This is a genomic window from Nitrosomonas sp. Is24, assembly GCF_033063335.1.
Lineage (GTDB): Bacteria > Pseudomonadota > Gammaproteobacteria > Burkholderiales > Nitrosomonadaceae > Nitrosomonas.
Map to the genome: position 1 here is coordinate 1,383,357 of NZ_JAWJZG010000001.1, position 230,686 is coordinate 1,614,042.

At 48.1% G+C, this 230,686-nt stretch carries 204 protein-coding genes, 2 tRNA genes, 4 pseudogenes and 3 riboswitches (2 of these 213 only partly in view); of the genes and pseudogenes, 113 read left to right on the forward strand and 97 right to left on the reverse strand.

Annotation, left to right across the window (positions count from 1 at the left end):
* Nucleotides 1–408 carry the start of a tRNA (adenosine(37)-N6)-dimethylallyltransferase MiaA gene (gene miaA, locus R2103_RS06215; protein ID WP_317530626.1) on the reverse strand. Its footprint begins 552 nt before the window's first position, so the window shows 408 of its 960 coding nt (coding positions 1–408); it begins with the start codon at nt 406–408; the stop codon falls past the left edge of the window.
* Between the two features lie 16 nt (nt 409–424).
* Here miaA and R2103_RS14370 point away from each other — a divergent pair, with 16 nt between their 5' ends.
* From R2103_RS14370 to R2103_RS06265, 10 genes are all read left to right on the forward strand, one after another.
* The gene (locus tag R2103_RS14370) at nt 425–802 is read left to right on the forward strand and encodes a twin transmembrane helix small protein (RefSeq protein WP_411172605.1); all 378 of its coding nucleotides are present in this window, start codon (nt 425–427) and stop codon (nt 800–802) included.
* A 59-nt stretch (nt 803–861) separates the two neighbouring features.
* The gene (locus tag R2103_RS06225; protein ID WP_317532065.1) at nt 862–2,073 is read left to right on the forward strand and encodes an NAD(P)/FAD-dependent oxidoreductase; all 1,212 of its coding nucleotides are present in this window, start codon (nt 862–864) and stop codon (nt 2,071–2,073) included.
* 153 nt (nt 2,074–2,226) lie between these two features.
* Nucleotides 2,227–2,469 (forward strand): hypothetical protein, encoded by a 243-nt coding sequence (locus R2103_RS06230; protein ID WP_317530627.1) that lies wholly within the window; start codon nt 2,227–2,229, stop codon nt 2,467–2,469.
* 389 nt (nt 2,470–2,858) lie between these two features.
* Nucleotides 2,859–3,665 carry a methane monooxygenase/ammonia monooxygenase subunit C gene (locus tag R2103_RS06235; protein WP_090322878.1) on the forward strand — a complete coding sequence of 269 codons (807 nt, stop codon included), beginning with the start codon at nt 2,859–2,861 and terminating at the stop codon, nt 3,663–3,665.
* Nucleotides 3,666–3,833: 168 nt separating this feature from the next.
* Nucleotides 3,834–4,658: a methane monooxygenase/ammonia monooxygenase subunit A gene (locus R2103_RS06240; protein ID WP_090322876.1), complete on the forward strand. Its 825-nt coding sequence runs from the start codon at nt 3,834–3,836 to the stop codon at nt 4,656–4,658.
* On the forward strand, nt 4,658–5,920 hold the full coding sequence (locus tag R2103_RS06245) for a methane monooxygenase/ammonia monooxygenase subunit B (RefSeq protein ID WP_317529822.1): 1,263 nt from the start codon (nt 4,658–4,660) through the stop codon (nt 5,918–5,920). Before R2103_RS06240 ends, R2103_RS06245 begins: the two co-directional genes overlap by 1 nt.
* A 160-nt stretch (nt 5,921–6,080) precedes the next feature.
* Nucleotides 6,081–6,665 (forward strand): hypothetical protein, encoded by a 585-nt coding sequence (locus tag R2103_RS06250; RefSeq protein WP_317529823.1) that lies wholly within the window; start codon nt 6,081–6,083, stop codon nt 6,663–6,665.
* A gap of 64 nt (nt 6,666–6,729) precedes the next feature.
* Nucleotides 6,730–7,302, forward strand: a complete 573-nt coding sequence (locus R2103_RS06255; protein WP_317530628.1) for a hypothetical protein — start codon at nt 6,730–6,732, stop codon at nt 7,300–7,302.
* A gap of 118 nt (nt 7,303–7,420) precedes the next feature.
* Nucleotides 7,421–7,822 (forward strand): copper resistance protein CopC, encoded by a 402-nt coding sequence (locus tag R2103_RS06260; protein ID WP_317530629.1) that lies wholly within the window; start codon nt 7,421–7,423, stop codon nt 7,820–7,822.
* Between the two features lie 63 nt (nt 7,823–7,885).
* Complete coding sequence (locus R2103_RS06265) at nt 7,886–9,865, forward strand: CopD family protein (RefSeq protein WP_317530630.1); 1,980 nt, start codon at nt 7,886–7,888, stop codon at nt 9,863–9,865.
* 91 nt (nt 9,866–9,956) lie between these two features.
* Here R2103_RS06265 and R2103_RS06270 read toward each other — a convergent pair whose 3' ends face one another.
* The 8 genes from R2103_RS06270 to btuB form a co-directional block, all read right to left on the reverse strand.
* Nucleotides 9,957–10,613 (reverse strand): alpha-ribazole phosphatase family protein, encoded by a 657-nt coding sequence (locus tag R2103_RS06270; RefSeq protein WP_317530631.1) that lies wholly within the window; start codon nt 10,611–10,613, stop codon nt 9,957–9,959.
* A complete protein-coding gene (gene cobT, locus R2103_RS06275) occupies nt 10,558–11,631 on the reverse strand; it encodes a nicotinate-nucleotide--dimethylbenzimidazole phosphoribosyltransferase (protein WP_317530632.1) in 1,074 nt (357 codons plus the stop codon). Before cobT ends, R2103_RS06270 begins: the two co-directional genes overlap by 56 nt.
* Nucleotides 11,628–12,158: a bifunctional adenosylcobinamide kinase/adenosylcobinamide-phosphate guanylyltransferase gene (cobU, locus tag R2103_RS06280; RefSeq protein ID WP_317530633.1), complete on the reverse strand. Its 531-nt coding sequence runs from the start codon at nt 12,156–12,158 to the stop codon at nt 11,628–11,630. The genes cobT and cobU overlap by 4 nt, the downstream gene beginning before the upstream one ends.
* On the reverse strand, nt 12,155–13,636 hold the full coding sequence (locus R2103_RS06285) for a cobyric acid synthase (RefSeq protein ID WP_317530634.1): 1,482 nt from the start codon (nt 13,634–13,636) through the stop codon (nt 12,155–12,157). Before R2103_RS06285 ends, cobU begins: the two co-directional genes overlap by 4 nt.
* Nucleotides 13,637–13,730: 94 nt before the next feature.
* Nucleotides 13,731–14,396, reverse strand: coding sequence for a 5,6-dimethylbenzimidazole synthase (gene bluB, locus R2103_RS06290; RefSeq protein WP_317530635.1), 666 nt, complete (start codon nt 14,394–14,396; stop codon nt 13,731–13,733).
* A 4-nt stretch (nt 14,397–14,400) separates the two neighbouring features.
* Nucleotides 14,401–15,006: a cob(I)yrinic acid a,c-diamide adenosyltransferase gene (gene cobO / locus R2103_RS06295; RefSeq protein WP_317530636.1), complete on the reverse strand. Its 606-nt coding sequence runs from the start codon at nt 15,004–15,006 to the stop codon at nt 14,401–14,403.
* Nucleotides 15,007–15,010: 4 nt separating this feature from the next.
* Nucleotides 15,011–15,592, reverse strand: a complete 582-nt coding sequence (locus R2103_RS06300; RefSeq protein WP_317530637.1) for a hypothetical protein — start codon at nt 15,590–15,592, stop codon at nt 15,011–15,013.
* A gap of 13 nt (nt 15,593–15,605) precedes the next feature.
* Nucleotides 15,606–17,453, reverse strand: a complete 1,848-nt coding sequence (btuB, locus tag R2103_RS06305; RefSeq protein ID WP_317530638.1) for a TonB-dependent vitamin B12 receptor — start codon at nt 17,451–17,453, stop codon at nt 15,606–15,608.
* Between the two features lie 132 nt (nt 17,454–17,585).
* Nucleotides 17,586–17,805, reverse strand: a riboswitch (cobalamin riboswitch).
* Between the two features lie 418 nt (nt 17,806–18,223).
* Here btuB and R2103_RS06310 point away from each other — a divergent pair.
* Genes R2103_RS06310 through R2103_RS06320 form a run of 3 tightly spaced genes read left to right on the forward strand, consistent with a single transcriptional unit; the run spans nt 18,224 to nt 20,840 of the window.
* Complete coding sequence (locus R2103_RS06310) at nt 18,224–18,982, forward strand: efflux RND transporter periplasmic adaptor subunit (RefSeq protein ID WP_317530639.1); 759 nt, start codon at nt 18,224–18,226, stop codon at nt 18,980–18,982.
* An 11-nt stretch (nt 18,983–18,993) separates the two neighbouring features.
* Nucleotides 18,994–20,163, forward strand: a complete 1,170-nt coding sequence (gene devC, locus R2103_RS06315; RefSeq protein ID WP_317530640.1) for an ABC transporter permease DevC — start codon at nt 18,994–18,996, stop codon at nt 20,161–20,163.
* Nucleotides 20,163–20,840: an ATP-binding cassette domain-containing protein gene (locus tag R2103_RS06320; RefSeq protein WP_317530641.1), complete on the forward strand. Its 678-nt coding sequence runs from the start codon at nt 20,163–20,165 to the stop codon at nt 20,838–20,840. The genes devC and R2103_RS06320 overlap by 1 nt, the downstream gene beginning before the upstream one ends.
* 84 nt (nt 20,841–20,924) lie before the next feature.
* Here the strand turns inward: R2103_RS06320 and R2103_RS06325 are convergent, their stop codons facing one another.
* Complete coding sequence (locus R2103_RS06325; RefSeq protein ID WP_317530642.1) at nt 20,925–21,971, reverse strand: transglutaminase domain-containing protein; 1,047 nt, start codon at nt 21,969–21,971, stop codon at nt 20,925–20,927.
* Between the two features lie 138 nt (nt 21,972–22,109).
* On the opposite strand from R2103_RS06325, the gene R2103_RS06330 reads away from it, so the two are divergent.
* Nucleotides 22,110–22,805 (forward strand): dienelactone hydrolase family protein, encoded by a 696-nt coding sequence (locus R2103_RS06330; RefSeq protein WP_317530643.1) that lies wholly within the window; start codon nt 22,110–22,112, stop codon nt 22,803–22,805.
* A gap of 31 nt (nt 22,806–22,836) precedes the next feature.
* Here R2103_RS06330 and R2103_RS06335 read toward each other — a convergent pair.
* The 3 genes from R2103_RS06335 to epsL form a co-directional block, all read right to left on the reverse strand.
* A protein-coding gene (locus R2103_RS06335) for an IS5 family transposase (RefSeq protein WP_317529838.1) occupies nt 22,837–23,600 on the reverse strand; the annotation gives its coding sequence in 2 pieces (ribosomal slippage) (nt 22,837–23,285 and nt 23,285–23,600; 765 coding nt in all).
* Nucleotides 23,601–23,632: 32 nt separating this feature from the next.
* The gene (locus R2103_RS06340) at nt 23,633–25,081 is read right to left on the reverse strand and encodes an undecaprenyl-phosphate glucose phosphotransferase (RefSeq protein WP_317530444.1); all 1,449 of its coding nucleotides are present in this window, start codon (nt 25,079–25,081) and stop codon (nt 23,633–23,635) included.
* Nucleotides 25,078–26,364, reverse strand: coding sequence for an XrtB/PEP-CTERM-associated polysaccharide biosynthesis outer membrane protein EpsL (gene epsL, locus R2103_RS06345; RefSeq protein ID WP_317530445.1), 1,287 nt, complete (start codon nt 26,362–26,364; stop codon nt 25,078–25,080). The genes R2103_RS06340 and epsL overlap by 4 nt, the downstream gene beginning before the upstream one ends.
* Before the next feature lie 503 nt (nt 26,365–26,867).
* On the opposite strand from epsL, the gene metK reads away from it, so the two are divergent.
* The 15 genes from metK to R2103_RS06420 all read left to right on the forward strand — a co-directional run bounded on the left by metK (nt 26,868) and on the right by R2103_RS06420 (nt 43,489).
* Complete coding sequence (metK, locus tag R2103_RS06350) at nt 26,868–28,031, forward strand: methionine adenosyltransferase (RefSeq protein WP_317530644.1); 1,164 nt, start codon at nt 26,868–26,870, stop codon at nt 28,029–28,031.
* 49 nt (nt 28,032–28,080) lie between these two features.
* Nucleotides 28,081–28,159: riboswitch (S-adenosyl-L-homocysteine riboswitch) on the forward strand.
* A 19-nt stretch (nt 28,160–28,178) separates the two neighbouring features.
* Nucleotides 28,179–29,612, forward strand: coding sequence for an adenosylhomocysteinase (gene ahcY / locus R2103_RS06355; protein WP_317530645.1), 1,434 nt, complete (start codon nt 28,179–28,181; stop codon nt 29,610–29,612).
* A 139-nt stretch (nt 29,613–29,751) separates the two neighbouring features.
* Entirely contained in the window at nt 29,752–30,606 is an 855-nt protein-coding gene (gene metF / locus R2103_RS06360; protein ID WP_317530646.1) for a methylenetetrahydrofolate reductase [NAD(P)H], read from the forward strand.
* 192 nt (nt 30,607–30,798) lie between these two features.
* Nucleotides 30,799–31,488, forward strand: a complete 690-nt coding sequence (locus tag R2103_RS06365) for a hypothetical protein (RefSeq protein WP_317530647.1) — start codon at nt 30,799–30,801, stop codon at nt 31,486–31,488.
* A gap of 82 nt (nt 31,489–31,570) precedes the next feature.
* Complete coding sequence (gene folD, locus R2103_RS06370; protein WP_317530648.1) at nt 31,571–32,437, forward strand: bifunctional methylenetetrahydrofolate dehydrogenase/methenyltetrahydrofolate cyclohydrolase FolD; 867 nt, start codon at nt 31,571–31,573, stop codon at nt 32,435–32,437.
* Nucleotides 32,438–32,471: 34 nt separating this feature from the next.
* A complete protein-coding gene (aceE, locus tag R2103_RS06375) occupies nt 32,472–35,144 on the forward strand; it encodes a pyruvate dehydrogenase (acetyl-transferring), homodimeric type (protein ID WP_317530649.1) in 2,673 nt (890 codons plus the stop codon).
* A gap of 71 nt (nt 35,145–35,215) precedes the next feature.
* On the forward strand, nt 35,216–36,520 hold the full coding sequence (gene aceF, locus R2103_RS06380) for a dihydrolipoyllysine-residue acetyltransferase (protein ID WP_317530650.1): 1,305 nt from the start codon (nt 35,216–35,218) through the stop codon (nt 36,518–36,520).
* Nucleotides 36,521–36,550: 30 nt separating this feature from the next.
* On the forward strand, nt 36,551–37,228 hold the full coding sequence (nadD, locus tag R2103_RS06385; RefSeq protein WP_317530651.1) for a nicotinate-nucleotide adenylyltransferase: 678 nt from the start codon (nt 36,551–36,553) through the stop codon (nt 37,226–37,228).
* The gene (gene rsfS, locus R2103_RS06390) at nt 37,225–37,551 is read left to right on the forward strand and encodes a ribosome silencing factor (protein ID WP_317530652.1); all 327 of its coding nucleotides are present in this window, start codon (nt 37,225–37,227) and stop codon (nt 37,549–37,551) included. The genes nadD and rsfS overlap by 4 nt, the downstream gene beginning before the upstream one ends.
* Nucleotides 37,552–37,586: 35 nt before the next feature.
* Nucleotides 37,587–38,057 (forward strand): 23S rRNA (pseudouridine(1915)-N(3))-methyltransferase RlmH, encoded by a 471-nt coding sequence (gene rlmH / locus R2103_RS06395; protein WP_317530653.1) that lies wholly within the window; start codon nt 37,587–37,589, stop codon nt 38,055–38,057.
* A 100-nt stretch (nt 38,058–38,157) separates the two neighbouring features.
* Entirely contained in the window at nt 38,158–38,778 is a 621-nt protein-coding gene (locus R2103_RS06400) for a Maf family protein (protein WP_317530654.1), read from the forward strand.
* Nucleotides 38,779–38,857: 79 nt separating this feature from the next.
* Nucleotides 38,858–40,312 (forward strand): ribonuclease G, encoded by a 1,455-nt coding sequence (rng, locus tag R2103_RS06405; RefSeq protein ID WP_317530655.1) that lies wholly within the window; start codon nt 38,858–38,860, stop codon nt 40,310–40,312.
* An 813-nt stretch (nt 40,313–41,125) separates the two neighbouring features.
* Nucleotides 41,126–42,463 carry a SulP family inorganic anion transporter gene (locus tag R2103_RS06410; protein WP_317530656.1) on the forward strand — a complete coding sequence of 446 codons (1,338 nt, stop codon included), beginning with the start codon at nt 41,126–41,128 and terminating at the stop codon, nt 42,461–42,463.
* A gap of 287 nt (nt 42,464–42,750) precedes the next feature.
* The gene (locus R2103_RS06415; RefSeq protein WP_317530657.1) at nt 42,751–43,155 is read left to right on the forward strand and encodes a universal stress protein; all 405 of its coding nucleotides are present in this window, start codon (nt 42,751–42,753) and stop codon (nt 43,153–43,155) included.
* A gap of 112 nt (nt 43,156–43,267) precedes the next feature.
* Nucleotides 43,268–43,489: a hypothetical protein gene (locus R2103_RS06420; protein ID WP_317530658.1), complete on the forward strand. Its 222-nt coding sequence runs from the start codon at nt 43,268–43,270 to the stop codon at nt 43,487–43,489.
* Nucleotides 43,490–44,024: 535 nt separating this feature from the next.
* On the opposite strand, the gene R2103_RS06425 is transcribed toward R2103_RS06420, so the two are convergent.
* Together R2103_RS06425 and R2103_RS06430 are read right to left on the reverse strand one after the other, a co-directional pair.
* A complete protein-coding gene (locus R2103_RS06425) occupies nt 44,025–44,672 on the reverse strand; it encodes a response regulator transcription factor (RefSeq protein WP_411172606.1) in 648 nt (215 codons plus the stop codon).
* Nucleotides 44,647–47,121 carry a sensor histidine kinase gene (locus tag R2103_RS06430; protein WP_317530659.1) on the reverse strand — a complete coding sequence of 825 codons (2,475 nt, stop codon included), beginning with the start codon at nt 47,119–47,121 and terminating at the stop codon, nt 44,647–44,649. Before R2103_RS06430 ends, R2103_RS06425 begins: the two co-directional genes overlap by 26 nt.
* Before the next feature lie 207 nt (nt 47,122–47,328).
* Here R2103_RS06430 and ccmA point away from each other — a divergent pair, with 207 nt between their 5' ends.
* The 14 genes from ccmA (at nt 47,329) to R2103_RS06500 (ending at nt 58,492) form a co-directional block, all read left to right on the forward strand.
* Nucleotides 47,329–47,943, forward strand: coding sequence for a cytochrome c biogenesis heme-transporting ATPase CcmA (ccmA, locus tag R2103_RS06435; RefSeq protein ID WP_317530660.1), 615 nt, complete (start codon nt 47,329–47,331; stop codon nt 47,941–47,943).
* A gap of 1 nt (nt 47,944) precedes the next feature.
* Entirely contained in the window at nt 47,945–48,604 is a 660-nt protein-coding gene (gene ccmB / locus R2103_RS06440; RefSeq protein WP_107803679.1) for a heme exporter protein CcmB, read from the forward strand.
* Between the two features lie 231 nt (nt 48,605–48,835).
* Nucleotides 48,836–49,579 carry a heme ABC transporter permease gene (locus tag R2103_RS06445; RefSeq protein WP_132428509.1) on the forward strand — a complete coding sequence of 248 codons (744 nt, stop codon included), beginning with the start codon at nt 48,836–48,838 and terminating at the stop codon, nt 49,577–49,579.
* 32 nt (nt 49,580–49,611) lie between these two features.
* Complete coding sequence (ccmD, locus tag R2103_RS06450; RefSeq protein ID WP_240142509.1) at nt 49,612–49,776, forward strand: heme exporter protein CcmD; 165 nt, start codon at nt 49,612–49,614, stop codon at nt 49,774–49,776.
* Entirely contained in the window at nt 49,760–50,209 is a 450-nt protein-coding gene (gene ccmE / locus R2103_RS06455; protein ID WP_317530661.1) for a cytochrome c maturation protein CcmE, read from the forward strand. The genes ccmD and ccmE overlap by 17 nt, the downstream gene beginning before the upstream one ends.
* A gap of 80 nt (nt 50,210–50,289) precedes the next feature.
* Nucleotides 50,290–52,344, forward strand: a complete 2,055-nt coding sequence (locus tag R2103_RS06460; RefSeq protein WP_317530662.1) for a heme lyase CcmF/NrfE family subunit — start codon at nt 50,290–50,292, stop codon at nt 52,342–52,344.
* Nucleotides 52,341–52,871 carry a DsbE family thiol:disulfide interchange protein gene (locus R2103_RS06465; protein WP_317530663.1) on the forward strand — a complete coding sequence of 177 codons (531 nt, stop codon included), beginning with the start codon at nt 52,341–52,343 and terminating at the stop codon, nt 52,869–52,871. The genes R2103_RS06460 and R2103_RS06465 overlap by 4 nt, the downstream gene beginning before the upstream one ends.
* Before the next feature lie 40 nt (nt 52,872–52,911).
* On the forward strand, nt 52,912–53,412 hold the full coding sequence (locus R2103_RS06470; RefSeq protein WP_317530664.1) for a cytochrome c-type biogenesis protein: 501 nt from the start codon (nt 52,912–52,914) through the stop codon (nt 53,410–53,412).
* Nucleotides 53,409–54,740: a c-type cytochrome biogenesis protein CcmI gene (ccmI, locus tag R2103_RS06475; RefSeq protein WP_317530665.1), complete on the forward strand. Its 1,332-nt coding sequence runs from the start codon at nt 53,409–53,411 to the stop codon at nt 54,738–54,740. Before R2103_RS06470 ends, ccmI begins: the two co-directional genes overlap by 4 nt.
* A 3-nt stretch (nt 54,741–54,743) precedes the next feature.
* Nucleotides 54,744–55,211 (forward strand): peroxiredoxin, encoded by a 468-nt coding sequence (locus R2103_RS06480; protein WP_317530666.1) that lies wholly within the window; start codon nt 54,744–54,746, stop codon nt 55,209–55,211.
* A 134-nt stretch (nt 55,212–55,345) separates the two neighbouring features.
* Nucleotides 55,346–57,088, forward strand: a complete 1,743-nt coding sequence (locus R2103_RS06485; protein ID WP_317530667.1) for a dihydroxyacetone kinase family protein — start codon at nt 55,346–55,348, stop codon at nt 57,086–57,088.
* A complete protein-coding gene (locus R2103_RS14375; RefSeq protein ID WP_411172607.1) occupies nt 57,051–57,284 on the forward strand; it encodes a DUF6516 family protein in 234 nt (77 codons plus the stop codon). Before R2103_RS06485 ends, R2103_RS14375 begins: the two co-directional genes overlap by 38 nt.
* Complete coding sequence (locus R2103_RS06495; RefSeq protein WP_317530669.1) at nt 57,265–57,612, forward strand: DNA-binding protein; 348 nt, start codon at nt 57,265–57,267, stop codon at nt 57,610–57,612. Before R2103_RS14375 ends, R2103_RS06495 begins: the two co-directional genes overlap by 20 nt.
* Before the next feature lie 82 nt (nt 57,613–57,694).
* On the forward strand, nt 57,695–58,492 hold the full coding sequence (locus R2103_RS06500) for a type I restriction enzyme HsdR N-terminal domain-containing protein (RefSeq protein ID WP_317530670.1): 798 nt from the start codon (nt 57,695–57,697) through the stop codon (nt 58,490–58,492).
* 125 nt (nt 58,493–58,617) lie between these two features.
* Here R2103_RS06500 and R2103_RS06505 read toward each other — a convergent pair whose 3' ends face one another.
* From R2103_RS06505 to R2103_RS06525, 5 genes are all read right to left on the reverse strand, one after another.
* Nucleotides 58,618–59,328 carry a hypothetical protein gene (locus R2103_RS06505; protein ID WP_317530671.1) on the reverse strand — a complete coding sequence of 237 codons (711 nt, stop codon included), beginning with the start codon at nt 59,326–59,328 and terminating at the stop codon, nt 58,618–58,620.
* Between the two features lie 129 nt (nt 59,329–59,457).
* The gene (locus R2103_RS06510) at nt 59,458–61,785 is read right to left on the reverse strand and encodes a nitric oxide reductase activation protein NorD (RefSeq protein ID WP_317530672.1); all 2,328 of its coding nucleotides are present in this window, start codon (nt 61,783–61,785) and stop codon (nt 59,458–59,460) included.
* A 53-nt stretch (nt 61,786–61,838) separates the two neighbouring features.
* Nucleotides 61,839–62,645: a CbbQ/NirQ/NorQ/GpvN family protein gene (locus R2103_RS06515; RefSeq protein ID WP_317530673.1), complete on the reverse strand. Its 807-nt coding sequence runs from the start codon at nt 62,643–62,645 to the stop codon at nt 61,839–61,841.
* 118 nt (nt 62,646–62,763) lie between these two features.
* Nucleotides 62,764–63,120 (reverse strand): ribulose bisphosphate carboxylase small subunit, encoded by a 357-nt coding sequence (locus R2103_RS06520; protein WP_090321390.1) that lies wholly within the window; start codon nt 63,118–63,120, stop codon nt 62,764–62,766.
* Between the two features lie 79 nt (nt 63,121–63,199).
* Nucleotides 63,200–64,621 (reverse strand): form I ribulose bisphosphate carboxylase large subunit, encoded by a 1,422-nt coding sequence (locus R2103_RS06525; protein ID WP_317530674.1) that lies wholly within the window; start codon nt 64,619–64,621, stop codon nt 63,200–63,202.
* A gap of 196 nt (nt 64,622–64,817) precedes the next feature.
* Between R2103_RS06525 and R2103_RS06530 the strand changes: the two genes are divergently transcribed.
* From R2103_RS06530 to rimO, 4 genes are all read left to right on the forward strand, one after another.
* Nucleotides 64,818–65,732: a LysR family transcriptional regulator gene (locus R2103_RS06530; protein WP_317530675.1), complete on the forward strand. Its 915-nt coding sequence runs from the start codon at nt 64,818–64,820 to the stop codon at nt 65,730–65,732.
* Nucleotides 65,733–65,854: 122 nt separating this feature from the next.
* Nucleotides 65,855–66,541 (forward strand): hypothetical protein, encoded by a 687-nt coding sequence (locus tag R2103_RS06535; protein WP_317530676.1) that lies wholly within the window; start codon nt 65,855–65,857, stop codon nt 66,539–66,541.
* Nucleotides 66,538–66,765, forward strand: a complete 228-nt coding sequence (locus tag R2103_RS06540; RefSeq protein ID WP_317530677.1) for a hypothetical protein — start codon at nt 66,538–66,540, stop codon at nt 66,763–66,765. The genes R2103_RS06535 and R2103_RS06540 overlap by 4 nt, the downstream gene beginning before the upstream one ends.
* A gap of 93 nt (nt 66,766–66,858) precedes the next feature.
* Nucleotides 66,859–68,193, forward strand: coding sequence for a 30S ribosomal protein S12 methylthiotransferase RimO (gene rimO / locus R2103_RS06545; RefSeq protein ID WP_317530678.1), 1,335 nt, complete (start codon nt 66,859–66,861; stop codon nt 68,191–68,193).
* 12 nt (nt 68,194–68,205) lie between these two features.
* Here rimO and R2103_RS06550 read toward each other — a convergent pair whose 3' ends face one another.
* The 6 genes and pseudogenes from R2103_RS06550 to R2103_RS06575 all read right to left on the reverse strand — a co-directional run.
* Nucleotides 68,206–68,823 (reverse strand): exopolysaccharide biosynthesis protein, encoded by a 618-nt coding sequence (locus R2103_RS06550; protein WP_317530679.1) that lies wholly within the window; start codon nt 68,821–68,823, stop codon nt 68,206–68,208.
* Nucleotides 68,824–68,960: 137 nt separating this feature from the next.
* The gene (locus R2103_RS06555) at nt 68,961–70,184 is read right to left on the reverse strand and encodes an ABC transporter permease (RefSeq protein ID WP_317530680.1); all 1,224 of its coding nucleotides are present in this window, start codon (nt 70,182–70,184) and stop codon (nt 68,961–68,963) included.
* Nucleotides 70,181–70,966: an ABC transporter ATP-binding protein gene (locus R2103_RS06560; RefSeq protein ID WP_317530681.1), complete on the reverse strand. Its 786-nt coding sequence runs from the start codon at nt 70,964–70,966 to the stop codon at nt 70,181–70,183. The genes R2103_RS06555 and R2103_RS06560 overlap by 4 nt, the downstream gene beginning before the upstream one ends.
* Nucleotides 70,966–72,111, reverse strand: a complete 1,146-nt coding sequence (locus R2103_RS06565) for an efflux RND transporter periplasmic adaptor subunit (protein ID WP_317530682.1) — start codon at nt 72,109–72,111, stop codon at nt 70,966–70,968. The genes R2103_RS06560 and R2103_RS06565 overlap by 1 nt, the downstream gene beginning before the upstream one ends.
* Nucleotides 72,112–72,186: 75 nt before the next feature.
* Nucleotides 72,187–73,701 (reverse strand): M48 family metalloprotease, encoded by a 1,515-nt coding sequence (locus R2103_RS06570; RefSeq protein ID WP_317530683.1) that lies wholly within the window; start codon nt 73,699–73,701, stop codon nt 72,187–72,189.
* Between the two features lie 178 nt (nt 73,702–73,879).
* A pseudogene (locus R2103_RS06575) lies at nt 73,880–74,455 on the reverse strand (IS256 family transposase); the annotation flags it as partial.
* 69 nt (nt 74,456–74,524) lie between these two features.
* Here R2103_RS06575 and R2103_RS06580 point away from each other — a divergent pair.
* The gene (locus R2103_RS06580; protein ID WP_317530340.1) at nt 74,525–75,754 is read left to right on the forward strand and encodes an IS256 family transposase; all 1,230 of its coding nucleotides are present in this window, start codon (nt 74,525–74,527) and stop codon (nt 75,752–75,754) included.
* 35 nt (nt 75,755–75,789) lie between these two features.
* Here the strand turns inward: R2103_RS06580 and R2103_RS06585 are convergent.
* Nucleotides 75,790–76,446 (reverse strand): annotated as a pseudogene (locus tag R2103_RS06585) (IS256 family transposase); the annotation flags it as partial.
* Nucleotides 76,447–76,482: 36 nt separating this feature from the next.
* On the opposite strand from R2103_RS06585, the gene R2103_RS06590 reads away from it, so the two are divergent.
* The gene (locus R2103_RS06590; RefSeq protein ID WP_317530684.1) at nt 76,483–76,755 is read left to right on the forward strand and encodes a hypothetical protein; all 273 of its coding nucleotides are present in this window, start codon (nt 76,483–76,485) and stop codon (nt 76,753–76,755) included.
* A 228-nt stretch (nt 76,756–76,983) separates the two neighbouring features.
* Here the strand turns inward: R2103_RS06590 and R2103_RS06595 are convergent, their stop codons facing one another.
* The 4 genes from R2103_RS06595 to R2103_RS06610 form a co-directional block, all read right to left on the reverse strand.
* Nucleotides 76,984–78,609 carry an NAD+ synthase gene (locus R2103_RS06595; RefSeq protein WP_317530685.1) on the reverse strand — a complete coding sequence of 542 codons (1,626 nt, stop codon included), beginning with the start codon at nt 78,607–78,609 and terminating at the stop codon, nt 76,984–76,986.
* A 23-nt stretch (nt 78,610–78,632) separates the two neighbouring features.
* Nucleotides 78,633–80,009: a phosphomannomutase/phosphoglucomutase gene (locus R2103_RS06600; RefSeq protein WP_317530686.1), complete on the reverse strand. Its 1,377-nt coding sequence runs from the start codon at nt 80,007–80,009 to the stop codon at nt 78,633–78,635.
* 110 nt (nt 80,010–80,119) lie between these two features.
* Nucleotides 80,120–80,323, reverse strand: coding sequence for a zinc-finger domain-containing protein (locus R2103_RS06605; RefSeq protein WP_090315750.1), 204 nt, complete (start codon nt 80,321–80,323; stop codon nt 80,120–80,122).
* A 25-nt stretch (nt 80,324–80,348) separates the two neighbouring features.
* Nucleotides 80,349–81,269, reverse strand: a complete 921-nt coding sequence (locus tag R2103_RS06610) for a branched-chain amino acid transaminase (RefSeq protein WP_317530687.1) — start codon at nt 81,267–81,269, stop codon at nt 80,349–80,351.
* A gap of 289 nt (nt 81,270–81,558) precedes the next feature.
* Here R2103_RS06610 and R2103_RS06615 point away from each other — a divergent pair, with 289 nt between their 5' ends.
* From R2103_RS06615 to R2103_RS06630, 4 genes and pseudogenes are all read left to right on the forward strand, one after another.
* The gene (locus R2103_RS06615; protein ID WP_317530688.1) at nt 81,559–82,305 is read left to right on the forward strand and encodes a hypothetical protein; all 747 of its coding nucleotides are present in this window, start codon (nt 81,559–81,561) and stop codon (nt 82,303–82,305) included.
* A gap of 41 nt (nt 82,306–82,346) precedes the next feature.
* Nucleotides 82,347–84,458 (forward strand): hypothetical protein, encoded by a 2,112-nt coding sequence (locus R2103_RS06620; protein WP_317530689.1) that lies wholly within the window; start codon nt 82,347–82,349, stop codon nt 84,456–84,458.
* Nucleotides 84,455–84,640, forward strand: coding sequence for a hypothetical protein (locus R2103_RS06625; RefSeq protein WP_317530690.1), 186 nt, complete (start codon nt 84,455–84,457; stop codon nt 84,638–84,640). The genes R2103_RS06620 and R2103_RS06625 overlap by 4 nt, the downstream gene beginning before the upstream one ends.
* 63 nt (nt 84,641–84,703) lie before the next feature.
* A pseudogene (locus R2103_RS06630) lies at nt 84,704–85,756 on the forward strand (TIGR03032 family protein).
* Here the strand turns inward: R2103_RS06630 and R2103_RS06635 are convergent.
* The gene (locus tag R2103_RS06635; protein WP_317530691.1) at nt 85,753–86,670 is read right to left on the reverse strand and encodes a hypothetical protein; all 918 of its coding nucleotides are present in this window, start codon (nt 86,668–86,670) and stop codon (nt 85,753–85,755) included. The pseudogene R2103_RS06630 and the gene R2103_RS06635 sit on opposite strands and share 4 nt — an antisense overlap.
* A gap of 179 nt (nt 86,671–86,849) precedes the next feature.
* Between R2103_RS06635 and R2103_RS06640 the strand changes: the two genes are divergently transcribed.
* From R2103_RS06640 to R2103_RS06665, 6 genes are all read left to right on the forward strand, one after another.
* A complete protein-coding gene (locus tag R2103_RS06640; RefSeq protein WP_317530692.1) occupies nt 86,850–87,758 on the forward strand; it encodes a hypothetical protein in 909 nt (302 codons plus the stop codon).
* A 179-nt stretch (nt 87,759–87,937) separates the two neighbouring features.
* Nucleotides 87,938–89,170, forward strand: a complete 1,233-nt coding sequence (locus tag R2103_RS06645) for an alpha/beta fold hydrolase (RefSeq protein ID WP_317530693.1) — start codon at nt 87,938–87,940, stop codon at nt 89,168–89,170.
* 7 nt (nt 89,171–89,177) lie between these two features.
* Nucleotides 89,178–89,582 (forward strand): RNA-binding S4 domain-containing protein, encoded by a 405-nt coding sequence (locus tag R2103_RS06650; protein WP_317530694.1) that lies wholly within the window; start codon nt 89,178–89,180, stop codon nt 89,580–89,582.
* A 17-nt stretch (nt 89,583–89,599) separates the two neighbouring features.
* Entirely contained in the window at nt 89,600–90,385 is a 786-nt protein-coding gene (locus R2103_RS06655; RefSeq protein ID WP_317530695.1) for an aldolase, read from the forward strand.
* A gap of 251 nt (nt 90,386–90,636) precedes the next feature.
* Nucleotides 90,637–91,878, forward strand: a complete 1,242-nt coding sequence (locus R2103_RS06660; protein ID WP_317530696.1) for an HD-GYP domain-containing protein — start codon at nt 90,637–90,639, stop codon at nt 91,876–91,878.
* Nucleotides 91,879–92,033: 155 nt separating this feature from the next.
* Nucleotides 92,034–93,203 carry a vanadium-dependent haloperoxidase gene (locus tag R2103_RS06665; protein WP_317530697.1) on the forward strand — a complete coding sequence of 390 codons (1,170 nt, stop codon included), beginning with the start codon at nt 92,034–92,036 and terminating at the stop codon, nt 93,201–93,203.
* A 47-nt stretch (nt 93,204–93,250) separates the two neighbouring features.
* Here the strand turns inward: R2103_RS06665 and trmB are convergent, their stop codons facing one another.
* The 3 genes from trmB to thiS are packed head-to-tail and all read right to left on the reverse strand — an operon-like array spanning nt 93,251 to nt 95,021.
* On the reverse strand, nt 93,251–93,916 hold the full coding sequence (gene trmB / locus R2103_RS06670; RefSeq protein ID WP_317530698.1) for a tRNA (guanosine(46)-N7)-methyltransferase TrmB: 666 nt from the start codon (nt 93,914–93,916) through the stop codon (nt 93,251–93,253).
* Between the two features lie 33 nt (nt 93,917–93,949).
* Nucleotides 93,950–94,774, reverse strand: coding sequence for a thiazole synthase (locus R2103_RS06675; RefSeq protein WP_317530699.1), 825 nt, complete (start codon nt 94,772–94,774; stop codon nt 93,950–93,952).
* A 43-nt stretch (nt 94,775–94,817) separates the two neighbouring features.
* Nucleotides 94,818–95,021: a sulfur carrier protein ThiS gene (gene thiS / locus R2103_RS06680; protein ID WP_317530700.1), complete on the reverse strand. Its 204-nt coding sequence runs from the start codon at nt 95,019–95,021 to the stop codon at nt 94,818–94,820.
* A 361-nt stretch (nt 95,022–95,382) separates the two neighbouring features.
* Here thiS and R2103_RS06685 point away from each other — a divergent pair, with 361 nt between their 5' ends.
* On the forward strand, nt 95,383–97,104 hold the full coding sequence (locus R2103_RS06685; RefSeq protein ID WP_317530701.1) for a methyl-accepting chemotaxis protein: 1,722 nt from the start codon (nt 95,383–95,385) through the stop codon (nt 97,102–97,104).
* A gap of 173 nt (nt 97,105–97,277) precedes the next feature.
* Here the strand turns inward: R2103_RS06685 and R2103_RS06690 are convergent, their stop codons facing one another.
* The 3 genes from R2103_RS06690 to R2103_RS06700 all read right to left on the reverse strand — a co-directional run bounded on the left by R2103_RS06690 (nt 97,278) and on the right by R2103_RS06700 (nt 100,900).
* A complete protein-coding gene (locus R2103_RS06690) occupies nt 97,278–97,613 on the reverse strand; it encodes a lysozyme inhibitor LprI family protein (protein ID WP_317530702.1) in 336 nt (111 codons plus the stop codon).
* Between the two features lie 781 nt (nt 97,614–98,394).
* A protein-coding gene (locus R2103_RS06695) for an IS3 family transposase (RefSeq protein WP_411172575.1) occupies nt 98,395–99,512 on the reverse strand; the annotation gives its coding sequence in 2 pieces (ribosomal slippage) (nt 98,395–99,251 and nt 99,251–99,512; 1,119 coding nt in all).
* A gap of 575 nt (nt 99,513–100,087) precedes the next feature.
* Entirely contained in the window at nt 100,088–100,900 is an 813-nt protein-coding gene (locus tag R2103_RS06700; RefSeq protein WP_317530703.1) for an integrase core domain-containing protein, read from the reverse strand.
* A gap of 709 nt (nt 100,901–101,609) precedes the next feature.
* On the opposite strand from R2103_RS06700, the gene R2103_RS06710 reads away from it, so the two are divergent.
* Nucleotides 101,610–102,365, forward strand: coding sequence for an endonuclease/exonuclease/phosphatase family protein (locus R2103_RS06710; RefSeq protein WP_317530704.1), 756 nt, complete (start codon nt 101,610–101,612; stop codon nt 102,363–102,365).
* A gap of 50 nt (nt 102,366–102,415) precedes the next feature.
* On the opposite strand, the gene lon is transcribed toward R2103_RS06710, so the two are convergent.
* The 11 genes from lon to R2103_RS06765 form a co-directional block, all read right to left on the reverse strand.
* Entirely contained in the window at nt 102,416–104,827 is a 2,412-nt protein-coding gene (lon, locus tag R2103_RS06715; protein WP_317530705.1) for an endopeptidase La, read from the reverse strand.
* Between the two features lie 172 nt (nt 104,828–104,999).
* Entirely contained in the window at nt 105,000–106,277 is a 1,278-nt protein-coding gene (clpX, locus tag R2103_RS06720; RefSeq protein ID WP_317530706.1) for an ATP-dependent protease ATP-binding subunit ClpX, read from the reverse strand.
* A 64-nt stretch (nt 106,278–106,341) separates the two neighbouring features.
* Entirely contained in the window at nt 106,342–106,983 is a 642-nt protein-coding gene (clpP, locus tag R2103_RS06725; RefSeq protein ID WP_317530707.1) for an ATP-dependent Clp endopeptidase proteolytic subunit ClpP, read from the reverse strand.
* A gap of 1 nt (nt 106,984) precedes the next feature.
* A complete protein-coding gene (tig, locus tag R2103_RS06730; RefSeq protein ID WP_317530708.1) occupies nt 106,985–108,289 on the reverse strand; it encodes a trigger factor in 1,305 nt (434 codons plus the stop codon).
* Nucleotides 108,290–108,394: 105 nt separating this feature from the next.
* Nucleotides 108,395–108,479: transfer RNA gene (locus tag R2103_RS06735), tRNA-Leu, on the reverse strand.
* Nucleotides 108,480–108,552: 73 nt separating this feature from the next.
* Nucleotides 108,553–109,299: a YciK family oxidoreductase gene (locus R2103_RS06740; protein WP_317530709.1), complete on the reverse strand. Its 747-nt coding sequence runs from the start codon at nt 109,297–109,299 to the stop codon at nt 108,553–108,555.
* A 164-nt stretch (nt 109,300–109,463) separates the two neighbouring features.
* On the reverse strand, nt 109,464–111,113 hold the full coding sequence (groL, locus tag R2103_RS06745; protein WP_132428222.1) for a chaperonin GroEL: 1,650 nt from the start codon (nt 111,111–111,113) through the stop codon (nt 109,464–109,466).
* Between the two features lie 60 nt (nt 111,114–111,173).
* On the reverse strand, nt 111,174–111,464 hold the full coding sequence (groES, locus tag R2103_RS06750; protein WP_317530710.1) for a co-chaperone GroES: 291 nt from the start codon (nt 111,462–111,464) through the stop codon (nt 111,174–111,176).
* Between the two features lie 291 nt (nt 111,465–111,755).
* A complete protein-coding gene (gene mnmA / locus R2103_RS06755; RefSeq protein ID WP_317530711.1) occupies nt 111,756–112,835 on the reverse strand; it encodes a tRNA 2-thiouridine(34) synthase MnmA in 1,080 nt (359 codons plus the stop codon).
* Nucleotides 112,836–112,839: 4 nt separating this feature from the next.
* On the reverse strand, nt 112,840–113,295 hold the full coding sequence (locus R2103_RS06760) for an NUDIX hydrolase (protein ID WP_317532067.1): 456 nt from the start codon (nt 113,293–113,295) through the stop codon (nt 112,840–112,842).
* 102 nt (nt 113,296–113,397) lie between these two features.
* Nucleotides 113,398–115,245 carry an ATP-binding protein gene (locus tag R2103_RS06765; protein ID WP_317530712.1) on the reverse strand — a complete coding sequence of 616 codons (1,848 nt, stop codon included), beginning with the start codon at nt 115,243–115,245 and terminating at the stop codon, nt 113,398–113,400.
* Nucleotides 115,246–115,489: 244 nt separating this feature from the next.
* Here R2103_RS06765 and R2103_RS06770 point away from each other — a divergent pair.
* A tRNA-Ser gene (locus tag R2103_RS06770) sits at nt 115,490–115,579 on the forward strand.
* Nucleotides 115,580–115,809: 230 nt separating this feature from the next.
* Here R2103_RS06770 and R2103_RS06775 read toward each other — a convergent pair.
* Nucleotides 115,810–116,223: a DUF3617 domain-containing protein gene (locus tag R2103_RS06775; RefSeq protein WP_317530713.1), complete on the reverse strand. Its 414-nt coding sequence runs from the start codon at nt 116,221–116,223 to the stop codon at nt 115,810–115,812.
* A gap of 55 nt (nt 116,224–116,278) precedes the next feature.
* Entirely contained in the window at nt 116,279–116,791 is a 513-nt protein-coding gene (locus tag R2103_RS06780; RefSeq protein ID WP_317530714.1) for a DUF1993 domain-containing protein, read from the reverse strand.
* A gap of 338 nt (nt 116,792–117,129) precedes the next feature.
* Between R2103_RS06780 and R2103_RS06785 the strand changes: the two genes are divergently transcribed.
* Nucleotides 117,130–118,749 (forward strand): MFS transporter, encoded by a 1,620-nt coding sequence (locus R2103_RS06785; RefSeq protein ID WP_317530715.1) that lies wholly within the window; start codon nt 117,130–117,132, stop codon nt 118,747–118,749.
* A 112-nt stretch (nt 118,750–118,861) separates the two neighbouring features.
* On the opposite strand, the gene R2103_RS06790 is transcribed toward R2103_RS06785, so the two are convergent.
* Nucleotides 118,862–120,061, reverse strand: coding sequence for a hypothetical protein (locus R2103_RS06790; RefSeq protein ID WP_317530716.1), 1,200 nt, complete (start codon nt 120,059–120,061; stop codon nt 118,862–118,864).
* 315 nt (nt 120,062–120,376) lie between these two features.
* Nucleotides 120,377–121,270: an SPFH domain-containing protein gene (locus R2103_RS06795; protein WP_317530717.1), complete on the reverse strand. Its 894-nt coding sequence runs from the start codon at nt 121,268–121,270 to the stop codon at nt 120,377–120,379.
* Between the two features lie 369 nt (nt 121,271–121,639).
* Between R2103_RS06795 and R2103_RS06800 the strand changes: the two genes are divergently transcribed.
* The 5 genes from R2103_RS06800 (at nt 121,640) to R2103_RS06820 (ending at nt 126,151) form a co-directional block, all read left to right on the forward strand.
* Nucleotides 121,640–122,338 carry an OmpA family protein gene (locus R2103_RS06800; protein WP_317530718.1) on the forward strand — a complete coding sequence of 233 codons (699 nt, stop codon included), beginning with the start codon at nt 121,640–121,642 and terminating at the stop codon, nt 122,336–122,338.
* On the forward strand, nt 122,338–123,552 hold the full coding sequence (locus tag R2103_RS06805; RefSeq protein ID WP_317530719.1) for an ExeA family protein: 1,215 nt from the start codon (nt 122,338–122,340) through the stop codon (nt 123,550–123,552). The genes R2103_RS06800 and R2103_RS06805 overlap by 1 nt, the downstream gene beginning before the upstream one ends.
* A 580-nt stretch (nt 123,553–124,132) precedes the next feature.
* Complete coding sequence (locus tag R2103_RS06810; protein ID WP_317530720.1) at nt 124,133–124,741, forward strand: LemA family protein; 609 nt, start codon at nt 124,133–124,135, stop codon at nt 124,739–124,741.
* Between the two features lie 6 nt (nt 124,742–124,747).
* Nucleotides 124,748–125,650 carry a YgcG family protein gene (locus tag R2103_RS06815; RefSeq protein ID WP_317530721.1) on the forward strand — a complete coding sequence of 301 codons (903 nt, stop codon included), beginning with the start codon at nt 124,748–124,750 and terminating at the stop codon, nt 125,648–125,650.
* Nucleotides 125,651–126,151 carry a TPM domain-containing protein gene (locus R2103_RS06820; protein ID WP_317530722.1) on the forward strand — a complete coding sequence of 167 codons (501 nt, stop codon included), beginning with the start codon at nt 125,651–125,653 and terminating at the stop codon, nt 126,149–126,151. It begins immediately after the preceding gene.
* Nucleotides 126,152–126,207: 56 nt separating this feature from the next.
* Here R2103_RS06820 and rsmA read toward each other — a convergent pair whose 3' ends face one another.
* The 11 genes from rsmA to R2103_RS06875 form a co-directional block, all read right to left on the reverse strand.
* Entirely contained in the window at nt 126,208–126,972 is a 765-nt protein-coding gene (rsmA, locus tag R2103_RS06825) for a 16S rRNA (adenine(1518)-N(6)/adenine(1519)-N(6))-dimethyltransferase RsmA (protein WP_317530723.1), read from the reverse strand.
* The gene (gene pdxA, locus R2103_RS06830) at nt 126,962–127,972 is read right to left on the reverse strand and encodes a 4-hydroxythreonine-4-phosphate dehydrogenase PdxA (protein ID WP_317530724.1); all 1,011 of its coding nucleotides are present in this window, start codon (nt 127,970–127,972) and stop codon (nt 126,962–126,964) included. Before pdxA ends, rsmA begins: the two co-directional genes overlap by 11 nt.
* The gene (locus R2103_RS06835; protein WP_317530725.1) at nt 127,962–129,290 is read right to left on the reverse strand and encodes a peptidylprolyl isomerase; all 1,329 of its coding nucleotides are present in this window, start codon (nt 129,288–129,290) and stop codon (nt 127,962–127,964) included. The genes pdxA and R2103_RS06835 overlap by 11 nt, the downstream gene beginning before the upstream one ends.
* Before the next feature lie 42 nt (nt 129,291–129,332).
* Entirely contained in the window at nt 129,333–131,543 is a 2,211-nt protein-coding gene (locus R2103_RS06840) for an LPS-assembly protein LptD (protein ID WP_317530726.1), read from the reverse strand.
* A 189-nt stretch (nt 131,544–131,732) separates the two neighbouring features.
* Nucleotides 131,733–132,077: a DMT family protein gene (locus R2103_RS06845; RefSeq protein ID WP_317530727.1), complete on the reverse strand. Its 345-nt coding sequence runs from the start codon at nt 132,075–132,077 to the stop codon at nt 131,733–131,735.
* Between the two features lie 4 nt (nt 132,078–132,081).
* A complete protein-coding gene (gene ubiD, locus R2103_RS06850) occupies nt 132,082–133,545 on the reverse strand; it encodes a 4-hydroxy-3-polyprenylbenzoate decarboxylase (RefSeq protein WP_317530728.1) in 1,464 nt (487 codons plus the stop codon).
* Nucleotides 133,546–133,556: 11 nt separating this feature from the next.
* Complete coding sequence (gene ubiA / locus R2103_RS06855) at nt 133,557–134,426, reverse strand: 4-hydroxybenzoate octaprenyltransferase (protein WP_317530729.1); 870 nt, start codon at nt 134,424–134,426, stop codon at nt 133,557–133,559.
* The gene (locus R2103_RS06860; RefSeq protein ID WP_317530730.1) at nt 134,423–134,965 is read right to left on the reverse strand and encodes a chorismate--pyruvate lyase family protein; all 543 of its coding nucleotides are present in this window, start codon (nt 134,963–134,965) and stop codon (nt 134,423–134,425) included. Before R2103_RS06860 ends, ubiA begins: the two co-directional genes overlap by 4 nt.
* A gap of 167 nt (nt 134,966–135,132) precedes the next feature.
* Nucleotides 135,133–136,065 carry a bestrophin family protein gene (locus R2103_RS06865; RefSeq protein ID WP_317530731.1) on the reverse strand — a complete coding sequence of 311 codons (933 nt, stop codon included), beginning with the start codon at nt 136,063–136,065 and terminating at the stop codon, nt 135,133–135,135.
* A gap of 96 nt (nt 136,066–136,161) precedes the next feature.
* Nucleotides 136,162–138,195: an ATP-dependent DNA helicase RecG gene (gene recG / locus R2103_RS06870; RefSeq protein ID WP_317530732.1), complete on the reverse strand. Its 2,034-nt coding sequence runs from the start codon at nt 138,193–138,195 to the stop codon at nt 136,162–136,164.
* Between the two features lie 12 nt (nt 138,196–138,207).
* Nucleotides 138,208–138,600: a Rid family detoxifying hydrolase gene (locus R2103_RS06875; protein WP_317530733.1), complete on the reverse strand. Its 393-nt coding sequence runs from the start codon at nt 138,598–138,600 to the stop codon at nt 138,208–138,210.
* 153 nt (nt 138,601–138,753) lie between these two features.
* Here R2103_RS06875 and murA point away from each other — a divergent pair, with 153 nt between their 5' ends.
* The gene (murA, locus tag R2103_RS06880; RefSeq protein WP_317530734.1) at nt 138,754–140,007 is read left to right on the forward strand and encodes a UDP-N-acetylglucosamine 1-carboxyvinyltransferase; all 1,254 of its coding nucleotides are present in this window, start codon (nt 138,754–138,756) and stop codon (nt 140,005–140,007) included.
* Between the two features lie 75 nt (nt 140,008–140,082).
* Here the strand turns inward: murA and R2103_RS06885 are convergent, their stop codons facing one another.
* Nucleotides 140,083–140,697 (reverse strand): hypothetical protein, encoded by a 615-nt coding sequence (locus tag R2103_RS06885; protein ID WP_317530735.1) that lies wholly within the window; start codon nt 140,695–140,697, stop codon nt 140,083–140,085.
* A gap of 223 nt (nt 140,698–140,920) precedes the next feature.
* Between R2103_RS06885 and argH the strand changes: the two genes are divergently transcribed.
* From argH to htpX, 6 genes are all read left to right on the forward strand, one after another.
* The gene (argH, locus tag R2103_RS06890; protein WP_317530736.1) at nt 140,921–142,336 is read left to right on the forward strand and encodes an argininosuccinate lyase; all 1,416 of its coding nucleotides are present in this window, start codon (nt 140,921–140,923) and stop codon (nt 142,334–142,336) included.
* Nucleotides 142,337–142,339: 3 nt separating this feature from the next.
* On the forward strand, nt 142,340–143,224 hold the full coding sequence (locus tag R2103_RS06895; protein WP_317530737.1) for a fructosamine kinase family protein: 885 nt from the start codon (nt 142,340–142,342) through the stop codon (nt 143,222–143,224).
* An 84-nt stretch (nt 143,225–143,308) separates the two neighbouring features.
* Entirely contained in the window at nt 143,309–144,985 is a 1,677-nt protein-coding gene (locus R2103_RS06900; RefSeq protein WP_317530738.1) for a CTP synthase, read from the forward strand.
* Between the two features lie 116 nt (nt 144,986–145,101).
* Nucleotides 145,102–146,385: a phosphopyruvate hydratase gene (eno, locus tag R2103_RS06905; protein ID WP_317530739.1), complete on the forward strand. Its 1,284-nt coding sequence runs from the start codon at nt 145,102–145,104 to the stop codon at nt 146,383–146,385.
* Nucleotides 146,385–146,693, forward strand: a complete 309-nt coding sequence (gene ftsB / locus R2103_RS06910; protein WP_317530740.1) for a cell division protein FtsB — start codon at nt 146,385–146,387, stop codon at nt 146,691–146,693. Before eno ends, ftsB begins: the two co-directional genes overlap by 1 nt.
* 182 nt (nt 146,694–146,875) lie before the next feature.
* Nucleotides 146,876–147,757 carry a protease HtpX gene (htpX, locus tag R2103_RS06915; RefSeq protein WP_317530741.1) on the forward strand — a complete coding sequence of 294 codons (882 nt, stop codon included), beginning with the start codon at nt 146,876–146,878 and terminating at the stop codon, nt 147,755–147,757.
* 127 nt (nt 147,758–147,884) lie between these two features.
* On the opposite strand, the gene R2103_RS06920 is transcribed toward htpX, so the two are convergent.
* Nucleotides 147,885–148,229, reverse strand: coding sequence for an exosortase system-associated protein, TIGR04073 family (locus tag R2103_RS06920; RefSeq protein WP_317530742.1), 345 nt, complete (start codon nt 148,227–148,229; stop codon nt 147,885–147,887).
* Nucleotides 148,230–148,509: 280 nt separating this feature from the next.
* On the opposite strand from R2103_RS06920, the gene R2103_RS06925 reads away from it, so the two are divergent.
* Entirely contained in the window at nt 148,510–149,790 is a 1,281-nt protein-coding gene (locus R2103_RS06925) for a diguanylate cyclase (RefSeq protein WP_317530743.1), read from the forward strand.
* A gap of 42 nt (nt 149,791–149,832) precedes the next feature.
* Here the strand turns inward: R2103_RS06925 and R2103_RS06930 are convergent, their stop codons facing one another.
* The 5 genes from R2103_RS06930 to R2103_RS06950 form a co-directional block, all read right to left on the reverse strand.
* Nucleotides 149,833–151,590: a lysophospholipid acyltransferase family protein gene (locus tag R2103_RS06930; protein ID WP_317530744.1), complete on the reverse strand. Its 1,758-nt coding sequence runs from the start codon at nt 151,588–151,590 to the stop codon at nt 149,833–149,835.
* Between the two features lie 152 nt (nt 151,591–151,742).
* The gene (locus tag R2103_RS06935) at nt 151,743–152,141 is read right to left on the reverse strand and encodes a PIN domain nuclease (protein WP_317532068.1); all 399 of its coding nucleotides are present in this window, start codon (nt 152,139–152,141) and stop codon (nt 151,743–151,745) included.
* Nucleotides 152,141–152,332, reverse strand: a complete 192-nt coding sequence (locus R2103_RS06940; protein WP_317530745.1) for a type II toxin-antitoxin system VapB family antitoxin — start codon at nt 152,330–152,332, stop codon at nt 152,141–152,143. The genes R2103_RS06935 and R2103_RS06940 overlap by 1 nt, the downstream gene beginning before the upstream one ends.
* A gap of 72 nt (nt 152,333–152,404) precedes the next feature.
* The gene (locus tag R2103_RS06945) at nt 152,405–153,169 is read right to left on the reverse strand and encodes an alpha/beta hydrolase (RefSeq protein WP_317530746.1); all 765 of its coding nucleotides are present in this window, start codon (nt 153,167–153,169) and stop codon (nt 152,405–152,407) included.
* A complete protein-coding gene (locus R2103_RS06950) occupies nt 153,166–154,194 on the reverse strand; it encodes a M14 family zinc carboxypeptidase (protein WP_317530747.1) in 1,029 nt (342 codons plus the stop codon). The genes R2103_RS06945 and R2103_RS06950 overlap by 4 nt, the downstream gene beginning before the upstream one ends.
* Before the next feature lie 175 nt (nt 154,195–154,369).
* Between R2103_RS06950 and R2103_RS06955 the strand changes: the two genes are divergently transcribed.
* Together R2103_RS06955 and R2103_RS06960 are read left to right on the forward strand one after the other, a co-directional pair.
* Nucleotides 154,370–155,206: a UDP-2,3-diacylglucosamine diphosphatase gene (locus R2103_RS06955; protein ID WP_317530748.1), complete on the forward strand. Its 837-nt coding sequence runs from the start codon at nt 154,370–154,372 to the stop codon at nt 155,204–155,206.
* A gap of 8 nt (nt 155,207–155,214) precedes the next feature.
* Nucleotides 155,215–156,141, forward strand: coding sequence for a patatin-like phospholipase family protein (locus tag R2103_RS06960; protein ID WP_317530749.1), 927 nt, complete (start codon nt 155,215–155,217; stop codon nt 156,139–156,141).
* Between the two features lie 138 nt (nt 156,142–156,279).
* Here R2103_RS06960 and R2103_RS06965 read toward each other — a convergent pair.
* A protein-coding gene (locus R2103_RS06965; RefSeq protein WP_317530750.1) for an IS5 family transposase occupies nt 156,280–157,043 on the reverse strand; the annotation gives its coding sequence in 2 pieces (ribosomal slippage) (nt 156,280–156,728 and nt 156,728–157,043; 765 coding nt in all).
* 177 nt (nt 157,044–157,220) lie between these two features.
* Here R2103_RS06965 and R2103_RS06970 point away from each other — a divergent pair.
* From R2103_RS06970 to R2103_RS07000, 7 genes are all read left to right on the forward strand, one after another.
* Nucleotides 157,221–161,720 (forward strand): Ig-like domain-containing protein, encoded by a 4,500-nt coding sequence (locus tag R2103_RS06970; RefSeq protein ID WP_317530751.1) that lies wholly within the window; start codon nt 157,221–157,223, stop codon nt 161,718–161,720.
* 121 nt (nt 161,721–161,841) lie between these two features.
* Nucleotides 161,842–163,113, forward strand: a complete 1,272-nt coding sequence (locus R2103_RS06975; protein WP_317530752.1) for a GNAT family N-acetyltransferase — start codon at nt 161,842–161,844, stop codon at nt 163,111–163,113.
* A 177-nt stretch (nt 163,114–163,290) separates the two neighbouring features.
* The gene (locus tag R2103_RS06980; protein ID WP_317530753.1) at nt 163,291–164,334 is read left to right on the forward strand and encodes an MJ1255/VC2487 family glycosyltransferase; all 1,044 of its coding nucleotides are present in this window, start codon (nt 163,291–163,293) and stop codon (nt 164,332–164,334) included.
* Complete coding sequence (locus R2103_RS06985) at nt 164,331–165,377, forward strand: diacylglycerol/lipid kinase family protein (protein ID WP_317530754.1); 1,047 nt, start codon at nt 164,331–164,333, stop codon at nt 165,375–165,377. Before R2103_RS06980 ends, R2103_RS06985 begins: the two co-directional genes overlap by 4 nt.
* A gap of 371 nt (nt 165,378–165,748) precedes the next feature.
* Nucleotides 165,749–166,897, forward strand: a complete 1,149-nt coding sequence (locus R2103_RS06990) for an ABC transporter substrate-binding protein (protein WP_317530755.1) — start codon at nt 165,749–165,751, stop codon at nt 166,895–166,897.
* Nucleotides 166,894–169,086, forward strand: a complete 2,193-nt coding sequence (locus tag R2103_RS06995; RefSeq protein ID WP_317530756.1) for a cache domain-containing protein — start codon at nt 166,894–166,896, stop codon at nt 169,084–169,086. Before R2103_RS06990 ends, R2103_RS06995 begins: the two co-directional genes overlap by 4 nt.
* A 36-nt stretch (nt 169,087–169,122) precedes the next feature.
* The gene (locus R2103_RS07000; protein ID WP_317530757.1) at nt 169,123–170,136 is read left to right on the forward strand and encodes a hypothetical protein; all 1,014 of its coding nucleotides are present in this window, start codon (nt 169,123–169,125) and stop codon (nt 170,134–170,136) included.
* Between the two features lie 26 nt (nt 170,137–170,162).
* Here the strand turns inward: R2103_RS07000 and ftsH are convergent, their stop codons facing one another.
* Entirely contained in the window at nt 170,163–171,992 is a 1,830-nt protein-coding gene (gene ftsH / locus R2103_RS07005; RefSeq protein ID WP_317530758.1) for an ATP-dependent zinc metalloprotease FtsH, read from the reverse strand.
* Nucleotides 171,993–172,107: 115 nt separating this feature from the next.
* On the reverse strand, nt 172,108–173,445 hold the full coding sequence (locus R2103_RS07010) for an OmpP1/FadL family transporter (protein ID WP_317530759.1): 1,338 nt from the start codon (nt 173,443–173,445) through the stop codon (nt 172,108–172,110).
* A gap of 357 nt (nt 173,446–173,802) precedes the next feature.
* On the opposite strand from R2103_RS07010, the gene R2103_RS07015 reads away from it, so the two are divergent.
* Nucleotides 173,803–176,400, forward strand: a complete 2,598-nt coding sequence (locus tag R2103_RS07015; RefSeq protein ID WP_317530760.1) for an EAL domain-containing protein — start codon at nt 173,803–173,805, stop codon at nt 176,398–176,400.
* Between the two features lie 78 nt (nt 176,401–176,478).
* Here R2103_RS07015 and R2103_RS07020 read toward each other — a convergent pair whose 3' ends face one another.
* The 7 genes from R2103_RS07020 to R2103_RS07050 all read right to left on the reverse strand — a co-directional run bounded on the left by R2103_RS07020 (nt 176,479) and on the right by R2103_RS07050 (nt 181,951).
* Nucleotides 176,479–177,276, reverse strand: coding sequence for a carbonic anhydrase family protein (locus R2103_RS07020; RefSeq protein WP_317530761.1), 798 nt, complete (start codon nt 177,274–177,276; stop codon nt 176,479–176,481).
* 648 nt (nt 177,277–177,924) lie between these two features.
* Nucleotides 177,925–178,446: a GNAT family N-acetyltransferase gene (locus R2103_RS07025; RefSeq protein ID WP_317530762.1), complete on the reverse strand. Its 522-nt coding sequence runs from the start codon at nt 178,444–178,446 to the stop codon at nt 177,925–177,927.
* Between the two features lie 41 nt (nt 178,447–178,487).
* Complete coding sequence (locus tag R2103_RS07030; protein ID WP_317530763.1) at nt 178,488–178,871, reverse strand: SirB2 family protein; 384 nt, start codon at nt 178,869–178,871, stop codon at nt 178,488–178,490.
* Nucleotides 178,872–178,873: 2 nt separating this feature from the next.
* The gene (locus tag R2103_RS07035; protein ID WP_317530764.1) at nt 178,874–179,359 is read right to left on the reverse strand and encodes a hypothetical protein; all 486 of its coding nucleotides are present in this window, start codon (nt 179,357–179,359) and stop codon (nt 178,874–178,876) included.
* 139 nt (nt 179,360–179,498) lie between these two features.
* The gene (locus R2103_RS07040) at nt 179,499–179,849 is read right to left on the reverse strand and encodes an STAS/SEC14 domain-containing protein (protein ID WP_317530765.1); all 351 of its coding nucleotides are present in this window, start codon (nt 179,847–179,849) and stop codon (nt 179,499–179,501) included.
* A gap of 86 nt (nt 179,850–179,935) precedes the next feature.
* The gene (locus tag R2103_RS07045; protein ID WP_317532069.1) at nt 179,936–180,781 is read right to left on the reverse strand and encodes a DMT family transporter; all 846 of its coding nucleotides are present in this window, start codon (nt 180,779–180,781) and stop codon (nt 179,936–179,938) included.
* A gap of 57 nt (nt 180,782–180,838) precedes the next feature.
* Entirely contained in the window at nt 180,839–181,951 is a 1,113-nt protein-coding gene (locus R2103_RS07050) for an aromatic ring-hydroxylating dioxygenase subunit alpha (protein WP_317530766.1), read from the reverse strand.
* A gap of 220 nt (nt 181,952–182,171) precedes the next feature.
* Here R2103_RS07050 and R2103_RS07055 point away from each other — a divergent pair, with 220 nt between their 5' ends.
* The 4 genes from R2103_RS07055 (at nt 182,172) to R2103_RS07070 (ending at nt 187,258) form a co-directional block, all read left to right on the forward strand.
* Entirely contained in the window at nt 182,172–183,593 is a 1,422-nt protein-coding gene (locus R2103_RS07055) for an adhesin (RefSeq protein ID WP_317530767.1), read from the forward strand.
* Between the two features lie 91 nt (nt 183,594–183,684).
* Nucleotides 183,685–185,871, forward strand: a complete 2,187-nt coding sequence (locus R2103_RS07060) for a primosomal protein N' (protein WP_317530768.1) — start codon at nt 183,685–183,687, stop codon at nt 185,869–185,871.
* A 74-nt stretch (nt 185,872–185,945) separates the two neighbouring features.
* Nucleotides 185,946–186,182, forward strand: coding sequence for a YdcH family protein (locus tag R2103_RS07065; RefSeq protein WP_107803318.1), 237 nt, complete (start codon nt 185,946–185,948; stop codon nt 186,180–186,182).
* Nucleotides 186,183–186,262: 80 nt separating this feature from the next.
* Nucleotides 186,263–187,258, forward strand: a complete 996-nt coding sequence (locus R2103_RS07070) for a zinc-binding dehydrogenase (protein WP_317530769.1) — start codon at nt 186,263–186,265, stop codon at nt 187,256–187,258.
* Between the two features lie 116 nt (nt 187,259–187,374).
* On the opposite strand, the gene R2103_RS07075 is transcribed toward R2103_RS07070, so the two are convergent.
* The 5 genes from R2103_RS07075 to purB form a co-directional block, all read right to left on the reverse strand.
* Complete coding sequence (locus R2103_RS07075) at nt 187,375–187,821, reverse strand: hypothetical protein (RefSeq protein ID WP_317530770.1); 447 nt, start codon at nt 187,819–187,821, stop codon at nt 187,375–187,377.
* Between the two features lie 201 nt (nt 187,822–188,022).
* The gene (gene dnaJ / locus R2103_RS07080; protein WP_317530771.1) at nt 188,023–189,132 is read right to left on the reverse strand and encodes a molecular chaperone DnaJ; all 1,110 of its coding nucleotides are present in this window, start codon (nt 189,130–189,132) and stop codon (nt 188,023–188,025) included.
* 142 nt (nt 189,133–189,274) lie between these two features.
* Nucleotides 189,275–191,218, reverse strand: a complete 1,944-nt coding sequence (dnaK, locus tag R2103_RS07085; RefSeq protein ID WP_317530772.1) for a molecular chaperone DnaK — start codon at nt 191,216–191,218, stop codon at nt 189,275–189,277.
* A 68-nt stretch (nt 191,219–191,286) separates the two neighbouring features.
* A complete protein-coding gene (gene grpE, locus R2103_RS07090) occupies nt 191,287–191,880 on the reverse strand; it encodes a nucleotide exchange factor GrpE (RefSeq protein WP_317530773.1) in 594 nt (197 codons plus the stop codon).
* A gap of 139 nt (nt 191,881–192,019) precedes the next feature.
* On the reverse strand, nt 192,020–193,396 hold the full coding sequence (purB, locus tag R2103_RS07095; RefSeq protein WP_317530774.1) for an adenylosuccinate lyase: 1,377 nt from the start codon (nt 193,394–193,396) through the stop codon (nt 192,020–192,022).
* Between the two features lie 206 nt (nt 193,397–193,602).
* Nucleotides 193,603–193,694: riboswitch (cyclic di-GMP riboswitch) on the forward strand.
* Between the two features lie 162 nt (nt 193,695–193,856).
* On the opposite strand from purB, the gene R2103_RS07100 reads away from it, so the two are divergent.
* Complete coding sequence (locus R2103_RS07100) at nt 193,857–194,693, forward strand: FxDxF family PEP-CTERM protein (RefSeq protein WP_317530775.1); 837 nt, start codon at nt 193,857–193,859, stop codon at nt 194,691–194,693.
* A gap of 218 nt (nt 194,694–194,911) precedes the next feature.
* The gene (locus tag R2103_RS07105) at nt 194,912–197,116 is read left to right on the forward strand and encodes a cytochrome-c peroxidase (RefSeq protein ID WP_317530776.1); all 2,205 of its coding nucleotides are present in this window, start codon (nt 194,912–194,914) and stop codon (nt 197,114–197,116) included.
* Nucleotides 197,117–197,193: 77 nt separating this feature from the next.
* On the opposite strand, the gene R2103_RS07110 is transcribed toward R2103_RS07105, so the two are convergent.
* Complete coding sequence (locus R2103_RS07110) at nt 197,194–198,528, reverse strand: DUF3422 domain-containing protein (protein WP_317530777.1); 1,335 nt, start codon at nt 198,526–198,528, stop codon at nt 197,194–197,196.
* Between the two features lie 161 nt (nt 198,529–198,689).
* On the opposite strand from R2103_RS07110, the gene bioA reads away from it, so the two are divergent.
* The 5 genes from bioA (at nt 198,690) to R2103_RS07135 (ending at nt 205,020) form a co-directional block, all read left to right on the forward strand.
* Nucleotides 198,690–200,009, forward strand: a complete 1,320-nt coding sequence (gene bioA / locus R2103_RS07115; RefSeq protein ID WP_317530778.1) for an adenosylmethionine--8-amino-7-oxononanoate transaminase — start codon at nt 198,690–198,692, stop codon at nt 200,007–200,009.
* A gap of 23 nt (nt 200,010–200,032) precedes the next feature.
* Nucleotides 200,033–201,430: an MBL fold metallo-hydrolase gene (locus R2103_RS07120; RefSeq protein ID WP_317530779.1), complete on the forward strand. Its 1,398-nt coding sequence runs from the start codon at nt 200,033–200,035 to the stop codon at nt 201,428–201,430.
* Nucleotides 201,417–201,554 carry a hypothetical protein gene (locus R2103_RS07125; RefSeq protein WP_317530780.1) on the forward strand — a complete coding sequence of 46 codons (138 nt, stop codon included), beginning with the start codon at nt 201,417–201,419 and terminating at the stop codon, nt 201,552–201,554. The genes R2103_RS07120 and R2103_RS07125 overlap by 14 nt, the downstream gene beginning before the upstream one ends.
* 185 nt (nt 201,555–201,739) lie before the next feature.
* Complete coding sequence (gene ovoA / locus R2103_RS07130) at nt 201,740–203,854, forward strand: 5-histidylcysteine sulfoxide synthase (protein WP_317530781.1); 2,115 nt, start codon at nt 201,740–201,742, stop codon at nt 203,852–203,854.
* Nucleotides 203,851–205,020, forward strand: a complete 1,170-nt coding sequence (locus R2103_RS07135) for a pyridoxal phosphate-dependent aminotransferase (protein WP_317530782.1) — start codon at nt 203,851–203,853, stop codon at nt 205,018–205,020. Before ovoA ends, R2103_RS07135 begins: the two co-directional genes overlap by 4 nt.
* Nucleotides 205,021–205,053: 33 nt before the next feature.
* Here the strand turns inward: R2103_RS07135 and R2103_RS07140 are convergent.
* Nucleotides 205,054–205,263 (reverse strand): annotated as a pseudogene (locus R2103_RS07140) (phage integrase N-terminal SAM-like domain-containing protein); the annotation flags it as partial.
* Between the two features lie 146 nt (nt 205,264–205,409).
* Here R2103_RS07140 and R2103_RS07145 point away from each other — a divergent pair.
* The 5 genes from R2103_RS07145 (at nt 205,410) to R2103_RS07165 (ending at nt 208,193) form a co-directional block, all read left to right on the forward strand.
* Nucleotides 205,410–205,751 carry a hypothetical protein gene (locus tag R2103_RS07145; RefSeq protein ID WP_317530783.1) on the forward strand — a complete coding sequence of 114 codons (342 nt, stop codon included), beginning with the start codon at nt 205,410–205,412 and terminating at the stop codon, nt 205,749–205,751.
* 90 nt (nt 205,752–205,841) lie between these two features.
* Nucleotides 205,842–206,717 (forward strand): TIR domain-containing protein, encoded by an 876-nt coding sequence (locus R2103_RS07150; RefSeq protein ID WP_317530784.1) that lies wholly within the window; start codon nt 205,842–205,844, stop codon nt 206,715–206,717.
* Nucleotide 206,718: 1 nt separating this feature from the next.
* Entirely contained in the window at nt 206,719–206,862 is a 144-nt protein-coding gene (locus R2103_RS07155) for a hypothetical protein (RefSeq protein WP_317530785.1), read from the forward strand.
* A 234-nt stretch (nt 206,863–207,096) separates the two neighbouring features.
* A complete protein-coding gene (locus R2103_RS07160) occupies nt 207,097–207,810 on the forward strand; it encodes an RDD family protein (protein ID WP_317530786.1) in 714 nt (237 codons plus the stop codon).
* 182 nt (nt 207,811–207,992) lie between these two features.
* The gene (locus R2103_RS07165) at nt 207,993–208,193 is read left to right on the forward strand and encodes an NF038104 family lipoprotein (RefSeq protein ID WP_317530787.1); all 201 of its coding nucleotides are present in this window, start codon (nt 207,993–207,995) and stop codon (nt 208,191–208,193) included.
* A gap of 91 nt (nt 208,194–208,284) precedes the next feature.
* Here R2103_RS07165 and phoR read toward each other — a convergent pair whose 3' ends face one another.
* On the reverse strand, nt 208,285–209,592 hold the full coding sequence (gene phoR, locus R2103_RS07170) for a phosphate regulon sensor histidine kinase PhoR (RefSeq protein ID WP_317530788.1): 1,308 nt from the start codon (nt 209,590–209,592) through the stop codon (nt 208,285–208,287).
* A gap of 145 nt (nt 209,593–209,737) precedes the next feature.
* On the reverse strand, nt 209,738–210,460 hold the full coding sequence (gene phoB / locus R2103_RS07175; protein WP_317530789.1) for a phosphate regulon transcriptional regulator PhoB: 723 nt from the start codon (nt 210,458–210,460) through the stop codon (nt 209,738–209,740).
* Nucleotides 210,461–210,546: 86 nt separating this feature from the next.
* Between phoB and R2103_RS07180 the strand changes: the two genes are divergently transcribed.
* Both R2103_RS07180 and ubiE read left to right on the forward strand, forming a co-directional pair.
* Nucleotides 210,547–210,957 carry a DUF971 domain-containing protein gene (locus R2103_RS07180; protein WP_317530790.1) on the forward strand — a complete coding sequence of 137 codons (411 nt, stop codon included), beginning with the start codon at nt 210,547–210,549 and terminating at the stop codon, nt 210,955–210,957.
* Nucleotides 210,958–211,008: 51 nt separating this feature from the next.
* Complete coding sequence (gene ubiE, locus R2103_RS07185) at nt 211,009–211,743, forward strand: bifunctional demethylmenaquinone methyltransferase/2-methoxy-6-polyprenyl-1,4-benzoquinol methylase UbiE (RefSeq protein WP_317530791.1); 735 nt, start codon at nt 211,009–211,011, stop codon at nt 211,741–211,743.
* 14 nt (nt 211,744–211,757) lie between these two features.
* Here ubiE and R2103_RS07190 read toward each other — a convergent pair whose 3' ends face one another.
* Nucleotides 211,758–213,161, reverse strand: a complete 1,404-nt coding sequence (locus tag R2103_RS07190; RefSeq protein WP_317530792.1) for a C13 family peptidase — start codon at nt 213,159–213,161, stop codon at nt 211,758–211,760.
* Nucleotides 213,162–213,560: 399 nt separating this feature from the next.
* On the opposite strand from R2103_RS07190, the gene R2103_RS07195 reads away from it, so the two are divergent.
* Nucleotides 213,561–214,511 carry a chemotaxis protein gene (locus R2103_RS07195; RefSeq protein ID WP_317530793.1) on the forward strand — a complete coding sequence of 317 codons (951 nt, stop codon included), beginning with the start codon at nt 213,561–213,563 and terminating at the stop codon, nt 214,509–214,511.
* 225 nt (nt 214,512–214,736) lie between these two features.
* Here the strand turns inward: R2103_RS07195 and R2103_RS07200 are convergent, their stop codons facing one another.
* Nucleotides 214,737–215,897, reverse strand: a complete 1,161-nt coding sequence (locus tag R2103_RS07200; RefSeq protein WP_317530794.1) for a PEP-CTERM sorting domain-containing protein — start codon at nt 215,895–215,897, stop codon at nt 214,737–214,739.
* A gap of 861 nt (nt 215,898–216,758) precedes the next feature.
* On the opposite strand from R2103_RS07200, the gene R2103_RS07205 reads away from it, so the two are divergent.
* The gene (locus R2103_RS07205) at nt 216,759–217,316 is read left to right on the forward strand and encodes a DUF3617 domain-containing protein (RefSeq protein ID WP_317530795.1); all 558 of its coding nucleotides are present in this window, start codon (nt 216,759–216,761) and stop codon (nt 217,314–217,316) included.
* Between the two features lie 65 nt (nt 217,317–217,381).
* Here the strand turns inward: R2103_RS07205 and R2103_RS07210 are convergent, their stop codons facing one another.
* The 3 genes from R2103_RS07210 to R2103_RS07220 all read right to left on the reverse strand — a co-directional run bounded on the left by R2103_RS07210 (nt 217,382) and on the right by R2103_RS07220 (nt 219,998).
* Entirely contained in the window at nt 217,382–218,014 is a 633-nt protein-coding gene (locus R2103_RS07210) for a PEP-CTERM sorting domain-containing protein (RefSeq protein WP_317530796.1), read from the reverse strand.
* 1,083 nt (nt 218,015–219,097) lie between these two features.
* On the reverse strand, nt 219,098–219,319 hold the full coding sequence (locus R2103_RS07215) for a DUF2798 domain-containing protein (protein WP_132425865.1): 222 nt from the start codon (nt 219,317–219,319) through the stop codon (nt 219,098–219,100).
* 82 nt (nt 219,320–219,401) lie between these two features.
* Nucleotides 219,402–219,998, reverse strand: coding sequence for a nucleoside deaminase (locus R2103_RS07220; RefSeq protein ID WP_317530797.1), 597 nt, complete (start codon nt 219,996–219,998; stop codon nt 219,402–219,404).
* A 250-nt stretch (nt 219,999–220,248) separates the two neighbouring features.
* Here R2103_RS07220 and R2103_RS07225 point away from each other — a divergent pair, with 250 nt between their 5' ends.
* The 3 genes from R2103_RS07225 (at nt 220,249) to R2103_RS07235 (ending at nt 224,243) form a co-directional block, all read left to right on the forward strand.
* A complete protein-coding gene (locus R2103_RS07225) occupies nt 220,249–222,117 on the forward strand; it encodes a hypothetical protein (RefSeq protein ID WP_317530798.1) in 1,869 nt (622 codons plus the stop codon).
* A gap of 35 nt (nt 222,118–222,152) precedes the next feature.
* Entirely contained in the window at nt 222,153–223,874 is a 1,722-nt protein-coding gene (ybaL, locus tag R2103_RS07230; RefSeq protein ID WP_317530799.1) for a YbaL family putative K(+) efflux transporter, read from the forward strand.
* Nucleotides 223,875–223,940: 66 nt separating this feature from the next.
* On the forward strand, nt 223,941–224,243 hold the full coding sequence (locus tag R2103_RS07235) for a hypothetical protein (protein ID WP_317530800.1): 303 nt from the start codon (nt 223,941–223,943) through the stop codon (nt 224,241–224,243).
* On the opposite strand, the gene R2103_RS07240 is transcribed toward R2103_RS07235, so the two are convergent.
* On the reverse strand, nt 224,240–224,644 hold the full coding sequence (locus tag R2103_RS07240) for a hypothetical protein (protein WP_317530801.1): 405 nt from the start codon (nt 224,642–224,644) through the stop codon (nt 224,240–224,242). The two genes, R2103_RS07235 and R2103_RS07240, sit on opposite strands and share 4 nt — an antisense overlap.
* 183 nt (nt 224,645–224,827) lie before the next feature.
* Between R2103_RS07240 and R2103_RS07245 the strand changes: the two genes are divergently transcribed.
* The 4 genes from R2103_RS07245 to R2103_RS07260 all read left to right on the forward strand — a co-directional run bounded on the left by R2103_RS07245 (nt 224,828) and on the right by R2103_RS07260 (nt 229,469).
* Nucleotides 224,828–226,642 carry an ABC transporter ATP-binding protein/permease gene (locus R2103_RS07245; RefSeq protein WP_317530802.1) on the forward strand — a complete coding sequence of 605 codons (1,815 nt, stop codon included), beginning with the start codon at nt 224,828–224,830 and terminating at the stop codon, nt 226,640–226,642.
* A gap of 233 nt (nt 226,643–226,875) precedes the next feature.
* Complete coding sequence (gene motA / locus R2103_RS07250; protein ID WP_317530803.1) at nt 226,876–227,736, forward strand: flagellar motor stator protein MotA; 861 nt, start codon at nt 226,876–226,878, stop codon at nt 227,734–227,736.
* A gap of 41 nt (nt 227,737–227,777) precedes the next feature.
* Nucleotides 227,778–228,689, forward strand: coding sequence for a flagellar motor protein MotB (gene motB / locus R2103_RS07255; protein ID WP_317530804.1), 912 nt, complete (start codon nt 227,778–227,780; stop codon nt 228,687–228,689).
* A gap of 18 nt (nt 228,690–228,707) precedes the next feature.
* On the forward strand, nt 228,708–229,469 hold the full coding sequence (locus R2103_RS07260) for a class I SAM-dependent methyltransferase (RefSeq protein ID WP_317530805.1): 762 nt from the start codon (nt 228,708–228,710) through the stop codon (nt 229,467–229,469).
* A 157-nt stretch (nt 229,470–229,626) separates the two neighbouring features.
* On the opposite strand, the gene cysS is transcribed toward R2103_RS07260, so the two are convergent.
* On the reverse strand, nt 229,627–230,686 hold the 3' portion of the coding sequence (gene cysS, locus R2103_RS07265) for a cysteine--tRNA ligase (RefSeq protein ID WP_317530806.1). The gene runs 323 nt beyond the window's last position; the window shows 1,060 of its 1,383 coding nt (coding positions 324–1,383); its start codon lies off the right edge, out of view; it ends in the stop codon at nt 229,627–229,629.

The window sequence follows — 230,686 nt, forward strand, 5'->3', positions numbered from 1 at the left end:
TTGCGCCATGTTTTCCAGTCTCTGGCGAAGATCCGGGTTAGCGGAAGGCAACGGAGAAAGACCTTCCTGCAGAGCCCGGAAATACAGCATGGTGCCGCCCACCAATAATGGAATCTTATTGCACCGGGTTATGTCATGCATGATGCGAAGCGCATCCTGTTGGAATTGTGCGGCAGAGTAATGCTGATCCGGATCGATCAGATTGATCAGGTGATGCGGTATTTTGTTCAGTGTCGCCTGATCGGGTTTTGCGGTCCCAATGTCCATTTGGCGATACACTTGCGCGGAATCCACGCTGATAATTTCAACTGGGAAATTTTCCGCGATATCCAAAGCAATCCGGCTCTTACCACTGGCGGTCGGACCCATCAAGAAAATAGCAGGTGGCAACCCGAATGAATTTTGCATTGCTGTGATGTGGTAGTTGGATGAAAAAAGTCAGGCATCGGTTAAAGAAACAATAGCTTTGGGGATGCCATGGATTATTGTCGTTTTATCGTTAAATAGCCATTGGACAATCAGTGAAACTCGGCTAAACTTTGGTGAATTTAATTTTTCTAGGAACAAACCATTGAAAATCTTTGCTGCCGTATTATTTATCTTCATATTATATAGTCTAGGATCTGCACTATATTACATGTATAACGATAAAGGTAACTCCACGCGCATGGTCAAATCTTTGAGCATCCGTATTGGTTTGTCGCTTTTTTTATTTATTGTCATGATGATATCGTACCGTTTGAATATGGATACTGACTGTCTGGATATGGCAGCTGATTGCTTGGATATGGTTACTGATTAAAATGATTGCAGTATTCAAGGAATATTGATGCGCTTGTTGTATCAGTGGCCTTGAGAAAAATTTCCAAAGATGTCGCCATCATCGGCGCAGGCGCGGCCGGCATGATGTGTGCGATTGAAGCCGGTAAACGAGGTCGCAGCGTCATACTGGTCGATCATGCGCGAAAGCTGGCTGAAAAAATCCGTATTTCCGGCGGTGGCCGCTGCAACTTCACCAACAGGCATGCCACTGCGGAAAACTATCTTTCCGCTAATCCGCATTTTTGCCGTTCCGCATTAGCTCGTTTTACACCGCAAGATTTTATTGCACTGATTGAAAAACATGGCATTCGCTATCATGAAAAAAAATTAGGGCAATTGTTTTGCGATAACAGCTCGCAACAGATCATCGATATGTTGCAGCATGAATGTGCGAAGGCTGGTGTGGACTGGCAAATGCCTTCCCAAGTACAGCGGATTGAACGCGTTTCTGACAGTATCGATGAACAATACGCCAAGAACAAATTCCTGATCACAACCGAACGCAATATCGTTGCTGTGGATTCACTGGTCATTGCGACGGGTGGCTTATCCATTCCGCAAATTGGTGCCAGCGCATTGGGTTATCGAATAGCCGATCAATTTGGTATTCGTGTGACATCGTTACGTCCTGGTTTAGTAGGCTTGACTTTTAGCGCCGGAGATTTTGCAGGTTTTAAAGATATTTCGGGAATATCAGTCGATGCCGCCGTCAGTTGCGCTGGTGTTTCGTTTCGTGAGAATGTTTTATTTACTCACCGGGGCTTAAGCGGTCCGGCTATCCTGCAAATTTCTTCCTATTGGCAAACGGGTAAACCCTTGCATATTGATTTATTGCCACAGCAGAATGCACAACAGATTTTCTTGGAATATAGGCAAAGTGCATTGATGCTATCAAATTTGCTGGCGCGCTATTTGCCCAAACGGTTTGTACAGATCTGGTGTGTGGCGAACTTTGCTGAGCTGTCGATCATGACAAAACCAATGAATCAATTTCGTGACAATGAATTACGTCAAGTGGCGGATAGAATTCATGACTGGCAAATTGTGCCCAGTGGAACAATCGGCTATAAGAAGGCGGAAGTAACATTGGGTGGTGTCGATACACATGAATTATCTTCTAAAACAATGGAATCCAGGAATGTACCGGGATTATATTTCATCGGAGAAGTGGTTGACGTCACCGGTCAGCTGGGTGGATATAATTTTCAATGGGCTTGGTCATCAGGGTATGCAGCTGGTCAGGCTGTTTGATTGATAAGTGCAGATATCTTTTCTGGTTTGTGTATAACTTACCGATTGAAATATAGAGTAAATTTCGCAGTTGAGGTAATTTAAACAAATATACAGTAATTCATTTATTTACAATAGATTATATTTATAACATAGCTTTTACTATTTGAAAATATGAAAACAATCATTGATGAGAAAAACGAAAATATTGCTGACAATGGAAAGCCTGTCGTTTCAAGTAGGCAAAATATAGCGATTATTATCGGTACTATACTTTTTCCTGTCATTGGGGTTGCCATGGGTTATACCTTTTATAAGAAGGACAATCCGGCTGCAAAGAAAGCAGAAAGAAATTGGCTAATACTCGGAATTTTAATGTTCATAGTTAATATTTCAGTTGTAAGTACAATGAAATGAAAAAAGAAAAATTTTTTTGATATCTTTATGAGAATGTGCGTAATACATTAAAGGATCGTTTTTGTGATAAACGGAAGGTCAAGTTCTGCAACTGATAATTAATTTTTCTAAAATCTTCAGTGTGTGGGGTACTGATAATTAATCCTTGTAGATAAAGGGGAAATGAGAGGGGTAGGGGATTAAATCCCTTGGGGGAGGGAGGAGATTTTATGACAAATGACTTGACTTTGAGGGGTAAGGTCGACTAGCCTGAGAGGTGTGGTTAAATTAAGGGTAGAAAATAGGTTAATTTAACTGCCGAGATAAAAGCAGTACTAATTAATTAGTATTAGAAGTAGAAGAGTAAAAGAACGAGAAGTAGTTTTGATTAACAGTTAGGAGGTAGAAACATGGCAACAACTTACGGCACGTCAAGTGCATCAAGCGCAAGCTATGACATGTCACTGTGGTACGACTCGAAGTACTACAAACTGGGCATGTTAACAATGCTGTTGGTAGCGATATTCTGGATCTGGTACCAAAGAACGTTTGCATACTCACACGGTATGGACTCGATGGAACCGGAATTTGACAAAGTATGGATGGGCCTGTGGCGCGTACACATGACCCTGATGCCTTTGTTTGCGTTAGTAACCTGGGGTTGGATCCTGAAAACCCGTGACACCAAAGAACAACTGGACAACTTAGACACCAAGCTGGAAATCAAACGTTATTTCTACTGGATGATGTGGCTGGGCGTGTATCTGTTTGGTGTTTACTGGGGCGGCAGCTTCTTCACCGAACAAGACGCATCCTGGCACCAAGTGATTATTCGTGACACCAGTTTCACCCCAAGTCACGTAGTCGTGTTCTACGGTTCATTCCCAATGTACATCGTGTGTGGCGTAGCATCATACCTGTACGCGATGACCCGTCTGCCACTGTACAGCCGCGGCACATCGTTCCCATTGGTCATGGCAATTGCTGGCCCATTGATGATTCTGCCAAACGTAGGTTTGAACGAATGGGGTCACGCATTCTGGTTCATGGAAGAACTGTTCAGCGCGCCACTGCACTGGGGCTTTGTGATTCTGGGCTGGGCAGGTTTATTCTCGGGTGGTATTGCAGCACAAATCATCACCCGTTACTCGAACCTGACTGATGTAACCTGGAACGGCTCAAGCAGAGACATTCTGAACAACCGTATCGTTCCTTAATTCTGAATGCAGCACATCCTTCCCGCCTGTGATACGGGCGGAAGGATAAGAAGACTTAAGTTACTATGCAGTAATGAAAACGAGCAATAAGCAGACGACAAAAAGAAGCAAGGGAATCGTCAAGTTTTCATAATTTAATATCACACGAAATGAAGAAGGGAGGGTCTAGTGAGTAGAACAGACGAAATTTTAGCAGCGGCCAAGATGGTGCCGGAAGCGGTCAAGATGTCCAGATACATAGATGCGGTATATTTTCCGATTCTGTGTATATTGCTGGTAGGAACCTATCACATGCACTTCATGCTGTTAGCAGGAGACTGGGATTTCTGGTTGGATTGGAAAGACCGTCAATGGTGGCCTGTAGTAACACCGATTGTAGGTATCATGTACTGTGCAGCACTGATGTATTACCTGTGGGTAAACTATCGCCTGCCATTTGGCGCGACACTCTGTATCGTATGCCTGTTAGTAGGTGAATGGCTGACCCGTTACTGGGGCTTCTACTGGTGGTCACACTATCCGATCAACTTTGTACTGCCATCGACCATGATTCCAGGTGCATTGATGATGGATACAATCATGTTGCTGACCGGTAATTGGCTGATCACAGCACTGTTAGGCGGCGGCTTCTTTGGATTATTCTTCTACCCAGGCAACTGGCCGATATTTGGCCCAACCCACTTACCAGTGGTTGTAGAAGGCGTACTGTTATCAGTAGCTGACTACACAGGTTTCCTGTACGTACGTACCGGTACACCTGAATATGTTCGCCTGATTGAGCAAGGCTCACTGCGCACCTTTGGTGGACACACCACAGTGATTGCAGCGTTCTTCGCAGCGTTCGTATCCATGCTGATGTTCTGCGTATGGTGGTACTTTGGCAAACTGTACTGCACCGCTTTCTACTATGTTAAAGGAGAAAGAGGACGCATCTCAATGAAGAACGACGTAACCGCGTTTGGTGAAAAAGGCTTTGCACAGGGGATTAGATAATGAATATAAGAAGCATATTTAAACTGGGCGTATTAGGCCTGTATGGAGCAGCGATTGGAGCGGCATCGCTGGCGATGACGCTGACGTTAGATGTTAAGACAGCAGCGGCACACGGTGAACGCTCACAAGAACCGTTCCTGCGTATGCGTAGTATTCAATGGTACGACTTGAAATGGCAACCGAAAGTCACCAAAGTCAACGACATTGCGACGATGACTGGTAACTTTCACTTAGCTGAAGACTGGCCACGTGCGGTAGGTAAACCAACCCGCGCCTTCTTTAACGTAGGTAGCCCAAGCCCGGTGTTTGTACGTTTAAGCACCAAACTGAACGGCGAACCAACGTTTATTTCAGGTCCTCTGGAAATTGGCCGTGACTATGCATTTGAAGTCAGACTGAAAGCCCGTATTCCAGGACGTCACCACATGCACGCGATGGTAAACATCAAAGATGCAGGTCCTATTGCAGGTCCAGCCTCATGGATGAACATCTCCGGCAGCTGGGATGACTTTACCAACCCAGTAACCACACTGACTGGTAAAACCATCGACCTGGAAACATTCAACTTCAGCAACGGTATATTCTGGCACATCGTATGGTTAGGCTTAGGCTGCTTCTGGATTGGCTACTTTGTAGCGAAACCGATGTTCCTGCCACGTAGCCGCGTATTGCTGGCGTATGGTGACGAACTGTTAACCTCCCCAACGGACAGAAAAGTAGGTCTGGCAGTTGCAATACTGACCTGCGCGATTGTTTGGGGCGGCTATCGTTACACCGAAAGCGTACACCCATACACAGTACCGATCCAAGCTGGCGAATCGAAAGTAGCACCGTTACCGATTGCACCGAACCCAGTTGCAATCAAAGTAACACATGCTAACTACGACGTACCTGGCCGTGCACTGCGTGTAACGATGGAAATCACCAACAACGGTGACACAGCGGTTAACATTGGTGAATTCACGACAGCGGGCGTACGCTTTGTGAACGAACTGGGCCGCAAACACCTGGATCCTGACTATCCAAGAGAACTGGTAGCAACCGGCTTATCGATGGATGATGACAGAGGCGTTCAACCTGGAGAAACCCGTGAAGTTAAGATGGAAGCCAAAGATGCGTTGTGGGAAGTGCAACGTTTGATGGCTCTGTTGGGTGACCCTGAAAGCCGTTTTGGCGGATTGTTGATGACCTGGGATGAAGCAGGCAATCGTTATATCAACAGTATTGCTGGCGCGGTAATTCCAGTCTTTACCAAACTGTAAGAGAAGTTAAGTATCAACACCGGTACACCACTGTCGAAAGACAGCCGGTGTACCGGTTTTTTTTATCGGTAGAGAAAAGAGTAAAAATTTAGGGTATTAAAAGAATGCGGACAAAAGAATTGGCAAAATTAGAGGCGCTCATCCAAGAGGAGGATTTGTCGTGGTCAGGCAAATAGCACAAACGGGGACAGCAGTCTTTACACTTGTTATGGCACTGTATGCCGGCACAGCTGGTGCACATGGTAAAGTAGCGATGGAAGAAGACAACTGCATGCGCCGGATCGGCGAGAACATGATTCACCTCAGTACTTATCAGCCACAAGTAAACGAAGAAGGACATTACTGCACGGAAATACCCAAAGCGGGCAATGCCATACTCGTGATAGATTTAGTAGACCCTGCACTGCGTGAGATGCCGATAGGCGTAAAGGTTATGAAAGGCAGCAAAGCTGGCGAAGGGGACACGGTCACCAACCTGCACGCGGCGATGTATCAGGACGGCGTGATCAGCACGCAAAGCCCCCTCGAACAAGGGAAATATCTGGTATTGATTACTGCCGAAGGCGTACCGCCACTAAACTATGAATATCATTTACGGGTGGAAATGATCAACTATGCCGAAGTATTCAGAGCCACCATAGGACCGGCAGTCGGCCTATTGCTGACCACAATACTTGGGTATAAACTCATCCGGTCAAGACGTTTCAGAGACTGGCTGGCAACGCGCCGGGCCAACAAGAACTGAACAATCTGATAGCAAACAGAGCATATTAGAGACTAACCATTTATAGACACAGGAAATCCAAACGATGTCAGCAAGACTCATAGAAATGAAACAAGCATTATTCGCGGTTATACTTGCAACAGGTATGATATTTACCTCACAAGCACAAGCGCACGGTGGTTTGGCACTGGCTGAAGACATGTGCGTATTGACGGTAGGACCGTACCGGATGCACTTTACTGGCTACCAACCCTTATCGCAGGAAGAAGAATTCTGTGAAGACATACCGGAAACAGGCAAGACCGTGATCGCACTGGACTATATCCAGGAAGAGTTACGGCCGCTGAAGACAGAAGTGCGGATTATTCGTGACACGGGATCGGAAGCGAATCTGGACGAGATCACAGTATTCCACTTACCACCGAAGGTATACCCATCGGCATCGATTACGGTAGATCACACCTTTCCGGAGAAAGGCAAGTTTGTAGGGCTGGTGACGGTGACGGGTGGAGCGCAGGACTATGTATCACGCTTTCCGTTCTCGGTAGGTGAAGGCCGTCCGACCCCGAAAGCGGCGATTATTGCACCGGTTGTGCTGGTTCTAGCTGTTGCCGCTTTCTTCTTCTTGCGCAAGCGTAAATCTGCTAATCAAAACTAAGCGTAGTTTGTATCGAATGCTGGTGTGAGATCAAGGGTGAGTTGCGTATGGAACTCACCCTTGCTGGAAGAATCAAACAGCGAAAAATATATTTAATCTGAAAAATTGAGAGGAAGCTGTGCAAGAAAAGCCATCAATACAGTTTGTTATTAAAAAGATAGCAGTCCTTGCGTCTCTGGTGTTAATGTTTTCTTTTGCATTTCAAGCAAAATCAGTGATGGCGCATGCAGCGCTAATTAAATCCGATCCACCCAGAAGAGCTACACTTTCCATACCACCCAAACAAGTGCGGCTTTGGTTTAATGAAAAAATAGAAGGGTCTTATGCAGCCGTTACTGTACTCGACTCCAATAAGAATTCAATGACAGAAAATAACCCTGAAAGTGTTGCAGATGATCCAAAATCTGTTGTCTTGAGTTTGCCGCAGCTAGGATCGGGGCGCTACACTGTAAAATATCGTGTGATGTCGGTTGATGGTCATGTCATTGAATCAAGTTTTGATTTCAATGTAAAAGAATAAAATTGTAGCAAAATGATAGAAGTTATCGCAGCAATTGCACGTTGGTTTCAACTTGCAGCAAACATGATTTTATTGGGTAGCTGTATCTTTTTAGCTATCGCAAATACTGGGAAACGAGCTTACCTGGAAGCATGGATTGAGCGATTGGAACGTTTGTTCCCATGGCTGGCTATCAGTATACCCATCGGTCTTGTGGTAATGCTGATGACATCCTTAGTTCAAATTACCGGGGATGTTAGTAATCTGTGGCAGCGGGATGTCTGGTTAGGATTCATCAGTGATACGCGCGTTGGTCAAATATGGAGCTGGCGGACGTTATCTGCGGTATTTCTACTACTCATCATTGTTTTTCTTCGTAAATCTCCCAAAGCACGCTGGCAGTATATTTTAGTTGCTTTTGCTGCCACTCTTCCTTTGATCGCAGGCTCGCTAGCAAGCCATGTCGCGGCTGAAGAATTATCTGTATTGGCGGTTTTCCCTTATGCATTGCACATTATTCTAGCTGGTGTTTGGTTTGGAGCATTGCCGGCTTTTTTGCTATTGATTTATGAGAATAACAAAAATGCCAAGGCTAAGCGTGGCGACGCGCTGGAATATAAAACGTTGATGCGGTTCTCATCAATCGCATTACCAGTGATGCTATTGATTATTTTGACCGGAATCACTGTAGCCGATCGCATCTTCGACGGCTATTATGCCGCACTGGTTGCGACACCCTACGGTTGGTTACTAAGCATCAAGATATTTATCCTCAGTATCATTCTCTTAATCGCAGCTCGAGTCCGTGCACATTGGTTACCTTTATTAGCAAGCGATTCACAACTCGATAATGCGAGCCCTGGCAAAACAGGAATAAGAAAATGGGTGCGCATTGAATTCGTCCTGGCGTTGTTATTGCTATTCCTGGCAACCGTACTTGCCAATACAACGCCGGTAAAACATGCGCTGATTGAAAACTGGCCCTTCCCATTCCGGTTTTCAATCCTGGCAACCTGGGATAAGCCGAATGTGGCCGTTCAAGTATGGATTGGAATTTTCATTCTGATACTTGCGGCAGGAGTAATTCAGCTCGGCCAGCTGCGTAATTGGGGATTCAAACGTTTGGTCGGTGTTCCCGCGCTATTGCTGGCATCCGGTCTTGCCATTGCTTTGCCGCCGTTGACAATCCAAGCATATCCAGAAACTTATCGCAGACCGCTGGTACCTTTTGATGCAATGTCTATAGCGAATGGTGCCGCTTTGTTTAATCAGCACTGCGTTGAATGTCATGGTCATCAAGGAATGGGCAATGGCATCAAGTCACGAACGCTGTCGACAAAACTTCCCGATCTGTTAACCGAACCGCATACCTCAGAGCATACACCGGGAGATTTCTACAATTGGATTAGTTATGGAATGGTTAATACCGATATGCCGGGTTATGCGGAAAAAATATCCGAAGAGGATCGCTGGGATCTGGTGAACTATGTGCATGCATTATCGAGAGGTTATCAGGCGCGGATTTTAACACCGGAAATCATACCCAATAAAGCCTATATAAAACCGCCGCTCTTTTCTTACACGGAAAATAATAACGACAGCGGCACATTGCAGGATTTTCGCGGTAATAAAGCCGTTTTACTGGTCATTTTCTCATGGCCGCAATCCCAGGATCGTATCGAGCAATTAAAGCAAGCGTATGACCGCTTCAGTGAACAAAATATCGCTGTATTGGCAGTGCCGTCAAATGAGCTTGCCGCTGCTGAGTTAACTCAAATCGCGACTGAATTGCCATTCCCGATTGTTACGCAAGGTGCGGCCGAGATAGCTGCCAGCTATGCACTGTCGCGCCGGACGCTGACGCATCCCGATATTATCGGGCGGGGGAAAAATCATCCTGATCATATGGAATTTCTGATCGACCGGAACGGTTATATGCGCGCGCGTTGGATGCCATCAATCGATCAAGCCGGTTGGTCCGATATCGATAAGTTCTATCAGCAAATCAGTTTGCTGAATCGCGAAAATATGAAAATACCGTATCCGGAAGATTTTGTCCGCTAACCGATTGCTATTCACCGATCAGTAGAAATTGAATCATCAGCATAAGTGCTTCGGTAATTTCTGTCATTACACGGATGCAGAGATGCTCTGATCATACGGAAGAATCAGGGGCGAGCGTGACACGATAAGCTTTAGCATGATCTATCCGCACCTGCCGGATGCTGGCATGACGCACATCTATATCAAGCACTCGTTCGAGCGGGTGATGCAGAATATGGCAGACGATCATCCGGATGGCACCGCCATGCGTGATCAATAAAACCTTCTTCCCGCAAAATCGCTGTTGAATATCTTCCCAAGCTGTTAAAACACGTGCCTTGAAATCCAGCAAATGTTCCCCATTAGGCGGCGGGTAATCGAGGGGATTTTGCCAGAAGCGGGATAAAGCATCGGCATCGGTGTGCATCAACTCAGCACTTGATCGATCTTCCCAATCGCCAAAATGTATTTCCCGGATACGATCATCCTGAGTGACGGGAATCGAATAACGTTGTCCCAAAGCATGCGCAAAGTCCGCGCAACGTGCTAAAGGCGAAGTAACGATGTGCTGCCACTGAGTCGATTGACTGTTCACAGCATGCCACATTTGCGTCCAGCCGAGCTGAGTCAGCGGATAATCCGTGCTGCCGCAATAACGCTGGCTGTTTTCAGTTACGCCGTGCCGCAGCAAATCAATCGAAGTCGTCAAAGTACTATGGAAGCTCGTTTTGTTGCGAAACTTGCGCCTCGGAGAATGTCGCCATTTCATTATGCAATCTGCATGCCATGCGCAACAGATTCAGCGTCACGGCTGCGCCACTGCCTTCTCCAAGGCGCATCTGCAAATCGATGAGCGGATCGGCATTGAGTGCTTCAAGCACGAGCGCGTGTCCCAGCTCGGAAGATTGATGGGAAAAAATAAACCAGTCTTTACAGCCCGGAACAATATGTTCAGCGGCCAATGACGCGACCGTACTGATAAATCCGTCAATCAGCAGCGGCAAGCCCAGTTGCGCGCCATGGATATAAGCCCCCGTCAATGCGGCAATCTCAAATCCGCCAACGCGGCGCAATGCGTCCAATGGCGAATCTACTTGCGGCCGATGCAACGATAATGCGCGCGCGATGACTGTTATTTTATGCGCGATGCCTTGCTCATCCAATCCGGTGCCGCGCCCGGCCAGTAGTGCCGGTTGTTCATTCAGTAGAAGGCACGCCAACGCGGTAGCGCTAGTGGTGTTGCCGATTCCCATTTCACCGCCGATAAAGAGCTGCTGGCCAGTTTGCTGTGCGCGTTCAATGGTTTCAAAACCCGCTTGGAATGCTTGGCTTAGTTGTTTCCATGTCATCGCGGGTTGATGAGCAAAATTGGCTGTACCCGGCCCCAAGTAACAATGCCGCACATGGGTCAGCGCTTGCGTATCGTGTACGGTTCCCAAGTTGATAATTTCCAGCGAAGCATTCAATGTGCGCGCCAAAACATTGATGGCTGCGCCGCCGCGCGTGAAGTTTTTGATCATCTCACCGGTAACCGATTGTGGAAACGCTGATACGCCCTCGGCGGCAACACCATGATCGGCGGCAAATATGGCGATGTGCACGCGATCGGCACCGGGTTGCAGGGTGTTTTGCAATGCCGCCAACCGGATCGCGAGTTCTTCCAAGCGGCCAAGAGAGCCGGGTGGCTTGGTGAGTTGTGCCTGGCGTTGTTCCGCCAATTGGCGCATTCCCTGATTGGCAACGGCCAGAGGAGCGCTCAGCCAATGAAGGGTAGCCGGTTGTGTCATAGCGGTTCTCCTTTGAGCACCAGAGGCAGACCGGCAACGGTTAAAATGACTTGATCGCAATGTTGTGCCACTGTTTGATGTAATTTACCGGCTTCGTCACAATAGCGGCGGCTCAATTCGCCCATCGGGATGATGCCCATGTTCGTTTCATTGCTGACCAAAATCAGTTTGCTGGTTACCAAGGAGAGGGCAGTGAGGAATGCCGCGCGTTCGGCATCGAATCGTTCGACTTCTGGGTGGATCAACCAATTCGTCAACCAGAGTGTCAAGCAATCAACCAATAGACAGCATTCATTGTTGGCATGCTGCGTCAATGCGGAAGCCAGTTGTAGCGGTTCTTCGATGACTTGCCAATGATTAGGGCGCCGTATCCGGTGCGCAGCGATTCTTGCGCGCATTTCATCGTCCTCGCCAGTTGCGGTGGCAATGTATGTGACCGGCAATTGACTCTCCAGCGCCAAACGCTCCGCCAGACGGCTTTTGCCGGAACGCACGCCGCCCAAAATCAAAGTCCGACCGGATGTCATGATACCTGTGCAGGCAAGTTGAGCAACCGGTTCAACCGTGCGGTATCCAGGTATTGCTCGACACAATCCGCCAGCCTGTCGATGGCGGCATTACATGTCGTCTGGTAATTGGGTGTTTCCACCTGCGCATGCAATCCGGCCCAGGCCAGTAACTCGCGGCAAGCGGCAGCGGATGTGAAAATGCCGTGCAAATACGTTCCAGCTATCAAACCATCGCTGCTGATTGCGCCATCCTGACTTTGTGCTAAATGGATAAGCGGTTGATAGCACGTGTGATACGTGGTGATTCCCGCATGGATCTCGTAACCTGTCACAGTTGCATCGTTCAAAGATAAGTGTCCTTGGCAATTGCGCAGAATTTTGTTTGCTGCCAGTGTCGTTTCCATATCAAAAAAAGCGAATCCTGGCGCGCTACCGGCATTGCCTTCAAGACCGGTGGGATCGTGAATCAATTTACCGAGCATTTGGAAACCGCCGCAAATGCCCAGCAATTTCCCGCCGTAGCGCAAATGGCGGTAGATTGCTTGCTCCCAGCCTTGTTGGCATAACCAATCCAGATCAGCACAAACGCTTTTTGAGCCAGGCAGGATGATTAAATCCGCCGGTGGAATGGTTTCGCCGGGGCCGATAAATTGCACGTGTACTTGTGGATGCAAACGCAACGGATCGAAGTCGGTATGATTGCTGATGCGCGGTAGCGCCGGAATGATAATCCGGAAAAGTTTCTGCTCCGGCGATACGGTTGAAGTAGCGGAACAGGGCAAAGCGTCTTCGGCTTCCAGGTGTAAGCCCTGCAAATAAGGCAAAACGCCTAACACCGGTTTGCCGGTATATTGCTCCAGCCAATCCAATCCGGGATCGAGTAATTTTTTATCACCGCGGAAGCGGTTAATGACAAAACCTTGGATACGCGCTTGCTCGCTCTCACTCAATAATGCCAATGTGCCGGCGAAGTGCGCGAATACACCGCCGCGATCGATATCGGCAATGAGGATGACCGGACAATCGACCGCTTCGGCAAAGCCCATATTGGCAATATCGTGGGCACGCAGATTAATTTCCGCTGGTGAGCCCGCGCCCTCGGCAATAATCCGTTCGTATTGATTGCTGAGCCGCGTATGCGATTCCAGCACCGCTTTCAGTGCAATCGATTTATAGTCGTGAAAGCCATCCGCGTCCATGTTGGCGATGGCATGGCCGTGAATGATGATTTGCGCATTTTTGTCGGTATTGGGTTTCAGCAATACTGGATTCATATCGGTATGCGGCGCCAGTCCGGCGGCCCAGGCTTGCACTGCCTGAGCCCGGCCGATTTCTCCGCCATCGGCGGTGACGACACTGTTAAGCGCCATATTTTGCGGTTTGAACGGCGCTACCCGCACGCCCTGACGCGCCAGCCAGCGGCACAACGCCGTGACCAGCATGCTTTTTCCGGCATCCGACGTGGTGCCCTGAACCATCAGTGTTTGCGAGTTCATCGCGGGTATTCCGCAACGTTAGGGAAGTGACGCTGAATGAGAATCCAAGGGTGTTGCGGGCGTTGCCATGTAAAGAAAATAATCGGGCTAATAGTCATTCCGGTGGCACCGCCGAGTTGTTCCAGTGATTGTGAAAAAGCAATTCCTGCAGTGGACGTTCTTCCGCCCAACCTTGTAGCTTCAGCATCGGCGCGGGATAAAAAGCGTCGACATGGCCCAGACATAAAATAGCAACCGGCTTACTACCGGAAGGCATGTCGAGTAATTCAGCCAGCTGCATGGGATCGAACAATGACACCCAACCCATGCCTAATCCTTCGGCGCGTGCAGCCAGCCAAAAATTCTGGATGGCACAGGCGACAGACGCCAGATCCATTTCGGGTAAAGTACGGCGGCCAAAAATGTGTTGCTCGCGCCGGTCACTCAATGCGACGACCAGCAGTTCTCCGCATTCCAGAATACCGGCGACTTTCAAACGCATGAATTCGTCGCTGCGTTCCGCCAATGCAGCGGCGGTGCGGTGCCGTTCTTCTTCCACCATGGTTGCGATAGTACTGCGCAACTGGGGATCGGTGATACGGATAAACCGCCAAGGCTGCATCAAGCCGACACTCGGTGCCTGGTGGGCGGCGGCGAGCAGGCGTTTCAATATGAGAGGATCAACCGGATCGGGAAGAAAATGCCGCATGTCACGGCGTTCGGCGATCACGCGATAGATGGCGGCACGTTCGCTATCACTGAAGCAATGATTATTACGCATGGTGCTACAGATCGATTCCTTTCTGAGCCTGAATACCGGCGCGAAAGGCGTGCTTGACGTCGGTCATTTCAGTGACGGTATCCGCCGCTTCGCACAATGCCTCGGGTGCGCCGCGCCCGGTAATCACGACATGCTGCATGGCCGGGCGGTTTTTCAGGTCATTTAGAACAGTATCCAGATCCAACCAGCCGAATTTGATCGGATACGTTAATTCGTCGAGGATGATCAAATCAAATGCCGGGTCGCTCAACATGGTTTGCACCACCGCCCAGCCGCGGCGGGCTGTTTCCGTGTCGCGTTCCAGGTTTTGCGTATCCCAGGTGAAACCTTCGCCGAGAACATGCCAAGTGACATTCGGTTGTTTGCGAAAGAAGGCTTCTTCACCGGTATCCGAACGGCCTTTGATGAATTGTGCCACACCGACGCGCATGCCGTGCCCCAGTGCCCGTGCCATCATACCGAAGGCCGAGCTAGACTTGCCTTTGCCATTACCGGTGAGAATCAGCAATAAGCCTTGCTCGCGGTCGGCACGCGCAATCGCCGCGTCGATGACTTCTTTTTTGTGCTGCATGCGCGTGCGGTAGCGCTCTGCGCGTCCGGAATCGGTCATGCCATTATCCTGCCGAAGTGTTGCGTGGATTGAGTTGCTGCGCAATCAATGTAAACAGTACGTGAATCACGGCGGCGATACCGGCATAAAATACGAAGGTCTCGATATAAAGCGGGAAGTATTTGATCAGTTGTGTAACGAATTCAGCGAAACTGGTTTCGGCAATGCGACCGGAGAAAAAGTAGAACCCGCCACCGGAAAATAATTCACACAGCGTTAAACCAGCTACGATGCTGGCGGAAAGCGGCAGAACGGTGTTCCAAGCGAATTGGTGCCGCTTGGCGTACCAGCGTCCGGCGAGCCATAACGACGCATAAGCCGGTAGTAAGAAGAAATAGGCCGGTGTCATGCAAAAATCACTGACACCGCCCCAAGTGGTGGCGGCAACATCCAATCCCCAGCCCAAGGCAAAGAATCCCAGCAACGGCCATGCGGAACGCAGATAAATGCCGGCCAGAAAGAAGACCGCCCAGGAAGCGTCAGCGAGGTTATGCATCGTGGCAAAATGATGACTGCGGGTGAGCATCATTAAAACTGCCAGTAGCAAGCCAATAGCGATTTGATGGCGAGTGGATAAAGTCAGCATGTTTTACTCCTAGTTAGGGTTGATAACGTACCATGGCAAAGAAATTCCGCCCTGGCTGATTGTAGAATGCAGCGGTTTGGTAGTGCTCATTAAATAAATTTTCAATCCGCCCCTGCAAGCGCCAATGTTTACTCAGATTATATTCGGCACGCAGATCGAATTTTACGTAACTGTCCAATTTGCGGGTGTTGGATAGATCGTCATAGCGTTCGCCTTCGACCAGTAACATCGCGCCCAGCCGGTACTGGCCGAATTGCCGGTCGGCGTCCAGCCGGAATGATTCCGCGGCGCGCCGTGGCAGTATATTACCGCGATTTACCCCGGATGATCGATTTTCGGGATCCATCAGGGTCAGGTTGGTATTGAATTGCCAGCCTTTGATTTGCGCACTGAGTATGCCTTCAAAACCGCGAATACGCGCCTGATCGACGTTAGCGGGAGCGAAGATGCTGGCATCGTAAGCGATCAAGTGATAGATGTGATTTTCATAGATATTCAGCGACCAACTGCCCCAATCTGTTTTGCCGCGCGTGCCGAACTCAAAACTGCGCGAATCTTCCGGACGCAGATGCGGATTGCTGAAGCCGGGAAAATACAATTCATTGAATGTCGGTGCTTTAAATGCGCTGCCGAAATTGGCCAGCAGGCGGACATTATCGGTGAGCGAATAACCCCAGCCGGTGCCGCCGGTCACCCAACTGCCGAATTGCTGGTTGTCATCATGCCGCAGCGAGAGCTGAAAATTATGTTTTGCGACAGTGGCCTGATGCTGCGCGAAAACACCCCAATTGGTGCGCGAATTCACGGTGAAAGCTTCGGTGCTATTGATGTGATCTTTCTGATAATCCATGCCGATGGTCAATAAGTGATTGGGGTTTATCGTGAAATCGTTCAATACCGAAATGGTATCGCGTGTCGTGTTAAAGCGGCTTTGGAATAGGGTGTTGAGAAAATTATCCGAATCTTCGCGGCTACTGCCGCCGATCAAGTTGATGCGCCAGAAATCCATGAGTGAATAGCGCGCCGTTCCGCCAAAAACTTGTTGCATCACAATCCCTTTATTGACAAAACTACCGTCAAACTGGGTTTTGCCGGAAGATTGCATAAAATTGCCATCGATTTCCAGGCCGTTGTCGAAACGGTATCCCGCACGTGCACTGCCTGCGACATTGCGATAACCATCTCTGTCGTATAACGTGGGGTCGGATGAATCGACAAAGCAACCGGCATCGATGGAACCGGTACAGGCATTAAATCCGCGCGTACCGATACCGCTGGCGGTCATATTTAACCAGCCTTGCTTGCCGCCGTATGCGAATCCTGTGGCGCCTTCCAACGTGCCGTAACTGCCGCCGCCGAAATTGAAATTCGGCTTAAATCCGGTGCCGCTGCCTTTGCGTGTAATAATATGAATCACGCCGCCAATGGCTTCGGAGCCGTATAAGCTGGAACGCGGGCCGCGCACGATTTCAATGCGCTCAATCTGATCGACCGGAATGTTCTCAAAAGCGGTTGTGCCCGATGTAGCGGAGCCGACTTTGATATTGTCGATCATGACCAGCACATGATCGGATTCGCTGCCGCGCATAAATACCGCGGTGCTTTTACCGGCGCCGCCATTGTTTGAGACGCTCATTCCCGGCACACCGCGAAATAAATCCTGAATCGAACGCGCTTGCTGACGCTCAATATCCTTGCGGGTAATCACCGTGACCGAGGCCAGTGAAGCATCGGCGGTTTGCGCCGTTCGCGTTGCCGTGACAATCACCGGTTTCTCCTGATGATCCACATCCGTGGCAAACGCATTCATTGCCGCGCCAGGCCACAGCACGGCCATTGCCGCTAGACGGCATTTTTGCATGATTTGATCCCTTCGCGCACACCCGCGCGTCATCAATGGTTATGGAATGCGAAGGGAAATTGGAATGGACAGAAGAGCCGGTCGGTGCAATGAAAACCGGTCAACATGCCACTGATTGCCCGCCGCAATACCGTAGAAATATTCATTTCGGGCCGGTCTCCGGACTGATGAGTGGAAGCGATTCCACATCTGCGTCTTCCCGTGTGATGACACAGTGACATGTTGCAGATGGTTAACTCATTTACCGTTGCGGGGGCAGTGCTGGCTTTGTTGCATTCGACTGAAACGCACCAGCTTCCCGTTTAACCTTCAAGAACGAAACCTTGAAGGCACCTGAAATGTGAGCGCGAAACATACCTGACCGCTGATATATCTGTCAAGAAATTGTCTCTATTCCGGTATTGTCATCTTTATTGAATCCACCCGTTTGCCGGATAAATTGCGTACATGAAATCGCCGGTAAGAGTCGAAGTTATCCTGTGGTTAGGAGATGCGTATGACGGTTTCGTGTCCATTCATGCATAATCTTAATTTGTGCGGCATCGCGATGCCCGTTTGGACTTGGAGTGGTATGAAAAATGCAACAATCAGGTTTTTGAATGAATGGATCAAAATAAAAAACTCTATCTATGTACGTTAAAGTAAGTTGTTCTATTTTTGCTGTTATCAGCGTAATCCTATGTAGCTCCTATGCGCTGGCTGAGGCGGGATGTTCGCTTGATGCGAAGCTGGGTATTGGTGCACTGGGACGCATTGAACCGCGCTCCCGGGTGATTAAAATTTCCCATAACGCCGGCCCCGAAGGTGCGCGTGTTGAACAGCTCTTTTTTCAAGAAACCGATCAAGTTAAAGCGGGCGATACATTAGCCATTTTGTCCGATCATCTCAAGAAAAAGGCGCAGGTGGATGCCGCCAAAGCGCGCATCAAGGTGCTGGAAGCGCAGCGGGCTGTGGAACAAGCTGCGCTCGCGTTCAATAAACGGGAATACTCGCGCTACCAATCGTTGGAACATAGCTCCGCTACCAGTATTTCGCTGGCCGATGCCAAACGGTTAGCGCTTGAGCAATCCGGAATCAATCTGAAGCGCTTGTCGGCCGAGATTACTCAAGCGCAATCCGAGCTGAAAATAAACGCAGCGGAACTGAGCAATACGCAGATTGTTGCGCCCATTAACGGTACCCTATTAAAAATTTTTGCCCGCCCAGGAGAACGGATTGGCGATAAGGGAATGCTGGAAATGGCGGATTTGACCGAGCTGGATGTCGTCGCGGAGGTTTATGAATCGGATTTGCTGCGGATCAAGACGGGGCAATCCGGATGTATTCATGCCGTGGGTTTCAAACGGCCCTATCAGGCGCAGGTGAGGGAATTGGGATTTCTGGTGCGGAAAAACGATTTGAACGATACCGATCCCTTAGCCGACCGGGACAATCGCATTATCGAAGTGCGCCTGACGCTTGAAGCGGAAGCTGTGGCGGATTTGCGGCACCAGATTTTCCGCCAGGTTAAGGTACGGATCACGCCATAGCGGATGATGTAATGAATAAGCTGACCTGGTTTTACTTTCCCGCACGCCTGGCGTGGCGTCAGCTCATTTTTGATCGAAGCAAATTAGTGGCTGCGATGTGCGGGGTATTGTTCGCTTGCGTTCTGGTATTCATGCAATTGGGCTTCAAGGATTCCTTGTACGCCAGTGCAGCTTCCGCACCGGTCAAATTGAGCGGCGATTTATTTTTGATGCACAAACAAAGCGAGGCGATGTGGCGGCCGATCCAGTTCAAGCGCAGCGAATTGATGCGTGTTCTGGGAAATCCGGCGGTGGTGGAAGCTTATCCGCTGTATCTGGGTTTGGCGCCGTTCAAAAACATTAAAACTCATGTCAAGCGTACATTGATGGTTTACGGTTTCGATCCAGATTCGATGATCTTCAATGTTGACGAGGTCAAAAACAAACGGGAAGAATTGCGGCTCAAGGATACCGTGCTGTTTGACGAGTACTCCCGTCCAGAATTCGGCCCCATGCGCCAATTGCTCGAGGTGGACCGGAATGTGACGGAAATTAACGATTATAAAGTGAACGTCATGGGGTTATTCCGCATGGGTGTGTCGTTCGCCGCCGATGGCAATGTTATCACCAGCGATCTGAATTTCATGCGCATTTTTCCCAGGAGAAATCACGGTGATATCGATATGGGTGTCATCAAACTCCATCCCGGCGCATCGGCCAAACAGGTTAAAGCGGAGCTTAAGAGCGAACTGAACGAATTCATCAATATTTTTACCTATGAAGAATTGCTGAAATACGAGAAGGATTATTGGGCCAATACCGCGCCGATCGGGTTTATTTTCGGTTTCGGCACGGTGATGGGATGGGTGGTCGGTCTGGTGATTGTCTACCAGATTTTGTTTACCGACATCGCCAATCATCGCAACGAATTCGCGACACTCAAAGCCATGGGTTATGAGCACGGCTATTTTGTCCGCCTGGTGTTTGCTTCGGCTTTTTTTCTGGCAGTGCTAGGGTTTATTCCCGGTTATTTGCTTTCTGTGGGACTGTATCATCTGGCTGAATCGCAAATGTATATGCCGATGCCGATGCTGTGGAGCAAGATGATCACGGTGTTTCTGTTTATTCTTTCCATGTGTGTCATGGCCGGGCTGCTGGCCATCCGCAAGTTGAAAGATACCAATCCGGCGGATATGTTCTGATGTCTACAGTCATTGATGTCGAGCACTTGAATTTCAGTTTTGGCAGCGGCGAGTTAACGCAACCGGTGCTAAAAGACATCACCCTAGCCATCCGCAAAGGTGAAATCGTATTGATTACCGGGCCTTCCGGTTCCGGCAAAACAACTTTTCTGACTATTATCGGCGGTCTGCGCCAGGCTTTTCACGGTAGCGTGAAAGTCCTCGATCAACAACTCATCAACAGCAGCGAGCAGATTAGAGTCAAAGCCCGGCAGCAGATCGGCTATATTTTTCAACAGCATAATTTGCTCAAATCACTCACGGCATTGCAGAACGTCAGCATGACTTTGGAAATGAGCAATACACTGACAGAGCAGCAAAGACGCGGCCGCTCCGCGGAAGCGCTAATCGCAGTGGGGTTGGGTGACCGGCTTGATTACAAACCGGGACAGCTTTCAGGCGGGCAGCTGCAACGTGTTTCTATCGCACGTGCATTAGTAGGGCAGCCAAAAATCATCCTGGCCGATGAGCCGACCGCATCGCTGGATAAGCAAAGCGGTTATGAAGCGGTCAGTCTGCTGAAGCGATTAGCCAAAGAATCGCAAACTGCGATTCTTTTGGTCACACATGATTATCGCATCCTGGACATCGCGGACCGGGTGGTGGAGCTGGAAGATGGCGTGATCAAAAGTGTTTGAGTGGCCGCTGATTGCGAGGCTTCTATTTTTTATTCCGTTGAGATTCTTGCAGTCTTTACCGATTGTTAATAAATAGCCATGGTGCTAAAACTTGGCGCCGGTACCGACGAGTTCGGCTGAAGTGATTTTATAGGAAAAGTTCTCGTGATCCAGACTATCCAAGAGTTTTCCGTCAATTTCCGCTTGCGGATACATGAAGAAAGGCAATTTGCTGGCGGCATTACCAGGATTCAGCGCCAGATCTTCGGCGTGGTTGAACGTCAACCAATTCATCTCCCAGGTGCCGAAGAATTTTTCTCTTAATTGCATGATTTTTGCATCGTCCAGCGGCAGTTTTTCCAGTTTGGATACTTGCCGCACATCGGATGGGTTTACCGGTATCCAGCCGTGCCCGGCCAGAAAGAATTCCGCGCGGCAGTGCTGCGCTTGACTGATGTCGCCATACTGTCCGATGGAATCGTGCAGGCTTGATTCATTGATACGGATACCGTATTGATTACGCGCGGGAATATTGGCTGCTCTGGCCAGTGCGACAAATAATGAGTTCAAGTCAACGCATTTTCCGTTGAGTTCATTTTTCTCGAGCATGGTTCTGACATCGCCTTGACCGCGTCCACGTGTATTTTCATCATATTGCGCATTATCGATTACCCAATCATAGATTGCTTTTGCTTGTTGCACGGTCGTTTCGGCATGCTTTTCTTTCAAAATGGCATGAACGGTATCACGCACGATGCCATTGGTCGGCTTTAAATGGGTCGGGTTAATATAATGCTTGATGCTATTAGGTAACGCTGAATTCTTGATGGCGGGATAATGCGCCAGATCAAAGGAATGATGAGAGGTTTTTACGATGCAACTGACACTGACATGGCGTTGACCGCTTTTGGGTTTACCCTGCCACTCCGCTTTGAATGCCGGGAAGGGATTCGCGCCAAGGGTGGAAAATGATGCTTTGCTGGCATTGCCGCTCCAGTTACTGCCTTGCGTGAATTGAAATGCGGAATCATTGGTGTCGGGAAGCGGGAGCCATAAACGGGCTGTATTGCCTTTGGCCGGAAGATCGATCTGATAACTGAGGCGGTAACTGGTCCAGTTGCTGAAGTCCGATGAGAGCAGTTGCTTAGCCATTAAGGATGAAGCAGGGAAAGAGAGTACACTTGTGCCGATTAATTTTATAAAATCCCTGCGTTTCATAACTTCCTTTATGGTGAATTCGTTGAGTTGCGGAATTTTATCTGATCGGTTTTTTATGTCAATGCAATGTGAATGGGTATTTTTTCACCGATGAAAAAAGCCATTGATTTATTACCCGCTGTGGAAATTGAAACCGGCGGCTCACCGGCGTATGCCATCGTGTGGCTGCACGGTCTGGGCGCTGACGGTAATGATTTCGTGCCTATCATCGATGAACTGACGCTGCCGTCCGGCGCGTCGATTCGATTTATTTTTCCGCATGCGCCGGAGCGTCCGGTCACGATTAATAATGGTTATGTGATGCGCGCCTGGTACGATATTTATCGCGCAGACTTTAACGACCCTGAGGATCAATCCGGTATCCGGGATTCGCAACAAGCGTTGGATGCTTTGATTGAAAGAGAGATGCAGCGTGGTATTCCTTCCGGTCACATCTTTCTCGCCGGGTTCTCGCAAGGCGGCGCAATGGCATTGCAGACCGGATTGCGTCAAAACAATCCGCTGGCTGGCATCATCGCCTTGTCATGTTATTTGCCGCTCGCGGAGACTCTCGCAGTGGAAGCCTGTGACGCGAATGCAACGACACCGGTATTCATGGCGCATGGCATTTACGATCCGGTAATACCACTCTCACATGCTGCGGCGTCTCGCGATAAATTGCTGGCAACCGGTTATCCGCTCGAATGGCATGAATATCCCATGGCGCATAGTGTATGCGAAGCAGAAATTGCGGATATCAGCCGCTGGCTGCGGCATATTATCGGTTAGCGATTAACCCAACGATTGATGCTAGGGCCTGTTAACACAATCTGATTGCTTCGACGATGAGAGCGAAGTGGATAAAGGAGATGAAGACGACATCGAGCTTATCGAACCTGGAGAAGATGCGGCGAAATCCCTTGAGCCTTCTGAACAATCGTTCGATCTCGTTGCGTTTTTTGTACATGGCACGGTTGTATTCCCAGGGTGACAAGCGATTTGCTTTGGGCGGAACAACCGGGATGTAACCCAAATCTAGTGCCAGTTGCCGGGTTTGGTCGCCCTCATAAGCACGATCCATCAGCAGGTAGGTGGGCGTATTGACGGGACCGAGGGAAAGCAAAAGCTGCCTGCCCTCTGGCGCATCGTGGGCGTGACCGGGCGAGAGGGCAAAGCCTATGGTTGTTCTGGAATCTGCGGCAACCAGATGAATTTTGGTGGTCCATCCACCTCGAGATTTTCCGATGGATTGGGGGCCGTTTTTTTTAACGCACCCGTACCGTCGGGATGGACTTTGATGCTGGTGCTGTCCAGCGAAACAGTTTCAATACGGATACGGATGATTTGCTGATGCTGAAGTTGCCCAAATACATGGCTCAGTACACCACTCTTTGCCCAGCGATTCATGCGGGTATAGATGGTATGCCAGTTGCCGAATCGCTTGGGCAGTCCTCGCCACTTGCAGCCATGCTCGGCAACGTAAAGAATGGCATTGAGAACTTGCAGATTGGAATGGCTGACGTTGCCACGCTGACGCGGCAGGCAGTGCTCGATCTGTTGATATTGAGTTTCGGTGATTTCCATCACCAAATTATATCAAATAGCGTTAACAGGCCCTAGTAAGCATTATCTTTTTTGAAGACGACCAAGACGGTTTTGAAGATGATCCAGAGGTCGAGCCAGATGGACCAATTTTTGAGGTAGTAGAGATCGTGTTCGATGCGGGCTTTCATTTTTTCCAGCACATCGGTTTCACCGCGCCAGCCGTTGACCTGGGCCCAGCCGGTGATGCCGGGTTTGGCCATATGGCGCAGCATATAACCCTTGATTAACTTGCGGTAGAGCTCATTATGCGCCACTGCGTGCGGACGCGGGCCGACGATACTCATTTTGCCTTCCAGCACATTAAAGAACTGCGGTAACTCATCCAACGACGTGCGGCGCAGGAAGCCGCCGATTTTGGTCAGACGCTGATCGTTCTGTTTCGCCTGTTGAATCGTGGCGCCATCCTCGGTCACCGTCATCGAGCGGAACTTATACACGATGATTTCCTCCCCATTCAAACCATAGCGGCGCTGCTTGAAGATCACCGGGCCGGGCGACGTGACTTTCACCGCCAAGGCAATACACGCCATGATGGGTGATAGCAAAATAATGATCAGCACAGCCAATATAAAGTCACTGATACTTTTCACCACCCCGTCGACACCGATGAAAGGCGACTCGTTCATGGCCACGACCGGCGTATCGCCGATGTACTCGAAACGCGCCTGCATCAAATCGAAGATATAAATATCGGGCAGAAAATAGATCGACGACGTGGTATCCGGCAACTCATCCATCAATTTCTGAATGCGCGGCTGCGACGACATCGGCAGACTGATGAACACCATCTCGGTATTATGTTTCTTGATATAAGGCACGACATCGTCCAATCCCCCCAAACGCGAACCGAAATCGTCCGGTCTGGTGATGGCAACGGCGGACGAGGGATCATCCGGCTCATCGGACTGGGAGCCGAAGTTGCCGGCGGCGATGCGTGAACTGTTGCGCTCATCGAAGAAACCCTGATAACTGATCAGCAAAAAGGGCAGCTCGGCAATGTGACGAATGAACGCCAGACTGTTTTCATTCGCCCCGATCACAATCGCCGAACGCAATTTACCCTTGTTGTACAGATTGTTGATAATGCTTCGCACCGTAATGTGGCTCGCAATCAGCATCAACGGCGTGACGATGAACCAAGTCAGCAGCACTTGCGGAGAAAATTGGTTGTGAAATTTGGTGGCATACCCCAGAAACACCAGGATAGTGATAATCATCAGCCAACCCACCACCGTATCGCGCATATAAGCAAACAAACGCCCCTTGCGCCAATTGCGGTAAATGAGAATGCGCTCGTAAATGTAGGTGGAAACGAAAAAGGTAATGATGACCAGCACCAGGTAGTAACTGGTGAAATCTTCATCGTACAACCAAGCGGTCAGTATCAGCATGCTCCAGATGATAAAAGGATCGAGCAGATGCTTGAAAAAGGCTACTATCGGTAAATCGTTAACTGTCATCGTTTTCCGTACGTGTATTGCAGATTGATATTGGCGCCATTGGCGTTAAATCCGCCCAATCTGTTATTGGTTTGTAAATCATTGTGATAAACCGAAGCCATCAGCTGCAAACCAGGGTAGGGGGCGTATATGAGTTTTACCGCGGCATTGCGAAGCGTATTGTGCGTGCCGATCGGTGCGAAGGAATCGGTAAAGATTGAAAAGTTATCAAACTTCAGATCCTGATAGGAAAAATCTCCTTGGAGTTTCACTTTTTGTGTGATATCCCAATACGGTATAAAACTGCCCCCGGTGTTAAGGCTGAAGCTAGCGGTAAGCATTTGCAGTGCAGCGGTCTCGCGCCAACCGCTCACCGATAATCCAACCCGGTCGGTGAGTTGCCAGCTATAGATTAGGCGGGCATTAAATCCGTTAAAGTCACGTACGGGGAAACTTGCATTGGTACGCTCTACCCATCCGCCCGTTCCGTAAAGATTCGATTTAGCGGTTACGGCCCAGTTGATTTTTGCCAATGCCTCTTTCTGATGATAGCTATTGTCTGTTAATGAACCATCGGCTGCCAGGACACGAACCGGAAAATCACCGATGGTGCCGCGAAACAGCACGCCGATGGTATTTCTGCCCGATGTCACAAAATCGATTCCGCCTTCGAAGCGATCTTCAATACGGTTAAGAAAGCGCAAGTTGGGACTGTTTGAATTGAGATCGTAGCGGGTGTAAGCGCCATTCAAACGCCAGCGTGGATGGAGACTCCAGCTGGCGTTAAAAAACTCGGTTTGCTCGGTTCTCACATTTTTAACACCCGGTTGAAACAAAAACGGCGCCAGTGACTGCACATAACTGGCACCCATATTACCTTCCAGGCGATTGCCAAGAAACCAATGCCAGCTGCCACTGAAATTCTTCAGGTTATTATTCATCTGATCGAATTTCTCAAAGCGGGTATGCGACCAGTTTAAATTCGCATTCAAGCGTTGCCGCCCGACCTCTTTCTCAAACATCACACCGCCGGTAAAACGGTGGGAGATATCAAAAAGGTTACTCGTGCCAAGCAACGGCACAGGATTCATGCCATCACGTATACGTAACATATTGTCGTCCGCGGTGAAGCCATAGCTGCCGAAAGGTTGTATCAGCTTACCAAATGCAGCGGCCCATGCGGTGTGGCTGCACAGCAGCAATACCATCCCCGCAGCCGTGAGCGCCTGCAGCCGGGTGGTTCGTGAGAAGCAGATTGCGATAGGCGTAATGGACTGAGTGATACGAGTAAATGTAACTTCCATGAATTGATGGTTCATTAACTTGAGATTCTCAGAGTTTCCAGTGGACAAAAATCAATGCGTTTGACACAACCTAACCTTCCCATAGCATGTTCTCATAAAATTATTTCTAACAACACTTTTTCGATAAGAAAAAACACTTCTTCGCTTCGCTACCGTCCCTTATTCGATATTTTTAACAAATTGGGTTAGAATTTCTTACAGCTAACGGGTGCGAACGGGTAATACACGCTACTAGGCTGATTATGTTGATGTGTAAACTGGATTGAATAGAGAACTCATTTTCGAAAAGCAATTGAATTGTCGATTTGTCCATAAAATACATATAAGCATAAAGCACGTTGTTATTGACAGCACTATGAAATAGATCAGCTAATCACCGTCTATTTCCATGATGCATAGCTCAATTCTTCCGTCACAATAGCATTGTCGAAATTGACAGAGTTCTATTTTCAAAGACACAATCCGCTATACTTAAAACTTATCATTATTTTATTGGTTAAATTATGAGTGAATATCTTTTTACTTCTGAGTCTGTTTCTGAAGGACACCCTGACAAGGTTGCCGATCAGATTTCTGATGCTGTATTGGATGCAATTCTGAGTCAAGATCCTAACGCGCGGGTTGCGTGCGAAACGTTGTGCAGTACCGGGTTGATTGTATTATCAGGCGAGATAACAACCCATGCATCGGTCGATTACAATATCATTGCGCGTGAAACGGTTAAAAATATCGGTTATACCAGTTCAAATATCGGCTTCGATTCGACTACATGCGCTGTATTGACTGCATTCAACAAACAATCGCCGGATATCGCCCAAGGTGTTAATCGTTCCAAAGAGGAAGAAATGGAGCAAGGAGCGGGCGATCAAGGCCTCATGTTTGGTTACGCTTGCGACGAAACACCACAATTAATGCCCATGCCCATTTTTTATGCGCATCGTTTGGTTGAACGGCAAGCCGAATTGAGAAAAAAAGGCCAATTGCCTTGGCTGCGCCCTGATGCCAAATCACAAGTTTCAGTGCGTTATCAGAACGGTAAGCCGCAGCAAATCGAGACAGTGGTGATTTCCACGCAGCACGATCCGGATATTTCACATTCCGCTTTGAGCGAAGCGGTTATTGAAGAAGTCATTAAACCGGTATTACCTGCTTCGATGATCAGTAACCGTATTCAATATCTGGTGAACCCCACCGGGCGTTTTGTGGTAGGTGGTCCGATGGGTGATTGCGGCTTGACCGGACGTAAGATCATTGTCGATAGCTATGGTGGTGCAGCGCATCATGGCGGCGGTGCTTTTTCCGGCAAAGATCCATCCAAGGTAGATCGATCCGCCACCTATGCTGGACGTTATGTGGCTAAAAATATCGTGGCGGCTGGAATTGCCAGTAGGTGCGAAGTGCAGGTGGCATATGCCATTGGTGTTGCACGACCTGTTTCATTGATGGTCAATACATTCGGTACGGGTAAAATTGCCGATGAAAAAATTGTTCAACTCATCGAAAAGCATTTTGATTTGCGTCCACGCGGTATCATTCATGCGCTTAACTTGTTACGTCCTATCTATGCCAAGACAGCTGCTTATGGGCACTTTGGACGTGAACTTCCTGAGTTTACCTGGGAAGCTACGGATAAGGCCGCGCAATTACGTGCTGATGCCGGTCTCTAAATTTTCTGTAATCTTTGCCGACACTAATAACCTTTAATTGGTTTTCCCCTATGGTGAGGAGCGCTGCAGCGGTTGGTTCCGCGAGGCTCAGCATAGGCGGGTATTTGTCACAACGGCGCTCGTTCATAAATTGAGGAGATGATTATTATGAACGCTGTGCTTAATTCCGATGGTAGTTTCTTTACTGACTATAAGGTTGCTGATATTGCATTGGCAGAATGGGGACGTAAAGAAATCGCGATCGCTGAAACGGAGATGCCGGGTTTAATGGCATTACGTAAGGAATATGCAAACCAAAAGCCACTGGCAGGTGCCAGGGTTGCCGGTTCTTTGCATATGACGATTCAAACGGCGGTATTGATCGAAACACTGGTAGCGCTGGGTGCCGAAGTGCGCTGGGCTTCCTGCAATATATTTTCCACTCAGGATCATGCAGCTGCTGCGATTGCTGCCAGAAATATTCCGGTATTCGCCTATAAGGGCGAGTCGCTTGAAGATTACTGGGAATACGCGCACAAGATTTTTGAATGGACGGCTGCCGGTCAATCGGTCGGCGCCAATATGATTCTGGATGATGGCGGGGATGCGACGTTATTGCTGATTCTGGGTACAAAAGCTGAGAAAAATCCTGCGGTTATTGCGAATCCAGGCAACGAGGAAGAAACCGCATTATTTGCATCGATCAAAAAGAAATTGGCAACCGAACCCAATTGGTACTCAACCAATCTGGCCAGGATACGCGGTGTAACAGAAGAAACCACGACCGGTGTGCATCGTTTATATGAAATGCAGAAAAATGGCGAACTGCCGTTTCCCGCTTTCAACGTGAATGACTCCGTCACAAAATCGAAGTTTGATAATTTGTACGGTTGCAGGGAATCTTTGGTTGATGGTATCAAACGTGCCACGGACGTCATGATTGCCGGCAAAATTGCTGTGGTTTGCGGATATGGTGATGTCGGCAAAGGCTGCGCACAATCATTGCGAGGTTTGGGAGCGACTGTCTGGATCACTGAAATTGATCCGATTTGCGCGCTGCAAGCTGCGATGGAAGGGTATCGCGTAGTAACGATGGACGATGCATGCAGTCAGGCGGATATCTTTGTTACCGCAACCGGTAATCTGCGCGTCATCACGCATGATCACATGCTGAAAATGAAGGATCAGGCGATCATTTGCAATATTGGTCACTTTGATTCGGAAATTGATATCGCATCCATTCAAAAATACCAATGGGAAAATATCAAACCGCAAGTGGATCACGTCATATTCCCTACCGGCCGCCGTATCATCGTGTTGGCACAAGGCAGGCTGGTGAATCTGGGATGTGCGACCGGCCACCCTTCTTTCGTGATGTCCAGCTCGTTTACCAATCAAGTATTGGCGCAAATGGAGCTATGGCAGAACGGTGCAAATTATCAGAAAAATGTTTATGTATTGCCTAAACACTTGGATGAAAAAGTGGCGCGTTTGCACATCGGAAAATTGGGTGTGAAACTCACTGAATTGACCGATGAACAGGCTAACTACCTGGGATTGAGCAAAAACGGTCCATTCAAGCCAGAAATGTACCGGTATTAATCGTCCTTCTTTTTTACTGGAAGAGCTGGCGCATGAATTTGCATCTGCTCTGCTGGTTCTTTCAGTAAGAAAATAATGATTATATCTACGTAGTTACGACAGCAGTCGTGCTAATTCTGTATCCATAGAGCTTGCAAAAATGGAATCACAAAAAAAATTTCCTCCTACTTTCAGCTTTGAACTTTTTCCACCGCAAACTCCCGAAGGTGTTGAGAAACTCCGGTTGACGCGCCAGCAGCTGGCACGATTCAATCCCAAGTTCTTTTCGGTAACCTTTGGTGCGGGAGGTTCGACGCGCGAGCGGACGCTCGAGACCGTGCTGGAAATTCAAGCGGAAGGGCATGTCGTTGCACCGCATCTTTCTTGTATCGGCTCAACGCAACATAACATTCGTGCCATTTTGGAAAAGTATTACGAAGCGCGAATCCGCCATATTGTCGCGTTGCGCGGTGACTTGCCGTCTGGAATGGCGCAAGCCGGCGAGTTTCGTTACGCCAGCGAACTGGTAGCTTTTATCCGGCAGGAATACGGATCTTCTTTCCATATCGAGGTAGCAGCTTACCCGGAATATCATCCACAGGCGCGGTCTGCGCAAGCGGATTTTGATAATTTCAAACGTAAAATTGAAATGGGCGCCAGTTCGGCGATTACGCAATATTTCTATAACGCCGACGCTTATTTTCATTTTGTTGAGTTATGCGAGGCAGCCGGTTTGAATATTCCGGTTGTTCCCGGCATCATGCCGATCAATAAATTTTCACAACTGGTCAGATTCTCGGACACTTGCGGCGCAGAGATTCCACGTTGGATTCGTAAGAAACTCGAAGGTTATGGCGACGACAGTGAATCGATTCACGCTTTTGGATTGGATGTTGTCACTGGTTTATGTGAACAGCTATTGCAAGCCGGTGCACCCGGATTGCACTTTTATACGTTGAACTCCGCCAACTTGACATCCGCTATCTGGCAACGTCTTAATCTTCACGCGCGCTAACAATCAACCCACCGCAGTGCATTGTTTTATCAGCTATTCCACATTAGTAAAACGTCGTACCAACGAAATCATCCGATGCGGTTTCATGGCATAAAAGCCACGAAACCGGAATGATCTTTTTCCTGATTCCCTCAGCCAGTATATAATGCGCATCAATATTCTGATTAAAATAAAAAAGCATGGGGTTTCAAAATGACAAAGAAGAAAGCTGCTTCTGATAAGACTACTGCAGAATTAGAGGGTGCAGATAAGACAGGTCCTGATGTTTCAATCATGGAAGCCTGTATTGCGCATGCCAAAGAAGTCAAGGCTACGCAACTTGAGCTTATTAAGAGCAAGGGTTACGACTTTGCGCCTGAATTCAGGGATATGACAGTTCAACTTTATTTGTTTGGTGTCATGTGGAAGCTCGCGGAAAACTTAGGAAGCGCTGATGATGCGCGTGAATTGGCGTTCGCGGCTCTAGCGGAATTTCTCGTGCAAGAGCGCATGCCCAAGCAGAAAGTGGACAAGCGTATTGAGTTTCTCAGGAAAATGTCCAAAATTGAAGAAGATCACAATGCACTGGCGGTCGCTATCGGTTATGAATCTGAGCCCGGTGATAACAGTCTGGTGGAAGTGTTTGATCATTACGTGGATGATACGCAAGTATCCGGCGCATTCTGGCGCTTGTACGATCGCGGCAGAAAGATTATGTTATACGGTGGTTTGGGAATTGCCTTTTTGGTGATTTGGTTTGTTACCTTATTCATGCCGGGAAATACCACGATTGCGATACTTGCGAGCGGGCTTATTGCTGCGGCAATTTTTGTCATTCCGGTATTTTTAATCGGTATTTTCATCTATCGCACAAAAATCAAGAAAGCGAAGCAAGCGAGCTAGTCCTGCTCGTGGAATCAAGATGTTCTAACTGTTCGGTGTATAGCAATTCACGTAGATTGATCAACCGGCTGCTGGTGTAAAAATGAGTGCTCAGATTATCGATGGAAAGAAATTGGCCGAATTGGTGCGGACTGAATGGAAAGCGCGCGCGGAAAAACTGATTCAACTGGGCATCAAGCCAGGGTTGGCAGTCATTATTGTGGGAGACAATGCGGCATCCAGTCTGTATGTCAGAAATAAAGTTAAAGCTTGCAGCGATATTGGTATTTATTCCGAAGTACATAGTTTTCCGCAGCATGCGGAACAGGATGAAGTATTGAATTGTATTCAGGTACTCAATCAGAATCCGCACATTCATGGCATTCTGGTTCAGCTACCGTTGCCCGCTCATTTTGAGAATAACCGCGTCATCGCATCCATCGCCGTTGAAAAAGATGTCGATGGTTTTCATCTGTATAACGTCGGCGCATTGGTTACCGGCAATACCATTTTTTCTCCTTGCACGCCGTACGGCGTGATGGTAATGCTGGAAAGAAACCGGATTCCGATTGAAGGACAACATGCGGTGGTGATCGGGCGCAGCAACATTGTGGGTAAGCCAATGGCATTCATGTTGCTGGAACAAGGCGCTACGGTGACTATTTGCACTTCAAAAACACGCAATTTGCAGCAATTTACCAAAAATGCGGATATTCTGGTTGTAGCGACCGGGAAGCCGCGTATGGTTACCGCCGGGATGGTAAAACCCGGTGCTGTCGTCATTGATGTCGGTATCAACCGATTGCCGGATGGGAAACTCTGCGGTGATGTCGATTACGACACCGTCAAGGAAGTTGCGGGTTTTATTACACCCGTTCCGGGAGGGGTTGGGCCTATGACCATCACCATGCTGTTGTGCAATACTATTCTGGCGGCGGAACGGGCCCAGACCGGTCTTAAAATCGGGTAAGCAAGTTAATAAACTTAAATGAGCGTGTGTGCATATGGAACAGCAACCGGACATTGATCCGCAGGAAACACAAGAATGGCTGGATGCGCTGGATTCGGTCATCGTCAGTGCAGGCGGCGAACGTGCTCATTTTCTACTGGAAAAACTGATCGAGAAAGCCCGCCGCTCCGGCGCTTATCTGCCTTATAGCGCCACGACCGCGTATATCAATACTATTCCCACAGGTAAGGAAGCACGCTCGCCGGGCGACAATGCCATCGAGCACCGGATTCGCTCGTATGTGCGCTGGAATGCGATGGCGATGGTGTTGCGCGCCAACAAAAATACCAATGTCGGCGGGCACATCGCCAGCTTCGCTTCAGCCGCGACGCTTTACGACGTGGGTTACAATCATTTCTGGCATGCGCCATGTGAAACGCACGGCGGCGATTTAGTCTATGTACAGGGGCATTCTTCTCCAGGCGCTTATGCCTATGCATTTTTATCCGGCGAATTGAGCCAAGAGCAACTGGATAATTTCCGCCAGGAAACGGGCGGTAATGGTTTGTCTTCGTATCCGCACCCATGGCTGATGCCTAATTTCTGGCAGTTTCCCACGGTTTCGATGGGACTTGGCCCGTTGATGGCGATTTACCAGGCGCGCTTTATGAAATACTTGGGCAGCCGCGGATTGGTCAATACCGACGGCCGTAAAATCTGGGCTTTCATGGGCGACGGCGAGATGGATGAGCCCGAGTCGCTCGGTGCTATTCCATTGGCGTCGCGCGAAAAATTGGATAATCTGATTTTTGTTGTTAATTGTAATTTGCAGCGTTTGGACGGTCCGGTGCGCGGCAACGGCAAAGTCATTCAAGAATTGGAAGGCGCTTTTCGCGGTGCCGGCTGGAATGTCATCAAAGTGATCTGGGGTTCGTATTGGGATCCGTTATTAGCTAAAGATACCAAAGGATTATTGCAGAAACGCATGATGGAATGCGTCGATGGCGAGTACCAGAACTTCAAAGCCAGAGACGGTGCGTATGTGCGCGAACACTTTTTCGGCAAATACCCGGAGCTGCTGGAGATGGTCGCTACGATGTCGGACGACGATATCTGGCGGTTAAACCGCGGCGGGCACGACCCTCATAAAGTCTACGCGGCGTATGCAGCGGCGGCAAAACATATCGGACAGCCAACGGTGATTCTGGCCAAAACGATCAAAGGGTATGGCATGGGTGAAGCCGGTGAAGCACAAAACATTACCCATCAACAGAAAAAAATGGGAACGACTTCGTTAAAAGCGTTCCGCAATCGCTTTGGTTTGGATATTCCAGACGACAAGATCGACGAAATCCCTTATTTGACGTTTGCCGAGGATTCGCCGGAATTCATCTATATGCGCGAGCGGCGCAAGGCGTTGGGCGGCACCTTTCACCGCCGTAAACCGCGCGCAGAAGCATTGCAGGTACCATCATTGTCCGCTTTTCAAGCACTGCTGAAGGCCAGCGGTGAAGGGCACGAATCGTCGACCACGATGGCGTTTGTGCGGATTCTGAATATTCTGGTGAAAGACAAGCAAATCGGCCGACATATCGTACCGATTGTTGCGGATGAATCGCGTACGTTTGGTATGGAGGGAATGTTCCGGCAATTAGGCATCTGGTCATCGAGCGGTCAATTGTATACACCGCAGGATGCGGATCAGCTGATGTATTACAAGGAAGACAAGCATGGGCAAATTTTGCAGGAAGGTATCTGCGAAGCGGGCGCTATGTCATCCTGGATCGCGGCAGCGACAGCTTATAGCACGCATGGGATCCAAATGATTCCATTTTTTATTTTTTATTCCATGTTCGGGTTTCAGCGTATCGGTGATTTGGCGTGGGCCGCCGGTGACATGCGCTGCCGCGGTTTTTTACTGGGCGGAACGGCAGGGCGCACCACATTGAATGGCGAGGGATTGCAACACGAGGACGGGCACAGTCATGTCGTTGCATCGACGATTCCCAACTGCGTAGCGTATGATCCGGCATTTGCGTACGAATTGGCGGTCATCATTCAGGACGGATTGCGCCGCATGTATCAAGAGCAGGAGGATATTTATTATTACATCACGGTGATGAATGAAAACTACACTCACCCTGAGATGCCGGTTGGTGCTGAAAAAGATATTTTGAAAGGCATGTATTTATTCTGTGAAGCGGATGCGGATGCGGATGCGGATGCTGAAGCACCGTGTGTGCAACTGCTCGGCGCCGGAACCATCCTGCGTGAGGTGATTGCCGCCGCAGAAATACTAAAACAAGACTATGCTGTGCATGCCGATGTCTGGAGTGTAACCAGTTTCAATGAGTTAAGACGCGAGGCTTTGGCTGTCACCCGCTGGAATATGCTGCATCCGCAACAACCGGCAAAAGAATCGCATGTGGAAAATTGTCTTAATGGCAGAAAAGGCCCCGTAGTGGCCGCGACGGATTATATGAAAATCTATGCGGATCAGATTCGTGAATTTGTGCCGGGCAGGTATCGCGTGTTAGGAACCGATGGCTTCGGCCGTTCCGATACGCGTCAGAAACTGCGCCATTTCTTCGAGGTCGACCGGTTCTATATTACCGTGGCGGCACTCAAGGCATTATCGGAAGAAGGAAAGATCACCCAGCAGCAAGTCACTCAAGCCATTGAGAAGTATGGTATCGATCCGGAAAAATCCAATCCGGCGGCCAGTTGACCGGTGATGGATCAACAACAATGAATGTGCGTCATTGCATTCTCCCATTCGAAGGCGTGTGAGGAAAGCGTGTGGCTGAATTAAAAAAAGTGCTCATTCCGGATATCGGTGACTTTAAAGAAGTGCCGGTTATTGAAGTGCTGGTCAAAACGGGCGATATGGTGAAGGCCGAAGATTCGCTGATTACGCTCGAATCCGACAAAGCGACGATTGAAATTCCAGCGCCTTATTCCGGTTTGGTGAAGGAAATATTGGTCAAAGCGGGTGACAAAGTATCGCAAGGTAGCACCGTGTTGACCCTGGAAGTTTCTGATAACAACCGCGTGGAAGCGCTTCCTGAAGTTTCCGTGGCTGCCGCTGTTCAAAAAGAAACCGCACCGCAACCGCAGCAGGACGCTAAGCCGGTTGTTAACCAACCGCAGAATCTGCCACAAACTGTATCCACGGTCAGCAATGCTCCATCCAAAGCGCATGCCAGTCCGTCGATCCGCCGCTTTGCGCGGGAACTCGGCGTCAATCTCGATTTGATTACCGGCAGCGGCCCCAAACATCGCATTCTCAAAGAAGATGTGCAGGCTTATGTGAAAGCCGAATTGTCAAGATCCCGTGGCACCGGGACGGGTGCGGCATTGAATTTGCTGCCTTGGCCGCAGGTGAATTTTGCCAAGTTTGGCGCGGTTGAATTAAAACCGTTAACGCGCATTAAACAAATTTCCGGCGCGAATTTACACCGCAACTGGGTGATGATTCCGCACGTCACGCAGTTTGACGAAGCGGATATCACCGATTTAGAAGCATTGCGGAAAGAATCCAACGATAGCGGTAAAGAAAATAGAGTCAAACTGACCTTATTGGCTTTCTTGATGAAAGCGTTAATCGCACCTTTGAAGAAATTTCCCGAATTCAATGCATCGCTGGATAACGATAGCAATGGTGAAGCCAATTTAATCGTCAAGCATTATTACCACCTTGGCTTTGCCGTGGATACCGCCAATGGATTGGTGGTGCCGGTCATAAAGGATGTCGATCAGAAGGGGATCATCACTATTGCCGAAGAATTGGCGAGATTGTCTGCACTGGCACGCGAAGGCAAGTTAAAACCCACTGACATGCAAGGTGCGAGCTTTACCATTTCCAGCCTGGGTGGTATTGGCGGAACAGCTTTTACACCCATCATCAACGCACCGGAAGTGGCCATTTTGGGTATTTCCAAGGCCAGTATCAAACCGGTTTTTCGTGACCACCAATTTGTGCCACGCCTCATGCTGCCTTTGTCGCTTTCCTATGACCATCGTGTCATCGATGGTGCAACGGCGGCCCGTTTTACGACGCATCTGTCGGAAGTATTGACGGATATGCGCTTGGCGTTGCTATGATCCGCATCGTTCATTTCTTTATTCACAACTATGGCTGTTACCGATAAGTTTCCACTGATTGGCATTTATGGCGGGACATTTGATCCTATCCACTATGGACATTTACGCGTTGCTGAAGAACTGCTGGATATCGCCGGTTTAAGGCGCATGATCTTTGTTCCCTCGGGTGCTCCCCGGTTACGCGCTGCGCCCACGGCATCGAGAGGGCATCGCACAGCCATGGTGCGGCTGGCCATTCAGGATAACAACCGGTTTTCGCTCGATGAACGGGAAATCAACCGGCCCGGAATCAGCACAACGGTGCAATCGTTACAGGAGTACCGGCGCGAGCTGGGAGATAACACCGCGCTTTGCTTTGTATTGGGCATCGATGCATTTGCTAAGATCAATCAATGGTCTGAATGGCATGAGTTATTCGATTTGTGTCATTTCATCGTGGTTACCCGGCCAGGCTTTGTTTCCATCAATGCAGGCCAGAATTTGCCCGACGAGGTGCGGAAAATATTATCTTCCCGCTGTGTCACCGATGTCAGTGAGCTCGAATTGCAATCCGGCGGTTTTATTTATATGGCGCAAACATCGTTGCTGGAAATATCGGCTTCACAAATTCGACAGTTGATCAGCGCTGGGAAAAGCATACGCTATCTGCTGCCCGAGAGTGTCGCTGAGTATATTAAATTCAATCGTTTATACACTGAGAACCTATGAATTCAGAAAAACTGGTACCTGTCATTGTCGATGCTTTGGAGGAAATTAAAGCGCACGATATTGATGTGATTAATGTGTCCAAAATTACTGCGATGTTTGGATATATCATTATCGCCAGTGCCGACTCAACCCGTCAGACCAAAGCGCTGGCCAATAATGTGCAAGAAAAAGTTAAAACCGCCGGGGGAAAGGTTTACAGCATGGAAGGGGAGCAGACAGGGGAATGGTTGCTAGTTGATTTGGGTGATGTGATTGTGCATATCATGCTGCCAGCTGTACGCGAGTATTACAATCTGAAAGCGCTATGGTCGGAGCGGAATTAGCACGCTAAAGTACGATCAACTGATTTCTTTGGGTCATGAAATTTTTTATACTCGCGGTTGGAAACAAAATGCCGGATTGGGTAGAAGCTGGTTATGCCGAATATACCAAGCGCTTATCCCATGAAATTAACATTAATTTAATCGAGATTAAACCGGAAAAGCGGGTTGGCGGAAAACCGGTCGAGCAGCTTCTGCAAGCGGAAGCTCAACGGATTCGTGCCGTTTTACCGCCGAATTGCCACATTGTGGCACTTGATGAGCGGGGCCAGCAATGGACAACGGTGCAATTCGCGGATGTGATCAACACATGGATGGCAGCGGGCGAAGCTATTGCATTCGTTATTGGCGGTGCTGATGGACTGCATGGTGATATCAAGCGAACCGCGCATGAACTGATGGCATTGTCGAAGCTTACGTTACCGCATGGTTTGGTTCGTGTGCTGCTGGCGGAACAGATCTATCGTGCAGTGTCGATTAACAAAAACCACCCTTATCATCGCGCTTGAACAGGATCACGGAAATGTGAAGCGCGCCCCGTGGTGATTAGGTTTTAAAATACAATGAATGAAATGATCAAATCCCGATTGAAAGTGATGATTGACTGTAATGCTCTCTGAGAATCAAATATATCTTGCATCAAGAAGCCCCAGAAGACGTGAATTGTTAAGGCAGATTGGGGTGAAATTCAACTTGCTGATGATGCGTGAAACACTAGGGCGTGCGATCGATATCGATGAACAGCCGCTTACGGGCGAGGCTCCGTCAGAGTATATCTACCGGGTGGTCCGGGCCAAAGCGAACGCCGGCTGGAAACGGATAATGCAACGCCACTTGCCGGTTTTGCCGGTGTTGGTGGCGGATACCATTGTGACGATAGATGGATGCATTCTCGGGAAACCGCGAGACAATGCACATGCCGAAGAAATGCTAAAAATCTTGTCAGGCCGCACGCATCAGGTTCTGACAGTGATCGGTGTTGGCGTGAAGGATGACGTGCAAATGCGGTTGTCGATATCAACGGTACGATTTCGTGAAATCAGCGAACGTGAGATTCGTAGTTATTTAGTGAATAATAATTCGCTGGATAAAGCAGGCGCATATGCCATTCAAGGCATGGCGGCCGCTTTCATTGTCGAGATGTCCGGCAGCTATAGCGGCATTATGGGGTTGCCGCTCTATGAAACAGCGCAGTTGCTGGCAGAAACCGGTATAGAAATTTTCCAATAAGATTATGGTAGCGCGCTCTTAAGTCTGATTTATCGCTACATCCAATTTCTGATTTGTTTGAGAACCAATTGTATTGAATATGAGCAATGAGATTCTTGTTAATATCACGCCGCAAGAAACCCGGGTAGCAATATTAGAGCAGGGTGTTACGCAAGAACTTCACATTGAACGGACGAGCGGCCGGGGCATTGTCGGGAATATCTATAACGGCCGTGTCAGCCGTGTTTTGCCGGGGATGCAATCGGCTTTTGTCGATATTGGTCTGGACCGTGCTGCTTTCTTGCATGTGGCGGATATCCGCGACTCCAATCCGGAGGGCGATACGGCCAAACCTATTGAGAAACTGTTATATGAAGGGAATAGCATCCTGGTGCAGGTGATCAAGGACGCGATTGGCACCAAAGGTGCACGGTTGTCCACGCAAATAAGTCTGGCGGGCCGTTTGCTGGTATACCTGCCGCAAGAATCGCATATCGGTATTTCTCAGCGTATTGAAGACGATAGCGAACGTGAGTTGTTGCGGGAAAGGTTACAGCAGATTTTGCCGGCAGAAGAAAAAGGCGGATATATTATTCGCACCATGGCGGAAACCGCTGACGAGGCCAATTTGCGTGCCGATCTGGAATATCTGCACCGCTTATGGCGCGACATTCAACAGAAATCAGTGACGATTGCGGCGCCTGTTTTACTTTATCAGGATCTGGATCTCAGCCATCGGGTATTGCGCGATTTCGTGGATGAAGATTCCACCCGGATTCTCGTGGATTCGCGGGAGAATTATCAACGGCTGGTTCGCTTCGCGCACAATTACATGACTTACATTGCTGAACGCATTGTGTTGTACACGGGAGATCGCCCGTTATTCGATTTGTATGGTGTGGAAGAAGAAATCGAAAAGTCATTGGCCAAACGTGTCAATTTAAAGTCCGGCGGGTATCTGATCATCGATCAAACCGAAGCACTGACCACGATGGACGTCAATACCGGTGGATTCATCGGTGTGCGTAATTTCGACGACACTATTTTCAAAACCAACCTGGAAGCCGCTCAGGTTATTGCCAGGCAACTGCGTCTGCGTAATCTCGGTGGCATTATCATTATCGATTTCATCGATATGGATTCCGAGGAACATAAGCAGGCGGTTTTAGCGGAATTCAACAAAGCACTGTCCAAGGATCGCACGCGCATAACCGTCAATGGATTCAGTGCGCTGGGGTTGGTTGAAATGACACGTAAGCGAACCCGGGAAAGTCTTGCACACGTGCTATGCGAAACCTGCCCGACTTGTCAGGGGCGGGGGGAAATCAGAACCGCGCAAACCATTTGTTACGAAATATTGCGCGAATTGCTGCGCGAAGCCAGGCAGTTTGAAGCCAATGAATTTCGCATTCTGGCATCGCAGCAAGTAATCGATCTTTTTTTAGATGAAGAATCGCAAAGCTTAGCCCAACTGGGTGATTTCATTGCAAAACCGATCAGCTTGCAGGTTGAAGAGTCGTATACGCAAGAGCAGTATGATGTGATCTTGATGTAACGTAATGCGGTTTTTAGCATTACTTTGCAGCTTCGTTTCAGTATCAAGGGCCGGTTCAATCTGCGGCTATTCTTTTATTATTAAAATTTTTCAATAACTTGTGGTCTGGTCTGCATATCAAGCGGATACTTAGAACGATATAAGTAAAATGAGGTGTCGATCACCCCTATTTTGCCTATATCGATTTCTTATCACTATTCCTACCTCTGTTTTTTGTAACTATCCATCAGCTGTTCAGCAACCGCTCTCTTTTTTGGTCTGTTCTTCTCTTTGAAAATAAGCTTTACTGAATTTTAATTGATTTAATTTTTTAGTGTCGTTTAGTTATATGAATTTATTGATTAAATTCTTAGAATAAAACTATTCTACCTGATTTCTTTAGGAATTAAATTAGAAATAATCTAAGGTTTTTGCTTATTTTATGTAAGTAATTTACCTAATCTAGGTAAGTTTTTTGTCTTTAAAAATGCAATCAATTTGCCTGTTAATGGTAATAATTTTTTCTGATTAGATTGGCATTTTTGCCCATTAAATAATAATGGTTTTACTAATATACAACGCAATCCCGGCGCGATACGATTTACCTAAGCTTATTTTTTGAAGAATCGCCATCTCGAGAGCTGAGATAAAGAAGTTTTGTGATCTTGGAAGTATACGTTGCAGAAAAATGACGGATTGCAGAATACCGGTTTATTTCAACGATGAAAAATTCTTCAACAAGCTTTTTGACTATAAAGATTAAATTTATATTAAGTTGAACAGAAAGGTTTTATAAAGTTTATCACTAACAGTTTACGAGAGAGAGGTATTTTTATGGCAACACGGTCTGATGATGAATCGCTAGTCTCGCAGCAAAAGAAAGTAGAGGCTGCTAAGAAAGAGGGGTCGGCTGCTTTTCAGTCGCAGTATTTTTTTCGTGATACTGCAGCGGGTTTAATTACTGGAGCGATGGCGATTCCATTAACGATTGGTATTGCGATTATGTCGAACTATCCAATCAAAGTAGGCTTGGCTACAGTAGCTTTTGCTTCCTTGATTGGATGGATAAATGCCTGGTTCAAGCCGGGCAATTTTATTGGATCACCGGGTATTGCGGCCGGGTTGGCTCCAGTGTTGGCGATGGGTGTGGCTGCTTTTGGTATTCAGAATATGGCATTTTGTATCTGTATGACCGCCATTATGCAGGCCATTATTTGGAAGTTTAATTGGCAACGTTATTTGCTTGTTGCGGTTCCGGTATATCTGGTTGAAGGATTGCTGGCTGGTGTTGGATTAAAGATTTTGTTGAAATTCTCAGAATTTACCTACGAAATACCTGCGGAATTGGTGACGGAAGATTTCTGGAATGAAGCGCGTATTCAGATGGCGGCTATTTCAGCGGGTGGTCTTGGTCTATTTTTACTCTTATTTGCTAAGTTCAAAGATACACAACCGGCAGTTCCATATTTCGCGATCATTGTCGGCGGCGTGATCCTGGCGCAGTTTATGACTGTCCCTATGATTTCTGTAGAAGATATTGAGCTGCAATTGAAATTGCCATTACCGAGTGAAGATACGACAATTTTGATGTTGGCGTACATGATATTTTTCTGCGCCATGCTGGCGATTGTGGATGTGATTGAACAGGTGATGAGTAATGCGGCAATTGAGAAAATTGATCCGTTAAAACGTAAAACCAATAGTAATAATAGTTTGCTTGCAATCTGGATTGCTAATTTAGGCTCGAGCTTCTTCGGTGGTATGACCAACTTGGATGGTCTAGCTAAAAGCACGACCAATAAACTTGCTGGCGCGATGACTAAATTCTCGGTCTTGATTATTGGTTCCGTGGTGTGCTTCTTTACGTTTAATACACATTATCTTGATTATTTGCCCAAATTCGCTTTGGCGGCCATCATGTTATTTACCGGTTATAAGATGATTGCCGGGTTGGTACACGTTACACATTATGGTCCTTATGCGCTGATATTGGCATTCTTAACAGCGGGCTTAGTCTATAAAGTAGGTATTTTTGAGGGCTTGTTAGTTGCAATGGTGATCCATGGTGTAGTGCACTATTTGGTATATACCAAACATGAGAATATGCCTGGAAAATCAGTTGTTAAACGTTATTTTGACAATCTAAGAAAAGATAATAGTAATTTGCAGTAAGCATGTTGAATAGTATGGCTTTTCGTAAACTGTTAGTGATTTGCAAGCAAAAGAATCAAAGTATTACCGTAAAACGTATCGAATACATTGAGGAGAATTAGTCATGTTTAAAAAATTATTAGTATCTGTAATTAAACAGTATTTTGTTTATTTGAAAAAAATGCACAGCAATAATCTGCAAGACAAATTGCCGTCGCATAATTTGTCGTAATCCAATGGTGTTTAAGAACTAAAAGTATTACTACTTGGTTAACAAACCCAACAGGAATTCATTAAGAGAATAGTGTATGTACAAAAGAATAATGGTGGCAGTCGACGGTAGCGAGATAGCTCAGCAAGCGTTAGCGGAAGCAATAAACATAGCTAACACTTATAACGCAACTTTATGCATTGTTCATAGCATCGGCAGTGAAAATGAGGCCGATAAAAGTCGAGGCAATGAAATTCTTGAGAAAGCTAAATCCGATACTAATGTTTTAAGTGTCGAAACCCGTCTCATCAATGCCGAAGCTGAATATGGATTAAATGGTATCGCAGATGCTATTGCTGCCGCTGTTTATGATTGGAAAGCGGATTTGATCGTAGTGGGAACATCCAATCGTCGTGGATTGGAACGTTTCTACGTAGGTTCCGTTGCTGAGCAATTGGTTGCAAAAGTTGATTCTTCAATATTATTGGTGCGCTCAAAATAAAACGGGAAATTAAATCTGTTTATTTAAGGGTAATAAGTAACGTGCCTAACAAGAGTCAATACGTAAGCACAAAATTTTATAAACAATTATTTTTAATACCAAGGAAATTATCATGTCAACAAAACAAATATTTACTATTGCAATTATTGCTATAGGAGCTAGCTTGTTATCGATGTTTGAACTAACCCAGTATATCTTTAACTGGATTATTACCGATGGTCAGTTGGGATTGGCGTTTTTTGTTGCTTATATCGTGATCGCTTTAAAATTTGGTAAGTCAACAAGCAAAAAGAAATACGTAAATGGATATGAAGCGTCTTTGAACAGAAATTAAGTTTTTTAGTTTACTAATTATTTTAATTTTTGGATTTTCAATTTACATTTTGATTTAAGCAATATATTTGCCTCATCTTTAAATATTTACAATCCCTATTTATTGTAAATGGACCGCTTAACCCAAGCATTCAATGAAAAATTTTTCTTAAGAATGTCACAATGATCCTGGAGATCATGGGCGTGTTGAATTGGGTTCTATATTTAATTTTTGCAGTTATTTTTTCTTTATTCTGTTTTGAGATATGTACTAGAAATTCTCAAAAAATGAATCATCGCCCTTCAAGAAACATCAGACTTCAGCTTTAAGAAATTGAAAACCCCGCTGTAATCAGCGGGGTCTTTTTTTGAACTATACGAGTTGATAATTTCAACTTGATTATTGGTTTTATTTCGACATTCTTTCACTGCTGCTTGTAACAGAACGATCAGATGAATTTCTCAATGATTTATTTTTACCGTAGGGTTTTTTGAGGATAGTTGGTATTTTAAGCGCCCAAAATTCTTCGCGAAAATGCTTCACAGCACTCGAATTGTTATTGTTGCTGAGAGATCCAGCGTGTAGCGTAGCGAATCAAATCGGCGCCATCTTTCAGGTTTAATTTTGACCGGATATTAAAGCGGTGCGTGTCGATGGTTTTAATGCTGCGGCACAGCATTTGAGAGATTTCGTGACTATTATGTCCTTGCCCGATTAAGTGTAAAACTTCAAGTTCACTGGATGTCAGTGCATTTATTAGATGTTCAGGTTCCGAGCTTTTCATAACCATTCGTTTTAAAAGCTTTTTGTGCATCTGCTTGCTGAGATAAACATTACCTTTTAGAACCTCACGGATAGCTTCAAGCAGTACTTCACCAGGTTCATGTTTCATGACATAACCCAGTGCGCCCGAGCGCAATGCGCGTTCAGCATAAACCGATTCATCATGCATGGAGATAAAAAGTACCGGTAAATCCGGAACCGCTGCATGTATACTCTTGATGACTTCAAGTCCCGATACCGTTTTGAGTGTTACATCCAATAAAATAATATCAATCGAATTATTTTTCTTGAGTATTTCCATTGCTTCAGCGCCATCACCCGCTTCAGCAAAAACTTCCATATCCGGTTCCATATTGATGAGCATTGCAAGGCCATGCCGTAACATGGCGTGATCATCAACTAGCATTACTTTTGCTTTCATTGTCGATATTTTTAGTTAATTGTGTTTTTAAACGAACTTCTGTGCCGCCTTCTTTGCGGGCTAAAATTTCCATCTTTGCGCCCAATTGCTTCGCGCGGTATTGCATAATTTTAATGCCCATTCCCGGTGTCGATGGATGATTGATATCCATTCCAGTAAAACCACATCCATCATCGCAGATTGATAAGCGAAGCGTATTTTCATCGGATGTTAAGGTAATGGTTATATGCTGCGCTTTACCATGCCGGATGGCATTATTAACAGCTTCTTGCGTAATCCGGTACAAATTGAGTGCTACACTATTGTCATTGATTATACTAATGTTATGCCACGAGAAATTACAGTCGATATTATACGTTGTTGAGATTCTGGTGGCCAAGGTTTGTAACGCTTGAATCAAGCCATTGGCTTCCAATTCGAATGGCAGTAATCCCTGCGCAAGCTGCTTGATGTGAATTACAGCAGTCTGTGTTTGTGAAGCAATCGAGGCTGCCAATGTGGTCAAATTTTCATTTCCGATCGTTGAAGCGGAAATTTTCTTTTCGAGTACCCTCGCTTGATAACCAATTGCAGCGATCTGTTGACCGACATTATCGTGTAATTCCTGTCCGATCGTATGTGCTTGCTCTTCGGCCACGGAGACCAATGCTTGCTCTAACCGCCTGAGCTCAAGCCAGCTTCCTAAATCATTGGCAATCGCATTAACAAGCTTCTGTTCTTCCGGCACGCGAAATGGTTTGTTTTTAGAGTAAAAAATAATTAAATGCCCGCATTCTTTTCCATTAACGCAAATTTTCGATTGCAAAGCAGATTTATTGTCATAAATTTTATGACTAGATTCAAAGTTAGAGTGGTTAGTATCAATTTTGCTCACGGTGTGAGGTTGGTTGCTGACATTGGAATTCTCACTGAAAGAAGTAAAATATTTGCCATTGATATCGATTACAGCAGTCGCAATTTCCGGATACTGCAAAGCCGGTATCAAATATTTGAATATACTGAAGCAAACATCTTCTAACGAAAGCTCCATTCCTATACTGCGGCGGATTTCATACAGGCATGTGATTTCTTTAAGACGTGCATGCAATAACTCGTCAATTTGTTTGCGTTCAAGCCATAGCGCTAAATCACTCGTAATTGCATTAATCAGTCTTTGTTCTTCTATTACTAAAAAAGGTTTGTCTTTAGGGTAATAAACGCTTAACTGGCCACAAGCTTTACCATTAATGCAGATTTCTGATGTCAGTTCATGTGTAAAGTCCCTCGTCTGAGGTACGGAAGAAATGTGTTTTCCATCGAGATTGATTGTGATTGAAGTATATTCAGGGTGTTGCATGGCGGGTATTAAAAACTTAATAATATTTTGACAGACTGCTTCTATCGATAATTCCAGTCCGATACTGCGGCGGATTTCATATAGGCAAGTGATTTCTTTAAGGCGTTCCCGCAATTCACTTTCTTTGCGGCTTAATTCAATGGAAAATTGCTCGGCTGTTTCTTTAGCTTTCCTTGCTTCTTTTTCCGATTTGATGAGTTTGCGTACAAACCAGTTTAATAACAATATCTCGGCAATAATCAGTGCTGCAAGATAAATACTGATATCTTGCAGCTTTTCAGTAACCGGTTTAAATAATTCTTCCTCATCCAGCTTGAGAATCATGCTAAGACCAATGGAATCCAAGGAAGCATAGGTTTCTATCACAGGTACTTGACGATAATCCTTAGTGGCGGCAACCCCGCTTTTCCTGTAAACCGTCAGGAATTTGGATGGTCCACTTTCACTCGGAAGTAGATGCTTGAATTGGACGCCGTTAATCTGGCTAATCAGACAAGCCATTTCATGTTTTCCTTCTTCCGGTTTTGCGCATAAAACGAACTCACCAGTTTCGCCGATCGATCTTATCCCTATGAACCGGCTCGTGAGCTGCGGTAATTTGACTTGCGTAGTGATACTGCCAATGCGTTGTTTGTCTTGATCGAGCACATCATTTGTGGTGTGAAGAAAAAGTTGCTTGTCCCATATGAGGAATGTGTCTTTGTTTAACCGGAGCGCTTCTTTACTTTTGGAGAACTCACCTACTTGTGACAGTGTTTTACCGCGTATATCACGAACGATGGCTGCCGAGAAGCCCGCTTCAGGCAGCGAATTAACATTCCGCATCAGATCATGTAATGCATTGAGATTGCCAGGTTCGGCGGTGAGTTGTTGCATCGATTGAACAATAAAAGGGCGCAGCGATAGTGCTCGAGCATCTGCCAAACCTTTTTCAATTTGGGATTCCAGCAAAAATGACTTCCCTTGCAAGGCAACAGCCAATCCTCTACCCAGCACCGACTCGATTTCCTGCCGCATGGCAGTGTACACGGTAATGCCTGTAGTCAGCGTAAGTCCCAGCAATAATAAGCCACCTATAATGCTGATTTTGCGATCATCGCGTGTAAAAAACAAAACACTCTCCTTAATTATAATTCCCGGATCACAGATTCAATAAAGTATATTAGAAATGAAGATTTCTGATTAAAATTTCGCCGATCACGTTTGATGTGTTTGATAAAGTCATCAAGAATCGCACAATACTTCACCGAATGATCTGCGGTGCCATAGCTATCCTCAATGCGTTATAATCAGCAGTCTATTCCATTGATCGATAAAATAATGCTACAAGGTATCAATCTCGCATGTGTTCGCGGTGATCGCGAGCTTTTTAGAGATGTCAATTTTTCACTTGAAGCGGGTGGCTTGATGCAAGTGCGTGGCCCGAATGGGAGTGGCAAGACCAGTTTGTTACGCATGCTGTGCGGACTGTCCAATCCCGCCGCCGGTGAGACTCGCTGGAATGGCACTTCGATTCGCGTGCTGGATGGTGAGTATTATGGCGCGATGACTTATATCGGTCATTTAAGCGGCACGAAAGATGATTTAACGGTGATTGAGAATTTACGCATTTCAAGTGCGCTAGCGGGTTTTGACATCGGTGCCGATCAGGCGAAAGAAGCACTCGGTCATATCGGCTTACGGGGCAGGGAAGTATTGCCAGTCAAGGTGTTATCGCAAGGTCAGCGGCGCCGTGTTGCGCTGGCTCGTTTGCTGGTATGTAAAACTTCCTTGTGGATTCTGGATGAACCCTTGGTCGCATTGGATGTGGCAGCAGTTAAATTGATTCAGGAGTTGCTCGAGCAACATTTGCGGGAAGGTGGCATGGTAGTCATGACGACGCACCAAGAAATTGATATTACAGCAACATCAACTACACAGCTGCATCTGGCTTGATATGTTTATGTGGATAATTAAACGTGATCTTTTGCTGGCGGTACGGCGTCAAGCGGATGTGCTGACTACGCTGTTTTTTTTCATTATTGTGGTGAGCCTGTTTCCGCTCAGCGTCGGGCCGGAAATGAATATGCTCCGCACCATGGCGCCAGGTGTAGTATGGGTTGCGGCATTATTGGCTTCCATGTTGTCGCTGGGTCGCATGTTCTCTAATGATTATTTGGATGGCACATTGGAGCAAATGCTGCTGTCGCCGCAATCGTTATCGCTTTTGGTGCTGGGGAAAGCTTCTGCGCATTGGCTGGTGACCGGTGTGCCGCTGGTATTGATGGCGCCGGTTCTGGGTATTCAATATGACTTACCGGGGGAAGCGTTGCTGGTTTTAACGGCGGCTTTATTACTGGGTACTCCGGTGTTGAGTTTAATAGGCGCTATTGGTGCGGCACTGACTTTAGGGTTGCGCGGTGGTGGTGTATTGGTTTCGTTACTGGTGCTGCCACTCTATATTCCTGTGCTGATTTTTGGCGCGGGTGCGGTGGAAGCGAATATGTCCGGAATGGAATTTGATGCGCACTTGTCCTTGATCGGTGCATTTCTTTTAGTATCTGGTGTTTTCGCACCCTGGGCAGCTGCTTCAGCCTTGCGTGTTTCACTGGAGTAGAACAACGCTGGTAATATTGAAGTTGATTTAACTTTCAGATGATAATTTCAGTAAGTTTTTGCATTATCTGTATAAATTTTTCTGCAAGATCACTCGAGATATCGAAATCACTTCTGGAAAGTCAATTCTGGATTTTGTCATTTTAGTATCGATTTGGTATAGAATTGGCGGCTAAAAATTTAGGGCTGAATCGGAACTGAAATTTAACGTGAAGAATTATAAAATTTAAATATGGCTATTAATTGGTTCAAATATTCTTCTCCAGCCAGTTTTTATTCACTGGCGGGGAAAATGATTCCGATATTTGTTGTTGCTGCGATAGCACTTTTAGGCGCGGGACTTTATGTTGGTTTTTTTGTTGCGCCTACGGATTTCCAGCAAGGTGAAGCCTACCGGATTATTTTCATTCATGTTCCCGCAGCGTGGATGTCGATGTTTCTGTATGTCGTAATGGCGTTCTGGGCGGGTATTGGTTTGGCGTTTAATACCAGGCTTTCCTCCATGTTTGCAACAGCCATTGCTCCAACCGGTGCGATGTTTACCTTTATAGCGCTGTGGACGGGTGCATTATGGGGCAAGCCGATGTGGGGGACCTGGTGGGTATGGGATGCCCGGTTGACTTCCGAATTAATTCTGTTTTTTCTTTATATCGGTTTTATGTCATTGCAAGCAGCCATTGATGACCCGCGCCGCGCAGATAAAGCAGGTGCGATCATTGCGCTGGTTGGCGTGGTTAACGTTCCGATCATTTATTTCTCAGTGCAATGGTGGAATACCTTGCATCAAGGCGCATCCGTCAGTGTCAATCAAGCGCCTGCGATGGCGAGCACCATGCTGACAGGCATGTTGATTATGGTATTTGCAAGCTGGATGTATTCCATTGCAGTGATATTGAAGCGCACGCGTGTGATCATTCTGGAACGCGAGAGCCATACAGCATGGGTGGCTGAGCTACATAAGAACGGAGCGATATGATGATTTGGTCAAGCTGGTCGGAGTTTTTTTCAATGGGTGGGTATGGACTCTATGTGTGGGGTTCATACGTTGTGACACTGATTTGTATCGTAGGAGAGATTTTATTAATTTCCAGACGCCACCGAACTTTGGAAAAACAATACAGTCTCATTTACGGCATCAATAAAGAAGAGATAAAAAATGAAACCACGTCATAAAAAACTTGTAGTTATAGTATCCGGAGTGGCGGCATTAGGCGTTGCCGCTACACTCGTATTAAATGCATTTCAAAGTAATCTGGTTTTCTTCTTCAGTCCATCGCAAGTCGTTGCAAAAGAAGCGCCGATTGGAAAAAGTTTTCGGATTGGCGGACTAGTTGAAGAAGGTAGTGTTAAACGTGATGATAGAACTACGACAGTTCGTTTTTCGGTAACGGATACTGCGCAAGCAATACCGGTTGAATATACCGGCATACTGCCCGATTTATTCAGAGAAGGTAAAGGGGTCGTTGCGCAAGGAAAAATATCCTCGGACGGTATTTTTATGGCGGATGAAGTGCTGGCTAAGCACGATGAAAACTATATGCCGCCTGAAGCAGCCGAAGCTTTGGAACAAGCTGCAAAAGCACAGAAGGCATCCTTGATACAGTAAAATTTTTCCCGGTTTTACTCATGCAGCCTGAGCGTATCATTTCCAAATTCTTAATAACCATTCATTTGTAAGAAAAAATCATGATCCCAGAAATTGGTAATTTTTCTTTAATTCTTGCTCTATTACTAGCCATTATCCAAGGAACGCTACCGATTATCGGCGCGGCTCGAGGTATTCCCTCGTGGATTGCACTCGCAAGACCGGTGGTACAAGGACAATTCGTATTTGTGCTGATTGCATTCTTATGTTTGGCATACTCCTTTATTAGCAGTGATTTCTCAGTCATGAATGTGGCTAAGAACTCAAATACAGAACTGCCCTTTCATTTCCGCTTGGCAGCAACCTGGGGCTCGCATGAAGGTTCTTTATTATTATGGGTTTTGATGCTGGCCGGTTGGTCTGTTGCAGTTAGTGTCTTTAGCAAGCAATTACCGGATGATATCGTTGCCCGGGTTCTTGGGGTTTTAGGGCTGGTCAGTATCGGTTTTCTGGTATTTATGCTGTTCACCTCTAACCCATTTGATCGCTTGTTGCCTGCCGCATTTGAAGGGAGCGATTTAAATCCATTGCTGCAGGACGCCGGTATGGTGATACATCCACCGATGCTGTACATGGGGTATGTTGGATTTTCTGTCGCTTTTGCTTTTGCTATTGCAGCATTGTTAAGTGGAAGATTGGATGCAACTTGGGCGCGTTGGTCGCGTCCTTGGACGATTGTCGCATGGGTGTTTTTGACCTGTGGAATCATGCTCGGTAGCTGGTGGGCTTATTATGAATTGGGCTGGGGCGGTTGGTGGTTCTGGGATCCGGTTGAAAATGCGTCATTTATGCCGTGGCTGGTTGGTACAGCTCTGGTTCACTCGCTGGCGGTTACGGAGAAACGCGGTAGCTTCAAAAGCTGGACTGTTTTACTGGCGATTTGCGCGTTTGCTTTAAGTTTATTAGGAACATTCCTGGTACGCTCAGGAGTTTTAACTTCGGTGCATGCCTTCGCGACAGATCCTTCACGCGGGGTATTTATTCTGGCTTTCTTGTTTATCGTCATCAGCAGCTCGCTGGTATTGTTTGCATGGCGGGCGCCGAAAGTTGGCTTGGGTGGAAAATTCGATTTACTCTCGCGTGAATCCATGCTGTTAGCAAACAATATCTTGTTATTGGTTGCAGCGGCAAGTGTTTTGCTGGGAACGCTTTATCCATTGATTATCGATGCATTAGGGCTGGGTAAATTGTCGGTAGGTCCTCCTTATTTTGAGGCGATTTTTGTGCCTGTGATGGCCCCAGCAATTTTCTTGATCGGTGTTGGCCCTATTTCACGCTGGAAACAAATGAGCTTGCCATCATTGGCAATTCGTTTGCGCTGGGCGTTTGCCATAAGTGTGGTTTCTGCTTTGATCGCGCCATACTATATGGGTGAATGGAGACCAATGATTAGCTTCGGTTTATTACTGGCCTTCTGGATCATAGTCTGTGCATTCGTTAATTTGAAACACCGTATCAGTAATAGCGGTGAAGGCAATTTATTCACCAAATTAGCCAGACAATCGAGAAGTTATTACGGTATGCACTGCGCACATATTGGTGTCGCTGTATTCATTATTGGTGTTACTTTGGTGAATGGTTACGAAACCGAGAAAGATGTGCGTATGGAGATTGGCAGCAAAGTAACGGTCGGTGGCTATACTTTTCAGTTTAACGGCACCCGTAATGATGTAGGACCAAATTATAAAGCTGTGATCGGTGATATTGCTGTCATTAAGGATGAGCAATTTGTTCGTAATATGTATCCGGAAAAGCGTACTTATAACGCATCCGGTATGGCGATGACGGAAGCAGCAATCGATACCGGCTTTTTACGCGATCTTTATGTAGCCTTAGGTGAACCATTGACCAATGGCGCCTGGGTGGTTCGCGTTTATCATAAACCTTTTGTCGATTGGATTTGGTTAGGGTGTCTATTAATGGCTATCGGCGGTATTACCTCAATCACTGATCGCCGCTATCGCCTGAAAATTACGAAGAAAGGCGCTGTCAAAGCTGAAGAAAAAGAGCCTGAAAGTTCAGTGGCGGAATCTCCAGTGGCTGTTGCGCCATCCGTGAATAAAGTTGAATTGGCAACGGAAACAACCAAAGTATGATGCGCTATTTACTTCCATTATTTGCTTTCATGGTGCTGGCAGCATTCTTGCTGGTCGGTTTGACATTGAATCCACGGCAAGTGCCTTCGCCGCTGATAGACAAGCCAGCACCGAAGTTTCAGTTAAATAATTTGCATCAGCCCGATCAGATCATGTCGTCAGACGAGAATCTGGGTAAGGTTTGGATGCTCAATGTATGGGCATCGTGGTGCGTTGCGTGTCGTGACGAACATCCTCTGTTAGTGCAGCTGGCAAGAACCGGGATTGTTCCAATCTATGGCCTCAATTACAAAGATGAACGTAATACGGCTTTGCAATGGCTAAAACGCTATGGTGATCCTTACGCCATTAGTATCGTTGATCCTGACGGTAAGGTTGGAATCGATTACGGTGTTTATGGTGTTCCTGAGACTTATGTGATTGATAAGAAAGGTATCATACGACATAAACAAATCGGACCTGTCACGGTGGATTCGCTTGAAAAAACCATTATTCCACTCATCAAAGAACTGCAGCAACAAGCATAAGCAGACTGTACGAATCTCATAATTAAAGGTTGGTTTTGTCATGGTACGTCAATTTAATGGTGTAATGAAAGCCGCAGCGCTTATTTTTCTTCTATTTCTGCTTATTCCATTAACTGGGTGGTCAAAAGAAGCAATACCTGTCGCGGAAAATCCTGAGGTCGAAAAAAGGATGCTGCTGCTGACGGAAAATTTACGTTGCTTGGTTTGTCAAAATGAAACCATTGCTGACTCTCGTGCGGATTTTTCAAACGATATCAGACGTGAAATTCGTGAGCAGATAAAAGCAAATAAAACCGATCCGGAAATTATCCAATTTCTGGTAGATCGATACGGAGATTTTGTTCTTTATGATCCCCCCATCAAACCTACCACATTCTTGCTATGGTTTGGTCCTGTTATTTTGTTCGTAATTGGATTGGGTTCACTGATTGTTTATTTAAGACGCCGACGTGTACAAATAGAAGATGTGTCGCTTTCGCAAGCACAGCTCGAAGAAGCGGAAGCGTTACTGAATGAAGATAAAAAAGGTAAAAACGTATGACGGCTTTTTGGGTTATTTCTGGGGTTTTTATTGTTACCGCACTGTTGTTCATTATCCCAACGTTGCTGCGAAGCAGGGACAATCAGCTTAAAAATTTAGAGCATGATGCTGTCAACATTACCGTGTACCGCGATCAAATTGCCGAGCTTGATCGCGACTTGGAAAACGATATTCTCAGCCGGGAACAGTACGACAGAAGTAAGCAAGAGCTGCAACAGCGGATGCTGCAAGATGTGACTGAGCGCGATAAGCCGGTGATAGGGAAAAATAAGAAAATCCGTAATATCGTGTTGTCGACTTTTATTGCATTGACGCTGCCATTGGCGGCTATCAGTTTGTATCTTGTAATCGGCGATACACGTGGTTTGTTGCCGCAAGCCCAACTTGCCAATGCAACCCAGCAAATGAATCGCGATGGTGGAAACGCTCCGTCAGGTCACGATAATTTCTCATCCGTATTGGATAATTTGATTGCACGGCTGAATAACAATCCGGAAGATATCGAAGGCTGGATTATGCTGGGTCGTACTTATGCGATTATGGGGCGATACGCGGAAGCAGGCAATACCTATGCCAAACTGGTGGAATTGATTCCCGACAGTCCGCAGATATTGAGCGATTATGCCGATGTTCTGGCAATGAAAAATCAAGGCAGTTTATCGGGTAAGCCGGCCGAATTGATTTACGAAGCATTGCGCATTGATCCTAAATATCCTAAAGCACTGGCTTTAGCAGGTACGATTGAATTCGAACAAGAAAGATATACGCAAGCAGCGGAATATTGGGAAAAATTGCTGGAAGGAATTCCTGCGGATTCTCCATTAGCCCAATCAGTGAAGGACAGTATTGCCGAAGCTAAATTACTGGCTTCGGGTGGCAAACCCGCCGCGCCGGAACAACCGGTTAAAGTTGCGGAATCGAAACAAGAAGCCAGCGCACAACCTGTGGAGAAAGCTGTGAGTTCTGATTCGCCTGCGGCAACATCGCTTTCAGTGTCTGGTCAGGTATCGATTAGCAGTGATCTGGCAACGAAAGTTTCGGGCAATGACACTTTATTTATTTACGCTCGGGCCAAATCGGGTCCGAAAATGCCACTGGCCATTTTGCGATTGAAAGCCAGCGATCTTCCGGCGACATTTACACTGACGGACGATATGGCTATGACGCCAACCATGAAAATGTCGAGCTTTCCGGAAGTCGTGATCGAAGCCAGAATTTCGAAATCCGGTCAGGCTTTCACAGCCAGCGGAGATTTGCAAGGGTTCAGCGAACCGGTCAAGCTCGGTCACAATAATATAGCGATCGTGATCAATAAACAGGTGCCATAAAAAATGCTCGCAATCAATCATCCGGTTGAAGATTTTTCCTTACCTTCGACTGATAATGCGGTGTTTTCATTGTCAGCGAATGCGGGCAAGCATCTGATTATTTATTTTTACCCCAAAGACGATACGCCGGGATGCACCTTGGAAGGCCAGGATTTTCGTGATCACTTGCCCGAGTTTACCAAGGAAAATTGCATCGTTGTAGGTGTTTCACGCGACAATCTCAAATCACATCAGTGTTTCAAGGAAAAAATGCAATTTCCTTTTGAATTGCTGAGCGATGAAGATGAAAAGATCTGCAATCTTTTTGGCGTCATGAAAATGAAAAATATGTATGGCAAACAAGTTCGCGGCATTGAACGCAGTACATTTGTCATTGATGTGCAAGGGATTTTAAGAAAGGAATGGCGCGGTGTGAAAGTGCCGGGCCACGTTCAAGAAGTTCTGAATTTTGTTACTACACTCAATCAATAGCTTTCCTGGTTAGTAATAGAAGATATCATTACTGTTTCTTTCTCTTCTTTTTTCAGACCTGCGTAGTTGTTCTGCATCACAGAGTAGTTATATGATTTGCCTGAATCATATTTTATGTAAATGGCACAACATAAATGACTTACTTATTCAATAATCCGGCGCAGTTTGCTGACGAACTGGTCGAAGGCTTTGCCGCCGCGCACCGGAATACAATACAACGTGTCAATGGCGGTGTAATTCGCCGGCACAAAACCAAGCCGGGACAGGTGGTTATGATCATCGGCGGCGGATCGGGTCATTATCCCGCTTTTGGCGGGTTTGTCGGTCAAGGATTGGCGCACGGCGCCGCGCTTGGAAACGTGTTTGCGGCGCCGTCGGCACAGCAAATCTGCCAGGTCGCGCAAGCGGTGGATGCAGGCGGCGGTATTTTGTTTTGCTATGCCAATTACGCGGGTGACGTACTCAACTTCGAACGTGCGCAAGCGCAGCTCCGCACGCAGGGTATCGATGTGCGTTCGGTGGTGGTGACCGACGACATTGCATCGGCTGCGTTCGCTGAGCAACATAAGCGCCGCGGTATTGCCGGTACTTTACCGGTATTCAAAGCCGCCGCTGTTGCCGCCGATGCGGGTAAGCCGCTTGATGAAGTGGCTCGTATTGCCACAGCAGCCAAAGATCGTGTGCGTTCGCTGGGTGTCGCCTTTTCCGGTTGCACGCTGCCAGGCGCTAATAAACCGCTGTTCGAAGTTGCCAGCGGAAAAATGGAAGTCGGTATGGGCATCCATGGCGAGCCCGGTTTGTACCGCGTCGATGCGCCTTCTGCCGATGGTTTGGCGGAAATGCTGGTGAAGAAATTGCTCGCCGAAACTCCACTGTCGATTGGTAGTTTTTCCGGCGCACGTGTAGGGTTGATCCTCAATGGTTTGGGTGCGGTGAAGTACGAAGAATTGTTTGTTATTTACCGTAAAATTGATCAATTGTTATCTAAACACGGACTGATCATCATCGAACCGGTGGTGGATGAACTGATTACCAGCTTTGATATGGCCGGCGTTTCACTGACGTTATTCTGGCTTAACGATGAACTTGAGCAGACTTGGATTGCGGCAGCGGATACACCGGCGTTTCATCGCGGCAATATCGCGCAGGAAGCTCAATCCGAAGAAAATATCGCCGTAGCCGTTCAGTCTGTCCATGATAAGCAACCGCTAAAAACCGGATCGGCTGATTCACGAGCTGCTGCAAAAGTCGTGTTAATCGCACTTGAAGCGGCCCGGGATGCGATTGAGTCGCAACAGGAAGCACTTGGCCGTTTGGATGCCATTGCGGGAGACGGCGATCACGGCATCGGCATGCAGCGCGGACTTACCGCAGCCGTCGAAGCCGCTAGAGCGGCACTGGATGCCCAAGCCGGTGCAGGCACAATGCTGACGGTAGCCGGCGATGCCTGGTCCGACCGGGCAGGGGGCGCATCAGGGATGTTGTGGGGTGTCATTCTACGTAACCTTGGCAATGCTCTTGGCGACGAAGCCAAGCCGGATGCTGCAATGCTTGCAGCAGGTGTAACAACTGCACTGGAAGCAGTCGTCAGTTTGGGTAAAGCGCAATTGAACGATAAAACCTTGGTCGATGTGTTGTATCCATTCTCCGCCGTATTGACTAAAGGCGCTACACAAGGTCTTTCAACCACCGAAGCCTGGACGGCGGCTACGGAAATTGCCGGACAATCTGCCGAAGCAACCAAAAATCTCACCCCAAAAATAGGCCGTGCGCGTCCGCATGCGGAAAAAAGCATCGGCACACCGGATCCGGGTGCTGTTTCAATGGCGTTGATTGCTGGTGCGACAGATAAAATCATTAGAAGGTATTGCCCTTAATCATTCGTTCAAGTATCGGCTTGCCTACGTGGTAAATGGGAAGTGCGTGCTGCGCTATGACAATGAAGCCGGAAAAGGCGATCACCGTCATTGGGATGATCATGAAATCAAATACGAATTTACTACCCCGGAGCAATTACTGGCCGATTTTCAACAAGATATTGAGAGGTGGAATCATGAAAACAGTTGTTCTTGATGTACGCAATCCTAAGGAAGCAATGACCGGTTTCTCGCGTGCCTGGCATTTGGATCAACCACAGGAAACAGATCATATCAGCTTCGCGTCGCCCGAATTATTGTGGAAAGTGTTGACCGCGAAACGCTGGGAACTCCTGAAAGTGCTTTGCGGCGCGGGCCCCATATGCATTCGCGAAGCCGCGCGGCGAGTGTCGCGCGATGTCAAAGCCGTTCACGGTGACGTGACGGCGTTGCTGGGAGTGGGATTGCTTAATCGTACTGAGAGTGGTGCGATTGAATTTCCTTATGAGGCGATTAAAGTGGAGTTTTTGTTGCAAGCGGCTTAACGGGGATGTTGGAGTTCCTAGCATCACTCCAATCTACAGAACTTTCCACCATATGATCATTGATAAAACAGGACAATAAGAAATGCTAAAAATACCTAAGAAAGTGACAGATCGTATCTCCTCAAATCTCAAAACCTACCAAAATGTTGCAAACTCACATAAAAGTAAGGATGTATCAGAAGCCGATACAGTTACTCTTGTAAAAGATATCCTTGCTTATTGTTTTGGATTTGACAAATACCAAGAGCTAACCAGTGAGCAGCAAATTCGTGGGACATTTTGTGACCTAGCCGTCAAAATTGATAGCAAAATAAAATATCTTATTGAAGTTAAAGCAGCGGGAGTTAATCTTAATGACTCGCACCTTAGGCAAGCAATTAATTATGGTGCAAATCAGGGTATCGAATGGGTTGTTCTTACCAACGCGGTTGAATGGCGGCTATATCGAATAAAATTTGGTCAGCCTGTTGATTATGAAGAAGTATCATCATTCAATTTGCTTGAAATTAATCCAAAGAAAGAAGACGACATAAAAAAAGTATTTTTATTATGTAGAGAGGGGATTAGTTCGGATGCAATGGATACTTTTCATCAGCATTCGCAAATTCTCAATAAATTCACTATTGCGCAAATCCTGCTTACAGAGTCAGTTGTTTCAACAGTAAAACGGGAGATTCGAAAATTATTCCCTGAATTAAAAGTTGATTCTGAGCAAATTGCTGATATTTTAAATAATGATATTCTGAAGCGGGAAGTGATCGAAGGGGATAAGGTTAAAGAAACTCAACAAAAAATAAGAAAAATCACTGCAAAATTAGCTAAACAGATTGAAAAGAAAACTGACAAACCCAATAATCCCGAATCGCCTGTAATTGAATAATTGTTTATGCAGCGATCAGCTCCACCCTATTATTACAATAAAAATCTTCTGCACGAAAAGAAATCATTAGAGCGGATTGGTGCGCCTTCTGGCGTCGGCGCACTCTACCCTAGGTTTATAGTTGATTATTGCTTGATCAGGGTAAGTTTTTTTGCCCCGGAAAAAGTTGATGCGGAGGTATTCACTTGTTCAATTGTCAGCGTGTTGCCAATTTGTTGTGTTCTGACAGTCGCTCCTGCCGAACTTATTTCCGTGCCGTAAGAATAGGTCAGCGAGCTTTGTGTTTCAAAATTGCTGCCTTCTCTTGAAAAACCTGAACTGATGATACTGTTGTTAACTGCAGGGCCAGTTTGCCAGCTGTATGAAGTGACCCCCGCCGGACAGCCGGTTCCGCTGGACGTAATGGTCAGTATGTAAGTACGGCGGCCATCTGCTCCGATCGACGGGGCTTCTAGCGAGAAAAAGCAAGGAAGTGCTGCGGCTGGTGCACCTGATACGATGCCAGCATAGGTGCCGGGCAAGAAATTCATCGTGCTGACGGAAGTCGGAGCGACAGGGCCGGTCGATGGCGTCGCAGAAATTAGTTTTGCTCCGAACGATCCATCGGCTAACGTACTGAAATCCATCTCTACATCGTAGTAAACGGTGGTTCCCGCGGATTGCACCGGAATGTTTGTCGCACGAATCAATCGGCCGGCGCCGGAGAGCACTGATTCTGCAAAATCGACCGTTAAGTTTGTTCCGGGTATTTCTTCAGGACCTGCATGGGCTTTCGATATAGCCGCGGAAAGTATCAATGCCAATATGACGGATGAGTAAATTTTATTATTTTTCATTGTTGTCTCACTTCTTATATAAGATAGGGTACGTTATTGTTTTTAATTTAAAATGCCGATACGGGCGATTTAAATATTTCTAATCGTACCATTAATGCACCGCATGAATGTTTAAAACCTGCGAGCGCATTACCGCGTCAACCCCGCATATAACACCGGCAGTTTCTCCGGCAATCGTTCCACATGATCCACCACCAAGTAATTGCGTTCACCAAAAATACGCGAAACGTATTGATCCGCGCGCGGATCCAGGCTCATACAGTAGGTGAGGATGCCCGAGCGGCCGGCTTCTTCCACGGCTTTCTTGGTGTCGTGGCGCAGGTATTGCGGATCGCGCACGTCGACGTCGGCCGGTTCGCCGTCGGTGATGACGAGCAGCAGTTTTTTCGCCGATTTTTGCAATTTCAGGTAATGCGTCGCGTGGCGCATCGCGGCGCCCATGCGGGTTGAAAGTTGTCCTGTCATGCCAGCGAGCCGCGCTTTGGGAGTTTCGTCGTAGGGTTGATCGAAATCCTTGAAACGGAAATACTCGACGTCGTGCCGCCCATCCGAACAGAAGCCGTGGATGGCAAATGGGTCACCGATTTTATTGATGGCGTTGGCGAGCAATACCGTCGCTTGGCGCGTCAGGTCGAGCACCGAGTAGTCGTGTCCGGCAACTTTCTCGTTGGTCGATTCGGACAAATCGAGCAATACCAGTACCGAGATATCGCGCACTTTGCGCACCGAACGCATCATGATGCGCGGATCGGGCTGCATGCCCATGCGGATATCGATCATCGAGCGGATCGCGGCGTTAATGTCGATTTCGTCGCCGTCTTCCAGTTTGCGGATGCGGCGCGTGCCTTGCGGTTGCATGGCATCCAACAGGAATTTCATGCGCGCGATTTCGCGCTTGTATTGATTGGCGATATCGTCGATGCATTGCATGTCACCCATTTTGGCGCGTTTCTCCTGCACCGTGGCCCAATCCGGGCGTTCCAATTGAATCTGGTAATCCCATTCGGAATAGTGATAGGGCGCCGACACCGGTTCCTTGCCTTCCATATCGTTATACGATACGCCCATGTCTTCGTACGGGAAAAATTCTGTGCCCATGACCCAGATTTCCTCTGCGTCGTCACCGGCGGTTTCCACGTCGAGCTCGTTGGCGAATTCCATCACGTTAACGTATTTCCGCACTTGTTTCGGCGCATCGTATCCGGCGGATAGCGACTTGTTGAAGTCGAATTCTTCGAATTCCCAGAAATACCGGTTGTCGTCGCGGTACGGCGCGGTGAGCACATCGGTGCGCGGGTTGTACGGAATTTTTTTGTCCATGAAACTGTGTGCGAGCTGCACACCGATATCCCAAGACGTCTTGTGGCTATCAAGCTGGTCTTTCGCGGCTTTAAACAGTTTGCGTCCTTCTACGATCCACGGGTCCTTGTCTTTATAATCCGGATCAAGCAGGGCGCGTGCCAGACGATTCAGATAATCGCCCATGGTGGCGTTCATGTCCGGGTTTGCGTTGTGCAACAATGACCAGGTTTTGCGCAGCCCTGGAAAACGGCGGATCGATAATTCTTCGATGCGTGCATCCTCGATAACGGAAATCACCGCCATTTGCAGCGGATTCAAGCTTTCCGCGGAAATCGGTTGTTTGGTTTCGACCAAATGCGCGGCGGCGTGTGCGGCAGCGGCGCGGTAGACTTCGGTCGCCGAAACATCGCCGAACGCATCGTAAGCATCGGGCAGATGGATGAAATAGTGCTCGATGAATGGTTTGTAGCCTTCGCGTGTTTCAAAGTCACCGGAAGTCGGTTTCATGAAGAAATCACGCGCCCACAACGCGCGTAAATACATATTGATACGCCGTTGCACATCAACGAACAGCGTGCCTTTACGTTCTTTTTGCAATACCGCAAGCGATTCCTTCGATTCCAGTCCGAAATAACGAATTTGCTCTTCGTAATCGGTGCGATGCGCGTGCGCACCCCACATAGCCCAGCGGCGCAGGCCGCCGAGGGTCAGCTGGCCGAATAGAATATCCAGTTTGCTGAGCATGGGACGCATGCCGCGCGGCGCTTGGGCGATCAACGTATTCAGGAATTGCAAGTAATTCTGGAACAACTGTGTATCGCCCAACCGTTTGGCAGCAGTCGGGGCAGTGGCTAACACCAATTCGATAACAGAGGCAGAAGTTCTTGAGGCAAGGGAAAGTACAGTGGTCGCCAGATCACTGATAATATCTTCACCGATTTCTTTAGCGACTAATGGCGTTTCGTCGATCCAGCAATCCACTAAACTGCGCCCGCGCCCTAATCCACGAATCGCGGATGCGCCTTTCAGATAGTTATCCAGCCCGCGCGCTGAAAAAGTTTTAGTCGCTTCAGGCCAAGCATGATGGAGCAGCTCAATCGATTCCGGCTCCAGATCCTCGAGCAATTCTTTGTAATCGTCCAGATTGATACTCATGGCAGCACCTATTTACGTTTCAGAACAATCAACCTATTTGCGAGTAGCAGCTTTTAATTAAAGAACGTGCTAACCGCTGCATCCAGTGCATCGCGCATATCCGGATCGTCGGTGATCGGACGCACTAGAGCTACGCGGCAAGCCGCATGCGCGTCGACTTTCTTGGCGATCAGGCTGCCGGCATAAATCAACATCCGTGTTGAAATCCCTTCATCTAATCCATGTCCCTTGAGGTTACGCGCGCGTTCCGCGATCGATACCAGTTTTTCGGCAATATCGACTGACACACCGGATTCGTGCGCAACAATTTCGCTTTCGATGTCATGACTTGGGTAGTTGAAATCAAGCGCGCCAAACCGTTGTTTGGTCGATTGCTTCAAATCTTTCATCAAGCTCTGATAGCCGGGATTGTACGAAATGACAATCTGGAAATCCGCATGCGCCTGAATCAGCTCACCTTTTTTCTCCAGCGGCAATACACGACGATTGTCGGTTAGCGGATGAATCACCACGGTGGTGTCCTGACGTGCTTCCACAACTTCATCCAAATAGCAGATCGCGCCATAACGTGCGGCGACTGCTAGTGGACCATCTTGCCAGCGCGTGCCGTTGGCATCGAGCAAGAAGCGGCCCACCAGATCGGATGCAGTCATGTCTTCGTTACACGCAACGGTGATCAGCGGTTTTTTCAGTTTCCACGCCATGTACTCGACGAAGCGCGTTTTACCGCAACCGGTCGGGCCTTTCAGCATCATCGGCATACGTACCGAATAGGCGGCTTCATAGAGTTTTACTTCATCCGCAACGGAATGGTAATAAGGTTCTTTTTTAATACGATACTGGTCGATGATATCGCTCATGACAAACTCCTGTGAGAACTATCGTTATCGAAAATTTGCACAATAAATTCCGGTGAAAAAAAACCCCCTGCCCTAATTAAGGGTGAAGGGGGTCTTGCGGGTTCGAACCCCGTGTTACTTAAACAGTCTTGCCGCGGTATATCACCATGGCTGTGCCTTGGGACTGGTTAAAATTGTTGTAACCAATCAAACGGACATGATTGTTCGGATTCGCTTTGTGACAAGCGGCGGCTTCTGCTAGAACGCGTTCTACATCCGTTTCACCGAACATAGGCAGTTTCCACATATACCAGTAGGAATCCATAACATACTCAGGTTCGGTATGTTCGATCGCTGGGTTCCAGCCTTTGCTGATTAAATATTCCACTTGTTTCTTGATATCCTTGTCGGCCATTGCAGGCAGATAAGAAAATGTTTCAAATTTACGGCTTGCTGGGTCACTAACACGTGATTTGTAATCGATTACTTCGCTCATTATTTTTCCTTAACTTTAGTGAGATGAAGGAGAAAAGCAGTGCTTAATTATCAGCCTTTCTCCTTTGGCCATGTATTGCTTACTTGTGTGCGATGTCCAGTTTATCAACGGTATCAAACTCGAACTTGATCTCTTTCCATGTTTCCATGGCGATTTTAAGTTCTGGACTGCTTTTCGCTGCCTTGGTCAAGATCGCTTTGCCTTCTTTCTCAATTTCAATACCTTGGTTACGCGCTTCAACGCAAGCTTCCAGTGCCACACGGTTAGCGGCGGCGCCAGCAGCATTACCCCATGGATGACCTAAGGTGCCACCACCGAATTGCAAGCAAGCATCATCACCGAAGATTGAAACCAGTGCTGGCATGTGCCAAACGTGAATACCACCGGAAGCTACTGGGAATACGCCTGGCATGGAGCCCCAGTCTTGGTCGAAGAACAAGCCGCGGCTGCGGTCTTCTTTGATGAATTCATCGCGCATGGTGTCGATCCAACCCAATGTTGCTGCACGATCGCCTTCCAGTTTACCAACCACGGTACCGGAGTGCAGGTGATCGCCACCCGATAAACGCAGTACTTTGGTTAAAACGCGGAAATGAATACCATGGTGCGGGTTGCGGTCGAGCACAGCATGCATTGCACGATGGATGTGCAACAGCATTCCGTTATTGCGGCACCAGTTAGCCAGTCCTGTGTTGGCTGTTAAACCACCGGTCAAGTAGTCATGCATAATGATTGGCGCGCCCAATTCTTTGGCGAACTCTGCACGTTTGTACATTTCTTCAGGAGTTGGTGCTGTCACGTTCAGGTAGTGACCTTTACGTTCTCCGGTTTCACGTTCGGCTTTTTGGCAAGCTTCCACCACGAATTCGAAACGATCGCGCCAGCGCATAAACGGTTGACTGTTAACGTTTTCATCGTCCTTGGTCAGATCCAAACCACCGCGCAGACATTCGTATACAGCACGGCCATAATTTTTAGCAGACAGACCTAATTTAGGCTTAATGGTGCAACCTAACAGCGCACGGCCATATTTGTTCAAACGATCGCGTTCTACTTGAATACCGGCTGGAGGTCCGCCGCATGTTTTGACGTAAGCGATTGGGAAACGGACATCTTCCAAACGCAGTGCACGCAATGCTTTGAAACCAAACACGTTACCAACCAGTGAGGTCAATACGTTAACGACAGAGCCTTCTTCAAAAAGATCGATCGGGTAAGCTACGAATGCATAGAAGCAGGTGTCATCGCCAGGTACGTCTTCAATCTTATAAGCACGTCCTTTGTAGTAATCCAGATCGGTCAGCAGATCGGTCCATACTGTGGTCCAGGTACCTGTTGAAGATTCTGCCGCTACAGCTGCAGCAACTTCTTCACGTGGCACGCCGGGTTGTGGTGTAATCTTGAAACATGCCAACAGATCGGTATCCAGTGGCGTGTAATCAGGGGTCCAGTAAGTTTGTCGGTATTCTTTTACACCAGCGTTATATATTTTTACGGCCATAATTTTCTCCAGTTAAATTCCACTCAACTCCGGCCAACAGTACAGACAGAAACGAGAGGAGATTGCGTTACAAACAACAAACATGACTACTCAAATCTATGGAACGCACTATAGCGCTATTTATCCATAAGAACAAATCAGTAATTTTGATGTTTATAATAAGGTTATACTTATAATAAACTTACTGAATTGATATATGCTTCATCTTACATTGCGACAACTAAAAGTATTTGAATCGGTTGCCCGGCATTTGAGTTATTCGCGCGCCGCCGATGAGCTTCATTTGACTCAACCTGCTGTTTCCATGCAAATTAAACAACTGGAAGATAACATTAGTTTGCCGCTTTTTGAGCACTTGGGTAAACGAATTTATCTGACCGAGGCGGGACACGAGCTATATCAATACAGCCGGGCAATTTCGCAGCAATTGACCGACATGGAAGTGGCGCTGGACGAATTGAAAGGAATGGAGCGAGGTAAGCTAAATATCTCAGTGGTTACCACGGCCAATTATTTCGCGCCGCATTTATTGGCCAAGTTCTGTCAGCGCTTTCGCGGCGTGACCGTCAGTTTAAACGTCTCCAACCGGGAAACCGTGTTAAAGCAATTGACCGATAATTTGATCGACCTCGCGATCATGGGTCAACCGCCCGAAAATCTCGATATCGATAGCGAATCTTTCATGGAGAATCCGCTGGTGGTTGTGGCTCCACCTAATCATCCCTTATGCCAAGAGCACAATATCCCGGTTAAACGCTTAGCCAACGAGACTTTTCTCGTGCGTGAATCGGGCTCGGGAACGCGCAGTGCCATGGAGCGTTTTTTTGCCGCGCATAAAATCAGTATTAATAAAGGGATGGAAACGGATACCACGGAAGCAATCAAACAAGCGGTTCAGGCGGGTATGGGATTGGGTATCATGTCGCAACATACCGCTGAATTGGAACTGGAGACCGGCCGCTTGAAAATTCTTGAGGTGCAAGGTTTTCCGATTATCCGCTATTGGCATGTCGTGAATAGGAAAAATAAGCGCTTATCGAGTGTCGCCAATGCTTTCAGAGAATTTTTATTGAAGGAAGCGGCTAAATTGATGGATGAATCGAAAAATTAATATGGGTGTTGATAAAGGTTGATTTCTGGCTTATTATGCAATGTAAGAATATGATTACATTCTTAGATTGAGATACTAAAATGCCTGATCTTAATCGCTGCAATGAAAAACAATCAGACAACATGAATTCAACTGAATTGAATGTTTATCTGGAATGCGGAGTGGTTGCTCTGTTCATTTTATTGATCGATCTTGCTACGCCGCTCGGTATTGCCAACGGTATTTTGTATGTAATTGTTGTACTGATTTCTTTAAGATCTTCCGAAAAACGCTTTACCCTCATCATTGCTCTCATTTGTACATTATTGGTCGGCGTCGGCTATTTAGGCTCCCCATCCAGTGAAATTCCGCTCTATCAAGTTTTTGCCAATCGTTTTCTCGCATTATTTGTGATTTGGCTGACCGCAATATTGGCGCTGAAACAGCGGGATAAAACGGCGGCATTGCATCAAGCGCGATTAAAGTATCTGCAATCGGTTAAAGAAATTGAAATGCGGGAAGAAAAGTTAAGAGTGCTGAAAGCGACGATGCGCACGGTACAGGATATCACCGGTAATTTTCTCAATAATTTGCATTTATTTACACTTGAAATCGAAAGAAATAACACATTGACTCCCGAGTCTGCCGCCAAACTAGACGAGCTTATTCACGATACATCGCAACGTTTAATTAAACTGGGTGATTTGGAAGAGGTGCGCGAAAAGAAAATGGCGGGCGATACGATAGGTATTGAATACGAGCATTCTTTAATAAATGAAGCTACAATACGACGCGGCGAATCGAATGAAAATATAACAAAGGAAGAATGATGACGGGGCAAGGATCGGGTGGAAATGTCGTTGCGGCTGTATGCAGCTTTTTTGTACCGGGATTGGGACAATTGGTACAAGGGCGCTTGCTCCCGGCACTGCTGTTTTTCTTGATCACCGCTGCTGGCTATTTTTTCTGGGTACTCATCATTCCAGCCGTCATTGCCGGGATTTTTCACTTGTGGTCTATCATCGATGCTGCGCGTTTTACCGTAACTGCTTAGCACATATATCCTTCTCATTTTCCAGGTTAGCTGTTATAAAATCCCGCTTCATTGCTGTGCAGAGCGTTTACACTTCCATTTGATTCTTAATTCATGTCCACATCAAAACAAACTTCGCATAAAGTTGGCTTTATTTCACTGGGTTGTCCGAAAGCGCTGGTAGATTCCGAACAAATCCTGACGCAGCTGCGCGCCGAAGGTTATGAGATTTCACCATCGTATAACGATGCCGATCTGGTGGTTGTGAATACGTGCGGATTTATCGATAGCGCTGTGGAAGAATCGCTGGATGCTATTGGAGAAGCGTTAGCCGAGAACGGCAAAGTCATCGTCACGGGCTGTTTGGGTGCTAAAGAGGGTGGCGACGTCGTCAAGAAAGCGCACCCGCAAGTATTGGCGGTTACCGGACCGCATGCACTGCCGGAAGTGATGTCGGCCATTCATACGCATTTGCCGCAACCGCATGATCCCTACACCAGCTTGATACCGCCGCAGGGAATCCGGCTGACGCCGCGGCATTACGCGTATGTAAAAATATCGGAAGGCTGCAACCACCGCTGCACATTTTGTATCATTCCTTCGATGCGCGGTGATTTGGTCAGCCGCCCGATTCATGAGGTGATGCAAGAAGCGGAGCATCTGGTGAATGCCGGAGTTAAAGAATTGTTAATCATTTCCCAGGACACCAGCGCGTATGGCGTTGACGTCAAATACCGCAGCGGTTTCTGGCAGGGCAGGCCGGTTAAAACGCGCTTGACCGAATTAGCGCAGGCATTGGGCACATTGGGTGTTTGGGTGCGTTTGCATTATGTCTACCCGTACCCGCATGTCGATGAAGTCATTCCCTTGATGGCGCAAGGCAGCATCCTGCCTTATCTAGATGTACCGTTGCAACATGCCAGTCCGCGCATTTTAAAAGCGATGAAGCGTCCGGCCAACGCCGAGAACAATCTGGCGAGAATTCAGCAATGGCGCCAGGTGTGTCCGGAAATTACATTGCGCAGCACGTTCATCGTCGGTTTTCCGGGGGAAACCGAAGCGGAATTTGAGGAATTATTGGTTTTTCTGCAAGAAGCGCAACTGGATCGCGTTGGGTGTTTTGCTTATTCCGCAGTGGAAGGCGCCGCAGCCAATCAATTGCCGGATGCCGTGCCGGAAGAAATTAAGGAAGACCGCCGCAGGCGCTTTATGGAATTACAGGAAGAAATCAGCCGTCAGCGCTTGGCTGCAAAAGTCGGCCGGAAAATGACTGTGATGGTGGATGAATTGGTGGATAGTCAAGTCATTGCGCGAAGTAGCGCCGATGCACCGGAAATCGACGGGTTGGTGTATGTGGAAGAAGCCGGTGACGTGCAACCGGGTGATTTTATTGCAGTTGAAATTACCGATTCCGATGCACACGATCTATTTGCCGTCGCATCGGATTGATTGTAGTTTACTTCAATAAAAAGACGGCAAAGACATTCCCATCCACAGCATAACCAGAATAATCATCGCAATCCCGATGCCGATGATGCCGATGATCATACCGATCAAAATAGTTAAACCATCCTTATTGAGCAATCCCAGAGACATCACCAATATTCCCCAGCCCGGCGAGAAATTGATCAACGGTATGGGCAATGCAATCGCCAAAGCAAAAACAAACGAAAAGAAGCCGATGATTCTTTCCCAGGTGGGCACACTGATATAGGTAATACGCGGCTGCATGCGATGCTCGATTTTTTTCAGCCAGGGATTCGCTTTAGTGAGAATCTTCTCGAGGGTGATGCGTTTGATGCGTTTTCCTTCCAGCCAAGCAGGCAGCCAAGGGGCTTGCATGCCAAGAATCATTTGCGTCGAGAAAATGAATAACGGGATTGAGAAAACCGTGGTGTAACCAGGCGGAACTGGGATCGGAAGACAAATCGGCACTGCGGCGATCGCCATCAGAATGCCGAATCCGCGTTCATGCAAGGCAGATTTAATTTCACCGACGGATATCAGTTCGTTTTTATTTTCAACGACGACAATAGCCAGGAATTCAGAAGTAGGGCGTTCTTTTTCTTTGACTGTCATAAGTGACTCCCGCTGTCAGATTGTTACCCATAGTATCGGGTAAACAATAAATAAACTAATACTCCGTATTAGAAAGCCAAGTTAGCAAAAGATTCTGTGGTGTAATCGCAACAATGTATCCAGATTGACGCATTCGATCACTCGTAACGCAAGGCATCGACCGGTTTAAGCGAGGCGGCTTTCTTGGCCGGATAAAAGCCAAAAAAGATCCCAACCGCCGAGGAAAATAAGAAAGCCAATCCCACCATGCCAATCGTAATCACGATCAGCATATCGGCAACCCGGCTGACCACCCATGCGCCACCAACACCCACTAATAAACCGATCACACCGCCCATAATACAGATCATCATCGCTTCGAGCAGAAACTGCGTCAGAATCGCCCGTTGATTCGCGCCGATGGCCATGCGGATACCGATTTCCCGTGTGCGCTCGGTGACCGATACCAGCATGATATTCATAATGCCGATGCCACCCACCAATAAAGAAACCGATGCAATAGCGCCCAATACGATGGACATGACTTTGGCAGCATCGGTTGCGACATCGGCAATCGCAGTCAGGTTGCGGACAGTGAAATCGTTTTCCTTGCCTTTGGCGATGCGGTGGCGCTGGCGCAGCAATTGCGTGATTTCAATTTCGGCAATGTCCATATCGCCTGCTGATTTTCCTTGCACCATCATGTAGCGGATCGAGCCGGGAAATTGATTGCCGGTGATTTGCCGCTCGCTGGTGGTAATGGGAATTAAAACGTTGTCATCTTGATCGCGCCCGGTCAGACTTTGCCCTTTTGCCATCAGCACACCCACGACTAGGAAGGGCCGGTTGGTGATGCGTATGGTTTTACCAACCGGATCTTCGTCGCCAAATAAGTTCTTTGCGGTGACGGATCCCAGAACCACCACACGCGCCGCTGAGCGCAGATCCGATTCGGTAAAAATGGTGCCGGATTCTATTTTCCAGTTGCCTACCGCGAAATAATTGGGCGTGGTACCGGTGATGATGGTGCTCCAATTTTTCGCCGCATAATTAAGCTGCACGGTGCCGGTCGTGACCGGTGCGGTTGCGCTGATGGACGATAACTCGGCCACCGCATACGCATCATTGATGGTCAAGGTTCTGACGCTGCCGCTGCCAAAACTGAATCCCCCGGATGATGTGGCGCCGGGCACGACGAGAAATAAGTTACTGCCCATCGCCGCGATGGTTTCATTGATCTTGGTGCGGGCGCCTTGACCAATGGATAACATCAGAACCACGGCGGCAACACCGATGATCATGCCCAGCATGGTTAAACCGGTGCGCAGGCGGTTTTGCCGCAGAGCACGCAGAGCTTCGCCAATAATCGTAAAGAGATTCATTGTGTCACCAGAAAATTACCGTCAGCGGCTTGATTGCCGACGATCTCGCTCGCTTTATTGTGCTGATCCACAATGATATGTCCATCCTTCAAGCGAATGAGGCGTTTCGCATAAGCCGCGATATCATCTTCGTGCGTAACCAGAACAATGGTGATGCCTTGATCGCGGTTCAATTGTTCAAACAACAGCATGATTTCACGGCTGGTCTGGGTATCCAGATTACCGGTGGGTTCATCGGCCAGTATCAGCGGCGGCTCATTGATTAAAGCGCGGCTGATGGCAACCCGTTGCTGCTGACCACCGGAGAGCTGATTCGGCTGATGCATGGCAAAACTTTCCAAACCGGTGCGGCGCAGCAGTTCCAATGCACGCTTACGGCTTTGGGAACGGCCGATACCGGCGTAAAGCAGCGGTGTGGCGACATTATCCAGCGCTGTCATGCGTTTGAGCAGATTAAAACCCTGAAATACGAAACCGATGCTTTGATTGCGGATATGCGCCAGTTCATCGCTGGACAATGCCGCCACATTTTTTCCCGCCAGCCAATACGATCCGCTGGTCGGCGTATCGAGACAGCCCAGGATATTCATCAGTGTGGATTTACCGGAACCGGAATGTCCCATGATGGCGACAAACTCACCTTGGTTGATTGTCAGGTTGACACTGAACAGCACTTGATTGGTGATGGTTTTGCCATCGGCGCCTTGCAGACTATAGCTCTTGCAAAGATCCTCGATCTGAATCAGCGGGTTCACAGTATGAGCGGATTGAATCGACGCCATCAGAAGACTCTGAGCTTAAATTTACTTTCCGATTCTTTCTTATCGACTACTTCACTGATAATCACCTTATCGCCCGCGTTAATCTCGCCGTCGATGATTTCGGTGAAATTACCATCGGAAATTCCAGTCGTGACACTGACCGGTGCTGCTTGATCTTGTGCGAGAAGATACAGCGTCGGCCGATTACCCGGCCGGGCTGCTTTACTGCCTTCGTTGGATTCCAGATCCTTGGGTTGATAGCGCAATGCCGCATTCGGTACGCGCAATACATCATTTTTCTGCATGACAATGAAGTTAATATTGGCCGTCATGCCGGGCAGTAATGCGCCATCGTCGTTATCAACCATGGCGACCACGTTATACGTGACGACGTTTTCCTGAATGGTGGGGTTGAGCCGGATTTGTTTGACTTTACCGACAAATTTGCGCTGCTGAAACGCATCGACGGTGAAGTTGATGAGTTGATCGATATGCAATTGGCCGATGTCGGCTTCCGCGACGCTGATATTCACCTGCATTTGCCGCAGATCTTTGGCGATTTGAAACAACGTCGGCGTCTGGAAATTGGCGGCGACCGTCTGGCCGATATCGACATCCCGGGCAATCACCACGCCGGAAATGGGTGAGCGGATCACGCTGTAGTTGAAATTGGCTTGGTCGCGGTCGACTTGCGCTTTGCTGATGGCAACCTGGGCGCGTGCGGCTTCCGCTTCTTGTTCGGCGATTTCCAATGCTTCCGGTGAAATGAATTCCTTTTCTTTCAACAAGCGCTGGCGCTTCAATTTACTGTCAGCGATTTTTGCTGCGGTTTGCGCGCTGAACAAATTAGCCTTGGATTGCTGCAACTGCGCGCGCAGCAACGCAGGATCGAGCTCGGCCAGCACCTGGCCAATTTCCACGTGATCGTTATAGTCCGCGTGTAATTTGGCCACCGTGCCGGAAACCTGCGTGCCGACGTTGACCAGGACGACCGGCGTTAATGTGCCATTGGCGGAAATGGTTTGCACAATGTCGCCACGTTCAACAACCCGGGTTTTATATTGGCCGGTCTTCGATTCTTTTTTGCCGCCGCTGTACCAATACACCGCCGCGACAGTAATCGCGATGATGACAAAGAGAATTTTTCGGGTGCTGAGAGTGCGCATGCCACGATACTTTTAATAATGGTCAAAGGGATTCAATGATAGCGTTATTGCAGGCTGAAAAACTGTTCCTGACATTTATTTTTCTTTTTCTTCTTCGGCTATCAAAGTTCTGACCTGTTTAAGGCGTGCTTCGATACTGGAAAGTTGATAAAAATTGCCATTATCGTTCTGCAGCGCGGTTTGCAATTGATCAGCCGCAGCCACATAGTGGCCTTTGAGAAAATAAGATTCTGCCAGCGCCCGGTGCTCGAGCATTTTATTACCTGACAACGCGTAGCATTGCGCTTGCAGGCTGTAGAGTTTCGGGTCGGTTTGTATCAATTGCAATTGTTTGCCGATAAATTCCAGCGCCGCGTCGATTTGTTTGTTTTGGATCAGCGCATCGGCGTAGCCGTGAATCAGCGCGCGGTATTGCGGATAAACCTTCAATGCGGTGGTATAGGTGTTGTACGCCTCGGCAGTCTTGCCATTGGCCAGCTTCACGCTGGCTGACAGTGTTTCTATCATGGCCCCGGCAATAATATACTTTTGCTCGACACGCACGGTTCTTCCCAACGGATGATCGGTCAAAGCGGCGGATTGGGAATTGCCGTGCAGCAGTTCGTATAAATGCGTCAGCTCGCTGTCTGCCTGCTGGTATTTTTTATGGCGCAGCAGCGCATGAATATAGCCGTAGCGTTCAACCGCCTCATTGGTATAGCGTTTCTCATCCAGCCGTGTTTTAAACTGCACGACCGCATCATGCGGTTTCCCCTGGAATGCGCGCAGCTTGGCCCGTACCAGCAAAAAGTCCATGCTATCGGGCGCCTGGCGGTAAGGCATTTCGCGCGTGCGGTTCTGAATATCTGCAATCCGCTCGTATGTGATCGGGTGGGTGCGCAGATAAGAAGGTGCACCATTTTCATGAAACCGCCCGGATTTTTGCAAGCGCTCAAAGAAAGTCGTCATGCCCTGCGGATCGAATCCCGCATCCAATAAGATACTTAAACCGATGCGATCGGCTTCCTTTTCATGCTTGCGGGTAAAATCCAGTTTCGACTGAATCATACTGGCCTGCGAAGCTACTAACACAGCCTGGCTGGCTTGCGGGTTATTAGATCGGGAAGCCAAAATCGCCAAGGCCAGCGCCGCGATGGATTTCACCAAATCGTATTTCTGCGAAGCGATCATGCGCGCCAGATGTTTCTGCGTTACATGCGCAATCTCATGCGACATCACCGCAGCCAGCTCGGATTCGCTTTGTGCGGCGACGATCAACCCGCTGTTGAACCCCATGAATCCGCCCGGTAACGCAAACGCATTGATCGACGGATCTTCCACCGCAAAGAATTCAAACGACTGATCCGCATCGGCTTCGTCGGAATTGGCGATCAACCTGTGACCGAGATTACTGAGATAACTGGCGATTTCCGGATCATCCATATAGCTTGGATCGGCGCGAATCTGACGCATGATTTTCAACCCGATCTGCCGCTCCTGATACGGCGTCACAGTCACTTGCGACACATCGCCAAGATTGGGTAACTCATGTGCAAAAGTGTTCGCCGGAAATAGCAGGGATAAAGCGATGATCGAACAGATTAATCTCATGGTTAATGCAAGCAAAAAATTTTACCGGAACCGGTCATTTTCGCATTGGATTGATTGGCTATGCGTTGGTTTCTTGTGAGTGGGAATTTTTCATTAACTGTGTGAAGTACGTTCAAGTGGAAAGTGATGTTAATTCCAGCATGCACGGGGGGTGTCCTAGATTTTGTGTAAACGGTGGTTAATAATGCCGAGGCATTCTTTCGTTAAATTGAATAGTAAACCTGTTTAGTGCCGGTTTCCAATCTCTTAGTGGCATAGACCATTTTTTGGCGATATTGCTGAGAGCCAAATAAAACAATTTGATCACGGCTTCATCGTTGGGAAACGATCCACGGTTTTTGCTGACTTTGCGTAGGCTCATATTGACTGACTCAATCGCATTGGTGGTGTAAATAATGCGCCGTATCTCAGTCGGGTAGTCGAAGAATAGAATGATGCGTTGCCAGTTATTGCGCCAAGATCGGGCGATCGGTGGATAAGCATTGTTCCATTTATCTTCAAAGCCGGCTAACGCGTGCTCAGCCTCATCAATCGTGGCGGCGCTGTAGACCAAACGTAGATCAGCAGCTACTTCCTTGCGTTTATTCCAGCTGACGTAGTTGAGACTATTACGAACCATGTGCACGATACAGAGTTGTACAATGGCATGTGGATAGACGGTTTCAATCGCTTCGGGAAAGCCCTTTAAGCCATCGACACAGGCGATAAAGATATCTTGCACGCCACGATTTTTGAGTTCAGTGACAACGCTGAGCGAGGGTGTAAATAATTTTGTGTAAATGGTCATATTGCAGGAAACTGCTTATATATTTTTGGAGTAAAAATGACCACACCCAAACCCCTGCCGGCCGGCTTAATTGATAGCCTGCTGGCCGATTACAAAAAGCCAGAAGATTTAATCGGTGAGCATGGTCTTCTCAAGCAACTCACCAAAGCGTTGGTTGAACGTGCCTTGCAAGCAGAAATGGCCGATCATCTTGGTCACGATAAGCACGAAACGGTAGTCAATGCCACTGGCAATACCAGAAATGGTAAAAGCCGTAAGACCCTGAAAGGTGAATTCGGTGAGTTACCCATCGAGATCCCCCGTGACCGTGAGGGCAGCTTCGAGCCTCTGATCATTTCCAAGCATCAGACCCGCTGGGCGGGCTTTGATGACAAGATCCTCTCGCTGTATGCCCGTGGCATGACAGTGCGTGAAATCCAACAGCACCTCACTGAAATGTATGGCGCCGAAGTATCGCCTACGCTCATTTCTACGGTCACTGATGGCGTAATGGATGAAGTGAAGCAGTGGCAATCCCGGCCTCTCGATGCGGTGTATCCTGTGATCTATCTCGATTGTATCCATACCAAAGTTCGTGACGCTGGTAGCGTTCGTACCAAAGCGATTTACCTGGCGATCGGCATTAACATGGAGGGCCATAAAGAAATACTGGGCTTATGGATTGCTCAGACCGAGGGTGCCAAGTTCTGGCTCAGCGTTGTCACTGAACTCAAAAATCGTGGCGTGCAAGATATCTTTATCGCCTGTGTCGATGGCTTAAAGGGCTTTCCCGAAGCGATTGAAACCGTCTATCCACATGCCATTGTACAACTCTGTATCGTGCACATGGTTCGTAACAGTCTCAACTACGTCAGCTGGAATAAACGCAAGGAAGTAGCTGCTGATCTACGTTTGGTCTATAGCGCCGCCACGATTGATGAGGCTGAGCACGCGTTAGCCGGCTTTGAAGATAAATGGAACAATGCTTATCCACCGATCGCCCGATCTTGGCGCAATAACTGGCAACGCATCATTCCATTCTTCGACTACCCGACTGAGATACGGCGCATTATTTACACCACCAATGCGATTGAGTCAGTCAATATGAGCCTACGCAAAGTCAGCAAAAACCGTGGATCGTTTCCCAACGATGAAGCCGTGATCAAATTGTTTTATTTGGCTCTCAGCAATATCGCCAAAAAATGGTCTATGCCACTAAGAGATTGGAAACCGGCACTAAACAGGTTTACTATTCAATTTAACGAAAGAATGCCTCGGCATTATTAACCACCGTTTACACAAAATCTAGGACACCCCCCGCTGAGCCAGAACTTGGCACCCTCGGTCTGAGCAATCCATAAGCCCAGTATTTCTTTATGGCCCTCCATGTTAATGCCGATCGCCAGGTAAATCGCTTTGGTACGAACGCTACCAGCGTCACGAACTTTGGTATGGATACAATCGAGATAGATCACAGGATACACCGCATCGAGAGGCCGGGATTGCCACTGCTTCACTTCATCCATTACGCCATCAGTGACCGTAGAAATGAGCGTAGGCGATACTTCGGCGCCATACATTTCAGTGAGGTGCTGTTGGATTTCACGCACTGTCATGCCACGGGCATACAGCGAGAGGATCTTGTCATCAAAGCCCGCCCAGCGGGTCTGATGCTTGGAAATGATCAGAGGCTCGAAGCTGCCCTCACGGTCACGGGGGATCTCGATGGGTAACTCACCGAATTCACCTTTCAGGGTCTTACGGCTTTTACCATTTCTGGTATTGCCAGTGGCATTGACTACCGTTTCGTGCTTATCGTGACCAAGATGATCGGCCATTTCTGCTTGCAAGGCACGTTCAACCAACGCTTTGGTGAGTTGCTTGAGAAGACCATGCTCACCGATTAAATCTTCTGGCTTTTTGTAATCGGCCAGCAGGCTATCAATTAAGCCGGCCGGCAGGGGTTTGGGTGTGGTCATTTTTACTCCAAATATATATAAGCAGTTTCCTGCAATATGACCATTTACACAAAATTATTTACACCCCCTAATCAGAATTCCACAGTTTGTTTTGAATATGCAAATGGTTTTAGTATAAAAGTGCCAGTGTACTTTTCTTTGATTCAAGGACATGAACTCGAAGAAGCTATAAAAAAAACATTCCAACAATTGATTAAATATCATCAAGAACCGAAGTTAAAGGTTGATATCATAGAGAAAGTTATAGGAGACTCTCCAAGTTTTATTCCTAAAACAATCATTAATCTTTTTTCTAAGCTTCAAGATTAGGTAAAACTTCTTTGTAAAATCATCCCAAACCGACTTTCCAGCACTACCTAGCGTTTGTAAAAATCAGCTTTGATTTGAATCCTCGTGGCATTTTCCTAACTCCACCTTCAATAACTTAATTGCTCTCTGCAAGTTTGATACTTGCTGATTATTGATTATTTCAAGCAAGCCAAATTAGCTTCAATTGCCGATGCATAAAGTCTGGAAATCAGTCGCTCGGCTATTGAATTATGAGGAAGGAATCGACCAGACTGAGTAGCTTGATGTAATAGGGTAGTGCCATGCGGTGCCGAAATCGCGCCGGGTGATGCGGATGCCGGGCGGGGATTGGCGTCTTTTGTATTCATTCAGATGAATCAGGCGGATAATTTTGGTGACGTCCGCTTCGCTGTAGTTCATGGCGATGATTTCCTGCGGTGAGCAGTTCTTTTCCACGTAAGCTTCCATGATGGCGTCGAGAATGTCGTACGGCGGCAGGCTGTCCTGGTCGGTTTGGTTGGCGCGAAGCTCGGCGGATGGCGCGCGCGTGATGATACGTTCAGGGATCACGCGGCTAATGCGGTTGCGGTATTCGCACAATTGGTACACCAGCGTTTTGCTGACGTCCTTCAGAACCGCGAAACCGCCTGCCATATCGCCGTACAGCGTGCAGTAACCGACCGCCATTTCGGATTTGTTGCCGGTGGTTAGCACCAGTGAGCCGGTTTGGTTGGATAACGCCATCAGCAAGGTGCCGCGGATGCGCGCTTGCAGATTTTCCGGCATGGTTGTTGTTTCTGCGGCGTCAGGCGATATGCCAAAATCGCTTTCGACAACTGATAAATATTGCTCGAACAATGATTGAATACTGCATTCGTAGTGCTCAACGCCGAGTAATTCAACCATTTCGTTGGCGTCTTCCAGGCTGATGCTGGCGGTGTACTGCGATGGCATCATGACGGTTTTTACCTTGTCCGCGCCCAGCGCATCGACGGCAATCGCCAGCGTCAATGCCGAATCGACACCGCCGGAGAGCCCCAGAATCACCCCGGGGAAGCCATTTTTGCGCACATAATCGCTCACGCCTAAACATAAAGCCTGATAAACGCTGGCGGCCGTTGCCGGTGAAACGGGCAGGTTGCTTTGCAGCGGTTGCTTATCGTGAATGTCGACGATTGCGATGGTTTCAACAAATTCATCCAGTTGATGCGTGAGTTCGCCTTGTCCGTTCATGGCGAACGAAGCGCCGTCATAAACCAATTCATCCTGCCCGCCGACCAGATTGGCATGGATCACCGGAATACCGGTTTGCTTGCTGAAACGGTGTGTCGTTTGGCAGCGCGAAACTTGCTTGTTGATATAAAAAGCCGATGCATTAAGCACCAATAAGATATCGCACGCCGAGCGATCCATCGTATCGATCAAATTACCGAGCCAGAAATCGGCGCAGATTACCAGGCCGAACTGAATGCCGGCCAATTCAAATACACAAGGCTTGGCGCCGGTATCGAAATAGACCGTTTCGTTGAAAGGCTTTGTGCTGAGAATTCGCTTGTGATAAGTGTGCAGGATTTCGCCATCGCGAATCACCGAAGCGGCGTTGTAAAGCTTGCCTTCTTGAACGTGCGGATGGCCTACGATTAGGGTGATGCCATTAATCGCCTTGACCAGTCCGGCCAAGGCAGCGGTACACGATTGGCAAAAAGTTTCACGCAATAGACAATCGCCGGGAGGATAACCGGACAACGCCAGTTCGGGTGTGATGATCAGCTCAGCGCCGGATTGCTTGGCGTGTTCCGCTGCGGCGAGAATTTTGGCGGCATTTCCACTGATATCCCCAACCGTGCAATTTATTTGTGCGATCGCAATGCGCATCGGTTGCGGGATGTTATTCCGGGTTAAAACGGCAGTTGCGCATCGGACTTGGCTTGCAGAATATTGCGGCGGAAATCTTCCTGGATACGTTTCAAGGCTGCGTCATTATCGGCCTCAAAGCGCAAAACCACCACCGGTGTGGTGTTGGAAGCACGCGCCAGGCCGAAGCCGTCGGGGTATTCCACCCGTAGACCGTCGGTGGTGATGACTTGTTGCGGGTTATCGAACACGGCGTTTTTCTGCAATTGCACAATCAGCGCATGATTTTCGCCTTCCGCCGTGCGTACTTGCAATTCCGGCGTGTTCAGACTATCGGGCAGGTTATTCAGCGTGGCGCTGATATCCTGTTCGCGACTCAGCAGCTCCAGCAAGCGCGCACCGGCGTATAAACCGTCGTCGAAACCATACCAGCGTTCTTTAAAAAACAAATGGCCGCTCATTTCCCCGGCTAACAAAGCTTTTTCTTCGATGAGCTTGGATTTAATGAACGAATGCCCGGTTTTCCACATGACCGGCGTGCCGCCGTGCTGGCGGATCCACGGCGCCAGATTGCGCGTGCATTTCACGTCAAAAATGATTTTTCCGCCAGGATTGCGCGACAGCACATCGGCGGCAAACAGCATCAGCTGGCGATCCGCGTTGATGATATGGCCATCCTTGGTGACGATGCCGAGCCGGTCGCCATCGCCGTCAAATGCCAAGCCGATTTCCGCATCGCTGGTTTTTAGCGCTTGAATGACATCGTTCAAATTTTCGGGTACCGACGGATCGGGGTGGTGATTAGGGAAATTGCCGTCCACGTCGCAGAACAGTTCGCTCACCTGGCAACCCAATTCACGATAGAGCGCCGGTGCATACGCACCCGCCACACCGTTGCCGCAATCGACCACGATTTTGAGCGGACGCGCCAATTTGATATCGCCGGTGATTCGTTTGCGATACGCGTCGGCAATCGCGTGTTCGGAATAGTTGCCCGCGCCGTGGGTCAGGTCGTTATTTTCGATGCGCAGCCGCAGTGCTTGGATAGTGTCTGCCGCCAAAGTCTGTCCGCCCAGCACGATTTTAAAGCCATTGTATTCAGGCGGATTATGACTACCGGTGACCATGACGCCGGAATATTGACATAATTCGTGCGCGGCAAAATACAGCATCGGCGTGGCCACCATACCAACATCCACCACATCGATACCGCTTTTGCGGATACCGCGCGCCAGTGCTTGGGATAACTCGGTTCCGGATAACCGGCCGTCGCGGCCGATGGCAATTGCGGTCAGATTCCTGGCGCGCGCTTCGGAGCCGATAGCATGGCCGATTTTTTCTACGTTTTCGGCGGTGATCGTTTTACCGACGATACCGCGAATATCATAAGCCTTGAAAATTTCATGAGGAATTGCTTGCATAATTTAATCGATCCGGAAGAAAGGTTGTTGATAAAACGCGGTGAATCGTTATTGATCGAATGACAATTTATCATCGGAACGCAAGTTTCCGCAGAAATTAACCGGTTACATTAGTGATGCCCTGCAACCGCACCGCCTTTCAGGGTGTAATGTGTACCGCAGTAAGGACAAAGCGCTTCGCCGGTAGCTTCGATGGGGAGAAAAACCCGCGGGTGGGAATTCCATAGCAGCATTGCCGGGGTCGGACAGTGTAATGGCAGATCATCGGCGGTAACTTCGATTTCCCGGGTTTTATTATTGCTTTGTTGATTCATAGAAAATAACTCCAAAATAGCAGTATTAAACTAAGGTGAGCCAATCGGTGTGATTTTTGGCCCGGCCTTTAACGCAATCAAAGAATAGGGTTTGCAGTTGCGCGGTAATCGGTCCGCGCTTGCCCGGCCCGATGATACGGTTATCCAATTCGCGGATCGGCGTGATTTCAGCGGCAGTGCCGGTAAAGAATGCCTCATCGGCACAATAAATTTCATCGCGTGTAATGCGTTTCTCGATCACGGGAATGCCGAGCTCCGCGGTTAATTCGATGATCGAAGCGCGTGTGATGCCTTCCAGGCAGGAGGTTAAATCCGGCGTGTATAGTTTGCCTTGTTTGACGATGAAAATATTTTCTCCCGAACCTTCGGCCACATAACCTTCTACATCCAGCAGCAAGGCTTCGTCGTAACCGTTCAATGCCACTTCCTGATTGGCCAGAATCGAATTGGCGTAGGTCGTGACCGATTTGGCGCGGCACATATTGATGTTGACATGGTGCCGGGTAAACGACGAAGTTTTAACACGAATGCCGTTTTCCAGCGCTTCCGGTCCCAAATAAGTTCCCCATGACCAAGCGGCGATGGCGACATGCACCGACAAGGTTCTGGCGGAAAGTCCCATCGCTTCGGCGCCATAAAAGGCGATCGGACGGATATACGCGGACGAGAGTTTGTTTTGTTTCACCACATCGCGCTGTGCTTGCATGATGGTGGCCTTGTCGTAAGGCATCTTCATCATGAAAATATGCGCTGAATTGAATAAGCGGTCGGTATGTTCCTGCAACCGGAAAATCGCCGCGCCTTGCGCGGTCTCATACGCGCGCAATCCCTCAAAAACACCCAAACCATAATGCAACGTGTGCGTCAGTACATGCGTATTGGCATCCCGCCAGGGAACCATTTTCCCGTCATACCAGATTACACCGTCACGGTCAGCCATTGACATTCAGGAACTCCCGATAAAATTCTTAAAAGCCGTATTCTAACTTATTTTTGACGCGCCGTTGAAACATGCCCGTCTCTGTGACAACGAATATCTTGACTCAGGTGAGGCAATTTGCCGCATTGCGAACGGCAAGATTCCACCTGATAATTTTAAGCCATTGCATGGACGGTAATTTTTGAATCAATAGCGCGTCACCTCAGTTTTGCTTTAATTTCTCCAATTACCCGCAGATCTATTTCACCACGTCCAATTCAATCATCACTATAGCGCGTTGGAGGCGCTTATTACTATGTTACTAAAATCAGCGATTCATAGTGTATTACCCGTAATTATGCTGTTAGGGGTTATTCAACCCGATGCGTTCGCGCATACGGTGATCGATCCGTCCCAGGTTACGGAAGGCAAACAATCGAATAATCACACGGTGATTACACACGGTTGCGGCGATGCCGCTGTCATCGGTCAGAGTGTTGTCATACCGGATGGGGTCGATTCTTCCATCGTGGCCAATGGCAATCCTCATGCCGGACCGCTCAGTGATTTTCTGCAGAATTGGGGTGGCATTACATTTGTGCAGGACCGCTCATTATTTAGTGAGCAGGATCGAAAAGTGGATGCGAATGGAAATACGATCGGATTTTGGTTTGGCGGCGGCCATGCGGTGGCATCGTATGCTTGGGGACGCATTCCATTCGTGTCGAAGGCAGTGCTGTTTGTGCCTGAATCCTGTGCCAAGGCGGTGCGGTTTGCTTTCGCAGTGGCTGACATTTGCAAGATAACCAATATCAGTAACATGAATGGTACGGACACGGTTAATTTCTGGACTCCCGCTGTCGGATCGAAATACGACGGCACACCGGGAGATCATGCCTATGATTTTCCGGTGTATTTCACCATCAACCGGGATCTGGAAACGAATCCGCTGCCGGAATCCTGTGGAGCAGGTTTGCAGGTGACGGTAAAACCATCCGCCGCGCAGATCGATCGCGATATGCCCATCATTTTTAACGGCACACAGGTGTGGCCGCAACCTTGATTCATGGTCATCGTACCGCACACATTTAAGGAATAAACACTATGGCGCTACCCGCTCAACAACAAACTGTCATTCTTCAACTGACACAGGCAATGTTCAATGCAGCTCCGGGCGCGATTTATCTGGAAGCACTTGCCTCCCCGGTAGAGGCCGGTCAATCATTGGCCGATCTGGCTCAATCTTTGATGGGAAATACATTATTTTTTGGCAAGAATTATGCAACGGATCTGACCCCGAAAGCGTTTGCAGACGCCTTTATTCAGGATTTGACCGGCGATAACGCCACTGCGGACAGCAAAGCCCTGGCCATTGATTTTATTACCGGCAAAATGGCTGCCGGAGCAACGCAAGGTGAAATCATCGCCGATGTAACCGGAATCCTTTCAGCCATTCCGGTAACCGATCCGGTGTGGGGAACGGCCGCATTAGCGTACAACACGGCGAATGCGGCAAAAATTATTGATAACCTGGCAGGAGACACAGTGTCAGCCGGGGACAAAACCGGCGCGATCGATTATATCCTTGCACAAATGGCTGCCGGACAGACTTTTGGCGCGACGGTCGTGGATCTCATAAGCTTGCTGGATGGCATGGATCATGCCGATCCTGACTGGGGTAATGCAGCAGCGCTATTTGATAACCGCATTGAAGTATCGCGTTATTACTCGATCGAAAAAGCAGGTACTGCGACAGACTTAGTAACGCTTCAGCAAATTCTCACAGGGATAACTCCGGATGTGGCCACGGTTGCGACGGCTAAGGCTGCGGTAGACAATCTGCTCGACAATCCGGTCATCGATCTGGCGCGGCTTGATGGCGCAAATGGTTTTAAGTTGAATGGTGTGATCGGCAGTGATGACACAGGCGAGTCGGTAGGCAGTGCGGGTGATATCAATGGCGATGGTTTTGATGACTTGATCGTGGGCGCGCCGCATAATTTTGACGATTTCTACTCCGGTGCCAGCTTTGTAATATTTGGTAAAGCTTCGGGTTTTGATGCGGCGATTCCTTTATCCAGCCTGAATGGCACGAACGGATTCCGCCTCAATGGCGTGGCAGGCGGGGATGCCGCGGGTAATGCGGTGAGTAGTGCCGGTGACATCAATGGCGATGGCTTTGATGATCTGCTGATCGGCGCGCCGATCTCCGATGTGCCAAAAAACGATACCGGATACACCTACGTCGTATTCGGTAAATCTTCCGGTTTCAGCGCGACGATGGAATTGTCGGGTTTGGATGGCAGCAACGGTTTCCGTATGCATCTTGATAAAGCCGATCAACTTTTAGGCTGGTCTATCAGCGGCGCCGGAGATGTCAATGGCGATCATGTCGACGATTTGATTATTGGCGCGCCGATTGGCGAACGCAGCTATGTCGTTTTTGGCAAGACTTCCGGTTTCGATACGCAATTGGATCTAGCCAGCTTGAATGGCAGTAACGGTTTCCAAATGAATGGCTTGGAAGATGGCGCGCAGTTTGGCAATGGTGTGAGTGCCGGTGACATCAATGGCGATGGTATTAACGACTTGATCGTCGGTTCCTACTATGGAGGAAGCGGTACCAGTTACGTGATCTTCGGTAAAGCATCGGGTTTTGACGCCATATTGGATTTATCCGGCTTGGATGGCAGTAACGGCTTTAGCGTGGAAGGTGTCGCGGAAGGAGACGAAGCGGGTTATTCGGTCGGCAATGCCGGGGATGTCAATGGCGATGGATTTGACGATGTGATCATCGGTGCCCGGTCCGCGGGAATCGATGGTAAAGCATCCGGTGCTGCTTACGTTGTGTTTGGCAAAGCTGCTGGGTTTGATGCCACGATCCAGTTATCGGACTTGGATGGCAGCAATGGTTTCCGGTTGGCGGGCGTGGCGGAAGGCGATAAAGCCGGTCGCTCGGTGAGCAGCGCTGGAGATTTTAACGGCGATGGATTCGCCGATGTGCTGGTCGGTGCCGTTGGTTCCGATGCGAATGGTGTGGATTCCGGTGCCGCGTATGTCGTTTTCGGTAAAGCATCGGGTTTTAGCGCTTCGCTGGATTTATCCAATTTAAGCAGTACCGATGGTTTTGCGTTGAGTGGACTGGCGGCGGGTAATTCATTGGGAAGTCGGTCAGTAGCGCGGGGGATCTCAACAACGATGGTTTTGATGATTTGATCATTGGTGCCTCTTCAGCCAACGGCAGTACTTTCAATTCTGGCGCGGCTTATGTGATATTCGGCCATAGTTTCGCCAGCGCGGCAGCTGCTAAAACTGTTGCAGCCGATAGTCTTGATGTGGCTGGTCAGGACGCGGCGGTGCTGTTGTCTGGGGTTAATGCGGCGATGGATTTGATATGAGCGCATGCTTTACAACATACCCATGATTTGCGTCAACTCAATGAAGCATTTTGCTTCTTTTTTATGATAACTAACGAAATTCCGCATACAGCAACGCTGGAAATCACAACCTCACGCCAATTGTTACCGTGGCTGGCAGAGCAAAAGATCTCTATCGCGCTGACGACATACCAGATTGGCAAACTGTATTTTATCGGCTTGAAACCCGACAATGCGCTTTCGGTGTTTGAACGCAGTTTTAATCGCTGCATGGGACTGTGCACGACATCGAATGGTTTGTACATGAGCAGTTTGTATCAGATCTGGCGCTTTGAAAATATCTTCGAGCCCGGGCAGCAGCAGGATGGTTACGACCGGCTATACGTACCGCAAGTGGGTTACACCACCGGCGATCTGGATATCCACGACATAGCCGTGGATCGCAATGGCCGGCTGGTGTTCGTCAACACGTTGTTTGGCTGCTTGGCGGCATTGAGCGAAGCGCATAACTTTAAACCGCTGTGACAACCCGCCTTCATCAGTAAGCTGGCGGCGGAAGATCGCTGTCACCTGAATGGCTTGGCGATGCGGGATGGTGAACCGGCGTATGTCACCGCGGTTGGCCGTTCCGATGTCGCCGATGGCTGGCGTGAACACCGTGCCGATGGTGGTGTTGTGATCGATGTGAATAGCAACGAGATCGTGTGTTCCGGGTTGTCGATGCCGCATTCTCCGCGCTGGCATAACGGCAAGTTATGGCTGCTCAATTCCGGCACCGGGGATTTCGGCTATGCCAATCTGCAAACAGGACAGTTTGAACCAGTTTGTTTTTGTCCCGGCTATATGCGCGGACTCAGCTTTCACGGGGATTTTGCCTTAATTGGAATATCCAAACCACGTCACAATAAAACTTTCAGCGGCTTAGCGCTGGATGCGAATCTTAAATCACGGCATGCCGAAGCGCGCTGCGGCGTTCAGATCGTGGATTTGCGCACGGGGGATGTAGTGCATTGGCTGCGCATGGAAGGCGTGGTTGAAGAACTGTACGATGTTGTTGTGCTGCCGGGTGTGCGGCGTCCGATGGCGCTGGGTTTCAAAACAGATGAAATTCGCCGGGTATTGAGTATTGAAGCTTAGTGTTGCGGATGGTATTGAAAAGCTTGCTTGAAATAATCGTCGAATTTTGACCGCACATTGCACGGATTTTGCACGATTTCGCCAATCAGCTGAAAAAGCCGGTAATTTTGCGTATTCAGCAGCCGGTGCTGTTTGATCATCTTGAGGGTATGCGGACCTTCGCCTGAAATACTATCCGTTTCTTCCCGCGCCAGTTTGCGGCCCAGCTCATGATGGTGCGAGCTTTCACTGGTGGCGGTGGTGATTAGATCTCCCAATCCCGCCAAGCGGTACGGGCTGGCGGCTTGACCGCCCATGACCTGCGCGATTTGACTTAATTCTTGCAGAGCTGCCGTTGCCAGATAGCCGCGCACGTTATCGCCAAGCTGGAGTTCATCGGCCATGCCGAACGTCATCGCGTACACATTTTTTAAGATCACCGCCCAACTGATACCGGCGATGTCAAACGTGTGCTCGATATACAACTTGGTGTGATTAAAACACGCTTGCATGACATGAAATGCAGCAAGATCGTGGCAGCCCAATTGCGCAAATGCATACCGGCCTGCACGGATTTCCTCGGAAATCATCGGACCATACAGAAGCGCGAATGGTTGATGCGCAGGCAGGTTTTCCGCAAAAATTTGCGCTGCGGTTTTGCCGGATTCATCAAGTCCCTTGGCGATACTGACGCACAAGCAGGTTTTTTTCAGTAACGGTGCGATGCGTTGAGTTACTTCGCGGTGCGGATTGACCGGCAGGCAGAACAATACGATGTCTGCAAGCGGCGCGCTTTGTTCCAGCGTAGCGTAAGAATAACCGCTGCGTGGAAATTTCTCCCAAATCGCTAATGTGTGCCGGTCCTTCAGCAGATATTCCAGCGCATGTCCCATTTCACCGTGACCGAGGATGAGAATATGTAATGACGTTGTCATAGATTAAATTGCTACTGTTGGGTAATTCTTACAGCTATCGTTTGAGTGCGGCAATTTACCGCATTGCTAACGATTACATTTTCATGAACAATAAATTGAGTAAGTTAGGTTAACGGTTAATATTTCTATCTAATTTTTTATGAATCTTTTTTAAGCAAATCACAAGCTGCCTTACCACTATGATCGCACAAAAAATTAACGTATCCCATACACTCGAAGATCAACGTATGGCGCTTACCCTTCAACAACAGACTTCTATTCTTCAGCTCACGCTGGCTATGTTTAATACGGCGCCAGGCGCGTCGAATCTGATGTTCCTCGGTTCGCTGTTGCGAAGCGGCCAATCCTTGGCAAGTCTGGCGCAATCGCTGACGGAAAGCTCTCTATTCCTCGACCGGCAGTATGCCGCGTATTTGAAGCCGGATGAGTTTGCGGCCAAGTTTGTTAGCGATCTGGTGGGCGACCGGGTGTCGATTGGCGATAAAGGCCTTGTCATTGATTATATGACGCACCGGATGATCGACGGTGCCACGCAAGGAGAGCTGATCGCAGAACTCTTGAGTATCTTATCGCCAATCCCGGCTTCGAATTCCAATTGGGGTAAAGCCGCCTCGCATCACAATGCCCGGAATGCAACCAAAGTCATAACGCATCTGCTCGGAAGCACCTTTACACCAGCCAATATCGCGGTAGTGGTCGATTATATGCTGGCGCAAATGGCAGCCGGTAAAACTTTCGGCGAAATGATCGTGTGGGCTATCGACACAGTGACTGGCGTCGATCATGACAATGTGGTGTGGGGAAATGCAGCCGTGCTTCTCAACAATCGCATCGAAGTTTCAAGATATTATTCGGTCGATAAAGCCGGTACTACGATCGAAAGAGCGACTATGCGGCAAATTCTGACGAAAGTGACGGTCGATACCGCCACGGTTGCCGCTGCCAAAACGACCATCGATCATTTACTGAGCAATGACAGCGGTTTTTCCAATGATACCAGTGATGACTTTCAATTCGATAAGGTGCTGGTGATTAAGAAGAATAACGTATTCCCATGCCGCAGGGAACGGCAAAACGGACCAAACTGATGGTTTAATCACGCATATCCGAGTTTCCTGCCGGAAACTTTTCACCTGAATTAATCCGGAATTCACTTACTTTTCCAGCGAAGAAAAGAATTTTCCGGTTCAAACTTTGGTACTATTTGCACACAGCATTCCACTTGAAAGAGTGCTGTCTGATCGGTTGTTAATAAGGTAAATAGTCCATGCCGCGTATCCAAGCAGTATTTCAAAATGCGCAAGGCGAATCGTTATCCGGTTTGCTGGAAATGCCGTCTGGTGCGATTAAATCGTACGCGCTTTTCGCTCACTGTTTTACCTGCTCCAAAGACAATCCCGCAGCGGCGCGGATTGCGCTTGCATTGGCCGATCGCGGTATTGCGGTATTGCGTTTCGATTTTACCGGTCTTGGTAATAGCCAAGGCGATTTCTCGAATACCAATTTCTCCTCCAATCTACAGGATCTGTTAGCCGCTGCGCGCTACCTGGAGCAGCATTACGCCGCTCCAGCGCTTTTGATCGGACACAGCTTAGGCGGCGCTGCTGTACTCGCGGTAGCGCAAGACCTGCCGCAAGTGAATGCGGTGATCACCATCGGCGCACCGGCGACAGCCGCGCATGTCAAACACTTGTTTGCCGATTCTTATCGGGAATTGCAGAACCAGCCTTTCGTACAAGTCGAATTGGCTGGAAGAAGCTTTAAGATTAAACGTCAATTCATTGATGATTTGGAGAAATATAATTCAGTTGAGCATATCGGTGCACTAAAAAAAGCATTGCTGATTTTTCATTCACCGATAGATGACGTTGTTTCGATTGACGAAGCGGGGCGCATTTTTACCGCGGCCAAACACCCGAAAAGCTTCGTGTCGTTGGATCATGCCGATCATCTGTTGTCCAATCCGGAAGATTCTCATTATGTCGCGGAAGTTTTGTCGGCTTGGGCCAGCCGTTACCTGAAGACGGAACCAGCTCTGGTCAAAGCAGACGGTGCGTTGCGGCCAAGCGTTGAGGCGGGTAGTGTGATCGTGCGCGAATACGATAAAAAATTCACGCGTGAGATTCTGACGCCGCGCCACCGGCTGATCAGCGATGAGCCAATCGTGCTGGGCGGCGCGGATCTTGGGCTCAATCCGTATGAATTATTACTCGCCGCACTGGGCAGCTGCACGTCGATGACGCTGCGTATGTATGCGAACCACAAACAAATTGACTTGCAGGACATTACCGTAGAATTGCATCACAGCCGGATTCACGCCGAAGACTGTAGCGGTTGTGAGAAGCAGAAAACACAGATCGATGTCATTACGCGCGCAATTCAATTGAGCGGTAATCTGAGTGATCAGCAACGGACTCGATTGCTGGAAATTGCCAATCAATGTCCGGTGCATAAAACCTTGCAAAGCAAGATTCGGATAGAAACTAACCTGATAGATTAACTTTGATATGCAATCAGATGATACTATAGAAAAATATCGTATTGATAAATGGTTGTTTGCGGCACGTTTTTTTAAGACGCGATCGTTGGCTGCCGAAGCGATTGATCGCGGCCGGGTTACGGTAAATGGTCAACGGGTAAAGCCTGCGAAGATACTTGCAGCAGGGGATATGCTGACCATTCGCATTGATAACTATCAGTATATTATTGAAGTATTGGGGTTATCCAATAAAAGAGGATCTGCCACAGTGGCGCAGCAGTTGTACCGGGAAACCGAAGAAAGCAAGCAACAGCGAGAATTGCTGGCCGCGCGCTTAAAAGCGCAGCCACCGCCATTTCATATCAAAGGACGGCCAACCAAACGCGACCGCCGCGTCATCGAGCGCTTCACTTCCAACCACGACGAATTTTAAGAATCCAGTGAAAAATCATGAGCAATGACACATTCAATTTAGGTAAAGAGCAACTGATCCAGCAATCTTTCGTGCAAATGGACAAGCATTTGCAAGGCGCGAATTACACGCCGGCACAAAAGCTGGCATTAACCTGCCGGATTTTGTTCGATAATGGCCACGATTCCGGCTTGGCCGGACAAATTACCACGCGTGGCGAACAGCCGGGCACGTACTTGACGCAGCGTCTGGGCTTCGGGTTTGACGAAACCTGCGCGAGCAATTTATTACTCGTCAATGAAGATCTGGAAGTTTTACAAGGCGACGGCATGGCCAATCCGGCCAATCGCTTTCATTCCTGGCTGTATCGCGCCCGGCCGGATGTGCAATGCATCATTCATACGCATGCCGTCCATACCGCCGCACTCAGCATGCTCGAAGTGCCGCTGGAAATTTCGCACATGGATAATTGCGTGTTGTACGACGACGTGGCTTTCCTGCTGAAGTGGCCTGGTATACCGGTGGGTAATGAAGAGGGTGAATTGATTGCTAAAGCCATCGGCAGTAAACATGCTGTATTGCTGGCGCATCACGGTCTGTTGATTGCCAGTTCCAGCATTGAGGAGGGCTGTATCTTGGCGCTTGCTTTTGAACGGGCGGCACGCATGCACTTGTTGGCGGCATCCGCCGGAAAAATCCAGCCGATAGACCCCGGTTTGGGCAAGGAAGCGCGCGACTGGATTCTCCGTGGACAACGCAGCGCGGTAGCGTTCGCTTATTACGCGCGGCGCACTTTGAGAAAAAGCGCGGATTGCTTGCAATAGATTGTGTAGGAGTGATGTGCCACTTCACTTTATCGCTAGATGAATTGAATACCCCTATAAAAACCCTGCAATCCTACCGTTAACCGTCTCACTAAAAAGTGCACAATATGCACAAATCCATTCTGTAGTTTGATTGCTTACTTACTGTGGAACTGGAGTATCCGGAAGTAATTCAAGGGATTGATTGGTAATTAATTCATGTGATGAAATTGGTGCGGTAAATTTCTTTTCTACTTTTTATATTGAGCCTTATGATAAAAAAAGTGCAAGCAAGTGAAGTCCGGCTGGGAATGTATATCCATGAGCTCCGCGGCAATTGGCTGGAACATCCATTCTGGAGAAAATCGTTTAAACTGGTGCAGCAGAAAGACTTGGATAAGCTTGTCAGTTGCGACCTGGATGAAATATGGATTGATACCGGTAAAGGGCTTGATGTGGCTCCCACTGAGACCGGTTTGGTGGAAAACCTCAAGCCAGCGGATAAAACCTCCCCGGTAAGTACAATCACCCCGGAAGCATCACCTCCGCCATCACCACCGCCGGTAAAGAAACCGGTTGCGCGCGTTTCGGTTGAAGAAGAGTTGGAAAATGCTAAAAAGCTTCAGAAAAAAACCAAAGATGCAGTTACCTCAATGTTCAGCGATGTGCGCATGGGTAAAGCACTTGAAATCGAAGGCGCGGAATCTTTGGTGGAAGAAATCAATCAATCGATGGAGCGCAATCCCAATGCACTGCTCACATTGATCCGGCTGAAAAATGTCAATGAATATACCTACATGCATTCGGTTGCGGTCTGCATGCTGATGGTGGCGCTGGGAAGGCAAATGGGTCTGGATGAAGCGCAAATCAGACAAGCAGGCACAGCCGGATTGTTGCACGACATCGGTAAAATGGTGATTCCAAATGAAGTGCTGAACAAACCGGGAAAATTGACGGACGAAGAATTTGCCGTCATGAAAAGCCATCCGGAGCGCGGCTGGGAAATTTTAAAATCCTGCTACCAAGTCCATGAAACGACTTTGGATGTGTGCTTGCACCATCACGAACGTGTCGATGGCAAGGGTTACCCGGAAAAATTATCCGGCGATGCGCTGACATTGTTTGCGCGCATGGGCGCAGTCTGTGACGTTTACGATGCCATCTCGTCGGATCGCTGTTACAAACCGGCCTGGTCTCCGGCCGAGTCAATCCGCAAAATGGCTTCCTGGAAAGATGGACATTTTGATGAAACTATTTTTCAAGCTTTTGTGAAGACCATCGGTATTTACCCCAGCGGTACCCTGTTGAAACTGAAGTCCGGGCGATTAGGTGTGGTGATGGAACAATCCACGAAAAAATTAACCACGCCGATCATCAAGACTTTTTTTTCGACACGTTCCAACGCGCATATTCCAGTTGAAATTCTGGATTTGTCGAAAGGAACCGACGGCATCGAAAAAATCGAGGACCCGGTGCAATGGGGATTCGATATCAATAAAATACAAGGGATATGAAGGGTTTTGTGACTTTGATCAATAAAGTGCAAGCAGAGATAGTTATACTGCAAAAAATAAATTCATGGTGAAGAAGACTGATAATGATGACCGGTAAATACCAAAAACTACAGAACGCGCTTGTTGTTAGCGCGTTTTTATTGATAACGGCGCCAATGAATGCAGCCGCCGACGCAGTAACCGACTGGAATCAGCGTGCGGGCGAGATCGTAGTGAACGCCAAGATCGGACCGTTACCGGCCGAACGAGCGCTGGCGATTGTGCAGGCATCTGTGTACGAGGCGGTCAATGCGATTACCCAACGTTATGCAGTGCAGGATACAAAACTGCAAGCCGTACCCGGTGCATCAGTCGAAGCAGCGGTAGCAGCGGCAAACCGGGCGGTGTTAGTTCAGCTGGTACCGTCGCAGCAGTCGGTGATCGATCACGTTTATCAAGCCGCACTGGCCGTGATAGCTGACGGTGAGAGTAAGGCTGGTGGCATTGCTGTGGGAGAGAAAGCGGCGCAGGCGATCCTGGCGTTGCGTGCCGACGATGGCGCGGCTGCCGGTGAATCTTACCGTCCGTTTACTCATGCGGGAGTTTATGTGCCAACGGTTATCCCCGAAGCGCCGCAATGGATGCACCGCAATCCCTGGCTGATGACACAGCCGTCGCAATTCCGCCCGGCGCCGCCGCCTGAATTGGGGAGCGAATTATGGGCGCGCGATTATAACGAAGTAAAGGCGCTTGGCAGCAAGCATAGCCGCGAAAGAAGCACGGAACAAACTGCCATCGCCCGTTTTTGGGAAGAAGTCATGCCGCCGATTTATCATGGTATCGTCCGCTCGGTTGCTAACATGCCGGGAAGGGAAATTACCCAGAACGCACGCTTGTTCGCGGCTGTGACACAAGCCTCGGACGATGGACTGATTGCGGTGTTTGACGCGAAATATCACTATGGTTTTTGGCGGCCAGTGACGGCGATCCGCAACGGCGATAGCGACGGTAATGATGCCACGGAGCGTGATGCAGCGTGGCTGCCTTTTATCGACACTCCGATGCATCCGGAATATCCGTGCGCGCATTGCATCGTTTCCGCCGCCGTCGGCACGGTGCTGCAAATTGAAATCGGCGACAGTCAAAAACCGGTGCTAACAACGACCAGCGCTGCTGCGGGTGGTGTGGCGCGCAGCTGGACGAAGCTAGACGATTTTATGCAAGAAGTTGCCAATGCACGCATTTATGATGGCGTGCACTACCGTAATTCCGGTAAAGTGGGTTCCGAGATGGGGCGGAAAATTGCTCATCTGGCTGCTGAGAAATACGCATTGAAAACGAAATAAACCGGAGAAATCCAGTGGCGCAAGGCCTCGTTTTTCCGGAATAAAACTCATTTTTTCCGGAAGATTAAATCCCATACACCGTGCCCGAGCTTGATTCCCCGTTGCTCGAACTTGGTCAATGGCCGGTAATCCGGCCGTGGCGCATAGTCTGCTGCGGTATTGCCGAGCTGTGTTTCCTGGCTCAACACATGCAATATCTGCTCAGCATAATCTTCCCAGTCGGTAGCCGCATGAATATACCCTCCCGGTTTCAGATGGCTGCATAAACGGGCGGCCAAATCCGGTTGGATCAATCTGCGCTTGTGGTGCCTGGCTTTGGGCCAGGGATCGGGAAAAAAGATATGAACACCATCCAGGCATGCGGTCGGCAGCATATGTTGCAAGACTTCCACGGCATCATGCTGAATGATGCGTAAATTCGTCAATTCCAGTTGCTCGATTTGATTGAGCAAACTGCCCACGCCGGGCGTATGCACTTCGATGCCCAGATAATCATTCTCCGGATGCGATTGCGCGATGGTTGCGGTGCTTTCGCCCATGCCGAAGCCGATTTCCAGAATTTTAGGCGCTTCACGGCCAAAGATCCGATTGAGATCGAGCAGGTCTTCGCTAAATGGAATACCGTATTGTGGCAATAGGGTTTCGCAGGCGCGGCGTTGCGCATTGGAAACGCGCCCTTGACGAAGAACGAAGCTGCGGATGGTCTGCGGCATGAATTGATGACGTGGCAATAAATAGCAGAGTGGTTATCGGGATTTGCCGCCCGCCGGTTTTCCGGGCGCTTTCTCAGTACGGGCAATGACGCCTTCGACCGGCGAGCTGGGGCTGGCGCTGTAGAGTTTTTTCGCCATGCGTCCGGCCAGATACGCTTCGCGTCCGGCTTCGACGGCTTTACGCATTGCCGACGCCATTAACACCGGATGTTGCGCTGCGGCAATCGCGGTGTTCATCAAAACACCATCACAACCCAGTTCCATTGCAATGGTTGCATCCGATGCCGTACCGACACCGGCATCGACCAACACTGGAATCTTGGCATTGTCGATAATGATTTGCAGATTCCATGGATTCAAAATACCCATGCCCGAGCCGATCAACGAGGCCAATGGCATCACGGCGACACAGCCCATGTCTTCCAATTGCTTGGCGATGATCGGATCGTCCGAGGTATACACCATCACCTGAAAATCCTCTTTGATGAGAATTTCCGCGGCTTTCAGCGTTTCCACCATGTTCGGATACAGCGTTTTGGGATCACCCAATACTTCCAGCTTGACCAAACTGTGACCATCGAGTAATTCACGCGCCAGCCGCAACGTGCGCACCGCATCGTCGAGGGTGTAACAGCCTGCGGTATTGGGCAACAGGGTATATTGGGAAGGCGGCAGCACATCCAGCAGATTGGGCTCACCGGCATTTTGCCCGATATTCGTGCGCCGGATCGCCACGGTAATGATTTCGGCGCCGCTGGCTTCAACCGCTGCGCGTGTTTCGTTGAAATCTTTGTATTTACCCGTGCCGACCAGTAACCGGGATGAATAGGTTTTACCGGCAATAACTAAATTATCCATGAGATTCTTTTGATATCGATGTGTAGTGATTGAGTAGCGGAACTTAACCGCCGCCAACGGCGACGACGACTTCCAGCTGGTCCCCATGAACCAGCATTTGTTGCGGAAACTGGCTGCGCGGCACGATCTCGCCATTGCGTTCGATGGCAATCCGCTTGCCGTGCAACGCAAGGTGGTCGATCAGTTGTGCTACGTTAATCGGCCCTTCAAATTGTTGCGGTTGTCCATTAATAGTGAGTTGTATCATGGAAGAAAAACTAGAATTGATATTTCAGGTTAGCTGGATGAACAATCAAAAATCCGCTTGGATTTTATCATGTGGGAGCGCGCAGTTTTGGAATAATTTGTTTCGAGCGGTCAATCAGCATGCAGGATGAGAAAACTATTCGAGTCAATCCGGTTATTCATGCCGAAAGCATGAAATGAGTCATAAAAGTAGCTCAACTCCTGAATGAATATCCTTGTATTTGCAAGGTTTTCTGCCGATGATAAAACCCTGTTGGTAAAAAACCTTTATTCGAACCGGTGTCATCTTGATCATTCGATTGAAACGAGAAATGTGCTTGCAAAATAAAGCCATTCACGTAGAAATAATTTAGGAGATTCCTATGTTGAAAGATATGACAGTGAAAACGGAGGTGATCATTGTGATCGGTCTTCTGTCAGTATTGCTGGTTGGTATTGGTGTGCTAGGTTTGCATGGAATAAAGCAATCGAACGAAGGATTAAGAACGGTTTATCAAGATCGTACGGTGACTGCGGTCGATCTGGCAACAATTAACGATATTTGGGAAGTTGTGCGTAAGAATGTTACCGCTGTGGCCAGCACAAAAAGTACGGAATTAGCGAAAGAAAAATCAGAAGAAACAGCTAAAACGATTAAACGCGCTGAAGAAATCTGGGCGAGGTTTATGGCGACTGAATTGACTACCGTGGAAGAGCAGCTTGCTCAGGAAAAATTGCGATTGCATGCAGCCTATGTCGCGGCAGTTAATAAAATATTCACGATGGCCATGGCCGGAGATTTCGATGGCGCGGCAAAAAACCTCAAGGAAGAGGCGGGACCACTGTTTTACCGCTTGCACGAAACGATTTACAGCATGATTACTTTGCAAGGTAACGTTGCGGCTGAAAAATATGAAAGCGCGGTAAGCGATTACAACTCCATTTTCATGACCATGGTTGTTGCGATTAGTTTGGGAGTGTTGCTTGCGTGTGTGCTCGGATACATTCTGCTACGCGGTATTGTAAAACCCTTGAATGAGGCGATCGCTATTGCCGGTGCTGTTGCTGCGGGTGATTTATCGACCAAGATCGAACCTCGTTCGGCGGTTAATGGATTTGGCCGTTTGATTAACGCGCTGAAAGCGATGAATGATCACTTGGTCGAACTGGTAGGGAAAGTGCGGTTGGATGCGAATCTGATCCAAACATCCGCCAGTGAGATCGCATCGGGCAATTCGGACTTAAGCCAGCGCACTGAAGAGCAAGCATCCAGCCTGGAAGAAACCGCGTCTTCAATGGAAGAACTGACTTCGACCGTCAAACAAAATGCGGATAAAGCGCGCCAAGCTAATCAACTGGCTGTGGGTGCTTCCGAAGTTGCGGTGAGGGGAGGTGCGGTAGTCGGTCAAGTAGTGCAAACCATGAGCTCGATTAGTGAAAGCTCGAAGAAAATTGTCGATATCATCAGTGTCATCGACGGCATCGCTTTTCAAACCAACATATTGGCACTCAATGCTGCGGTTGAAGCGGCGCGTGCCGGTGAACAAGGCCGAGGATTTGCGGTGGTGGCCACCGAAGTTCGCACGCTGGCGCAGCGTTCCGCGACAGCAGCGAAGGAAATCAAGGAATTGATCAATGACTCGGTAGCGAAAGTGGAAGACGGCACGCGCTTGGTTGATGAAGCGGGTGTTACGATGAATGAAGTCGTCACCGCAGTCAAACGCGTAACAGATATCATGAACGAGATTTCCGCCGCATCGCAGGAACAACATTCCGGAATTGAACAAGTTAATCAAGCAGTCACACAAATGGATGAAGTGACGCAGCAGAATGCGGCCTTGGTTGAACAGGCGGCATCAGCGGCTGAATCCATGGAAGATCAGGCGAAAGCACTTGCGCAAGCGGTCAGTCTATTCAAATTATCGGAAAGCGGCGATTCCAGCATTGCCAAACCAGTCAAAAGAAGTAACCGGCCGGTTGCAAAATTACCGAATCGCGGCCCAGCGACTAAATCCGCACCAGCAGCTGCGCCAGTCTCAACAGCTTCAACAGCTTCACCTCGTAAAATAGCGGCGAATGGCGATAGTGATTGGGAAGAGTTCTAAACGTAATTATTTTTAAGAGCAAAAAGTGGCGGATTGATTGGATAGTGCGAATAATCGCACCTGGCCAAGCTCTGGATACCACGACCAAAAGCTTCAATAAAGTAATGACAGTGAATGAAAACGCCTGTGCAATGCACAGGCGTTTTATTTGGTAAATTTATAAAAGCTGGAAATTATATTGATTTCTCAGTGCTTAAATTTTTTAAAAAATCTTTGAGATGCAAAATTCTCTCTTTGGTTCTTGATTCTAAACAATATAGCGGATTGACACCGAGATTTAAACAGTCTGAGTTTTTGAACCTGTTCCAATGCCGTTGAGAAGTTATAAAGTTTTCCTTATCTTCATCAGTAAGTTTCTCCATTAATTGTTTTTGAGTGTTTTTCAACTCTATCAGTGCGGCTTGATACCGTTCCATTTCAGAACTTTGCGCATAAGTTAAACTCGAGAGCGATAATCCAAAACCGCCAAACAGAAAAACCAATAGATATTTATAAACAGTTCTCTGCATCTTCATTTCCTCCATTTTGGTGTCGCAAGTCAATTGCTCCGGAATCTGAATATTTTTTCAATCAATTAAAAAATAAATCAGACTCAATACTAAAGATTGATTGCTTCACAAAAAGTTCACAATTCTAACAATTGTTACATCAGATCAACTCCCAAGAATCGTGCTGCCGACTGGCGTGAGACATATTCAAGGCAAAATCTAGGACACCCCCCCAATAGCACTTTTGATTATTTGTTTGGCTTGCTTCTTTCTTTATATCCGCTTTAAGCGCATCGGTTGGTTGTAAATTTGTTTCAAGTTATTTGTCCCGATGTTTCAAAGTAATTGTCCGCCGTCAATCAATTCTGCAAATTTATCGGATTTTCTTCTAAGTTTGTTTCTGCGATTATTATTTAACATAATACAAATTATTGGCAATTGCCGCCGTCGCAATTACAGAAGGAAATCGGATCTTGTATCACTTTTAATCGATAAGTTTTTAAATGTCTTTCTGCGTGCTCGCAGTGCTGCTTAGCAAGCGTTCGGCAAAGTAAACGCAGTTCTTCCGGATCAACGCCTGACTCAATCAGGCGTTTTTTTTCGTCGCAGCATAGCGATAGTATTTACGCTTGAGATTCTTATTTCGTTGAAAGCGAATGCGCCAGTAAATATTCTGGAGCTTAGAAAAGTCAGACATGACGCACCTAAAAGAGAGCAAAACCGTTGACAATATCCTGACATCGATCTGCAGGAAAGTCCTTAATGATAATAGCGTGTTGATCATAGCCTAATCCCCCCATTTTTAACAGGAGCATGCAGTAGAGAGTTTTAATTTAAAAGCTTCTGCCAACTTCATTGCTGGCGTGATACCTCCAAGTGCCATACTTGGACGTTCATTATTATAAATCCATAACCACTGTGTCGCAGTGAGTTGGGCCTCTTCAATGGTTGCAAATTCATTCATCTCCAACCATTCATGCCGGACGGTCCTGTTATAGCGTTCCACGTAGGCATTTTGCTGTGGCTTTCCTGGCTGGATGTAATCGAGCTGAATACCTCGAGTTTCTGCCCAACAACAAAGCGTGCCACTGATATTCTCCGGCCCGTTATCACAACGAATCTTCCTGGGTTTGCCGCGCCATTCGATAATCCGGTCCAGAGCGCGCGTAACGCGTTCTGATGGAAGCGATACGTCCACTTCGATTCCCAACCCTTCACGGTTGAAGTCATCCAGCACATTGAAGGTTCGAAAAGACCGGCCATTGGTGAGTTGATCAGCCATGAAGTCCATCGACCATGTGTCATTGGGCCGTTCTGGCACAGCTAGCGGCTCCGGCTTCTCCCGCTTTAATCGCTTGCGTGGCTTAATTCGTAAATTCAATTCCAGCTCACGGTAAATACGATACACACGTTTGTGATTCCATCCAAAACCCTTCACATTACGCAAATAAAGAAAGCATAAGCCAAAGCCCCAACGCTTGTGACAAGTCGTCAGGCGTAGTAACCAATCGGCGATTTCTTCGTTCTCATCGTTGAGCGCCGGATGATAACGATAGCAGGTCTCAGAAATGCCAAATGTTGTACAGGCCAAAACGATACTAACGGATTTATCCTGTACTGCCCATTGTGCCATTACTTTGCGCTGTGAGGGCTTTACCACTTTTTTCCAAGTGCCTCCTTCAATAGCTCATTCTGCATCTGGCTTTCCGCATACATCCGCTTTAACCGTTTGTTTTCCTCAACCATCGCCTTCATTTCAGATAGTAAGGCAGCATCCATCCCACCATACTTGCTGCGCCATTTATAAAAACTTGCAGTACTCATTCCATGTTCCCGGCATAAATCAGCCACAGGAATTCCTCCTTCAGCTTGCTTCAATATCTGCATGATCTGGCTTTCCGTAAATCGCTGCTTCTTCATCAGTAAAATTCCTCTTCGTCTAGGATAGAAAATTCTACTGCTTTGCTCGTTCAATTTTTGGGGGGATTACCATAGCAAACACAACCGCGAGCATCGCTAAAAAAACAGGATTTCGGAATTTTGGAAGGAACAAGAGATTCAGAATGAGAAGGCACGGGCGCACTGTGAATATGAGGTTTATTAATGCTCGGCAATTTCAAAATTTCGGTTTTCACTTTATCAGTAATAAAGTCGAACATAGCGATTCTATAGAAAAAATTAAAAGAAAAGTCCAAAACAATCACAGCCAAACAAAAAACAAAAAAGTTAGGTCTGTAATACCGAAAGAACCAAGAAATAAAGCGCATAAACTCCCCAAATAAAATCATTGGAGTGTTTAGCGGCAAGCAATCAGAAATATAAACCCGTTTAGTAGTAAGGAGGAGTCAGGGACAAAGTCCCTGTGGTGATTGGGTTCGGGACAGCATGCCCGGCTTTCGCCGAGCATGTCCCTTGCGCCGGTCGGCGGCGCAACCCGTGTTTTTGAAAGGCAAAGCAAAAAGCAGTGTTTTTTACTTCTTAAGATGTAAGAAATCTCAGGGTTGTTTACAGAGAGGTTGATTGAAATAAGCGGTGAGTATTTCATAAGGGGTAGCATTATTCAAACTCTTATGAGGCTTAACGGTATTGTAGAAATTAATGAAACGGAGAAGCTGAATGTGCCGATCGGCGCAGTCTTTAAAGTGAATCTTGCTGTGCCACATGTCCATCAGTGTGCGGATAACCCGCTCGGCTTTACCGTTGGTTTGCGGACGATTGACACGAGTAAACTTCTGACTGATACCGTGCTGCCTACAAGCCTTGATGAAGGAATGGCCGTCAGTTCCTTTAAATTCTTTGCCGTTGTCAGAATAAGCATAGTCGATCTGGTAAGGACATTGAGCAACAGTGCTTGTGAGAAAGCAAGCTGCACTATGCTGGGTTTTATCGGGAAGAATATCGGCATACAGTTCCCTGGAGAAATCATCGATAGCCACAAATAGATACTCGCGAGGTTCATTGGCAGACTGTCCTTTCAAGAAGGGAAGCCGCTTGGTATCGAAATGAACGAGCTCGCCCGGGTAAGATTTGTTATAACGTTTCGCTTCACGCTTGAGACGTTCCTGGATGGTTTGCTCGACCTTGGCCAGACGTTTAAGGCCATACTGCAACGTCTTGAATCGTTGGTTGGTACTGTTACGCGGAGTAAATTCCTGTAGCCTGGCTCGTTTCAGTACGTCATAAATCGTTGGTCGGCTGACCTGAAAATGTTCCGCCAAATGCGCTACCTTCCACAGCCGGGTTTGATAAAGCCGCCAGATTTCCTGACGATCTAATAAAGTTAATCGGGTGCGTTTGTGTATGTTCATCTACAGTATTCTCCCAAATACTGTAAACAACGCTAGTAATTCTTACAACTATACCTATTGAAATTACTAAAATTGCTGTTAACGAATTGATAATTAGAAAGGCTCTAGACTATCAGAGGTTAATAATATCTAACGAGCTGCCATAGTTCACTAGCAAGTTCATCAGGTTATTTATTCCAAGATTCTTTCAAATGCAGCTCAAAGTTAACTGACACGCCGTTAAACTTTGCCAATCAGCGCTTTTATATTGAAAGAATAAAAGATGGTGCTGTTATTGCTGTTGATGCTCCATGAAGTGAAGGAAAAACATGGTTTGGTATTCATTGGGAAAAATATTTGAAGGATACGCGACAGCGCAAAACAATTTTCATTGATGCTTATAAACTTTAATGTTGTGCTCTTTCATGAGCCGCCGAACCGAGTTCTCTAATGTCTCTTGGCACCCTTGCTTTGACGTGGATACAATCGAGATAGATCACAGGATGATACACTGTATTGAGAGGCCGGGATTGCCACTGCTTCACTTCATCCATAACGTCATAATGGGCAACTCACCGAATTTTACATCACTGTCAGAGCTTTTGACATGTAAAATGAAGAATCAATTTAATCAACCAGGTGCTGCATAATTGATAAGCATTAAATTCTCGCTCCAAGTATTTCGAAAGTACAAAATCAAATTTCGCTTTTGGTCGTTACGGACGATCGCATGACTAATGGTTCATTGAAAATTCTGACTTATAATATTCACAAAGGATTCAGCGCTACCAATTTGCGTTTTATTTTGCATGAAATCAAGTATTCATTGCAGTATATCAACGCAGATATAGTTTTTCTGCAAGAAATACATGGTGAGCGCGCTATATCGAATAATCGATTTGTTGATTGGCCCAATAACCGGCAATTTGAATTTCTAGCTGATCAAGTCTGGCACCATTATGCTTATGGTAAGAACGCTATCTATAAATCAGGTCATCACGGCAATGCAATTTTGAGTAAATACCCCTTTATTGAATGGGAAAATATTAATGTTTCATCATTTAAGTCAGCCAGCCGGAGTTTGTTACACGGGATTATTCAAATTCCCGGAGTCGATCAAAGAATTCATGTCATCTGTGTGCATTTGGGATTATTTGAACAAGAGAGAGAGCGTCAACTCGCAACACTGGTAAAGCGCATCAACTCACATATTCCAGCAAACGAGCCGCTGATTATTGCTGGTGACTTCAATGATTGGCGCGGCCGTGCGGAGTATCTATTGCATCACAATTTGGGTGTTCAGGAAGCTTTTAAAATCACTCATGGTGCTTATGCGCGAACATTCCCTGCTTGGTTGCCAGTGTTATCCATGGATCGAATTTATTATCGTGATCTGAAAATTGTCAGCTGCAAATACCTTAAAGGGCAACCGTGGCGTCATTTATCCGATCATATTCCACTGCTTGCAGAATTTCGATTAATTTAAGCTTTAACTTCCCGATATAAAAGAATCAAATAGTTAGGAAATATTGTAACTCAATGTTTGATAAAAGAATCTGTTATGTTCTCTTCGGCATTTGACTGTAAAACGGGCTGTGCAATTGTTGCAGGAAATAGCTCTGGTTTATGCTCCAGCGCGATATCAAGTACTTGGTCAATCCACTTAACTGGATAAATGGTCAGTTGACTTATTATATTAGCTGGAATATCGGTCAAATCCTTCACATTCTTTTCTGGAATAATGACCGATTTAATACCGCCGCGATGCGCTGCTAATAATTTTTCTTTCAAACCGCCGATGGGTAGCACTTCACCTCTAAGGGTAATTTCTCCAGTCATAGCGACATCAGCTCTTACAGCAATATTTGTGAGAACTGATACCATTGCGACACATATGCCAATCCCAGCACTCGGTCCATCCTTGGGCGTTGCTCCCTCAGGAAGATGAATGTGAATATCATTCTTCTGGTAAAAATCTTCTACTATTCCTAGCAGCTGGGAACGGCTTCGAACCACTGAAAGCGCCGCCTGAATGGATTCTTGCATGACTTCACCAAGTTGCCCGGTTGTAATAGTTTTTCCTTTTCCTGCTAGCACCACTGCTTCAATAGTGAGTAATTCACCACCAACTTCAGTCCATGCCAGACCAGTTACCTGCCCAACTTGATTTTTCTCTTCTGCTACGCCATAAGTAAAACGTCTTACGCCTAAGAATTTGTCAAGATTACGAGAAGTAACGGTAATTTTGTTTTTACCTTTTTTGAGCAACATTGCTTTTACAGCTTTCCGGCAAATTTTTGAAATTTCCCGCTCCATTGCACGCACTCCCGCTTCTCTCGTGTAGTAACGCGCGATATCCCGTAACGCAGATTCCGAAACAGTCAGTTCATTTTCCTCAAGACCATGATTCTGCATTTGTTTTGTTAATAAATAGCGTGTCGATATATTCAGCTTCTCGTCTTCTGTATACCCTGATAACTGAATGACCTCCATTCGATCAAGCAGCGCGGGCGGAATATTTAGTGTATTTGCAGTGGCTACAAACATCACATCGGACAAGTCATATTCCACTTCGATATAGTGATCAACAAATGTACTATTTTGTTCAGGATCAAGAACTTCCAGTAGAGCAGATGCTGGATCTCCACGGAAATCCATACCCATCTTATCGACTTCATCAAGCAAAAATAATGGATTCTTTACACCAACCTTGCTCATATTGTGCAAGATCTTACCCGGCATTGATCCAATATAGGTTTTTCTGTGACCGCGAATCTCAGCCTCATCGCGCACGCCACCTAACGACATGCGCACAAATTTTCGGTTTGTGGCATGAGCGATCGATTGCCCTAATGAAGTTTTACCAACACCCGGAGGGCCAACTAAGCAAAGAATCGGTGCTTTCAATTTGCTGACACGTTGCTGAACCGCAAGATATTCGACGATTCGTTCTTTTACTTTTTCCAAACCATAATGATCTTTTTCCAGTCTTGCTTCTGCCGATTTAAGGTCTTGATTGATCTTGCTTTTCTTTTTCCAAGGCAAAGTTACCAGTGCATCAATATAATTACGCACTACCGTCGCTTCGGCAGACATTGGGGACATCAAGCGCAGTTTTTTTAATTCCGATTCGGCCTTGGCGAGCACTTCTTTCGGCATTTGAGCAGACTTGATTTTTTTCTCAATTTCTTCGATGTCTGCGCCATCTTCGCCTTCACCCAGTTCTTTTTGAATAGCTTTTACTTGTTCATTAAGATAGTAGTCACGCTGACTTTTTTCCATCTGGCGTTTTACTCTACCGCGAATACGTTTTTCAACTTGTAAAATATCTAATTCAGTTTCTAACAATCCTAATAAATGCTCCAGGCGTTTAGAAACCTCAAAAATTTCAAGAACTTCCTGTTTTTGTTCAAGTTTTAACGGCAAGTAGGCAGCAATCGTATCAGCAAGGCGACCGGCATCATCAATGCCTCCCAATGAGGTAATGATTTCCGGTGGAATTTTTTTATTGAGTTTTACATATTGATCAAATTGAGTCAGAATGGCGCGGCGCATCGCTTCTACTTCGGGATTTTCCGTAGAATCGGATCGAACTTGCATTGCTCTGCCAGAATAATGAGTTTCAGAATCAACTAACTCCATAATGCGAGCTCGATGATTACCCTCCACCAGAACCTTGACGGTTCCATCAGGTAATTTCAGCATTTGTAACAAGCTAGCAATGCTGCATACATCGTAAAGATCTTCAGGAGCAGGGTCATCCTTTGACGCTACTTTTTGAGCAACCAGCAGAATATTCTTATTCGACTCCATAGCCAGTTCCAGCGCTTTGATAGATTTTTGTCTACCGACAAATAATGGAATAACCATATGTGGAAAAACAACCACATCGCGCAAAGGCAATAACGGTAGTATCAATTGTTCAGAATCTTCAATCAAAGAAGTCATATCCACTCATTTAATAAATTCATAACTGATTAATAAAATATGTGCACAAACCAGAATTACAAGACGACTATCAAAAATACCAGCACATGCTAGCTATCTGTAAATATTTCATATAATGCCATTATCAAATATGTATAGTTTACAGATAGCACTACCAATCAAGTTTTCCCAATTACTTGGAACGCTTAGCAATTTTCGGCTGATCCGAGTAGATTAAAATTGGTTTGACATCATCATTGGTCGAGTTATAGTCAATGACTACTTTTGTCACATTCTCGAGCGACGGAAGATCGTACATAATATCCAGCAATATTTCTTCAAGAATTGACCGTAAGCCACGCGCACCTGTTTTACGTGTTAAGGCTCTTTTAGCAATAGCTTTGAGTGCTGGCTCCCGGAACTCCAAGTCAACGCCCCCTTCCATATTAAACATTTTCCAATATTGTTTAACGAGTGCATTTTTCGGTTCCGTTAAAATTTGAATTAATGCTGCTTCGTTGAGTTCTTCCAATGTGGCAACGACTGGTAAACGCCCAACAAACTCAGGGATTAAACCGAATTTCACTAAATCTTCAGGCTCTACTTGTTGTAGTACCTTATTCATATCCTTACGCGCGTGGCTTTTCACATCGACGCCAAAACCAATTCCACCTTTTTCAGTGCGCGACCTGATCACTTTATCTAGACCGTCAAATGCACCACCGCAAATAAACAAAATATTGGTCGTATCGACTTGAATAAATTCTTGATTAGGATGCTTCCGTCCACCTTGAGGAGGAACCATCGCAATGGTACCTTCGATTAATTTCAGTAATGCCTGTTGCACGCCTTCACCGGAGACATCACGAGTAATGGATGGGTTGTCTGATTTACGTGAAATTTTATCGATTTCATCGATGTAAACGATACCACGCTGCGCTTTTTCGGCATCATAATTACATTTTTGCAGTAATTTCTGAATAATGTTTTCGACATCTTCACCGACATAACCTGCTTCGGTGAGCGCTGTAGCATCCGCCATAATGAAAGGAACATCCAAGAGCCGGGCTAAGGTTTGTGCCAATAATGTTTTACCCGAACCTGTCGGACCGACAAGCAGGATGTTGCTTTTTGATAGCTCTATATCATCGGTTTCATCTGATTTTGTTACATTTCTCAGACGCTTATAATGATTATAAACTGCTACAGAAAGAATTTTTTTTGCGGACTCCTGCCCGATTACATATTGATCAAGTATTTGGCAGATCTCACGGGGTACCGGCAAGTTTGATTTGACTAACTTGGTTGCCTCATCACCTTGCATTTCTTCGCGAATGATGTCATTGCATAAATCAATACATTCATCGCAAATGAAAACCGAAGGGCCTGCAATCAGTTTTCTTACTTCATGCTGACTCTTGCCACAAAAAGAACAATAAAGGAGTTTCTCGCTACTAGCTTTGTCTGGCATATTTTTGTCCCACCGTAATCGAGTTTAGGTAACCGTGTTTAAACAAATTTTGCACAAGCATTTGTTAACTTGCGCTTACATCTCTTTGTGCCAATACTGCATCTACTAATCCATAACTTACAGACTCTGCAGCACTCATAAAATTATCACGATCTGTATCTTTTTCGACATCGGAGACCGGGCGTCCAGTGTGTTTTGCCATGATCTCATTTAATCGAGCTTTAAGATATAATATCTCACGTGCATGTATCTCGATATCCGAAGCCTGCCCCTGAAACCCCCCAAGCGGTTGATGAATCATGACGCGTGAATTCGGTAAACAATAACGCTTACCTTTCGCGCCCGCGGTTAAAAGTAGTGCTCCCATACTTGCTGCTTGACCAATGCATAAAGTACTGACATCCGGTTTTATATACTGCATTGTGTCATAAATGGCCAAACCGGCGGATACCATTCCTCCCGGAGAGTTAATATAAAAATGAATATCTTTCTCTGAGTTTTCAGATTCAAGAAACAAAAACTGTGCAACTACCAGATTTGCACTGGCTTCGGTAACTGGACCCACCAGGAATACGACTCTTTCCTTCAATAAGCGCGAATAAATATCATAAGCACGCTCACCGCGTCCGCTGGTTTCTATCACCATGGGAATCAATCCCAGGTTCTTTGGTTCCAGATCATTCATGCTATCAAAAATTTGCTTCATTTCAGGATATCCCCATCAGCTCGTCGAAAGTTACAGTTTTGTTAATTAATTTTATTTTTCCGAGCGCCCAATCCACCACATTTTCTTCCAAAGCTAATGATTCAGCTTCTTGTAATCGTTCTGAAGAAGCATAATGCCATTTAACAACCTGTTCTGGATTTTCATAACTTTGTGCTGCATCTTCTATAATTCTGCGAACTTGTTCGGGAGTCGCTTTCAGTGCATGCACTTTGACAAGTTCAGCCAGAATCAATCCTAGTTTTACGCGATATTCGGCTTTTTCTTTAAAAAGATCCGATGACAGCGATATTTCCTTAGCTTTCATCCCGCGTGCTTCCAAGTCGCTTTTTGCGTTTTGCAGCAACCTTTCTTTTTCTTGATTAATCAATACATTTGGTGCATCGATTTGCGTTGTGCTCAATAACGCCTGCATAATTTGCTCTTTCAGCTTTGACCTGGCTCGCTTGGAAACTTCACGTTCAAGATCTTTTTGTATTCCCTCGCGCAGCTTTTGCAGATCTCCATCGGGGATACCTAACGATTTGGCAAATTCGGCATCGATAGCTGGCAGTACTGGTTCCGCCAATTCATTCAATGTAACTTCAAAAGTAACGGTTTTTCCAGCAATTTCTTTACCATGATAGTCTTCAGGAAAAACCACATCAAATGATTTACTGCTACCAACTTGCATATCAATGAGTGCAGCTTCAAAATCCTTTAGAAATTTTCCATCGCCCAGAATCAAGTACACATCGTTAGACTTACCGCCCGCAAAATCATTTCCGTCGATAGTGCCGTGATAATCTATCTTAACCCGATCGCCTTTTTTTGCGGCGCGATTGGCCGGCTGATAGGCCACACGCTGCTTACAAATCATATCAAGCGTCTTGTCGATATCCGTTTCACCAACTTTCACAGTGGGTTGCTCAATACTTTGGCTACTTAAATCACCTAATACGATCTCGGGGTACACTTCAAATGTTGCGCTTACGGTATAAAGTGTATCGTTTCCATCAGTCGCTTTTGCTTCAAAACGCGGATAACCGGCCACTTGTAAGTTCTGCTGCTGAACAGTGTCTTTGAACTCTTTATGGACCGCATCGTTCAATACATCTTGCTGAACCTGCATTCCATACATTTGAGTAATTATTTTCAATGGGACTTTTCCAGGGCGAAAACCATGCAATTTGGCTGTTCTCGCCAGCCGCTGCAAGCGGTTATCAATTTCACTCTGTAATTTCTCCAGAGAAATTGTGATATCAAAACGACGTTCTAGTGCACCGAGGTTTTCTACATTTGATCCCATTCAAGTTCCCGACTGATTAAATATTTTTCAATATATTGCAATAACATCCGGTTATTTCTTGACATACCGGACAACCGGATAAAAAGATTGCTGCTAAAGATAATTTGGTGCGAAAGGGGGGACTCGAACCCCCACACCTCTCGGCGTCAGAACCTAAATCTGGTGCGTCTACCAATTCCGCCACTTTCGCAAGTCAATTTATTGTAACGATTATACCTTTTAATCCCGCTGATCGCAGCCAGATCATTCAATTACTGTGCTAATTAGCAAGCGATAGTTTGCCCGCTGACACCTTTACTATCCGGCCCCATCAAATACAGATAGGTTGCCATTAAATCTTCCGGGCGGCGCATCGTTTGTTTGACTTCACCAGGATGCGTCATAATCCGTTGAGGTGAATTTACAATCCCGGGCACGATAGAATTCATGCGTAAGTTAGGCAATGCTTCCCATTCATCGGCCTGAATCTTCATCAAAGCGTGAATCCCTGCGTTGGCTACGGCAAAACCACCCCAATACGCTGAAGGATTCAGTCCATGCGAATTTGTAGTCATGATCACACTCGCATCCGGTGAGGCTTTCAATAATGGCAAACACACTTTCGTGACCGCGAAGCGCGCAATCAGGTTCACCTGCAGCAACGAGCGAAACTGTGCAACTGATTGATGCTCCAACGGACTTAAACCTGGTAGCAGTGCTGCATTGTGCAAAATTCCATCCAATCGGCCGAGCTGTTCCGCAATCGCTTGCGCCAGTGTAGCAAAATCTTTGTCCTCGGCTTTTTCGAGATCAAGCGGATAAATTAGCGCTTGCGCTTTACCGAGCGCTTCAATCTCATCATAAACAGTTTCCAGCTTTTTAACTTTACGCCCATGCAAAATCACGGTGGCGCCATGACTTGCATACGCCAGAGCGGCTGCACGCCCTAATCCCTGCCCCGCTCCCGTCACCAGAATAACGCGATCGTGCAAAAGATCTCCGGCCGGTGAGTAGTTTTCAATTTTGTCCATACCGTAGAATTTATCACGGCAATATATTTTCAGATAAAAATATAACGCCTGATAAGTATCTCTATTCCTCCAATCGAAATTCCATTTACATAAAAAAACAGACTCCAAGAAATATTGGAGTCTGTTTAGTATCAAAACTCTAAGTTGCGTTGGAATAGCACTTATTACATATCCATGCCGCCCATACCGCCCATACCGCCCATGCCACCCATACCGCCACCGGCTGGTGCTTCTTCCTTCGGCAATTCAGCGACCATAGCATCGGTGGTCAGCATCAAACTAGCAACAGAAGCTGCATTTTGTAATGCAGAACGGGTTACTTTGGTAGGATCCAGCACGCCCATTGCTACTAAGTCACCATATTCACTGGTTGCAGCATTGTAACCAAAATTACCTTGGCCTTCTGTGACTTTATTTACGACAACTGAGGGCTCATCGCCGCAGTTAGTGACGATCTGGCGCAATGGTTCTTCGAGAGCGCGCAGTACGATTTTAATACCGGCATCTTGATCATGATTGTCGCCTTTAGTTTTCTTGACAATCGGGATCGTGCGCAACAGTGCTACGCCACCGCCCGGTATTACGCCTTCCTCAACCGCTGCACGGGTTGCATGCAGAGCATCTTCAACGCGCGCTTTTTTCTCTTTCATTTCAACTTCAGTTGCGGCGCCGACTTTGATCAATGCAACACCGCCCGCCAATTTAGCGACACGTTCTTGCAATTTTTCTTTATCGTAATCGCTAGTTGCTTCTTCAATTTGCGTGCGAATCTGTTTCACACGTGCTTCAATAGCTTTAGCATCGCCCGCGCCATCAATAATGGTGGTATTTTCTTTACCGACTTCGATACGTTTTGCTTGTCCTAAGTCATTGAGCGTCGCTTTTTCAAGGGTCAGGCCCACTTCTTCCGCAATCACAGTACCGCCGGTCAAGATGGCAATATCTTCCAGCATGGCTTTGCGGCGATCACCGAAACCAGGCGCTTTGACCGCGCAGGTTTTCAGAATACCGCGAATGTTGTTGACCACGAGTGTAGCCAGCGCTTCGCCATCGACATCTTCAGCAATAATTAACAAAGGCTTGCCTGCTTTTGCAACTTGTTCCAATACCGGCAATAAATCGCGAATGTTGGAGATCTTTTTGTCGTGCAGTAAAACAAATGGATTATCGAGCAGTGCAATTTGTTTTTCCGCGCTGCTGACAAAATAAGGTGATAGATAGCCACGATCAAATTGCATACCTTCCACGACTTCCAGCTCATTTTGCAATCCGGAGCCGTCTTCTACCGTGATCACGCCTTCTTTACCGACTTTGTCCATTGCGTCGGCAATAATTTTGCCGATTTCGGTATCGGAGTTCGCGGAAATACTGCCCACTTGCGCGATTTCTTTCGCTGTCGCACAAGGTTTCGACAGTTTTTTCAATTCTCCGACAGCAGCAGTCACGGCTTTATCAATACCCCGTTTGAGATCCATTGGGTTCATGCCGGCGGCAACATATTTCATGCCTTCTTTGACAATCGCTTGCGCTAACACGGTTGCAGTGGTGGTTCCATCGCCTGCAACATCTGATGTTTTGCTGGCCACTTCCTTCAGCATCTGTGCGCCCATATTTTCGAATTTGTCTTTTAATTCGATTTCTTTCGCAACTGAAACACCGTCCTTGGTAATCGTTGGCGCGCCATAAGAGCGATCCAACACTACATTCCGACCTTTCGGACCTAGTGTCACTTTAACCGCATCAGCTAAAATATTAACACCGGCTACCATTCTATGACGTGCTGAATCACCAAACTTCACTTCTTTTGCTGACATAACTTTTCTCCTAATCTCTCAACAACATATTGTCTTTAGCGAATAATTGAACCGGTGCAATTAGCCTTCAATTACACCCATGATATCTTCTTCCCGCATGACCAAAAGTTCTTCACCTTGAACTTTGACAGACTGTCCGGCATATTTCCCGAACAATACTTTATCGCCCACTTTAACTTCCAATGGACACACTTTTCCATCATCGCCGACTTTTCCTTTTCCTATTGCGAGAATCTCACCTTGATCAGGTTTTTCTGCAGCGCTGTCCGGGATAACAATACCTGAAGCGGTTTTGCGTTCATCTTCCAATCGCTTGACAATCACACGATCATGCAAAGGGCGAATTTTCATACTGTTTTCTCCTGTTAAAATTAAAAAGCCAAAATTTATGAAATACAAAGTATTTCATGTATAAATCTCTAATAAGTCAGAATACTAATACGCGGGTGAGATGGTGTTAGCACTCATTAACTATGAGTGCTAATAATAGGGGCTTTGACTCGAAATTTCAAGATCAAGTTACAGGAATATTTTCTAATGCATTGTAATAAATAGAATAAAAATAGATTTTGTATGAAAAATTCTATTTTTGTTTTCTACTGTTGCGAACACCAATTTAGGGCATGGCGGTTTTTCCGGCATTTACTCCGCGATGACTCCACCGCCGAGACAGATTCTACTTTCATAAATCACGACTGACTGTCCCGGTGTGATGGCCCATTGCTGTTGAGCGAAATCGATCTGACAATGATTTTGAGCCAATTCAATGATTGCACAGGGAGCATCAACCTGGCGGTAGCGTGTTTTAGCGGCATAGACCCAATTACAGTGCGGCTGCTTACCGCTAATCCAGGTCAAATCAGTGGCTTTCAACGATGGACGGAGCAAATCCGGATGATCATGGCCTTGCACTGCAATCAATACATTCCGGGTCATATCCTTGGCAGATACGAACCACGGCTCATCGTTGCCATCGCGTGTGCCGCCGATGCCGAGTCCTTGCCGCTGGCCGATGGTGTAATACATCAATCCCACGTGCTGGCCGATCACTTTGCCTTCTGGCGTTTGAATTTCCCCCGGTTCGTGCGGCAGATAGCGATTGAGAAACTCACGGAAAGGGCGTTCGCCGATGAAGCAAATACCGGTACTGTCTTTTTTGGCAGAATTGGGTAAGTTCAATTCCTTAGCGATTTTGCGCACCTCGCGCTTATACAGATGTCCGATCGGAAATAAGGTATTGGCGAGTTGTGCTTGATTGAGGCGATACAAAAAATAACTTTGATCTTTAGTGCCGTCTTCGCCCTTCAATAACTGAAATACGCCACCAACTTCACGCACCTGCGCATAGTGGCCTGTTGCAATATAATCCGCCCCCAGTTTATGCGCATGATCCAGAAAAGCCTTGAATTTGATTTCGGCGTTACACAGCACATCGGGATTGGGCGTCCGCCCCGCTTGATACTCGGCCAGGAAATGGGAAAAAACCCGGTCTTTGTATTCAGTGGAAAAATTGACTACTTCAATCGGAATATCGATAACATCCGCAACCGATACCGCATCGAGAAAATCCTGACGGGAAGAACAATATTCATCGGTATCGTCGTCCTCCCAGTTTTTCATAAACAAACCGGTAACATCATAGCCCTGCTGTTTCAGCAAATAGGCCGCCACAGAAGAGTCGACACCGCCGGACATGCCAATGACAACACGGTACTTTTTCATCGCATCACGACTCATAGTGTGTCAGCAGTTCCAACGGATAGCGTTTGCCCGCCAAATGATCACGAATACATTGCATCACCAGCGGGCTGCGGTGCTGCTGGATCATTTGATTCACTTCATCCAGACTATACCAAGAAGCCTGCAAAATGCCCGTATCCAGTACAAGTTCCGGGTCGTGATGCGTCACATGCCCGCCGAACGCGAAACGGATATACGTAGTATCGACGCGATGCGAATGCCATTGATAAATGCCCACCAGATATTCGGGAACAAAGGTATACGCCGTTTCCTCCAGCGTTTCCCGTATGGCGCCTTGAATAATGGACTCTCCCGGATCCAAATGCCCTGCCGGCTGATTTAAAAATAAACCGGCACCGGCTTCGGGTTCTTCCTCAACCAGCAGGTATTTACCATCGTGCTCAACAACGGCCGCAACCGTTACATTGGGTTTCCAGATCATCATTTTGGGTATATAGAATTAACGTGTGCGATATCCAGCGGCAATATGCTGTGCGTGTAAATACTGCGTATTATCGCATTGCCGCTCTGAAATCTGGTGGAATCAGGCAGAATTTTTACCATCCTGCGGTTGGATCAACTGAATTGAGGAAAACTGCTGCAATATTTTGTCCAGTTGCGCAACGTCAAACGGCTTACTGAGATGCCCATCCATTCCGGCGGCAAAACATTCTTGCTTGATGTGATCCAGTGCATGGGCTGTCAAGGCCACAATGGGTACGGGTGTTAAATTTTTTTGCTGCTCAAGCGCGCGTATTTGCCGCGTCGCCTCAAATCCATCCATAACGGGCATGTTACAGTCCATCAGAATCAAATCGAAGCGCCGGGAAGAAAAGGCGTCAATCGCTTCGACACCATTATTAACCAAGGTCACTTCACAGTTTAAACGCTCCAGCATCGCTTTACTGACTAACTGATTCACATCGTTATCTTCAACCACCAAAATGCGGGGGCGATCTTCAGTCACAGTTTGGGATCGCGTTTTCGGTAATTCATTGGGTTTCGCTAGCGCGGCGCCGGTAATTTCATAGCGCAACGGCAGGCATGCGCAGAACCTCGATCCCGCGCCGATTTCACTGGATACTGTGATGGAACCTCCCATCAGCGATAACAAATTGCGAGTGATGACGAGACCGAGTCCGGTACCGCGAATATGCTGCGTAGCTTCACCGACTTGCGAAAACTCCTGGAACAGTCGTGCCTGATTCTCGGCGGAAATACCAATTCCGGTATCCGTTACCGTCAGTTCCAGCTCAATGCCGCTGCGATCCGCAATTTCGGTGCAATGTATTAACAGCTTAACCTCGCCTTGCCGAGTAAACTTGAATGCATTTCCCAGTAAATTAAACAAAATTTGCTTAATCCGGTCCGGATCGCCAATCAGGTTATGGGAAGGATGACAATCGAAACTGACTATGAAATTTACCGGCGTTTCTTTTGCTTTGGTGCGAAATAATGCATGAACCTCATCAATCAACCCCGGCAAATCAAAAGAACGGTTAACGATGCTCAGTTTGTGCGCCTCTATTTTGGCGAAATCCAGAATATCATCGATAATCCGCAGCAGAGTCCGCCCGGAATTACGGATTACATTCAAATGATTGGTTTGCTCCGGGTTCAGCGGAGTCGTTGCGAGTATCTCCGTCATGCCCAGCACACCGTTCATCGGCGTGCGGATCTCATGACTCATCGCCGCCAGGAAAGCCGATTTCGCTCTGTTGGCATTCTCCGCTTGCAGCCGTGCCTGCTCTAAATCCACTGCTTGCTTTTCCAACTGAACCGCCTGCTGCCGTGCAATCCAGTAATTCTCATGCTGCAACTTACCGTTGTGCACGGAAAAAACAAAGTAAGCCAGTCCGATGATCAGCATTACCCAGCCGCTATCATCGGGTATAAATAACACGAGACTGATCAAGCTCGGTGCATAAACCAGCAGGGCAAAAACAAGCATGAGGCGGATGCGCGGCGAAGTCGCTGCGATACCCCCGGCGATAAAACCCACCGTGGAAATAACCGCCAGGATTGCCCCGTTATCGATGGCATTGATCGATAGAAAAATCCAGCTTAGGAAAACACCCCAAGTGAATGAGGTTGCAATATAGATCGCTGAAATTGACCATTCAATCCGGGACTGATTATTTAAATGCGAACCGGTTACCTGCTTATAAATGATTAAACGCAGTATGGCTAAAGCCAGAAAAATCATAACGAAGACAACGCTATACGGCTGCGCGCTCAGTACAGTCGACGTCAATATAATGGCACTGCAACAGAGCACATAAAACATCCCACCCCACCGCATGCGCCCCGCCATATCCCGATTGGTGCTGATACGTACCCGTTCAAGACTTGCCACCTCCGGATCCGACCAGAAACTTTTGCTATGCTTCAAAATACGTTTATTCCTACGTCCAAATGACATCGGCTCCACGATATTGCTGTTGATAAGGAATTTAGAAATCAGAAAATCAATATCAATTCATAAAATTAAAATGAAGAGGTAAGATAAATCTGAAAATGATCATCATAAAGAATAAATTAGTTTAGTTCCATCGGGAGTTATTTTATTCGCAATTCAATGCATAGAAACTAGCCAAAAAGTACACTAATCGGTATGATGCGACCTGTAAGTCAATGGAGGTGTGGCCGAGCGGTTTAAGGCAGCAGTCTTGAAAACTGCCGTAGGGGTGACTCTACCGTGAGTTCGAATCTCACCGCCTCCGCCACCGATTCAGGATTCATGCCGTTGAAATCCTACGGCATATAAATTTCCATCAATTGTCCCTGCCAAAAAATTTCACTTTTTCCTGCTCGTTTTAAAAGCAATCGTAATCTGCGATTAAATCCGGTCTGGTGTTTCAGTATTATTGGCTACTGGTGCGAGGCATTCGCTACTGAAATTATGATTGGTTTGAAAATGAATGTTTCTTAATGGCAACAGGGAATTTCTGCTTTTTTAACAATCGCCAATCCGTCGGCCCGTGTATGTGTGATCTATTTCCATGGGTTCCGATTCAGGCATTTTCATTTTAATGACAGCGGAACCTTTATATTTATCCGAGCTGAAAATAATTCTTCCCGCGCCATTCATTTTCAGCTTACCTTTGCACTTCATTTGCCATGAAGCATCATTATCGATAATTTTATAATCAAAAAATTCACAGGACTCATGCACAGCAATGGGCGGTTTTCCCTTGGTTTTATCATTGACGCAAATAACATCGGTATGAATAGGCATCGGCGTCATGATGTGCGGCATTATTGTCTGCGTGGTGACCTCCCATTTGCCTTTCGGAAATTGCTGAGCATGAGCGCTGAATACAGACAATAAAATTGCGATTGATACACCATAATTAAGTAAATGTTTCAACTCGCTTCCCTCATAACGCCGATAAGAAATGGCACGGCCAGTATTGCATCAGCACTTAAAAGCTGCCCATGAAATCGCCTTTGCCGACATCCAGTCCGTTGTGCCGCAGAATCGCGTAGGCAGTAGTGACATGGAAGAAAAATTGCGGCAATCCATAATTGATCAGGTAATTGTGCCCGATCATCTTTTTCTCTTTCGGCGTGCCCGGACGCAACACGATTTCACGCGTTTCGCTGCCCTCGAACTGTGCGGGCGTCAGGCTTTCGATAAACGCTAACGTCTTAGCGATGCGCGCCTGTAAATCGGCGAAAGTCTGCTCATTATCTTCATAGGCTGGCACCTCCACTCCCGCCAACCGGGCTGATACACTTTTGGCGAAATCGGCAGCCACTTGCACCTGGCGGACCAGAGGAAACATATCGGGATATAGCCGGGCGTTCAACAATACGGCCGGTTCAAATTTTTTCCCGGCGGCGTAGGCTTCCGCTTTGGTCAAAATGGCGCTTAGGCTGATCAACAATTGCTTGAAAACGGGTACTGAGGTTTTGTACATATACGAAGTAGTCATAAAAATATTCCCTGTTAATAATTGAGTGCGATGTGATGTTGTGACATTCAGTATCTCATGATTATGCCGGATTGCGTGCGCACAGCGGTTGCACTACTGCGGATATCCGGTGAATACAACTTAAAACCAAGAAAATGAGAACCACCAGGAATGCTGTATAGTACATAAACTCCTATTCTTATTTCTTGATATTGTGGTTAACTGCTTGAATGGACTCCCATACCATGACGGTCATTAAATCAGATGCATTGTTCTCCCTTGAATGGCTGGTGACGGGCTACAACAATCCCTGGACGACCGGCTGCGACTGCTGTGCCGGCTGAGCGTAACCGGCGAGCATGACAGGTTCCGCGTTTTCTCCCTTCAAGCATTGTATTTTCACGGTGCTATGGATTGCGACGCTGGTTTCAAATATCGGCACGTGGATGTTCAACGTCACTTCCAGCTGGGTGATGACCGAATTATCCCCCTCACCCTTCATGATATCGATGGTGCAAGCGGCAACAACCTTGCCGGTTTTTCTTTTTGCCCTTCCCGCCGGAGCATTGGGTGATCTTTTTGATCGCCGCAAACTGCTGATATGGACACAAATCTTTCTGGCAGCGGTGCTACTGCTTTTTACCGCACTGTTATGGAGCGGCAGCGTTAATGCCTGGACCCTGCTGCTGTTTACTTTCATCATCGGCACCGGATCAGCCTTTGCCATGCCGGCATGGCAGGCCATCGTACCGCGTCTTGTGCCGCGCGATACCTTGAGTTCCGCCATTGTATTGAATGGCGTCAGCATGAATATCGCCCGCGCCATCGGGCCGGCATTGGGTGGTTTTATTCTGGCCGCCGCCGGTGCCGTGGCGACGGCTTTTCTGGATGCCATTTCCTACCTTGCCGTTGCGGCAGCGCTGTTATGGTGGCGCGCGAGTACCACCCAGGACGACGCATTACCGCGCGAACGTTTAGCCGGTGCCATGCGTGCCGGTATCCGCTTTGCCCTGCATAGCAAGCCGTTGCACCACACCTTGACTCATGCATTGGCTTTTTTCATGTGTGCATCCGCTTACTGGGCATTATTGCCACTGATCGCGAAGGATACATTGCAAGGCGGCCCCAGCCTTTACGGTATTTTATTGACTGCACTGGGCATTGGTGCCGTATCCGGGGCATTTCTACTCCCTGTCATGAAAAAACACTTCAGTGCAAACACAATCATGATAGTAGCAACAACGGTAACCGCGCTGAGCTCCATGTTGTTTGCCCATGGCGGACATGCGGTGACCGGTATGGTCGCGGGATTTACAGGCGGCGTGTCATGGATCATGGCGGTTTCGTTGTTGAATGTTTCCGCGCAAATGGCGCTACCGGATTGGGTTCGTGCCCGCGGACTCGCCATTTTTCAGATGGTGGTTTTCGGTGCGATGGCAGCGGGATCGCTCAGCTGGGGTCAGGCGACGGAAATGATCGGCTTGCCAGAAGCTTTGACCGCATCAGGATTTTTGGCGCTGTTGCTGATCCCAATCACGGCGCGATTCAAACTCAATCTGGGCGAACACCATGACTATACGGCGTCCGGTCATTGGTCCGACCCCGCGCCGGTTATTCCTGTATCGCACGATCACGGCCCCGTGCTGGTAACGCTGGAGTATCGTATCGACGATGCGGATCGTGCTGCTTTTTATTTGCTGATGCAGGAACTGGAGATAACCCGCCGCCGCGATGGCGCCATTCAATGGGGATTTTTCGAGGATGTTGAGGATCATGGACGATTCATCGAGATGTTCACGGTCGAATCCTGGGTTGCACATTTGCGCCAGCATGCCCGCGTATCCGTGTCCGACAAGATGCTGCAAAACAAAATTTTCGCTTTGCATCGCGAAGAAACCTCACCGCGCGTTACGCATGCCGTTGCACCGCATACTGGCGGCCAGCTGAAAACAATCCCCAAAACACATCACGATCTATAGAGAGAAAACCGCAGCATGATCTGAGACTCCGGCAGGATTTGAGTAATACCGGTTTTCATAGAGAAATGGCAGAGCAATCACCGTTGCGAAACCGGTGATTGCTCGACTATAGCTAAGGTTTGGCTGGTTGCAGCTTCAACATCATGGGTTGCAGACGTTTGATGGTGGAAGGTGCCAGCTGGTCTTTGATTTGCAACGATTTAACCGCCGATGCCGGAGCACAATTAGCCACTTCGACCAATTTAACCACCAGTGGATTGAAAGTCACATCTACGCCGGTATAACTGCCGGCATCGTCACCATCGCGATCGCCGCGGAATTTGAATTCCTTCACCGGTCCATTTGGTCCTCCGCCCTGACGATCATCGTTGTGATCGGTGTCAATGTAATGCGCTGAGCTTTCCAAACTACTAACGATACTGTCAATGCGCCAACCGGGGGGAGCCGTATAGTAAGTATCGTTGCGCTCGCCTTCCGCAGTAGTCCAGTCGCTCCGTGTTTCTTGCGCTTTCATCCAAAGCCGTAAGTTGACGCGCGTGCCTTGGACGCTCCAGGTTGCTTTAGCCCAAACTTCCGGGCCATGACCACCGAATTCCTTATCACCTCGGGTATGAGGGGGGGTGAACGATAAATAGGTATCGCGCGCATAGGTTTCGGTTTTTTCCCGGCATACCGGTGTCGCGGGCTGAATGACGGCGATGCTGGAAATAGGACGATTCTGCCATTCCAAAGTGAGGCGGTCGCTGGTTTTGGATAAAGGAACACCGTTGGCGCCGAGGTTAAGAGTCATGTGATAGTGCGTCAACCGATCCAATTCGGGAGAAACATCCAGTGTTCTTGATGTATCGTGCAACGTGACTTTGATCGGTGTGGTATCGAAATCATAGCCAAAAAATTCCAGCTTGTTGCGGCGGCTTGGATCCAGTGCCATATCCACTGCGGCTGGAACCACATGACACAGAGCCGGTTCAACCGGCGGTATCGCTTGATGCATCAAGCGTGCCCGGATTCTCACTAGGGCCTGGCGCACGCGTGTACCGATAAAATCCATATTGCAACGCAATTCATCGCCGGTAGCGGCTACGCTGCGATTCAGCACATCCGAGACTTCATTGCGCACCGTAGATTGCGCATCGCTCGTCAACTTCGCGGTGGTATCTTGCAATACCGTTTGCCACGATGCGGAATTCCGGTCCAAGGCATCGATGGCGTTATCCAGCGTAGCAACGGTATCACCGGCAACATCGCTGACTTTGTCGGTCAACTTGTCGATTTTGTCGCCAATGCTGCAACCTGAGATCAGAAATGGCACAAGTATCATGCTCCAAAGGAATAGTTTGTGGGTTCGATGAGGTTTTTTTGAACAGATTGTGGTCGCTGACATGCTGTTATTCTCCTTTATAGTGTCGATAAACTCGCATTGCTACTGCATTGAATCAGTATTGCCGGTACCGCATTTCACTATATAGCGATATCTCCAGTTAAAGTCAAACGTGAATGACATTACCTAATTCTTTATCTCATTTGAACTTTTAATCAATCGCATTAACTCTCACGGTAAAAAAAGCACTTACCGCAACGACTCCCGGATTGCAGGTTTGATTTTACTTGCAGCAGTTGATGGCCACTATTGTGTCGATTGCGCCATCTGAATCACCGGCTGCGCGCCCGATTCGGATAACAATACGGTCATCATGTTGGTAACCAGCACTGCGCGTTGATCGGATGTCAGCGTAACGATTTTTTTATCTTCCAGATTCTTCAATGCCACTTCGACCATACCGACCGCCCCATCGACAAGCTTTTGACGCGCCTGTACCACCGCTTCCGCTTGCTGGCGCCGTAGCATGGCATTGGCGATTTCCGGCGCATAAGCCAGATGGGCAATTTTGGCTTCTTCTATCACAATGCCCGCCACTTCGACGTGTTGCTGTATAGAATCCCGCAACAGCGCTGCAATGGCATCCAGATCGGTACGCAAGCTCTTGCGCTTCCCTCCTTCGGCAGCGTCATAGGCGTGACTACTGGCCACTTGACGCACGGCGGATTCACTTTGGATTTGCAAATAATTCAATGTGCTTTCAACATCGAACACAGCTCTGGCGGTATCCTGCACCCGCCAGGCAATCACGGCGGCAATTTCAATCGGACTGCCACGCTCGTCATTGACCTTAAGCACCGGTGTATTCCAATTATTGATCCGTAGGGACACGCGAGTCCGGTTATAAAACGGATTCACCCAGAAAAAACCGCTCGCATTAACCGTTCCGGCATAACTGCCGAAAAAAATCATGACGGCTGCCCGGTTGGGTTCGAGCGTGAATAATCCTTTGCAGCAGAACAGCGTAATCACCAGTAACGCCGCGCCACCCATTAATTTGACTGGCCCACCCGGCGTGGCCACTAAAAAAACCGCGAACAATATCGCAGGTAGCAATACCACTACCATCAACCACCCGTTGGTGCCGGAAATGATCTGTTCGTCTGTACCGATTACACTGCTGCCCGATTTCTGGTTCACATCCATCTCCTTTCAATGGTTCATTGCACACAATGAGTTTGTTTCTGTGGTATTCTCGAGTCCATCCATTCAAACCGAAAAAATTTCCGGCTATTGATATCTGCTAACATAGCATTCTTTTGTAAAGAGTTATGCGATAAACATAACATCAAGCAATAAAAAATTTGTGCAATTCAATGAAATTAGAGGTAATGTATTAACCCTAAGAAATTGCACACTATTCACGTGTATAAGAAACATTCTCTATCCGGTTTAACCACAGCATCTGGGCAAAGTAACTTTCAGTACACTAAAATATTGCAGCTTATATCCGTTAACATTCGCTAGCATCAGCAACACATTAAAAATCAATATAACGAGTATTTCCCTATGCGTTCAATTATCATTGGATTGTCTGTGATATTTTTTTCCTTATCGGCTTTTATTACGTATAAGGCCATGAATTTCCAGAGTTACACAGCTGCTTATTCTTATTTAAATAATCAATCCGATACGGTATTTACACCGCCACCCATACCGGCGCCTCCAGTTGCAGCGCCCCCTGCGGCAGCGGATACTTCGATCCAACCCGATGGTGATTCGGAAGCCGATAAGGCTTTCGCTACAGAAATGCAAGAAGTCATCACGCAGCTTGAGAGTAAAGTGGCGATAGCAGAAAATAAAATAGACGGTATTAAAACAATCAATCCGGATACGCAATCGCGCACCGTGACAGTATTCGGCGGTAAGACATTCCGTTCCGGCCAGGATGTAATACAAGATGTTGCCTATTCCGCGATTGAAAATCTAGTGCAGGAAATATCCGCATTTCCAAATAGCCGTATTCTCATCGAAGGCCATACCGACAATATACCGACTGGTAAATCCGGCAGCGACAATATGGATTTATCTTTGCGCCGCGCAAAGGCGATTGCCAATATATTGGTTTTACACGGCATACCGAAAGATCGGATATCGGTTACCGGTTACGGTGACACACAACCGATAACTTCCAATAATACCGAGGAAGGTAGAGCCAAAAACCGCAGAGTTGAAGTAAAACTTTTGCCGCAAGAGGGAGCTAATTAATGCATATGTATTCGCAGCACTTTAACCTCAACCGACTTCCATTCGAGAATGTACCGGATCCATTATTTTTTTATGATCATGGAGATCATGCCCGGATTCGTAAGCAAATATCCGGTTCACTGCTCAGTGGACGTGGCTTGATTGTTGTCACCGGTCCGATCGGATCCGGAAAAACAACATTGAGTCAAATGATAAAGTCTGATTTTCCTGAAAATATCAAACTCATCTGGATGGCTGAACCACCCGCAAATAGCTCGGATCTTTACTTATTTCTAGCGCAAGAGCTTGGAGTGCAGCCGACTTCGGCGGAAAAAACCTTCGTCATGCGGGATATCCGGAATGCATTACTAAGAATCAATGCGGAAGGGAAAAAGTGCTTAGTCATTATGGATGAATCCCATCTGATGACGGAAGATGTGATCAACGGTATTCGCTTACTCAACAATCTTGAAGAAGGATCAACCAAACTCATTCAGCTATTGCTTCTTGGTCAGGAAGAGCTGATGGAAAAAATCAACCGGCCTGAGATGGCGCCCTTTAAACAGCGGATCGCTGCGCTGGAAACATTGGGAAAGATGAATGTCGACCGGGTGTTACAGTACATCAAACATCGCATTCATGTAGCAGGAGGAACACCTGAGCTGATTTCAGATACCGGATGGGAAGCACTCACGATCGCGTTCGGTTCCGGAGGAACGCCACGGACCATCAATTCACTCTGTGATCGATCGCTCAATGTTACGTATGAACGCAATAAAACCATGGTTGATGCTCAGGATGTGTATGAAGCTACCCAACGAATGGGTATGATAACCGACGTATTTCATTACATTATTTTACTCAACAACCAGGAAAGAAAGAATCAGGAAGCACACTCGCCCGCAACTAGTACTGTCGCGCAAGAATCAACACCACCCGTGGTTGAGAAAGCTCAGGCCGCTGCGGACACTATCAAAAAAACCGAACCGAAAGTAAATCCAAAATCTAGTAATGAACCGCTGAATATCCCAGAAGAAAAAATCGAACTATCTGAACCCTCGTATGACGATATTGCAAAAGTGATCAAGGCTAAATACGATCAGAAAGGCTTGATGCTTTCCATGGCAGTCCTCGCTTTATCGATTACTGCGTTTATAGCCAGTATTTTTTTCTTTTGCCACCGCTCCGATTCTTCCGGCATACTTGATTGCCTTCGTAATTTAATGGATTTTTGATCAATAGTGCACATGCACCGACCAGAATCCAATTAAAACCAAGCCCGCTCATGAAGTGGGCTTGGTTTATACCAGACTCAATCAAATTTAATCGTTCAGGTTATTTTTCTTCCGGCGCACGATAAAACTCAACAAGCTAGATTTCATGCAAACAGCATGGTATATATTTTTGGCTCTGGAACAGATGCTGCTGGAGAATCACTCCGATGCACATATTGTGTACATCGGTATAATCCAAAGAGTGCCCTTTTAATACGAATTTGCCATTCCATGCAGCATTTATGTTCACGGTAATATGTGCATCGTAATTTGATCATCTATCATCAGAGTCGTGGGATGATGAGTTACTTTCTTCATCGGAAGATGGTTTACTGGAAACTAGTGCTTCTTTGTCGTTGTTTAGAGATCGATGATCAGGGTTGCCAGGTGCCGTTTTCCCGATATTACCCGGAATGCCGTAAGCCAAAGCACTTAAACTAAAAATACCGGCCACACGACATCTTTGTTAAACACAATAAAGATTGTAATTGCTACATTCATCTCCATGTATAAGATAATTTCAATTTCATGGGAGCAGGATATGCGCGCTTTTCTATCGCTCACGGCAATTCTCTATGCGCTTTCTTTAAGCGGCTGTGGTTACAATACATTGCAAGCCACGGATGAACAAATTAAAGCCAGCTGGGCGGAAGTTTTGAATCAATATAAGCGCCGCGCTGACTTGGTGCCTAATCTGGTCAATACGGTTAAGGGGTTTGCCGCGCAAGAAAAGGATGTGCTGTTAGGCGTTACGACGGCTCGCTCCAGAGTCGGCGGTATTCAAGCCAGCCCGGAGTTGCTTAATAATCCCGAAGCTTTCGCCAAATTCCAGAACGCACAGGGTGAATTATCGAGTGCACTTTCTCGATTACTGGTCGTCACTGAGAACTATCCCGAGTTAAAGTCGGATGCGAATTTCCGCGATTTACAGGCACAGCTGGAAGGTACCGAGAATCGCATTACCGTGGCGCGCAATCGGTATATCAAGGCGGTGCAGGAATACAATATCGTGGTGCGTTCTTTCCCCAGCAATCTCACGGCAATGGTGTTCGGTTTTCAAACCAAACCCAGCTTTACCGTGGAAAATGAGCAAGAAATATCGGCTGCGCCCCAAGTGGATTTCGCTGCGCCCGCACCAGCGGCAAAATAAGTCACTATGATACTCACCAGAATGATCCGGCCGGGAATAACAGTAGGGTTGCTCATAGCCATGTTGTTTAGCGCTATGCTCGCTATGGCCGATGTTGCCATTCCTCCGCTCAAAGCACATGTCAACGATTTGACTGCAACCCTCTCCGCCAGTGAAGTCGTGCATCTGGAGCAGAAATTGCTGGCTTTTGAGAAAACCAAAGGCAGTCAGATTGCGGTATTAATGATCCCGACTACGCAACCTGAAACCATCGAGCAATATTCCATACGCGTGGCGGAAGCGTGGCAATTGGGGCGTAAAGGCATAGACGATGGCATTTTATTGCTCATCGCCAAGAACGATCACGCCTTGCGCATCGAAGTTGGCTATGGATTGGAAGGCGCAGTACCGGACGCGATGGCTAAACGCATTGTCGCGGATATTATGACGCCGCATTTCAAACTGGGGCATTTTGCCAATGGCATTGATGCCGGAATCGATGCCATCATCCATCTGATTCAAGGCGAACCGTTGCCGCCTCCTAAAAACTCCCGAAACACTAATAGCGCTGCGGGTGAACATTTTCCGGTTGAGAATTTTGTTTCCCTCCTGATCGGAGCGATGATACTGGGAAGAATGTTACAAGTTATGCTCGGCCGCCTTGCCGGCGCAATGGTCACTGGTATTGGCGTGGGAATCATCGGATGGCTGTCTTTTGCGTCGTTGACGGTTGCCATTCTAATAGCGATCACGGCATTTTTTATCAATCTCTTTTTGAATAGCGGTGGAGGAATTTATCGAACCGGGCGTGGTGGCTGGTCAGATCGCAGTTACCGGCACGGCGGCTTTGATCGTGGCGGTTTCGGTGGTGGTGGCTTTGGTGGCGGAGGCGGCGGTTTTGGCGGCGGTGGTGCGTCGGGGAGGTGGTAAATGAATTTTGCTCGAATCCTGCGCCATTTATTAACCGGACAATTGACACAACGCCGCACATTTCCGGCCGTGTCGCTTGCAGCGATCGAACAAGCGATTGTGCAATCGGAAATGACACATGGCGGTGAAATTTGTTTTGCCGTGGAAGCGGCGTTGAATACGCTGCCGCTACTCAAAAACCAGACTGCCCGGGAACGTGCGATTGAGGTATTCTCACAAATGCGGGTCTGGGATACGGAACACAATAATGGTGTGCTGATTTATTTGCTATTAGCCGATCGCACAGTGGAAATCATCGCCGACCGGGGTATTCATGCCAAGGTCCCGGATCAGGAATGGCAGGCTATTTGCCGGATGATGGAATCGGCATTCCGGCAACGGCAATTCGAAGCTGGCGTCATCGCAGGTATTCATGCTGTTGGTATGCAGTTGCAAAAATATTTTCCATTTGATCCGGAGAAAGATACCAATGAGCTTCCCAATAAACCCGCGGTGCTTTGAAGCGGCGCGCAGCTGAACTGCCTGCCGTTGAATCAGCAAGCATGCAATACCAATCGTCAGGCTAAGAAATTTGCGATCGCGGCAAATTCCTCCACTGACAAATTCTCGGCGCGCAACCCCGGATCGATTCCCAACGTACTGAAATCACTGGATGTTAAATGTTGTTGTAGTGTGTTGCGAAGCGTTTTGCGGCGCTGTGAAAATGCTGCGGTGACAATTTGTGCGAATAATGCTTCGTCCTTAACGATGCGCGAGGATGAATCGCGCGGCGTCATGCGAACAATAGCCGATTCAACTTTGGGTACGGGGCGGAATGATTCCGCTGGAACACTGAAAACATATTCCATATCGAAACGGTATTGCAACATGACGGAGAGCCGTCCGTAATCGGCTGTGGAGGGCGAACCGACCATGCGATCAACAACTTCCTTTTGCAGCATAAAATGCATATCCAGGATATGTTCTGAGAATTGACTCAGATGAAACAGTAACGGCGTTGAAATGTTATAAGGCAGATTGCCGACAATGCGCAGTTTGCTGCCCAGCGCGGAGAAATCGAACTTCAGCGCATCAGCGGCATGGATGGTTAATTCTTCCTGTGCAAACGCTTGATTCAGCTTGCTCACAATATCCCGGTCAATTTCGATCACGTGCAAGTGATCCAGAGCCTGCAACAAAGGGCGTGTCAGTGCGCCCAGTCCCGGTCCGATTTCAATAATCCGGTCGCTCTTCTGCGGATAAATTTCAGCAACGATTTGCGCAATAATATGCTGATCGACCAGGAAATTCTGGCCAAATCGCTTGCGTGGATTATGATGCATGACGGAGAAATTGGGTTTGGTTCTTTGTTAGCTGCACAGCCATTTCAATCGCTGTCAGCAAACTGCCGGGATTCGCCTTTCCTGTTCCAGCCAGTTCCAATGCGGTACCGTGATCGACCGATGTGCGAATAATGGGTAATCCCAGGGTGATATTCACGCCGCCGCCAAAACTGGCATGTTTCAGAACTGGCAAGCCCTGATCGTGATACATGGTGAAAATACAATCGAACTGCTTCAGTTGCGCCGGGTTGAACAAGGTATCCGCCGGTACCGGACCGGTTAGCTGCATGCCTTCGGCACGTAATTTATCCAGTACCGGAATGATGACATCAATTTCTTCCCGGCCTAGATGTCCCGATTCACCGGCATGCGGATTAAGCCCAGCAACGGCAATTCGCGGATTTTCCAACATAAAGCGCGTGATTAGATCGCGTTGAATGATGCGCAGTTTGCTTTCGATTCTATCCGCCGTGATGGCCGCGGCCACATCTTTCAGCGGTAAATGCGTGGTTGCCAGCGTTACTCGCATATTCCCGCCCGCCAGCATCATAACGACGGGGCTATGCAGCAATTCGGATAAATATTCGGTATGTCCGGTGAATGGAATGCCGGCATCGTTGATCACACCCTTATGCACGGGAGCGGTCACCATGCCGTCAAACTGACCGGATTGGCAGGCGGCAACTGCAAGGCGGAGTGTTTCGAGCACATACTGCGCATTCGCCGGATTCAATGTGCCCGGAACCGCTGCTTGCGCCAATGGCACATGCATCAACTGCAAGCTACCCGCTTCATGCCGCGCTGATGGCGTTGCGGCGGCATCAATCAGTTTCAGCGGAAGCTGCAACTGCCGCGCGCGCGCCATCAGCAATTCGCCATCTGCAATAGCAACCAAGCGGCACGATAACGGTTGTTGCGCGATTTGCACGCATAAGTCGGGGCCGATTCCCGCCGGTTCGCCGGGTGTCAGTACGAGTGAGGGAATAATTTTAGTGTTCATGATCATCGTCCAAACGGTATTCCACATACGCTTGATCACGCAGCTGCCGCAACCATTCTTGCACCACGACATCGGCTTTGCGTGAGCGGATCGCTTGCCTTGCAGTCTGACGGCGCCGGTCCAGGCTGATATCCTGCGAACGGCGTTCCAGCACTTGGATTAAATGCCAGCCGAATTGCGACCGGACCGGATCGCTGATCTGTCCCGGCAGCAGCGCATTCATCGCTCGCTCAAAATCTGGCACGGTATCGCCCGGCGAGAGCCAGCCCAGGTCGCCGCCGGAAGAAGCGCTGGTATCTTCGGAATACAGTTTCGCAACTTCTTCGAAGTTTTCTCCTTTATCTAGCCGCTCCTTAATCTGAAGAATCTTTTGCTTGCCATCGCTTTCCGAAGTCAGTTCATTAATTTTAATCAATACATGGCGCGCATGCGTTTGGTCAATGATGACGGTCGGTGTTTCCTGAGCGCGTCTGCCGAGCAGCTTGAAAATGTGAAAACCGCTGGGGCTTTGCACCACCGGTGTCACATCGCCGGGTTGCAGCGGTTCCAGCAGCTCGGCGAAAGTTGGGCCCATTTGCGTGACTGGGCGCCATTCAATGATGCCGCCGGTCTTGGCGTCGGCCGCATCGGAAAATTCAGCAGCGACCTGGGAAAATTCCACGCCCTGTTGAAGCTTATCGGAAGCCAATTTCGCCCGCTCCGCCCGTTGTTGAATCTGACTCGGCGCGGTATTTTCCGGCACCAGAATCAAAATATGCGCAAGGCGGTATTCGTCTTGGCCTTCGGAAGTGGATTTCTGCGTTTGGAGGTAATTATCCACCTCCCCTTCGGTCACATTCACTTGATGCTTCACTTCCCGTTCCTTTAGCCGCGCCATGATCATTTCATCGCGGATTTCATCGCGGAATTTGTTGTAACTGATGCCGTCTTTTTCCAATACCGCATGAAATTCCGGCAAGGATAATTTATTGTCGGCTGCAATCCGTTGTATGGTCTCGTCCAGTTCGCTTTCACCAACCGCTAGGCCAACTTCCTTGGCATGCTGCAATTGGATATGTTTCATGACGACCGATTCCAGCACCTGATTCTCCAGGCTACGTTGATCCGGTAATTGCACACCTTGCTGCTGCAGACGGCCAACCGCTGTTTTAACCGCATCGTCAAGCTCCTGGCGCGTAATGACATCTTCGTTCACCACGGCGACGATATGATCGATGGCTCTGGCCGCCGGGACAAACATCGGCTCCTGCGCGGCAACGGATGCCGATAGCAATACGGTAAGCAGCAAGGGAATGCAAAAATAATTGCTTTTATGCATAAAATGACAACACTGGATAAATGCGATAGGAAAAATCAACGCTTAATGAACGCTGGTATAGCCGGGAATGCTTTGTTGCAGTACCTGCAACGGGTTATTGCCAAGTCCCATTAACCCTTTTAACTCAAGTTGCACAAAAAATGCGGTGGTGGTCGTTTGTGTCGCGGTCGTCAACCGTTGCAGTACAACCCGTAAGGCCCAGCAGCACGAGTTATATTCAAAACCGGCCAAACCGGCCAGAATTTTATCATCCAGCAATGAATAATTGACCCGGGTAACGCCATGCCAATTTCCGCCCAGCGGCCATTGCATCGAAGTATCCACTTGCTCCAATACACCGCGGGTAAACCGGTAACCCAGATTGAGCACCTTTCCGGCTTCCGGCTGGTAGCTGATACCGGTGCGAACCTTTTCAATCCATAATTTGGATTCGTCCATCTGGACATTCGAGTCGGCACTGATGGTTGGTGTCAGACGCCCGGATATCGCGGCAATGAAGTCCGACCGGCCGCTGGTGACTTGAGGCGGAAGCAATAGAACTCTAGGGTCGTTAAAGTTGAATTGCTGTCCAACGGCAAGGCGCAATCGTTCGATCCCTGTCTCCTGCTCCACGAATCGCGATGTCAACGCAGTTACGACGCGGTTGGCATCGTTGATACGGTCACCGCCGCTGAAACGGTTTTCGGTCAGTATTTGCGCAAAGCTGAAGTCATTGACGGCGGAGTCAAAATTAGGCAAGTAGCTCTGATTCCGGTAAGGCGCGTAAACATAGAACAAGCGCGGTTCCAGCGTCTGAATAAATTTTGTATCCCATAGCTTTACTTGACGATCAAATGCAATGCCGCTATCCCAGCTGAAAATCGGCACGGTACGGTCAAGGTTGTTGCTTTTACCTTCGACCGGCGCTGAATCAAGATTATAGTGGGTATAGTGCAACCCGAATTTGGGCGTGATATAGCCGAACTCATTGCGCAACGGAACACTGACACTGGGATAAAAAACAAGACGATTGCCATCGGTGAGCGTCGGATGATAAAAATTCGTCCAGCTGCTTTTCATCTCGAAATCCATTTTGCCGACATTATATTTGACGGCATTCAAAGCAAAATGCGGTAATCGCTCGTAGGGAGAAACAAACCGTGCCAATGGATCCTGGAGGGTCTGAAAGCGCTGTGCAAATCCGGTGAATTGCAATGCGCCGTCCTTACCTAATCTGCCAGTGTATGAAACGCCGGCTTGTTGCGACAAGTTGGTCAAGCTGGTCTGGGCCAGGTTAGGGGTAAGCTCACGAAAGTACCGGTCGTCGGATACCTCGTTATAATTCATAAAACCTTGCCAGCCCCGGCCGATGTTTTGCGAATGTGTGTATAAAACGCCCCAGCGGGTTCGATCGGTATTAATGTCCATCGGCAGGATATCGAACAGCAAATGACCGTTCATGTTGTTATTGCCGAGATAGCGCAGCTCGTTGCTTAACAAAAAACCACGCATCGTCATAATCCGCGGTGTTATGGTCGCATCGATATTGGGTGCGATATTCAAATAAATCGGCAACCCCATATCGAAGCCGGTTTTGGCGTTGTAGCCCGCAACAGGTGCCAGTAATCCGCTTTTACGACGGCCGCTGTAGGAGAAATTGACCCACGGTGAATATAAAATCGGCACATCTTTAAACACAATACTGACATGCTTCGCGGTAGCCACTTCTTGGTTGTTGTCGATTTCCAGCTCTGTCGCGCGCAGATACCAATCCCTTTTTTTGGGCGGGCAGGTAGTGTAGTTGGTCTCTTTAATCCGGTAGTGATCTTTGCCTTCAAAATACAAAATATCGCCAGCGCCGCGTCCTTTTCCTTGCTTCATGGAATAGCGCGGTTCGGTCAATTGACCGACTTCGGTTTTCATATTGAGTTCGAGTTTCTTGCCTTGCAGAATATCCTTAGGTCTTTCCAGGTGGATATTTCCTTCAACTTCGGCATCTTCGGTCTGCTCGTAATATTTCACACGATCAGCCTTAAGAGTATTGTCACCTTGTTGCAGAACCGCATTTCCGGTTGCTTCGACTTCTTGCTTGTAATAACCGGTAATTCGATCAGCCTCGATGAATACTGGTTTCTTTTGCGGTTTGACGATCGGTTTATATTCGATCTCACTCTCACCTTCGATTCTGGGAACGACGCAACTGCCCCAACTGTTGAGCGGTAAAGTGAGCACTAACGCCAGGATAAATATACTCGGGATAATAGGTAACTTCATTCTGGATTTAGTGTGCAGTGCCTGTCTGTCTGATTCAATTATTCGCAATCCTTGATTACCGGTCTGCCGGATTCATCGCAAAATCTTACCGGCTTATTTATCCCAATAACTCAACATTGTACTATTTCTCGCAGTCGATGTTCTATCGAAAAACAGGGATTTTAAAATGTTCAAAACATCGAAACCCGATCAGCGTGCGCGGAACATGAAATAAATCGCGCCTACCATGCATAATGCGGCCCAGAGATAATCCAGCTTCAGCGGTTCTTTCAAATAAAACAATGCAAATGGCACAAACACGGTCAACGTGATGACCTCCTGCAAAATTTTGAGCTGCGCGACCGACAATACCGTGTAACCGATCCGGTTGGCCGGAACTTGCAGCATATATTCGAAAAAAGCAATGCTCCAGCTGACCAGCGCGGCGATAATCCACGGTTTGTGATTCAATTCCTTCAAATGTGCGTACCAGGCAAAGGTCATAAACACATTGCTCATGGTTAATAGCAGAATGGTATGCCCAATTTCGCGCATGAAATTAAATTCCCAGATTCTGCCAAATAGCCTCGACCCGCTGCTTAACTGCATTATCCATCGCAATCGGCGTGCCCCATTCCCGATTCGTCTCGCCCGGGAATTTGTTGGTCGCATCCAATCCCATCTTACCGCCCAATCCGGAAATCGGACTGGCGAAATCGAGGTAGTCGATCGGTGTGTTTTCCACCAGCAAGGTATCGCGCACCGGATCGACGCGCGTAGTAATCGCCCAAATCACTTCCTTCCAGTCACGCACGTTGATGTCGTCGTCGGTGACGATGATAAACTTGGTGTACATGAACTGACGCAAAAAACTCCAGATACCGAACATCACGCGTTTGCTGTGTCCGGCATATTGCTTCTTCATACTGACCACCGCCATGCGGTACGAACACCCTTCCGGCGGCAGGTAAAAATCGGTAATTTCCGGGAATTGTTTTTGCAGTAAAGGCACGAATACTTCGTTCAACGCCACGCCAAGAATCGCCGGTTCATCCGGCGGTTTGCCGGTATAGGTGGAGTGATAAATCGGATTGCGCCGCATGGTGATGCGATCGATGGTAAAAACCGGGAAAGTTTCCTGTTCGTTGTAATAACCCGTGTGATCGCCATATGGTCCTTCCAATGCGGTTTCGCCGGGATGAATCGCGCCTTCGAGCACGATTTCTGCACTCGCCGGAACTTGCAGGTCATTGCCGATGCATTTCACCACTTCGGTTTTGGCACCACGCAGTAGTCCGGCGAACTGGTATTCGCTCAATGTATCCGGCACCGGTGTCACGGCACCGAGTATGGTCGCTGGGTCGGCGCCCAAAGCGACTGCCAGCGGATACGGTTTGCCCGGATTCAGCAAGCTGAATTCACGGAAATCCAGCGCCCCGCCGCGATGCGCCAGCCAGCGCATAATGACTTTATTCGGGCCGATGACTTGCTGGCGGTAAATACCTAGATTCTGCCGGGTTTTGTTCGGTCCGCGTGTCACCGTCAAACCCCAGGTGATCAGTGGCGCGACATCGCCCGGCCAGCAGGTTTGAATCGGTATGCGGCTCAGATCGACATCGTTGCCTTCCCACACGATTTCCTGACACGGCGCGCTGCTCAATTCTTTCGGCGCCATATTCAATACTTGCTTCAATAGCGGCAATTTATCCCAGGCATCTTTCAATCCCTTCGGCGGATCGGGTTCTTTCAGGTACGCCAATAATTTACCAACCTCGCGCAGCGCTTCGACCGATTCCTGCCCCATACCCAGCGCCACCCGTTTCGGTGTGCCAAACAGATTGCCGAGCACCGGCATGCTGTGCCCTTTGGGGTGCTCAAACAAAACCGCCGGGCCTTGCGCTTTCAGGATACGGTCGCAGATTTCCGTCATCTCCAGCGCCGGATCAATTTCCGTTTGAATGCGCTTGAGTTCACCCATTGCTTCCAGTTGCGCGATGAAATCCCGGAGGTCTTTATATTGCATGGATTAAATCCTTAATGCGGGAAAATGACAAAATCGAGCGCGATCCCGGCAAACACCGTCATTCCTACCCAATTGTTATGCAGAAATGCCTTGAAACACAAAGCCCGGTCGCGATGCCGGATCAATGTATATTGGTAAGCAATTAACCCGGTTGCAACCGATAATCCGGCGTAATACGCCCAATTCATCTGCTGCATTTGTCCGATGATCAGCATGATCGCGATGAAACAGGCATGACATACCATCACGCCCAGCACATCAAAGCGTCCAAAAGTAATCGCGGAAGTTTGGATGCCGATTTTCAAATCGTCCGGTTTATCGACGATGGCATACTCGGTATCGTACGCAATCACCCAGAATAGATTGGCCAGCATCAAAACCCAAATGATCGGCGGCAGGCTATCGGTTTGTGCGGCAAAAGCCATCGGAATGCCGAAACTGAACGCAATGCCCAGATAAGCTTGCGGCATCGCAAAGAAACGCTTGGTGAACGGATAGCTTCCAGCCAGAAACAGTGCCGGTACCGAAAGCAGGATGGTCAGTTGATTCAAAGGCAGAATCAGCAGAAATGCGCAGATACTCAATACTGCCGCCAGCAGCAAAGCTTCCTTGGAGCTAACCCGGCCGGCCGCCATCGGGCGATTTTTGGTGCGCTCGACATGCGGATCGATCTTGCGGTCGGCGTAGTCATTGATGACACAGCCCGCTGAGCGCATCAGCACCGTGCCCAACACAAAAATGACCAGAATCTGCCCATCGGGTATTCCCTGTGCGGCAAACCACAGACCCCACAGCATCGGCCATAACAACAGTAAAATACCGATCGGTTTATCAAGCCGCATCAATTGCGCATAGATTCTAATTCGGTCTGCCAAATTCATAGCGGTAAATTCAAGATAGCGGGTAAAAAAACTTCGGTTACTAATATCGATTGCCCGTGCAGTGTAAACAACGAGCGCCGCGCCCACAGTTTGGCCGGTGTCTCCGGCAAGCGCGCACATGCACGATCATAAAGGAAATGGCCACGGCTGACTTTTTTAAATTCCAGCGGTGTGCGCTTGATTTTGGGATTGGTAAACAAAACCGTTCCCAGTGATTTATTGCCCAATCCGCTCAAACCCCGCCATGCACCGCGCAGGTTTTTATGCGCCACCACCGAATGCGCAAACACCACTGGCGTATTCCCGCAGTATAAATAAACTTCCCGCACCATGGCCAACTCACTGGCACGCAATCCCATCACACCCAACTCATCCCCGTAAATCCTGCTGAACGATTGGAATAGGCGTTGTACGCGAAATTGTCCGCAGCGATCCTGGATGCGGCGCGTCAATGACCCGCGATCCTGTAACCAGTTACGTTGATGGTATGAAACAGAAGTCAGTGTGGAATGCCATGCCAGCGGATGCGCTTTGTTCATTGCGGCAAAGCTAGAAAATGAAAGTGTTGCATGCTAGAAATTCTTAACCTGAGATCTGGCAAAGCCATACTGAGAATTGTTGAGCGGCATTATACATCAGTCTCAAAAAGGGAATTGTAAAACAGGGATGATCGCGGTAAGGAAAGCGAAATTGTTCGTTTGTATCATCACATCAAAATATCATCCACAGGACTAAGAGGAACCGGCCGGTCGGGGGCGCCGATCAGTTCCAGCAAGTTAATCTCGATATTGCGTGAAATCGCAGTCAACGGCAGATCATTCGGTTGCAAACCGAAAGGATCTTCAATTTCATCGCCGATGGCATCCAATTCAAAGAAGGCATACGAAATCAGCAGAACAACAATCGGCGTCAGTACACTGGTGGTTTCAACCAATCCAAACGGCAGGAAAATGCAGTAAGAGGCCACAATACGGTGGATCAATACGGAATAACTGAACGGTAGCGGGGTATTTCTGATACGTTCGCAACCGCCGAGAATATGGGTAAGCTCGTTGATCTGCGCATCCATCGCCGGATGATTGAATTCACTTAACCACTGCCGCTCGCGTGCAATTGCAAGATCACGGCCCAGTTGCTGCAAAATGGCCAGCGGACGGTGTGTCGATTTGAGCACTTGAGCCAGATCTTCCGGTGTAAGAAATTTTTTGATTTCCTCAGCGGAATCTTCCCTACGTAAATGACAGCGCAGTGCATGCGCATACGCAATCATGCGTTTAACAAACATTTCGCGAAACTGCCGCACCGCCTCATTATCCTGTGGCGCTTTGATCAGAAAGCATGTTTGACGGGCCAGATTGCGCGAAGTGTTGACCAGTGCACCCCAAAGTTTGCGCCCTTCCCAGAATTTATCGTACGAAGCGCTGTTACGGAAGCCCAGGAATATACCCAGCGCAACACCAATCAGCAAGAACGGAGTCGTCGTGAGCGTATACGCTTGAATGTTGTAGTACAGCTCGATATAGGTCACGATCATCGCGGAGATAGTCACCATGAGGATACGTGGCCACGTCACCATGAAACTGCTGCCTCTGAAATGAAACAGCAATCGTGTCCATGAAACCTTATCCTTAACAATCATGACAGTAATGATCCTTTATCGTTTGATTCAATCTATTCATTTGATCCTAACCGGTTAACGATGGCAGCGTACCGGTGACAGCAAATCCATGTATCTTCATACTCGCAAATATTCGGTTTTATCCCCCAGCCACCGCTCGATATGCCGCTGCACCAGCTCCGGATAGCTGTTGAGCATTTCTTCCGCGGCAGCTTGCGCGGCCGTGATGAGTTCTCCATCTTGTTCCAGATCGGCAAAACGCAGCATCGGTACACCACTCTGCCGCGCTCCCAGAAATTCGCCGGGGCCGCGCAAGTTTAAATCCTGACGGGCGATTTCAAAACCATCCGTGTGTTCAAAAATAATTTTGAGCCGCTTGCGGGCAATTTCGGATAAGGGTTGTTGAAACATCAGAATACAAATGCTGGCTTCCGATCCGCGTCCGACACGGCCGCGCAACTGATGCAATTGCGACAAACCCATGCGCTCGGCGTTTTCGATCACCATCAACGATGCATTCGGCACATCCACACCGACTTCAATAACCGTTGTCGCAACCAGTAATTGGATTTCTCCTTGCTTGAACGCTGACATCACAGTGGCTTTTTCCTGCGCAGGCAAGCGTCCATGCACCAAGCCAATCGTTAAATCCGGAAAAACCGAGTGCAAATTTTCAAATGTTTCCATCGCGGTTTGCAATTGCAACGTCTCGGATTCCTCGATCAACGGGCAAACCCAATAGACTTGCTTACCTTGCTCGCAGGCATGACGTATACGCGCAATAACCTCTTCACGGCGGTTACCGGCGATCAATTTGGTCACGACCGGCGAGCGGCCCGGCGGCAATTCGTCGATGATTGACACGTCCAGATCGGCGAAATAACTCATCGACAATGTGCGTGGAATCGGTGTCGCGCTCATCATCAACTGGTGCGGTACTTGATCGGATTGCGTACCTTTCATGCGCAGTGCCAGGCGCTGCTGCACGCCGAAGCGGTGTTGCTCATCAATAATCGCCAGACCCAATTGATGAAATATCACCTGATCCTGGAACAGCGCGTGCGTACCGGCAGCCAGGTGCGCGGCGCCGGATGCGATATCGTCCAGCACGGCTTGTTTTTGTTTCTTCTTCTGACTGCCGGACAGCCAAGCCACCTTGATTCCCAATGGCTCAAACCAGCCGGTTAATTTCTGAAAATGTTGCTCGGCAAGAATCTCGGTCGGCGCCATGATGGCCGCCTGATAACCGTTTTCAATCGCCTGTAACGCTGCCAACGCGGCCACGATCGTTTTGCCGCTGCCGACGTCGCCTTGCAGCAAGCGTTGCATCGGATACGCGGAAGCCAAATCTCGGCTGATTTCCGCGCAAACTCTGATTTGCGCGGTTGTCAGCGTAAAATTCAGTTGCGCGAGAAATTGCTGTTTCAGTGTGTCCTTTTGCGTCAACACCGGTGCAGAACGGCTGCGCCGTTGCCGGTAGTGCAAACGCATCGATAATTGCTGCGCCAGCAATTCGTCGAATTTGACGCGCCGCCAAGCCGGATGCGTGCGCGTTTGCAACGCTTCGATCGATACCTCGGGCGGCGGATTATGCAGACACTGGATGCTATCCGGAAGACTCATCAGCCGGTATTTCCGGACAATAAGGTCAGGGATGGTTTCGGTCAGCATGTGCTGGGCATTCCGCAAAGCCTGTGCGATCAATTTGCTCAGAATCGTTTGCGTCAAACCCGCTGTCGTGGGATAAACCGGCGTCATTGTATCCGCCAGCGATTCTCCTTCACGAACAATGCGGCATTTGGGATGCACCATTTCGGCGCCAAAAAAACCGCCACGTATCTCGCCCAATAACCGCACACGCTTTCCCACTGCATACGTTTTGATTTGACTGCCGTAGAAATTCAGAAAGCGCATCACTACAACACCGCTGTTATCTTCCACCTGGCAAACCAGTTGCCGTCTGGGACGAAAAACCACTTCATTGTGAATTATAACGCCTTCAACTTGTACCGTTTGCCCTGGCGGCGCATCGGCGATAGGAAACAGATGTGTTTCATCTTCGTAACGAATCGGCAGGTGCAAAATCAAATCCAGTTCGGTAGCGATGCCCAAACGGGATAACTTCTCCTGCACCTGCGGGCTGGCAGTCACTGAGTTGATTGATCAGCTTTGCAGCACCATGACTGCATCCATTTCCACCAGCGCATCACGCGGCAGCGCTTTAACGCCGACGGCGGCACGGGCCGGATAGGGCTGGGAAAAATGACTGGCCATGATTTCATTGACCAGCGCGAAATTGCCGAGATCGGTGAGAAATATATTGAGCTTCACAATATCGTTCAAACTGCCGTCACTGGCTGCCGCCACCGCTTTCAGGTTGGCGAATACCTGCTGAATCTGGGCTTCAATCCCATCCGCCATTTGCATGCTGACCGGATTCAATCCAATCTGTCCCGATAGATAAATGGTATATCCTCCTCCCCGCACCCGTACTGCTTGCGAATAAGTGCCAATGGCTTGTGGCGCATCGGCGGTATGGATGATTTGCTTGGTCATTTTTTCTCCTGATGAAATTGATTCGGTATTTTTTGTTATAGTTGGCGCCCGCGAGCAACCTTAACCGCACTATTGCGGTATGATGCAGTGAACTTGGGCACATTTCAACCAGGCCGGAATTTTAATCGAAACTTCATTTGTATTTTTCATGCTATGCAAAAACTGATTATCCAGGGGGGCGTACCGCTACAAGGCGAAATTTCCATTTCGGGCGCAAAAAACGCCGCGCTTCCAGTGTTGTGCGCCGCGTTGCTCACCGGGGAATCGCTTAAAATCACTAATGTTCCCGCATTGCATGACATCACCACCATGATGTCACTGCTCAAACAAATGGGAACGGATATTTCTATGCCTAGCAACAATGAAGTGGTGCTATCGGCCGCCACGCTGTCCCAGTTGATCGCACCGTATGAAATGGTCAAAACCATGCGCGCCGCCATTCTGGTGCTTGGCCCTTTGCTTGCGCGCGCAGGAGAAGCGGAGATTTCATTGCCCGGCGGCTGCGCCATCGGTCTGCGCCCGGTCGATCAACACATCAAAGGCTTGCAGGCAATGGGCGCGGAAATTCATATCCGGCATGGCTACATTCATGCGGTAGCGAAAAAACTGCACGGCGCGCGTATCGTTTTCGATATCGTGACGGTCACCGGCACCGAGAATCTGATGATGGCGGCAACTCTCGCCGAAGGAACGACAATTCTTGAAAATGCAGCGCGAGAACCGGAGATTATTGATCTTGCCAACTGCCTGAAAGCAATGGGCGCAAAAATTCAAGGCGCAGGCACCGACATCATCACAATTGAAGGTGTACCGTCGCTGCATGGCGCGGAACACATGGTCATGCCGGATCGTATTGAAACCGGTACATTTCTGGTCGCGGCTACCGCCACCGGTGGTGAAATTCATTTAAAAAATACCGATGCGCATCTTCTCGACGCGGTTCTGGATAAATTAACCGAAGCCGGTGCACGGATCGATTCCAATGAAAATTGGATTAACCTGAGAATGCACGCGAAACCCAAGTCTGTGAATGTGCGTACCGCCCCCTACCCGGCTTTTCCGACCGATATGCAGGCGCAATTCATGTCGCTGAATTGCATTGCTGATGGAACCGCGATCATTACCGAAACCATTTTTGAAAACCGCCTGATGCATGTGCAGGAATTGAAGCGCATGAACGCCAGCATCGAAGTCGAAGGCAACGCCGCCATCGTCACCGGCATTGCTCACTTGGACGGTACCAATGTCATGGCAACCGATCTACGCGCTTCGGCCAGTCTCGTGATTGCCGGATTGATTGCGCAAGGTGAAACCGTGATTGACCGTATCTATCACCTGGATCGCGGTTATGAAAATATCGAAGGAAAACTATCCGCGCTCGGCGCGCAAATCCGCCGTATCCAATAAAAAAAGGCTTTTGCCATCGCAAAAGCCTTTCATTCATTGTAACAAGTTTTAAACCGCGTGTGCGGTCAATCTTTATTAGAATTTAGGTTGTTTGTAGCTGACAACCAAAGTGGCGATTTTCTTGTTCAATCCCATGACTGGAACAACCAGAATTTTTTTACCGTCGACATCCGATCTAACCGAAATCTTTTGCAAATTCAGAATTTCTTTCGGAAATATTTCCGTTCCTTTTGCTTCTTCCAGCCGTTTATCGGTGGAAACCAGCAATTGCCCATCTTCACCGATCAATACCACACGTTCGGTATCTTTCATTCTGACGATTTCGCTTAAGTATTGATCGATTTGGTCAATATTGTTGCGGATTAATTCACCACGTACCGCCCAAGATAAAACTTGCCCGAAGCGTTCTTCTTCCTTCACGTATTGCTGATCGGCGTATTCCCTGGCTTGTTGTGTGATAATCGCGCGCTCGCTTTCAAGTTTCTTCGCCATATCGGATTCCACTTTGCTGACGGAGATCATTTTCCATGCGATGACGACGATAATAAGTCCGATCAATGCTCCAGCATACTTTGCGGGCAATTGCATCGTCGGGATCTGTGCCATCCATTCGAACTTCGAATTGAATTGTGAGAATAAATTATCAGTTTTGGATTGCTGGTTTGGATTTTGTCTATTGTAATCCGACATGAATAACTCCTTGTGTTATGGGTGGCAGAGGAAAACGCGAATTATCCACTAATACGTATAGAAGGAAAAGTGGCGTGCATCAATTAACTGAAATGATTGCGCGCTGTGGATCGGAAAATTGGCAAAAATCGCACTCGCACAAAATAACCGGCTGGGTATTTATGTTTTATAATGCCGCCTGTTAATGTTTTGATCAGAAAACAAAGGAATAAAGAGCCACGTAATGAATAATGACCCTGCATTGCAACAAGATGACAATAAAAAAACCTGGTCGGGCCGTTTCAATGAGCCGGTTTCAGCGCTGGTGGAACGTTATACCGCTTCCGTGAGTTTTGACCAACGCTTGGCGGAATACGATATCCAGGGATCGTTGGCGCACGCGCAGATGCTGGCGGAACAGGGCATTATCAGCACCGCGGATTTAACCGCTATTCAGCAAGGCATGCAGCAAATCCGTGATGAGATCCTCAATCACCAATTTGTCTGGTTGCAGGAACTGGAAGATGTTCATTTGAATATTGAAAAACGCCTGACTGCCTTGGTTGGCGATGCCGGAAAACGGCTGCACACAGGCCGTTCGCGTAACGATCAGGTAGCGACGGATATCCGCTTATTTTTACGTGCCGCAATCGACGAAATTATCAATCTGATTAAAGCTATGCAACACGCCTTACTTAATCTGGCGGATCAGCATATCCACACGATCATGCCCGGCTTTACCCATTTACAAGTGGCACAGCCGGTGTCATTCGGCCATCACCTGATGGCGTATTTTGAAATGCTGAAACGCGACGTTGAACGCTTGGCCGATTGCCGTAAACGGGTGAATCAGCTGCCGCTCGGCGCCGCCGCGCTGGCGGGTACGAGTTATCCGATCAATCGTGAGCGGGTTGCACAATTGCTCGATTTTGAAGCTGTTTGCCAGAACTCGCTGGACGCCGTTTCGGATCGCGATTTTGCGATCGAATTCAGCGCTTGCGCGGCGCTTATCATGACGCATTTGTCGCGTATGTCGGAAGAATTCATTTTGTGGATGAATCCGGCGTTCGGTTTTATTCAATTGGCCGACCGTTTCTGCACCGGTTCTTCCATCATGCCGCAGAAAAAGAATCCCGACGTGCCGGAACTGGTGCGTGGTAAAACCGGGCGCGTCAACGGACATCTGGTGGCATTGCTGACGCTGATGAAAGCGCAACCGCTGGCTTACAACAAGGATAATCAGGAAGACAAAGAACCGCTGTTCGATACCGTCGACACGCTGGCGGATACACTGCGGATTTACGCCGATATGCTGGGCGGTGTCCGAGTCAATCACGAAACGATGCGTGCATCGGCACTGCGCGGTTATGCCACTGCCACGGATCTGGCGGATTATCTGGTCAAAAAAGGGATTCCCTTTCGCGATGCACATGAAATCGTGGCCAAAGCGGTGCAATATGCGGAACGAAAAGGCTGCGATTTGAGTAAGCTTGCGTTGAATGAATTACAACAATTCTCGATACAAATTGAATCCGATATTTTCACCGTATTGACGCTGGAAGGTTCCATGAATAGCCGGAATCACACTGGTGGCACCGCACCGGAGCAAGTGCAGGCAGCAATTCAAAAAGCCAAGGCATGGTTGTCACGGAAAGTGTAAAACATGCACGTATGGCATGACATCAGTGCACAAATTTCCACTGTCACAAATGCGCTTTTCAATGTAAAAGAATCCCGCTCGATTGGCGGCGGCTGTATCAATCAGACGTATTGCATTACGGATGGCGCGCAACGCTATTTTGTCAAACTCAATACAGCTGATAGCCTGATCATGTTTGAAGCGGAAGCTGCTGGCCTCCTGGAAATTCATCAGTTGCAAACATTGCGTGTTCCGTTGCCTGTTTGTTACGGTCACAATGATCACGCCGCATGGTTGGTTCTGGAATATCTCGATTTAAATAGCGGTATGCGTGGCAATGCAGCGGATTTAGGCAGGCAATTGGCCGCCATGCATCGCACGACTGCAAAACAATTTGGCTGGGTGCGCGACAACACCATCGGACAAACTACGCAAATCAATACACCGTCCTCAGACTGGATCAATTTCTGGCGTACGCAGCGGCTGGGTTTTCAATTGGATCTGGCCAAAACCAATGGGCATAATGGCAAGCTGCAAAAGCTCGGGGAACAATTATTGATCGATCTGGATAAATTTTTTCCCGATGCACCGCCGCTTCCTGCGCTGCTGCATGGCGATCTATGGAGCGGCAATTTTGCTTATGATGACAGCGGAAATCCGGTAGTATTTGATCCGGCGGTCTATTATGGCGACCGGGAAGCGGATATCGCCATGACCGAACTTTTCGGTGGCTTTCCCACCGATTTTTATTCTGCTTACCGGTATGATTATCCTTTGGATTCCGGTTATAATATTCGCAAATTGGTTTATAACCTCTATCATATTCTTAATCATTTGAATCTTTTTGGTAGCAGCTACCGGCATCAAACTGAACAAGCGATCAATACGTTACTCGCTGAAATTCGTTAATAAATACTGGACGCCCTATCCGCTCGGAGCCATGCAATTCAATTTTACCGATCTCATGAATTTTTCTCATTGCGATAACCGCTCATGACCAAGTATGTCTTTGTGACTGGCGGTGTTGTTTCTTCCCTGGGCAAAGGAATTGCCGCTGCATCCCTGGGTGCGTTGCTGGAGTCGCGCGGGCTTAAAGTAACGATGCTCAAGCTGGATCCTTACATTAATGTGGATCCCGGTACCATGAGCCCGTTCCAGCATGGCGAGGTATTTGTTACGGAAGACGGCGCTGAAACCGACCTGGATCTAGGGCATTACGAGCGTTTTATCAGCACGCGCATGACACGGCATAATAACTTCACCACCGGGCAAATCTATGAAAGCGTGATCCGCAAGGAAAGACGCGGCGATTATCTCGGCGGCACGGTGCAAGTGATCCCGCATATCACCGATGAGATCAAGCGCTATATTCAGATGGGCGTAGGTGATGCGCAAGTTGCGATTATCGAAATCGGCGGCACGGTTGGCGATATTGAATCGCTGCCGTTTTTGGAGGCCATCCGGCAAATGGCGGTGCAAAATCCGCGCACGGATACCTGTTTCATTCACCTTACCTTACTGCCCTATATCGGTTCGGCCGGGGAATTAAAAACCAAGCCGACGCAACATTCGGTCAAGGAATTACGCGAAATCGGTATTCAGCCGGATGTGTTGCTATGCCGCTCGGATCGCGAAGTACCCAAGGAAGAACGCAGAAAAATTGCGCTTTTTACTAATGTTCAGGAAGAAGCCGTTATTTCCGCCATCGATGTCGACAGTATCTACAAGATCCCAGGCTTGCTGCATGAGCAAATGCTCGATGAAATCATTTGTCACAAACTGAGTATTCTGGCAAAACCGGCTGATTTGAGCGTGTGGAAGAAATTGGTATATGCGCTGGAACATCCGAAGCATACCGTCACGATTGCCATTGTCGGCAAGTATGTCGATTTAACCGAATCTTACAAGTCGCTTTCCGAAGCTTTAATTCACGCGGGGATTCATACCAACAGCCGGATTAACATCGTCTACATCGATTCTGAAAATATCGAAAAAGAAGGCACGGATTGCTTGATCGGCATGGATGCCATTTTGGTCCCCGGCGGTTTTGGCAAGCGCGGCGTGGAAGGCAAAATCATGGCGATCAATTTTGCCCGTACCCACCGCATTCCGTATTTGGGCATTTGTCTGGGCATGCAACTGGCAGTGATTGAATATGCACGCAATAAGACCGGCATGAAAGGCGCGCACAGCACTGAATTTAATCCTGATACCCCCTACCCGGTCATCGGTTTGATCACCGAATGGCGGACTCGTGATGGTTTAATTGAAACGCGCGACGAAAATTCCGATATCGGCGGCAGTATGCGCTTGGGCGGGCAGGAATGTATGTTGAAAAAGGATTCGCTCGCTTGGAAAACCTATGGCGCGGATACTATTAGCGAACGTCACCGTCATCGCTACGAAGTCAATAGTTTTTATATTCCAAAATTGGAAAAAGCCGGGCTTTGCATCAGTGGTTTTTCCAAGGAAGAAAATTTGTGTGAAATGATAGAGCTTCCTGAAACAGATCACCCCTGGTTTCTGGGCTGTCAGTTTCATCCCGAATTCACCTCCACACCCCGGTTAGGCCACCCGCTATTCAAGTCCTATGTTCAGGCGGCGATTCATTTTGCTCATGAGCACCAACACGCCGGAGATGAAAAAATACATGCCGTACGGACTAGTTAGTTCAACAGAGAATTACCGGCAGCGCAGCTAAAAAGACTAGAAATTACTGCCTGCCATACCAGAAATAAAATAAATAACAACTACTTAACAACAGTCAACAACAGGGAAAATGTAGCATGAGTGCAATAGTAGATGTCATCGCCCGCGAGATTCTGGATTCTCGCGGTAATCCAACCATTGAAGCGGATGTACTGCTGGAATCCGGTGTGCTCGGACGCGCCTCGGTTCCTTCCGGCGCATCCGTCGGCACCCGGGAGGCGATGGAATTACGCGATGGCGATGCGCAGCGCTATTCGGGCAAAGGCGTGCTCAAAGCCGTGGAGAATGTGAATACCGAAATTTCCGAAACACTCATGGGATTGGATGCCATCGATCAAAGCTTCATCGATCAAGAACTGATCAATCTGGACGGCACTGAAAACAAATCCAGACTTGGCGCCAATGCCATCCTCGCGGTATCCCTCGCGGTTGCTAAAGCGGCTGCGGAAGAATCCGGCTTGCCGTTGTACCGTTACCTCGGTGGCGCCGCTTCGATGTCGATGCCAGTGCCGATGATGAACTTGATCAATGGCGGCGCGCATGCCAACAACAATATCAACATGCAGGAATTCATGATCATCCCGCTGGGAATTGCTAATTTTCGCGATGCGATCCGATGCGGCGCGGAAGTTTTCAGCACGTTAAAGAAACTCATCAACGACAAAGGCATGCCTACAACCGTCGGCGATGAAGGCGGATTTGCTCCCAATCTGGAAAGCAATGAAGCCGCTTTGCAGTTGATCGTGCAAGCAATCGATCAAGCAGGATATCAACCGGGTAGAGACGTTGCCATCGGCATTGACTGTGCCAGTTCGGAGTTTTACCACGATGGTAAATACCATTTAGGATCCGAGGGCCTGCAGCTGACATCGGCGCAGTTTACGGACTATCTGGCATCGTGGGTGGATAAATACCCGATTATCACGATCGAAGACGGTATGAGCGAACTTGACTGGAACGGTTGGGAATTGCTGACCGAAAAATTAGGTAAATCAATCCAATTGGTCGGTGACGATATCTTCGTAACCAATACCAGAATTCTGCAGGAAGGCATTAAGCGCAATATCGCCAATTCCATCTTGATCAAAGTGAATCAGATCGGCACCTTAACTGAAACCTTTGCCGCGATTGAGATGGCGAAATGCGCCGGTTACACAGCGGTCATTTCGCATCGTTCCGGCGAAACCGAAGACACCACCATTGCCGATATCGCCGTCGCCACAAACGCTTTACAAATCAAAACCGGCTCACTGTCCCGTTCCGATCGTCTCGCCAAATACAATCAACTGTTGCGGATTGAAGAAGATTTGGGAGATTTGGCCAGCTACGCCGGCCGGAGAGCATTTTACCAACTCAAATAATGAAGCTATTGAGTTTCCTCCTGTTCGTCGCCATTGCTGCAATGCAATACCCATTATGGCTTGGGAAAGCAAGCTGGCTCAGGGTTTGGCAAGTAGATCAGGAGGTTGTTGCGGCACGGGCGGAGAATTTGCAGCTGCAGAATCGTAACAACATGCTCGAAGCCGAAGTCAACGATCTGAAACAAGGACTTGAAGCCATTGAAGAACGTGCCCGCAGCGACTTGGGCATGATCAAAGAAGGCGAGATTCTCTTTCAGATCGTCAGAAATACCCAGCCTAAATCCACGCAATCGAATCCTGCACAATAAATTTCTGCGAACCCTTCAGGAAATTGCGCACCTAAAACCAAGCCGGGCAGCTGCATTAATTCGCTTGCAATCACCCGGCTTAATCAGAAAATTTTAACTATAATTTGCTTGAAAAATGATGAGAAATTCATATATCAATACCAGTCTTGTTTTGTATTCGATAAATACCATGGAGTAAAAGAATGAAAAGAATTCTTCTTTTTTTGGCAACTAATTTGGCCATTGTAGTTGTTCTAAGCATCACATTACGATTGCTTGGCGTTGAAAAAATCCTTGATGCGCAAGGAACCGGTCTGAATATCAATTCCCTGCTGATATTCGCAGCGGTATTCGGCTTTGGCGGCTCATTCATGTCGCTTGCCTTGTCCAAATGGACAGCAAAACGCTTCACTGGTGCTCAAGTCATCGAAATGCCGCGAAACGCGCAAGAACATTGGCTGGTTGCTACGGTACAACGGCAAGCGGCAGCGGCTGGGATCGGCATGCCGGAAGTGGCTATTTACGATGCGCCGGATGTCAATGCATTCGCCACCGGCATGTCACGAAACGATGCGCTGGTCGCGGTGAGCACTGGTCTTCTCAACAACATGAGTCAGGATGAAGCCGAGGCCGTGCTGGCGCATGAAGTCAGTCATATTGCTAACGGTGATATGGTCACCCTGGCGTTGATCCAAGGCGTCGTCAATACATTTGTCATTTTCCTGTCGCGCGTTATCGGCCATACCGTCGATCGTGTCATTTTCAAAACAGAAGAAGGACATGGCCCCGCCTTCTGGATTACCAACATCGTTGCCGAAATCGTGCTCGGTGTGTTGGCCAGTATTATCGTTATGTGGTTTAGCCGTCAGCGTGAATTTCGCGCCGATGCGGGCGGCGCCAGCCTGGCCGGAAGAGCGAAGATGATTGCTGCACTCCGGCGCTTGCAAATGATTCATGAACCGGCGCATTTACCTAATCAATTGGCCGCTTTCGGTATTTCCGGTGACAGCAATGGATTTTCGCGCTTATTCATGTCACATCCGCCGCTGGAAGAGAGAATCGCGGCACTTGAAACGCAACGCTAAATCTGTAGCGCATACATCTCCGTTACTGATAATAAAACGCCGTACCAGTAGAGACTGGTACGGCGTTTTGCTTTTATGGTGCCGGGTAACGTTATAAAACTGCGTTACCTAGTGCGGCAACTATGAATCAATAGGATGTTTCACGCGAAAAATCTTGCCAAATATAGGGCGGATTAACTGATGGCTTGGTTGGAATAAAGAAAGTTGCAGCATCCAACACACCCACTAAACTGCGGCCAACGGTATGCATGATCCCCATGGCTAGTCCCACGGTGATGCCGTAAGCCGGTCCTTCTTTTTGGCTGGTTAAAATAATATTCTTGGGCAGTTCCACCCACCCGGTCACTGCATTCGCTACACCGCTGGAAAATTTCTCGGCTGAGTTATTAATATAGCTGTCCGAAGCAATCGCTTGAGACGAGAAAAGGAATAATATCGAAAGCACCCAGAACAGTTTTACAATGCTTCTCATCAAAAAATCTCCTTTATTCAGTTTTTTTTAGAAATTGATTTTTGCCTTGATAAGAAAACAAGCAAAAATTCCTCAGCAGTTTACCTCTTCATGGTTAATCAGACAAATCCATGCACATCAAAGCGATTGTGCCGGTTCAACGATCGAGCCTAGTAAAAAATAAATCTCCTAAAAAACCCAACCGGAATGTCGATATCCATGTTCCTGGCAAAACGTAACGTAAACCGCAGAATCTCTGTTGCTTGTAACCGGCTTGATGTCATTGAAGGAGTATCGAAATATGGAAGGACTTATCGTTGAACCATCCAGAACATACCAAAAACTGCTATCAACCGCGATCGAATCGGGCGGATTGGGTACCAAACAAGTCTCAACGGGTGGTGAAGCGCTTACATTATTGAGGAAACAGCCTTTTGATCTGGTATTTATCGCCACGCACTTGCAGGATATGGATGGCCCCATGTTTTCATCGCAATTACGCGCCGATTCCCGTACCCGGCAAATTCCGCTGGTGATGATTACCGCAAACGACAATAAGGAGTTTCAGGACGAAGCATTTTCAGCCGGTGTGACAGAAATATTTTCCAAGCATGAATTAGATAAAATCACCAGTTATACCGTGCAGTTTTCGAGGAAACGATGCAACAAGGCAATGAGCGGTCATATTTTGTATCTTGAAGACAGCACATCCATGGCAAACGCAGTGACTGCATTGCTCACCGGGTGCGGTTATACGGTGGATCATTTCAGTAATGGTGAAGAAGGATTATTGGCGTTGCAAAACAATGATTATGATCTGGTGCTAGCCGATACTTTGCTGAAAGGCAGACTCAATGGCCACGCGATTGTAAAAGCCATTCGCAGTCTTGAGGATGACAAAAAAGACTTGCCGCTACTGGTCTTTTCGGTTCTTGATGACGCTACGCGTAAAGTTGAGCTGCTGCGTTCCGGTGTGAATGACTATGTCAGTAAACCACTTATCCAGGAGGAATTGCTGGCGCGAATCAACACGCTGATCAGTAACAAGAAATTGTCAAGTAAAGCAATCATGCAGCAGGGCCAGATGCACGAATTGGCAATGAAGGACCCGCTTACCGGTTTATATAATCGCTATTTTCTGCTGGAAACAGCGCCATCGAAATTGAGCGAGGCCGCCCGGCACAGCATTCCATGCAGTCTGATTATGGTGGATATCGACCGGTTCAAATCGATCAACGATAACTTCGGTCTCGCCAGCGGAGATAAAGTATTGAAAGAAGTTGCTGCGACACTCACCGGCTCCATTCGCAGAGAAGACATCGCGGCACGTTATGGTGAGGAAGAATTCGCCCTGCTGCTGCCGCATTGCGATCTTGCGGGCGCGGCAATGATCGCTGAAAAAATACGTCAATCCATCGAGCATCTGCACCCCTCCGGCATTCATGTGACTGCAAGCCTGGGTGTCGCGGAATTGCAACCAAACTCACCCGATGGTTTTTCCGGTTTATTGAAAACTGCCACGGAAGCAGTCGACCGGGCTAAAGCAACCGGCTGTAATCGAATCTTCGTGCACCAATCGTAAAGAACTTGTGTGGCGCAGCTCAAGTTTAAAAAACTGTAGCTGCTACGCAGAATTCCGTTCCTGCATGATAACCGCATGGCTCTGAATATAGCGTTGCTGTTTCTTTTCCTTGATCGCGCCGACATGCACCAGAATCAACGCATCCACGCAGTTTGAGAATTGCGGATCGATATTAAAACCGAGAAACTCGCAACCGCCCGGCTCGCACAGTTCCACATACTGCTTATACAGCACCGGCACTTTAACACCGGATGCATCCAGTTTCTCTTTTAGCATCGCATACGCGTGCTTGTATTCCGTTTCATCAGCGACCCTGTTATACGTTGCAAAATCCGCTGCCGCATCAAACTCAAATGGAATCCTGGGAACGGCCAGCTGTTGATTATTGCCGCACAGCTGATGGTAGAAGTTTGCAATCGTCTGTTGCGCTACTTCGGGCAGCGCCGTGCTCATCGATACCGGCCCCGCCATATAGCGAATTTCCGGGTGCTGATAAAGATAAGCGCCGATGCCATACCATAGATAATCCAAGCTGCGTTTGTTCTGGTAGCGGGGTTGAATGAAACTGCGTCCCAGCTCGATCGATTGCTCCAGGTATGGCAGAAATGCCGGATTAAATGCAAATAAGCTGTGCGTGTATAGCCCCTCTGCGCCACGCGTTTTGAGAATTCTCGCCGCTTCGCCGATACGATAAGAGCCGATAATCTCCAATTCATCTTCGTCCCATAGGATCAGATGCCGGTAGTAGCGATCGTAACTGTCGACATCGAGCGCATTACCGGTGCCCTCCTGAACCTGGCGGAATGACAATTCACGCAACCGCCCGATTTCGCGCATCACACTGGAATTCGGCAGATAGTCGAACAGATAAATATGCTTGCCATCCTGGGTTTTTCCGATTAGTTGCGACGCTTTCAGTTCTTTGCGGATTAACTTGGTGCGGACGGGATGAATGATATTTTCAATCGGCTTAAACAGTTCCTTCTTTTTCTTCTCGCCGAGCCAGTAAACTTGCTTGCGCATCAACTTTGCCGCCGCTTTCTTGGATAAATCCATCGCGGCGATCGATTCCCACGGAATCGGTTTGCCAATGCGGAACGAAACTTCACCGCCTTTCTTGTTGAACATTTCATTGACCAGCATCATCGTGCCAAGCGGCTTGTAAATGCTCGATAAACCATAAAACATCGCGGAATTTTTGCCGCCGATATGCACCGGCACAATCGGCGCTTTGGTTTTCTTGGCCAACGAAATAAATCCTGATTTCCATTTACCGTCGCGCACCCCCAGCGGAGAAATACGCGACACTTCGCCAGTGGGAAACACGATCACCGCTTGCTCCGTCTCCAGCGCCGCTACAATCAAGTTCAAATTGTCGCGATGTTTCGCCACCTTGGAAAAATTATCCACCGGCAGAAACAAACTTTTCAGCGGATCGATACAATCCAGCAAGCTCGTCGACACAATCTTCACATCGGTGCGAATCTCCGATACCAGCTTCAGCAACGCCAATCCATCCAAGGAACCGAGCGGATGATTGGCTACAATCAACACCCGGCGCTGATCCGGAATGCGTGCCCGGTCCTTGCTGGAAACCTGAAACGAAAAATTAAAATGCTCCAGCACCGCATCGTTGAATTCCAATCCTTCCAAATGCCGGTGTGTCTCGATAAAACGATTGATCTCTTCCTGATGCAACAGCTTTTTCAACAACGAAGACGCCGCCTTCATCAGCGGCTTATCGCTCTGCACCTGCGAATCTGGGAAATAATCTTTCAGCATTGCATCGACATCCAGCATAAAACCGACTCCATTACGGGAATTGAATACTGATGAAGATATAGGATTAATATGACAAGAAAATGACAGTGCTATCTGGCATCGGCCAAGAAGAAGTCATTCTGCCTACTTACAAGCTCTCAGAAGTTAGAATGGAATATTGACGTTAAAAATCACAAAACCGACGCATCTTTCAGCCTCAGATTTTCAACATATGGAACAAAATCACGATCTGAGAAAAGCAAAGGCGTTTTGGTTTCGATGCAGTAAGTGGCGATGAGGCAATCGATGGTTTTTCTGATGGTGATACCTTGCTTTCTGAGCATGCGATAGTTTTGGGCCGATTTAATTGCCAAATCACTATTGCAAAGTTGCACGAGTTCAAGCTCTGTCAGTAGTGATTTTGCTATTTGGTAATCTTTGTCGTTTCTAAATCCTTGCAGCACTTCAGCTAAAATTAAATCCCCAACAATGATCACCGTGCTGGACAAATAATGATCGAGTTTCTCGGTCTCACTGCTAATTTTACCGTTGAAAAAATCCACCCATACACTGGTGTCGATCAATACCATCAATCCGTTCTCATGTCGTCGAGATTACCATCCCATTTCAATTTACCCCGATGTCGCTTGATCGCTTCTTGTTTCTTTATTCTTATCAAAGTTAACAGGCCGAGTTCTACGGCTTCTTTTTTGGTCTTTACGCCGGTCAACTTGATAACTTCATTCATCAGTTCGTCGTCAATAACAATATTGGTTCTCATTATACCTCCATGTGTATGGTTGCTCTCTATTGTACACATAGAATATAGAATACGCATATGGTTCACTCGTTGTTATTGACTGGATAGCTCGTTTATCGTTGTATCAAGCCATTGCTTAATGTTTTGAACCAACCACTCCGGTTCATCCAACGGTAAATCATGTCCGGCGGTTTCATGCTCAACATAATCCGCATTCCAAGTTTGTGCCAATTTGCGGCTGCAGCGGTAATCCACTAGCCGGTCCGCCCGGCTGGTGACGACCAATAGCGGTTGCTGCGGTTTTGCGGTGACTGAAAATTTCATGGCGGCGAGCAATTGGTTTCTGGCGCTGGCTGGCGATACGGGATTCTGTTGTTGCCATTGCTGCCAGGATTCGAGCAGTTTTGTATCGTGTTGATGGCGGTTGGAAGTCAACCGCAAAATATCCGCTTCCCTTTTCGCAACAGATTGAAAAATCAGCGGCAGAACATGCGGATAAGCCGTCCAGCGCAGACGGTGGTAAAACGGCGATAGCGGTCTGGCGCTGGTGTTGATCAGTACCGCAGCTTCGATCTCCTTTGGATAACGCATCATCCAATCGATTGCGATCATGCCGCCCATCGACAATGCGATCAACCGTACCGGCTGGTTCAAATTAATTTGCTGGCGCAACGCATAGGTCATAGCGGCGATGGTGTCCGGGCTGATTTCATGATTGCGCAAACCATTGCCGGGAATATCCGGTGTGCTGATTAGCGCAGCGGGAAATTGTTGTTGCAGATGCGCGGTAAATTCACCCCAATGCCGTGCTTCACGCCACAATCCCCGGATCAGCACAAAATGCCCGGATTGACTCATGGGTACCACAATGCCAGCGCTTGTTGTTCCAGTTTTTCCGCGTCACTTTGATTGATCCAGGTTTGGTACGATAGCGTGGCGTGCAGCAAAAATTCCATCAGGATCAAATGGCTCCTCAGCACCCGGTTGAGCCGGTGCGGTTTAATCGGATGGTACAAACCGAGCAATTGACGCAGTTGCAGCGGATTCTTGCGGATCCAGCGCCATGAGCCCATTTCCAGCGTCAATGGCAGAAAAACATTACTCTGTTCCAATGACTTCAAGTACAAAAAATCCCACAAATCGCCATGCACCAGATAATGCTGCGACTGCGGTTCGAACAGATAATCCTGGTGCGGATAGGTTTGCATGAACAAATTGCGTAAATAACAGATTTCCTTCAAATGCTTGACCGGTTCGCGCCGGCTTCGGGCATACGGAAACCAGATCTGGTTGCGGAAACCGAAACCGGAATGACAGTCGAGCACCAGACTGAACGGCGCAGGCAAGACTTCTTGCGCGATAAAATCGCACAATGCCTGGGCTTCTGGCTGCATGACGTCGCCGGTTTTTCCCCGGTACCACGGCAAAGACGGTGAGATGCGGTGTCCACCGGCCAGTAAAATGGTTTTTTCAACACTATCGACCGGCGCATTGCGCATCAAGTCGACACCCTGCCCGTTCGCGCGAGTTTTGTTCAGCATGCCAACGGGATTGACGATGGGTATGAAATGAATGCGCACGTGTTGCAGTATTTCTGCCAATACCCGGTCCCACTTGAGCCGCTCCAGCAAGCCTTCGAGGAATGCGATGACGACTTGCGTGCCGATACGCTCCAAGCCGTGAATACCGGCGACATACGTCACACACGGCACATCCGGCGCGCGGTTGCCGAGTGTCAGTGCATACACCGGCAGCAAGTCATCGCCGTACGGCACCTGGCACAGCACCCGGCTCTGCAAGATCGCCACATCGCGCTCTCGCAGAATGGCTTCAATTTGTTCCAGCTCGGGAAAGGATTGTTTGATCGTTGACGGAGCGCGCATTTTTGCTGGATTGAGGGTTGCCGGAATACCGGTTGCGGTAAAAGGCAGATGTTACTCGAATCTTTTCTTGCGCAGCAAAGAATCGCCCCATGTTTTCCGCTTTTCACAAAGAATTCATCAATATTTAACAAATGCTTCAAAGAAGCTTAACAAACACACTCTATGCTGCACAGCCATGACTAATCCACTTAAAAAGGCATTTATGGTGAAGAATAAAGCCCCTATCAAAGTAAGAAGCGTCTGGATTTCGGATGTGCATCTCGGATTCCGCGGTTGCCAGGCGGAAGCGCTATTGCACTTTCTGCATTCGGTTGAAACCGATTATCTCTTTCTGGTCGGCGATATTGTCGATTTCTGGAGTATCAAAAAGAGTCCTTACTGGCCGCAGCACCATACCAATGTCATCCGCTCCATCCTGGGCAAAGCCAAACACGGTACTAAAGTGATTTACGTGCCGGGCAATCACGATGAAGCGTTGCGCGATTGTATCGGCCATGTGTTCGGTAATGTGGAAATTCATCAGGATTATGTACACACCACCACGGATGGTAAAAAACTGCTGGTCATGCACGGCGATGAATTCGATATGATCGTGAAGAACAGCCGCTGGCTCGCCAAATTAGGCAATATCGCTTACGACACTCTGTTAGATCTAAATCATTATATCAATAGGTTACGTAAATTCTTTGGTTATTCGTACTGGTCGCTCGCGGCTTATCTGAAGTTGAAGGTAAAAAACGCAGTCAGTTACATCAGCAGTTTTGAAGAAGCTTTGGCGCATCTGGCCAAGGACCGCGGCGTTGACGGTGTGGTGTGCGGTCACATCCATCATGCCGAATTGCGGGAAATCAATTCCGTGCTCTACTGCAACGACGGCGACTGGGTAGAAAGCTGCTCGACCTTGCTGGAGCATCTCGATGGTTCGCTGGAATTGGTCTTCTGGTCTGAGCGGTTTGAACAGCACAAAAATCTCGTGCACGCGGAATTGCTGGCCAGCAAACGAGCGGCTTAAGCACACCGTTGAAACACGCTTTGCACCCTAAAACCATTTTAAGCCTGGACGGCGGCGGCAGTCATCTGTTGATTCAACTAAGCGTATTGGCTTGCCTGGAAGAGGATACCGGCGTTGCCACGTACGACTTGTTCGATCTGATTGCCGGTTCCTCCTCCGGCGGATTGATCACCTGTTTGATTCTGGGACGGCAATTGAGCGCACAGCGGATCATCGAGAAAATTCTGCAAGAAAAATTGCTGGAAAAAATAATGACGGAACATCGCTTTGGCCGGTTGCTGAACCGTTTGCAAGTTCGCCCCAAATACCAGGGCATTCCGAAAAAACTGGCGCTGCAAAACGAGCTGGGCGATTTGAAGCTGTCCTCGCTCGACAAACAGATTTTTGTCCCCTGCTTCAATCTCAATCAAGATCAATTGGAAATCTTCACCAATGACAGTCAGCCGGATTTTTTACTCAGCGAAATCGCCGATGCCTGCACCGCTGCGCCCTCGTATTACCCGCCGGTGCAAATGAAGGATGGCGGCTGGCGCATCGATGGCGGCGTGGGCATGAATAATCCCGGATTCAGCGCATACCTCTATGCGCAACGTTGCTGGAATGACTGCACAATCAAAATGCTTTCCATCGGCTCAGGCTGGCGTAGTTTTGCAATCAAAGGCGCAAGCGCTTGTGGTTACGGCGGCGTGCAATGGTCGGCGCAAGGGATCGCCTCGATCATTCTCAGGGAAAAAATGCTGGCCAATGTGAGGACGACTGAGGCAGTTTTGGGCAATCAAGTGTTGTATATCAATCACTATCTGAAGGATTATGACATGCCGGATCAGATGGATTCCGCCAATAACACCATTGTGCAGCAAAAGGCGCTGGATATCGGCCAGCGCTGGTATGCGCTTCACCGCGGCCAAATTCAACAATGGCTGCAACCCGAGTAATCACTCAGTGTTTTATTCAAAGCACAAGAAAATCATTATCCGCGAATATTGGCAAGTGAAATTAATCGCTGTTTGGTTGCTTATTTTCGCGTTTACCACACCATTACCATTGCTATAATTTAGATTAACTAGGGCCTGTTAACACAATCTGATTGCTTCGACGATGAGAGCGAAGTGGATAAAGGAGATGAAGACGACATCGAGCTTATCGAACCTGGAGAAGATGCGGCGAAATCCCTTGAGCCTTCTGAGCAATCGTTCGATCTCGTTGCGTTTTTTGTACATGGCACGGTTGTATTCCCAGGGTGACAAGCGATTTGCTTTGGGCGGAACAACCGGGATGTAACCCAAATCTAGTGCCGGTTGCCGGGTTTGGTCGCCCTCATAAGCACGATCCATCAGCAGGTAGGTGGGCGTATTGACGGGACCGAGGGAAAGCAAAAGCTGCCTGCCCTCTGGCGCATCGTGGGCGTGACCGGGCGAGAGGGCAAAGCTTATGGTTGTTCTGGAATCTGCGGCAACCAGATGAATTTTGGTGGTCCAACCACCTCGAGATTTTCCGATGGATTGGGGGCCGTTTTTTTTAACGCACCCGTACCGTCGGGATGGACTTTGATGCTGGTGCTGTCCAGCGAAACAGTTTCAATACGGATACGGATGATTTGCTGATGCTGAAGTTGCCCAAATACATGGCTCAGTACACCACTCTTTGCCCAGCGATTCATGCGGGTATAGATGGTATGCCAGTTGCCGAATCGCTTGGGCAGTCCTCGCCACTTGCAGCCATGCTCGGCAACGTAAAGAATGGCATTGAGAACTTGCAGATTGGAATGGCTGACGTTGCCACGCTGACGCGGCAGGCAGTGCTCGATCTGTTGATATTGAGTTTCGGTGATTTCCATCACCAAATTATATCAAATAGCGTTAACAGGCCCTAATCACTCAAATTAATTAATCTAAAATGTGATTTTTATCACACTCATGTCTCTTCTCATCAGTTATACTCGCTCCGCTATTCATAACAATCAACCAATTAACTTTTTCAAACGCGCGGCAATTCATTTCGGGGAGAAAATATAATGGCGGTTAATTCAGTAATCCAGAAGGCAGATTCATTTGCGCAAAACTCCAAAGCTCAGAATGATAATTTCACGGATTTAAGCAGCGGCCGTGACAGTTTCATACTGGATGTGCTGGCGAATGATCAAGGCGGTTTATTAAAAGTGTTATGGTCTCTGGATGAAGGCAGCGACGCCGGGAACGAGCCCAGCGATTTGTTGACCCGTGATAATTACGACGCGATCAACTATAGCGAATTAGGTGCACAAATTTCGATCACCAAATTTGGCAAGGTTTCTTACGTCATCACACCTGAATTGCAAGCCAAGCTTAAAGATCTATCAACCGGTGAAAGCTTAACCGATACTTTTATCTACGCCATGAAGGTCGGTCAAGGCAATAGCCCGCTGAGCTGGGCTAAGGCAACAGTGACGCTCAACGGACTGAATCATGCGCCGGAACTGACCGGAACCACCGCCATCCTGCCGAATGGAACGGAAAACACCGGCTATGAAATTCTGGCAAGCGACCTGTTAAAGGGTTTCACCGATATCGATAAGGATGAAATAGCGATCCAGAATCTGTCGGTTACGCATGGTACGCTGACCGAAACCGCAACCGGCTGGATCTTCACACCGGAAAGCAATTTTTCCGGTGATGTCGAATTAAGCTATGACATTGTGGATGGACATGGCGGAAGCCTGGGCGCGACGCTTACATTCACGCTTGAGCCTGCATTCATAGACACTACCCCACCCACACTTTATTATTCCGAGCCTGCCGACGACACAACTGAAGTTCCGGTTACCAACAATATTGTTTTACACTTCGATGAAGCAGTCACAGCAGGATCCGGCAATATTGTCGTCACTAACGGCACAGATACCCGCCTCATTGCTGTCGATGATAGCAGTCAGATCACATTCAGCGGCAGCAAGGTAATCATTAATCCCAGTACCAACTTAATACCCAATACGACCTATCATGTCGAGATTGCTAATGGGGTGATTGCCGATTATTCCGGAAATCCTTACGCTGGAATTAGTGATCCAGCAGCACTCAACTTTACGACGATTGCCGACACCACAGCACCGGCCCTGAGTTGGAGTTGGCCGACTGAAGGACAGCCATTGAAAATCGATGACAATATCACCCTGAATTTCAATGAAGAAATCCTGACCGGAACCGGCAACATCATCATCAGCAATGGAACCGATACCAGAGTCATTGCGATTGATGACGCCAGTCAAGTAACCATCAATAACTCTACCGGCTTGGGCATGCTCAATTACGGTTCAATCACCATCAATCCTACCGAAGATTTAATTATTAATTCTACCTACAGCATCCAGATTGCTCCTGGTGTGATTACCGATACATCGGGCAATGCTTGGGAGGGAATCACTGGCGGACTGAGCTTCGGCACGATCGGCCCCGGTCCGCTTTTATCTTGGAGTAATCCTGGGGACGATATCGCTGATTTTCAGATAGACAACACGATTGAATTATTCTTCGATGAGATAGTTAAACCGGGCAGCACAGGCAATATTACCATCAGCAATGGTACTGACACGCGCATCATCTCGATCAATGACAGCAGCCAAGTAACCTTTGATGGCTATAGTGGCATAATGATCAAACCCACTACCGATTTGGTCCCCAACACGCATTACAGTATCAAGATCGATAGCGGCGCTATCACCGATCTGAGCGGCAACCCGTACGCCGGAATCGGCGACGACACTACGCTTGATTTCTCCACAGTTACGAGTGAACCCCTGCTGGATGGGAGTTATCCTGGTGACGGCTCCACCGATTTCCAAGTGGATCAAAATATCCTACTCTATTTTAATGAGCAGATTCAGTCTGGCGGCAGCGGCAATATCATCATTAGCAACGGTCCCGATACGCATACAATCGCGATCAATGACAGCAGCCAAGTAATCTTTGATGGTTACAATGGCGTAATGATCAATCCTGCTACCGATTTAGTACCCAACACGCATTACAGCATCAAGATCGATAGTGGCGCTATCACCGATCTGAGTGGTCATGCCTATGTTGGCATTAGCGATGACACCGCACTTGATTTCTCCACTGTCACGAGCGAACCACGCTTGAACTGGAGTACGCCTGGAGATGACACGACTAACTTCCAGGCTGACGACAACATTAAACTAGCCTTCAATGAAGAGGTTCAGGCAGGCAGCACTGGTAATATCATCATTAGCAATGGTTCCGATACCCGCACCATCGCGATTAACGACGCTAGTCAGGTCACTTTCAACGGCAGTAAGATAACCGTTAATCCAACAGACGATCTGGTTCCCAATACGAACTACAGCATCCGGATCGACAGCGGTGCCGTCACCGACGTGAGTGGTCATGCCTATGCTGGCATTAATGATGACACCACGCTGAATTTTTCCACCATTTCGAGCGACCCACAGCTAATCGGCAGTAATCCCTGGGATGATTTCACCGATTTTCAAGTGGATCAAAATATCGAGCTGTATTTTAATGAGCAGATTGAGTCCGGCAGTAGCGGTAATATTGTCATCAGCAACGGTTCAGATACACGCACCATCGCGATAAACGACGCCAGTCAGGTCACTTTTGACGGTTTTAACGGTATCAGCATCAACCCGGCCGCCGATCTGGTACCCGGCACTAACTACAGCATCCGGATCGACAGCGGTGCTGTCACCGATGTGAATGGTCATGCCTATGCTGGCATTAGTGACGACACCACGCTGAATTTTTCCACCATTGCGACCGAGCCGCAGTTAACCGGAAGTAATCCTTGGGATGATTTCACCGGATTTCAATTTGATCAGAATATTGAACTCTATTTTAATGAACAGGTTAAGCCCGGCAGTAGCGGCAATATTGTCATCAGCAATGGCTCCGATACCCGCACCATCGCCATTAATGATGCTAGCCAAGTCAGCTTCAATAATTCCAATCTAGTCGTCATTAACCCGATCGCCAACCTGCTTCCCAATAGCCATTACAGCATCAAGATCGATACTGGTGCCATCACCGATTTGAACGGCCATGCATATGCCGGTATCAACGATGACACTACACTGGATTTCTCCACCATCACGGGCGAGCCTCGTCTTAATGGCAGCGATCCCAGTGACGATTCCACCGGTTTCCAAGTCGATCAAAATATCAAATTCTACTTTAATGAGCTGGTGAAGCCGGGCGATAGCGGCAATATCATCATCAGCAATGGTTCCGATACTCGCACCATTGCCATTAATGATGCCAGCCAAGTCACTTTCAGCGGTGGCAAGGTAACTATTAATCCAACAGACGATCTGATTCCCAACACGAACTACAGCATCAAAATCGATAGCACGGCCATTACCGATCTGGATGGTAATCCGTACACCGGCATCAACGACGATACCACGCTGAATTTCTCCACGACCACCAGCGAGCCGCTTTTGTCTTCGAGTACTCCGTGGGATGGTTCCACTGATTTTCCGGCTGACAACAACATTACGCTAGCCTTCAATGAAGAGGTTCAAGCGGGCAGCAGTGGTAATATTGTGATCAGCAATGGCTCCGATACCCGCACTATCGCCATTAACGACGCCAGCCAGGTCACTTTCAACGGCAGTAAGATAACCGTTAATCCAACAGCCGATCTGGTTCCCAATACGAACTACAGTATCCGGATCGATAACGGCGCTATCACCGATCTGGAAGGTAATGCTTACGCAGGCATCAGCGATGACACGACGCTTGATTTCTCCACCATTACAAGCGAGCCTCGTCTGTCTAGTAGCAATCCTGATGACAACTCCAGCGATTTCCAAGTAAACGGTGATATTCAATTGTTTTTCAATGAAATAGTTCAAGCCGGCAGCAGCGGCAATATCGTTATCAGTAACGGTTCGGATACGCGCACCATCGCGATTAACGATGCCAGTCAAGTCACTTTTAACGGCAGCAAGGTAGCTATCAATCCAACAGCCGATCTGGTTCCCAATACGAATTACAGCATTAAAATCGACACCGGCGCCATTACCGATTTAGCCGGCAATTCGTACGCCGGCATCAGTGACGATACGACGCTCAACTTTACGACATTATCCAGCGACCCGCTATTGACAGGCAGTTCGCCGATGGATGATGCTGTCGATGTTGCGGTGGGTAGCAACATTAACCTCTACTTCAATGAAGAGATAAAACCGGCAAACGGTAACATTGTGATCAGCAATGGTTCGGATACACGGACGATTTCAATCAATGATTCCAGCCAGGTTACATTCAGTAGCAGTAAATTCGGCGGCAATCAAATCTTTATCGATCCGGCAGCCGATTTGGTTCCCAATACGACTTATCATATTGAAATTGATGCCAGCGCAATCACCGATACCGCTGGAAATTATTACGCCGGAATCAGCGATGACACCACGCTCAATTTCACGACAACCGATACGCTTGTTACGCCGCCAATTGTGGGTGTGGCAGGTATTGGCGATCTGGTTTTTCCAGTTCTCTAACGCTTAAGTTGCACCCTATCAGCAGTATCATCGCGGTTGGATGACACTGCTGATAGTACATAACAAAGGCAATCGCCTGCAATTTTGCCAACACCATGCCTCATTGACTCAGAATCTCCTCATGCGACAAATTTCAGAAGCCCTGCAACGCGCTGTCCGCCATCAGCAATCCGGGCAGTTTTCCGAAGCGGAAGCGGTTTGCCGCCAAATTCTTGCCGCACTGCCGGATCAACCCGACACACTGCATCTGCTCGCGGTTATTTATGCCCAGAGCAAGCGTTTTACGCAAGCGAACGATAATTTCCGCAAAGCGATCACCTTAGCGCCCACACGCGCCGATTTTATCGGCAATTATGCCAATGCGTTATGGGAACAAAGTTCGATCGAAGAGGCCATCGATTATTGCGAACGCTCGCTCGCCATCAATGCCAATCAAGCCGAAGTGCTCAATGTATTGGGCAATGCGCTGATGGTGCAAAATTGCCATGAGAAAGCGGCAGAAAGTTTCCGCCGGGCGCTCCAATTGCGTCCGCGTTATCCGCATGCGCTCAACAACCTGGGCAATGCGTTGCAAAAAATGAACCAGACCGCGGAAGCGATCCCCTGCTATCAGCAAGCGATAGAATTACAGGGAGATTACTCGGAAGCCTGCAATAATCTGGGCCAAGCGTTAAAAAACCTGGGAAGAATCGATGAAGCCAGAGCCCAGTTTCATAGAGCATTACAGTTAACCCCCAACTTCAACCAGGCGCGCAACAATCTTGCCGAAGTCGATTCCTGCTGGCTGGAACCGCTAGAAGGAAAAAAATTATTCCTGCGCCGTTACGAAGCACAAGACGCTGCCTACTTACGGTACTGCCACCAAAATAATGATTTCATGACGTTGTACAATCAATACATTCCGCGCCATCAACCGGTCGGCGAATTGGCTGCAAAATTGCATCAGACACAAGCATTGCATCCTTGCCAGACTAAATCCGTCGACTGGGTCATCTTCCGCAAAAATACCGGGCAACCGGCCGGTATCGCCAATCTCGTCGACATCAACTTATCGCATCGCCGGGCAGAATTTCTGATCGGATTGCCGGATTCTGAAGATCGCACTCGCGGCATCGCACTCGAAGCGACCTTATTGGTTCTGGACTATGTATTCAACCGGGTCAAATTAAACAAATTGATCGCCCATGTTTACGCGCACAATACCTTTTCCCAGAAAAACATTGTAGCGCTCGGATTTACGCAAGAAAGTTATTTGCGTGAACATCTGATGGACCCGCATGGCAATCTTCTGGACGTGTATGGCAATGGTATGACCATGCGCGATTTCCATTCCAACCCAAGAATTTCCAAACTCTCCATTCGTACACTTGGCCGCGATATTACCGTCGTATAAGCGGCGATTATCTGTAATTTTCTAAGTTTTCCAGCCCTTCAGCACGCTCGATGTAATCCGCCGAACTGTCATTTTTCTGTCATGACAGCTTGCTACACTCTGCCCGATTTAATAAAACCCTGACACATCCAGGTTTCAAATCACCATCGCAGATATCCATTGAGGAACTGGAACACCATGAAAATTTTTTACGGCATCCAAGGAACAGGCAATGGCCATATCACGCGCGGCCGCATCATGGCGCGTGAGTTGCAAGCAGCGGATCTCGAAGTCACTTATTTGTTCACGGGCAGGCCGCAAGACAAGTTTTTCGCGATGGACGTTTTCAACGGCCATCAGTGGCGCGAAGGACTGACATTCGCTACCCATAAAGGCAAAATCAATCACCTGAAAACCGTATGGCAATCCAAACCGCTCAATTTTCTCAAGGACATCCGGCAACTGGATTTGAGTACTTACGATCTGGTCATTTGCGATTTTGAACCGGTAACCGCTTGGGCAGCGCGCAGGCAAAACAAAAAAACCGTTGGCATCTGTCATCAATACGCGTTCCAACATGACATACCGCGCGCAGGTCATGATCCGGTTTCCGAAGCCGTATTGAAAAATTTCGCGCCGGTTGATTTAAGCATCGGCTTGCATTGGCATCATTTCGATCAACCCATTCTGCCTCCGGTGATTGAGACACCTTTTATTTCCGAACAGATTCAAAAAAACAAAATTGTCGTTTATCTGCCGTTTGAAGATCAGCAGTACATCATCAAACTGTTCGCACGCTTCAAAAATTTCGAGTTCTTCATCTATTCCCCGGAAGCGTCGCCTTCTCAGCATGCGCATATTCATTGCAAACCCTTGTCGTTGACCGGATTTCAGCAGGATTTGTCGGATTGCGCGGGCATCATCTGCAATGCCGGTTTTGAATTGGCCAGCGAAGCATTGCAATTAGGTAAAAAAATCCTGGTAAAACCCGTGCATGCGCAAATGGAACAAGCTTCCAATGCAGCAGCGCTCAGCCTGCTGGGTTATGGTCAGATGATGCAAACCGTCGATGCCAAACGTATTGAGCAATGGCTCTACGAAACTAAAGCAATCCGTGTCACTTACCCGAACACTGCCAAACATCTGGTGCAATGGATCAAGGACGACATGCCGCCGGTCGATCGGCCGTGGTGCGATCGAATCTGGTCGGAAGTCAATGTCATCCCGGTTGAATTATCGTGAATTTGAACAAACACGCTGGAATTAACCCGCACATTTCATCCATGAACGACAATCATTTGTTTCAACCCAATCCGCTGCTGCTCAAAATACCCGCGCCGGAAAAAATCCTGATCATTTTTAACCCGATATCCAGCGCTGGCAATACCGAGGCGCTCGCTCATCAACTGGCAGCGGCGCTGTCCCGGCAAGGCAAGCATACTGAAATTTGTCCCTCCGAGAAAAAAATGAAGGGCTATACCCGCATCGTGGATAACATTTCGTCCAGTGACCTGGTCGTTGTGGTGGGCGGTGACGGCACTATCCGGAAATTATTGGATCTGCTCAACAAAACAACCACGCCGGTGTATGCCATACCGGGTGGAAACGAGTCGCTGTTTGCGCGTTCCTACGCCATGAGCACCGAAGCGGACGATTTGCTCCAGGCCATCGCTTCCGGCGTTTGCTTGCAGCAGTTTTACGGTTTGATCAGCGGCCAGGGCATTCGCGGCGAGAAACCTTTTTTTCATATGGCTTCAATGGGATTGGATTCATTAACGGTCAAGAACATCGGTAAAAGAAAAGGCCCACTCAACGATTCGATTTATCTCTGGCATGGACTGAAAGCGCTGTGTTCATTGCATCACCCTACCGTCTCAGTGAATGTCGATGGCGAACAAGTCGTCGACCATGGCTCCGGCTATGTCATCGTAGCCAACAATTCGGCCTATGCGAAAAACCTGCAACTCGTGCCGAGCGCCGATCCGTCCAAAAACGAATTGGTTGTCGGGTTTCTGCCGGGCGCCCGGCCGCAGCATGAATTGGTGAAGGCCATGCGCATTCTGCAACAAAAACCCGCCAACCTCCCCATGCAGTATTTCAGCGGCAAGCACATTGCTTGCACGTTGCACGACAAGGCCTATCCGCTACAGGTCGATGGCGACTATTTCCGCAATCGCGACATCGAAGCCGAAAGCACCGTTGTATTCAGTGTCAGTCAACGGCCCATCCGGGTATTAATTCCACCCGCTCTGAATACAACCGCATTGCGCGTCAGCGGCGACTGATTCCCTACCTTTATTGGTTTTACTACCACAGATTCTTAATTGACTGTTCTCCAATGAGAATCCCGGATTCACGGGATTCTCCTCATACCGTGCAAGCACTACCAGCAATACCACAAGCTGGATTCAATAATTCCACCCGCTGCTGAAGCCTTTGGCATTACCTGCATGGCTTTGATGCATGCTATTGATAAAACAGCTGGAATGGTTTCTATGTCGCGACAGATATGATATGGTATCGCATTTAAGGTTGAAACAATCTAAGATACAGAATGTTAGTCGATAGAGTTAATCATACACTCGAAATTAAACCAAACCATCGATCAAGCCAAAATAATACCGGCAGCGCAATCCTTCTCATCTGAATAACCAGCATGTTTAAATCCATCCCGATAAAGAAAATAACCCTTTTCTATACACAATGTTGCGCCTATATCGTTGTGCTCTGCTGGTGCAGTCTTGCGCATGCCGAACCCATAGCACTCGGTATGAGCACTTCGCTCAGCGGCCCCAATCAGCTATTGGGACGCGCCATGTACCTGGGTATGAATGCTTTGTTCGAGGAAATCAATCAGCAAGGTGGTATTCGCGGCCGCATGATTAATCTGACCGTACTCGATGATGGGTATGAGCCGGATAGTGTCAAGGTGAACACGATACAGTTGATTGATCAGCATAAAGTCATCGCCATCGTCGGTAACGCCGGCACGCCGACGGCCGCGATTGCCGCACCCATCGCCAATGCACGTGGTGTGGTATTTTATGGCGCTTTCACCGGCGCCGATTTATTGCGCAAGATTCCGCCCGATCCTTATATATTCAATTTCCGCGCCAGCTACCGGCAAGAAATGGAGTTGATCGTGCAGGATATTTTGGATCGCGGTATTTCTCCGTACCGCATTGCACTCTTTTTGCAAGATGACACGCTGGGACAGACTGGCTTCGATATCACCAAAGCCGTCTTGGAGCAATCGGGCTTCAAGCATACCGACCGGCTGCTGGTCACGTACTACCCGCGCAATTCCTTAGCGATACAAAGCGCAATCAAAGCGATGATTCAGGCAACACCGAAGCCCGAAGCGATCATCATTGTGGGCGCATATCAACCCGCCGCGCAGTTTATCCGCTTTTCTCACCGCATTTTCCCCAATGCGCGGTTTTATAACTTATCCTTTTCCGCCGCTTCGTTATTGGCCGATGCCCTACCCGGCATCCATGGACGAATCTATATGACCCAGGTGGTGCCGCCCGCAGAAACCGGCTCCGAGGAGCAAGACTTCATCTGGCGCGAAGGCTATCTTGCGGCGCAGGTTCTGGTGAAAGCGCTGCAAAGCATCCCCGGTGAGATCACCGGCGACACTCTGAAACAAGCGTTGGAGAAGTTAGGATCGATTAATTTGGAAGGTTTTGGCACAGTCACCTTAAATCCCGGCGATCATCAGGCAAGCGATCATGTTTGGCTGACGCATCTGGATAAAACCCGCCAATGGAATAGCGTAAAAACTAGCGGAGAAGATAATTGAAGGTAACCCAGCAACTTGAATCACCGGAACAAGCGAAGTGGACATTCGTTTCCTGGATCAAGGCAATTCTCGGTATTTGCATGGTCATCTTCCTATGCATTTTTATTGCGTCAACCAATGGTATGGTGCAGAAATACCGCACCACCATGCAACTATCGCAACAACATGCACTGGCCACCACGCAAACCATTGCCGATTCGATTAACGATCAATTAACCGCGCTGGCTTCCGCCGCCAATGAGCTTGCGGAAAACTTACGGGAAATTTCCTGGAGCCAGGAAGCAATCGATACTGCATTGAACGAGGCGGCACTCAATCATTTTGGTTTCAATGCGTTGGGCGTGGCTTTCGATTTATACCAAGCCGACCCGCAGCTGCGTCTGTTTGCACCCTTTATCCGCCAGCAAGGCACGGCCTATCAACTGGACCGGATCGATCAGTATTATGACTACACCGGTCATGCGGCGTATAGCGCGAAAAACGGCAACAGCAAGAATGGTGACTGGTATCTGCAAGCTACCGGCGGAAGAAGCGGTTGGCTGGCGCCCTACTTTGATATGGCCTATCAGCAGCATACGTTAAAGTATGTCGTACCGTTGCAAAAAAATATGAGCGCCACAAAAGTGTCTGGCGTGGTATTTTTGGATATCGATCTGGATTGGGTCAGACAGCAAGTCGAGAACCACGATGTTGGCGATAATGGTTATGCCATCGTCGTCAATGAATTCGACCAAATTATCTATCATGGACTCAAGGGTTCCAAGAAAATTGTCAGTGATTTGAATCAAGCCATTACGCCGGCTTACTTTGCCGAATTCACGGCGGGGAAATTAGGGACAAATGAGCTCACTGGCCGCTCCGCCTGGTTCAACCGCTATCCCATTGGCGAAACCGGATGGTATGTGTTAACCGTGATGAATGCGGAAATCGGCAAGAAGCACTTGTTTGAGAACGACAACGAAAATGGCGAAGATACCCGGGTAATTCACGAATCCGATTTGATCAGCTGGATCATCAATGCTGTCGTGTTGTGCCTGCTGATTTATATCTGGATTGCGTTCATCAAACAGCAGCAATCGGTCGCGCAATTGTTACGGCATGCGTTTATCACGTCATTGCTGCTGACCGTGGGCATCGTGTCGATCTGGATCACGGAATATTACACACCTTCAGTGACCCGCAATCAATCGCTGACACTATCGAACCGCGCGATCGTCGAGCAATTTCAGAACGATTATGCCGTCGCTGCGCTGCAGGAATCAAAAACACCACCTTTTTTTGTTCCAACCGGCTTGTTCATTCAGTCAATTGAATTTCAAAACGCGACCAACGTGGCGATAACCGGCTATGTATGGCAGCGCTTTCCCAAGCACTTTGAAGAAGATATCGAGCATGGCGTCATTTTTCCCGAAGCCATAGAAACATCCATAACAGAAGCGTATGAGCACGAGGAAGGCGATGAAATCGTCAAAGGCTGGTATTTTGAAGCCACATTACGAGAGACCTTCGATTACAAAATATATCCCTTCGACCGGCAACTCCTCTGGGTACGTCTCTGGCATACCAGTTTTTCTAAAAATGTCATTCTCGTGCCGGATTTTAAATCCTTCGATAGCCTGAATCCCAATACTCTGCCGGGCGTTGAGCAGGATTTTGTTTTATCCGAATGGAATCCATCGCGGGCTTTCTTCGGCATCAAGGTGAATAAATACAACAGCAATTTCGGCGATCGTCAATTCACCAGCCACGACAAGATGCCGGAACTGTATTTCAACCTGGAAATCTCGCGCAATATTGTAAATCCATTCATTGCGCATTTATTTCCTCTGGCTGTGGTGCTATTAATGCTATACGGACTCGTTCTCACCATCTCCAAACAAGAAGCGAAACTGACATTCACCGGCTTCAATGTATCGACCATCGTCGCCGCGTGCTCGGCGCTTTTTTTCATCTTATTGATTATGCATGTGCAGCTGAGAGACGAACTGGCGGTAAATACCATTGTATATTTGGAATATTTCTACCTCGTCTCCTACATTACTATTTTGATGGTAACCGTCAATGCCGTGCTGATCTCATATGATCCGCCACTCGGGATATTGGCATTTAAGGATAATTTCATTCCAAAACTGATTTATTGGCCGATCTTGCTGACTTGGATTTTTACCATTACCGCCATTCTATTTTAACCGCTTGCCTTCAGTGCCACGATACCAGGAGCAACCATGGAAGATAATCAATCACCCGATCCTTACAAACAAACGAGTCTGAGGTATCAGCTTTACCGGGAAGCGCGGGCCATGGCCGAATACGCGCTTGCCAACGGCAAAACCGTGCCGGATAAGGTGATACGTACCATCGATACATTTACTGTACAGAGCGGCACCGCTTTGAATGACCGGATTCATGTCCGGACCGATCTGGATATTGGTGAATTGCTTGCAGCGCACTGCGCATTGGCGAGAATAGTGGAACCCGCCAAACCGAATACCATTTTGTTGCTGGATATCGAACAAGGGGTTACCGGATTCATGAAATTTCTCGGCCCGGTTTCATTGATCCGCCAAATGATGATCGCGGCTATCGTGTCGCTGATGTTATTCATCGGACTGACTTTGACCGAAGAAGTAAGCAACGACAGCGGCAATATCATGTTGCAGGATGGCTTGGAATTGCTGCTCAATCTGATGTTCTATCTGGCCGCGGCCGGATTGGGTGCTTCATTTGCCGCATTGTATAAAGCCAATACGTTTATCGCCAATGGCACTTTTGACCCCACCTATCATGCTTCCTATTGGATTCGTTTCTTTCTAGGCCTGATTGCCGGTTTGATTCTCGCCATCATGGTTTCCGAGGACTACTTCAGCAGACACTTGAGTGAAACACCTTTCCTGGAAAAAGGCATTATCCGGCCGTTGCTGGCCATGCTCGGCGGCTTCTCCGCCGACCTCACACATACGGTTTTAAGCCGCTTGGTTGAAACGATCCGGTCGCTGTTCACCGGCAGCCCGAAAGATCAGCTTGCCAACAAGAGGAAAGCCATGCAGGTGGATTTCGCCGCGCAACAAAACCAGCAACACATCAACATGGCTTCCAATCTGATCGATCTCCAGCAGGTGATCAACAGCGGCGCGACACCGGAAGAAATCAATCAGAAAATTGATCAAATATTAAAAGATGCGCTGCCTAATTCGGATATCCGGTTAAGATCCGCGGAAAAACAGGACGATGACAGTTAAATCCTCCGGTTTTCCCGCGCTGGCGCTTATGGCTGGTGCGCATACGCATGAATTGCCTGTTTTAATTGCAGGATTTCCGGTTGATTCAAGGTTTCGGTCTTGAGCAGCGCTTCCGCAGTCTGATCCAGTAAGTTACGGTTATTTTGCAAGATATTGATAGCGCGCTCCAAAGCCTGATCGACCAGCACGCGCACGGCAATATCGATTTTGTTCGCGGTTTCCTCGCTGTAAGTTCGGCTTTGCGGCAAGGCCATATTGGGTTGCAAGAAAGCTGACTGCTCACGGTCATACGCCACATTACCCAATGCCTCGCTCATGCCGTAACGCAGCACCATGGCACGCGCGATATCGGTGGCGCGCACCAGATCATCCGCAGCACCCGTCGATACCTCATGGAACACCACCTGCTCGGCCGCTCTACCGCCCAGCAGCACCGCCATTTTGTTCAGCAGTTCCGCTCGCGTCATGAGATAGCGGTCTTCCGTAGGGCGTTGGATGGTATAACCCAGAGCACCGACACCGCGCGGAATAATCGATATCTTATGCACTTCATCGGTACCCGGTAACGCAAGTGCTACCATGGCGTGACCGAGTTCATGAAAAGCGACGACACGCCGCTCGTTGGGATTGAGCAGGCGGTTACGTTTTTCCAATCCGGCCACGATGCGTTCAATGGCGTTATTGAAATCGTCCATTGTCACCGATACCGCTGCGCGGCGTGTTGCGAGTAACGTTGCTTCATTGATCAAATTCGCCAGATCCGCACCGGTAAATCCCGGCGTTAAAGCAGCGATCTGCTCGATTTTGACATCGGTATTCAATTTCACTTTTTTCGCATGCACGGCAAGAATCTGTTCGCGCCCGGTTTTGTCGGGCCGGTCCACCAGCACTTGGCGGTCAAACCGCCCGGCGCGCAACAGTGCCGGATCGAGAATCTCCGGCCGGTTGGTTGCAGCCAGCAGCACGATGCCGCTGCTGGAATCAAAGCCATCCAATTCCGCCAGGAGTTGATTCAGCGTTTGTTCCTTCTCATCGTGCCCGCCACCCATGCCACCATAAGCACTGCGGGCGCGCCCTAATGAATCCAGTTCATCGATAAAAATGATCGCTGGCGCCATTTGCCGCGCTTGTTCAAACAGATCGCGCACCCGGGCTGCACCGACACCGACAAACATTTCGACGAACTCCGAACCGGAAATGGAAAAGAACGGTACACCCGCTTCACCGGCTACGGCCCGCGCAAGCAATGTTTTTCCAGTGCCGGGCGGTCCCACTAGCAAAATACCTTTCGGTGCGCGCCCGCCCAAACGGCCATAATCCACTGGATTTTTGAGGAAATTGATAATTTCAACCAATTCTTCCTTGGCTTCATCCACACCCGCCACATCGTCGAAAGTGACTTTGGTTTCTTTTTCGACAAAAACCTTGGCGCGGCTTTTACCGATCGACATCAATCCGCTTCCCACACCGCCGCCCATTCGGCGAATCACGAACAACCAAATGCCGACAAAAATCGCCGTTGGCACGATCCACGACAGTAAATCGCGCAGCCAAGTGCTTTGCACCACGCCGGTATACACCACGTTGTGTTTATCCAGTATTTCCGCCAATTCCGGCTCCACTCGCGTGGTCACAAAATCTTTGAGCCCATCGGCATTTTTTTCTTTCAGTGTGCCAAAAATCTGATTTTGCGTTATCGCAATCTCAGCCACGCTCCCCTGCTCGAGCAAACGATGAAACTGGCTATACGGAATGGGTTTTACTTGAGTGTATTGCGAATAAAGATTCTGGATCAACAGCAAACTTAACAATGCCACAATGACATACCAGAAGTTAACATGTGTTTTTTTGTCCATTGTTCAACCTCGATTTATGGGTATGAAGAATTCTAGATGGCGCCATGACAAACGCCGTCATAAGATACCTCAAACCGGCATAAGTTTCAGCAAACCACAGGAGATACTACGCGAGTTAGAAGCGCCAATCCATTTGCAGACCGCCGATATCGATTTGCTCGGCATACTTTCCGGCGAGAACATCGGCTGTCGTACCGCGATGATTAATGCTGGCGTCATTCATGAATAAGTGCGCGTATGCGGCATGGATATTGACATTCTTCATGACGGCATAAGTCAGTCCCGCAGTCAGCCAATAGCGGCTTGCATCGGGAATACGCGGTGAGCGGTCCCGGGCATTCGGAACCGGTGTTTGATCGTAGGCAAAACCCATCCGCACGGTCCATTTATTGCTCTCGGAAAAATAATTGACGCCAAAAGCATAGCGCCAGGTATCGTTCCATTTTAGGTTTTGCACGTCATCCGATTGTGCCGATGCAAAATTGGTCCGTAGTTGCTGTACCAAACTCCAATGCGTCCACAATGCATCCGCGGAAACCGCCCAGCGCGGATTGAGACGATGCGACAAACCGAACAATACCGAATCCGGCAGCGTAACCGTCGTGCTGGTGCTGGTGTCAACGAGAATATTACCTTGCGTCAGTGCAATGGCCTTATCCGGTATCGTAAAGTTTGCATTTCCATGTATATCATGTGTAATTCTGGAGCGATAACTGACACCCAGCCGAGTGTTCTGATTGAGTGTATAAAAAGCACCGAAATTGTAACCAAACCCAACACTGTCACCCTTTAGGGAAACATGCCCATCAGCGGCTTGTGGCCGAATCCCCTGACTAACGCAAGGTGCCGGTCCGAATGCTAGAAAGCAGGCGGGGCCGAGATCAATCGCGTTGGTCAACCGGGATTGCAAATACTGGACGTTGAAGCCCGCGCCTAGCGAGAATTTATCGGTTACTTTAAAGGAAAGCGATGGATTGAAGTTTAAAGTCAGAATCTCCGAATCGAGCGCTTGATAGCGCCCTTTCCAATCCGGATCATAGCTATTGCGCGTACCAAAAGGGGTATTGAACCCGAAGCCGAAGGCCACCCGGTTTGTCAGTTCCTGCACATAATAAAAGTTCGGTACAAAAGCCAGACTGGGTGAATCGCCGCCATTACCGCCTTTCAACGGGGTTCCCCCCAAAAATGGGTTGAGATGTGAAGCGTCATTATGAAAAACCGCGGAAGGTGCAATGACATATCCCGCTGCCGAAACCAGCCGGCCGCGCACCTGGCTCATCGCAGCCGGGTTAAAAAACACCATGCTACCGTCGTCAGTGTTGGTGGGTGCACCGGAAAACGCTTGCCCCAGCTCCTTGACACTTTGCTCCATCACGGCAATGCCCGCGCCGCGTATCGCAGTGGAGACAATCAACAAACCCAAACCCGCAAACCAGAAAATACTTCGTTGCAAAGAACGATCAGTTATAGATAGCGTTTTAATAGATTAATCTCCATAATTTTCTCGATCGATTGAAAATTCACTGTTTTAATCCGGGTGATCCTTACCGTTGTAAAGGTTTTCTTTACTTACATAAAATTCAAAGTATAATTTTCTGATTCTCAATAAGAATATTCTTACGTGCGTAGAAATGAGCATTTTTCATTTGCAATCCAGACAGCATTATGTCATTGAAATAAAATGCTTACAAATCCTCAGCAATCTAGTTGATTGTTTTGAATTATGGTTATCCCCGCAATTCGCAATTAGTTCTAAACTCTTTGGAAAATCATCCGACAAACTGCGAACAATTTCCATCATTTGTCCGCAATGAAAAATGATTACCGGGCATCAGAGCTTAATCATCACACTGTAAATTCCTCCTTGCAGCAAAGCAATCATTCCACGGCACTATTGGCCGAACAAGTAAAGTTGCTTTATCAGCAAGCTCCCAAGGCATTGGTAGTTACACTGATCACCTCCGCCGCGCTCGTTTTTATTTTCTGGGATCATGTTGCCAAGACTTGGCTGCTGGGATGGTTAGCCGCAATTTATTTACTGACTTTCATCAGATTTCTGCTGGTCAGATCCTATTTCCGTAAAAAGCCATCCACTGCCGAATCCGCTCGCTGGGGCCGACAATTTCTAATCGGTACGTTATTTTCCGGCATACTTTGGGGCTCAACGGGCAGCATTTTCTTTGTCAACGGCAGCGCCACACACCAATTATTTCTCGCGTACTTATTGGGTGGCATGGTAGCGGGTGCGATGGCTAGTTTGTCATCTTACCGGGGCGCATTCCTGGCTTTTTCAATTCCCGCCGTTATTCCTTTTACTTATCAGGTCATCACGCACGAAAGCGATATACAGCTCGCGATTGCCTTTACTTATCTTATTTTTGTCTTTGCCATGGGCAGTATTTCCCATCGGCTGTATCAAACTGTCGCGGAATCACTTAAATTCCGCTTTGATAATTTCGATTTGCTGAAACGGCTGGTACAAGCGAAAAATCATCAAAAAGCGATCAATCAGGCATTACAAGCCGAAATCGCCGAAAAAGACCAGTCGCAACAAGCATTGAAAAGCGTTAAAGAACAATTGGAGCAACGTGTCACGGAGCGCACTCAAGCGCTCGCTTTGGCCAACGCTGTGTTACACCAGGAAAAAGAATTATTCCAGGTAACTTTGGCCAGTATCGGTGATGCGGTCATCACGACCGATGCCGGTGGCAACGTCACCTACCTCAATCCGATTGCAGAGATTTTTACCGGCTGGCGCAACCAGGATGCCAACGGCTTACCGTTGCAACAAGTATTCAACATTCTCGATAGCGTTAACCGGTCGGCTGTTGCCGACCCGCTGGTATGTCATAACGGAACATCCGGAGATCCGCAAAAACACCATGAGTGTTTGTTAATCCGCAAGGATAAGCAAGAATGGATTATCGATTACACTGTAGCGCCGATTCAGAATGAGCAACAGCATGTCATTGGAACCGTCCTGACATTCCGCGATGTCACGGAGCAACGTAAGCTGACGCAAAAACTAGCCTATCAGGCCGCGCATGATTCATTGACCGGCTTGCTGAACCGTAAGGAATTTGAAACCCGTCTCGGCAAAATCCTGGCGGCAACACGCAAAAATGATTCACATGCACTGCTGTATCTCGATCTGGATCAATTCAAAATCATCAACGATACTTGCGGACACAGCGCTGGCGATGAATTACTGCGTCAAGTTACTGCATTGTTGCATGCCAAGCTGCGTACACGCGATACCTTGGCGCGTCTTGGCGGCGATGAATTCGGCGTCATCCTAGAGCACTGCCCGCAGAACGAGGCGCTGCAGGTTGCGCAAGCATTACGCGAATTGGTGCAAAACTTTCGTTTTCAATGGCAAGGCAATACATTCAGCATTGGAGTCAGTATTGGATTGTTCCCCATCACGCACGCCAACGAAGGCCTCGCTTTTGCATTAAATGCAGCCGATAGCGCCTGCTATGCGGCAAAAGAACAAGGGCGTAATCGAGTGCATGTATATCGAGCCGATACCGCACAGCAAGAATCCGGCGAAATGCCATGGCTGCCGCGCATCCAGCAAGCCATGATCGACCAGCGGCTGTGTTTATATTTCCAGCCCATTCAATCGATTTCCAGCAGCAATGGCAAAGAGAAACACGGTGAAATCCTGTTGCGCCTGGAAGATGAACACGGCCGTCTCGTCATGCCGGGAGCGTTCTTACCCGCTGCTGAACGGCATGATCATATGCTAGTCATTGATCGCTGGGTGTTGGAACAGTCGTTTAAATTAATCAAGGCCCATGCACACCACCAAGCCAACGTCATCTATACCATCAATTTATCCGCACAAGTACTTGAGAGTGCTGATTTTCTCGATTTCACCGTGAACACCATCAAAGCCAGCAAGTTAAATCCAGCTGGTATTTGCTTTGAAATCACAGAACATATCGCATTGACTGAAATGAACCACGCAGTGCGTTTTGTAACCACGCTAAAAGAACTCGGATGCCGTTTTTCGATGGATAATTTCAGCGGTGGCTTGTCATCATTCGAATATCTGAAAAATATTCCACTCGATTATCTGAAAATAGACGGCCGGTTGATCAAAAACATGCTTTCCGATCCGGTCGATCAAGCCATGGTTGAATCGATCAATCACATTGGCCACGTGATGCGGCTTAAAACCATCGCCGAATGGGTCGAAAACGACCAGACTTTACAGCTGCTGGAAAATATGGGCATCGACTATGCGCAAGGTTACTGGATTGCTGAACCTTACCCCATTGACGCCAAGTCAGTGAAATTCCCGGTTAACGATAAACTCGGCAATCAGGAAGTTAAGCGTGAAGAAGCTGAGAAACAGTATCAGGACTCAGAACAGAACGATCAAACTCAGACCGGCAAGTGAGAAATCATAAGGCAAATCGTGCATTAACCTAAACTTATCACGTTAAATACACTGATTCACCTTATATTTTTACTTAAATTATTTGGTTGAAGAGATAACTCGCCCATTCAGATTCTGCGGTGATCTGGCATTATCCGTATAGAATCCCTTGAGTTGTGAAAGCTGTGCCGCAGATATCGAAATGCTGTCCAATAAAAGGTACCATTGCACACCTTCACTGCAAGGCGGTGTTGTTAAAGAACCAGCGAACGATACATAATCAAACGTATTATGACCAAGCGGCGGTAATAATGTGGTTGGATCAATCCGGATACCGGTGGGATTAGCATTTTGATCACCCCCTGTAGCGGGCATATTGTTTAAAATAGTCTGCAATGTCGCATTTTCTTCCCCTATGGTTACCGCCACACCCAAAACGATGAGTCGCCCATCCGGGCTGACATGAACAAAATGTAATTCCGCAGGAAACTTCACGCCGCCTACTGCATGTTCGCTGGGCTCATGAAAGTGAAATTGAACCAGCGGATACGATTCCTCTCCGATTTTCAGCTCGCCTTTATAGTGCGTTGAGGTATTGACCTGAACCGCGTGACCGGTATTGAAGAATACCGGGGTGTCCACATCGTACCAAACCTCCAGATTATTCAATTTACGGGTATTATCAATTCTCGCATCGGCTAAATCGACCGGCGATTGGTGTGAGCCGATACTGCATTCCGCATACGGATAATTCAACGGCACGACGGTTTGTGATGGATCCTGAATCGCTCCCCAGGTTGCTTGTTCCTCATGCGTCCAGTGCGGAGCGGAAATTGCGGCTGCGGTATAACATGCAAAAATTGCTGAAGCCAGATTTCTCAATACTTTTCTGTTCATTGGTTATCTCCAATTTGCAAATCGTTATTCGATTAACATGTATGTTTTTTGCAGTAATCCACCATCGACGGTTTCTTGTCCTTATCGGAATCTTGTACCGATTGAGAATTTTCCTTTTTGGTCGATGAACTCGATTGTGAAGTTTGTGTTTGTTGATTGGAATCAGCAGATGATTTTGAACTGTTCGATCCGGATTCCGCAAAACACGAAACACTTAAACTCATGGCGATAGCCAAAAATATTTTTATCAGCATAATTTCCTCGTTTATAAAGAAGTTTCGTTACCCTTTTCGTTGCAGGAAAGGGCACCATATCATGATAAATGTAAATAAAATGTCAAGAAAAAATACGTTTTTTGTGAAAAATATGTGAATTAAAACAAATGTTAGTAGTAATGTTATTATAAATTAGGTTAAGAATTAGCCCGTAAAACCGCTATAAGGAAATCTAATATATATTGACCAGCGAGGGGAGAACGAGGATAAAAATCTGGTGATAATATTTTCTTTAATCAAAAAAATGTTGAAAAAGATCGCAAACGATGGCTAGGCAAAGTGAAATCAGACCCGGTTTATGCGTGATAAATGAGCATCTTGAGCTTAATTTCAGCGCAACATGATCGAGCCATGCTAGTTTTTCACAGCTTTCTTAACAACGCGTATCTTTCTTTTCAAGATATTCAATCGTTAATCCGGCAATTTTAGGCGTGCCAAGATACGCCGGATAAGTTTCAATCCGGCCGGTACAGTAATAACCCCTGCGTTGATAAAATTCGACCAATTCGGTGCGCTGTGATATCACGAACATGACAAATTGATGCACATTCATGACGCTGCTGGCAAAAGTTTCCGCTTGTTCGAGCATGTATTTTCCAAGTCCCTGCCCTTGCAGATCCGGATGAACCGAAAAAAAACCGATGTACGCACGCTCTTCTTCTCGTGCGACATAAATGCACGACGCCAGCATGGAAGGCAGGTTAATGACAAAAAAATGCGCGCCGGAATTTTGCATGGCGGTTTCGATTTCCTGCCGGTTGGTTCTATCGCCTTGAATAATCGCCGCTTCGGTTGTCCAACCGGCGTTTCCGCGATACGTCAGGTTGATCAGATCGCTGATTGCCTGCGCTTGATCGACATTGGCTTTTTCAAAACGCAAAGCGGAGAAATCCATTCGCTATCAGTGAATTTTACGGGTGCTACGGCTGCAGGATTCTAACCGAGACCTAATACCGGGCTTTTGGTGATTGCAACCAGCACAATGTAAATAAACACGCATTGTGCCGCCACCCAGGCGATAATTTTTGCCCGCCGGGTTTTGCCGAAGCGCATCGCCACCATACCCAGAGCGATATACAGCAGCAAACCAGCAATCTTGGCGGTTAACCAGGAATCCTGCAGCGGATTTTGCTGAATGACCATTGCCAGAAAAACCGCGCTGGTCAGCAGAACGGTATCGATGATATGCGGCAGAATCTTGACCCAACGTTGGCGCAAACTCGTTGAATCCCGGATCAACCAGATTCCACGCAGGAAAAACAATGAGTAACTGAGTATCACGCTACTGACGTGAATCATTTTCAACAATGCGTAACTCACATTCAACTCCCGGCTATCAACCAGCCATGACTACCTGCCACGGCACCGGCAATGGTAATTAAACTGAGTATCAATAAGAACAAGTGCTTGCGCTGAATTCTGGCAAATGTTTCCGGTGAAACGTCTTGCTGTACCAGGGCTGCGCCTTGCCTGCGGCGTCCACGCGGTTCCATGACGAACAACATCACGCTAAACAGCAGCCAGATCGCTACCATCATGTGCATCCACCAATATTGCCACTGCATGAAACGATGCCAGGCATCGAGCACATAAACCATGTAGAAACCGCTCAACCCAACGATCAATGTGGAAAAACGCGCTTGCGCGGCAAACCGTTGCCGGAAACGGGAAAAAAATGCCATTGCATCCGTGGCCGACTGCATGCGCGCCAAGGTTGGCAACAACACAAACGTCACCATTGCAACGCCGCCTATCCAAAGCACGATGCCCAATACGTGCAATACTCGGGCTAAAACAAAATCATCCATTCGATTTTTCTTACCGCTTAAGAACAAACTTGGAAATCATAGCAAATACTCTGTTGTATATTACGCATACACATTTCATACAATGTGCTGTGACGCATAGATCGCGTTAATTCGTCACAATCATTCAACCGGGAATCGGTTATTCAGTCTCCGAGGCCCAAATCTCGGCTTTCTCGTAATCGTGAAAAACCGTTACGTTGGCATGAATGAATAAATTGAAAACCCATGCGCCCCAGGTTTGCCATTCATCATCCGTCACAACCGCTACCCGGTTGAATTCACTGCCGTGATCGCGCATGAATTTAACTTCTTCCCAAGCTACATCAACGGTGTAATCCAGCATGTCGCGCCAATCAAACAAGAGATTGGCTTTACCGTCAAAATGGGATTGATACAGCACTTGTTGCTCAAATTCATTGTAGTCGGCTAATGTAAACTCACCAATAACTGCAACAATTACGAGATTGTCTTTCTTTTGAATAGTTATCATGACTCCCTCCTCAACAAATAATTAGCTCATCATAGGGAATTAAACCGGATGGTGCAAATTTTGCCGCTACCCGCATCACAGCAAAATCACTTGGACGTCACAGTGGAAGCTCGCTTAATACCCAGGATGCCGCTTAATGAACCGCCCAGAACAATCAATCCCATCCCGAGCCAGGCTACGGGAGGCAATACATCATTCCACAACAGAATGCCCCAAAGACTGGCAAATAATACCGTGCTATAACCCAGTGAAGTCACAACCAGCGTCGCACCTTGATGATAGGCGCGTGTCATCGCCAATTGCGCCAATGTGGCTGTTATACCGGTACCGAGCAGCAGCAATAAACCATCCCAGTTAACCGGACTGAATGCCGTAAACAGCAACCACACACCAGTGCCTAATGTGCTGATCAATGTAAAATAAAATACCACCTGCCATTCGGATTCACCCAATTCGCCCAGTTGTTTGACATTGATATAAGCAATTGCAGCGAAAAACCCGGAGGCCATCCCCAGCAAACCGGCCACCCATTGATCTTCGGGCAACGAAGGGCGCAGTAACAAAACCACACCGGTAAAACCGAGTAAAACTGTGCAGATTAACGGCCAGTGAATATGTTCTTTCAAAATCAAGGTGGAAAACACTGCCAAGAAAAGCGGCCAGGTATAATTCAGCGAAATGGCGGTCGCCAAGGGTAATTGCGTTATACAGTAAAAAAACATCAATAAACTGATCAAGCCGGAGATTCCGCGCCAGCAGTGAACCCGCCAATGCGGCGTTGTTACCGGCAGACGGTAATAGCGGATGACCAGGTAAGTCATCCAGACACCGAACAACGAACGGTAAAACACCAATTCCGTACTGGAAAAATACGCCGCACCGAGTTTGACCAGTACGCCCATGCAGGCAAACATAAAGCCTGCAACCAACATCCACAATGAACGCACTTGTCGGTGTTCCTGAAAAATACAGCAGTTGCGGTTATTGAATCAACGGATATGCGGTCCGATTTCTCGTTGCAGGAATTGATGGAAGTGCTTCATTCCTTCTTCCATAGGAATTTGATAAGGCCCAGTTTCATTTAAACCCTGTTCAAATAAAGCACGCCGCCCGGCGGTCATCCGTTTGCAGATTTCATCATCTTCAAGCGCGGTTTCTTTGTATGCCGCTTGTTCGGCTTCCACGAAATCGCGTTCAAATAGCGCAATCTCTTCCGGATAGTAAAACTCAACCACGTTCATACAGCTTTCTACTCCGGTCGGCAGAATCGTACTGATGACCAGCGTATGCGGATACCACTCGAGCATGACATTGGGGTAATACAACAACCAGATCGATCCATGCGGCGGCATCTCCCCTTCCGATTGTTGCAGTAATACTTGTTCGTGCCATTTGGCATACACCGGAGTGCCCGGTTTTTGCAAACGTGCACTATCGATTGCCACAGTCTGCACGCTATACCAATCGCCAAATTCCCAATCGAGTTTTCCGGTATCGACAAAACGGCTTAATCCCGGGTGAAACGGATCGACGTGATAATCTTCCAAATACACTTCGATAAATGTTTTCCAGTTACAGTGATAGTGATCAATCTGCACACGATCAAAGACATAGCCAGAAAAATCAAAATCCTGCAACACGCTCAGATTACCCATATCGTGCGCAACTTGACGTTCACCGTTAAACAATAAACCATTCCAGCTTTGCAATGCGGTTTTGCTCAGATTCAAGCAAGGATTCTGCTCAAAATGCGGCGCACCCAGCAATTTGCCATTCAACGCATAAGTCCAGCGATGTATCGGACACACGATGCTTTTGGTATTACTTCTGCCCGTCAATAAGAGCGCTTGACGGTGACGGCAAACATTCGATAACAATTCAATGCCTTGTTCGTTACGCACCAGCACTTTGGCATTATTCATCCATTCCGGCACATAATAATCGCCCACATTGGGAACCATTATTTCATGACCTACGTAACCCGGCCCGCGATCAAACAAAATACGTTTTTCAAGTTCAAGAATTTTAGGATCCAAGTACCAGTTGACGGGAAGCTGCACTGACATGTCCGCCAGTTGCGAAATATCAGCCATGTTAGACATATAAATACCTTATACCCCCCAGATAAAAAACAGCGGCGAAAATACACGAAAAGACAAAAATTTAAAACCTATTTAAGCAAGTCAGGAACGAAAAACCGAATGCATGGCTATAATAGCAATCTTGATAGTAAAATATCAGCATCCATCGATACGTTACTCGGACAAAAAAGTAAATTGTACAAGATTGAATTATTTAATTAATCAAAAAGAGAGCATCTTAATGAAATCTAAACAGCAATTAAGAAAAAAATCATGGATACCCGTATTATCCACAGTATTTGTTGTTGGTCTAGCTGCCTGCGACAGCGGCGGTGAAAAAGCACTCGATACCTCATCCTCTTCGTCATCATCGTCAGCAACGGCTGTCAAAAGAACCATGCCGACAGGCCCGGCAACCGGTATTTTAGTAGATTCCCCCGTGTCCGGCGTAACGTTCGCGGCAACTTCCGGAAAATCCGGCACCACCGACGAGAAAGGCAGTTTTAATTTCAATCATGGTGACAAAATCGAATTCAAGCTGGGCGGTTTGACATTGGGTAATATTCCCGGTTCACAGATTGTGACTCCGATTGAATTAGCCGGTGACAACGCTAATAAATTACAAAATCTGCTGGTTTTACTGCAATCATTGGATTCCGACAGCGATCTTTCCAATGGTATTGCCATTTCCCGTGAAACGGCTGCTGCCGTTAAAGGGTCGATTAATCTGGATAGCAGTCCGGAAACATTTGCCGATTCCGCCGGGCTAAAAGAAATTATGGAAGCCGGTGGTATTTCCGGCGAAGCCGTAACTCCTGAAGCAGCGCGCACACACTTTCTTTCTCAAGGTGTCGCACTGCTCAGCGCGCAAATCTGGGTCAGTTATACCAACCAAACCGCCAGCGTGCTGCGAGTAGCCGCCGATAGCAGCGGTGAGTACTTGCAAGGCGATGCAAGACCGGATGATTCCTGTGATGAAAACCGGGTGTGCGGCGGGAAAACCGTTTTCCAAGCGGGTGTTGAATATGGCGTAGCCAAAGCAACTGATTTTGACAGCCGCGGCTTCAAGCTGGTGAGCACGCCCAGCGTGGACACCAATCTGAAGGCTGGTTTCTCTAATCCTGGCCCAACGCGGCGAGTACGTACCGACGGCTCCGAATTGATTAATTCCGATATTGTCACAGTGCAAAGAGCGCGTGAACAAGGCAGTGTATTCGGTGAGCTTTTCCATATCGCCAAACCAATACAACTGAGCGATGAAAATGAAGTGGCGGAAAAAGAAGTCAAAGAATCCCGCTACTCAAAAATAGACAACGATGCCAACGGCATCATCGGTGCTTGGGCGTATGACAGTGAAGCGATCAACACACAAACTGTGGTTTTCTTCCCCAACGGCAAATATATGATGATCGATCCGACAGGCGCAACACAGCGTGAAGATCAAGCAAAATGCGCAAAACCCGGTATTGAATTCTCTTCCTATACCTATAACAAAGGCGGGAATAATTTCAATTTATCCAGCTTCACCTATAACACCAATGGTTGCGCCGGTTTCTCCGATGTGGAAGGCAGTATCGGCTTCACCCTCAGTTCCGACGGCAATACCGCCAAGTTGGACAAACCCGGTGAACCATCGGCCACACTGTACCGTGTTTCTAAATAACTGATGGTTTGAATCTTAAAGCACAACACTCACCGGAACTGTTTCATAGCCGGTGAGTAGTGCTTTTCCTTCGTTATAAATCCGGCTGCTCATGCCCATCATCCGTGTCGCACTCAATGTTCCAGTCGACACACTGTTTGATTACCAGTTAGAGGACGCCAGCCAACACGATATCGGGCTACGCGCCTGTGTGCCTTTCGGCAAAAAACAAGTCACCGGTATTATCCTCGCGGTCAGCGATGAAACGCAGATTCCCATTGAGAAACTGAAGTCCGCGCACGGCATTTTCAGGGAAATAAAACCTCTACCCGCCGCATTGTTGGATTTATTTTATTTTTGCAGCCAGTATTATCATCACCCGCTGGGTATGGTGATACTGAATGGCTTGCCCGTTAAGCTGCGTAATAACAAGCCGGTTAGCTTAAAAAGAAAACCGGCTCAGTATCAATACAGTCTGACTGCATCCGGTAAAAGCGTTGAGTTAGCACAAATTCCGGCACGTAACCGGGTAGCGCGCCGCTTGCTCAGTGAATTTCAACAAGCCGTGACGTTGACCGGCGCGCAAATCAAGCACATTTCACCGCGTGCGGAAAAATTGCTGCAAGACTGGATTCAGCTCGGCTGGATCGCGGCAGAATTCTGCTCAACTGCAACAGTGGCGCGAGTTGCAGAAATTCCCGTATTGACTGCCGAGCAGGAGGTTGCGGTGAGTGCCATCACTGCCGATGTCAAGCAATTCAATACCTGGCTGCTACATGGTGTGACCGGTAGCGGCAAAACCGAGGTGTATCTCAGAATTATCGAATCCGTGCTGGCGCAAGGCCGGCAAGCGCTGGTACTGATTCCCGAAATCAGTTTGACACCCCAGTTGGAAGGTGTTTTTCGCGCCCGCTTTTCTACCGTTCCGCTGGTTAGCCTGCATAGCGGCCTCAACGATACCGAGCGGCTAACCGGTTGGCTGCAAGCCCAGCGCGGTGAAGCCAAAATTATCTTGGGCACGCGCCTCGCCGTGTTTACCCCATTATCCGATCTTGGTTTGATTATTGTCGATGAAGAACAGGATAGCTCGTTCAAACAACAGGATGGACTGCGTTATTCCGCGCGCGATCTAGCGATTTTCCGCGCCAGGCAAAGCGCTATCCCGGTGATATTGGGTTCGGCCACGCCGTCATTGGAAAGTTATTACAATGCGCTCACAGGCCGTTACCGGCATGTCCGCCTGCTTTCCCGCGCGGTGCAAAATGCCACCCTGCCCTTGATCCAATGCATTGATACACGTATACACAAAACCCAGGAAGGTTTGTCCGGTCCACTGATCCAGGCGCTCGATCAGTGTTTACAGAAAAAGCATCAAAGTCTCATTTTCATCAACCGGCGCGGCTATGCGCCCGTGCTGCTGTGCAAATCCTGCGGCTGGACAGCGCCCTGCCAGCGTTGTTCCAGCCGCTTGGTTGTGCATCTGCGTGACAAAAAACTATGCTGCCATCATTGCGGCCACCAAGAACAATTTCCGCGCGCTTGCCCGCAGTGCGGCAATCAGGATATCGCTCCTTTCGGGCAAGGCACGCAACGCGTGGAAGAAACCTTGACCGCCCATTTTCCAACGGCGCGGATTCTGCGCATTGATCGTGACAGCACGCGCCGCAAACATGCGTGGCCAGAGATTCTGCATGCCGTTCATACGCACCAGGTGGATATTCTGATCGGCACACAATTGCTGGCCAAAGGCCATGATTTTCCCAATCTATCCTTAGTGGGCATTCTGAATGCCGATGGCGCGCTCTATAGCACCGATTTCCGCGCCAGTGAACGATTATTTGCGCAACTGATGCAAGTCGCCGGGCGTGCCGGACGCGCCAATGTGGCCGGACACGTCTTGATTCAAACCGAATTTCCAGATCATCCGTTGTATCAAGCGTTACAACGGCACGATTACGATGCGCTGGCACAAACGCTGCTGGCGGAAAGAAAAATGGCCGGATTCCCGCCTTACGTATATCAAGCCCTATTGCGCGCGGAAGCGCATCACATAAAAACCGCGCTGGATTTTCTTACACAAGCGGCACAACTTGCCCGTCCGCCGCAAACGGTTGAATTATTCGACCCGGTACCGGCGCACATGTCACGGTTAAAAGGCCTGGAACGTGCGCACTTACTGGTACAATCTTCCTCACGCAAACATTTGCACGCTTTTCTAACCGGCTGGTATGCAAAAATCACCGCATTGCCCAGCCAAAAAGTGCGCTGGGTACTGGATGTCGATCCGTTGGAATTTTGATCTGTATCAGCGCCTATTCTTCACAGTCAGTCAAAATACAACTATTGAAACAAAACAATAAGAGGAGTATCCCAATGATCGACAAACACGATTTGCACCATGAATTCCCTGAATATTATGATCGCATTCATGAATTAAAAACCAATAACAGTCATTTTGCGCGTCTGTTTGAGGAATATCACGATCTCAATCGTGAAATCCTGAGAATCGAGGAAGGCGTCGAAAACACCACCGACGAATACTTGGAAGAATTAAAAAAGAAACGATTGTTATATAAAGATAAGCTTTACGGAATGATTGCCAATCCATGATAGCCATCCGGTAAAATACCGGATGCACGACATCTTCAATCCGTGCAATACCACGAACAGTAACCATAAGAGCACAACCCATGAAAGCAATCTATTTCAATACAGGCGGAACAACGGATATTCTGCAGTATGGTGATGTAGAATCCCTCGGCCAATGTGGTGATAAGCAAGTCTTGATCCGTATCAAAGCGGCCGGTATCAATCCGATCGATTGTAAAATCCGCGCCGCGCCGCAGCGTTTCCCGGTGACTTTCCCAGTCATTCCTGGCTGCGACGGCGCCGGTATTGTTGAGAGCGTGGGCACGCAGGTCAAAAATTTCCAGCGCGGCGACGAAGTTTATTTTTCTCAGCCTGGCTTCAACAACCGTCAGGGCACTTATGCCGAATACGTTCTGGCCGATGCCAGCCTGCTGGCTTTGAAGCCGCGTTCCTTATCCTTTGAACAAGCTGCCGCGGCACCGCTGGTTTTTATCACTGCCTGGGAAGCACTGCATGACCGGGCACGCATGACCAGTGGCCAAACGGTCTTAATTCATGCGGGCGCCGGTGGTGTCGGCCATGCCGCTATCCAATTGGCAAAACTGGCCAGTGCCAAAGTCATCACGACAGTCAGCAGCGAGGAAAAAGCACAATTTGTACAGCAACTCGGTGCCGATTTGATCATCAACTACCGGACACACGATGTGGCTGCGGAAGTGTTGCGATGGACTGACGGCAATGGCGTGGATATCGCATTTGATACGGTCGGGCCGGAGGTATTGCAAAGCTGCTTTGGCTGCGTGAAGCCCTATGGCGATGTGGTCACCATTCTGCAACCTTCACCGGATACCGATTGGAGCGAAGCACGGAAGCGCAATGTACGATTCAGTTTGGAATTGATGCTGTCACCCGTTCTACTGGAACTGGAAGAAGCGAAACGCCATCAAGGCGAAATATTGCGGCAGTGTGCCGCATTGTTTGATGAGAATAAGCTGACTGTGAAAATTGCCCGCACTTTCGCACTGGCCGATGCCGCCGCAGCGCAGCAGTTTCTTGAGCAAAATCATCCCGCCGGGAAGATTGTCTTAACGTTGTGAACTCTTGTTTGATCCAATACCGCCGGTAGAAGCGGCGGTATTGGGTTTCACTCAACCACGTAATTAGAAATTTGCACTACAACCACTGACATGCAAACGGGGAGATATCACATCGCTTAAAACAATTCCAGATATAACCAGCGATGATTAAAATCATCATTGATTTTAATATTTGAATCATCACTATCACCGGAATAATCGAGCTGTATGTGCGGGAAATCGCTGAGTATCAGCGCGCGCATGTCGCTGTTCAGAATGAAACTATAGCTATTTATTTTCTGGCCATCACTGTGCACGCGCGATTGACATGCATCCGTGCCGTTCTTTAAGCAATTGACCGCTTCGTCGTTGATGCGGATATTGTCGGAAACACCAGTAATTCTGAGCGTACTAAGAATACTTTCATCTTCGATATCAAAATATACTCCGTACAAATTTCCTGTGACATTGCCAATTTGATTCACTTTGAATAATAGTGCTCCGCCCGCCACTTCTTCAATTGTCACCCATGCTTTGGCTGGATTGGCTGCGGTACCGTTAACCAGAAAAGATATTGTCGCCATGATTACTCCCTGAATTAAATTTGTAATTACTGCCCTATTAAAGTGATCGTGTTTCGTGAACTCAGGCGTAACTATAAATTGAGAAAGCAATCCAATTGTGAAGCAAATGTAAATTCTTTGTTAAATGTGAGTCACAAGCTGACACCAGCACATTACCAATGTTATGACTATGTATTGATTAATAATAAATTAAGCGGTTTCCTATTCGGAGAAAAATTCCCGCGCTTTATCCATCCAAGACTTGGCACGCGGGCTGTGGCGAGGACCGTCTTTTAAACTGATGGCTTCCAATTCTTCCAGTAGCTCTCTCTGACGCGCAGTCAGTTTAACTGGCGTTTCCACCACGACATGGCAAAGCAAGTCACCTTTATCGTGACTGCGTACACCTTTGATTCCCTTGCCGCGCAGACGGAAAATCTTATCGGTCTGTGTTTCGGCCGGAACTTTAATTTTGGCGTGACCTTCCAGTGTCGGCACTTCGATTTCTCCACCCAACGCAGCCACGGTAAAGCTGATCGGAATTTCACAGTGTAAATTATCACCATCCCGGCGGAAAACAGAATGCGCCGATAAATGAATTACAACATACAAATCGCCCGGCGGACCGCCGTTTAAGCCAGCTTCACCTTCACCGGAAATACGAATGCGATCGCCATCGTCCACACCTTCCGGAATTTTTACGTTCAATGTCTTTTGCTGTTTAACACGCCCTACGCCATGACAGCTCGCGCAGGGGTGCGTGATAATTTTGCCGTTGCCTTGACACTTGGGGCAGGTCTGCTGAATAGAGAAAAATCCTTGCTGCATTCTGACTTGCCCGTGGCCATTACAAGTCGGACACGTCTTCGGTGAGTGACCGGGTTTGGAGCCGCTGCCGTGACAAGCATCACATTCCTCCTGAGTAGGGATGCGGATTTTAGTTTCAGTACCATGTGCCGCCTGTTCCAGGGAAATCTCCAAGTTGTAGCGCAAATCGGAACCGCGATGCACATTAGCTCGTCCGCCGCGCCCACCGAAAATATCGCCAAAAATATCGCTAAACGCGTCGCTGAAGCCCTGTGCGCCACCTCCTCCGCCTGCATTTGCATCAACCCCGGCATGACCGAATTGATCGTAAGCAGCCCGCTTGTTCGTATCCGTCAATACCTCATAAGCTTCTTTGGCTTCTTTGAACATCTCCTCCGATTTCACATCGCCTGCATTGCGATCGGGGTGATACTTCATCGCCAATTTTCGATAGGCTTTCTTGATTGTTGCTTCATCGGCATCGCGGCTGACGCCGAGCACATGATAATAATCTCGCTTACTCATCTTGACTTCCTGCTCGCGTGATAAGGGTATGTTGTTCTGATTGTTGAAATTTACGCTTTATGCAAACACTAAAACGCAGAGCTCGCACAGGCATTTACTGCGCTGCCGTGTGCGTCTCTGCGTTTGATTGTTTTAACAAAAATTATTTTTTGTTTTTAACTTCCTCAAATTCCGCATCAACCACCTCGCCTTCCACCGGCTTCTCGCCTCGACCCGATGATGATGAAGATCCGGCTTCAGGTTGCGCTTCTCCGCCGCCTTGCTGATCTTTCTGTTGATACATCTTTTCAGCCAGTTTATGCGCCGCTTCGGTCAACGCCTGTGTTTTGGCATCGATCTCGTCCTTATTGTCGGTTTTCAGTACTTCTTCGGCATCTTTCAATGCGGCCTCAAGCTTGGCTTTTTCATCGTTGCTTAATTGGTCGCCGTGCTCTTTCAGCGATTTCTTCACCGAATGAATCATCGCATCGCACTGATTACGGCTGGAAACCAGCTCCAGTGCTTTATGATCTTCCTCGGCATGCGCCTCGGCGTCTTTTACCATACGGTCAATTTCATCGTCCGACAAACCGGAGCTTGCCTGGATTTTGATTTTGTTTTCCTTGCCGGTCGCTTTGTCTTTCGCGGACACATGCAAAATGCCGTTGGCATCGATATCGAACGTCACTTCAATTTGCGGCATGCCGCGCGGTGCTGTCGGAATATCGCTTAAATTAAACTGCCCCAGGCTTTTGTTTCCTGATGCCATCTCACGTTCGCCTTGCAGCACGTGGATCGTCACAGCCGTTTGATTATCATCGGCAGTAGAAAATACCTGCTGCGCCTTGGTTGGGATCGTGGTGTTTTTCTGGATCAGTTTGGTCATCACGCCGCCCAGCGTCTCGATACCCAACGACAATGGCGTCACATCCAGCAACAGGACATCCTTCACGTCACCTTTCAACACGCCACCTTGAATGGCCGCGCCAACCGCTACCGCTTCATCCGGATTAACATCTTTGCGTGGTTCTTTGCCGAATATTTCCCTTACCTTATCTTGTACTTTCGGCATGCGGGTTTGTCCGCCCACCAGAATGACGTCGTCGATGTCCGATGCGGATAAACCGGCATCTTTGATCGCCGTGCGGCAAGGTCCGGCGGTACGTTCGATCAAATCTTCCACCAGGCTTTCCAATTTCGCGCGAGTTATTTTGACCGCCAGATGCTTCGGTCCGGAAGCGTCCGCCGTGATATACGGCAAATTCACTTCGGTCTGTTGGCTGGAAGATAACTCGATTTTGGTTTTTTCCGCCGCATCTTTCAGGCGTTGGAGCGCCAGCATGTCTTTCTTCAGATCGATGCCGGTCTCTTTCTTGAATTCATCGACCAGATATTCCATGACACGCGAATCAAAATCTTCCCCACCGAGGAATGTATCGCCGTTGGTCGCCAGCACTTCAAATTGATGCTCACCTTCAACTTCAGCGATTTCGATGATGGAAATATCGAACGTCCCGCCGCCGAGATCATAAACTGCAATCTTGCGGTCGCCTTCTTTTTTATCCAAACCAAATGCCAGCGCAGCAGCGGTCGGCTCATTGATGATCCGTTTGACTTCGAGACCTGCAATGCGTCCGGCATCCTTGGTAGCTTGACGTTGCGAATCGTTGAAGTACGCCGGTACCGTGATCACCGCTTCGGTTACTGTTTCCCCGAGATAATCCTCGGCGGTTTTTTTCATTTTCATCAGTACTTGCGCAGAGACTTCCGGCGGTGCGATTTTCTTGCCACGCACTTCCACCCAAGCATCATTGTTGTCCGCTTTAACAATACTATACGGCACCATCTTGATGTCACGTTGCACCATATCTTCGTTAAAACGCCGTCCGATCAACCGCTTGACTGCAAACAACGTGTTTCTAGGATTCGTGATTGCTTGACGCTTGGCCGAGGCACCCACCAAAATTTCATTATCTTCCGTATAAGCCACAATCGACGGTGTTGTCCGCGCACCTTCCGAATTTTCGATGACTTTGGGATTACCGTTTTCCATAACGGCCACACAAGAGTTTGTGGTACCCAAGTCGATACCGATAATTTTTGCCATGTTTAGATCCTTTTAAAGATTAATTCTGTCTGTCGATGGGTATAAAAATGGAGATACTTGTAAAAAATTCAAGAGTCTTTCGCTTTTGAAACGGATACAAGCGCCGGGCGGATAATGCGCTCATGCAGCTTATAACCTTTTTGCATGACTTGAACCACGGTATTCGGCGGTTGTTCGGAATCAATCGTGCACATGGCTTGATGTTGATGCGGATCGAATTTCTCGCCTTTAGGATCAATCACCTTGATATTGAATTTATCGAAAACGCTGGTGAGTTGTTTTTGTGTTAATTCCATACCGCTTTTGAAATTTTCAATGGTCGCGTTCTCAACCGCCAATGCGGCGTCCAAACTATCCATTACCGTCAGCAACTGCGCCGAGAAATTCTCAATCGCATATTTATGCGCATTGGAAACGTCGGTTTGCGCGCGTTTACGGATATTTTCCGTTTCCGCCTTGGCGCGAATCCAGGCATCGTGATGCTCGGCCGCTTTGATTTCCGCTTCTTTCAGTAAATGTTCCCAATCGGGCTGCGCGTTAGTGATTTCCCCGGTTTGGATGGTGGCATCGTTAGTCGCTCCGGGGATTTTGATTTCTTCCTGGGAATCAGCCATATCTTTTGAACTCGCTTCTGTATTATGTGAATTTTCTGGACTTTGCATCGTAGCTCCTCATAACTGTGAGGGCGATATTGGGACAGCACTGCTAAATTTCAAGCCGGAAATGAAAATTTATCTGCGAATACGTAGAGAAATGATGAATTAGTGATACTAATCAGTATATTGTTCATCTGAATAATTTTCAGTTTTTGATTCTTCCGGCCAGATCGCGGGCTTTGCCAATATAGTTTCGTGGCGTCATCGCCAGTAAACGTTTTTTTTCCCCTTCTGGAATGCTCAAACCAGCGATGAATTGATGTAACGCAGCCTGCGTGATTCCCCCCTTGCCGCGCGTCAGTGCTTTTAGCTGTTCGTATGGATTGGCAACGCCATAGCGCCGCATCACGGTTTGAATCGGCTCCGCCAGGATCTCCCAGGCATTATCCAGGTCGGCAGCCAGCTGTGTCATATTCACGTCCAGTTTGTTGAGTCCTTTGAGGCACGAATCATAAGCCAGCAGCGTATGGCCTAACGCTACGCCCATATTGCGCAGCACGGTGGAATCGGTTAAATCGCGCTGCCAGCGGGATACGGGCAATTTTTCGCTCAAATGCCGCAACAAGGCATTGGCAATCCCCAGATTGCCTTCCGAGTTTTCAAAATCAATCGGATTGACTTTATGCGGCATGGTGGAAGAACCGACTTCATCCGCTTTGGTTTTTTGCTTGAAATAGCCGAGCGAAATATAGCCCCAGATATCGCGGTTCAAATCCAACAAAATGGTGTTAATCCGGGCATAGGCATCGAACAACTCGGCCATGGTATCGTGCGGCTCAATCTGCGTGGTGTAAGGATTGAATTCCAGTCCCAACTTCTCGACAAACGATTGCGCGAATTTTTCCCAGTCCAGATCCGGGTACGCGGATAAATGCGCGTTGTAATTACCCACTGCGCCATTGATTTTGCCCAGTATGGCGACAGCCGCCAATTTTTCCCTACCGCGTTGCAAGCGATACACGGTATTGGCGATCTCCTTGCCTAAAGTCGTCGGTGTTGCCGGTTGCCCGTGCGTGCGCGCCAGCATCGCCACATCCGCCAATTGGTGTGCCAATTCGATCAAGCGCGCAATGATTTTGTCGAGCGCCGGTAACATGACTTTTTCCAGACTCAGCTTCAACATCAAGCCGTGCGACAGATTATTGATATCTTCCGAAGTGCAGGCGAAATGAATAAATTCGGCCACTTTGACCACTTCCGCATTACCCGCGAGTTTTTGCTTTAACCAATATTCCACCGCCTTAACGTCATGATTGGTTGTCGCTTCTATGGCTTTAACCGCTGCCGCGTCCTCGACCGAAAAATTGGCTGTCAAATCGTCCAATTGCGCATGAGTTACCGCAGAAAAAGCTGGCACTTCCACAATCTCAGAGTCATCGCTCAATGCTCTGAGCCACGCAACCTCAACTTGCACGCGGAAACGAATCAGCGCGAATTCACTGAAATAAAATCGTAATGGCTCAACTTTGCTGTGATAACGGCCATCCAGGGGAGATAAAGCGGTAATAACGGTGGAATTCATGATATTGGCAATTTTTCAGAAGGCCGGATTTTACCATGCTTGTTGTGTGCTCAAAGCGGTTAATTTGTCTGGCAATTTCTCGATAGCATTTGGCGCAATCCCGCACCACTATTGGTGGTGTGGCAATTTGCCGCAGCGACAATTTGTCGCATTGTTTTATCAGAATTTTCCCATAAACTATAAAAACGTAATTTATTGAGACAGATACCAGACAAAGCCACGCTTGCCGCTAGACAGGCACGGAAAGCCAGCGGATCTCATTTGAATCTTACCAATGTGAGATGGCCGGGTTGCCTCCCGTGAGTATGGGGAGTAGCTGAAACAAACAGTGTGAAATTACCGCACAGGTTTCAGATCATCGCTCAAAAAGAAGCGCCGCACAGTTGTTGTTTCTTCTCAATTCTACAAGCAACCGGCAGCGCCGCAAAACCTTTAAATAGTATCGTTTTGGAGAAAAGAAATGCAATTAAAATCATATCATAAGAAAACAAGTACACTGGCTTCAGCCGTCATTATTTCGCTTGCAGCATTGGCAAGTAGCCATGTCCATGCAGCCGATGCTGTATCACCCAAAGGCTGGGTCGGCAGTGATAATGTCGTGAGTCTGGGTGAAACCATTACAGCCAATGAAAGCGGCTTGAAAAGCGCATACACAGGCAATCCAAATCTGAATTTCTCTGCTTGGGCGCATACCGGAGATTGGTTTGTTTTTCAAAATACCAATTTGGCGGATGTGAGCGTAACCGTTTCCGGAGCTGCTGGATTTGCTCCAGGTTTGACCGTGTGGGCAACCGGCGCGGCGAAATTTGATGGTGGCACCGAAGGCTTTGGTTCAGAAATCAGCGCCGCAGGATTTGGCACGCCGCACTCACTGAACGCTACCGGTGCAATCGGCGATGCAGGCACGCTGTGGATGGCCAACGGCCAAGGCGGTAATGCCATCGAAACCCTTGGATATGCAGTTTCAGGTCCGGCTGCATTCACTGCAGCCGACACAGGTTGGGGCGAAACCATTTTTACCGGCGCGCATGATGTGAGCGTAACCAACACATTTGAAAACGGGGTAACCGGCAGCACCAGTGCAAACATAGCAACGCTAACATTCAATGACTTAGCCTCAGGCTGGTACGCTGTATATGTCGGCGGCACCAACCATGCTTCAGCAGGTGGAGCGTTTGCATTGACAGTTAGCGCAGTACCGGAAGCAGAAACCTGGGCGATGCTGCTCGTGGGTCTGGGTTTAGTTGGCTGGCGTCTGAGAAGATCACCGTCAGAATCATGCGAAGCCGCAGCTTAATCATCGCATGATGTATCGATAAGCAGTTACGGAGGGTTTTTACAGAACCCTCCGTTCTTACCAAAAAAATCAATCCAGTCATAACTAAATTTCACGCAGCTTAAGCGCAGCTCGTGATGAACACAATCGTGAGCGCCTCAAACATGTAAATCGTTCTGATGTTCCATAACACACCATAGCGCACATACTGAATTGCAGGGCGCATGAGGAGTAATATCATGATAATCAATATAAAAAACACCATTATTACCTTAGTCCGGATAGCTTGCCTTACTATTTGCATCGTTTCAGTGTCGCGAGCTGATGGATTCGGGCCTATTCCCATGTCTCTGAAAGGCGCGCCGGTTCCCGAAGTACCCGGCTTACTGGATGGCCCTGATCCGATTATTATCAATAAGAACAAAGCAATCGCATTGGGCAAAGCTTTATTCTGGGATGTTAATGTGGGAAGCGACGGTATCGCTTGTGCCACTTGCCATTATCATGCGGGCGCGGACCGCCGCACAAAAAATCAAATTGCACCGGCCGGTAGAAACAGCACACTACCGAAGGAATTTTCGCTGGCAAACGACGGAACCCCTCGCGGACCGAATAGTAAACTCAAAAAGACCGATTTTCCTTTTTTCCAAACCAGCGATCCGATGAGCCCCACCGGTGAACCTATTTATGTCAACAATGACGTGGTATCGTCCTCGGGCACTTTCGGTGGCGACTATCGCGATGTCGAATGGTTTCAGGAAAAAAACGATGAATGCGAACGCAGCACCGATCCGGTATTTCATGCCGGCGCAAAAAGCACTCGCAAGGTTGAACCGCGTAATACACCAACCATCATCAATTCAGTTTTCAATTTTCGCAGTTTTTGGGACGGCCGCGCCAACAACATATTTAACGGCAGCAGCCCTTGGGGGGATCGCGACCCGGATGCCGGTGTTTGGGTGAAAAATAGCGACGGCACAGTCACCAAACAACGGTTAAGACTGATCAATTCCTCGCTTGCATCTCTAGCCGTCGCTCCTCCATTGGATAACTTTGAAATGAGTTGTCATGGCCGCACTTTCGCCGATCTGGGCCGTAAATTATTAAACCGTAAACCACTGGAACATCAACGCGTTCACTGGAACGATAGCGTTCTCGGCCCATTGGCATACAGCACCAATAATAACTTGCAGAAAGGTTTGAATACGCGTTATTACCGGTTGGTCATGGATGCATTTAATTCCAAATACTGGAAACATACCGATGTTGGTTTGTTTGGCTCTCCCTCGCCCGCCTCGGCAACGCACAATTTGCCTTACCGGCAGATAGAGGCCAACTTTGCCCTATTCTTTGCGCTTGCTATTCAAATGTATGAATCGACACTGATTTCAGACGATTCACCTTTTGACCAAAGTGCTGTTGATGAACATGGCATGCCGACTGAACTCAGCGAATCGGCGCTGCGTGGGTTGGATGTTTTTCGTGATTCACATTGCGCACTCTGCCATATTGGCCCGAACTTCACCTCATCCGCTGTCGTGACGAATGGCATTTTGCAAAAAATCAACCCGCATGCATTCGGCAACTCCTCTTTCCGCATCAGTACCACGAACGTTGTGACCTATTTATCGCTGACCGGCGGCATGATGTTTCAGGATACCGGCTTTTCCGGAACCGGCGTCACGCCCGTAGAAAACGATATCGGTTTAGGTGGCGTCGATCCCTTTGGAAATCCCCTATCGTTCGCCGATCAATACATGCAGCTTTTGGCCGGCAATAAAGCGGGAATTATCGATCCTTATGTTGCCGATGTGCGCGCATGCGATTTTGATACAGCCATTGCACTGGATCGCGATAAGCCGCATCCGCTGCTATTTACCCGCGCGGATGGCATACAAAAACAAACACAGGATGCTACGGATTGTTTCAATCCGGCAGGTGCATTTATCCCGACAGTTGATGCAGCTGCCGCGGAACTGAAAAAAGCTAAGAGGAAACGTTTTTTAAGCGCCGCTGCGGGCACATTTAAAATCCCAACACTAAGAAACATCGAACTAACGGGACCTTACATGCATAACGGCGGTATGGCTTCATTAGAAGAAGTGTTGGAATTTTATATCCGGGGCGGTAATTTTGAAGTACCGCCGAAAGAATTCGGCAAAGTTTTTTCACAAGTTGATTTGCAATTGTCACCGGAAAGCCGTGAAGACTTGGTGAATTTTCTGAAAAGCCTGACAGATGATCGTGTGCGCTATGAGAAAGCACCTTTTGATCATCCGGAATTGGCCGTTCCACACGGCCATGCGGGAAATAATGTGCTGATCACGGCAACTCACCCGCTGAGCGATAACTTCGCGGCGGATGAATATTTCACGGTACCTGCGGTAGGCGCTGAAGGAAGAGGGATCAACCCATTGTATCCATTCGAGCGCTATCTGCAATAACATTTGCAGCGTTGTCCGTTCATAAAACAGGCTGGAGAATCACCCGTCGAGGTTTTTTTCAAGCCTGTTTACTTATCTCAATGCAGTTTAAAAAACTTATCGTGAATGCGCCGTGTAGCCCGCCATACCGCCCAGAGCACAACCGGAATCATCACCCCGGCAGCCAGTTCAGGATGAACCGGCAAACCCGCCGCCTTGCCAGCTTTAGCCAGATACAGCAATAAACTGACCACATAATACGAAATCGCCGCAATCGACAAACCTTCCACCGTGCTTTGCAGCCGCAGCTGGAGCTCTTGACCGCGCGTCAGTTTTTCCAGCAATTGCTGATTCTGTGCTTCAGTCAAAATATCAACGCGAGTACGCAACAAAGCACTGGCGCGTGAAACGCGCGCGGAAAGATAACTCATGCGCTGCACAGTCGCTTCAACTGTCGCAATCGCCGGAGACAACCGCCGTTGCATGAATTCGCCAATCGTCTGAGTGCCCGGTATCGCTTGCTCCCGGAGTTCGGCGATGCGTTGCGTCACCAGCTTGTTATATGCTTGTGTCGCGGCAAAGCGATACGCGTGTTGAACTGTCGCACGTTCAATCCGCGCGGCTAACGCAATCAACGTATCGAGCAATTCCTGATCGGACGCCGCTTTATTTTCCAGCCGCGCCGTGATATCCGCCAACTGCTGTTCCGCGCTGGTCAACTCAGGAAACAGCCGTTTGGCAACCGGCAAACCACGCAATGCCATCAAGCGGTAAGTTTCGATTTCGAGCAAACGCTGCGAAACTCGCCCGGCACGCGTTTCGGAAGAACCCGCTGGCATAATCACCAGCATGCGTTCAAAGCCGCTATGACGCAACATGAAATCCGTGACTGCCAGGGAATGCCGTTCTCTGCCGATCAGCGACGCCACCACAGGATTTCCCCCCAGCCATTTGCGAGCCTGCAACAGCAATTCTTCAGGTTGATTCAGATCGCCACAGACCATCGCCAGTTTGACCGCAGCAAACGTGCGGCCAGGAATTTCAGCCAGCCAATCGCGCGGTAACGTCACATAAGAAAGTAATTCCGGATCGGTCGCCCCCAATTGCGCGGTTTCGGGTAAATTCTGCACCACTGAATAGCGTGTAAATTCGCTGTGACGCTCCCAGCGCACGGTATAGCCTTGCAAGCGCAGCCGCAGAAAATTATTTTGCAACTGTTCGAGCATCAGCGTTTGCTGGCCGGGAAGACGGCGCAAATGTTCGCATTCTTGTTCGCGCGTGATGCCTTCGTTAATGACCACTACATACACCACCAGTGCAGGCAAGCGGATGCGTTGACTGGGGCGGGCATGCACCTCGTTGTGCAACAAAATACGTTGCGGATCATTATCGGGCAGCAAATCGGTTAAACCGGAATCAATACTGGAGTACATGCAGGCAAAATAAGCAAAATGGTTTGAAGGTTTGAATGTACCAAGGATTCTATACCAGGTCAAAAGCCCTGAAAAATGGCGATTCATAGTCTACAATGACCGGACACAACAACAAATTACAACTATCTTCTGAGATTCTTACTATCCGGTTTCGCAATTACATGGCCAATTCATCTTCAACACAACTCCAGCACAGAAGCCTTGCCGCCGTATGGCACCCCTGCACGCAAATGAAACAGCACGAGACCTATCCGCTCGTTCCTATTGTCAGCGGCAAAGGCGCATGGTTATACGATGCCGACGGTAACCGCTATCTGGATGCGATCGGTTCTTGGTGGGTCAATTTGTTCGGTCATGCCAATCCGGTCATTAATGCCGCGATCCGCGACCAATTGGAAAAAATCGAGCATGTCATGCTGGCGGGCTTTACCCATGAACCGGTCGTCGCACTATCGGAGCGGCTCAAACGCATCGCACCCGGTTCGCTCGGACATTGTTTTTATGCCAGCGACGGCGCATCGGCGATTGAGATCGCCTTAAAAATGAGTTTTCACTACTGGCTTTTGAACGGGCAGCCGCAAAAAAACGGTTTTATCAGCCTGCAAAATGATTATCACGGCGAAACCCTCGGCGCGTTATCCGTCACCGATGTAGCCATTTTTCGCGAAACGTATGCGCCATTGCTCAGACCCTGCACCCATGTCCCCACACCGGACTGGCGCTACGCGGCAGCAGGCGAATCCGCTGAAGCTTACGCGCTCCGCGCCGCTGCGGCATTGGAACACTATCTGGCGGAACATCATGCGCAAACAGCTGCGCTCATTCTTGAACCGCTGGTTCAAGGCGCGGCGGGAATGGGCATGTACCATCCCATTTATTTACAATGCGCCCGAGAAATTTGCGACCGCTATCAAGTGCATTTGATCGCCGATGAAATCGCGGTCGGTTTTGGCCGTACCGGAACCCTGTTTGCTTGTAACCAGGCAAATATCGCGCCGGATTTCTTATGTTTGTCGAAAGGATTGAGCGGCGGCTACTTGCCGCTTTCCGTCGTAATGACGACCGATGTTGTTTTTCAGGCTTTTTACGATGACAAAACCGCACGCGCTTTTTTGCATTCGCATTCGCACACCGGCAACGCGCTGGCATGCCGCGCCGCTTTGGCTTCTCTGGATATTTTTGAACAAGACCAGGTTATTACAGCAAACAAACATAAGGCCGCGTACCTGAATCGCATTGCAGCACCGTTAGCGGCTCATCCCAAAGTGTGGAATTTCCGTAATTGCGGCATGATCTGGGCGTTCGAGGTCGAAACGGATGATGTCGATTTTGCCGCGCAGTGCTTTCAAGCCGGATTGAAGCAACAATTAGTGTTGCGCCCTCTGGGGAAAACCATTTATTTCATGCCGCCTTATATTATTAACGAGCAGGAAATGAATTTACTGGTCGACGGCACGTTGCACGTGCTGAATACGCTCTAACTTCATAACAGCGAGTAAATGCGATGCAACTGACATTTTTAGGCGCAGCAGGCGAAGTAACCGGCTCCAGCTATCTGATCGAAACCGGATCGGTTCGTTTTTTGGTCGATTGCGGCATGTTTCAGGGTGGACGCGAAGCCGACAAGAAAAACCGCACGGCTTTTAAATACGATCCCAAAACCATCGATTTTGTCTTGCTGACGCATGCACATATCGATCATTCCGGTTTATTGCCGCGGTTGAGCGCGTGGGGTTTTCGCGGTCCGGTTTATTGCACTGCGGCAACGGCGGATTTATTGCAGGTAATGTTGAAAGATAGTGCGTACATTCAGGAAAAAGAAATCGAATGGCGCAATCAATCGCGCCGCCGCGGTCAATCCACTCAGGAGCTTGCACCGCTGTATACCGTAGCGCAGGCGGAAGCACTGTTAAAGCAATTGCAGCGCGTCGATTACAATACCGAACTCAATCCGCATCCGTCGATACGCTGTTGTTTCCGTGAAGCCGGTCATATTCTCGGTTCCGCTATCATCGAGTTGTGGGTCAAAAAACAGACCGGCACCAAGAAAATTGTGTTCTCCGGCGATCTGGGGACACCCGGCCATCCGATTGTGCGCGATCCGGCTTTCATCCGCCAGGCGGATATCCTGCTGATCGAATCCACTTATGGCAATCGCCTGCACCGCAACATGCCGGATACCATCGAGGAGCTCGTTTATGCCATTAACAACACGCTCGTGCATAAAGGCGGCAATGTCATCATTCCGGCTTTTACCGTCGGGCGGACGCAGGATTTGTTGTTTTTGCTGATTGACTTGTACCGCCAGGGCAAACTGGGCGAAATGGCGATTTATGTCGATTCGCCGATGGCGCGGGCGGCAACGGAAATCACGCTGAAACATCTGGCATTGCTCGACGCGGAAGCTTCCGATGCGCTGCACTGGATGAATCAGAATGTGCAAAAACCACGCATTCATTTTGTGCAGGATATCGAAGAATCCATGCAGCTCAATCACATCAAGCACGGCATTATCATCATTTCAGCCAGCGGCATGTGCGATGCCGGCCGTATCAAGCATCACTTGAAATACAATCTTGACCGCGCCGAATGCAGCATCCTGATTACCGGATTCCAAGCGGAAAGAACATTGGGTAGGCGGCTTGTCGACGGCGCAAAACTAGTTAAAATTTTTGGTCAGGATATTCGCGTCAAAGCTGCCATTTATACAATCGGCGGACTCTCAGCCCATGCCGATCAGGCCGATCTGCTCAATTGGCTGGGCCACTTCGAAAAAGCGCCGGAAAATATTTTTGTGGTGCACGGCGAACTCAGCAACTCCACCGCCTTAGCCGCTGCCATTCAGCAGAAACTCAATTGGACGGCAACTATTCCGGAATATTTGTCTGTTGTTACGCTGTAAATCCGCAGCACCGGGTTCAGCTGCACTATCCAGGCGGATTCAACCCACTGAGGAATTACTGGCATTCAAGAACGATACGCAGCGCTTGGTGAGCGGCGCATACGGCCCTTCCATCAGCGATTAGCCGTCCGGAACGAGAAATTGTTTATAATTTAGTCCTTAAAACAAGTCATTTTTCTAAATTTCTTGTAATCTTTTGCACCTAATATCAATGTTTAATGACATTTATCCCGGTTAAAGTATGGCTTGAAAAGCGCGAGGCGTTATAATAGCGGTTAATAACCTAGTAAACTGCTAAACATTACCCCTATGCTACAAACCTTATTCCAAAGAACACCGCTACTGGACGGCGATGACATCAACCTGAAACGTGAAGAAATCCGCGCTTATTTTCACAACACGCTGGATCGTTACGAACAACTCTTTGAAACGCTGCGCACTGACGAGGCCTATTACAAAAAACCGATCTCACTGCGCCACCCGCTGATTTTTTATCTCGGCCATACCGCCACATTTTTCGTCAATAAATTGATTCTCGCCGGGCTGATCCCCGAACGCATCAATCCCCGGCTGGAATCGATCTTCGCCGTCGGTGTCGACGAAATGAGCTGGGACGATCTCGATAGCACGCACTACGATTGGCCGACGGTCGGCGAAGTGCGCGCGTACCGCAAAACCATGCGCGCCATGGTCGACAAGCTGATCGCAACGATGCCGCTGGCCTTGCCGATCACCTGGGAAAGCTCGTGGTGGCCGATTGTGATGGGGATCGAGCATGAACGCATTCACCTGGAAACATCGTCGGTTCTGATCCGCCAGCACGCGCTGCATTTCGTGCAACCGCACCCGGATTGGCAGCCGTGCCGCACATCCGGCGCCGCGCCGCAGAATGCTTTAATCAACGTCGCCGCCGGAACGGTCACGCTGCATAAAACCAGAACCAATCATCAGCATTACGGCTGGGATAACGAATATGGCATGCACAGCGCCGATATTGCCGCTTTCCAAGCCAGCAAATACTTGGTCAGTAATCAGGAATTTCTGGCGTTTGTCGAAGCCGGCGGCTACCGCACCGGTAGTTACTGGCCGGAAGAAGGACGTGCCTGGCAAAAATTCACCCAAGCCGAATACCCCACTTTTTGGATCAAGAAAGGCAATGACTGGTGTTTGCGCCTGATGACCGAGGAAGTGCCGATGCCGTGGGATTGGCCGGTTGAAGTCAATTATCACGAAGCCAAAGCGTTCTGTAACTGGAAAGCCGAAACGACCAAGCAACCGGTACGGCTGCCGACCGAGGACGAATGGTACCGGCTGTACGATACCGCGCAATTATCTGAAGTACCGCCGGACGCAAAAGCCAGCGGCAATCTGCATCTGGATTACTATGCGTCGAGCTGTCCGGTCACCGAATTCCCGCAAGGCGAGTTTTTCGATATCACCGGTAACGTCTGGCAATGGACCGAAACGCCGACCTACCCGTTCGAGGGATTCGACGTGCATCCGTTGTACGACGATTTCACCACGCCGACGTTCGATAATCAGCATAATCTGATTAAAGGCGGTTCGTGGATTGCTTGTGGCAACGAATCGATCCGCAGCTCGCGCTACGCCTTCCGTCGCCATTTCTTCCAGCACGCGGGTTTCCGCTATGTCGTGTCGGACGCACCAGCCACACTGCCGGGTTCCAACTACGAAACTGACAAATTGCTGTCGGAATACGCCGAGTTTCATTACGGCGATATGTATTTTGACGTGCCCAATTTCTCCAAGGCACTCGCGGATATCGCCATCGCCGCGACGGGTAACCGGCCTAAACGCAGCGCGCTGGATTTAGGCTGTGCTTCCGGCCGCTCGACCTTCGAGCTGGCCACAGTGTTCGATCATGTCACCGGTATCGATTTCTCCGCGCGTTTCATCGGCCAGGGTGTGCAACTCGCACAGCAAGGTGTTTTGCGCTACACACTGACCGACGAAGGCGAGCTGGTGTCGTACAAGGAACGCACATTAACCGGCCTGGGCCTGGATCACGTCAAACATAAGGTCGAATTTTTCCAGGGCGATGCCTGTAATTTAAAATCCATTTTCACCGGCTACGACCTGATCCTCGCTGCCAACCTGATCGACCGGTTATACGATCCGGCCAAGCTGCTCAATAGCATTCACACGCGCATCAATATGGGCGGTTTGCTGATGATCACGTCGCCGTATACCTGGCTCACCGAACACACCAAGAAAGAAGCGTGGGTCGGCGGCTTCAAGCGCGACGGTGAAAACTTCACCACGCTCGACGGCCTGAAAGAAATGCTCGGCCCGCACTTCCGTCTGATCCAAGGGCCGCAAGCCGTGCCGTTCGTGATCCGCGAAACCAAACGCAAATTCCAGCACACGCTGGCGGAAGTCACCATCTGGGAGCGTATCGCTTGAGCGAAGCGTTCGATTTCGACAGGGAAATCAATCGCGAAGGAACTCACAGTGTCAAATACGATGGACGGCAAACCATGTTCGGCAAAGCCGATGTCATCCCGGCGTGGGTGGCGGACATGGATTTCGCCGCCCCGCCCGCGGTTACACGAGCGCTGACTGAGCGCGCACAACACCCGATCTACGGTTACACCGTATTTCCCGATAACCTGTATGACGCGCTGATCGGCTGGCTGCAACGGCGGCACGGCTGGGCGGTACAGCGCGACTGGATCGTTATGTGCCCCGGCGTGGTGCCGTCGATCAACGCCGCTGTGATGGCGTTCACCCAACCCGGCGAAGCCGTCATCGTCCAACCGCCGGTGTATTTCCCGTTCTTCTCCGCCGTCACGCAAACCGGCCGCAAGCTGATCCAAAACCCGCTGCGCCACGACCATGGCCGTTACACCATCGACTTCGACCATTTGGAACAGTGCGCCCGGCAAGCCAAACTGCTGCTGCTGTGTTCGCCACACAACCCGGTCGGACGCGTGTGGTCGCCGGAAGAATTGCAGCAACTGCAACAAATCGCCACCCGCCACAACCTGATCGTGTTTTCCGATGAAATCCACCACGACTTGATCTACCCCGGCCACCGCCACCACGTGTTGGCTGCCATTGTCAACAATAACAGCAACCTGATCACCGCCGTCGCGCCAAGCAAAACCTTCAATATCCCCGGCTTGAATCTATCCGCGCTGATCATCCCCGATAAAACCGTGCGTCATGCTGTCGCGCAAGTCTTCACCCAATTCCACGTCAGCGCCTCCAACCCGTTCAGCGTCGCCGCCTTCGAAGCCGCCTACCGCGACGGTGAAGCCTGGCTCACCGCATTACAGAATTACCTGCAAGACACCCGTACCAGCGTCGAACACTTCGTCGCGGAACATTTGCCGGACATGCGCGTGATCCAAGCCGAAGGCACCTACCTGCTCTGGTTCGATTGCCGCGAGTGGCACATGACCGACGCGCAACTGAAACACTTCTTTATCCACAAAGCCGGTGTCGGCCTGAATCCGGGCGTGCAATTCGGGCAGGAAGGCAGCGGGTTCATGCGGTTGAATATTGGGGCGCCGAGGAAAACGGTTTTGGTGGTGCTGGAGAGGATAAAACGGGCAATGCGCGGATAATTCTGGCGTATATGGCCGCCTTGTGGCCTGCTCCTGAGTAGAAGCGGGGACATTACGTTCAACGTCAAGGTACGTCAGAAACGCTTCGACTTCTGAACTCCCCATCTCTTTGGGTTGACGTTTGTGATGAAACAAAATAAAACGTTTTATCCAATCCACATAGGTATTTTCAGTACGAATAGAATAGTGCTTTACACGTATACATTCGCGAACTTGATCCAGCAGTTTTGGAGATTTACTCATCCGTGTTTTTTTAGGCCCGTATAAAATACATAATCATCATATCCTAATGAACAAAACAGAAGAATGCTCTAGCATTCTCATTTAGGAAACCAAGTTAAATTATTTTGAATATGTTTAATTTTAGTTGGGCCACGAGATAAACGCACATGACCATACGCAAGCTTACCCTCGTTTTTGTTTACACTGCGCTTCTTGGGATGATGGCGGGCTGTGCTTCGTTCGACCGTGTGGCGGTAACAAAATTTGAGCCGACACGAACCGATGCGAATGCTCAATTTTTCAAATTCACGGCATTCGCCGATGCGGCGTATCCGCTCACGTCGGAGGAAGCTGAACGAACACGGATTGACTGGCTAGAAACATGGCTGCGAGACAACAATTATGACGCCAAGAGGTATGAAGTTATTTCGCGTGTTCCCGTCCTAAGAAAGAAAGGGGTGTTTGGCGATATTTACGACATCTTCTACGAGATCAGGGTTGCCAAATAAGCCCAACCAATCGGTCGAGAGGGACGCTTCGCGGCGTAGCCGCTCGCGCCCCTCACCTTTACGTTAGATTTCCAAAGAGGCATCGTGTAAATGTATAACCTACTTGTAACTGCACATGAAGGCGCATGGGAACTACCCGCGTATGAATACACACGAGATAGATTCCTTGAGCATACAAATGACAAAGAAAAAACCTTGCTCAAGACACTTACGTCCGAACACATTGAACTTCTAAAGTCGTTTCCGTGCCTGTTTGCATATGAGGGAAAAAAAGAATCAGTACGAGTCGGTTATATTCGGTCTCTCAAGGAGCGAAGTCGCTCGATTATGATTGAATATGATTTCGAAACTGACATCCCGCCAATTCCATTCTCAGATATTGCGCCAATCGTGAATCTTCTCGATATTGGCGAATGGGAAATGAATAGAACGCACTGGGCGGTTAAAGATGAAGATTTATTCAGCCGACTGCACGCGGCGGGTCTAATCGATGAGAGATTTATCAATCCCGTTGGTCGCACCGGTAAGCTCGAAGAGCTGAGCTTCAAAGTTGCGTTTTCTTTCCCCGGCGAGGTTCGCGACTGTGTTCTCACAATAGTAAACCGCCTTAAAAGTTCCTTGCCCGCAGGCTCAATTTTTTACGACGACGATTTTACAGCACAATTGGCGAGGCCAAATTTGGATAGTTTGCTTCAATCTGTTTATCTTAAAAATTCCGACTTGATCGTTGTGTTCTTGTCCAAAGAATACGAAAAGAAAAAATGGTGCGGTATAGAGTGGCGAGCAATCCGTGGAATTATCAACAATAAAAGTGATCACGCCATCATGTTTGTAAGGTCTGATGATGCCGAAATTCCTGGCGTTTTTGAACACGATGGTTACATTGATCTACAACGATTCACCCCAGAAGAAGTGGCAGGTTTTATTCTGGATCGAGTTCGCCTAAATGAGCAGCACGTAGGTTGAGGTGAAGAACGAACCCCAACATCAACAAAATCGCCAACCATTGAGCTTCTTCATCCACCCAGCCGGTATCGGCCTGAATCCCGGCGTGCAATCCGGAACCGTGAGCAGCGATTTTATGCAGTTGAATATTGAAGCGCCAAAATAGACGGTTTTACGCGTGCTGGAGAAAATCAGATTGGCTATGCATCGATAGCGTTACGTTCCCAAACTTGAAGAACGAAATAAATTTGGCATGATGACAAAGCTAAATGGGTCAATTAGTTGGAAGTATCAGAAAGTGCCGTAAACTACCATATTTTAGATTTCATTTATGACGTACTATATTGCGTTATTTTGAACGTGCGATTTTAATCATAGCATTGGAGCAAAGGGAAATTCGATGTTTTGTACGCAATGTGGCAAGGAAATAATAGATGATGCGAAGTTTTGCAGGCATTGCGGAGCACCTCTGGAAGCCACGGATCAGAAAACTGTGCCAGAACCCAATGTAGTTTTGTCGACTACTTTGCCCATGCCAATACAGGCTACTGCTTCTGTTGCCCAAATTCGCCCGTGGGTTCGCTACTGGGCGCGTATGTTCGACCTCTACTTGATCTCCATCGTGAGTGGCATAGTCATCAGCTTCCTCTATCCAGACGCGCTCAGCGAGCAGAATAGTGATCAATTTGATCAATTGTTTGGGTTTAGCGTATTTTTTGCTTGGGTGTTCATCGAATCGTTATTCCTTTCAACAACTGGTACAACGCCCGGCAAGTGGCTTTTCAAGATCCGCCTTATACCACCGTCAGGAGAGACACCGGATTATTCAACTGCTTTCTCAAGAAGTTTTAAGGTTTGGTGGTGCGGTTTAGGTATTGGATTTCCACTTATCAGTCTCATCACTCTCATAATGTCGTATAACAAATTGACAAAGAACGGTATAACCAGCTGGGACAAAGATAATGGATTCACTGTTGCGCATGAGCAGATTGGTCTGCTACGGGTGATTTTTGCTATCGCTTTCTTTGTTAGCTTCCTGTTTCTTGCCGCCATCGGAAGTGCAGTGGATATCGAGCAAATAATTCCAGCCGACGCTAATTCGTGGCACGTTTGAGCTGCCGTTAGCCACCTTGTTGAATCTGATTGTTGTTCACAGCAAATGGAAAGCCTACGTCATCCAGGATCAGCGATGGCAATCAGTTCGTAAGTTGGAAAGCGGCATAAATCCCAGAAAAACCGCCTAACTCCGGCTTTCACATTTCATCCAACCCAACATGCTGTCATAATGCCATCGCTATGTCTTCCACTTCCCGATTGTTTATCGCATTACTATTCCTGCTGCATTTGACAGGATGCGCTGTCATAGCGGTTGCCGATGCTGTCGTCACTACCGCTGCGACCGCAGCCAAAGTAACTGTTAAGGCGGTTGGTGCCGTTGCCGACGCGGTTATTCCCGACAGCAAGGAAAAAGAAAAAAACACCGAACCGGAAAAATGAGCATTGCTTAACTGCATGCCTCCGCTGAATCGAGATGAAACGCTTGATACACAGGTTGGACAAAAAAACCGGCGCGGATCACCTGCAAGCATCACACATCAGCCGATACCAGCCTTTTGGCGGGAAACCAGATCGTAAACCGGCTGCCTTTACCGACCTGACTGGTAATTTCGAGGCGTGCCTCGTGCCGGTTCAATACATGTTTGACAATCGCGAGTCCCAATCCGGTGCCGCCGGTTTCCCGTGAACGGCTGCTATCGACGCGATAAAAGCGTTCCGTTAAACGGGGAATGTGTTCCGGTTCGATGCCGATGCCGCTATCTTGCACCCAGAATACCCCCTGCCCGTTGCGTTTTTCCCAATTGATCGTAATTTCGCCCCGATCCGGGGTGTAGCGAATGGCATTGCTGATCAGGTTGCCAAATGCGCTGCGCAATTCTTCCTCGCTGCCCAATAATTGATCTTGCGCGGCAACATTCAATTTGATTTGATGGCGGCCTGCGCTGAGCGATTCCGCATCCTGCAGAACAACGTGCAGCAAATTCACCACGTCCACGGTCTTTTCGCTCACTTTATTCTGTTCATTTTCCAGACGCGACAAAATCAGCAAATCTTCAATCAGCCGCTGCATGCGGAATGTTTGTTCCGTCATTAAGGCCAGGGCACGCTTATTGAAACCGGTATTGACCTGCTCATCGGCTGATAAGGTTTCAAGAAACCCGCCAATGACGGTCAGCGGCGTGCGCAACTCATGAGAGACATTGGCGATAAAGTCGCGCCGCATCGTTTCTATTTTTTCAAAACGCGTAATATCGCGGCTGATCAGTAGTTTCTGGTTATAACCATACGGCACCAACTGGAGTGAAACGATAATACCGTGCTGGCGCGTTTGTTTCAGAATCAAAGGATTGCTGAACTGGCCCGCGGCAAGATACGTCACAAACGGTATTTGCCTGACCAGATAGGTAATTTGCTGGCCTGCATCCAGTGATAGATTAATCCCCAAGTGCTGTTCGGCAACCGGATTACACCATTCAATCCGGTCATTCTGATCCAGGATTACAATGCCGTCAGGCATCGCGGACGTAACACTTTGCATGCGTTCCAGCGCCAGACTGAGTAACTCCTGGCTTTGGCTATGCTGGCGCACATAACGCGCCAAGTGGGCAAAAACATCATCCCAGGCGCCGGAGCCCGCCGGAATACTGGCCGGTGTATGATCGGAAAGTTGCAGCCAGCGCTCCAATGCAACGATGTGACGGATATGATGAAACACCATCCATAACATGACGACGCCAAAGAAAAACAAAGCATTCGCGGCGCCAAGAATCATCCAGAGTAACGCGGTAATGAAGATGACAAAAAGAATGTTGGAGGAACGCTGCCAGATATCGGACACTTAATAAATCCTGAGAAAAGTCATTAGGTGAAGAAAATTCCGGCTGAGATCGTTTTGAGAATTGGCTGTCTCATGGGTCGACAATAATAACTTTGCATTTTTTCTTAAATTAATAGGCCTGGTATCCATGCGTAGCGATCAAGGCTTAACTGTCAGAATCGGAATCCTTGACTGACCGCACGGCTGTCGCGGAAAACCGGTAACCCGCGCCGCGGACAGTTTGTATCCATTCATCCTTACCCGCTAATTGTAGCGCTTTGCGCAACCGGCGGATATGCACGTCGACGGTACGCTCCTCAACGAACACATGATCGCCCCACACACGGTCGAGCAATTGACTGCGTGAATAAACCCGTTCGGTATGCGTCATCATGAAATGCAGCAAGCGATATTCCGTTGGTCCCAATTCAATTTCCTGATTTCCGGCCGTCACGCGGTGATTCACCGGTTCAAGCCGCAAACCATCGATTTCAACCGCTTCGTCGGAGGCTTCAGGAATCAGTCTGCGCAACACGGCATTGATACGCGCAACCAGCTCACGCGGCGAGAACGGCTTGGTGATGTAATCGTCCGCCCCCATTTCCAACCCGGCGACTTTATCGGTTTCCTGCGTACGTGCGGTGAGCATGATGATCGGAATCAAGCGTGTGCGTTCGTTACGCCGCAGCACCCGGGCGAATTCAACGCCACTCATTCCCGGCAGCATCCAATCCAGCAGAATCAGATCCGGCAATGCCGCCGTGATCAGCATCATGGCTTTCTCGGCATTATCCGCGCAAACTGTCTCATAACCGGCTTGCTGCAAATTATAAGTGATCAATTCCTGTATCGCAGCTTCGTCTTCCACAATCAATATTGTTGCCGTCATATAAATTCCTGTATCGATCAATTTTTTCCGTACAGTTTGCTACAATGCACCCCATCAGCTTTTAATCCCAATGCAGTGAATACGACATGGCCGGTTTAACCAAAGACACTCCTCATCCGACTGAAATTAAGTTACACCAAAAATCCAGAATTCTGGATATCGCTTTCTCCGATGGCAAAACTTTCCAATTTCCCTGTGAGTTTTTGCGCGTTTATTCGCCCTCTGCCGAAGTCAGCGGACATGGCCCCGGGCAGGAAGTGCTGCAAACCGGTAAGAAAATGGTCAGTATCATCAAAATCGAACCGGTTGGTAATTATGCCATACAGCTTAATTTTACTGACGGCCATAATACCGGGCTTTATTCATGGGACTTGCTCTATAACTTCGGTCTTAATCAGGATAAAATGTGGCAACGGTATCTGCAGCGCATGGACGAAGCAGGCGCCAGCCGTGAACCCGCAAACCGGGTCACTGCCACGCAGCATTCCTGCAAGTAAATTTTTACCGGTCATCATTCAGCCATCACACTCTACAATTCAATTCCCGTCATGACAAAAACTACCCATTTTGGCTTTAATACCGTTGCAGAAGAAGAAAAAGCCGGCAAAGTCGCGGAAGTATTTCATTCCGTAGCGGAACGCTATAACCTGATGAACGATTTAATGTCGGCCGGTCTGCACCGCGTATGGAAGCGTTTCACCATTGAAGTCAGCGGCGTTAAAAAAGGCGACAAGGTGTTGGATATTGCAGGAGGCACCGGTGATTTAAGCGCGCTCTTTTTACAGAAAGTAGGTAAGTCCGGTGAAGTTTGGCTGACCGATATTAATAATTCCATGTTATCCATCGGCCGCGATCGCATGATCGACGAAGGCACACCCACGCCTGTAGCGCAATGCGATGCTGAAAAACTCCCCTTTCCCGACAATTATTTTAACTGCGTCAGCGTCGCATTTGGTCTAAGAAACATGACACATAAAGATGTTGCGCTCAAAGAAATGCTCCGTGTCATTAAGCCGGGCGGAACGGTTATTGTGCTGGAATTTTCCAAAGTCTGGAAACCGCTGCAACCCGCCTATGATACCTACTCATTCAAGCTACTTCCGGCCATGGGAAAAGTAATCGCCGACGATGCAGAAAGCTACCGGTATTTAGCCGAATCGATCCGTATGCACCCTTCCCAGCCGGAATTAAAGGAATTGATGGAACAAGCCGGTTTTGACCGCGTGGAGTATTTCAATTTAACCGCAGGTATCGTGGCGCTCCATCGAGGCTACAAGTTTTAAACATACAACCGCCATTAAGGAGCGGCGCTACTCACAATATCCCGCTCCAGCAATTTCAATTTTTCTTTCATCAAATTACCGATGAATAATTGCGGTTCGGATGGCGTAAGGTTTTCGTAGCGCTCACGTTGCCGGATTCTTTCCATCGCCTGAATGAAGTGCTCAACGAACTGGTAAGGTTTATCTTCCAGATTTTTAAACAGCGCTTCGCCAAAATAAGTGTATTCATTTTCATTTGAACAGCCGAATGAAGCCTTATCCGGCGCGGCTGCGGTAAAAATCAGCGAATACTCGTTCTGCAACGCTTTGATAAAACCGCCGGAGTAACACGCCGAAATCAAAATAATGCGCCAGCGGATATCGGCATCATCCAAATAAGCTCTGATATCTTCCGGGCGGATATTATTCAGCTCAAGCGGCCACATTTGCACCGCAAGCTCATGATCCATCGATCCGTGGCTGGTCAGATAGAGCAATACCACGTCTTCGTCAGGATTCATTTTGCTGCCGATATGTTTTAATGCAATTCGCAGGTTTGTCGAAGATGCCAGCGGCGTTGTATCCAAGGTTTTCAGGTTATTAATCAATGCAACAGAGCGCCCCGATACGCCCAAGCGCTCGTCCATGACACGCTGTACATGTCCGATTTCCTTCATGAAGACATCCTGAGAGGAATCAGAACCAAATCCGACAAAGAAAAGATCATTGACGCCTGCAATACCGGGTTTTATCGGATCCAGCGCGTTGTTCAGCAGCCGGTATTGGCTGTAATAAACATACTCCTGATTGACCTCGGACAACGCGCCGGCAGAATATGCGGCCAATTCATGATCATCGTCATACCCTTCGTACCAAAAGCTGAACGATAAATTGACCAATGGATACGAGGCACCCAGCCACAGCGCGGCGATCAAAGCAGCTTTGAGTTTGTTCCATTCCAGCAATTGCAGCGCGATATAGAAGCAAACCGCTAATGCCCATGCGATAAAAACGACATAACCGGCTACCAGAATCGCCACCGGCAAATAGGCTAAAAGGGCAAAAGAAATCAAGTAAAGCGCTGGCAGAACACAATAGGTAATGACCAGAATTCTAAGCACATCGCTTTGGTTTCCGGTTAGCTTCGCAAAAACATACCCTACTACCAGTGCAATCAACAGCTTAACGCCAAGATAACCCAAACCGGACAGATCGAAAACAGGATTGGGTGTTGCTGCATACGAAACAACCAGTGCCGTGAACGTATAAAAACCCAGCAGCAAAATAAACTGATCGTAAGAGACAGTTATCCGGTTGATCGCATGGCGGCGGAAAGCCAGTAACTGAATACCGCAATAAAGATTGATAAGTAGTATCCGGACTTCTTTGATTAACGCCGGTTGCTTTGATTCTTTGGGAATGCTCGTATATACATCCATTCTTCTCTCCGGATAACGATCGGTGACTACAGCGTGCTATGAACGGCATTAATCGATGTGAATATAGGTGCCGTGACAGCCGGTTCCGGCAAAATTACCGCTAAGTCTTATTGGGCCTGCGTTCTATTAAATCATGAAAAAACAAGGAGAATCGGCCTTAATTCAGATAATCCACTTGAAATAAAGTTCAGCCATGTAATGACATGTTTCATGGACCCTGTAGTGGCGCTTTCAGCCTTACAGCAAAACGGATTTATGTTCAATTGGCAGGAAGCTCATGTGCTTGCTGAAAACGCAAAGAAGCGGGCATTTTATAGCGTTGCTATCGTTCTTCCATTAATAATCGATACGATACACTGTGCCTATCGATTCAAATTCTTTACTTGCGGAGCGTATTTTATGACCACAGCATTGCACGAAATTGACGAACGCACCAATTTGACTACCAATAATAAGTTTGAACTGTTGTTGTTTAGACTGGGTGAAGCTTCCAACAACGGTCAACGGGAATTATTCGGTATCAATGTATTCAAAATTCGTGAAATCCTGGTCATGCCCACCATCACCGAAATCGCCAACGCCCCCCCTGATGTGATGGGTGTAGCGAATGTTCGCGGTCAAGTGATTACCGTGATCAATTTACCTAAAGTGGTCGGCTGCACGCCGAGAAAAGGACTCCCGATCATGCTGGTCACTGAGTATGCGCGCTCGACCCAGGCTTTCGCTGTCGAAGAAGTCAGCGAAATTGTGCGCTTGGAGTGGAATCAAGTGATCGCAGCGGAAGGCAAAGGCGGCAAATTGGTCACCAGTATTGCTCGTATCGACGGTAACACAGAAAGCTCCCGGCTGGCGCAAGTGCTGGATGTTGAACAGATACTGCGCGATGTGCTCCCTGCGCAGATTGCAGAAATGTCACTCGATAAAATCGGCCCCGAGATCAAATTGCCCGATGGAAAAGTCATTCTGGCTGCCGACGATTCGCCATTGGCGCGCAGTATGGTTGAGAATGAACTCAAAGCGCTTAATATTCCTTATGTCATGACCAAAACCGGACTGGAAGCCTGGAATCGGATTCAAGCCATGTCGGAGGCTGCCGCAAGCGAAGGTAAGACGATTCAGGACAAAGTCGCTCTGGTCCTGACCGATCTGGAAATGCCGGAAATGGATGGCTTCACCCTGACCCGTAACATCAAGAGTGATCAACGATTCAAATCCATCCCGGTCGTGATTCATTCTTCATTGACGGGTGAAACCAATGAAAAACACGTCAAATCGGTTGGTGCTGATGCTTATATCGCCAAATTTGTCGCTGAGGAATTAGCGGAAACAATCCGCAAGGCTTTGCAATAACAGTATCCTACTGATGCGCTGACTTGCGCATTTAACTGGCAGGGTAAGTACACTGAAATCACTATTCAGTATCTTACCCTTTCACTGCCATGGTAAAGCTACAGCAAAGTGAACATACTAGAATGTTCCACCCTGCCTACCACGTTCAACTGCCTCTGATTACGTTGACCATTCAGTCGTTAAGGCACATCGGTAAATAACCTTGATGCATCATTAGCTAACCAGTCAAACGATCTGATATCTGCGGCGCAGCACGAAACCTAGCAATCCCAACCCAGCTAACAGCATGGCATAAGTTGCGGGTTCTGGTACTGCAACGATGGGAGAAAGCAGGAATGCCCGGGAGCCGCCACCGGGAGCACCTTCCAAATGCCCCCAGCCGATGATCTGCCCGTGATTGTTGATGCCGACAGCCGAAAGCTCGCTCCATCCAGCTTCAACGACCGGCGCAAGTAACGAAAGATCGGTTATAGTACCTTCGCTATAGAGGAAGGCACTGCGAATACAATTGTCGCAATAACTGTTTATCCCCCCCACGACTTGCCCCATATCATTGATAGCATCCGCACGGCTGTCAATCGGCGTGCCTAGACCGGAAATATTCGAGCTTCCTGCATCGCTGATAAATGCTTCAACAAGCTGATAACCGGTAAAGTCATTATAAAATCCGGAAAATCCAACGACCTGTCCTGAATTGTTAATAGCTCGCCCAATACTATCTGTCGCGCCGTTAAGGGTAGTCAAATCGGTCATTCCAATACCGTTTGCACCGGTTATAAAGGCGTGCTGAGCGGGTGCATCGGAAGTGGAAGAGACACCCGTTACTTGCCCTGAATCGTTAATGCTATAGGCCGCGCTATAATCCCCGCTCAAAGTTCCCAGGTCGGTCATTCCAACGCCGTTCGGACCGGTAATAAAAGCGTGATACGCTGCATTTCCCGCCGTGGAAGAAACTCCGACTACCTGCCCAAAATTGTTAATGCCATAAGCAATGCTGTAATCTCCACCCAAGGTGCCCAAATCAGACATTCCCACGCCGTTGGGTCCGGTAATGAAAGCGTGCAGATCGCCTGTATCCGTAAAAGAATAACCGGCTACCTGCCCGGCATTATTGATATCCGAAGCAAAACTTCTGGTTCCGCCAAGGGTATCCAAATAGCTCATTCCTATGCCATTTGCGCCGGTTATGAAAGCACGATCCACGCCATTACCATTGCCCACCACTTGCCCGGAATCGTTGATCGCTTGAGCAACACTATATGTTCCGCCCAAAGTGCCCAGACCAACAATCGACCACTCCGCAGCCGCAGCTGCCGGAATCGAAGCAGCCAACATTCCAGTGAATGAAATTGTGATGCATTTAAGTCTTGAAAGATTTTTGCTCATTATTATTCCCCTTTGAGTAGATGTATTAACTTGCAGTTGGGCCGATCATCAAAGCCAATCGTAAATCTCAGCTGACATAACAACTCTATTTTCTAATGACTGTTTGAACTGACTTTGCGTACTAAGCCGTTTGGAATAGTAATGTTCACTACTTTGAATAATGAGGCAGAATAGCGCCCGATTCACCCGCTATTTCTCAAATTATTACTCATAATTCTGACGATATATAAGAAAAAAAGCGATTCTATCCATTAAGAATTAGATGGTTATATTCATTTTTCTCCTATAAAAAAACTTATCTTAATGATTAAAATAAATGTAGTAAATTTATTACATGCACAGAAATTTTTCTAATTTTATATATTTATTATTTTTATATATCAATTATCTGCATTTCAATTCTAAAGCATAATATCAGATTTATCTGACAACACGCCAGCTAGCCTTCTAAGGCCCTTAATTTTATCAACAGTATCAGATACCTTCTGTGCGGTGTCACACATAATCAGACAGTTAACCTAACCACAGAATTTGGGATGGATTGTCAGAAATTTACCAGCAGTATCAAGATAATCCACGCAGACAAGGCGAATCCAATCTCTGGAGCTGTCATTGATGCAAGATTCGAAGTATCGCGCTTCAATACCCTGCTTTGCACAGCTACATTTAGTAATAAATTCAATGCCAAAACCGACATAGTTTAATGAATCAGTCCGGTGCGGATAACGCTATCAATATCACGATTCACTCAAGTGATTAATCTTTAAATCAGATACATAGACTTAACGTCAATAGAAATTTCCGGTGATTTTTCCTATAGTCAGTTAAACTTACTAAAACTTGGAATTTGCAGACCACAAAATGATTTTAAAAAGAAAATGCGCAGGATTCATGCATCAAATTATTATTGCAATCTTTTTTTCCCTGACGATAGTTACTTCCAGCATGGCTCACCAGCACATCCGTCCAGGGCTATGGGAAATCACCACTCGCTCCGATCTGTTGGCATTAGTGCCTCATATTCCTTCGGAACAAATGCAGCAATTGCATGACCTTGCCAGTCGCTATGGTTTTAAATTGCCCAAAATAGAGAACGGGGCAGCCGCAGCAAAAATCTGCATCACCCCGGAAATGGCCAAACAAGAAATTCCCGTATATTTTTATGAGAATCGTTCCGGTTGCACAGTACAGAATGCAACGCGTAAGGGTAACAATTATCAATTGGAGCTCGTTTGCTCAAATCAATATTTTCAGGGAAATGGAGTGGCACAAGGTACTTTCACTAGCCCGGAAAGCTTTTCAGGAAATACCGAATTCGACAGTACCGTTGGCGGCACTCCGATGCATGCATCGGCAGAAACGCAGGGGCGCTGGATTGGCGAGCGCTGTACTGCCGTCAATCCTTTAACCGTAAAGTAAAAAAGAAAACTCTATTGAGAGATCTGTAATGGCATGGCTACATGCTATTCGCCGAAGGTGTGGATTTACAGTGCATGCAATACAATGGCTTGTTTTCTGCATCGTGCGATGAAACCCAGCAAAATCAATCCGGATAACAACATGGCATAGACTTGCGGTTCTGGGACCGGAGAAATAGGCATGTTAAACGCAGCGCCGCCAAAAATAGCGACATCGCCTTTGGTTGAGTGGGGATTATGCAGGCCAAGTTGCACAATTCTTAACGAATGTACGGCGGAATCCAGTTCGGTAACCACTAAAATTCGATTTCCTCCGCGGTACATATCATAGGTGCCGACATCAATGCCATCCACAAAAAACTGCGCAAAGCCATCGTTATGATCCCCGGCCATAACGAAACCGACACTATTGCTGGCTACCGAAAATGAAGTGGCTGCTTGACTGGTTCCGGGTATGCCAGCGACTGAGTCATCAAACAACCACAATTCCCGTATTCCACGCCCGCCTGTCGGTCCATCGCCGGTAACCGTCCAATCGATCCCGCCTTTTCCGGCATTTCTATATTCAATAACCGGATTTCCATGGATATTCAAAGGATTTCCATTACGCTCGGCTGTAGTCAAAGGAATCCACTCTACGGAAAAAGCGGATACGTGCGAACTGAACAACAGCAATGTGATTACTAAAATTCGTGTCATTTTCTATCTCCGATAACAAACAATACAGTTCAATCAGTGGCAAGCACATCAAACTTGAAAAAATTACCGCTTTTTTACAATAAAAACTAATAAGTTTAAATACCTAAAACTTTAATCTTCTTTCAAAGATACAGTATAGATTTGTTATTTTATTAAAACTATGAGCAATTATTCCCTTTTTGCTAGGACATTCGTATCGTCTGATCCAGTACATTTGTAATGATAGCCAAAGCTATAATAAGGATTATTAACTCGATACTTGAATTCAATTTCAAGAATAAAGAGGGATTTTCCTGCTATTTCTGGAAATCAAAACACAACTCGCTCAAACCACCGGACCAGAAAATTATAGTGAATGAACGAATTGTGTACCCATTTCGATAGCTGAATATCGATCTTGATGCATAAAATGCGATACTCGATTAAGTTAGTGTGAAACCTGAAAATTTGATTGGAACCTTGGGTATACTAATTTGCCCAATATGGGCAATCCATTTGATTTGGACAGTGTCGCAGTCCAAGCAAGATACGAAAATTTGAAAAACCAAACTATCCTCTTTTTTAAATGAAAATTATTTTGGAATTAATTATATTTATTGTTGTTTTAAATATTTTCTTCAAAATATTTGCGGAAATACTTGGCGGCATGATTAAAACAGGTATTTAGATTAACTAATTGCTGATGTATAGCTTCTAACCACATCAAAATAAAGTAAAAGTGAAAATAAAAAAGCCGGTGTTCTCAACTTTATAGAACACCGGCAAAATATAAGGAGTAAAACTAATGAATACGACTGACAGACTTTACTTTCGATTAAAAAAAGGAGTATGACACACAAAGATACTTCTTATTACACTTTAATAGTTTGCGCTCTAATTTTAATGTACTTTCAGAAGATTTTACTTGGTATTTGAACCCAGTATAAATTTATGACCGCAATAATCCCAAGCAAATGAGCAAAGGACGCGCATCGTACCAAACGAGTACAACAATGACTATTGGTGAATCTATTGTTTTTAAATAAGAGAAATCATTAGATTTTGATGCGGCAAAACACGATTGCATTAATCATAGTACGATGATCAATGCAGCATGGACTCCACTACACGCCGATACACCGGTGAAAGCAGCAACAAAAGCGCAAAGCCGATTGGAAAAGCAATACCCCATGAATACAGCCATTCTTCGACAAAAGCCCCGGAAAAACCAAGATTCACTGCAGTGACAGTGGCCGAAACACAGCCAGTCATTGTCGCCGACATAATGAAACAATACAGGCAATGTGCTAGAAATTTTTGTTTCATGTCAGTTTTATCTATATCGAATGTTCGGAATTACGCTTTGCTGCAAAGTCTGGTCTGTAAAATCACGTAAAAATATCATAATTTAACCGCAATGGTTCTGCCCGGCGCATAAATGACTGTTATAAATTTCCCCGCGATAGCTTTGTAACACTTTAATTGCCTCAGGACGCATCACCTCCCGCGTCACGTGAATGCCGTTTTTCCGCAACTCTGCTTCCCAGTTCAACGAGCGTGGTCCTTCGTTAAAACCGATCGCTTGCGCATCCTCGGAATGCGCACCGCAGACAAGTGCAGCAACACCGCTCCATAACAATACGCCCAAACACTGGCAACACGGCTCCACACTAGTTACCAGTTCAAACGAACCGTGACTAGCCAGCTCGTAACTACCCAGCAATTGTTCCGCTAAAGCCAGCGCCATAACTTCCGCATGCAGCAATGAAGACTTTCCCGGCACAACCCAATTGACACCGGGCGCAATAAGCTCATGCGTGCGCTGATCAAAAATAGCGGCAGCAAACGGCCCTCCGCCATGCTGCACATTGGTGCGCGCCAGATCGATAACCAGCGTCATTCGCTGGTTTATTTCAGGAAAAGTCCGCGGGATAGCGGTAGCCCAAGTATTGAGCCAATCCGGTATCGGCAGTTCGATAGTGGTCCAGTGTTTCACAACGCGCATTCAATAAAAATGCCTAGACTAGCAGATACAATTTGTTAGTCCAGAGTTCGGTCAAAATTTAACTGGTTTTGAATTAAAATAAGAAACTTTTCAACGCAACGAATCACAACTTGACAGTCCCTGACCGGATAAAGTCTACTATCAACCAGCTTTTAAATTTATTAATCCGCCCTGCTGCAAAGCATTTACCCCCAGTTGTCAATCATGAAGGAATCACGTGGTGTTCTCTGCACTTAAAAGCTTTAGTTTTGTGAGGTTTATCGTTTATCTGGCTTTTGCCGCAAGCTGGCTGGCATTTGCGTATTTCTTGGGCCGGTTGATTCCGGACCGGCAGTTGTGGTTCGCTTTATTAGTGACCCTGTTATTTGGTTTGCCGATTTACGTTGCGGCAATTTATGCGGTGACGATTGAAAGAATTTATTTGTCCAGTCAATTCAAAAAACTGGGCATGCTGCACTGGTTCTTTACCCGGCGGATTCTGTCGTATATCGGGTGGTTGTTGTGGTCGGTTGTTTTCGCTTTTTTACTGTTGTTTTATCTCGGTTCCGCTGAAAAACAGGAATGGGTTGTATTCTTTGCCGCTATTCCGGTTTTTGCCGTCATTTATGCGGTTTTCTATCCCATCGCGGCACGTGAATACAAACCCTACATTGCTGTGCATAAATCGCTGGCTTGGTCGCGCTGGGCGACCGCATTAACCATGGCGGTATTTTTTGTCTTATTTGTCGATCAAAGTGATGCGAACCGTCAGTATGCATCGTTAACGGAAGCCATTGCGCAAGAAAGCCTACGGCTGGATGGCACCACAAACAGCATCTTGATTCTTGAGACCAACCGGCTGCTGGGTTTCATCGAAGGCCTGAAGCGTTACGCACTGGGCAGTCTGCATTCACTGAACGACCTGCTTTATCTCGGTGCCGTTTTCTTCGGTAGCTTGCTGTTTTTTTATAATGTGGCGTTGGGGATTTCCAGTTTCATGGTGCCCCTATCGGAATACCGCCGTGTATTTGCACCACTGCAAGATAGTGATGAACCGCCTGCCGTTTCACCGTGGGCGTGGGCAATCACCTCAGCGTTTGCCACTTTTTTTGTTTTCTTTATTTATGTGCCATCGACGGTCTATGTCGATGCCTGGTTGCGCTCGAACCCCGAGACTATCGAAGAAATCCACGCTTCACGGCAGGTTGTCGTGCAAAAAGTGGAAATGATCGGTGATGAATACTATAAACCTGGAACCGCCGCTCAGATTGAACAAGCCTATCTCGATAGCCTCAGCAAGATGGAAGCATCGCTGGGAAAACTGCGCGAAACCACCGGCACCGGTTTTCAGCAAATGACCGACAACGTCGATGCCTATCTCGACTGGTATTACAGCCTGCCGGGCGAATATGAGCGAATTGTGGCATTGGCAACCGGAGTGCTGGAAAATTGGATGGCTGAGAAACTGCAAAACTATCTCATGAAAGGCAATGTATTCGGTCCGGTACAACTTTCCATCGAAGAAGTGTTGCAGAGTAATCAGCAGTTACGCAACGAACACATGCAGAAAGTGGAACAGATTCTGGCCGAGAATCGCGTTGAGCTTCTCGATAATTCCCAGCTTGAAGTCGTACGGCACGCTTCCTTAAGTGCACTCAAGGAACCGCCGGCGCATAGCGTAATCGTCAATCTGGAAAACCGCATGCTGATTTCCGGCGGCATCGGCACCGCCGGTGCGATTACCGGCGCCATTGCCGGTAAAATCACCGCTAAAGTGGCCGGAAAAGGCATTATCAAGCTCGGTGCGCAAGCCTTGATCAAAGTAACTGCCGGTAAAGCGGTCAGTGCTTTGGGCGGTGCCGCGGCCGGTGCTGCAACGGGAGCTGCATTGGGATCGTTCATTCCCGGCATCGGCACAGCCATCGGCGCGGCTATCGGTGGTATCATTGGTGGCATCACCATTGGTTTAACTGTTGAAAAACTCCTTCTGATGCTGGAAGAAGCATTTTCACGCGAAGAATTTAAACTTCAAATCCTGCAAGCGATCGAAGAAGAACGCATCGAATTTGAAAAATTCTTGAACACACCGGCGTTGTCGGATAAAACTCCCGGCGACACCGTTACAATTGAAACACCCTGAAGTTCAAGCCAATAAACCATAACCTTGGGATTTGAATGGAACATAACGTTGCCCTGATCACGACGATTGCAGCCGGCTTTGGCTTGGCTTTGATTTTTGGTTTCATTGCCGAAAAGCTTAAAACGCCCGCACTGGTTGGTTACCTCCTGGCTGGGATTGCCATCAGCCCTACCACACCGGGATTTGTCGCGGATGTCGAGATTGCTTCGCAATTGTCGGAAATCGGTGTCATGTTATTGATGTTTGGCGTCGGATTACATTTCTCGCTGGATGACTTACTGTCGGTCAAGCGCATCGCAGTACCCGGCGCAATCGTGCAAATGGCCGTTGCAACCGGTCTGGGCATGGCTTTGGCGTCCTGGTGGGATTGGAGTCTGGGCGCCGGATTGGTGTTGGGTTTGTCGCTATCATGTGCCAGCACGGTCGTGCTGCTCAAAGCACTCGAATCGCGCGGTCTTTTGGAAACAATGAACGGCCGTATTGCCGTCGGCTGGCTGATCGTTGAAGATCTGGTTACCGTTATGATTCTGGTATTGTTGCCGTCGTTTGCGACTATGCTGGGCGGCACGAATGAAAGCGGAAGCCCAGCCGATCCGCTATGGCGCACCATCGGCATCACATTATTGCTGGTTTCCGCGTTTATCGCATTGATGCTAATCGTGGGCCGCCGCTTCCTGCCTTGGCTACTGTGGCAAGTTGCCCGCACCGGTTCGCGCGAAATGTTCACCCTGGCCGTCGTCGCAGTCGCCATTTGTATCGCCTACGGCGCCGCAGCGCTATTTAATGTGTCGTTTGCACTGGGCGCTTTCTTTGCCGGTATGGTCATGCGCGAATCCAAGTTCAGTCAGCGTGCCGCCGAAGAATCCCTGCCGTTGCGCGATGCGTTTGCCGTGCTGTTTTTTGTCTCCGTCGGCATGCTGTTTGATCCGGCTGTGCTGATCGAAGAACCGATGCGGGTTTTAGCGGTAGTCGCCATTATTATCGTCGGCAAATCGATGGCAGCCATGCTGTTAGTTCTTACTTTGCGTTATCCGCTCAATACTTCGCTGACCGTTGCCGCCAGCCTGGGGCAAATTGGTGAATTCTCCTTTATTCTCGCCGGATTGGGCTTATCGCTTGGATTGATGCCAGCGGAAGGAATGAGCTTGGTGTTGGCTGGAGCGTTAATTTCCATCGCGTTCAACCCGATTGCATTTGCCGCGGTTACGCCGTTCAGAAACTTGATATTGAAGCATTCCACTGTGGCACGAAAATACGAAAATCGCGACGATCCCTACGCGGAACTGCCGATGAGTACGGAACGTAAGTTTCTTAAGGGTCAGGTGGTGTTGGTGGGTTACGGGCATGTCGGTCAAAGTATCGCCCTGGCGTTGAACGAAAAAAATATTCCCTACATTGTTGCGGAGCAAAATCGCGAGCTGGTGCAAGATTTGCGTAAAAAAGGCACTACCGCGGTATCCGGCGATGCCACGGAACCTTCCGTGCTGATCCAAGCGCATATCAAGGATGCTGCTATGCTGGTCATTGCCACGGCGGATCCGCTGAATGTGCGGCAAATGATCGATACCGCGCGCACATTGAATCCGGATATCGAGATTGTGTTACGCAGCCGCAGCGAAGACGAGACCGCATTGCTGCGTAAAGATCAGATCGGTACGGTATTTTTTGCCGAGGAAGAGCTTGCCAACAGCATGTCGTATCATATCCTGAACCGATTCAACAAAAAATCGGAACCGGCGCCGGAATCGGTGTCGTAGCATCAGGTTCGATTGTTAAGTTTTAAACAGCTTCCCGTGAATTGAAATTTTTATGAGATTATTGCAATGACAAATCAGCGATATGCCGGTATCAATCAAGATGAAAATGAAGGACTCACACATTTAGGCCGCATCGTGCGTGACGCTTGGGTGTTCGGAATTCTGCCGGAAACAGAAACCTGTGTGGGCTGGAGCGGTTCACAGATGCAGACTTTGTACGAAAAAGTTCATGCTGCATGGGAACCTTATGCACATTTACCCAGCCGCTTGCCGGATGAATTACGTGAGCGTCACATGCGGCTGTATTCCGAGGCGATAACAAGCGCCAAGGCGAAAGGCTGGGATGCCGAGTTGAAAGAAGACGATTAACTTTTCGCCGGGAAATGAATAATCCGCGCTGGGCCTTCAAGCGCGGTTTTATTGACCAGCATCTGCAACGCCGCGGGAAATTCACTTTGTAAGCGCTTCATCACAGCCGCCATGTTATCGCGGTAATACACGGCATCGTACGCAACCGGCTGATCCAATGCATCGCGCGCCTGCCGGTTAAAATCGCGCCATGCGATATCGACCCAGCATTTACGTTCGCCATCGATGAACACAAATTCTTCATGGTCGACGATTGCCATGTACTGCATGCTGCGGATGGGAACGAACAAATGCCGTGTCGGACAACGCGACAATAGGGTAATCGCCAGGTTGTAAGTGCTTGCCGACAAGTGACGCGCTTCCCGGCTGACTTCAAGATCTCGGTAACAAGTAATTTCCATAATGAATGCGGCACAACATATTAAAATTTCATCGGAATGGCGCTTTGTTCATACTCAATACAACAACGGAAAAGCAGAGTAACCGTACTTATGTTACCTTAATGCCGTAGCGCAAAGAAACCCAATTTACACAACACCTTTATTTTCAGTTACTTCCACACTCTACATCGTTGATTGCTTCCAATGCGCCCCACCCGTCTTGAGAAACCTGCCGCCACGCGCAATAACCTGAAAACCATCGCCGCACTGTTACCCTATTTGTGGGAATTCAAAGTACGGGTGATCCTGGCGCTCAGTCTGCTGGTATTGGCCAAACTGGCCAATGTCTCGGTGCCTCTGGTTCTGAAAGAAATCGTCGATGCCCTGGATCAGCCGCGCGCGGAACTGGTATTACCGGTTTTTTTACTGATCGGTTATGGCGTTTTGCGTTTGTGCAGCACTTTATTCGGCGAATTGCGTGACGCCATTTTTGCCAAAGTGACGCAACGGGCGATCCGGCGGGTTGCGAACAAGGTATTCAGTCATTTGCATTCACTGTCGTTGCGATTTCATCTGGAACGTCAGACCGGTGGTGTTTCGCGCGATATAGAACGCGGCACGCGCGGCATTTCCTTTTTGCTGAATTTCATGCTGTTTAATATCCTGCCGACGCTGCTGGAGATTGGTTTGGTGCTGGCCATCCTGATCAAGCAATACGATATCCGGTTTTCCATCATCATTTTCCTGACGCTGCTGTCTTATATCACACTGACTTTGATCGTCACCGAATGGCGCATGATTTTCCGCCGTACCATGAACAATATGGATTCCAAAGCCAATACTCAAGCAATCGACAGTTTGTTGAATTACGAAACAGTGAAATATTTCGGCAATGAAGCCTGGGAAGCGCGGCGCTACGACGAGCATTTGCAATCGTGGGAAAAGGCTGCCGTGCGCAACCAGACTTCACTGGCAACATTGAATGCCGGACAAAGCGCAATCATCGCAATCGGCGTCACCTTGCTGATGCTGCTGGCGGCTGATCAAGTCATCGACGGCGTCATGACATTGGGCGATTTGGTGCTGATCAATGCCTTTATGCTGCAACTGTACATGCCACTGCATTTTCTCGGTTTTGTTTACCGCGAAATCAAGCACTCGCTGGCCGACATGGAACGCATGTTCACGTTATTGGACGAGAATAAGGAAATTCAGGACAAACCGGATGCTCAAACACTCGATGCCGGTCATGCAACCATCCGCTTTCATCATGTCGACTTCAGTTATGAAGCCAACCGTCAGATACTGTTCGACGTCAGTTTCGATATTCCCGCCGGGCAAAACGTTGCCGTGGTCGGTCACAGCGGTTCCGGAAAATCGACGCTGGCACGCTTGCTGTTCCGTTTTTATGACGTGCAATCGGGGTGCATTCAAATCAATGATCAGGATATTCGCGCGGTGACTCAGCAAAGCCTGCGCGCCGCGATGGGTATCGTGCCGCAGGATACCGTGCTGTTCAACGATAGTATTTATTACAACATCGCATACGGACGGCCGGAAGCCACGCAGGAGGAAGTATTTGCTGCCGCTCGCGCTGCTCATATCCATGATTTCATTGAAAGCCTGCCGGAAAAATATGCCACGATTGTGGGCGAGCGCGGTTTGAAGCTATCCGGCGGGGAAAAACAACGCGTCGCCATCGCCCGCACCATCCTGAAGAATCCGGTTATTTTGATTTTTGACGAAGCAACATCGGCGCTGGATTCCAATTCGGAGAAACGCATTCAGGCGGAACTGAAACGCATCGCCCAAAACCGCACCACACTGACCATTGCGCACCGGTTGTCGACGATTGCCGATGCCGATCAGATTCTGGTCATGGATCATGGCCGCATCATCGAACGCGGCACGCATCAACAATTGCTGGCAAGCGGCGGCACATATGCGCAGATGTGGGAATTACAACAGCAGGAGGAAATCGATCAATACCAGCACGAAAACACTATTTCCGCACCATAATCAATCGTTATTCATGCAAAAGTTATCTTTTTCATGAAGAAATCACAGCATCTTCTTGAACAACCTTACCTGTTGTTTCTGTAAAAGAAATCCGCAAGCAATAAAAAAACCCGGAAATACCGGGAAAAAACCGACTTTATCTCCAAGAATGAATTCCAAGATGATGTGTTAACTTCTCACTCCAGAATTTGCCATCAAAAAATTGCGTAATTACATTCGAGGGAGTCATCGCAATGCTTGTATCCGTTGGTTATCTCATCATCATTATTTCTGTTTTTGGCGGCTTTGCACTGGCAGGCGGGCATCTCGCTTCGCTGTGGCAGCCGGTCGAATTGCTCATGATTGGCGGCGGCGCAGTAGGCGCTTTTGTCGTCGGCAACTCGAATAAAGCGCTCAAAGCCACATTGAAAGCGTTACCGACTGTTTTCAAAGGTTCCAAATATACCAAAGCGCTGTACATGGATTTGATGACACTGCTGTACGAAGTACTGGGAAAAATCCGCAAAGAAGGACTGATGTCGATTGAAGGCGATGTCGACGATCCCTCCAGCAGCCCTATTTTCACCAAATACCCGGACATACTGGCCGATCATCATATCACCGAATTTATCACCGATTATTTGCGCTTAATGGTCGGCGGGAACCTCAATTCGCTCGAAATCGAAAGTCTGATGGACAGTGAACTGGAAACACACCATCAGGAAGGCGAAGTGCCGATTCATGTGGTCGCCAAACTCGGCGATGGATTACCGGCTTTCGGTATTGTCGCTGCGGTGATGGGGGTGGTGCATACGATGGAATCCGTTCATCTTCCACCTTCCGAATTGGGTATTTTGATTGCCGCGGCGCTGGTCGGTACCTTCCTGGGAATTTTATTGGCGTATGGATTCGTCAGTCCGCTGTCGAGCAAACTCGAACATAATCTTCATGAGTCCAGCAAGATGTTTGAGTGCATCAAAATCACGTTATTGGCCAATTTGAACGGCTATTCACCGGTTCTGGCCATTGAGTTTGGCCGCAAAGTGCTATTCACGACTGAAAGACCGTCTTTCCTGGAACTGGAAGAGCATGTCAAACAAAGTAAATCAAAATAACCGCTCCGGAATGATGTTCCATTTGAATTGCGAGAATAATTATGGCTGATGATCTTTCACAACGCCCGATAGTCATCAAGCGAATCAAGAAAGTTGCCGGTGGTCATCACGGCGGCGCTTGGAAAATTGCTTACGCTGACTTTGTCACAGCCATGATGGCATTCTTCTTACTCATGTGGCTGCTGGGATCATCCACCAAGAGTCAATTGGAAGGCATCTCGGAGTATTTCAAAACACCGCTCAAAGTCGCCATGACGGGCGGATCGTCCATTGGCGAAACCAGTAGCATATTGAAAGGTGGCGGCACCGATCTGACCCGGCAGCACGGCGAAGTGAAAAAGGGTGAAATTAAAGACGACATACAAGCCAAGAAAATTATGAGGGAGCGCATTGAGCGCATTAAATTGGAAGGCTTGAAGAAAAAAATTGAAGAAGCGGTTGAAAACAATCCTACATTGAAAAAATTCGCCAATCAGCTTTTGCTGGATATCACGTCCGATGGCTTAAGAATTCAGATTGTCGATGAACAAAATCGCCCTATGTTTGCACTGGGAAAAGCCGATTTGCAGCCGTATACCAAAACCATTTTGCGCGAGATTGGCAAAATGCTCAATGATGTCGAGAATAAAGTCAGTCTCTCCGGCCATACCGACGGCAAACCTTTCCCTACCGGGGACAAAGGTTACAGTAACTGGGAATTATCGGCGGATCGCGCGAATGCTTCGCGCCGCGAGCTGATTATTGGCGGCATGGATACCAACAAGGTTTTGCAAGTGATCGGTTTGTCATCTGCGGTATTGTTTGACAAGGAAGACCCTGTCAATCCGATCAACCGCCGCATCAGCATCGTCGTCATGAACGAAAAAGCCGAGAAAGCCGTGACGGTGGATGGGCAGACCATCGATGTTGATATGCAGGCTGAGCCGAGTAAAGAAATATTGCAGAATCCATAATTAACTCAATAATTTATCATGTTAAAACGAATCCACCCCGGCATTGCCGCACTGCTTATTCAGATTGTGACCATTCTGACGGTTTATTTGATTATCTTGTCACAAGCTTTTCCCGGTTTGAGTATATTTGAGTGGAGTTTGGCACAAGGGTCATTGGCGGGATTACTCAGTTATTTCATCCGCATGCCGGTATGGTGGGCTGCTATTCATTTGGGTTTCATACCGCTGGTTGTTGTTGCACTGACATGGAATATTTCTTCAACATGGTTCCTGGTATTTTTTATCGGCCTATGGCTGGTCTATGGAAAAACCTATAAAACCCAAGTACCGCTGTATCTTTCCAGTCAACGTGCCAATCAAGCGTTGGAATCACTACTGCCAGGCAAAGAGCGATTTTCTTTTGTCGATCTGGGCAGCGGATGTGGCGGTCTGTTGAATAATCTAGCCAGAACACATCAGAACGGTCAGTTTCACGGAATTGAATCAGCTCCCTTACCTTTCCTGATCAGTAAATTAAGAAGCTTTCTGGGTGTTCCAAACTGCACAATCGTGTGGGGAGATTTCTGGCAACAGGATTTTTCGCAATACGATGTCGTTTACGCTTATCTGTCACCGGTGCCGATGGCAGCGTTATGGGAAAAGGCCGGTAAGGAAATGCGTCCGGGAAGTCTGTTGATTAGCAACACATTTACCATTCCCGGTGTGACAGCGGATAAAAGCATCAAACTCGATGATTTTTCCAATTCCACGCTTTATCTGTGGAAAATTCAGCGTCCGTGAGATAGGTTCACTAAGGAAGCGCTGATTAATTCAACGAACGTGATGAAGGGCGAGGCGCACGGAACGCAACAACCGAGGCATATCAATCTGATAGGCGAGGGAGTGAGTACCGCGCAACGAAGCAATTCGCTCGTGCAGTCAATTAATCAGCGCTTCCCTAAGTGCGGCGCCAAGTCGTTCCTTCCGCGCCGTCTTCGAGGATGATGCCCTGTTGTTGCAGATTTTTACGAATAGCGTCGGCATCGGAGTACCGGCCTTCTTTACGTGCGCTGATGCGTTGTTGAATCAGCAGCTCGATGTCATCCGGGGTCAAAGCATCCGATGGGCCGGTAGCGATTGTATTCTGCAAATACTCTTGCGGATTCTGCTGCAAAAGACCGAGTAAACCACCCAGTGTTTTCAGTAGTCCGGCATTCTCTTTTGAGCCCGATTTATTGATATCGCTCGCCAGATCAAACAAAACAGCAATTGCATCCGGCGTATTGAAATCATCATTCATGGCCATTTGGAATCGCTGCGCATAGGCATTATTCCAATCAAGCACTATCGCATTGACCGGACCGACGTCTTTGAGCGCAATATACAATCGATCCAACGCAAGCTTGGTGTCTCTGAGGTGTTGATCGGAATAATTCAATGGGCTGCGATAGTGCGCGCGCAGAATAAAAAAGCGCACCACTTCCGGTTGGTAAAATTTTAGAATCTCGCGCACGGTGAAGAAATTGCCCAGCGACTTCGACATTTTTTCGTTGTCGACGCGGACAAACCCATTATGCATCCAGTAATTGACAAAAGGATGATCATGCGCACCTTCGCTTTGTGCGATTTCATTTTCATGATGCGGGAACTGCAAATCCTGTCCGCCGCCATGAATATCAAAATGAATGCCTAATAACTGTTCGCTCATTGCCGAGCATTCGATGTGCCAGCCCGGACGTCCCCTGCCCCAAGGAGATTCCCAGAACGGCTCGCCCGGCTTAGCCGATTTCCACAACACAAAATCCAGCGGGTCTTTTTTACTTGAATCAATCTCGACGCGCTCCCCTGCGCGCAGGTCGTTCAGGGATTTACCGGAAAGTTTTCCGTAACTGGGAAAATCATGCACGGAATAATACACATCGCCATTTTTCGCATGATAAGCCAACCGTTTTTCCACCAGCGTGCTGATCATTGCAATCATATGCTCAACAAAGTCCGTCGCGCGCGGCTCGTGGCTC

What these genes read in the sequence shown, in the direction of transcription:
- R2103_RS07245 (WP_317530802.1), top strand. Translation starts at nt 224,828, where the DNA reads ATGCGCCCCACCCGTCTTGAGAAACCTGCCGCCACGCGCAATAACCTG.
- groL (WP_132428222.1), bottom strand. Translation starts at nt 111,113, where the DNA reads ATGTCAGCAAAAGAAGTGAAGTTTGGTGATTCAGCACGTCATAGAATG.
- R2103_RS07210 (WP_317530796.1), bottom strand. Translation starts at nt 218,014, where the DNA reads ATGACACGAATTTTAGTAATCACATTGCTGTTGTTCAGTTCGCACGTA.
- R2103_RS07035 (WP_317530764.1), bottom strand. Translation starts at nt 179,359, where the DNA reads ATGGATGATTTTGTTTTAGCCCGAGTATTGCACGTATTGGGCATCGTG.
- cobU (WP_317530633.1), bottom strand. Translation starts at nt 12,158, where the DNA reads ATGACATCCGGTCGGACTTTGATTTTGGGCGGCGTGCGTTCCGGCAAA.
- argH (WP_317530736.1), top strand. Translation starts at nt 140,921, where the DNA reads ATGAATAATGACCCTGCATTGCAACAAGATGACAATAAAAAAACCTGG.
- ccmB (WP_107803679.1), top strand. Translation starts at nt 47,945, where the DNA reads ATGTTTATGTGGATAATTAAACGTGATCTTTTGCTGGCGGTACGGCGT.
- rimO (WP_317530678.1), top strand. Translation starts at nt 66,859, where the DNA reads ATGTCCACATCAAAACAAACTTCGCATAAAGTTGGCTTTATTTCACTG.
- R2103_RS06285 (WP_317530634.1), bottom strand. Translation starts at nt 13,636, where the DNA reads ATGAACTCGCAAACACTGATGGTTCAGGGCACCACGTCGGATGCCGGA.
- clpP (WP_317530707.1), bottom strand. Translation starts at nt 106,983, where the DNA reads ATGAAGCAAATTTTTGATAGCATGAATGATCTGGAACCAAAGAACCTG.
- R2103_RS06980 (WP_317530753.1), top strand. Translation starts at nt 163,291, where the DNA reads ATGAAAATTTTTTACGGCATCCAAGGAACAGGCAATGGCCATATCACG.
- R2103_RS06640 (WP_317530692.1), top strand. Translation starts at nt 86,850, where the DNA reads ATGATCGCACAAAAAATTAACGTATCCCATACACTCGAAGATCAACGT.
- phoB (WP_317530789.1), bottom strand. Translation starts at nt 210,460, where the DNA reads ATGACGGCAACAATATTGATTGTGGAAGACGAAGCTGCGATACAGGAA.
- grpE (WP_317530773.1), bottom strand. Translation starts at nt 191,880, where the DNA reads ATGCAAAGTCCAGAAAATTCACATAATACAGAAGCGAGTTCAAAAGAT.
- R2103_RS06690 (WP_317530702.1), bottom strand. Translation starts at nt 97,613, where the DNA reads ATGCAGAGAACTGTTTATAAATATCTATTGGTTTTTCTGTTTGGCGGT.
- R2103_RS06515 (WP_317530673.1), bottom strand. Translation starts at nt 62,645, where the DNA reads ATGAGCGATATCATCGACCAGTATCGTATTAAAAAAGAACCTTATTAC.
- R2103_RS06520 (WP_090321390.1), bottom strand. Translation starts at nt 63,120, where the DNA reads ATGAGCGAAGTAATCGATTACAAATCACGTGTTAGTGACCCAGCAAGC.
- R2103_RS06785 (WP_317530715.1), top strand. Translation starts at nt 117,130, where the DNA reads ATGACAGGTTCCGCGTTTTCTCCCTTCAAGCATTGTATTTTCACGGTG.
- R2103_RS06900 (WP_317530738.1), top strand. Translation starts at nt 143,309, where the DNA reads ATGACCAAGTATGTCTTTGTGACTGGCGGTGTTGTTTCTTCCCTGGGC.
- R2103_RS06990 (WP_317530755.1), top strand. Translation starts at nt 165,749, where the DNA reads ATGTTTAAATCCATCCCGATAAAGAAAATAACCCTTTTCTATACACAA.
- R2103_RS06865 (WP_317530731.1), bottom strand. Translation starts at nt 136,065, where the DNA reads ATGATTGTTAAGGATAAGGTTTCATGGACACGATTGCTGTTTCATTTC.
- R2103_RS06530 (WP_317530675.1), top strand. Translation starts at nt 64,818, where the DNA reads ATGCTTCATCTTACATTGCGACAACTAAAAGTATTTGAATCGGTTGCC.
- R2103_RS06365 (WP_317530647.1), top strand. Translation starts at nt 30,799, where the DNA reads ATGACAAAGAAGAAAGCTGCTTCTGATAAGACTACTGCAGAATTAGAG.
- R2103_RS07105 (WP_317530776.1), top strand. Translation starts at nt 194,912, where the DNA reads ATGATAATCAATATAAAAAACACCATTATTACCTTAGTCCGGATAGCT.
- R2103_RS06465 (WP_317530663.1), top strand. Translation starts at nt 52,341, where the DNA reads ATGATGCGCTATTTACTTCCATTATTTGCTTTCATGGTGCTGGCAGCA.
- murA (WP_317530734.1), top strand. Translation starts at nt 138,754, where the DNA reads ATGCAAAAACTGATTATCCAGGGGGGCGTACCGCTACAAGGCGAAATT.
- R2103_RS06410 (WP_317530656.1), top strand. Translation starts at nt 41,126, where the DNA reads ATGGCAACACGGTCTGATGATGAATCGCTAGTCTCGCAGCAAAAGAAA.
- R2103_RS06415 (WP_317530657.1), top strand. Translation starts at nt 42,751, where the DNA reads ATGTACAAAAGAATAATGGTGGCAGTCGACGGTAGCGAGATAGCTCAG.
- R2103_RS06590 (WP_317530684.1), top strand. Translation starts at nt 76,483, where the DNA reads ATGACCATTTACACAAAATTATTTACACCCCCTAATCAGAATTCCACA.
- R2103_RS06470 (WP_317530664.1), top strand. Translation starts at nt 52,912, where the DNA reads ATGGTACGTCAATTTAATGGTGTAATGAAAGCCGCAGCGCTTATTTTT.
- thiS (WP_317530700.1), bottom strand. Translation starts at nt 95,021, where the DNA reads ATGATACAACTCACTATTAATGGACAACCGCAACAATTTGAAGGGCCG.
- devC (WP_317530640.1), top strand. Translation starts at nt 18,994, where the DNA reads ATGAATAAGCTGACCTGGTTTTACTTTCCCGCACGCCTGGCGTGGCGT.
- ubiE (WP_317530791.1), top strand. Translation starts at nt 211,009, where the DNA reads ATGACAAAAACTACCCATTTTGGCTTTAATACCGTTGCAGAAGAAGAA.
- R2103_RS06320 (WP_317530641.1), top strand. Translation starts at nt 20,163, where the DNA reads ATGTCTACAGTCATTGATGTCGAGCACTTGAATTTCAGTTTTGGCAGC.
- R2103_RS06655 (WP_317530695.1), top strand. Translation starts at nt 89,600, where the DNA reads ATGAGCAATGACACATTCAATTTAGGTAAAGAGCAACTGATCCAGCAA.
- R2103_RS06920 (WP_317530742.1), bottom strand. Translation starts at nt 148,229, where the DNA reads ATGAGAAGCATTGTAAAACTGTTCTGGGTGCTTTCGATATTATTCCTT.
- R2103_RS06595 (WP_317530685.1), bottom strand. Translation starts at nt 78,609, where the DNA reads ATGCGCATTGCGATCGCACAAATAAATTGCACGGTTGGGGATATCAGT.
- bluB (WP_317530635.1), bottom strand. Translation starts at nt 14,396, where the DNA reads ATGCGTAATAATCATTGCTTCAGTGATAGCGAACGTGCCGCCATCTAT.
- epsL (WP_317530445.1), bottom strand. Translation starts at nt 26,364, where the DNA reads ATGGAAGTTACATTTACTCGTATCACTCAGTCCATTACGCCTATCGCA.
- R2103_RS06895 (WP_317530737.1), top strand. Translation starts at nt 142,340, where the DNA reads ATGCACGTATGGCATGACATCAGTGCACAAATTTCCACTGTCACAAAT.
- R2103_RS06340 (WP_317530444.1), bottom strand. Translation starts at nt 25,081, where the DNA reads ATGACAGTTAACGATTTACCGATAGTAGCCTTTTTCAAGCATCTGCTC.
- R2103_RS06550 (WP_317530679.1), bottom strand. Translation starts at nt 68,823, where the DNA reads ATGACAGTCAAAGAAAAAGAACGCCCTACTTCTGAATTCCTGGCTATT.
- R2103_RS06420 (WP_317530658.1), top strand. Translation starts at nt 43,268, where the DNA reads ATGTCAACAAAACAAATATTTACTATTGCAATTATTGCTATAGGAGCT.
- R2103_RS07000 (WP_317530757.1), top strand. Translation starts at nt 169,123, where the DNA reads ATGGAAGATAATCAATCACCCGATCCTTACAAACAAACGAGTCTGAGG.
- bioA (WP_317530778.1), top strand. Translation starts at nt 198,690, where the DNA reads ATGGCCAATTCATCTTCAACACAACTCCAGCACAGAAGCCTTGCCGCC.
- R2103_RS06325 (WP_317530642.1), bottom strand. Translation starts at nt 21,971, where the DNA reads ATGGCTAAGCAACTGCTCTCATCGGACTTCAGCAACTGGACCAGTTAC.
- R2103_RS07150 (WP_317530784.1), top strand. Translation starts at nt 205,842, where the DNA reads ATGTATAACCTACTTGTAACTGCACATGAAGGCGCATGGGAACTACCC.
- motB (WP_317530804.1), top strand. Translation starts at nt 227,778, where the DNA reads ATGGCTGATGATCTTTCACAACGCCCGATAGTCATCAAGCGAATCAAG.
- R2103_RS06505 (WP_317530671.1), bottom strand. Translation starts at nt 59,328, where the DNA reads ATGAAAAATAATAAAATTTACTCATCCGTCATATTGGCATTGATACTT.
- R2103_RS06940 (WP_317530745.1), bottom strand. Translation starts at nt 152,332, where the DNA reads ATGAGAACCAATATTGTTATTGACGACGAACTGATGAATGAAGTTATC.
- R2103_RS07145 (WP_317530783.1), top strand. Translation starts at nt 205,410, where the DNA reads ATGACCATACGCAAGCTTACCCTCGTTTTTGTTTACACTGCGCTTCTT.
- R2103_RS06845 (WP_317530727.1), bottom strand. Translation starts at nt 132,077, where the DNA reads ATGCGCGAAATTGGGCATACCATTCTGCTATTAACCATGAGCAATGTG.
- aceE (WP_317530649.1), top strand. Translation starts at nt 32,472, where the DNA reads ATGGAACAGCAACCGGACATTGATCCGCAGGAAACACAAGAATGGCTG.
- nadD (WP_317530651.1), top strand. Translation starts at nt 36,551, where the DNA reads ATGGCTGTTACCGATAAGTTTCCACTGATTGGCATTTATGGCGGGACA.
- R2103_RS06950 (WP_317530747.1), bottom strand. Translation starts at nt 154,194, where the DNA reads ATGCGCGCTCCGTCAACGATCAAACAATCCTTTCCCGAGCTGGAACAA.
- dnaK (WP_317530772.1), bottom strand. Translation starts at nt 191,218, where the DNA reads ATGGCAAAAATTATCGGTATCGACTTGGGTACCACAAACTCTTGTGTG.
- tig (WP_317530708.1), bottom strand. Translation starts at nt 108,289, where the DNA reads ATGGGATCAAATGTAGAAAACCTCGGTGCACTAGAACGTCGTTTTGAT.
- R2103_RS06925 (WP_317530743.1), top strand. Translation starts at nt 148,510, where the DNA reads ATGGAAGGACTTATCGTTGAACCATCCAGAACATACCAAAAACTGCTA.
- R2103_RS06525 (WP_317530674.1), bottom strand. Translation starts at nt 64,621, where the DNA reads ATGGCCGTAAAAATATATAACGCTGGTGTAAAAGAATACCGACAAACT.
- R2103_RS07165 (WP_317530787.1), top strand. Translation starts at nt 207,993, where the DNA reads ATGTCTTCCACTTCCCGATTGTTTATCGCATTACTATTCCTGCTGCAT.
- clpX (WP_317530706.1), bottom strand. Translation starts at nt 106,277, where the DNA reads ATGCCAGACAAAGCTAGTAGCGAGAAACTCCTTTATTGTTCTTTTTGT.
- R2103_RS06565 (WP_317530682.1), bottom strand. Translation starts at nt 72,111, where the DNA reads ATGCGCACTCTCAGCACCCGAAAAATTCTCTTTGTCATCATCGCGATT.
- R2103_RS06945 (WP_317530746.1), bottom strand. Translation starts at nt 153,169, where the DNA reads ATGAGTCAATCCGGGCATTTTGTGCTGATCCGGGGATTGTGGCGTGAA.
- ubiA (WP_317530729.1), bottom strand. Translation starts at nt 134,426, where the DNA reads ATGAATTTGGCAGACCGAATTAGAATCTATGCGCAATTGATGCGGCTT.
- groES (WP_317530710.1), bottom strand. Translation starts at nt 111,464, where the DNA reads ATGAAAATTCGCCCTTTGCATGATCGTGTGATTGTCAAGCGATTGGAA.
- R2103_RS07260 (WP_317530805.1), top strand. Translation starts at nt 228,708, where the DNA reads ATGTTAAAACGAATCCACCCCGGCATTGCCGCACTGCTTATTCAGATT.
- R2103_RS06615 (WP_317530688.1), top strand. Translation starts at nt 81,559, where the DNA reads ATGTTACTAAAATCAGCGATTCATAGTGTATTACCCGTAATTATGCTG.
- R2103_RS07050 (WP_317530766.1), bottom strand. Translation starts at nt 181,951, where the DNA reads ATGTCTAACATGGCTGATATTTCGCAACTGGCGGACATGTCAGTGCAG.
- ccmD (WP_240142509.1), top strand. Translation starts at nt 49,612, where the DNA reads ATGGGTGGGTATGGACTCTATGTGTGGGGTTCATACGTTGTGACACTG.
- pdxA (WP_317530724.1), bottom strand. Translation starts at nt 127,972, where the DNA reads ATGAACACTAAAATTATTCCCTCACTCGTACTGACACCCGGCGAACCG.
- R2103_RS07060 (WP_317530768.1), top strand. Translation starts at nt 183,685, where the DNA reads ATGCCCATCATCCGTGTCGCACTCAATGTTCCAGTCGACACACTGTTT.
- R2103_RS06860 (WP_317530730.1), bottom strand. Translation starts at nt 134,965, where the DNA reads ATGAACAAAGCGCATCCGCTGGCATGGCATTCCACACTGACTTCTGTT.
- ubiD (WP_317530728.1), bottom strand. Translation starts at nt 133,545, where the DNA reads ATGCAATATAAAGACCTCCGGGATTTCATCGCGCAACTGGAAGCAATG.
- R2103_RS06255 (WP_317530628.1), top strand. Translation starts at nt 6,730, where the DNA reads ATGTCAGCAAGACTCATAGAAATGAAACAAGCATTATTCGCGGTTATA.
- htpX (WP_317530741.1), top strand. Translation starts at nt 146,876, where the DNA reads ATGAAAAGAATTCTTCTTTTTTTGGCAACTAATTTGGCCATTGTAGTT.
- R2103_RS07100 (WP_317530775.1), top strand. Translation starts at nt 193,857, where the DNA reads ATGCAATTAAAATCATATCATAAGAAAACAAGTACACTGGCTTCAGCC.
- R2103_RS06810 (WP_317530720.1), top strand. Translation starts at nt 124,133, where the DNA reads ATGCGCGCTTTTCTATCGCTCACGGCAATTCTCTATGCGCTTTCTTTA.
- R2103_RS06885 (WP_317530735.1), bottom strand. Translation starts at nt 140,697, where the DNA reads ATGTCGGATTACAATAGACAAAATCCAAACCAGCAATCCAAAACTGAT.
- R2103_RS06635 (WP_317530691.1), bottom strand. Translation starts at nt 86,670, where the DNA reads ATGACAACGTCATTACATATTCTCATCCTCGGTCACGGTGAAATGGGA.
- R2103_RS06645 (WP_317530693.1), top strand. Translation starts at nt 87,938, where the DNA reads ATGCCGCGTATCCAAGCAGTATTTCAAAATGCGCAAGGCGAATCGTTA.
- R2103_RS07055 (WP_317530767.1), top strand. Translation starts at nt 182,172, where the DNA reads ATGAAATCTAAACAGCAATTAAGAAAAAAATCATGGATACCCGTATTA.
- ccmA (WP_317530660.1), top strand. Translation starts at nt 47,329, where the DNA reads ATGCTACAAGGTATCAATCTCGCATGTGTTCGCGGTGATCGCGAGCTT.
- ccmI (WP_317530665.1), top strand. Translation starts at nt 53,409, where the DNA reads ATGACGGCTTTTTGGGTTATTTCTGGGGTTTTTATTGTTACCGCACTG.
- R2103_RS06580 (WP_317530340.1), top strand. Translation starts at nt 74,525, where the DNA reads ATGACCACACCCAAACCCCTGCCGGCCGGCTTAATTGATAGCCTGCTG.
- ftsB (WP_317530740.1), top strand. Translation starts at nt 146,385, where the DNA reads ATGAAGCTATTGAGTTTCCTCCTGTTCGTCGCCATTGCTGCAATGCAA.
- R2103_RS06555 (WP_317530680.1), bottom strand. Translation starts at nt 70,184, where the DNA reads ATGAATCTCTTTACGATTATTGGCGAAGCTCTGCGTGCTCTGCGGCAA.
- R2103_RS06820 (WP_317530722.1), top strand. Translation starts at nt 125,651, where the DNA reads ATGAATTTTGCTCGAATCCTGCGCCATTTATTAACCGGACAATTGACA.
- R2103_RS06570 (WP_317530683.1), bottom strand. Translation starts at nt 73,701, where the DNA reads ATGAGATTAATCTGTTCGATCATCGCTTTATCCCTGCTATTTCCGGCG.
- R2103_RS06510 (WP_317530672.1), bottom strand. Translation starts at nt 61,785, where the DNA reads ATGAGTATCAATCTGGACGATTACAAAGAATTGCTCGAGGATCTGGAG.
- R2103_RS06445 (WP_132428509.1), top strand. Translation starts at nt 48,836, where the DNA reads ATGGCTATTAATTGGTTCAAATATTCTTCTCCAGCCAGTTTTTATTCA.
- dnaJ (WP_317530771.1), bottom strand. Translation starts at nt 189,132, where the DNA reads ATGAGTAAGCGAGATTATTATCATGTGCTCGGCGTCAGCCGCGATGCC.
- R2103_RS06780 (WP_317530714.1), bottom strand. Translation starts at nt 116,791, where the DNA reads ATGACTACTTCGTATATGTACAAAACCTCAGTACCCGTTTTCAAGCAA.
- R2103_RS07180 (WP_317530790.1), top strand. Translation starts at nt 210,547, where the DNA reads ATGGCCGGTTTAACCAAAGACACTCCTCATCCGACTGAAATTAAGTTA.
- R2103_RS06760 (WP_317532067.1), bottom strand. Translation starts at nt 113,295, where the DNA reads ATGATCTGGAAACCCAATGTAACGGTTGCGGCCGTTGTTGAGCACGAT.
- R2103_RS07160 (WP_317530786.1), top strand. Translation starts at nt 207,097, where the DNA reads ATGTTTTGTACGCAATGTGGCAAGGAAATAATAGATGATGCGAAGTTT.
- R2103_RS06835 (WP_317530725.1), bottom strand. Translation starts at nt 129,290, where the DNA reads ATGCATAAAAGCAATTATTTTTGCATTCCCTTGCTGCTTACCGTATTG.
- R2103_RS06685 (WP_317530701.1), top strand. Translation starts at nt 95,383, where the DNA reads ATGTTGAAAGATATGACAGTGAAAACGGAGGTGATCATTGTGATCGGT.
- R2103_RS06710 (WP_317530704.1), top strand. Translation starts at nt 101,610, where the DNA reads ATGACTAATGGTTCATTGAAAATTCTGACTTATAATATTCACAAAGGA.
- R2103_RS06650 (WP_317530694.1), top strand. Translation starts at nt 89,178, where the DNA reads ATGCAATCAGATGATACTATAGAAAAATATCGTATTGATAAATGGTTG.
- R2103_RS06930 (WP_317530744.1), bottom strand. Translation starts at nt 151,590, where the DNA reads ATGCTGGATGTCGATGCAATGCTGAAAGATTATTTCCCAGATTCGCAG.
- R2103_RS06460 (WP_317530662.1), top strand. Translation starts at nt 50,290, where the DNA reads ATGATCCCAGAAATTGGTAATTTTTCTTTAATTCTTGCTCTATTACTA.
- rsfS (WP_317530652.1), top strand. Translation starts at nt 37,225, where the DNA reads ATGAATTCAGAAAAACTGGTACCTGTCATTGTCGATGCTTTGGAGGAA.
- R2103_RS06500 (WP_317530670.1), top strand. Translation starts at nt 57,695, where the DNA reads ATGCTAAAAATACCTAAGAAAGTGACAGATCGTATCTCCTCAAATCTC.
- trmB (WP_317530698.1), bottom strand. Translation starts at nt 93,916, where the DNA reads ATGCCGCAGACCATCCGCAGCTTCGTTCTTCGTCAAGGGCGCGTTTCC.
- R2103_RS06300 (WP_317530637.1), bottom strand. Translation starts at nt 15,592, where the DNA reads ATGCTGACTTTATCCACTCGCCATCAAATCGCTATTGGCTTGCTACTG.
- R2103_RS06620 (WP_317530689.1), top strand. Translation starts at nt 82,347, where the DNA reads ATGGCGCTACCCGCTCAACAACAAACTGTCATTCTTCAACTGACACAG.
- lon (WP_317530705.1), bottom strand. Translation starts at nt 104,827, where the DNA reads ATGACTTCTTTGATTGAAGATTCTGAACAATTGATACTACCGTTATTG.
- R2103_RS07065 (WP_107803318.1), top strand. Translation starts at nt 185,946, where the DNA reads ATGATCGACAAACACGATTTGCACCATGAATTCCCTGAATATTATGAT.
- R2103_RS07120 (WP_317530779.1), top strand. Translation starts at nt 200,033, where the DNA reads ATGCAACTGACATTTTTAGGCGCAGCAGGCGAAGTAACCGGCTCCAGC.
- ovoA (WP_317530781.1), top strand. Translation starts at nt 201,740, where the DNA reads ATGCTACAAACCTTATTCCAAAGAACACCGCTACTGGACGGCGATGAC.
- R2103_RS07240 (WP_317530801.1), bottom strand. Translation starts at nt 224,644, where the DNA reads ATGGAAATTACTTGTTACCGAGATCTTGAAGTCAGCCGGGAAGCGCGT.
- R2103_RS06805 (WP_317530719.1), top strand. Translation starts at nt 122,338, where the DNA reads ATGCATATGTATTCGCAGCACTTTAACCTCAACCGACTTCCATTCGAG.
- R2103_RS07015 (WP_317530760.1), top strand. Translation starts at nt 173,803, where the DNA reads ATGAAAAATGATTACCGGGCATCAGAGCTTAATCATCACACTGTAAAT.
- R2103_RS07190 (WP_317530792.1), bottom strand. Translation starts at nt 213,161, where the DNA reads ATGGATGTATATACGAGCATTCCCAAAGAATCAAAGCAACCGGCGTTA.
- R2103_RS07195 (WP_317530793.1), top strand. Translation starts at nt 213,561, where the DNA reads ATGACCACAGCATTGCACGAAATTGACGAACGCACCAATTTGACTACC.
- R2103_RS06560 (WP_317530681.1), bottom strand. Translation starts at nt 70,966, where the DNA reads ATGGCGTCGATTCAATCCGCTCATACTGTGAACCCGCTGATTCAGATC.
- folD (WP_317530648.1), top strand. Translation starts at nt 31,571, where the DNA reads ATGAGTGCTCAGATTATCGATGGAAAGAAATTGGCCGAATTGGTGCGG.
- R2103_RS06265 (WP_317530630.1), top strand. Translation starts at nt 7,886, where the DNA reads ATGATTTTATTGGGTAGCTGTATCTTTTTAGCTATCGCAAATACTGGG.
- eno (WP_317530739.1), top strand. Translation starts at nt 145,102, where the DNA reads ATGAGTGCAATAGTAGATGTCATCGCCCGCGAGATTCTGGATTCTCGC.
- R2103_RS06665 (WP_317530697.1), top strand. Translation starts at nt 92,034, where the DNA reads ATGAATGCAGCCGCCGACGCAGTAACCGACTGGAATCAGCGTGCGGGC.
- R2103_RS06975 (WP_317530752.1), top strand. Translation starts at nt 161,842, where the DNA reads ATGCGACAAATTTCAGAAGCCCTGCAACGCGCTGTCCGCCATCAGCAA.
- rsmA (WP_317530723.1), bottom strand. Translation starts at nt 126,972, where the DNA reads ATGCATCATAATCCACGCAAGCGATTTGGCCAGAATTTCCTGGTCGAT.
- R2103_RS07215 (WP_132425865.1), bottom strand. Translation starts at nt 219,319, where the DNA reads ATGAAACAAAAATTTCTAGCACATTGCCTGTATTGTTTCATTATGTCG.
- rng (WP_317530655.1), top strand. Translation starts at nt 38,858, where the DNA reads ATGAGCAATGAGATTCTTGTTAATATCACGCCGCAAGAAACCCGGGTA.
- R2103_RS06660 (WP_317530696.1), top strand. Translation starts at nt 90,637, where the DNA reads ATGATAAAAAAAGTGCAAGCAAGTGAAGTCCGGCTGGGAATGTATATC.
- mnmA (WP_317530711.1), bottom strand. Translation starts at nt 112,835, where the DNA reads ATGAAAAAGTACCGTGTTGTCATTGGCATGTCCGGCGGTGTCGACTCT.
- R2103_RS06875 (WP_317530733.1), bottom strand. Translation starts at nt 138,600, where the DNA reads ATGACCAAGCAAATCATCCATACCGCCGATGCGCCACAAGCCATTGGC.
- R2103_RS06675 (WP_317530699.1), bottom strand. Translation starts at nt 94,774, where the DNA reads ATGGATAATTTAGTTATTGCCGGTAAAACCTATTCATCCCGGTTACTG.
- R2103_RS06330 (WP_317530643.1), top strand. Translation starts at nt 22,110, where the DNA reads ATGGGTATTTTTTCACCGATGAAAAAAGCCATTGATTTATTACCCGCT.
- R2103_RS06605 (WP_090315750.1), bottom strand. Translation starts at nt 80,323, where the DNA reads ATGAATCAACAAAGCAATAATAAAACCCGGGAAATCGAAGTTACCGCC.
- R2103_RS07200 (WP_317530794.1), bottom strand. Translation starts at nt 215,897, where the DNA reads ATGAGCAAAAATCTTTCAAGACTTAAATGCATCACAATTTCATTCACT.
- R2103_RS06955 (WP_317530748.1), top strand. Translation starts at nt 154,370, where the DNA reads ATGACTAATCCACTTAAAAAGGCATTTATGGTGAAGAATAAAGCCCCT.
- btuB (WP_317530638.1), bottom strand. Translation starts at nt 17,453, where the DNA reads ATGCAAAAATGCCGTCTAGCGGCAATGGCCGTGCTGTGGCCTGGCGCG.
- R2103_RS07220 (WP_317530797.1), bottom strand. Translation starts at nt 219,998, where the DNA reads ATGCGCGTTGTGAAACACTGGACCACTATCGAACTGCCGATACCGGAT.
- cobO (WP_317530636.1), bottom strand. Translation starts at nt 15,006, where the DNA reads ATGACCGATTCCGGACGCGCAGAGCGCTACCGCACGCGCATGCAGCAC.
- R2103_RS06800 (WP_317530718.1), top strand. Translation starts at nt 121,640, where the DNA reads ATGCGTTCAATTATCATTGGATTGTCTGTGATATTTTTTTCCTTATCG.
- R2103_RS06970 (WP_317530751.1), top strand. Translation starts at nt 157,221, where the DNA reads ATGGCGGTTAATTCAGTAATCCAGAAGGCAGATTCATTTGCGCAAAAC.
- cobT (WP_317530632.1), bottom strand. Translation starts at nt 11,631, where the DNA reads ATGACACAACCGGCTACCCTTCATTGGCTGAGCGCTCCTCTGGCCGTT.
- R2103_RS06600 (WP_317530686.1), bottom strand. Translation starts at nt 80,009, where the DNA reads ATGCAAGCAATTCCTCATGAAATTTTCAAGGCTTATGATATTCGCGGT.
- ybaL (WP_317530799.1), top strand. Translation starts at nt 222,153, where the DNA reads ATGGAACATAACGTTGCCCTGATCACGACGATTGCAGCCGGCTTTGGC.
- R2103_RS07070 (WP_317530769.1), top strand. Translation starts at nt 186,263, where the DNA reads ATGAAAGCAATCTATTTCAATACAGGCGGAACAACGGATATTCTGCAG.
- ccmE (WP_317530661.1), top strand. Translation starts at nt 49,760, where the DNA reads ATGAAACCACGTCATAAAAAACTTGTAGTTATAGTATCCGGAGTGGCG.
- ahcY (WP_317530645.1), top strand. Translation starts at nt 28,179, where the DNA reads ATGAACGCTGTGCTTAATTCCGATGGTAGTTTCTTTACTGACTATAAG.
- purB (WP_317530774.1), bottom strand. Translation starts at nt 193,396, where the DNA reads ATGAATTCCACCGTTATTACCGCTTTATCTCCCCTGGATGGCCGTTAT.
- metK (WP_317530644.1), top strand. Translation starts at nt 26,868, where the DNA reads ATGAGTGAATATCTTTTTACTTCTGAGTCTGTTTCTGAAGGACACCCT.
- R2103_RS06540 (WP_317530677.1), top strand. Translation starts at nt 66,538, where the DNA reads ATGATGACGGGGCAAGGATCGGGTGGAAATGTCGTTGCGGCTGTATGC.
- R2103_RS06480 (WP_317530666.1), top strand. Translation starts at nt 54,744, where the DNA reads ATGCTCGCAATCAATCATCCGGTTGAAGATTTTTCCTTACCTTCGACT.
- motA (WP_317530803.1), top strand. Translation starts at nt 226,876, where the DNA reads ATGCTTGTATCCGTTGGTTATCTCATCATCATTATTTCTGTTTTTGGC.
- R2103_RS06230 (WP_317530627.1), top strand. Translation starts at nt 2,227, where the DNA reads ATGAAAACAATCATTGATGAGAAAAACGAAAATATTGCTGACAATGGA.
- R2103_RS07235 (WP_317530800.1), top strand. Translation starts at nt 223,941, where the DNA reads ATGACAAATCAGCGATATGCCGGTATCAATCAAGATGAAAATGAAGGA.
- R2103_RS06700 (WP_317530703.1), bottom strand. Translation starts at nt 100,900, where the DNA reads ATGAACATACACAAACGCACCCGATTAACTTTATTAGATCGTCAGGAA.
- R2103_RS06245 (WP_317529822.1), top strand. Translation starts at nt 4,658, where the DNA reads ATGAATATAAGAAGCATATTTAAACTGGGCGTATTAGGCCTGTATGGA.
- R2103_RS07205 (WP_317530795.1), top strand. Translation starts at nt 216,759, where the DNA reads ATGATTTTAAAAAGAAAATGCGCAGGATTCATGCATCAAATTATTATT.
- R2103_RS06815 (WP_317530721.1), top strand. Translation starts at nt 124,748, where the DNA reads ATGATACTCACCAGAATGATCCGGCCGGGAATAACAGTAGGGTTGCTC.
- R2103_RS07025 (WP_317530762.1), bottom strand. Translation starts at nt 178,446, where the DNA reads ATGGATTTCTCCGCTTTGCGTTTTGAAAAAGCCAATGTCGATCAAGCG.
- R2103_RS07075 (WP_317530770.1), bottom strand. Translation starts at nt 187,821, where the DNA reads ATGGCGACAATATCTTTTCTGGTTAACGGTACCGCAGCCAATCCAGCC.
- R2103_RS06495 (WP_317530669.1), top strand. Translation starts at nt 57,265, where the DNA reads ATGAAAACAGTTGTTCTTGATGTACGCAATCCTAAGGAAGCAATGACC.
- R2103_RS07045 (WP_317532069.1), bottom strand. Translation starts at nt 180,781, where the DNA reads ATGTTGGTTGCAGGCTTTATGTTTGCCTGCATGGGCGTACTGGTCAAA.
- R2103_RS06535 (WP_317530676.1), top strand. Translation starts at nt 65,855, where the DNA reads ATGAATTCAACTGAATTGAATGTTTATCTGGAATGCGGAGTGGTTGCT.
- ftsH (WP_317530758.1), bottom strand. Translation starts at nt 171,992, where the DNA reads ATGGACAAAAAAACACATGTTAACTTCTGGTATGTCATTGTGGCATTG.
- R2103_RS06610 (WP_317530687.1), bottom strand. Translation starts at nt 81,269, where the DNA reads ATGTCAATGGCTGACCGTGACGGTGTAATCTGGTATGACGGGAAAATG.
- R2103_RS06235 (WP_090322878.1), top strand. Translation starts at nt 2,859, where the DNA reads ATGGCAACAACTTACGGCACGTCAAGTGCATCAAGCGCAAGCTATGAC.
- R2103_RS06270 (WP_317530631.1), bottom strand. Translation starts at nt 10,613, where the DNA reads ATGAAATGGCGACATTCTCCGAGGCGCAAGTTTCGCAACAAAACGAGC.
- R2103_RS06840 (WP_317530726.1), bottom strand. Translation starts at nt 131,543, where the DNA reads ATGAAGTTACCTATTATCCCGAGTATATTTATCCTGGCGTTAGTGCTC.
- R2103_RS06740 (WP_317530709.1), bottom strand. Translation starts at nt 109,299, where the DNA reads ATGGACAAAATTGAAAACTACTCACCGGCCGGAGATCTTTTGCACGAT.
- R2103_RS06425 (WP_411172606.1), bottom strand. Translation starts at nt 44,672, where the DNA reads ATGAAAGCAAAAGTAATGCTAGTTGATGATCACGCCATGTTACGGCAT.
- R2103_RS07110 (WP_317530777.1), bottom strand. Translation starts at nt 198,528, where the DNA reads ATGTACTCCAGTATTGATTCCGGTTTAACCGATTTGCTGCCCGATAAT.
- R2103_RS07020 (WP_317530761.1), bottom strand. Translation starts at nt 177,276, where the DNA reads ATGAACAGAAAAGTATTGAGAAATCTGGCTTCAGCAATTTTTGCATGT.
- R2103_RS06400 (WP_317530654.1), top strand. Translation starts at nt 38,158, where the DNA reads ATGCTCTCTGAGAATCAAATATATCTTGCATCAAGAAGCCCCAGAAGA.
- R2103_RS07040 (WP_317530765.1), bottom strand. Translation starts at nt 179,849, where the DNA reads ATGATAACTATTCAAAAGAAAGACAATCTCGTAATTGTTGCAGTTATT.
- R2103_RS06935 (WP_317532068.1), bottom strand. Translation starts at nt 152,141, where the DNA reads ATGGTATTGATCGACACCAGTGTATGGGTGGATTTTTTCAACGGTAAA.
- metF (WP_317530646.1), top strand. Translation starts at nt 29,752, where the DNA reads ATGGAATCACAAAAAAAATTTCCTCCTACTTTCAGCTTTGAACTTTTT.
- R2103_RS06485 (WP_317530667.1), top strand. Translation starts at nt 55,346, where the DNA reads ATGACTTACTTATTCAATAATCCGGCGCAGTTTGCTGACGAACTGGTC.
- rlmH (WP_317530653.1), top strand. Translation starts at nt 37,587, where the DNA reads ATGAAATTTTTTATACTCGCGGTTGGAAACAAAATGCCGGATTGGGTA.